Source organism: Paenibacillus sp. JT31N11, assembly GCF_056269285.1.
The window spans coordinates 1,095,756-1,326,441 of the sequence record NZ_JBWDNQ010000001.1 but is presented as its reverse complement, the minus strand read 5'-3'; the positions used below and the strand labels follow the sequence as shown (position 1 = coordinate 1,326,441).

Genomic DNA, 230,686 nt, shown 5'->3' with positions numbered 1-230,686 from the left:
TTGACCAAGCTATTAATCACGTCCTTGATGCTTACAACAGCGGGAAGAAGGTCGGCTTCCACTGCGGCGGAGGTAAAGGCCGGACGGGTGCAGTCGCGATCGGAACATTAATTAAGCTGGGATTAGCCGATTCTATTGATAATGCAGAGCAGCAGGCCAAGAGCATCCGGCCCGCTATAAGCATCCGTCCGCCTCAGCGGGAAGCATTGGAGAAGTTATTTGACAAGTAAGAAAGGAAATCCCTAGGATGCTTGCAATCAAAACTCGCCGGGCGGAACTGCAGAATCCCATCGAACCGGCGTTATTATAAACATCAAAGACCCCCTTCCGCTCATTTTTGACGGAAAGGGGTTTTTATTTCTTTTATAGGTGGGATCCTCCTGCAGCTTCAACCATCTGACCCGGGATCAAGCGGCCATCAAATGGACAGATCCACGAGATCATTGGTCTTGACATTCATTTACCCTAATGTTAGGATATTTTTATCCTAACATTAGGGTAAATGATCACCATATAACGAGCGCCCCCGAGAGCGAGCCGATTTGTTGAGGCAGACTGGACTCGGCGCATAATCTCTCAGCGAAAGGAATGATTCATGATGACGATTAAAATTTATCCGCCGGAACAGCAGGACAGCTCCTGGTTCGACGGGACCAATATACGCGTGCAGAAGCCGATCGGCTTTCCCCAGGAAAATTCTGTCGTGCAGCGCGTCGGTCCTCTATTCTACTGGTCCTGGGCCCATACCAAAGAGAAAGGCGGGATCGGCCTGCACCCGCATCGAGGATTCGAAATTATGTCCTATGTCATCAACGGTCAGTTGACGCATGGAGATACGCTTGGAACGAAGAGCACAATCGGTCCTGGCGGAGTGCAGGTTATGCAGACCGGTTCTGGTGTATCCCACCAAGAGGAGGTTCAGGGACCCGATGCGGAAAGTTTCCAGATCTGGTTGGAACCCTATCTGAGCGAAGCAATGAAACGGACACCCACCTATCGGGATTACCGGAATGAAGATTTCCCGGTGACGGCGCCGGCACAGGGCGTCAGCCGGAAGACGTTGATCGGTGAAGGAGCGCCGATTCAGCTGGTCACTGATGTTAAGATGTGGGACATTACAGTCGCACAGGGCCAGGCCTACCAGCATGTAATTCCCGCGGGATATTCCTGGGCGGCGCTGGCAGTCAGAGGCGACGGAACATGGGAGAATATCAACCCGGAGAATGAACCCGTTTTGTTCCATCATAAGGATTTCAGTGTGATTGAAGCAGCGGGTGATAACAAGAGCATCGGGCTCCGGGCCGATCGGGATAACAATGTGCGGATGTTCGCCATTGAACTGCCAACAACTGTCGACTATCCTTTGTATCAAAGGTAAGATTTATTCTTAACAGCATTTTTTTAATGCCATTAATCAATTTGTGAAGCTCGCTAATTGCCCGTCACGATTGGGTTTCAATACTCATTGCATATGGTTGTCATTTATTTAATTAAATTAATATTTAATTAGGTTAATCATTAGTTGAAGCTGCAGATAGGATAAGCTAAACTCCTGCAATACCAAAAGGTTAATAAAGCTCCTTATACCGAGAAAGCAGACTTTTCAGCCCTTTCGCCTCCCCACAGGCAGGAAGGGCATTGTTTGTGTTCAGGGACATTCCCCAAGCTCCACGGCGTGAGTTGGCATCACAAAACGGCCAGCTCCGGCCCTATTTACAACGTGTGTTGATTATTTGGCGCTTGTTGATTATTATATAGAGAAGTGAAGGGAATTCAATCGCTAATAAGAATGCGTTCGTTCCATATTCAACAACAAGGATGAATGCGTTTATTATCGGAGGGGGCTGGCGAAGCATGGAGAGCGCGACCAAACTAGACAGACGAATCGTAAGGACCAAGGAAGCCATCAACAAGGCATTTTTAGATCTTTTTTCTGAAAAAGAACTTGAACAAATCACCATCAACGAGATCGCGGAAATGGCCAATGTAAACCGGGGAACCGTCTATCTGCACTACGAAGACAAATACGATCTGCTGAATAAATGCATTGAAGACCATTTGAGCAAACTGATCGCTTTTTGCAGCCTTCACGATATAAAACGGGAGGAAACCGTGCTGCTCAGCGATCTGAAGCCGGTGTTCGTTTATTTCGAGGAGAACTTTCAGTTTTTCTCCGCCCTGTTCGCGAATCGAAGAACCTTCGTATTCCGGGATCGTCTGCTGCATTTTATATCAGCCAGCGTTCAAGCTAAACTTGAAACGCAAGACCATCCATCTGATATAGACAAAGAACTGAATGCCCAATTTATGGCTTCGGCTTTTGTTGGTATCGTGGAGTGGTGGATACAGCATAAAATGCCGCATCCCCCTCAATTTATGGCCGAACAGCTATACAGATTGTTTGAGAAAAATGACATCGCAAATATAAGAAATCAATTTTTATAAATACTGGCGTTCGCCGGATTCAGCTGCTTTTTCGACCGTATCCAGGAGCTGGTGGACTTTAACAGCATCCGCAAAGGTCGGCATACGGAAGGTTCCTTCCTGAATATCTTTGGCAAACTTTCTGAGCGCTTGTGCCACATTTATGACGGGTCCCCCCTGATTGTTGATTGCGTCAGGTACCCAGCGATAGGAATCAGGGACAGTCAATTCATTCAGCGAAGCTTTTGGTTCTTCTTCGGTCTGATGCGCACCGGACAGTTTGTAAGGTCCCATTTGAATACTGCCCTTGGCGTTTTGAAGAACAAGCATGCCTTTGCCGCCATAAACTTCCAAATAAAGTCCCGGTTGTTTCACCCCGCCTTGAATATGGACGCTGGCCATGGCCCCGCTGTTCAATTTGCCATGAATCAATATTTGATCATCCGATGTTTTTTCCACGATTTCACCGGTGCCGATTACTTCGGCTTGTTTGTACTGATTCTCCAGGGCGGCCGATAATTCTGTGAAATCACCCAGTATATAGGTGAGCGCATCAAGGGAGTGTCCGCCATATATGGCTAATAGATTCCCGCCTGCCGTTTTGTCAAAGACATACCTGCTGGAGTTGAAACCGAATCCCCCCATGACTTCTGTGTAAGCTCGCAAATTTACCGACAGTACCTTTCCGACATATCCCTCCGCAATAAGATCTTTGAGATAATTGATTTCGGGTGCTTGTCTTGCTTGCAGACCAATCGTGTTATGAATATGACTCGTCTCCGCTAACTTCTGCATCTTAATCGCTTCGGCGGTGCTGGCACCCAACGGCCATTCACTATACACATGTTTCCCGGCAGACGAAGCTGCTTTTACGGCATCGTAATGTTCCCCGACCTTCACACTGACCACCACCATATCGACATCGGAATGCTGCGACAAATCGTTTGCGTTGGCAAAAGCATAAGCGGCATTGAATTCACGGGCACTCTCCTCAGCACTTTCCATCCTGCTTGTGCTTACAGCAGCAAGTTCAAGCTCTGGAAGTTGTTGTATCGAAGGAATATGTGTCCCCTTAGCCCATCCATTATTTATGGATCCTCCAATAATACCAACACGAACTTTATTGTTACTCATAATAAATCAGCTCCTTATACATATTATTATTAGCTTGCCTCCATAAATTATTAGCAGGCTAACTATTGGAATAAAAAAAAGCTCAGGAAAGATTCTTTTCCATTCGCTTCATCATATTTTTTAGCATAATTCGTTCTTCCGGAGAAAATCCTTCCAGCAGCTTGTCTGTCTGCTGTCTCCAGATTTTCTCGACGGGCTCAAGTAACTCCCGCCCCTTTGGGGTAACGTACACTCTGCTCACTCTTCCGTCTGCATCATCGCGCTTCCTCAATAAAATCCCTTTCTTCTCAAGCTTATTGATCATATTGGTTACAGTAGGAGGTTCACAGTTAAGACTTTCACTTAACTGGACATGAGTCACTCCGTCCGCTTTCCAAAGCTGGCATAATAACTGATCCTGTCCAACATAAAGATCTACACTGTTCAGCAGCTCGGAAAAGTTACGGCGCATTTGAGCGGATATTTTAAAGAGACGCTCCCGGATTTCTTCATCAATCATTAGTATAGCTCCTCAAATTATTTTAATTAGCTGGCTAATAAAATAGTATCTATATTTTTATCATACTTATCCTTCTTTGTAAAGAACCCTTGCTCCGAAAGGTACATGAATCAATCCCGAGAGGCCATAAAATTAACCTGTCAGATCTGACTGGTTGTTTATGTCACCTTGCTAAACAAGGATCGCTTTCCAGGATACTTCCAGGGTTTGCCGAATCTCCCGCTCAGTCAACGGGTATTTATGGACATAATATCCTTTGGCGATTGAGGAAATAATACCGTGGATAACCCTTCGGGCCTTGACTGTGCGTAATCCCGAATTTGGTCGCGATCACAGCTTCCTCCCGCCGGCCCTTGAGCGCCCGTCCAACCAGCTTCTCATTGATTCCGAAGCGCTGCTGCAGGAATTCTCCATAAATATCTGCAGTATCGAACATCGTTACGCCGAGCTCCAGCGCTCCCTGGATCGTGCGCACAGACTCCTCATCGTTTGGCATCATCATGGTGCCAAGGCCCAGGGCCGACACTTCCAGCCCTTCGCGTCCCAGTTTCCTTGTTTGCATATAGGGTTTCCTCATTTCCCTGGATTGATGTTGATTGAATATAGATTCATTCTAATCGATCCGTATGGAGGCAGCCACAGTATGCTTATACTAGTAACAGGACTACCAGGCTGGGGACGTGTCAATTATTTCGGCAGCAGAAAAGAAGGTTGTGTTGGTTGTGTTCGCCAAATTAGAGGGTCAGCTTCGTCCTCCTGCCCGCAGGCTGCTGCAGTCAGGGCCAGTATCAAAACCGCAATGATCGTGAAAGAAAGCTTAATTGATTTCCTCATGGTAATCCTCCCAATTATGTATAGGTCTCATAATCCAACTCCATTTTCCCATTGTCGCCCGTACCTTTCCGACCCTCCTTATGTTCTGAATCCATCTTCATGCTAATCATCGCGTGCTGATTAATATGAAATGAATAATCGAATTCCGATTTGATTATTCTTAAACGTAATATTTACTTTTAATATAGTGACCATTATAGAGTGAGGATGATTCAAGTGTCAAGAAGACAATTATCTGAAGGCGATTTGCAAGAAATGTGAAAAGGCCGCTCAATTCCTGGAAGCAGGAATCTGAGCAGCCCTCGAAGTGTATGCATAGGAGCATTAATGCTTGAAAAAGATCAACCGCCCGGATCAGCGCGTCTCATCCGTTCAAATCGTGAACTTCACGCCGGTCAGTTCCTCGCTAAGCAGCCACAGCCGTTCCGCAAATTCGGGATCGATCGCCCATTGCACGACACCCGGACCAATCGGAGCGTCATCGGGAACAACCACGGAGATGTCGGCATCCTCGCAGTAAACGCCGCCCATTCCGTCCAGCTGTGTGCTTGCTGCGCACCAAACGCTTGTTGCCGCACCCTGCTCAGGGGACTTGTACCGAGAAGGATCGGAAGCGACGCGGCGGCCCTGTTCGTCGAGCGCGCCCATGGCGCGCATCTCGTCATCCGACAGATGACGTGATAGATCGGTTATAATCACGCCGGGATGGAGCGAGAAGGCGCGCACGCCGGACGAATATCCACGCTTGTCCAGCTCGACGGCAAACAGCGCGTTGGCTGATTTGGACTGGCCGTATGCTATCCATTTGTCGTACTCTTTGCGTTCGAAGTTCGGATCCCCGAAATCTATGCCCGAATAGCGTATCGCCCCCGAGCTGACCGAGACAACCCGTGCGTTTGCCGACTTTTTCAAGGCGGGCCAGAGCCGGGCAGTCAGCTGGAAGTGGCCCAGATGATTGGTGGCCAATTGGGATTCGTATCCACGCGCATCACGCGTAAGAGGAACAGCCATGATCCCGGCGCTGTTGACGAGAATATCCAGCGCCCTGCCGGAATCGAGAAACCGCCGGGCGAAGGCATCAATCGAAGCCGGATTTATAAGATCAAGCGATTCCAGCTCCACCCTTGGCATCCCGGCTACTGAAGCGCGGGCTTTTTCCGGCGTCCTTGCGGGTACAATAACTGTCGCTCCCGCTTCTGCCAGAGCGCGGGTTGTTTCAAGGCCAATGCCTGAATAGCCGCCGGTTACGATTGCAGTCTTGCCGCTCAGGTCGCGTCCGCCAAGCGCCTCACGCGCCGTTGTTTGATGCCCGAAGCCCGATGGAATCGGCGCTTGCGGGGTGATTTTATATAAGTTATCCGTATGCATAACCAGTCTCCTCTCGTGTCTTGAGATATGATGTTCCGAATATTATCCAGCTATTCAGCCTTCCCAGCCTCTACCGGACTTAAGGTAAAATCCGTCGTCTGCCAAATGCGAGTGCATGTTCGTTTTCCCATGCAATCGAAAATCCATACTCCACCGTCCTGCTCTCCTTCCAGTATGTTGGACGCTATGGTTAGGATTGATTCGCTGCAAGGGATATCTTATCGTTTGGAGTGCACTCCAAGTCAAGCGGTATTTCGTTTATTATTTCTTCCAATTCCATCCTTGATACGCTTGCATGATTATTTCGTTCAATGGAATACGCAAAATAAAAAGCCGCAGCTTTGCGCGGCTATGTTCTTTAAACTATGGCCGACCCGAATAGACTCAAGCGTTGATCCCTCCCAATGCTCCCCATATATCCCCGAGGCAGCACTAGACCATCGATTTCTGTTCCACACCGGCGTGCGATCCGGCACGATCCCGTCTTGCGCCGACGCGCACGATCCATACAAAAACCAGCAGGGCTGCGAGCACAATCGCCGCCATCGACAGATACCCTTCCCGGAAGCTGCGCACAAGCTGACCGGCACTGCCTCCTGCTCCAGCGCTCTGACTGCCAGGCGCGGCAATCATAATCATGCCGCCGATGGCCGCGCCTGTCATCATGCCAAGATTGCGGTTCAGCGCGATCATGCTGCTCATCATGCCCAGATTCTGTTTCGGCGTGCGGCTCATCACGATGCTGTTGTTCGGCGACGTGATCATACCCATCGCGCAGCCGAGCAGCACAACGAACGTGATGACGTAACCCAGGCTGGTGTCCACTGAAAGGAAGCTCAGCGCAGTCATGGCGGCGACCATACAGCCCAGCCCTATGAGCATGATCGGCGTAGAACCGTATTTATCGGAGCTGCCGCCGCTCAGCGGCGCGGATATGATCAGCGAAGCCGGATATGCCATAACCACCAGACCGGCAGCGGCCGGCTCCATCCCCATCACGCTGCGCAGAAATACAGGAAGTACGATTTGGGTGGCAAATGCTGCGGCATACGTGACGATTGTCAGCAGGATCCCGAAGACGATTGCGGGATGATTGAACATGGCGAGCCGGATGAAAGGCGCACGGCCAATTCGCGCCCATCTGGCGGATAAGCTCCACTTGGCGAACAGATAGGCGAATACGGAGAAGGACGCAAGCAGCAGCCAGACGACCCCCGAATTCCATCCCAGGGTCGTTCCGAGGTTCAGACCTGTAACAAGCCCAGTGAGGGAAACGGCGAATAACCCGGCCCCGGGCAAATCGGGCATGGCCTTGCCGACTGTCTTGTCCTTCGGTATTAGCCGCTGCGCGAGCAGCCAGGCGCCGAGTGCAACGGCAGCGAGCAGCCAGAAGTTGAACCGCCAGGAGGACAACTGAATAATGATGCCCCCCAGGCTCGGGCCGATCAGAGCGCCGGCGGCCACGAAGGTGCTGACTGTTCCAAGCGCTCTTCCCCTCTTCTCCGGAGGGAACAGCGAGACGACGAGTGCCATATTATTCGCCTGATACATGGACGCCCCGATGCCCTGAAGGATGCGGAAGCCGATCAGCGCAGGCAAGTTGGGCGACAATGCGCAGAATAAGCCTCCAATCATAAATATAAAATATCCCAGATTGTGAATATCCCGCTTGCCCCGCAGGTCTCCAATCGCGCCCATCAGCGGCAGACAAACGGATATGGTCAGCAGATAGATCGTCACCACCCATTGGGTCGATGGAATGGAGCGGTGAAAGTCTCCGGCGATATCGACCAGCGCAATATTGAACATCCCTGCCGACAGATTGGACAGGAACGCTCCAAGACATATGACATACTGGATGGCAGCGGTTGATTTGGTTTTCACAGCAGCATTCTCCCATTTCTGTAACGTATTAAACAGCGCAGCGTGCGGGTGCCGGGAAAAAGAAAGGAGGCCGCCCACAGGCGGCATAATTGCCGCTGGAGACGCCTCCTTCCGGTTATGATTGTGATCTTCAGCCTGCCGTCGTAACGGTCTTGGCAGCCATTGACTCCCATGTTTCGATCAATTGGCCGGAATTCACGACAGTACCAAAGAATCTGTCGATGTTCGAAAGCGTTGTGTCATGCTCCGCTTGCGAGAAAGCGGCGCAGCCATCGGCTACGAACGCAATATTGTAATCCAGCATGTAGCCATGGCGTGCGGTGGATTCCACGCATACATTCGTGCTGACGCCGGTCATGACCAGCGTCTCGATTTTCAGGGTGCGGAGCACGGAGTCCAGCCGGGTATTGATAAAGGCGCTGTACCGGTGCTTGTTGACGATAATCTCGCCCGGCAGCGGAGCCACTTCGTAGAACTCTGCGCCCCAGGTGCCGGTCCGGCACACTTCGCCCGAGCGGCCGTCCGAGCGGCCAGTCCAGGCAGCGGAGTCGGTCGCCTTCTCATGGAACGTCTGGATGAATATAATCGGCACACCGTATGTTCTTGCTCCGCTAAGCAGACCGTGCAGATGCGGCATCATTTCCTTCACGCCGCTGACATCGCTGCCGCGACGGGCACAGGCGCCGTCGGGATGACAGAAATCGTTTTGTACATCGACTACGATAATAGCCGTTTTTGAAGGCTCCAGGTTTTCTTTTACGAGTCTCATTGTCGTCACCTCATGGATTATTGTAGTTATTTCGCGTTATTCACGAATTGCATATCAATCAGGCTGTCATACGTATAGGGATCTGTAAATATCTTGGTTTTGGCCATGACATCCATGTCGTTTTTAAGCGCGTCTTCAGAAATCTGCCCGTCCGGACTCCAAAGCTCGTCCGCATAAGCGCGTTCCATCGATGTTTTAAGCGCCTCATCCGTCATGGTCGGAAATTCCAGCTTTGCTTGAGCAGCTGCATATTCCTTATCGTCTTTGACCTTCTGCAACACCTCCAGAATCGAATTCACGAATTTTTGGACCGTATCCGGGTCCTTCTCAATGGTCGATTTCTTGACACTAAGGACGGAATAGGCGTAGTCGCCAAGCGAATGGAACTTGTAGAACGGCTCGTCCCACACCCCCTTGGACATTCCATCGCTCACCTGCGGCTCGGCGCCGTTCGCGATTTCCCCAGCTCCGGACTGCATCATGGCAACAACCGCGGAGCTGTCCGCCGGCTCCAGAAGCTGCGCGTCCTTATCGGGATCAAGGCCGAGCTCAATGAGCAGGTACCGGCTCAGCAGATTGGGCGTGCCGCCATGACGGCCGACAATCAGCTTCTTGTCCTGGAGAAAAGCCTTCAAGTCCTCAGGCGAATCGCTCTTCGGCCCGGTTCCTTTTTTCGCCATCAGATATACATTTGCCCGGTTGACGACATTGACGACGGAGATGATCGGATCGTCGTTCTTCCTGTTGGCCATGGCGTTGGATTCCGGTCCGCCGATAACGCCCCAGGCGTCGCCGCTGACGACTGCCGTTACATGCGTGCCTCCGGCGGCCGTGATCACCTTTACGTCCAGACCGTTCTTCTTGAAATACCCGTCCCGCTGCGCAATATAGAGCGGCAGGTAGCCGATAGAATGGAGCGGCTCCGCGATAACGAGTTTCTTGAGCGGGCCTGCCGCGACGGTTTCGGTTCCGGATGTAGGCGCAGCAGCGCCGGTATCACCGGTGTTGTTCGAGGTCTTGCTGCCGCAGGCGGCGGCCAGGCTGAACAGACAGACGCAGATCAAGGCAGCCAACAATTTACGGGTACGCAGCATGATTTCATCTCTCCCTTTTTTGGCTCATAGGCCATCTCTATTGAGCAAACAACCGTTTCGGCTGGAGCTACTGCTTGATGAAGCCCTTGGACAGCCACTTCTCCAGGGCAACGACGCCCCAGTACATGACCATGGACAGGATGGAGAGCACAACGACGCCGACCCAGACGAGATCAATATCGAGAATGGTCCCGGCATACATGATCATCCGCCCAACCCCTTGACTGGAAGCAATGAACTCGCCGACGATAGCGCCGGCCAGAGCAAGCGCGATATTGATGCGCAGGCTGCTGATAATCCATGGCATCGACCACGGGACGACAACCTTTGTGAATACCTGCCTCCGCTTGGCACCCAGCGAATACATCAGCTTCTCCATATCGGGATCGACGCTCTTGACGCCGCTGTGGGCGGAAAGCGCCGAGACGATGACAGTCAGGGCGAAGGCCAGCGCTACCTTGGAGAAGAAGCCGATGCCGAGCAGAATAACGATGATGGGAGCGAGCGCCAGCTTCGGCATGGCGTTCAGAATAATCAGGAACGGCTCGCTGATCAGCGCATATTGTTTCGACCACCAGAACGATAAACCGATCGCAGCGCCGATGGCTGTACCGGCGACGAAGCCGATAATGGTGGAGCCCGAAGTATACAGCATGTCGGACAGCAAATGATTTTGCGTTGCCTGGATCCAGGCAGTCTGGGCGATTGTTACAGGACTGCTCCAATAGTAGGAATCCAGCCAGCCAATCCGCGTAAACCCTTCCCAAACCACCAGCACCAGCAGGGTGATTAATAACCGGCCCATCATGACAAAACGCTGGCTTCTTCTTTCCTGCAGCTCCTCATCCTGAATGACCGGCGCCTCGGCCCGATGCGCCTCTTTCTTATGAAGCAGGTTTTCAATCACAGCCGATTTCAGAAACGTTGCCTCGCTCTCGATTTTCATAAGTGCAGTCCCTTCCCTCTATCGTTTATTTAAGAGATCATTTCTGCCGCCTGCGCTGTCTGCTGCTCTTCTGCGAGCAAACCCATCAGATGATTTTTCAGCTCCATGAACGCGGGCGAGGTAAGATCCTCCTGCTTGCGCGGCCGCTCCATGTTGACCGTCACCTTTGTCTTGATCCTGCCCGGCCTTGCGGTGAACACGTAGATTTCATCCGAAAGATAGATCGCCTCGTCGATATCGTGAGTGACGAACAGCACCGTTTTGCCGAAATCGCCCCACAGCTGCAGCAGCCAGTTCTGCATCGTTATCCGGGTCTGAGCGTCCAGCGCCCCGAAAGGCTCGTCCAGCAAAATAATATCCCGGTCGTACAGCAGCGTCCGCAGCAGTGCGGCTCTCTGCTTCATGCCTCCGGAAAGCTCCTTCGGATAATGCCTGTCAAAGCCCTTCAGCCCATACCGCTCCATCAGGGGAAGCGCCCGCTCCACCGCCTGTTTCCGGGGGACGCCGCGAATTTCCATGCCGAGAATAATATTGTCCAGTATCGTGCGCCATGGCAGCAGCATATCCTTCTGGAGCATATAACCGACATGCCCGGTTTTCCCGATAATGTTGGTGCCGCCAGCCAGTACTTGACCTGTCGACGGGGGAACCAGCCCGGCAATAATGTTGAACAGCGTCGATTTCCCGCAGCCGCTGGGTCCGATGATGCTGACAAAGCGCCCTTCCTCAATCGACAGGCTCGTTTCCTGCATGGCCATGATGTCTTTCCCGTTTTTCCGGAAAATTTTACTCACACCGTTGATCTCGATCATTTGTCCCGCCGCATTCTCCATACCAAATTCCCTCCCGCGATAGAATAAAAAAACCGCCAGCTCCGGGAAGACACAGATGTGCCTATGCTTTCCCAGGAACTGACGATTTTGTCGGCTCTCCTTGCGGAGCTACAACGCATCATTCAGATAACTTTCCACGTCTCGATCCAGGATGACGATCGTACCGGAGTATTCGGTCTCAATATCGTAATCCTTCAGAATCGCAACGATATTAAATTGAAATGCCTGTTCAAATTCCCTCTTGATTTCAGCCTTGAAATGCTCGGATAACAGCATGTCCAACCTTCTGGTGGACGCGATGTCCTTCCCGTCCAGGAGCTTTAATACCGGTACGCGATGATTGATAGACAGAATCAATATTTTGTTGCCGACAAAATCAACCTTCTGACGGCTGACGCCGGCGTTGAACATCCCCATGTTAATCTCATTGTACAGCTTGAGAATGCTTTGTTTCATACTGCCTGCTGTCCAACCCAATTCATCACACCCTATGATTGTTATATTTTCTAACACAGTATTGGGTGTTTTGCTTTGTTGAGTTTTATTATATCGGAAAATATCTGACTGTCAACGATTTTATGTAATATTAAATAACATATAATAATAGATATATAGATTACGGTCTTAAATATGACGTATATCTAACAATAATATAGGAAGAACCGGCTATCGCCCTCTTCTTGCGGCACAGCGAATATCCTCACCTCTGAAATATAAGCTATGTAGGGGAAATTCTATATTTTCAAAAAAAAAGCATGGACGTTCCTGTCTCTCGACAAGGGACGTCCAACCTTTTTCAATCGACTAAATGACATATTCGTAAGGCTTGCAGGCTTTGCTTAAGTTTCCGTCATTACGCCGCCATTGACGTGAAGCACCTGTCCCGTAACAAAGGAAGAATCGTCGGATGCCAGATAAATGTAGGCGGGCGCAAGCTCGAATGGCTGCCCTGCGCGTTTCATCGGCGTTTCAAGTCCGAAGGTTTTAACATATTCAGCCGAATAGCTCGATACGATTAGCGGTGTCCAGATCGGTCCCGGAGCTACGGCATTGACCCGGATTCCCCTGCTGACCAGTTGGAGCGACAGCGAACGGGTAAAGGATACGATCGCACCCTTGGTAGAAGAATAATCGACAAGTAAAGGGGCGCCTGCATACGCGGTAACGGATGCCGTAGATACAATCGCGCTTCCCGGCTTCAGATAAGGCAGCGCAGCCTTCGTCATGTAGAAATGCGGAAAAATATTGGTCCGGTATGTGTCCTCAAGCTGTTCATTGGAAATATTAGCTATGCTCTCCTGCGGGAACTGGACGCCCTGGTTCAAGATAAGAATGTCAAGTTTGCCGTAGCATTCAATCGTCCGTTTCACCACATCCCCGGAAAAACCAGGCTGGCGCAAATCTCCTTCAATAAGGAGGCAACGGCCGCCATAATGCTCAACCATCCGCTTGGTCGCTTCGGCGTCCTCGCGCTCGTACAGATAGACGATCGCCGTATCCGCTCCTTCTTTGGCGAAGCCGATGGCAACTGCGCGGCCGATTCCGCTGTCGCCCCCGGTGATGATGGCTGCTTTCCCCTCCAGCTTGCAGCTTCCCTTGTAATGGGGATTGTCGGATATAGGAATCGGGTTCATTAAATACTCTAAGCCAGGCTGCACGTCCTGATGCTGGGGCGGAAATGTGATCGGCACCTGCTGGCATTTTGTCTGATAACCGTAATAGGGGTACATGGGAATCACAGCGAAACCTCCATTTGCTTTTCTAGTCAAAACCAGAGTATTCGCCCAGTTCCTGATTGGTACCTGTCACGGTGCAATTATGGGGTGGATTAACCTATCACTGCATGTTATGATTTACTTAATAATTTAATATTACTATATTATTGAAAGTGAGATGACAGAACTGTGAGCACGACTGAGGAGGACAACCAATGCATTGCTTCCATATCCGAGGTTTTACAGCTTCTAGCAGGCAAGTGGCCTTTTTTAGTTATCACCGAGCTTCTGAGAGAGCCTCAACGGTTTAATCAATTACGCAGAAATTTGGGGAAAATCAGCACGAAGGGATTGACTGACACCTTACGCAATCTTGAGCAACACCGAATGCTCACCCGCAGCGTTTTTCTGACTGTACCGCTGACTGTGGAATACTCCTTGACGGATAAAGGAAAGGCCTTTACCGGTGTTTTTATGGAAATCAACCGCTGGAAAAATGAATGGGATCCTGTCGTTTAGAGGAGAAGCCGGCTTTGTTTGGGCAAAACCGGCCAGATGGCTGAATTTTAGAGAATAACCGGGATAAAACCTTCTTTAATATATTGGGCAAATGGAAGATGGCCTCCGCTTGCCTCACTGCCTGCCAGCGGTACACCCGCCTGCTGCATTTCTTCTGCAACTTCAAAAAATCCTGAGCAGGCAGTGCAGCCGCCTTTAATAATACCGGTTTTGAGAGCCTGTTTGTACAGAGGGTTCAACTCGTGATCCGGTTTGGCAAATTCAGTTGGCCAATACGTTCCAGCTCCGTCAAAAAAGAGCCCCGCTTCAATGCCCGCTTCATGCAGTTCGATGCCGTACAACAAGCCATGCAGCGCTCTGGCCATATCCTGTTTACCTGCTTGAACAATGATTATATATTTATTTGTACTCATGTAAAATTCCTCCTAAATAGTAGTTGACACAAAATAAAACCTGCTTAAATCCGCGATTGCTTATACACACCACCACCTTAAATCTTTATAAAATTGGATTATACGGAGAAGCTTCGCCGTTAATCCACCCCAGTGTTGAGCCATTATTCAGTTGATGCACCTCATCGATACGAAAACGTACCAATCTGCTTGCTCCCGGGAATTCTGCTATTTCATTCTCATCCCATATCACTTCAGCTTGTCCGGCCAGATGCAGGGAATGGCCGTTGTCGTAATCGATAAATAATAACCCTGTAGCTGAATTCGTAACAATATTGCCGAGCGTATTGAACATAGAGTTCCCGAAGTAGTCAGGTATCACCAATTCCGACTCGCTCGCCACCTGAACGAATCCCGGATTTCCGCCCCTATGTGAAGCATCAGCCTCGTAAGCCGAGTTTAAGCTCCCAATGTAGAAGGTATCGGCGGATTCAATCCACTCTTGGTGTTCTTTGCTCAATATGCGGCTGCGATGCTCCGATACCAGGCTGCGATGCTTGTCTCCGTCTTCACGTAAATTTCTTTTGCGAATATATTTTGGGCAGTTCCCGTAGACCTGTTTGGTGTTTAATTTCAATCCATTTTCATCAAAGGAATCGACTACTCCGTTAATCCGAAGACGTATTCGTCTGTTTGCGTCCATGATCAACAATCCCAATGGCCGATTCAGGCTGATGGATTGAAAATTGATATCTTTCAAATAGGAAGGTGCATGGATTTGGACGGTTTTCTCGTCAGACGCTTCAATAAATCCCTCGTCTCCCGTCAAAAACGAAATCCATACTTTTCCGTTTGTATCTCCATAAGCAACCACAACAAACATTTGCTTATTTAAAAATGCAGCCGCACCTTTTGAAAGATGCGAACTGATCATTTTACTGTTTTGAGCAGCTAACACCGATTCCTCTGCCATTTCTTGAACCATTAACTCTCCCGCATGAAAATTTTCCGACATTCTGATCACCCTTTACGACGAATAACTGTATAACACGATTAGTTTCTCTTAACATACCCAATAAAGCTGATCATCTTATCTTAATTTGATATGGCGGGGCATGGTTGCTTTCGATTGGTTATTTAACCGTCATAAACTCAATTAAGAGAATTATATAATAATTTATTTAACCTGTAAACAATATTTTTGGCGGTTAATTATTTACTGTTTGCTCATGAAAAAAAAGAGCCTTAGAAGATATCTTCTAAGACCCTGTTCACAAGCTTCCTTTATTCCGTTGCCGTTCAAGATAAGCTGTCACCTTCATCCTGTTCCCACAGGTTTTCTGACTGCACCATCTGCGTGTACTGTTCTTGCTGTTGTCATAGAAGTAAAGGACACATTCCGGATTCTCACACTTTTTGACCAATGATAAATTGTAATGACATAAAAAATCTACAGCCGTTTCGGCGATAGGAGCAATAATATCAAGCAGCCTTTGCATAGTTATATGCTGTAAAGTGCCAAAACCTTTATCTGTCTTTATTATTTTCTTCGTAATTACCCGGTCTTTAAGAAAGCTGTTCACAATTTCAATACATTCACCATAAGCCTCTTCTTGATTCAACCCATTCTGGACAAGGGTGAGCAGACTGCTTCGCAATCTTCGGGCTTCATGAACAACATGAAGTCTTTCATCCATATTACTCCATCCCGGTACGTTATGATCAACCTCTTCTTGGCCCAGCATATCTGCTTGATTTAACCAATCGAGGATATCCGCAAACGATTCAAGCAGATCATATGGTTTTCCATTGTGGACTATCTTCGTATTTATAAAATCCAGAATCGGATGATTTCCAATAAAATTAAAGGATGGCGCGATTATTTTTGGCATCTTATGCATCGCTCCTTAATACGTTCTGCACGGAAGGAATTATGGTTTGTGATTGTCTTCCGTTATCCATATGGTACTCGTTATGTTATACCCAGGTCAATCAAATGATACCCCTTGCAGAAAAAGCAAACTATTAAAGCCTTCGCATAAGAAGAAACGGCTGAAGTTCTTTTGGCGGCAGAGTTAGTTTCTTCCTCAATAAATATCATAGACCAGTTTTATCCTTTCTGATATTTGAACAAACAACACCCGCCCGGCTCATGCCGAACGGGTGCCATTTCAAAAGTTTAATCGTGCTGTGCCTCTGACAACGAAGCTCGGCTTGGCATAACCTTACCAGGCGTAAGCTTTGGGGGCTTCGCCGCCGGGACCAGGGAAAATTTCGTCCAGCCGCTTCAATGTTTCTTCGCTCAGAACGATATCGACGACGCGAAGCGCTCCTTCAAGCTGCTCCATCGTGCGCGGTCCGATGATCGGCGCCGTCATGGCAGGATGAGCCAGCGTCCAGGCAAGTGAGATGTTGGCTTCGGACTCGCCAAGCTCTTTGGCAAGTCCAGCGAAGGCTTCAAGCTGCGCCCGGTGCTTGTTCACCCGGGTCTGATCGCTGGCGCGTCTTGAGCCTGCCACGGGATTTAAAGCATTGCCGCTCAGGATGCCGCCATCCAGCGGACTCCAGGCAATGACGCCGATGCCGTATTCCTGTGCCGCAGGCAGCAGCTCCAATTCGGGCTGACGCGTAAGCAGGCTGTATTTATGCTGTTCGGACACAAGTCCGAGCAGGCCTTTCGATTTGGCTTCGTACTGAGCCTTGACCAGATCGCGTCCAGCGAAATTGCTGGAGCCGACATAACCGATCTTGCCTTGGTACTGGGCGATGCGGAAGCCTTCCCACAGCTCGTCCCAGGAAACATCGCGATCGACGTGGTGCATCTGATAGAGCTCGATATGATCCGTTTGCAGCCGGAGAAGCGAGCCTTCCAGATGACGGCGCAGCTTATAAGCCGACAGGCCTGCCCCGCTGTTCGGACCGTCATTCTTGTCGCTCATGTCCCCGTAGAATTTGGTCGCAAGCACGACCTTCTCCCGCCTGCCCCCGCCCTGCGCGAACCAGCGGCCGATAATCTCTTCCGTACGGCCGGCATTTTCTCCCCAACCGTAAATATTAGCTGTATCGAAGAAGTTAATCCCCGCATCAAGCGCTGCATCCATAATGCGGAACGCGTCCTTCTCTTCGGTGTCGACGCCGAAATTCATCGTACCCAGACAAAGCTTGCTGACGTTTAGTCCGGATTTTCCCAGCTTGGTGTATTTCATTGACTTCTCCTCCTCTACGATTGCATTCTTGATTATTGTAAACGATTTAATGATAGATTTGCCAGCTTGATTGCCTATCCGTTTTTAAACCAGTTCACTCAACATGAATTTAATCGCCGGATAGGAGACGACATGACGGTCCCGGTAAGTCGAGCTGACAGCCTCGTTGTTTGCGCTTATAATTCCCCGCTGCAATATGCCGGCCTGAAACCCGCGTTCCAATGCGCCATTCGTCGTGAAGGTCACACAATATTCCGCAGAAAAACCGGCAACAACAATAAATCCAACTCCTTGATCACGAAGCACCTGCTCCAGATCCGTCTTCCAGAACCCGTTGGAGTACAGCTTTTCTACCCGTATATCCTTTGGGCCCACGACGATCTCCGGCACAATATCTCTTGCCTCCGGATCCGTGTCCTCATCCGCACCATCCATATCCTGAATATGGATGACCGTCTGCTCTTTATCCCGCATCATACTGGACACATAATTGATATACTCGCTCGCTCCTCTTATCTTTGCTTTCTCCACATAGCCGTTCAGATAAACATTTTGCATATCCACGATCAATAATCCCATCTTCATTCCTGCAGCTCCCTTCAGATTCTCCGGCAACTCATATTGTATTCGAGACAGGCATTTGTTTATCCTTTTTGGCGCATCCATAATAATTGGATATCTTTAACACACAGCAGGACTGCCGGGTGACCCGGCAGTCCTGAGCTTTCGTTCCGATTGCTTAGGGCTATTGATAGCTGCCATATTCTTCGAAACGTTTTATAATCGAATCCGTTACCGGTACTCCCAACTGATCCATGGCCAACAATACGGAGCCGAATACGGGCGCCATTTTCGGAATGATGAATTCAAAATGCTCGTTCTGCTGTGCGATCCTGTCCCTTAAAGCGGCCAGCAGATGCGGATTTCTTCCTTCCTGCACGACACTGCCGACCATGACGACCGGTATCGTTTCCCCGGGGAAGCCTCCCAACCGGCTGATCACGGAATTCGCGCCTCGGCCCAGCTCATCTCCCGCCCGGCGCAGCAGCCTGATGGCCAGCGCGTCTCCCTCATCCCCCGCTTCATGCAAAATCAGCGTCATGTCATGGGGGACTTCCGCAATGTCGTGATCAAGGAAGTGGTCGAATACCTGCCCCATGTCGGCAAAACCAAAATACTTCGCTACTTTATCGGGCAGAATCGACGGTTCCTCCCGCATTTCCCAGGAACGGACGGCGTGACTGAAGGTCTCTCTGGCCAAGTCCCCGCCTCCCGTCCGGTCGCCGAACAGATAACCGAAGCCGCCGGTCTGTACCATGCGGCCCTCGCGATTCCTCCCTGCCGCATTGGTGCCGCTTCCACAAACCAGAACGATGCCGATGTTGTCCTTGGTACCCGCGCGCAGCCCCTCGTATGTATCGCAAACCACATCCCATTTCAAGAAAGGCAGGCTGGCCAAGCCGGGACGAAGAATATCAAAATCCTTTTGCCGGTCGGCGCCTGCCAGCCCATACTGCACAAAAGCAATGTCCTCATAACGCAATCCGGCCTGTTCAAGCGCCATGTCGGCAGATTTTATGATATTGGCGAGCGCTGTGTCGATCCCCGGTACCTGATGATTCCCGCAGCCGGCCAGTCCGCGGGCGATCAGGCGGCCCTCAGCATCCGTTATAACCGTAAAAGTCTTGCTGTTTCCTCCGTCCACACCCATCATATATGCCATTGTTCGTCTCCCTTTCATCTAGGTATTGGAGCGGTCAGACAGCTGAAATTCAGCAGCCCCGGGTTGCTGCATGCCGATGAATAAAACGGATGCCGCAGCACTCAGGATGGACAAAACCAGATACAGCGCCGGCGCTCCCCAAATCTCCACGATAACGCCGCCAGCGGCAATCCCGATGACGCCGCCCATCCCCGAGCTGACAGCCGCAAAGATCGTCTGAAACGTTGCTTTCGTATTTTTGCTGGCATAGCTTTCCACGACCTCAACAAAGGTGCCCGCAGCGAACGCGAAGGAAATTCCATCAAGCAGCTGGACGCCAAGCGTAAGGTAAACATGGTGGAACAAGAACAGAATCAGGCACCGGAGCGCAAAGATAAACGCAGCAAGCGCGAGCAGCCGGAATCTCCCGATCCTCCGGCTCAGCTTGGCGGCAGCCCAGAACATGGGGACTTCAATCAAGGCCGCTGCTGCAAACGCGCTGCCAAGAAGCGCTTTGTCAAACCCCATTTCCTGAAAATACAGGGGCAGAAACGTGGAGCTGCTGGCCATGGACATGACCAGAATCAGACAGATGCCCAGATAGGCCATAAACGGCTTGTTCCCGATCACCTCTTTCGCCTGCTGGAGCAGCGTAATTTCAAGCTTAGAAGAGGTCCTGGACTTCGGGAATCCGAACAGCAGGGCGAAGACCAGGAGGCTGAACCCAAGATAATAGGCAAAAATGCTGCCGTAACCGTACTTGTCATACAGGAATCCCGTGCTGATTGTTCCAACCGAGTAGCTGAGCGCCCCCCACAGACGGATGCTGCCAAAGCTGAATCCGGCACGGCTGCCGATTTCTACTGCAATGGAGTCGCTGAGCGGTCCTGTCGAGGAATGGAACCATGTGAAAAGTACGGATAAAGCGATAACGGCGCCGAATTCATTCACGTAATGAAAACCAAGACCGATAACCGGCGCCGCGATGACCGAAATCATGATTATTTTTCTTGGACTTCCGATGCGGTCATTAATCAGTCCCATGACAGGCTGTGCAATGACGCTCACCAACGCCCATAAGGACAGAATAAATCCGACCTCCGAGGTGCTGAACCCTTTTTCACTGAAATAAAGACTCGTATACGGCATGAATACGGACATGGAAAGGTACAGAAAAAAATAATAAGCCGCTAAAATACCCACAGTTGAAATCTCCCAGGTTGTATATAGGCCTTGCCCTGCATAAAACGGTTACCAGGCCGCGACTTCGCCATCCGCCCGCGGTTCCGTTCCGCCTGCCAGCACGCCGCTATCCGGATCTCTCCAGATAATCTGACCGCGGCCGAACATGCCGGAATCCAGCGCCCGCTGCACAATATGCCCTTTGCGGGCCAGCGCCTGGGCCAGATAATCCGGAAATTGAGGCTCCACCTCGATAATCTTGTCCCGGAGCCATCTCCATCTCGGCGCGTCCAGGGCAGCCTGGGGATTCAGTCCAAAATCGATCGTATTAAGCAGAATTTGCACATGCGCCTGCGGCTGAATGGAGCCGCACATGACGCCGAAAGGTCCGACAGGAACGCCGCCTTTGGTAAGAAAACCGGGAATAATCGTGTGAAAGGTTTTCTTGCCCGGCTCCAGAACATTCAAATGTTCGGGGTTCAAGGAGAAGCCGGTGCCCCGGTTTTGCATGCAAATCCCGGTTCCGGGGATAACAACGCCCGCTCCAAAATCGCCTGCGTGGCTCTGAATGAATGAGACCATATTCCCCTCCCCGTCAGCGGCAGCAAGGTACACCGTACCGCCCTTCGGAGGCTCGCCCGGTTGAGGGGTGACAGCCTGATCTCCGATCAGTGCTCTTCTGCTATCTGCATAGGAATCCGAAAGCAGCTCCTCTACGGAGACATTCATTTTCCGGGGGTCGGTAATGTATTTGAGTCCGTCGACAAATGCCAGTTTGACCGCTTCGATCTGCTTGTGATAGGTATCGGCCAGGTCCTTGGCGGCAAAGTCGAAGCCCTTCAGAATATTGAGCGCAAGCAGCGCCACCAGCCCCTGTCCGTTGGGCGGAATTTCCCATACTTCATAGCCTTTGTAAGCGACATGAATGGGATCAACCCACTCGGGATAAAATGCCGCCAAATCCGCTTTCCGCAGGAATCCCCCTTGCTCGCGGAAGTGCAGGTCGATCTTGTCTGCGAGCTCTCCCCTGTAGAACGATTCCGCTTTTGTTTCCGCGATGGACTGGAGCGTCCTTGCATGATCCGGGGAACGCCATATTTCCCCGGCGGCAGGGGCTCTGCCCTCCGGCGCGAAAGTATCCAGCCATGGCTGATACAGCTCACTGTTCAGTCCGCTGATGTTTCGGAAACCGTCCGCCCAATATTTCGCGATGGTCGGCGATACGGGGAAGCCATGCTCCGCATAGTCGATGGCCGGCTGCAGCACTTCCGTCAGGGGAAGGCGGCCAAAGCGCTCGGACAATGCGGCCCAGGATCCGGGAGTGCCGGGCACCGTCACCGGGACCATCCCGTACGCGGGAATCCGCTCCAGCCCTTCCGCCTTCACTTTCTCCACACTTATCGAGGCAGGCGACGGCCCGCTTGAATTCAGTCCGTGCAGCTTCCCTTCCGTCCATACAATGGCAAATGTATCGCCCCCGATGCTGTTGGAATTCGGCTCCACTACCGTCAAGCAGGCAGCCGCTGCGATTGCCGCATCGATGGCATTCCCGCCTTTCTTGAGAATGTCAAGCCCCGCTTGGGCAGCGAGGGGCTGGGAAGTCGCAACCATGCCTTTGCTGCCATAGGTTGTCATGCGCTGGGATGGATAAGGATTAAACAAGGATTCGAATTTTATCATCTAGATCTCCTTCTCTGCAGTCAAATACGAGAGCTCTGCCACTTCATCTGTGGCGACTTCCCGGTCCAGACGGCTGGACAAATATATGCCCTCGCTGATGAGCATGGTCTTCAGCGCAATTTCGGCGGTTGGCAGCAGCCCGACTCTACCCTGCAGCGCCGCGACCCAATGCTTGGAGGAAGAATCGTATGCGTCCTCATCGGGATTCAACCGGTGCCGGCGCTCGCTCATAGCATTGAGGTCCAGCGTGCTGTCGAAATCCATATCGCAGATCGTCGTGTGATAGCTGAAGGCTGACTTCGGATGTATATCCGAATAAGCCGGCAGCCGGATGCCGCCCTGCGATCCGGATATGCTGCTGCCTTCGAACCCGTCCAGATGAAGAGACCAGGCTTCGATAATATCCATGGAGACCCCGCCTGCAAAACGGACGAATCCCATGCCTGACTCCTCTACGTCAAAGCCGCTTTCTGCCCTGCGCTTGGGGTCCATGTCCATCTCCTGATACAGCTTTCCGGAAATCCGTGCAACCTCCGGCATGCCCAGCAGATACAACAGCTGCGCGATATGGTATACGCCCATATCCAGGAGAGCGCCGCCGTTTGCAAACTCCTTGCGCGTAAACATCCTGGAGCCATAACCGTCAACAAAAGGACGCCCGCGCCGCCGGAAACCGGTAGACCGGGCATGGTAGAGCTTGCCGAGCTTGCCGGCCTCAATCAGCGTTTTGGCCGCCTTCGTCTCGTTCCGGTACAGCGTACCCAGCTGGATATGCAGCATTTTTCCGCATTCCTGCGCCATTTCCACCATCGCCAGGCCATCCCGGTAAGTTCCGGCGATGGGCTTCTCGCAGTACACATGCTTCCCTGCCTGCAGGGCGGCGATTGTCGCTTCCGCGTGGAGGTTATTGTGCAGGCACACATCCACAGCGGTCAGATCGTCGCGCGCCAGCATCTGCCTGTAATCAGAATATACGCTGGAAATCTGGTATTGTTCTGCGGTTTTGCGGGCTTCCTGCTCATTGATATCGCACACGGCGGCAATTTCAACGCCCTCAATGGCGGAATATTGCTGAATATGATGCTTTCCTATCAAACCGACGCCGATAATTCCAATTCTGACCGGTTCCATAGCCGCTTCCTCTCAGGCCTCAGCCATTTGATAAAATTTCCGTCTTATCGATGACAGCAGCCACTCGATTTCCGCATACTGGTTTTCCTTGGCATTGTACTCAACGGCCCAGTGCCCATCGTAGCCCGCCTGCTCCAAGGCCCGAATCGAGACTTCGATATCACCCGAAGCTACGGTTTTCGCATCGATATGCGTATGCACCACCCATGGTGCCACTATGGCATCGCCGTCGGCAAATTCGGGCTTCCAGCGTTTCAAATGCAGCAGGATGCCAAAGTTCGGACGGTCCACCGCCTCGGCAATCCGTTTGAGCAGATGCGGGTTCAAGGCCGCGCCCATGTGATTCTCCGGGCCGACCGTATATCCATGCTCCGCCGCACGATCGCAATATTCACGATAACGATTCACGATATAGTCAAATTCCTGCTCGGTTATTTCCTCTGTCCGATTATTGCAAATATCGATCCGGACGGTTTTGGCTCCCAGGATTTCGGAAGCGCGCAGGTGAAGCAGCGCGTTTTGATACAGCCGCTCGCGCAGGTCCGTATCCTGATCGATGAGATGCACACCATCAAGGGCGATATTCGCAACGGTTAACCCTTTCTCGTCGATCGCCTCCCGGATCTTGCGGATTTCCTCTTCTTCGGGCAGAATAACCAGACCGCTATCGTCCTGCGCCGCGAAAAATCCATTCCACAAATCGACGGCATCCAGACGGTACCGGTATTTAACAGACTCGAGGTAGCCGAAAATATCCATTTCCCCCGCCCGCATCGTATTAAAAAAAGAAAAAGCCCCAATGGAAAGCTTCAACAAAATGCCCACTCTCCTTACCTATGCTAATTTTATGACCGGGAGGACTGACAGTCGAGCCCTCCCGGCTTTTGTTCCACAATAGCCTTAATTTAAAAATCCGGTGATTAACCTGCGCAGCCAGCCTTTCTTATTCACCGTGCTTTTTACTTGCCGGCCTTCTGTTTGATTTCATCCAGCAGTTTTTGAAACTTAGGATTCATCTTCTCCAGCACACCTGCCGGATCCTCTTCCTTATTGAAAATCGGCTGCTGCTCGTTCAGCATGAAGGAGGTAATATCTCCGTATCCGGCAATGAGATGGTTCGGCGACTCTTTGCCCTTCTCAATTGCTGCCGTATTGACTTCCTCCAGGTATTGGATATCGGTCAAATCGCTGTACTGCTTGAACCACTCTTCATAAGCCACGCTGTCAGCCGGCGGATAGCCGGTTTCCTTGGTCATTTCCAGCTGCATTTCGGGACTGGTCATGAATTGAACCAGCTTCCATGCCGCATCCGGATTCTTCGATTTGGAGGAAATCATAAGCGGATCCGCATAGATGAATGGCGTCGATGTTCCGGCAGGTCCGGTCGGAAGCGGAAGCACGCCGAACTTCGTGTTTGTCTCTTTGAATCCGCCCATCGCCCAGCTGCCGACCAGTGACATCGCTACCTTGCCTGTGAGGATCGGATCGCCGATTTTGCTGATGGAGTCCAGAACGGCTCCCGTCGGCATGATTTTGTCTTTAAAAATAAGATCCTGGAAAAACTTCGTGGAATCTACGATTTTGGGATCGGTCAAGTCGGCTTTGTCTACAAATCCGGTCGCATAGCCGCTGTCAAAAACATCAAGTCCCCAGTCCCAGCTGTAGGTCAACAAATGCTCGCCCATTCCATAGGTGAAGCCGTATATGGCGCTTGGCTTGCCGTAATCCTTGCTCACCGACTTCGCCAATTCGGTTAATTTCTCCCAGGTCCATGCAGCATCTCCAGGCTTGTAGTTCTCTACCGTAACGCCGGCTTTCTCGAATATAGCCTTGTTGTAGAAGATCATGCTGGAGTAAACATTAAGCGGGATGCCCATTTGTTTGTCGCCGACTTTGTAGATATCGAGCGTGGCTTGCGAAATGTTGGGATTATTGAACTGCGACATATAAGGAGTAAGATCGAGCACCATGTCGCGGACATTATAATCGACGAAACCGCTTTGCCCCCAATGGCTCCACACATCCGGCGGCGTTCCGCCCGCAACCATGGTGTTCATTTTGGAATCGAACTGCTCATAAGGTACGCTGATAATTTCCAGAGTGATGTTTGGATTGGCTTCTTCAAACTTCTTCTTAATGACGTCCGGCAGAAACTTGTCGCGGATCCCGTTGTCCTGGGCATTAAGCAGGGTGATGGTGACCTTCTCGCCGCTGCCCGCATTATTGCCGCCGCTATTGCCTGCCGGTTCATTCGTTCCGGCGGCTTCGGGGCTGCTGCCCGCATTATTGTCCGTGCTCGAGCTGCAGCCGCTAAGAGCCAATACGACCAAAATACACGAAACGATTGTAACGCCTAACCACTTTCTCACCATGTGTAACCCTCCCATAATATTGTAGATGTGAACAGCTGTCATGAACCGCTAGACTCGGCCGGCATCAACTCCCTTCAGGACGGTCCCCTATTTCAATCCGGAGACGACAATCCCTTTCACGAAGTATTTCTGCGCCAGGAAGAAGATGATAATCGGAGGCAGAACAGCCATCAGCGCAGCGGCCATCAGCAAATGCCAGGGTACGATGTTGTACATGCTGGTAAAGGAAGATAATGCGATGGAAACGGTGTATTTGGAATCTGTATTGAGATAGATCAACGGGCCCAGGTAATCATTCCAGCGCCACATGAAGCCGAAGATTGCGGCGCTTGCCAACGCTGGACTGCACAGCGGCAGCGCGATATTCCAGAAGGTCCGCAGCTCGCTGCAGCCATCGAGTCTTGCCGCTTCGAACAAATCCACGGGAACCGAATTGAAGAATTGCCGCAGCAGGAAGATGATATAGGCCGAACCGAGAAAAGCAGGAACATTCAGGGGCAGATAGCTGTCGATCCAACCCAGGTTTTTAAACAGGACGAATTGCGGAATCATCGTTACGGGGTATGGGATCATCATGGTGGCCAATAGAATCAGGAACATGGCATTGCGGCCGTATCCGCGGTATCGCGAGAATCCGTAAGCCACAATAGCGGAAGAAAAGACTTCTCCGAATGTTCCGACAATAGCGTACATACCGGTATTGTAAAAATATTGGCCGAACGGTCTGGCATTGAACGCATCAATGAAGTTATGCCATACCATCGGACTTGGAATCCACTTGGGCGGAAACAAGAAAACATCCTGCTGCGTTTTGAGCGCGGTGCTGAGCATGATATAAAGCGGCATGATCATCAAAGCTGATAGAATAATCAGAATACTGAAGGCAAAAATTTTAACGGCCCGCTCCCCTGAGGCAATGGAGCTGCTTCGGGCGGCTGTTTGCTGTTTAACCTGGGTAGGCACGGACAATTTATTCCCCTCCTTCGTAATGAACCCAACGTTTGGATACCTTCATCATCAGCCAGGTCAGAATCCCCACGACGATGAACAGCACCCATGCCATCGCCGAAGCGTAGCCGAGGTTGAACGATCTGAAGGTTTGTTGGTATAAATAGTACACATAGAAGTACGAGGCATAGTTCGGTCCGCCCTTGGTCATGACATCCGCCTGGACAAACACCTGGAAGGATCCGATAATCCCTGTAATCAGAAGGAACAGCGTGACAGGGGAAATCATCGGAATTGTAATATGCAGCATTTGTTTGAAGCGGGATGCCCCATCGATCTGGGACGCTTCGTACAGATTTGCAGGAACGCTCTTGAGGCCGGCAAGATAGATCACCACATTATTGCCCAGTGTCCATAGCGACATCATGATCAGGGAAGGAATGACCCAATTCTCGTCCGCCAGCCATTGGGGACCGACCGAGCCGGTTATTTTGTAGTACAGCACGTTAACGACTCCAAAATCAGGGTCCAGCAGCCAGACCCATAACAAGGAAAGCACTACGCCGGAGACGACCGACGGGAGATAAATGATGGTGCTGAATATGCGCTGACCCGGTATACGGACATTCAAGAGCATGGCCAGCAGCAGAGAAACCGCAAGACCTACCGGAACGCCTACCAGGGTGTAATACAAGGTGACCCCTGAGGATTTCCAGAACAGTTCATTGTGAAACAGATTGGTGTAGTTTTGCAAACCGATGAAGACGGGATCGTGGGCGATATCGTAGCGTGTAAAACTATAGTAGCCGGATAACAGAATCGGTCCGCCTGTGAAGAGTATGAGTCCGATGATCCAAGGAGAAATGAAGAGGTAGAAGTATTTCGTTTCACGAAAGTCCGCTTTTTGCCGTAGACGCTTGCCCGTCATATGGGGTCTCCTTCCCTTAAATCGTTAGTAACCTTGCGAAAGGTATAACTCTGCCAGCTCAGAAGAAACGGCTTCGCCGTCTGATGTCGGCAAAGTTGGCTTCTTCCTCAAAAGAAAAGGCGGGGCCAAATTGTATACGTTCTGATATTTGTACGAAAGGGAATTGCCTCAAAACATTCGATGAAGCTGTAAAATTGACAGCGTTTACAATCCGCGTTTGCGATTTCCCCATACCCGGCTCGGCATTTCTTGCGGGCAGCTCCTCACCTCCTGTTTGATCCGGTTAGCAAGCATATACGAAAATGGCTGAAAACCTTTTTTTCATTATATATGTTACTACCTTTTATGTAAATATAAAAATCATAGTGATGATTCTATATGATTGAAAACTTGTTACTTCAAGAGTTTTATTTGAATTGGGGAAGGTACTCTCTGTTCGACTCGATGATCTCATCCAGCAATTGCTTGGCCAGCTTCGCGCTGCCAACCAGCGGATGCAGCGTCAACGCCTGCAGACCAGCCAAATAGTCCCCCTCCGCTGCCGCTTTCACGGTAAGCTCCTCATAAGCTTTCACCATTTGCAGCAGGCCCCTGATCTGCGGCGGGATCGGCGTGTCGATTTGAACCGGATGCGCTCCCTGGGAATCGATGACACAGTTGATCTCAACGGATACATCTTCCGGCAGAAAAGGCAGAATGCCGTTGTTGCGTACATTCACCGTCTGGATATCCTTCGTATCGTTGTAGATCGACTTGATCAGATTGACGGCAGCTTCTGAGTAGTAGGCGCCTCCACGCTGCTGCAGCTGAGGGGGCTTGATTGTGAGCGTTGGATCTTTATACAATTCGAACAGCTCGGCTTCAACCCGTTTCACATCGTCAGCGCGGGTTGTCCCTTTGTCCAGAAACGCCTTGTTCATATCTTCAAACACGAGGTCTTTCATATAATAATAACGATGATAGCTGCATGGCAGTGCTCCGACGGATTGCAGGAACTCCGCATCCCATCCGAAATCAGGGATATTCTTCATCGTAAGCCCGCTTGCTCCGGCGGCTTTATTCAACACATCGGCGGTGATGTCGACCCCATCCACCACGATGCGCGTCGTCCAGTTCAAATGATTGATGCCGACCATTTCAATGCTGACTTTGGACACATCCACATTGCATAGCCGGGCAATTTGCATCTTGGTGCCGATCGGGAGATTGCATAGACCCATCGTGCGGATCCTGGAATATTTCAGTACAGCCTCCGTGACAATACCGGCCGGATTCGTAAAATTGATCATATAGGCGTCCGGAGCCAGCTCCTCCATGTCCTTGGCGATATCCAGAATGACCGGAATCGTACGGAGCGCTTTGGCAAAGCCGCCTGCTCCCGTTGTTTCCTGGCCGATCAATCCGTACTTTAATGGAATCTTCTCATCCCTGGAGCGTGCGTCCAGCATGCCGATGCGCATCTGGGAGGTGACGAAGTCAGCGCCCTCAATCGCTTCCCGGCGGTCAAATGTGGTATGAATATTAATCGGCACTCCTGCTTTCTCAATCATTCTTCTGGCCAGATTGCCGACCGTCTCCAGCTTGTTCCGCCCTGCATCGATATCGACCAGATATAAATCCCGGACCGGGAGAACGTCCTGATTATTGATGAAGCCTTCGATCAGCTCCGGTGTATAAGACGACCCGCCACCCATAACCGCCACTTTTAACCGATCTTTTTCTTTTCTCACAATTGTGCAACCTCCATGTAGGGAATTGGTATAATGCCGACGGACATTTAAATAGAGTCAGTCATCGCTCACACTCCTTTACAGCAGCAAGTCATTGTCTTATTTGTTACTACATTTATAAACGAATTATAAATTCATAATAACAATTAGTCAACACAAAATATTCTGAACATTGAAAATCTAAGATGTCTGAATCGTAGGGAAAAGCAGGCGAAAACACAGATCCAGGGATCATATTTGTGCGAAATATCGTCTGCGAAGAAGCGAAGGCACAAATTGTTACCTTTCGAAGTTCGGGGAAATATGTTATTATGATTACGTTTTCAGCCTGATTTGTTTAAATTCATTGCCTAAAGGTCATTTGAGGAGCATCGATATGTCAACAAACAAGAACGTTGCGTTATATGTAGTCGTGAAACAAAAACTGCGGGAAGCCATTAAAGAAGGACAGTATCAACCGGGGGAACAGCTGCCGACAGAGGATGAATTGTGCAAAATGTACAATGTCAGCCGGACGACGATTCGCCAGGCGCTTCAGCAGCTGGAATTGGAAGGCCGCATCAATAAAATACAAGGCAAGGGGACTTTTATTTCCACTGCCAAATCGGGGATCGTTCATCATATGATCGCTCCGATCGTCAGCTTCTCCGATCACATGCAGGAGCTTGGCCGCCGTTCGGAAACAAGGGTTCTGGAAGCATCGGTTGTCCCGGCCGGACCACCGTTCCAGCAGCATCTCGAAATTCCGGAGCTGTCCCCCGTCACAAAGCTGGTGCGGCTGCGTTTGGCGGATGATCAGCCGGTTGCTTACGAAACCTCTTATCTGCCCTGGTCCCTGGCTCCAGGGCTCTCGAACGAGAAGCAGATCGGTTCGTTATTCAAGCTTCTGCAGGAAAAATACGGGCACCGGATAGACCGTTCCCTCGACACGCTGAAGCCGGTCATCGCGGACGATGATGTGGCGCGGCTGCTCGATATTGATCCCGGATCCCCCTCCATTCACATTCAAACGGTTTCCTATCTGCAGGATAATACGCCTATCGAATACAGCGAAAGCATTTTCCGCACCAATGTGTCCCACTTTATCATCGAACGAAGGTACGACCAAATGTGAGAAGGACCAAGCTAAGGCCGTCCTCTGTCAGAGAAGAAGGAGCCTCAAGGGCTCCCGATTGTCAAGATTATACAGGCCGGGACAGGGCAATGCCCTATCCCGGCGAACTATCGAATGCCAAGAAGCGGCGCCGCTTGATTATCCTGGACCAGCTCCGCTTTCCACCCCAGCTGTCTGCACATTTCACTCATCCTGCGGATATCTCTTCCCGCTTCGATTCGCGTACAGCCCAGCCGCATCGAGGCTTGCGCTGCCCAGCGAAGCAGATACACCAGCGTATCAGCCTGTGTTTCCTTGGCTGCGTAATCCATCAGGACAAGTGTGTCCCCGTCAACCCCTGCCCGAACGTAACCCCAGCAGCTATCCGAGAAATGCCTTACGGACAGCAGCTCGCGGTTCTCCATGACAGCCCCGCGGCTCAGAGGCGTCCTCAGATGCTCATACCAGTCCCGCTCGCTGGCATACGATGATGTAAATTGCGGAACTCGCCAGTCCGCTGATTCATAGGCCAGCCGTCGGAGATCTTCCTCCCTGGAAGCCGGCTCCCAATGATCTGCGGGAACATCTATTTCAGCCGGAACGTCAATGACAATTTTCCATGCCCGGAACGATTCCTTTATTCCCAGCGAACTCAGCAGCTCCGGGATACCGACGGGAGTGAGCCTCTTTTCGTACGCCTTGCGAATTAATGCTTTAAGTGCGGCCGGAGTGCCGAGAGCGATATCGTTGCTGTGCTGAACGACGATTGCCCCGTTTTGCAAACGCGGCTCGATCCGCTCCATGATTTGCTCGGCGGAGATGCCCGCCCAATCCCCCGAATCTTCCCCTTCCACATCCGTATAACCCCATTCGGCGAGCCATGCCAGATTCTCCGGCGTGAATGAACAATAGGGAAAACGCATGAATGCCGGACACGGCTGCCCGGTAACATCCTGATAGGCAAGCTCTGTCAGCTTCAGCTCCTCGAAGAATACGTCCCTTGGGAGCTGAGCCATGCGCCGATGATGGTAGGAATGAGGCGCAAGAACGTGGCCCCGGGCAATAATCGCCCGGGCTTCCCCGGGATGGCGGTCAATCCATTCTCCAGTGAAGAAAAATGTTCCTATTGCCCCTCCCTGCTCCAGAATGTCCAACCACAGTTCAACGGGATAGCGGTGCGGCCCATCGTCGAATGTAAATGCGCATAAGCTCTGGTCCAAATCTCCGTGCCAAATCACTTCGTTATTCATTTTTGACTCTCCTTGTCATGATGAATTTCATATCATACGTACAATTACTGAAAAATAACAGTAATGTTATAAACTATTTCTACAGTGTGAAGCTGTTCACCTGTATGCTTCAATTATTTTTATTTGAGCTGAATAGGAAGCTTGGTGGAATGGAGAATCCGAGGTAAATAAAGTATGGTTTTCATGAATTGGGGGATAGTATCTAGAAACACGCATCACGAAAGCGGGTAAAAACATGAGATGGTCGGGAGAGTCAGCTTATGAATAACAAACACAAAACCCATAACAACCGATCCTTCGAAGATTCCGGTTTAAATCTAAGTAACAATCTATTGGAAAATGAGCAGATTTTCAGAAATATATTTCTGAATTGTTCGGATATTTGTTTCCGCGAAATTACGATTCACGGCCAAACCAGACTTTTATTGATCTATGTAAACGGTATGGTCGATGAAAATATGATTAGCTCAAACTTTCTCAGACCGTTAATGTACAACGGGCTGCCTCAAGGTCTTGGGACAATCGATAGCATCGCCCAAATGTGTGAGCAGGAGCTCTCTTCTTTTGTCAATACCGAGAAGCTTTCCAGCTTTGGAAAAATCTCTGAACACATTTTAAAGGGATGCGTTGCTATATTAACCGATGCAGAGAATACTGCCCTTCTGGCCGATGTCTCACAGTTTGATACCCGGGGCATAAATGCGCCTTCTGACGAGGAAACCCTTCGAGGATCCAGAGAAAGTTTTACGGAGCTCCTGCGGACGAATCTTACGCTCGTGCGCAGAATATTAGCAACACCAAAGCTGAAAATGGAATCCTTAAAAATCGGAGAACTTACGCAGACCGATGTAGTTGTTGCTTATATTGAAGGAACGGTTTCGGTGTCCGTACTGAATGAAGTTCGTAACCGAATACATAAAATCGAAATCGATGGAATACTTGAATCGGGGTATATCGAAGAAGCGATTGAAGATACTTCTTTTTCCCCTTTCCCCCAAATACTGACCAGTGAACGCCCTGACGTTGTTGCTGCCGGATTAATGGAAGGAAAAGTCGCTATATTTACGAATGGAACCCCATTCACTCTAATCGTTCCAATGACGTTCTGGGATGGACTTCAGGCGCCTGACGATTATTATGAACGTTTTTTGTTTGTATCATTGAATCGTTGGATTCGCTATATATTTGCTCTTATTTCCGTCTTTTTGCCATCAATCTTTATTGCGTTAACCAACTTTCACCCCGAGATGGTCCCTCCAAAGCTGATGATGAGCATTGCAGCGCTGCGAGAACGGGCTCCGTTCCCGACAGTGATTGAAGTCTTTATAATGGAGTTTATGTTTGAAGGCTTAAGGGAAGCGGGAATTCGCCTGCCCAAACAGATAGGTCCGCTCGTAAGCATTGTTGGGGCATTGGTCATTGGGGAAGCGGCTGTCCGTGCCGGCATCATTTCCGCGCCTATTGTCATTGTCGTATCGGCTGCAGGAATTTCATCGTTTGTGATTCCACGGTATCGATTTGGTTTTCCCCTGCGGATGCTGCGATTCCCGTTATTAATCCTCTCCGGATTATTTGGATTGTTCGGTACAGCGATCGGGATCATTGCGATTTTAATTCACCTGATTCAACTAAGTCCTTTCGGAATTCCTTATCTGACCCCGACAGCTCCGCTTATCTTCAACCGTCTTAAGGACGTGTTTATGCGATGGCCCCGAAGGAGTAGTTCACAACCTAAAAGTGAGGCGGATCAGCCATGATGCGGATAGGTAAACTTTGTTTCGTATTGCTTCTTACTTTGTTAAGCGCAACCGGTTGCTGGAACCTCAAGGAACCGGATCAGATCTCATTCATAGTGGGTGCCGGGGTAGATTTTACAAAAAACGGTCAATTTGAATTAAGTTCCCAAATCGCAATACCAGCTGGTATTGGCGGTGGGCAAGATAGCGGCGGTGGCAATACGAAAAAAAGCTTCCGTGTGGTCAGCGCTACTGGAAAGAACATTATGGATGCGGGACAGAACATGCAGGCACAGCTGTCGCGAAGCCTGTTTTACGGTCATCGCCAGACCATCCTCGTCGGACAACGAATGGCTGAGCATGGAGTAAGCAACTTCATCGACATGTTCGTTCGTAATCCTGAGTCGGAAATGCGCTCCATGATCGTTGTTGTGAAAAACGGTCAAGCGAAAGACATTCTTTCTATTGAGCCGATTTTTGATCCGTTTAATGGTACAACGTTCGAGCGCAAACAAATCTCAATACATTTGAGACCCTATTATTACCGGCATTTTCTGGCGGATGTTCTGAGTCAAGGAACGCAACCCCTGTTGCCGGCTGTTAGCGTAACTAACTCAAATCAGTATATTTATAGTGGATCTGCCATCCTGAACAAAGATAACGGTTTGAAATTGGCGGGGTTTCTGAATGCTAAAGAAGCTGGATTGGCCAATTGGATCACGAACAGACAAACCGGTTTTATTCTCACTTCTTCCTTCGACCAGGGAGATGGAAACATCAGCTTAAGCATGCAATCATTAAAGCGGCGTATCCGCGTGAAAATAATCGGTAAACGAATACAAATTGACGTCCGCCTCACTGGAAATGGAACGATTGTCGAAAACAATTCAACATTGGATCCATCCAAAAAAAAGGATCTCCGTCTCATAGAAAATGAATTCACTCAATCGACGCAGAAATCGGTACAACTGCTGGTTGAGCAGGTCCAGAAGAAGTACAAAACAGATATTTTCGGGTTTGGTGAAAGTATGCACCGACAACACCCTCGTCAGTGGAAAACTATGAAGCAATCCTGGAAAGATACCTTTCCCCAACTTGATGTTTCCGTTCAGGTAAAGCTTAAAATCAAGGATCCGGGACAAACCAGTTCATCTATGAAGGGATTGCTCTAATCCTGGTTGGATATGTTTTAGTCAAGGGGGTGAAGCTTATGAAGCTGTCAGGATCGCAAATTATCTGGATTATTGCAACGACTGAAATCGTCGCGATGATCGGTTTAAGAATTTCGCCTGCGATCGAAATATCGAAACAAGATGCTTGGCTTTCGATGCTGGTTGGGGGAGTCATAAGCGTAGCCTTAACCTTTCTTGTTGTTCATCTGAGCCTTCTCCACCCCAATCAAACATTGTTCCAATTTAGCCAAGCTCTGTTGGGCAAATGGTTGGGGAAATTGATTGTCCTTCCGTATCTCATTGCCTGGTGGGTGGTGTCCGCTTTTTTACTGCGTTCATTTGCAGACTTTATACATCTTCTTTTTCTTGACGTAACACCTTTGTGGATAATCATGCTGCTCTTAATCGTTTTAATGACGTATTTAACCTATTCCTCTGGCATTAAGGGAATCGGCCGATTTTGTGAAATCATGGGACCCATTACGATTTTTACGCTGATTGTCAGTTTCCTTTTGAATGCAACCAACGTGGAATGGAATCATTTACTGCCTTTCTACTCTGATTCTGGGTGGGTGAACATATTAAAGGGATCGCTTGCCCCTGCTTATTGGTTCCCGGGTCCGTTCATCTTATTGGTTATCGTCTCTTTTATGAAGAACTCTCAAAAAGCGCTTTCAAGAACCTTGATAGGCGTTGGTATAACCGTTTTCATGGTTTTTACTGCCACGCTTATGGTATTGTTGGTTTTTGGACCAAATTTGTCGGCCAAAATGAGATTTTCTTACTTTTTGTTTGTTAGAGCCATTGATATCCTGGATTTCATACAAAGCCTCGATGTATTCGTCATTTTTATTTTCATTTTCGGAGTATCTGCCCAATTATCATTATATTTTTTTGTAGTCAATTATGAAATGTCACAATGGTTTAATGGGACAAATTGGCGGAAAATCATTTGGTTCTCCGCGCCAGCGTTTTTTATTCTGGCCATTTTGATTCCGGACGAGGCGGCAATTACATCATTCGACATCTATTGGTCATCTGTTGTCTTCCCCGCTTGCGGTATCGGAATCCCTATCTTATTATGGATTATTTCGGTCATCAAACAGAAATCGGTGAAGGGGTGTGGTGGAGACGTATGAAGCTTATGAAGCTGTCAGGATCGCAAATTTTTTGGATCGTAGCAACGGTTGAAGTCGTTATTGCGGTCATGCTGCGAATTTCGCCTTCGATCGAAGTATCGAATCAAGATGCATGGCTTTCGATATTGGTCGCTGGCGTTTTAGGCGTAGGCTTAACCTTTCTTTTCGTACATCTGAGCCTTCTCCATCCCAATCAAACTCTGACCGAATTCAGTCAAGCTCTGCTGGGCAAATGGTTCGGGCGACTTGTCGTTCTTCCGTATTTCATTACCTGGTACTTGCTGTCTGCTGATGTACTGCGTTTATTCACAGATTTTATTCATCTCACGCTTCTCGATACTACACCCGTGTGGCTGATTATGACATTCATGATCATTTTAATGACATATTTGACTTATTCCGGGGGCATTACGGGAATCGGCCGATTTTGTGAAATAGCTGGCCCCATCACGTTTTTAACGTTAATTCTCAGCTTTTTTTTAAACGTGGGCAATGTGGAATGGAATCATGTATTCCCTGTCTATTCCGATTCCGGATGGAAAAACATAATAAAAGGATCGTTTGCTCCTGCTTCTTTTTTCACAGAATCGCTCATGTTAATGGTTATCCTTGCTTTTACGCATAACCCCAAAAAAGCATTTTCTCATTCCATTCTGGGCGTAACCATTACCGCACTTATGGTTTTTATCTCTACAATCATGGTGCTGTTGGTTTTTGGACCGAATGTAGCAGCCAAACTAAGGTTTCCATATTTCATGCTTGTAAGATCCATCAATATTTTAGACTTCGTCCAAAATGTCGATTTATTCGTCATTTTTATCTGGATTTTCGGAGTATTTGTGAAGTTATCCTTATATTTGTTTATCACCAGCTATGAAATTGCCCACTGGTTCAATGTGAAGGATTGGCGCAAATTCATTTGGTTTGGCGCGCCGGCGATTTTTATTACTGCTGTTGTTTTATTCCCGAATGAAACGAAAGTGACATTCTTCCAAAAGTACTGGGAGTTCGGGGTAATCCCTGTTTGCGGTATTGCGATTCCCCTCTTGTTATGGATCATAACGGTCATCAAAAGAAAATCAGTGAAAATATAACTGCTGCTGCGCCGGCTGTGTTTCCCCGTTTCATCGCATAGAGTACCCGATTATCGGGTACCCTCCTCCTCAGCCGCTGCGAAGGCGAATGGAAACAATTCCAGATCGAACCATCCATTCTCGACTGCTGGGACAGGCAGGTCCTGAAGCTGCGGGAACCATTCACCGCCCCTGTCCGCCAACTGCATGCCGCGTTCATCAAGCACCCTGAAACAGGCTGGTTGAAACATCGGCGCCCGTACCCGAATGCGCTTTATCTCGTCTGTATAGTTGGCGAACAGCATGGTGATACCGCCATCGCCGCGGCGAATGGCCAACGCATCACAGCTTAACCGGTCCTCCACCCGGCAGACAAGCAATTCCGCACTCTCGAGCGGGGCTAAAGCCGCCAGGACATGATATAGCGGATAGGGCGCCGTTCCTCCGCCTTCAGGCATAACTCCCAGCGGGCCTGTCGTTTCAAAATAGCATGCTCGCTCGGCTCTGGCCTCCGCCAGGCTGCGCAAGCTGCCCAGCGTCCAGCACGCTCCGAACAAGGACTGCTGCCGCGGGTCCGAATGGCTCGAGCGATCCTGCGAGCGGCGCACCGCTTCCTCGCTTGCCGCATCCGGATTCAAGCGCGGCTTGAACGTGATTGGTCCGATGCTGAGCGGCAAAACGCCGATGATTGCACGGGCGCTTCGCACAGTATCAGCCTGTGCGGACACCGTCTCCGCCATCGACGATAAGTCGAAAGCATGGACCTGCGGATTGATTGTGTACATCGCCGCTTCCATCCGGTCGACCGGCAGCTCCGCCCGGTTAAACTCGGCGAAATATCCCCGTGTGCCGCCCCCTATGCGGAAGGTCAGCTTAGCCTCGTCCCTGAGCGTAATCAACGTGGATATGATGTCCCGATTGCTTACATATTCAGAAGAGGAAAAGGCGAATAAGGCCTCAAGGTGAATCTGATTTTCGGCAATCGACCGAATTAGCGCTTTCAATTGTCCGTTATCCTCGCATCCAACCGTTTCCAGCTCCAGTCCGATGCCTAATGTTCTGGCGGCTTCCGCAGCCAGGCCAAGCTCCCGCTCCCAGCCCGGGACGTTTAGCCGAATCGTCGCCCGCAGGAAGGATAGCCGCAGTGCCCGCAGCGCTTCCGCCTCATCCGGCTTGATCATATGCCCGGGCGTTACCGCCAGGCCAATTTGCGGGATGCGGCCGGCAGAGCGGTCTTCAAGCTCCATTTGAAGCGGTTTGTTCACTTCTGAAGAAACGGACTCCGGATGCCCGGCGGGTGTCCCCTCACCAATCAGCCGTAGCGTTACGGTCTGCCGGACCTGCTGTCCCTGCCGCATATTGACCGGATAAGGCAGCCGGAGCGGCGTACAGTATGTTTTGTAGGAAGCATCTGTCCAATTGCGCTGGTCTTCCATTTCGAACAGCTCGCCGCCAAATCGCAGCTCCGCCATCAAACCCGGTTGAATCTCGTGGCGGATGCCCGTCATTTCCTTGAACGGCTGATGAGGCGAAATACGGTCCGGGAACCTCCCAGCCATTGTACCGGCAGCCGTCTCAACTTCCGCCTGGGCGCCTGCCAGCTCAGCAGGATGCAGAACGCAGAACCCGATGCGGTTTTTCTGAAAGGACGAGCGGGCCGCACCGTCGAATGTGAATGAGATCGTACCGTCCCTTGACCCTTTAATCAAACCATCCCACACGAAATCAATGTCATCCTGCCGGTGTTCGGCGACAAACCGGACCTCGAACGAGTCTGATCCTTCCGACACCTCGAATCCTCGGAAGACCGGCTTGATCGTACCCCAGTTCCGGTCCCGCACGGCGGCATAAATGCCTCTCACGACTTCCTGACTGCCATAGCGGATGTATCTTAATCCTCCGTCTTCAAGAACAGCGGTCAGTGGTCCTGCCCGGAGCAGGCGCCGCTGCGGCAGCGGTTCGGTTGAACCGTAACGGATCGTCCGGACAATCTGTTCATTTTCCGCTATTCTGACGCCACTTTGGTCAAATGCCCGGATAAGGTCCGGGACTTCCGATAAGTCGCTGATTATCCCGTCAACATCCTGCGGTGTCTCCCATTGGGAATCCTTCTTCCATATTCCCTTCATCCCGGCATTTCGCGCGGCTTGCACATCATTAACCGGATGATCGCCGATGTAGACGCTTTCCCCTGCTTCTACGCCAAGCTTCTTTAGCGCCCTCAAGAAAATCTCCGGATCCGGCTTTCTAATCCCTTCCCACCCTGAAATAAGAATAACTTCAAAGTAAGGGTGAATTCCGATGGCTTGAATATTTCTGGATTGAAAATCTCCAACAGCATTGGTGATTAAGCCTAATTTATAATTTTCCCTTTTTAGACGGTCCAGCATTTCAATCAGATTGGGATAAGGAATACAGCTTTTATGAAACTCTGATATGTAATCTTCCAACAACTCTTCCCATGTCATACCTGCGATGCCGAATTCATCAATTAAACGTTGATAGACTTTGTCTTTCCAGACATATCCTCTTTCATCCAGTTCTATAAATCGAGATACATAAGTGTCCATGGGGATATGAGATAAACCATGAAGCCGCAAATGCTGCGCTGCTGCGAATTTCCTGACCGACGCGTCTCTGTCTAACAAAGTGAGATCCAAATCGAAAAGCACAGCTTTGATCAACATCCATCACCCTTTTATCGGATATTTCATTTCTCTGCAACATGCAGCATCTCCATACCGTCATCACTGGAATCCATTTCTTCAATTCTGGCTCCCAATGAGCGAAATTCCTGAACTATGTTTTCATATCCCCGTTCAAAATGGTGGATACCGGTGATGCTGGTTTTTCCCTCTGCGGCTAAACCGGCTAACAGAAGACAAATACCGGCTCTGATGTCGGTGGCATGCACCAAATTGCCCCGCAAAGGAGCGCCGCCTTTAATAAAGGCGGTTCCCGAACGCAGCTCGATATCCGCCCCCATTCTCCTTAATTGATAAACATGGTTGAACCGGTTCGGATATATCTTATCGCTGACGATGCTTCTTCCCGGCGCCTGGGTAAGCAGAGCGGTCAGCGGCTGCTGAAGGTCTGTGGCGAAACCGGGGTACATGGAGGTCCGGACCCGTGTTGCTTTTAAAGCTCCCGCAGATGAGGCCGTGATCGCATTGCCATGGATTTCGATATCCACTCCGATTTCCTTTAATTTCGCCAAGCATGAGCCCAGATGCTCCGGTATCACATCTTCGACTGTAATTATCCCGCCTGTCACACCTGCAGAGATCAGAAAGGCTCCCGCGATTAACCGGTCCGGAATAGCCGTATAGGTACAGCCCCGAAGAGACCGGACCCCTTCAATACGAATCGTATCGGTCCCGGCACCGCTGATTTTAGCGCCCATATGGTTCAATAAATTTGCGGTATCGACAACCTCCGGATCCTTGGCTGCATTTCGCAGCGCCGTTTGGCCCTTTGCGCGTACGGCTGCCAGCATAGCATTGATGGTTGCCCCCGAAGTAATCACATCAAAATAAATATTCGAGCCTGTTAATTCCCTGGCTTCCACTTCATAATATTCCTTGTGAAATGTAAATTTGGCGCCTAATGCTTTTAAGGCTTTAATATGCTGATCGATGGGACGTTTTACAAAATCATCCCCGCCAGGGTACCCCAGGATGACCTTTCCACATTTGGCAAGCAGGGCCCCGACAAAATAATAGGACGTTCGAAACCGGGATGCTTTGTCCGGATCAATTGAAGCAGACCGGACCCCGCTTGGATCGATATACACCTCGCCTGAAAACTCGCGTACGATTCGGATTCCGATATCTTCGGCAATTTCGCAAATTACTTTAAAATCTGCAATTTCCGGTATGCCTGCCAACCTCACAGGCTCGTCCGACATGCAGGAAGCAGCCAATAAGGCTAATGAGCTGTTTTTTGAGCCGGGAATTTTCACAGTTCCATTCAAGCCTGAAGTTCGTTCCACCTGAATCCATTTCATGATTGCAACCTTCTTTCTTTTGTCTGACTGATGGCGATAGCCCATTCGTATGCCAGTGCTGCAGCTAATTTGTTTTCTTCAAATAATTAAACAAAAAGATAGCTGTCGAGACTTTCTCGACAGCCTGAAAGACAACTCTAGCGCATGAATATTTTATTATTTACAAATAACTGGTAAACATCAATGACATCTGTTAAGATTTCGCGTCTTATATTTTTAATTGCAGATTGTATAAATTCGCATAGGTGCCATCCAATTTAATCAACTCTTCATGCGTCCCCTGCTCGTCAATCCCGCTATCCGTTAGTACAATAATCCGCTGTGCATTTCGGACCGTGGACAAACGATGGGCAATGACAAGCGTGGTCCGGTTGTCCGTTAACTTTTCCAATGATTCCTGAACGGCCTTTTCACTTTCATTATCCAGAGCGCTTGTCGCTTCGTCAAAAATGATAACAGGCGGATTCTTCAAGAAAACGCGTGCAATGCTCAGGCGCTGCTTCTGCCCTCCGGATAACTTTACGCCGCGCTGACCAATATCGGAATTATACCCGTCCGGCAGCTCCATGATAAAATCATGGGCGTTCGCCTTTTTGGCCGCTTCCATGATTTCTTCCTCGCTTGCATCCATTTTGCCATAGCGGATGTTGTCGGAGATGGTGCCGGCAAACAAATACACATCCTGCTGGACTATGCCTATGTTCCTTCTTAACGAGCGTAAGCTGATATCACTGATATTCTTGCCGTCAAGAAGGATCTCCCCTGTGGTTATTTCGTAGAAACGGGGAATCAACGAACATAAGGTTGTTTTGCCGACGCCAGAAGCCCCTACGAATGCAACATATTCACCGGCTTTTATATCCAGTGATATGTCCTTCAGAACATAGCCATAGTTCTCGTTATACTTGAAGCTGACCTGTTTAAATTCCACATTTCCCTGAGCATGCGCAAGCTCAATGGCGTCCGCCGAGTCCTGGATATCCGGCTCGATCTCCAGCATTTCCATAAACCGGTCAAATGCCGTAATTCCCTCCTGATAGAGCCTGGCGAAATTAACCAATCTCTGAATGGGCTCGATGAGGATCCCGATACATAATATAAATGTCAGCAAATCGGCCAAATCCAAAGAAGAATGAAGCATGCCGGCTCCGCCAAATACGATGACGGCAATGGTAATCAGCTGCGTGAACGCAATCAAACCCGCAGAAAAGTACGCCTCGCTTTTATAGCCTTCTTTTCTGCTTTGCACAAAACGGTTGTTCTCGTAGGCGAATTTCCGCTCTTCCACCGGCTCGTTCGTAAATGATTTGACGACTCTGATGCCTGAAAGAGTATCCTCGACCTGCGCGTTGATATCGCCGATTCTATCCTTGCTTTTTCTTAACGCAATGTTCATTCTCTTATTAAAATAAAAGGAATAAACGGCCATGACCGGCAAGAAGAGAAAGACAATTAAGGTCAGCTTGACGTCAATATTGATCAGGATGATGAAGGCACCGACAAATTTCAACATGGAAATGACGATATCTTCAGGACCATGATGATACAATTCAGAAAGCGAAAAGGAATCATTGGTGATCCGGGTCATCAGCTGTCCTGTTTTTTGTTCATCATAAAAGCGGTTCGATAGTTTCTGATAATGTTCAAATAATTCACTGCGCATATCGCGTTCCATCATAGCGCCCATCGTATGTCCCTGATAATCCACAAACATATTGCAGATGGTATGAATGGCAACCAATACGAGCATAACAGCACCCATTACATAAAGCTGCTGGTGCGCATTGGCCATATTTCCGTCCAATATATTTTTAGTGACATATCTTATGCATAATGGGAGCACCAGAGTAACGGCCGATATCATAAACGCACATGCCATATCTGCATAAAATAATCCTAAATAGGGTTTGTAATAAGATAAAAATTTCTTGATTCTGGAATTCAAATTATGTTCTCCTCCATTATTTTGGAGGGTTAAACATGAGTCACCCTCCGGATTATAGTCATGTTTATAGTTGCGTTGAATGTATTTTTCATTTTAAACACCCTTCCTGTCATCTTTTATTATATCGCAGTAAAACTGCGGCATAAGCGTAAGCCTATACTCCATATCCTACCACAGATTCTGAATATTAGCGTATGATTTGAATCATTCTTTTATGATGTCACCTGACGTTTAAGAATATATGTATTTTGGCTTTCTTTAACCGCAAGCTCCCATCCCTGATCTCCAAGAATATTTAAAACTCGTATAAAGGATATATCGTTGAATTTTGGAAGGTGATCCCTCTCGTCCAGAAAGTATTTGACACCATAAATATCAACCTTCTTCTTTAAGACCGTATATTCAAACTGCATGCTGATCACCTTTTTATTCCCGTATACTTGATGGATAAATGCTTTTGTTCACACTTATCATAGTGCAGCATGCAACCTTCGTTCAATAGAAAAAGAATCATAGCAGCATGATAATTATCAAAACGTTTTCAGCAGCAGCCTGCAAAACCAAAAATCCCGTACCTGAACCTCTCCGGAGGCAGATACGGGATGCCTATTTTCTTTTATAACTCCTGCGCAGCCTCCCGTATACCCTGCTTCTTGAACCTCCTCACCTGCTCCGTAATGGCAATTTCCGTTGGCAGCCGCTCTACGCTGGATGCTCCGAAGAAGCCTGCGATGCCATGCGTGCGCGCCAGCACATAGTCGACATCCTCCGGCTCGGAGATCGGCCCACCGTGACAAATGACGAGAAGCCCGGGATTCACGCTTTTGCCCGCATCATGAATGCGTTGGATAAGCTCCGCCGACTCATCGAGCGTGAGCGCGGTCTTGGCTCCGATGCTCCCTTTTGTTGTCAGACCGACATGCGCAACCAGGACATCCGCACCCGCTTGTGCCATGGCCACGGCATCCTCTTCGTTGAACACATAAGGAGTCGTCAATAAATCCAGCTCATGCGCTTGGCGGATCATCTCGACTTCCAAAGCATACCCCATCCCGGTTTCCTCCAGATTTTGTCTGAACACACCATCAATCAGTCCCACGGTGGGGAAATTCTGCACCCCCGAGAAGCCCTGCTCCTTTAACTGCTTCAGATAGACATCCATCAGCCGGAACGGGTCCGTACCGCACACTCCCGCCAGCACCGGCGTATCCTTGACAATGGGAAGCACCTCCCCGCCCATCTCAACCACAATCTGATTGGCGTCTCCGTATGGCATTAATCCGGCCAGAGAACCCCGGCCTGCCATCCTGTACCGGCCCGAATTATAGATGATGATCATATCGGCGCCGCCTGCTTCCGCACACTTGGCAGACAGGCCGGTTCCGGCTCCGGCGCCTACGATGAAGCGGCCCTGCTCCAGTTGGGAACGCAGCCGTCCTACTATTTCCTGTCTCGCTATAGCCATTATTGGATCTATCCTTTCCTGGTCAGTTCCAGCAGACTGAGCAGCTGGCCGGCGATGATGTCAGCGACCGCTGTGTGATTGATATCCTCTTCCATTTCAATCATGGCAATATCTGCCCGAAGATGCTGTTTCATTCCCTCAAATAAAGCCTGCCGCTCCTGCGTGCCCTCGAACGCACCATCCTTCATATCTAACAAGGAAACTCCGCCTCGGGGAAACACAACAACGGTTGGGGCAGCGCTGTTATTCAGCTTTTCCGCTAAAATCCGCCCCAGCTCGCGGTTCTCCGCGACTGTTGTGCGCATAAGCGTAGTTGTAGGATTATGCTGGTAGAACAGCCGTTCCTTGAACTTGCCCGGGACCGTCTCCGGCGGACCGAAATTGACCATATCCAGCGCCCCCACTGAGACTACCTGCGGGATGCCGGCTGCGCCTGCCGCTTCCAGCCTGCCAGCTCCCGCGCTGAAGATTCCCCCGACCAGCTCGTCGGCAAGCTCCGTTGTCGTGATATCGGCGACACCCTTGATATAGCCCGCCCGGATCAGCTCTTCCATCGCCTGGCCGCCTGCTCCGGTAGCATGGAATACGAGCAGATTATATCCCCGATCCTCCAATAATTCGCGGACCCGGGTCGCGCAGGGTGTCGTGACCCCGAACATGGTAATGCCAAGCGTTACTTTGTCATCAACTTCCGCTCCTTGCTGCTGCTCAAGCTGCTGACGGAGAATCATTCCCGCGAGCGCGTAGGCCGCATTGCTCAGAATTCGTCGGGACAGCCGGTTGATCCCGGCAATATCGACCACGGAATACATCATCATAATATCCTTCACGCCTACATAAGGCCTTGTATTACCCGATGCGACGGTAGATACCAGCAGCTTCGGAATCCCGATCGGCAGCGCCTGCAGTGCGGAAGCGGCAACAGTCGTACCCGCCGTACCACCCATCCCCAGCACGCCTCCAATCAACCCCTGCCGCTCGAGCTCCGCTGCAATATTGGCCGCTCCCCGCGTCATGACGGCAACGGCCCTGCCGCGGTCGTTCCCGCTCCGCAGCTCCTCCATGCTCGACCCGCCTGCCCTCGCCACTTCACCGGCAGACACATCCGGCGGGAACGCTGGCTCCCCGAGCACTCCCGTATCAATGACATAGGTCTCCAATCCGCAAGCTTCGAGGGTATCCCGTACAAACCGGTACTCCTGCCCCTTCGTATCCAGGGCACCGATCAATACTGCTTTTTTCCCATAAATACCAGCTCCTTTAAGAGGTTGTTACTTGTTGATCTTGCATTTGACGAATCAACCCTATGATTTCAGCCCGTTGCGCAGATACGAATAGCAGGTTTTCATTCCTTCCATTACTCCGCCCCCGCTCTCCTCATCGGCCGAGATCCAGCCGCTGTAGCCGATTTCCCGAATAGCGCCGAAGACCGGCCCGAAGTCGATAGCGCCCTGACCCAACACCCTCCATTCACCCTGCTCAAAATCCTTCATATGAAAGTTATCGATTACGTGGCCGAAGCTGCGGATAACTTCTGCGATGTCGGTGATGCCGGACTTGACGAGATGCGCCGTGTCCACCGTCAATCCTACGGAGCCTTCCCTGGCGCGGTCAAAAAAGATATCAAAATCCTCACGGTACATGACCGGATTATTATGATGATGATGGAGCGACAGCTTGACGCCATACTGCTGCTGCGCTTCATTGCCCAGCTCCGACAATACATCGGCATAGCGCCGGATATCCGCTTCCGTAACCTCCGCGCGTCCGATTCCATGGCAGTAGACGATAAGCTCCGTACCCGCATGAGCGGCAAAGCTGAAAACTTTGCGAAGCTGCTCTATATCCGCCTCTTCCAGTCGTCCTCCTGCGATCAGCGCCGAGGCGTTACCCGGCAGTTCTCCCCATTCGGCAGTGAACCTGGCCGGCTCTCCCAGATAAGCCGCGTACTGTCCGCTTTTCAATTGCAGACCGTCATAGCCTTCCTTATGAAACTCCCGGAAGAGCAGCTTCTGCTCCTCTGCGGCGGCTGTAGGTCTTGAAAACGCAAGCTTGATGCTCATAATAACTCTCCTTTGACATCTATTGATGAAGATACGCAATCAGGCTCTCCCCCAGAAGATTCAAGCCCCCGATGGCTCCCAGCCACAGGATAATTCGTTGAAAGTGGGCCTGCGGTATTAATGGAAGCAGCTTGATCCCCGCGTAAGCGCCAATAGCAATAAGCGGAATCATCCAGACATTAAAGAGCAGGGACTCGGAGGTAATCATTCCCAGATGGATACAAAAAGGCACCTTGACCAGATTGACCAGCAGGAAAAACCATGCCCCGGTGCCCACAAACTCCTGCTTGGGGACCCTCTTGGCAAACAGATAAATCGCCATAATCGAACCGGACACGTTGCCGACCATCGTCGCGAAGCCGGCCAGGAACCCCATCGTGCCAATAAACCACAGCGAGGAAGGAAACCTAGAATCCAGCTTCGTTCCCAGCCGCTCTCTAATGAATTGAAGGAGGATCAGACCGACGATGAGCGCTCCCAGGAGCAGCTTTAATTGGTTATCGTCAACCAGCAGCAGCACATAATAGCCGCCAAGAATGCCCAGCAGCACCCATGGAATCAGGCTGATCAAATGCTTCCAGATGACGTTTTTCCGGTAATAGGCAACGGCTATTATATCTCCCGCGATTAACATGGGCAGCATAATGCCTACGGATAATTTGGCCGGAAAAACAAGCGTCATGAGCATGGCGTTAAAAATACCCATGGTGGACACGCCCGTTTTGGCAAAGCCGATCAGGACGCTTACTCCGACGATTATGGTGATTTGCAAAGCATTCAGCTCAAGCATAGGTTATACCTCATGGAGCGGGATGTGATGATAAACCGGAATCCCCGCTTACTCTCCAATCGTCTGCCGGTCGCCCGAGGAGTATGCAATTATCATCCGGCATGGCTCCCAGCTGGTGGTTGTCGCATTATGCGGGACATTGCGGGGAATACGCAGCATCATGCCCGGCTCCAGATGAAACGTCTCCGCCCCCAGCGTATGGTCGCACTCTCCCGACAGAATGAAAATAATCTCCTCGCAGTTGGGATGCACATGCCTGGGATTGGCATCTCCCGCGTTGATATACACCATGCCGAAGGTCATTTCGCTTTCCTCGTCAATCTCCTTCCCGCATAGCCATTGAATTTTACCCCAGCTTTCGTTCAATATGCGGGTTGGATCCTGATTCCTTAAGTCAGTTATGGTAGCCATTCTCTCATTCTCCTTTGTTTATATTTACTTGGATGCCAGACGCTCTTTATAGGCGGAATTCATTTCCTGAATAATCTTCTGATAGTTGGCGTCCTGCTTCAGATCGGCCACAAGTTTGTCCCAGGCGTCAATGCCCGCTTTGCCCATGATGACCTGTACTTTCAAGTCGTCGATCTTCTTCGTATATTCGGCGCCAAGCTTCACGTTGGTTTCGGAAGCCAGGCCAATGGCAGGATTCGGTGTGCTGACCTTGGATTTGGCGTCGATGATCTTCTTGTTTCTCTCGAACACATCCTTGGGCATTCCGGGAGCAAATGCATACATGTAGGGATCATGCTTCATGAACAGCTTGCCGAACGATCCCGTACCCAGACTGTCCTTGACCGATTGCTCGTTCGTCACAAAATAACCATCCTCTTTGGTATAATGCACGCCCTCGATGCCGTATTGGGACAGCGTGCTTCCTTCCAGTGAAGCTCCATAATCGAGCAGGGATAAAATCTTCTTTACCTTCGCCTCGGGAACGCTTTTGGGAATGGCCGCCACGCCGATAAATCCCGAGTTTTGGGCGTTAAATTGACCCTGCGAAGCCGCTATCGAAACCAGTGGCTCCCAGACGACAGAAGGATCGCGTTTCCACTGGTCGTAGGTCCATCTCCACAAGGCTTCAATCGTTTCCCCTGTCACTCCGGCGCTTCCGCCCGTTGCCAGGTCCCAGAACTGGTCGTCTTTCATAATGGCGAAATCAGGCGGGATAAGCCCCTCGTCAAATAATTTCTTCTTGTACAGGATGGCGTCCCTCATCGTGGGCTCCAGGGTAACATCAATAAGCTTGCCATCCACTTCTTTCCACTTTCCGTTCGATCCGTTGAACGTATTATCAATAATTTCGTTGGTACGCATCGTATACCCGTAAGTATTTTGTTTGCCGTCAGGCGCGTTCTCTTTGAACGCTTTCATGACCGTGTACAATTCATCCATCGTTGTCGGCATCTGCAGATGCAGTTTGTCGAGCCAATCCCGGCGGATGGCGAGGGTGGCTCCCCCCTCCAGTGGCCGTACAATGGGAACGACGAAATTTTTCCCGTCCATTTTGGTATTTTCCCAGATTTGCGCAGGTGAATCCATCAAATTTTTGTAATCCTTGAGCAGTGGCGTCAAATCCCAGAAGGCACCTTGCTTGACCATTGTGCTGAACTGTGGAATCGTCGTCGTATCCGGCAGCTTAATCAGATCCGGCAGATCGCCCGAAGCCAGCAAGACATTCAATTTGTCATTATATACACCGTCGGACACCCAGGTAATGTTAAGCTTCGTATTCGTCCGTTTTTCAAATTCCTTGGTAACCGGATTGTCCGGTCCAGGTGGCTGGGCAATAGAAAAATTGCTTAAAATATTCAGAGTGACGGTATCCTCCGACTGGCCGTCAACCGGCTTGTTTGCTGCTGCTCCGCCCTGCGGTTCACTGGAGCAGGCTGCTAACGTCACCAGGCTCAAAGCCAGAAGCGCAGCCAGGGACAACCGAACAGACGCTTTTTTCACACCTTAACCTCCTTAGCGATTTGTATCCCTTGTTAACCTTTGACCGAACCAAGCATGACTCCTTTGGCAAAATGCTTTTGCAGGAACGGATAAACCAGCAAAATAGGAAAGGTCGCAATGACGACAGCCGCCATTTTTATCGTTTGGGTCGGGATTTGATTATCCGACATCATTTCGACCGCTGCCGCGCCCCCGGTGGTGGTGTCCGAATCGATCAGCATATTCCTCAGCACAATCTGAAGGGGGACTTTGGCGAAATCATTAATGTACAGGACGGCATTGAAGAATGTGTTCCAGTAAGCGACCGCGTAGAACAATCCGAATGCGGCGAGCGCCGGAGCCGATAGTGGCAGCACAATCCGGAAAAACGTCCCCAGATCGTTGCAGCCATCAATCATGGCCGCTTCTTCAAGCTCAACAGGGATGCTGTCAAAAAAGCTTTTCATCAATATGACGTTCCAGCCGCTGATAAGCACGGGAATGATGAGCGACCATACACTGTTGATCAGGCCAAAGTCACGGACGACGATATAATTGGGAATAATGCCCGGATTGAACAGGATCGTCAGCAGGATCATCAGCATCATGATTCTTCTTCCCCGCAATCTTTTGCGGGACATCCCGAAGGCCATGGCCGAGGTGAAAATCAGGCTCAAAGCAGTTCCCACCGTTGCCAGAAATGTGCTGACCAGGGTGGCGTCCATAAAAGCCGAGGTACCCAGCAAATACTTGTAAGACGCCAGCGTCCAATTTTGGGGGAACAGCACGAAGCCGTTTTTTTGCAAATATTCATGCGAATCGGTGAACGAAACGATAAACACATAATACAGCGGGAACAATGTGACGAGGCCGACTATAATCAGTACGAAGGCGTTCACTCCGTTAAACAGCCGGCCTCCAAAGCTCTCTTTCATATTCCGCCTCCTTGTCGTCTTGTGCTTAATAAACTCCATCCTCGCCAAACCGTTTGGCCAGCTTGTTGGCAAGGACGACCAGCACAAGGCCGACTACGGATTTGAATAATCCGACAGCCGTGCTGTAGCTGAACTGTCCCTGCTGAATCCCGTTGCGGTAGACATAGGTTTCAAACACATCCGCAAATTTGGCTACGGCTCCGTTGTCCATCAGGAACAGCTGCTCGAAGCCGACATCCATAATATGGCCCAGCCGGAGGATCAGCAGGACAAGAATGACGCTGCGGATCGAGGGCAGCGTGACATGCCAGGCCTGCAGCAGCCGGTTGGCTCCGTCTATTTTGGCCGCCTCGTACAGCTGCGGATCAACGGACGTAATGGCTGCCAGTATAATGATCGTCCCCCAGCCGGTTTCCTTCCAAATATTCTGCAGCACCAGGAGGCCCCAGAACGTATCCGTGTTGGTCAGGAAATCGTATTTGGGCAGCCCCAGAGCGGCCATTATCATATTGATGATGCCTGTCGACTCCGACAGCAATAGGAACGATATCCCGGCTATGATGACCCAGGAGAAAAAGTGCGGAAGATACACAACCGATTGAATAACTCTTTTGAAGCCCTGACTCTTGACCTCATTGAGCAGCAGAGACAATACAATCGGCAGAGGAAAGAAGAATACCAGATTCAAGAAACTGATCATCATCGTATTGCGGAACAGCAGCGTGAAATCGGGATTGGAGAAGAATCGGATAAAATGCTCTAAACCGACCCACTCGCTGTTCAGAATACCCAGATAGGGCGAATATTCCTGAAAGGCAATGATAACCCCCCACATGGGGACATATTTGAAAAGGATAAAAAAGAGAACACCAGGCAGCACGAGAAAATAAAGATATTTATCGCGTTTGAGATCAGATTTGAGAGAATGCCATTTGCTCTTTTCACCTACGGAAACGGACGACTGCAAAACAGCAGATTGTTCGCGCATGTTCGTTACCTTCCACTTCAATCGATTTTTTGATGCTCAAACGTAAGTGAACCTCTTTACACGAAAGCGCCTTGCTGCAATTGAACGATGCGGTTCTCCTTGGCGGAGACATAAGCCGCGTCCAGCATGGATACGATTTTCAAATTATCGCTTGAGCTGTTGGACGGTTCCTCTCCGGTTTCCAGACTGGTCAGAAGCTGATTCAGCCCCTCGTACGTCTGTACCTCCCTTGATATGTAGTTGTCCCATGATTCGGACGGCGTCTTGTCGCCTTTACGATACAGTTCCGCCTTGTTGTGGCTGGTCACGATCGTCCCCGTCTCGCCAATAACAATCATTTCCGTTTTGTTGAATGTGGAGGAGAAGCTCTGCACATAAGTAGCTACCGCATTGTTCTCGAAGACAATCTGCACCGTGGCATCGGTCTCGCCCGCGCAGTTAATGGCGGAGGAGGAACGCGTCTGACAGACAACCGATACGGCCTCGCTGCCCAGAATCTGCCGGAATCCGTCAAACCAGTGAATCCCCATCACCGAAAGCGCATGGCGCTCGCAATCCAGCCGCCAGCCTGCGTCCTGCCGGAAGAACAGATTGGAGAACAATATGGAGGTTACGCCGCCGATCAAACCCGCCGCAACCTTCTCCTTAACCAGCTTGAAAGGAAAATGGCCGCGGAAGTTCTGGTTAACCGATATCGGCACGTCAAATTGCTTCGCTTTGTTCGTGATTTCTGCCGCTTCGGCAAGCGTGTCGGAGAACGGCTTCTCCACAAATACCGGAATGCCGGCTTCAATGAGCGGAAATACGATTTGCTTGCGGATGGAGGTGGGCGTACAGACGACAGCCACATCGATGCCGCTGTTTTGGATAAAATCCTGCAAATCCGTAAAGCGCTGCGGCACGCCGTATTTGTCGGCCTTGGCATGAAGCGCTTCCGCGTCCTTGTCGCATAAGGCCACTACCTCGATACGTTCCGGATGATCCTTGTATCCCACAAAATGCAATTCGGTTACGCCGCCAGCACCAACAATACCTACTTTGTACTTTTTCATTCTTCAGTGTCACTCCTCTAAGTTTAGAATTGAAATTAATAGCTGCCATGAATCCTAATGATTTGAAAGCGGTTACTTAAATTCATCCAAGCTGCAGCCTTGTTAGCCGCTCCTGCTGATTTCATCTCCTTTCCATTGAGAGGAGTCTAATGATCTGTTCATATCCTTCAATGTTATGGAATTATAATTAACTAAGTTGTATTTTATTCAACCTAGTTGAATTGAGATCATTGTATAACACTCTTTCCTGGTTTGCAATCGCTTTCTCAGCAAAATTTCAAAAAATTATCGCCTGGATTGTAGAGACAACCCAAACAGGGTTCTCTCTTGAGAACCCTGCCCCGAATAGCGATTAACTTTAGTAAAGCAGAACTGTAAAGCGGTACTGTAAAGCGGGAAAGCAGAGGAAATAACATGAGGATAAAATCATCATGTTATTTGACTAACTATGGAGAAGACGGGGGTATTTGAGGACTAAAGTCGACTGTTCACTGCGGATTCTATCCTTCGTTCAGCTTTGATTGGGTGAATACAGCAATGTATTTTACTTCATTTGTGATCGAGGTTAATTTATGCTTTTCAATGGAATCGAAGTACAAACTGTCCCCCGGCTTCAGGGTGTATTCCACATTGCCTACTTTGTATCGCATTTCGCCTTCCAGAATATAGATAAACTCTTCCCCGTTATGGCTGTATATATTTCTGTTGTCGCTCTCTTCTTTTCTGGATACAAAAAGAAACGGCTGCATCAGCTTCTCGCTGCGCTCAACGGCAAAGGTGAAAAAGGAGTAGCCTTTATCTGTCTTGACTAATCTGGATTCACTCGTTTCTTTGGTTGTATAAATCGTCCCCGACTGCTGATGATCATCGAGCAGGATGGATACCTTCGTACCCAGCGCATCAGCAATCTTGATTAATGTGGAGATCGGGGGAACGGTCTTGCCGTTTTCTATTTTAGACAGCAGGCTTTTTGAGAATCCGCAAACGGCGGCTATATCGCTTAGACTCCGGTTTTGCTCGATCCGCAATTTCTTGATTTTATTCCCTAAATCCATCATATTATTTATCTCCTGTGTAACTGCATTCAACTCTGTTTATCATAACGATATGAAGCAGTACAAGTCAAGACTTAGTATCGGGAGTCTATGAACAGGAACCACGAAGAAACCTGTATCCATGATATAAGATGCAAAAAAAGTAGGGCTGCACCAGCCCTACTCTTCCTCATTTAAGTCACACAGCTCTGGTCGGGCTGAGCCTTCTTCAGCTTCCGCAGCTGATCATCCAATAGACGCCGTATTTATCCTCCAGCTGCCCGTACATGCCGCCCCAGAATACCGGCTCGAGCGGATCAATCACTTTGCCGCCTGCCGCCAGGTTATCGAACGCTTCCCGGCCTTCTGCCGCGGATTCGAACTCCAGGTTCAGGCTGATGCCGTTCCCGTGCGTAAGAGGACCGAGGGAATCGGCCATGAAGATCGTTACCCCTGCGGCCTCCAGGCATAAATGCATGACTTTGTCTTTAATCGCATCATTAGGCTCCGGGGCCTGTGCATGCGTCATGACAGAATTGATTGTCCCTCCAAGCGCTCCAACATAGAAATCCGCTTGAGCTCTGGAGTCCTCCGAGATCAGGAAAGGTTTGAGCGTTGCCATTCTCCATCATCCTTCCATCCATTTATTGTTATGTTCGTTGTCATTATAGCAAACCGTAACAGGCGCGATTTCTTATGGATTGCTGTGTTTGGAGGCGACTCTGCGCTGGACTATAGCCGGCCTTTCTTATAAAGAAAAAAGCCGCAGCTATGCGGCTTTGGAGAATACTTTTTTTCGAACCGCGCACTTGGGTGATGATTGCGGTCCAGCGTTGCGTGACGGCTGTTCGGGTATATACTTGTCCTTTGTTTCATGTCGGTCAGCGCTAAATCACAGTTGTTCTTGAGGCAGCCGGAGTCCCGCCTGTTCCAATAGTGGAATGACGCTCTCACCAAAATAGGCCAGCTCCGGTTCATAGTCATAGAACGTGATCTGAATACCGTCGACGCCGGTCGCGTGCAGCTGCTTCAGCTGTTCCACGACTTCTTCGGGCGAGCCCACAATATGGAGATGGCCGCCGACCGCGCGGCCCTTGTCCGAGTGCTCCAGCCATGATTGGCTGTCGCCTGCGGCATGGCGGGCAGAGAAATTGCGGATTGAGCCAAAATCGGCATGATCCATGATCGCATGATAGTATGCGAATGCCTCTTCGCTTGTCGGACGCACAATGATGGTCGGATTGATGATGACGCGCACCTGACGGTTTTCGGCGGCGGCGGCGTTCTTGACAGCCGAAACGTGAGCAGGAAGCTTCGGCAGCGCATCTGCGAGCTTTTCCCCTGCGGGACTCGAGATGAACGCGATATCGGAATATTTGGCTGCGTAGCCGAAGCCTGCCGGCGACCCCGATGCTGAAGCCAGAACGGGCCGGCCATAACGCGGCCGTGGCGAGACGTAAGCCTCTTCGAGAGAATAAAATTCCCCCTGGTAGGTCAAATTGTCGGTACCGGCCCAAAGGGCGTTGCAGATTCGGATGAACTCGGCCGACTGTACATAGCGTTTATCGTGATCGGCCTTGGTCGACCCAAACATGCGCGGCTCATTCTCTGCGTAGCCTGTCACGATGTTTGCGCCAAAACGACCCTGCGAGATATGATCCGCTGTTGCCAAAAAACGGGCCAGATGCATCGGATGCCATGGACCGTAGAGAATATGAATCGTACCCAGAAGAAGAATCCGCTTCGTTACGGCTGCAAGCGCGACCGTTGACACGAAAGGATCAAGAAAATTTTCCCGGTATCCGGTTTCACCGCCGAAGCCGCCCTTCGGAAGCCATTGAGAGAGCCCAAAAACCACATCGAACCCCAGCTCCTCTGCCTGCTGCGTCAGTCTGGCATTATAGTCAAATGACCAATCGGTTCCCCTTGGCAGCGTCGACTGCGACCACCCTCCGGTTTGAAGCGGCAGAAAAAGTCCCAGCATAAGCGGTTGGGCGAATGCCTTTGACAGCGGGCTCTCCGGATAATCCTGCGGCTCCCCGGTTGTCCAGAGAAGCGTTTCGTCTTGTTTTGATGTGCTCATAGTTTTCCCCTCCCTGGTTATTTCCTTCTATCAAATACCTTAAAATTATAAACCTTAATAAGAGCATTTATCCTGCAATCCAAGAAGTATTATTGTCAATTAAGTGACTTTCATGACAACATGACATCATCATTTCAAAGAAACTAATCGTCAGAGCACATACCAATCATGCTGGAAAAGTCGTAAACTGGAAGTAGCAAGGAGGTCGTTACGGTGTTGACGGAACAGGTATTCATTGGAAGTGTGTTTATTGCAGGTCTGCTTTCCTTTTTCTCCCCATGCATTTTGCCATTATTGCCTGTTTATATCGCCCAGCTCGGAGGCGCTGTCCCGGGAAGCGGGATGAATGCAATCAAATGGGGAAAGCTGCGGATTCATCCCCTCCTGATCGGAAACACGCTGTTTTTCATTCTCGGAATATCCTTCGTCTTTGTGCTGCTTGGTTTCGGCGCCGGGGCGCTTGGAAGTGTCATTAATACTTCCTGGTTTATCGTCATCTGCGGAATCATTGTCATTGTCTTCGGGATCTTTCAAACGGGTGTTATCAAGCTGCTTTTCATGCAGCGCGAGAAGAAACTGACGCTCGGGCGGAGTGGAAAAAAGGGCTTTGCCGCCTCCTTTCTGCTTGGGTTCACGTTCAGCTTCGGCTGGACGCCGTGCATCGGCCCGATACTCGCGGCTGTGCTCAGCCTTTCTGCCAGCGAAGGCTCGTCCGCCCAGGGCGGAGGCTATATGCTCATTTATGCGCTTGGTTTGGCGATTCCGTTCCTGGTCCTTTCAGTCTTCTCGGATCTGCTGATAGGAAGGCTGAGATCGCTCAATAAGCATATGCCGATGTTAAAAGTGGTCTCCGGCATCCTGCTTATTGTGATGGGGGTTCTGCTTATGACGAATAAATTGAACATGATTACAACGATGTTTTAATGGCTGTACGCACAAACAGAAGGAGGTTTTACCCATGAGTAAAAGAAGATGGCCGGCGGCCGTCATTGGCCTGCTCTCCATGCTGCTGATCCTTGCCGCTTGCGGGAATAAGGACAACGCGCCGAATGCGCAGACGGCACAAGCAGCGCAGACGGTATTGAACAAAGGACCTGCAGCCCCGTTGTTCGATCTCAAGGATCTGGACGGGAACGAGGTTACATTGGCCAGTCTTGCCGGGCAAAAGGTGTATGTGAAGTATTGGGCTTCCTGGTGTCCGATTTGTCTGGCCGGGATGGACGAATTGAACACCTTGGCCGGTCAGAGCAATGATTTCAAGGTGATCACGATCGTCAGCCCTAATTTTAAAGGCGAACAGTCCACGGAGGATTTTTCGCAGTGGTTTAAGGGGCTTCAAGCTGAGGAAACGGGCAAGAACATTACCGTGCTGCTGGATGAAGGCGGAAAATGGGCCCAGAAGTTCGGAATACGAGGATATCCCACTTCACTCTATATCGGCTCAGACGGCGTTCTCGTCAAAACAGCACCGGGTCAAAATTCCAATGACATCATCACCAGTACATTTAAAGCGATTTCCTAGCGTGTCGCTTAAAGACTTATCAAAATTCAAAGGGAGGGAATAACTTGAAACGACTTTTATGTGCAGTCTCACTGCTGATGTTTCTGTTTGTTACAGCCTGCGGCAGTCCGAAGGAATTAATTAGCCCATCTACCTCGCAAGCGGCGGGGGCTGCGGATTCTTCCATTACAACGGCGTCTGATACGGAGACAGGACCAACAACGACCAGATCCGCAAACCCGAATGACAAGATCGATTACTCCCAAAGCGACCTGCAAACCATCTATTTGGCGGGAGGCTGCTTCTGGGGTATCGAAGCTTACATTTCCCGCATTATTGGCGTACAGGACGCAACCTCGGGATATGCTAACGGAACAGGCGAGAACCCGACCTATGAAGATGTGGTTCGAGGTGATCGCGGGTTCGCCGAAACCGTTGAAGTGAAATATGATCCCAAGCGCATTCAGTTGTCCGACCTGTTGACCGATTTCTTCAAAGTCATCAACCCGACAAGCGTGAACAAACAGGGGAACGACGCAGGCATCAATTACCGCTCGGGAATCTACTATGTCAATGACGCCGATCCCTCCGTCATCAATGCAGTCGTAGCCAAGGAACAGAAAAAATACGATAAAAAGATCGTCACCGAAGTACTGCCGTTGACGAATTACTATTTGGCTGAGGACTACCATCAGGATTATCTGGAGAAAAACCCGGACGGTTACTGCCATGTCGACCTCAGCATTCTGGATGAACCGGTTAAAGTCGATCCTTCTTTGTATTCCCGTCCAAGCGACGAAGTACTGAAAACGAAGTTAACGGATATCCAGTACAAGGTGGCGGTTCTCGAGGATACGGAAACTGCCTACTCCAATGAATACTGGGATACGTTCGATCCCGGCATCTACGTCGATGTCGCAACGGGCGAGCCGCTGTTCTCCAGCCGCGACAAGTATGATGCGGGCTGCGGATGGCCCAGCTTCACGAAGCCAATCGATCCGGATGTGGTAACGTATGATGAAGATACTAGCTTCAATATGGTCCGCACGGAAGCCAGGAGCCGCGTAGGCGATATTCATCTGGGCCATGTGTTCGATGATGGGCCAAAGGAGACGGGCGGGAAAAGATTTTGCATTAACAGCGCCTCCATCCGGTTTGTGCCGCTCGACGATATGCAAAAAGAAGGCTACGGATATTTGCAATCGGAAGTCGAATAAAATTCAAGGAGTCTAAAACCGATGTATAAGCTGCTGATCGTGGAGGACGAGGAACTGGTCAGGAATGGAATCAAACGGCTCGTGCCGTTCGAGACGTTCAGCATAACGGAAATCATGGAAGCGGATAATGGCGAGAAAGGGCTTATGCTCTTTCTCGCCCACCGTCCCGACATCGTACTGCTGGATATTAACATTCCCAAGATGAACGGATTGGATTTTGCCAGAAAAGCCAAGGAACTGAAGCCCAATGTCAAAATCGCCGTCATTACGGGTTATGATTATTACGATTACGCGGTTGCCGCCTTGAAAATCGGCATTGATGACTATGTGTTGAAACCGGTATCCAAAAGCGACGTATACGAGGTGCTGCGCAAATTGGTGGCAAAGCTCCAGAACGAGCAGCAGCAATCCGAGCTGCAGCATCTGGTCACCGAGTATAAAACGACGCTGCAAATGACGGACGAATCCGACAGCAAAGCATCCATCGCCCAAATCGTCGAGGATAATGTAGCCAATCCGGATTTCTCGCTGGCCATGCTGGCCGGTCAGAAAGGATTTAGCTCCGGGTACATGAGCGTCCTGTTCAAAAGGCTGTTCAATGTGTCTTTTCAGGATTACCTGCTGGCTGCCCGTCTGGAGCGCTCTAAGCTGCAGCTTCTTATATCCGACTTGAAAGTGTATGAGATCTCATCGGCCGTAGGCTTCGACAACCCGAATTATTTCAGCGCCGCCTTCAAGAAGAAATTCGGGCTCTCTCCCCTGCAATACCGGGAAAGGACCAAACACTCGTGAAGCGATTTCCCCGCTCCCTCCAGTTTAGAATATCCTGGATTTATATGCTGATCAGTTTCGTGACAATCGGAATCATCGGGGCTGTTCTGTACTTCGGAATCTCCCGGGTGGTACTGAATGATTCCATTCAATCATCCAATATGGCGATTTCAAAAAGCGGCACTTTGGTTGAAATGTATATCGACCGGCTGAAGGTGCTGTCCACCCTGCTTGCCCGCAGTCCCCAAACGATCCAGACCCTCTCCTCGCAAACGAAAACCGGAGAGAAGGACGAGCTGCAGTTTATCAATAATGTGCTGCTGTCAGATTCCTATATCAAGTCCGTCGTGGTCATCGGCAAGGACGGGTATGTGCTGTCCAATGAGAAAAAGCTGAATATGCGGCGTTCTTCCGATATGATGAACGAGCCTTGGTACGTCGCGGCGATCAACAGCACGAACCCGGCGCTCACCTCTGCCCGGATGCAGAAATTTTCGATGGACAAGAATAATTGGGTCATCTCGATGAGCCAGGAAATTAAAGATGCGGACAACCGCAATCTCGGCGTTGTCCTTCTGGACATCGAATATAAAGGCATCGAGGATTATTTGAACGACTTGAAGCTTGGAAGCAAAGGCTTTGCTTTTATTATCAATAGTAAAGGCGAGATTGTTTATCACAAGGATCCCGCTTATTTCACCGATCAGGACAAGCAGGAGCAGCTAAGGAAGATCAGCATGTCGGAGCAGGGCTTTGACCAGACGCAAAATTTGCTCGTATACAAAACGAAGCTGCGAAACTCCGACTGGACGCTGGTCGGCGTCAGTTCCCTGGACGGGCTGCAGCAGGTCCGCAACCAGCTGCTGCGTTCGTTCGCCATTGTCGGGCTGGGACTGCTGCTGCTTATAATCGCGGTATCCCCCTTCATCGCGAAGAGCATTACCCGTCCGATCCACCGGCTGGAGCAGGCCATGCAGAAGGTGGAGACGGGCACGCTGGAGGTGAGCGTACCGGAGACCGGAGTGACGGAGGTACAGGGGCTTGCGCAGCATTTCAACACGATGGTGTCCGAGATACGGCGATTGATGCAGGAGATCGAAACGAAGGAAAAGGCGCTGCATGCCTATGAGCTCAGCGTGCTGCACAGCCAGATCAACCCGCATTTTTTGTATAACACCTTGGACACGATTGTCTGGATGGCGGAATTCAACGAGAGCGACCGCGTGATTTCGACGACCAAAGCGCTGGCCAAATTTTTTCAATTGTCGTTGAGCGGCGGAAGTGAAATGACGACGATTGAAAATGAAATGAACCATGTCGCCCAATATTTATTTATCCAGAAGGAACGGTATGGCGAAAAGCTTCATTACGATATTCATTTTGACCCGGCATTATCCGCAAAGGTAATTCCGAAAATCATTTTGCAGCCTCTCGTCGAAAATGCGATTTATCATGGCATCCGGGAAAAAGACGGCCCCGGCTTCCTGCAAATTACATGCGGCAGTACGGCTGACGGGAATGTAATATTCGTTGTGAAGGATGACGGAGTCGGCTTCGACCCGGACTCGCGCAAAGAGGCCGCGGGGATCGGAACGTCGTCTTCCCTGCCCAAATTGGGCGGCGTCGGCATCAACAATGTGGACGACCGCTTGAAGCTGTATTACGGCAGGGAATATGGCGTCACCCTGCAATCCCGCCTGGGGGAAGGAACGACTGTCACGATCCTGATTCCGTGATAGAGATCACATCTGCCGCGTCTTCAAGCAGATCGGGCCTGTCGCCGCGGCGGCCATTGCTTTCATCCGCCGCGCTCATTTTATCTGAACATCCCCATACTTTGTATCCGATCTGCCGAAAAAAGGCCGCTTGCACGATGAATACCATCGTACAAGCGGCCTGCTGTTTTATGATCTTCGATTATCCCTCGCGGATTAAACAGACAGCTACCCTTCCGACTTATGCAGCAGATTCAAGATAATCGTCACGGCTTCAGCACGTGTAGCGCTGCCGGAGGAATCAAACAGATTGTTGTTCTTGCCTTGAATCAAGCCGCTAGCCTTGGCTGCAGACACTTCCCGGTAAGCCCATGCAGGAATTTCACTGTCATCGGCAAAGCCCGCCGGTGTGTCTTCTGATAACTCGAGATGCGCGGTTCGAGCGATCATAACCGTCATTTCTGCCCGGGTAATGCTGCTGTTCCAACGGAACGTGCGATCCGAATAACCGATAAGGATGCCTGAAGCCGTTGCAGCCGCAATATGCGTTGCTGCCCATTCAGGAATTTGATCGGCATCGGCATAACTCAACATCGTCTCCCCTTCGGCAGACAATGGAACAGCACGCGCCAGCATGGCGGCAAATTCCGCTCTGTTGATCTTGGCGTCAGGACGGAAGCTATTGTCCGGATAGCCATTGATAAAGCCGAAACCGGATGCCTCCTCTACGGCTGATTTTGCCCAATGGCCGTCAAGGTCGCTGAAGGACCTGGTCTGTGCAGATGTGATATGCAGCGCGGCTCTGGCCTGCGGTGTCTCTACGACAGATTGGACCTGCGAATCGACGAGCTTGATTCTTGTCAGGGTGATAGCTGCGTCACCCGCGCCTTTGGCTTCGAATGAGAATGAGGCAATATCGGCGGCGCCTTTCTCACCTTGTGATTTGCCGAGCTTCGTGTGCGCGAAAATGACCTCGCCATCATCATCCGAATCCGGGACAGAAAAGCCTGGCCAAAGGGCAGAAGCGATCTTAAACTCGATGCGACCGGGATCGTAGGTCAGACGAATTTCATAACCGAACAAATCCTCGAGCTGCTCGCCTTTCACCGTAACCAGCACTTCCTCACCGGTTTCCAGCGTGGAATGGTTCAATGACAATGCAAAAGAAGGCTTGCCCGCGCCCGCGGCTATGAATGGAAACATTGAGAGACCCAGCAGAAGTATCAAACTGAAATGAATCCATCTTCGATTTATCATGCAGCAGTCCTTTCAGGAAGCGGCCGGGAGGAGAGAAGCGGCTTCCCTCTCCCGGCCAGGCCTATTCCCAAACTTATTTCCAGTTAAAGATAAGCACAGCGAGTGCGACCAGGTCGGCGATATCGATCACGCCGTCATGATTCATATCAAGGTGCTTCACTTGATTCCAATTGGCGTCAGCCGATGTCGCACCATAAGCCTTGGCCATAATAGCCAGGTCGCCGATGCTCACTTGAGCGTCATTGTTGTAATCGCCAGGGGCTGCTACGATAACGCTTGCCTTGAAGGCTTGCAGAGCTTCGCTAAGCTTACTCGCAGCCTGCTCAATCTGCGCTTGCGTCGATGCGGCGTCAGCAGCAACTTGCGCTGCCTTGTCAATTGCGGCCTGCAAGGTTGCTTTGGAGCCTGCAGGATATTGACCGGCCATGCTGCCTTCTACCGCATTGTCCTTCACATTTTGCGCTTCCGCAATGAGAGTGGTCAGCGCCGACTTGTCAATGACAGAAATTTGAATCTCATGCGAGGATCCGCTGAGTATCGATTCCTCGCCCGAGCTGTTCGAGTTAACCAGCTTGCTGACAGCAATGCTGGTCATTCCCGCACCCGCTGTTTGCCTGGCTTTGAAGCTCAGCTTGATCAAATCACCGTTCGGATTCGTTTGTTTATCGCCAAGATGAACGGCTAATATCCGGAGTGATCCAGGCTTATCATCATAACCGGCTATGACAACCTTCTGCTCGTCCAGCGAAACCGGCGGCGCAGTAACCTCCAGCTTATCTGAATCATAGGCAATGGTGATATCCTGCGCGATAACCTCATCCTGGACGTTATTTAAGCTGAACGTAATACCGAATGGTTGACCCGCCACGGCAGCGTCAACACCGCTCAGCACACCGCCGCTGGACACTTCATTCACCACCGGTGTCCAGAAATCGAGTACCTTGACTTTGGAGAAATCCGTATCGCCTGCAAAATAGTAGCTGGTGTAATCCGCCTGGTTATAGACGGTTTGCTGCCCGGCAACCTGCAGTCTGTATTGAGCGTCATGCATCAGCGTATGAAGCTTGTGATCGGTTACGTTTGTGCTCATATAGATCCTCAGAGCAGAGCTGTCTGCCGTTCTGACAAGCAGCTCCTCTCTCCAATCTCCGAAAATATCGGCAACGAGGTTTGGATTGCCTTTGGTCGAGTTGTTCGTTCTCGTGCCTGTTGCTGTCAATACGGTGGAGACGGATGGATAGCGCTGCTGGATGGTCGGTGTCGAGTTCCCTGAGCCGTCAATGAGCTGCGTTGTCATATCCGAATTCCATTTAATGCTCATGTTCGTTCCTGGCATCCCCCCGCTCACGGGTGCGCCAGTCGCGCTCAATAATGATACCGCCCACGTTTCCAAGCCTTTGACATCGGGATTAACGTCGCCGATCATGCCGCGGCCCGTGTCTCTGCCCGTATAAGCGCCATAAATAACATCACCGGTCCGGGCATCGCGCATGGTATAACCGTAAGGCACGCTCGTTGCCCCCTCATGCACCATGAAAATCTCGAGTCCCGCACGATCCGGATCGATATCCGCGACATGCAGCATATCGCCATGTCCAATTCTGCGAATCTCGCCCGGCGCCTCGCTTGCTGGAGGCATAGCGCCTGATGAATTGTACATGACCGTACCGTCGTCATCAATGGTCGAAGCGGCGTAGATGATTTCCTGCTTGCCATCGAAATCTACATCCGCAACGCTCATGGAGTGACCTCCCTGCGTCGTCAAGCCTTCATAGCCGGGATTCGTGCCCGGTCTGCCATGCGGAGAATCGAAGAATGGATTCGTCATCGGCACCCAGCCGCTGTCAACGTTCCAATACTCCTCCAGATGCTGGCCATTCCAGCTGTAAGCAACCATGGTCACTCTGGTGTATACGCCTCTGACCATAATGGAATAAGGTTTTTTGCCATCCAGGAACGCAATGCCGCTCATAAAACGGTCCACGCGATTGCCTGGTTCAACTCTGCCAAGTGCATAGTCTCCCCACATGAGACCGTCGTCCGTGCGTCCCGTCTTGAACCGGATGGTCTCCATTTCATCGCCGGTTGCGCCATTGAAGACGGACAAATATTCCGGTCCTGTCAGGATGAAGCCATCGAATGTCCGCAATTGATTGTTCGCACTCCGTTTAGGGGCAAGAACATCGATATAATAATCCGCCAGGGTCCGCGCATCTTCAACTGACAACGGATATGGATGAATTGGCATAGGAGGCAGCGCCTGGCTGCCGATGAAGAGCGCTTCCAACGGGCGGAATGCCTCTTCAATGGTTGCCGGCCAGTGGCCTGCGACAACCTCCGGATGGTTCTGGTAATTCTGGAACATCCGGACAAGATGGTCGTAATAGTCAGCTGCGCTGTAGCGGTAGTCGTCCGTATTGCTGTAGCCGGCAGCGATATCTTCCGGCAGCAGGGTAATGTATTTCTCCGAAGCGACATTACCCGCATCGTCATATTTGATGACTTTTGTGCCGGGAGCTGTCTTGAACATAATTTCCGCTTTGCCGTCGCCATCAAAGTCATAGACGTTGAATTGGGTGTAATGGGCACCTGCCCGAATATTGACGCCAAGGTCAATTCTGTAGAGCAGCTTGCCTTCCAGCGTATAACAATCGATGTATGTCTTTCCCGTATAGCCTTTTTGGGAGACGTCCTTCGAGTTCGAAGGATCCCATTTGACGAAAAGCTCGTATTGGCCGTCGCCGTCAACGTCGCCGACGCTTGTATCATTTGCCGAATACGTATAGTTTTCGCCTTTCGGCGTCGTGCCGGGTGCCGGAACTTTAAGCGGAACATCCAGATAATTGCTTGCCCACGGCTTTACGATACCGCTCGCATCCGTCTCTTCGCCATCAACGACGGCAACGACAGAATATTCGCTTGCCGCCGTTCCGGCAGCATCCAGATAGTTCGTGCTGTCTGTGACAGTGGCAATCTTCTCACCGCTCCGGTAGACGTTGAAGTTCGTCCCTGTCAGGCCCTTGTCCGAATATCCGGTTACCTCATGACCCAGCAGCCTCCAGCTCAAAAACACGCCATTGGATACTTTGGCAGCTGTGAGTCCGCGATCCAGATACTCCAGCTGATACCCGTTTTTGAATGATGATTGGCTGCTGACTTGTGTACTGGCTGCCGCAATGCCGGAGATGCTGGACAAAATCAATGATGTCCCCAAAGCTGCCGTCAGCGTTTTCTTGATGAAGGAGAATTTCCTTGAAACCATAGCGATCACCTGCCCATCTTTTTAATTGAATACCTGCAATAAAGCGGTTGCAAAATACTCCCTTCAATTTCGAAGCATAGATGAGAAGACGATTATAACAGGTTACAAACTTCAAGAAACCGCTTTCACCCCTTTTCAAAAAATTTAACCGCCACAATCGAGGAGATTTGTTTCCATTATAGATTTTCAACGGGAGCCTCAAAATAGAAAAAACAGTGATAAACTTAAAAAAAACAGTGATAGTTCGGCGATGGCGAATCCTTCATGCGCCTTAAGCTTTATTTTCAGTGGACATCAATGATGTTATGATGACGATAGACAAAATGAATGCGCAATTTCAATACCATTACATGGGATATTGAGGTGACAAATTGTTTCGTTCTCTGATGGATACTCTATCTCCCTTACGCAGCCGAAATTTCCGGATCTATTTGGGCGGTCAGGGCGTATCGATGCTCGGAAACTGGATGCAGGGCACTGCCCAGGCCTGGGTGGTGTGGCGGTTGACCGGCTCAACGGCCGCACTTGGAATCGTTGCCATGCTGAATACGCTTCCCGTCCTTCTGCTCGGCCCGTTCTCCGGTGTATGGGCAGACCGGCTCGACCGCCGAAAACTGCTGATTTACACCAATATACTGGCTATGACCCTCGCTGTTATCATGGGCGGGCTGGTATATACGGGCGAGGTGCGTATCTGGCATGTCTATATTCTCGCGGGTATTCTCGGGTGCGTGAACGCCCTGGATATCCCTTCCCAGCAAGCCTTCATCGGCGATCTGTCCGGTGTTGAGCATGTCCGCAAGGGATTTACCCTCAATGCGATTATGGAACAGGTCATGCGGATGATCGGGCCATCGGTGGCAGGCTTGATGATAGGCGGTTTCGGAGAAGCCCCGGCCTTCTGGCTGAATGGACTTAGCTATGTGGCGGTGATTGCGAGCTTGTTCTCGGTAAAAGCCACTCAAGAGCGGCAGATCAGTGCAAGCAATCCGCTGATGGATTTTCGGGAAGGTCTCAGCTTCGTCCGAAGGAAGCCGCGGATTCAGGATTTAATTCTGTTCACGGCGATGACAACCCTGTTTGGCTTCGTCAATACGCAGCTTTTTCCGGAAATCGCTGATCATCTGCTGCGCGGCGGACCGGAAACGCTGGGTACGATGATGGGGGCTTTCGGAGCAGGCTCATTCTTCAGCGCACTGCTGCTGACGCCAATCCTGCAGCGGGTGCGGCGGACCGGACTGGCGCTTGCAGCCATCATTGCCTGGTCCGGCTTTTGGTTCGGCGCGTTTTCGCTTTCCAACTGGCTGCCTTTCTCCTTGCTGGCCATCTTCTGCGCGGCTTTCGCCCAGCCTGTCGTGTTGACTACGGTCAAGGGGCTGATTCAGGTATTGGCCCCTTCGAACATGCGGGCCCGGGTATTGAGCCTTCAGGTCATGATCGCCGTAGGCACACAGCCCATATTCTCATTAACGGTTGGATTTGTCGCTCAACTCGTTGGCTCTTCGTATGTCATCAGGACCAACGGGATGCTTATGATCGTTGCAGCCGCTTTGCTGCTGGCGTTCCGCCCGGCGCTGCGGATCTGGGACCCGCTGGATGAAAGCGCAGAGCCCTCAAATGCGCCGATCGAGAACAAGCAGCCGTTAGATCCGTTAAAGCCCGGCGATCATGTGATGACGAAGCCGGGAACCAAGACGTTGTGAATGATTCTTGCCCGAACTGTAACAATTTCAGTTAGATGACGGGCTGCCAGCCAATAGCTAAAAGCCATGTTTTCTACCAATGAGTAGAGAAACATGGCTTTTTGATTCATTCGAACGACGCAAGTCTGCCGCGATGTAACCACCTGCGTGTTTGTTTGAGTGAAATCATGCGGCTTCTACAACAATACTGTCAAAATATGTGTCACCCATGTATACCTCAAGCCGCCACTTTCCTTTTTTGGTGCCATCCTGGTTAAGAATGAACTTGACGCCGCCCTGCGCGTCTGCTCCATTCTTGTTTTCTGTCCTTGTGACCTCCCAGTCGGGGTACAATGTCTCTATTGCCCCCGTCTTCTGGTGCACACCCATCAACTTGAACGTATCTGCTATTTCTTCCGGCTTTCCCCAAAAATAAATAGTGAAGTGTCCGCCTTTTGATATAACGCTATTGCCTTGAGGATCAAATCCCAACCGGTTTTCTTTTCCGTACATGGTCATTCCACCGGCTTCAAAGGTTCCGCTTGCTTCCCATTCCCGATCATGATTTGAAGCAGAACATGCGGTAATCAAAATCATTAAGCCGACGAGGATAGTCATTCGGATAAACATAGCGATCCTACTCCTTTCCCCTTCATACCCCCTGCTCTTGCCGCGAACTAATTTCGCTCAAGCTCACCGTTTTGTCCAAGCCTATAATAATGAATGGCGGGGTGGTCGTCGAACACCTCATTTTTTTCATATAAAGCTAATTGCGTATCACCTGTGTCTGTAGGGGTAATATCCCAATTCGCCAGGAGCAAGTCATATTCTTTGGCGAGATTGCTGTCGACAAACTTATCATCCCGATACTGCAGAATATGAGGCCATCTTTCGGTATGCTCCATCTGGGGATAGTCAATGGAATAAGCGATTTCAATCCTGCTGTCGCCATCCAGATCACCAGTCCGGACCTTTAAATTATCTTTGGTCAAATCGATGGGAGGAACATCCAAAGCGATCCGGTGAAACGGATCGAGATCATTCGTTCGATATTCGAAATAGACAGGAGCTGTGAAATAATCCGGATTGTTCTCATAATAATTCGTGACCATCCTTGCTTCATCCTTCACTCCATCCAGGTTCAGATCGGTTTCAAATTCGCGGAGCACGGTAAAATGCTCAAACTGAACCTCACCTGTTTCGGGCGGTACATCATATTTAATATCCGGGGTGATTGTCAGGGTCATGCTCCGATTATCCCATTTCATGCTGTACCCATAATATTGGGCCACCTCTTTGATAGGAATATAGATTTTCCCGTTCATTGAAATGATTGCGGAAGCAAGCATGACCTTTTCTCCATGATCCGTAAAATAATTCTTTCCCAACTGGAATTTCAGATGCTCCTCTCCATCCCTGATATCACTGTCATAAGATACTGTCTTCAAATCCGGGTTCCACGAAACTCCCTTGGAATTGACGAGAAAAGGCAAACAGTTCTGCAAACCCAATGAATCCGCATACATATGACCGGCTATGAGCTTGCCCCCAATCGACTTATCCCCTCTAATTAAAGTATGTATGATTCCATCTTCTGCTGCGGCTTGGCCGGCATGTACGGGAAAACTAAGCGTCAGACACCAAAATGACAAGAACACTATCGATAAAGTTAATCTTTTCATTGGAACAACCACGCTCCCGGGAATCAGAAATTTCGGCGGTCTCTCTGCCGATCGAATTGAATAGAGCAGCTGCCGAAGCACGATGCTCCCCTTCCATTTTTGTTATGCACTGAACCACAACAGAAGCCTGCTTATCATTCCGATCATGGTACATGCACTTCATCATACCGGGCCGGCACGATACCATTGAGCTGACAGAATGAGAGAACCCGCGGATCGGTGAATATTCGCCTTTCCCATTCCCGCTCACGCGCTACAGTCACTCCATCGTATCCAAAATGTCCGAGTGTCCGCATCTCCTCATTGTCATACGCCGGATGACCGACCAGCACATAGATCCCCGGCTCCGCCGCCGCGAGCTTGGCAATCAGCTGATCAACGGGATCGCCAGGCACGGAATCGACCTTGGGCAGCCTGCGGTGCAGCTCCAAATCGTTAATCAGCCCTTCCGCATCGCACCACATCGCGAAGGCTTCCCGGAAACCGTCATTCACCCAATCAAAACCCATATGCAGATCCGCATACCGGACGTTGAATCCTGCCCGCCTCACTTTATTGAGCTGAGCCTGAAGCTCGGCCATCATTTCCTCAAGCTGCGGCCCGTGATCGCAGAGCTCCCTTGTCGTCTGGAAGAAGGTGCCGTCTGCAGCAACAAGGGTCGGCACCTCTTCGGGTGACAGCACCGGACCCCACCGGACCCGGTCCCATTCCGCATTCAGCACGGCATGCAGGCCGAAGCATAATTCCCGTTCGCCAGCCAAAAGCTCCGCCGCATCCTCAAGCGCGGGGCAGACCGCCATCACTGATGTATTTTTCAGAATCCCTTCCTTATATGCTTCCAATATTCCGCGATTTGCAGATTTGCTGCTTCCGCAATCGTCGCCTCTTGTAATCAGCCGTATCCTTTCGTTCCCCATGAAATCACACCTGCCTCACTGGAATTTTTCAGAACCTTCTATACATTTTTAGACGCCAGCAGGAATGAAAAAGTTTCCCATATTATGTTTTTAACTCCTATTATATTTTTAACTTCGAGCCGCGCTGATCATTTGTTTATTTCCTGCTTTTGACGACTTTGGCCGGAACCCCTACCGCAATACTGTAGGGAGGAATATCTCTTGTGACGACCGATCCTCCGCCAATGACGGAGCCTCTGCCAATGGTTACTCCTGCGGTTATGCTGACCCGCCCCGCGATCCATACATCATTTTCAATCGTAATGGGCAGCAGCTCATGTCCTTGCTCACGGATCGGACGGTTGGGATCGTCGAAGCGATGGTTGCCGGCAATGATGATGGCATGTGAAGCAATGCGGACGTCATCGCCAATGACTACCCTCCCCTGCTGCTCATCAGGCAGACCGTATCCGACGATGTTGGAATATGCCTGAATGGAGCTGCGTTTGCCGACGGTTACATTTCCTTGAAGCAGCACGCCAAGGGCGATGGTGGACTCTTCACCGATTTCGAGCCTGCCTTCACGCGGGTTTATTTTGGCTTCGGGGCTAATCAGGCAGGTACGGTGGATGACCGCATTGCGATGCCGGTTTGCGAGCCAGTATCCCACCTTGCAGCTGATTCTGCGTCCCAGCGTTTGTTTATCGGGCATGCTGTACGCCCCGTCCAGGAATGTCCATAAGCTCATAGCCGCCACCCTCCTGTTTTGAAAGATGACTCCATTATAAGACCGGGAAACCCATTCCACCATTCATACCGCAATCATTATTTGTACGAAATGCCTGTCACAACTTCAATTTGGAAGGATTGCGATACATAATTGAATGAAAAAAATGGAAGCCTATCTATATCATCGCTTATTCAGAGAGGAGAAGATCAAATGCGTCCAATCTCCGCGGTTCAGGTAGCCGCAATTGTGACTAGTTCCACGATTGGAGTCGGCGTTCTCGCAGTTCCCCTTCTGGCTGTTCGCGCAGCAGATACGGGAGCTCCGCTTGTCACATTGCTCGGAACACTGGTCGCATTATTCGGGCTGCTCCTTGTTACGGTACTCGGCATACGTTTTCCTGACCAATCGATCATCCAGTACAGCGAAGATATTATTGGAAGAGGTATTGCATTTGTGGCCAGTTTGGGCATTGTCTCCTTCTTCAGCATATTAATGGCACTCATCTCCCGGGAATTCGGGGAAGTCGTCATCACCTCCATATTGAAAAGGACTCCATTGGAAGTGACCGTCCTTGCGATGCTGCTGCTTGCGGCCGTATTCGCCAGAACGGATATCGTGACGTTCGCCAGCATCCATCTTTTTTACCTGCCTTTCATTATGGTGCCAGGCTGGATCATTGTAATGTTGTCTCTGAAAAACTCCCGCGTCCTGAACCTTCTGCCTGTATGGGGAAATGAGCATCATGAGCTGTTCTTCGGAATATTAACGATTGCTGCCTTGTTTCAAGGCTCCTTCATCATCACGATGGTCATCCCGTTCATGAAAAAACCAAAGAAAGCCTATTTATCTATGATTTGGGGCTGGTTTATGCCGAGCTTTTTCTTTGTACTCACTGTCATTTCCGCTGTGGCCGTATTTGGACCTGAGGAAATCAAATTATTGATGTGGCCGACATTGGAATTGGCGAAAACAACCGCACTCCCAGCTAACATTTTGGAACGGCTGGATGCAGCGTTTCTGGCGGTATGGGTGACCAATGTGTTCACGACACTGCTGTCGATTTTTTACCTTACGATTAAATCGATAACTCAAATGTTTCATTTGCAGGATCATAAAATGTTCGCTTTTTTCTTGCTGCCTTTTATCTTTCTGATTGCCATGCTGCCGCAAAGCGTGCTTCAAATGTATGAGTTCGTCGAATTCTTCGGGAAGATAGGGTTGTTTATTACGATCTGCTACCCTATCTTGCTGCTGCTCATTGCGGTAATTCGCAAAAAACGCGGAAAACCGGTTGCCGTCAATGAAAACGGCAGCAGCTAGGACAGACGAAAGCTTCGGGTTTCTTGCTCTGGACCAAAAAGAGTCTAAACCTTGGGAAACACAGGTTTAGACTGATTATGATTTCTGAACTCTTGCGGAGCCTCAGCTTTTTTCTTATTGAATGCCCTTTTCGTCGAAATAAGCGGTTGCCTGCTCTTTCACATACTCCAGAATTTTATCCACGCCTGCCGCTTTCAGCTTGCTGCGGTAAGTCTCAAGCGCCTTCACCGGGTCGGCCACAAGACCCATCATGAGCGGCTGGCCATATTGCTTGATCACCTGGTTTACGGCTGCCTGCTGCGCCTTAACCGGTTCATAGTCCATCGTGATCGGCTCGAAGATGTTAGGCTTGCTTTCCGCCTCGAACTCCTCATTCAGCGCCTGCATGCCGTCCCAGCCGCCTTTTTGTGCCAGCATGTTGTCTTTGTTGCGCCAGCCCCAGCTTGTAATGTCATAATTCTTCCAGTCCTTGGTCACCGCTACTCCCGCAGGAGGCGAGACGAATGTTTTGCCATCGGCCTCGATTGAATAATGCGTGCCCTCGATGCCGTATGTCATCAGACGGAAATAAGTGGGATCATTGCGCAGCTTGTCGAGCACCATAAGCGAACGCTCTGCGTTCTGGGCGCTCTTCGGAATCGCCATGGCGTTGGCCATCGGAAGCGTCGGAATCGAATAATTGTGGAATCTGGTGAACGGGAAGTAGCCAAGCTTGTAGTCCGGATTTGTTTTGGATACGTCCGTAATAAATCCGCCGGCTCCCGGAGCGTTCCGCCAATAGACGGCTCCCGTGCCTGCCTTGATCAAGTCCCCTGCTTCCGTCTGGGAAGACAGGGTGTTGGAAGCCCAGAAGCCTTTATCAGCCCAGGTTTTCATGCGTTTGACATATTCCTCGAACTGTGTCGTGAATGGATAGGCAACGATATCCCGCGGTTTGTCATAGGAAGAGGAAGCAATGACGCTGCTCTCGCCGCCGTAAATCTTGAAGTCATAGTAGTCCTGGAACAGGGTATACACTTCATTCCAGGCTTTGCCGCCGATCGGCGTGACGCCTTTCTTGTTCGCCTTCACACCGTCCAGATAAGCTTCAATCGAATCCAGATCCGTAATCTCCGGCAGGTTCAGCTCTTCCCGCCAGTCTTCACGGTAGACGAGACCGTTCGGCGTATACTCCGGATTCGTGTTCGGCACGGCGTAGATTTTGCCCCCTACGGTTGCCGTGTCCCAATCCTCCTTGGGCACTTGCTCCCAGGTTTGCGGCATATAGGTTGGCAGCAGGTCGGTCAGATCCATAAATGCGCCTTGTTTGGAATATTTGTAGAAATCCGCCCAGCTTGAAGCAAACAGCATATCCACCTTCTCGCCAGAGGCGAGCAGCAGATTATATTTGCTCTGCCATTCGTTCCAGGAGGTAAAGTTCAATTTGACCGTCGTATTCAGATCCTTCTCCAGCATTTTGTTCCATTCATCCAGAACCTTCGGCGTATCCGCATGAGCGTCTCCAAGCAGATACCATATGAGTTCGACCTTCTTCGATGTATCCGGCTTGGCCGGGTCCTGGTTTTGGGCGTTGGTCGTGGAAGCATTGCCGCCAGGCGGCTCGCTTGCGGCGGCGTTCGAACCGCCATTGTTTGAGCCGCCGTTGCTGCACGCGGCGAGAAGAGCTGCTGTCAATGTCAGCGAAATGGCAGCCGTCGCCCATTTCATGCGTTTGAAGAACATGTAATATCCCCCTTTTGATTGGCTTGAATGTATGTTAGCCGGCAATCCGGTTCTAACCTTTGACCGCGCCGATCGTCAGACCTTTGACGAAGTAGCGCTGCAGGAACGGATAAAGCAGAATGATGGGTCCTGTGACGACAACCGCAGCTGCCATCTTGAGCGTCTCAGTCGGCGGCTTGAAATTCGGAGACAGATTCCCCGCGATGCTGGTCTTGAGAACCGAGGCACTTGCCAGTATCTTGTACAGCAGGAACTGCAGCGGGAATTTGCTCTCCGTGGTGATGAACAGATTAGCGGTGAACCAATCGTTCCAGTATGCCAGCGCCATGAACAGCCCGATCGTTGCCAGACCCGGTGTGGAGAGCGGCAGGATCAGCTTCAGGTAAATCTTGAAGTCGCCGGCGCCGTCGATCTTGGCTGATTCGACAATCGAATCTGGAATCGATTTCATGAAATTTTTCATTAAAATGATATTCCACGCACTGAGCAGGCTAGGGATGACGAGCGCCATATAGTTGTCCTTCAGGCTCAAATAATTGACGATCAGGATATACCACGGAATCAGCCCGCCGCTGAACAAGGTCGTGAAGTAGATAAAGAACGACAGGCCGTTGCGGTACTTGAACTCCTTGCGGGATAGAACATAGCCGGCCATGGAGGTCATGAACAGGCCCAGTGCCGTTCCGATCAGCGTGATCAGGATCGTTACTTCGTACGCCTTGTAGATCTGGATCGGGTTCGTGAACATGGCCCGATAGGCGTCCAGCGAGAATTGGTCCGGAATGAGCTTGAAGCCCTCCGAGATGATCTCTGTCTCCGAGCTGAGCGAGCCTGTAATTATGACCAGGAAGGGCAGCAGGCACATTACCGACAGGAGCGTCAGAAACGAATAGCCAGCCACGTTGAATACCAGTGTAGATCTTTCCATTTTCATCGGATGTAGGCTCCTCCTAGAATAAAGCGTAATCTTCGCGCGTCCTGCGAATGACGTAGTTCACGCCAAGGACGAGCAAGAGTCCGAACAAGGATTGGTACAACCCTGCCGCTGTCCCCATGCCGATATCGAAATTGACGGCGAGAGAGCGGTACACATACGTATCGATGATGTCCGTCGATTCGAAGAGCATGCCGTTCTGGCCGACGATCTGGTAGAACAGATCGAACTGGCCCTTCAGGATGCCGCCCAGACTGAGCAGAATCAGCAGAATGAATGTCGGTACCAGCATCGGGATCGTAATTCTCCGGATCCGCTGGAAAATGTTCGCACCATCGATCTTCGCTGCCTCGTAATATTCGTCGCTGATGCTCATAATCGCGGCCAGGTAGATGACCGTGCCGTATCCGAGGCCTTTCCACACATGAAAAAACACGATAATGTATTTCCACGGCGCGGTATGCATGTAGAAGTCGTATCTTGGAAAGCCCATCTGCGCAAGCAGCGTCGGGATAACTCCGGTCTGCGAGCTGAACAGGTTCAGAACGAAAGCGCCTATAAGAACGAAAGAAATAAAAAACGGAAGAAACATGACGGACTGCGCAGATTTCTTGAACCATTTGCCGGGCAGCTCCGCCAGGAAGATTGCGCAAAACAGCTGAAGCGTATTGCCAAGCAGAATGAAGACGATATTGTACAAAATTGTGTTTCTTGTAAGCGTGGCCAATTGTCCGGAGCTGAACAAGAACTGAAAGTTGTCGAAGCCGACGAACTGGCTTCCGAACAAGCCGCCGTCAAAACTGTAATTGGTAAAAGCGTAATAGACGCCTACCATGGGGACGTAGCTGAACAGGGCAAAGAACAACAGCGCGGGCGCGATCATGAGGAACATGACCCGATTCTTCCCCAGTTCTCTGAAAAATCCGACCATCGTGCACCTCCGTACCGGAATGAATGAGTAATGGACAAAGCGGACTGACTAACTGTAAAAATGCATCACTCCCACATCAATTTATGAAATCGATTTCCTAAATGAAATGACGTCGTTCGGTTTCAGGTTTCCTTAACCTATCTGAGCACAAAACGCTGATATGGGGCCGATCTCCCGCCTCGCATTCATAGAATACGCTTTCAACAAAAACTTTCGTTACAAGCGGATTGATTTGTCCGGTCTCAGTATTGAAATCGATTTCATTTTGAATTATAGTGTTGATATCGAGCTTCTGTCAAACAAATTTTTAGAGCAAAGTTGAGGATGGCTATGGATATCAAGATCATCGATGTTGCGAACAAGGCCGGCGTCTCCCCTGCAACGGTATCCCGTGTATTGAACGGCAATTCCTACGTCAAGGCGAAGACCAAAGACAAAGTAAATAAGGTGATCGCCGACCTCGGCTATCACCGGAACGCGGTGGCCAAGAATTTGCGGTCACAGAAAACGATGACAATCGGGGTCATCGTCCCGGATATTAACGCTTCTTATTTTGCTGAGATCATCAAGGGCATAGAGAATATGGCCTATTCCCGCAGCTATAAGGTCATTATCTGCGATGTGGAGAATCAGCCTGACAAGGAACTGGATTATCTGGGTCTGCTTATGAGCCGCACCGTGGATGGCATGATCCTGGCGACTCCCGCCACTGCGGATGAGGAGATCGTCCGCTTCTCGGACAAGGGGTATGCAATCGCCGTGATTGGCAGACATATCGAGCATCCGAAGGTGCCCTGCATCTACACGGACAACGTAAAGTTCTCGAAGGAGGTCGTCGATCATCTGGTTGGACTCGGTCACCGCAATATCGTGTTCCTGAGCGGCTACGCCGAAGCGGTGGACAGCTTCGAGAGGCTTGAAGGGTACTTGAAGGGGTTGAAGGAATATCAGATCCCGTTCCGTCCGGAGCTGGTCGAGAACGGCAACTTCAATGAGAACGGCGGATATGAAGCCATGATGAGGCTTTTTGCCAAAAATATCCCCTTCACTGCCGTATATGCGGCAAATGACGAGATGGCGCTCGGCGTATACAAGGCCTGCCGGGAAACCGGCATCCGCATCCCGGAGCAGCTGGCCGTTGTGGGTGTCGACAACAACCGGATCAGCAAGTATTTGACGCCGACTTTGACTACGGTCAACCAGCCCAAATACGCGATGGGTGCGATCATTGCCGAGAAGCTGATCGATCAGATGAACGCCGATGAGTTCGCGGCCAAATGCGTGTTCAAGGTCGATTCCGAATTGATCCTGCGGGGATCGACCGAGCATCGCTTGAAATAAAAAAAGGGGCGGTCCGCCGCCCTTTTTGCTTGATCGTCCCAAATTCGAAAAACGGACTAGTACTTGTTTAGGAACCTTTTATCCAAAAGTAATAGATAGCTGCGATTGCAAACGATATTAACGAAATCAGAAAAAACCATGTAGATAATTTCGCTTTTAATCTCCGTTCTTTGGGATCCGGATTCTGGGAATAATAGTTTCCTCTCTGCCTGTTTCCATCCGTCCATGCTCCAACTAAAATACCCGCCAGGAATAATGAAATAATACCTATGTATATGAATATCGACAAATACCCCATCTCCTTAGTCGTCGACAGCCGGTTTTTCGTTATTTATCGGATATTTTGAAATTTTTGGATCATATAGAAGAATTGCCTTGCAATCATGCTGGAAGCAAAAGACAACAATGTGTATATCATCAACCAAATGAGGAATGTCGTATTATATACGGTAAAAGTCAACACAACAGAAACCCCAAACGTCAGTGTTGGAGCAATGAATATATTTTTTAGAACGATGTACCCAACAAAGCCAAGCAGAATGAAAATAATGGGGAAAATGATCATGATCAAAGAAAACTCATTTATCATTTTTCACCTCCTGATTCCCCTCTGGTTACTCAATATATGTTCAGACATAACCATGTAACCGCCCCTGCCGCCATGATCGCGGCCGCAGTTACAAATCCAGCATAACCCAGTCTGGTACGCACCTCAGCGGTCTGTTTATCATAAAATTCCGGCTTTCTCATCGTCCCCAACCATAAGTCACCGATCAAATTCACGACCACAAGGACAAAGCTTTTCGTTATTTTCACTTCAATCCCTCCCTTTGTGAATACTTCTAATCGTAACATATTATACCTGTTTTGTTGATTTATTCATTTATAAGCAGTTAGAGTCACATGGTTATTCCAGATTGAAGTAAGTCGTAGGCCGAATTTCCGTCTCCACTTGGTACCTGATGGATGCTGTCCATCAATAAAAATCCGGTTCAGCTGCCTTTTAGCAGCCGCCTTAGGATAGCGAATTATCACCATTGATATCGTAAAATAAAGCCGAACTAAAAACTACGCAAAAAAATAGAAGGGGACATCTGCCCCCCTCTTCGTTTGTTTGTAGCTAAAACGCACAATAGAAATGAACAAGTGGCGAGGCAGGCAGAATACTTGTGCAAAAGGGTTTAGTGTTCGCCTTTGTTCCCGGATTTTGACCATAAACCTTATAATCAGGACATCCGGGAACAACAGCGATCGAAAGAACACTCCGCCTGCACAGCGGCTTCTGTTCACATGCTTAGCTCGTTATAATCGAATACACCGGACGAAATTGCGCCATCAGCATCTCCGCCCACTGCTCGTTCGCGTGTATCGTACGTCCTGCATTATGGGGAGTGTGAACGACGTTGTGCCTGCCGAGCAAAGGATCGTGCAGCGGCAGCGGTTCAATATCGAATACGTCGGCGGCAAGACTGATCTCATCGGCCAATACCCGTTCCCTGACCGCTGCCATGTCGCAAATTAATGCTCTAGTCGCCAGAACTACCAGACACCCCTTGGGAAGCGCATGAATATGATCGGCGTTGATAATTCCCTGTGTCTTGGCGGTCAAAGGCACCATCGGCACGAAGATATCCGCATCCTTGACGAGCTCATCCAGATGCCACACTTTGCGGGCGCCCGCGCGGTGGAACGACGGTTCGGACGCGAATGGATCCCATGCCGCTGCATCCGCTCCAAGCATGCTCACAAAACTGGCATAACGGCTGGCGATATTGCCTGCTCCTACAATCCGTACCTTCTTCCCGAACACGGTGCCGTTCGTGAAGTTCGGATCGTCGCCAAATTGGTGGCCCCTCGCTTCCGGCATCCCCATATTTCCCGGAGGATTATAATCCCACGGCGCCAGGCTGGAAATGATGGCATGATGGGACTGTGGAATACGCCGAAGGCCGCAAAGCGTCAGAGCAAGGCCGAATTCCGACACGGATTGGCCCCAGAAGCCCTCCGAGGGATGCTTGTAGATCTGAACCCCGACCTGCTCCCAAGCATCTCGAATTTCCGGCTCCAGCTCTTCATTGTATCCATCGATACAGATTGCCGCTTCCTTAAGCGATGTGAATGCTCCCAGACAATCTCTTGTAATGTCTACACCAAGCACTGCCAGTCGGGTGATCTCGGCTGGACTCGGGACAACCTCTCCGAGCTTTTCCTCACTTCCAGTCAGGAGCCGAATGAGCTGCGTGTCCCCTTGTCTGCTCCACATCCTGTGCAAATGATTTGCAGCAAACGGCCATACGGTATCAAAATTCGGATGCACGACAACAGCGCTTCTCATCGTCAATTGTTCCTCCCATTACGATATTCATTCCAATTCGCTTCTATTTGCGCCGCGTCGATTTCACCCGTATAGATGAAAACCCTATGTCTGAACAATTGCGAACTGCCCGCTTCGAGCTGCCAATCTCCGGCTATGCACAGGCTTGGGGCAGCCCCGAATTGGCCATCCACGCGCCATGGAACCGGATAGCCAGGATTAGCAGGATGGTCCATTATCGCTATGCCGGCTGCCGATTCACGGCCTTCTATCGGCATGGAGATAGCCATCCAGCGGGCCGGCTTGCCGTCAGCCTCTTCCCTTGCGAGCCCCTCGCTGCTTATGCTGCTCCCGCCGAATGCCTCGCGGTATGGCATTCTTATAAATAATCCGCCGTATTCGTAACGTCCGAACGTTAGGGCAGTATGAGCCTTGAGCGTCCATTCCAGGTCCAGCTCATAGGTGTTCCCGCGGTCACAGAAGTTCCACCGCTGTTCCTCGGCAAGGAGGGGAGTACCGTCAGGCGAACGCCAGTCGGTCTCCACTGCCCATTCCGCTTTACTCCCGTTTACTACAGGAGGCAGGAGAGGCTTCGGGTGAAAGGTTCCATCCATCGGATCATTCCGCAAGCCCTCCTCCCAGAAACCGACGCCATTAACCTTATTGAGCCCCGTATACAATCCATGCTGCCACGGATGATGGGCGGGAGCATTTTCGGTAAGCTCGCCAATCCCGTCGGGCGACAGGATCGGATGAATATAGGGGCGGCTGTTGGCTGCAGCGTTTTGCACCAGAACCGGCCGCGTTCCGCCCGCCCGGAAGATTTCAATAGAATGCGGGGTACTAACGGCATGAAGCGCAGCTTCGCAAGATTTCATGATGGGCATGCCTCCGTCCTTCAGTTTTTGGTTTAGCGGAAATCAGGCAATTTGAGGGGGATTCCGCCCCGCATGGCGGATTCATGCGCAACAAGTCCCGTACACGTCCAGTTCGCGGATGCGAACACATCCGGAAACGGCGGACGGTCCTCTACGAGGCTCATAATAAACTCATGCGCCAAATGCGGATGGGATCCGCCATGGCCATTCCCCTGCTTGAACGAAAGATGCTGATTCTCGTCCGCATTGTAGACTCCCTCGGCCGTATATTTACGGATGCCCTCCGGAAGCAGACGGGCATAATCCGGGATCTTCACGCGCTCGCCGTCCTCCCCGCGGAATACCAACGGTTCATCCCTTTCCAGCTGCTGCCACTCGAAGCTCATCTTGTCCGCATAAACATTAAAGCTCTCGATATACTCACGGGAAATTTCGAATAAGGACCGGGTCACTTCCATCGCCAGGCTGGAATCGCGGAGACGCACGAGAGCGGACTCGGCAGCAAAAGGCGAGCCGTACTTGGCCGCAAGGTTCCCGGCAATTTGCCCCGAACCGTAGCATACCACCGTGTCCGCTTCTTTCCCGGCCAAAGCAAGAAGCGGACTTACCGCATGGGTTGCGTAATGCATGGGCGGCAGCCCTTCCCAATAACCCGGCCATCCGGACATCTCCTGCTGATGAGCGCCCCGCAGAAACTGCAGCCTGCCCAGCTTCCCGCTGTCGCGCAGCTCCTTCACATACAGAAACTCGCGCGTATACACGGCTGTTTCCATCATCATGTAGTGCTTGCCGGAGGCTTTCTGCGCCTCGACAATCCGTCTGCAATCCTCCACTGAAGTGGCCATCGGCACCGTGCAGGCCACATGCTTGCCGGCAAGCAGTGCCGCGGCAGATTGCCGGGCATGAAAGGGAATCGGGGTATTGATATGGACGGCGTCCACATCCGGATCCTCAAGCAGTTCCTCAAAGCTGCTGTATCTTACATGGATCCCAAAATGATCGCCGATCCGATGCAGGCTATCCTCCGACCGCTGGCAGATCGCATACATCTCTGCGTGCGGGTGATTTTGATAAATGGGAATAAACTCGGCTCCAAATCCCAAACCGACAATGGCTACGCGAATTTTTGGGGTCATCAATTATCCTCCTGCTTTGAATTTATAGTCCGGATATCCACTATAACCAATGCTGACATGCCTCATCTCCAAATATATCCGCCCCAATCAGATTTAATGAACAATTATGCATTCTCATCCTCTGGCGCGGCTGCGCCCCTGGTTTCCCGTCAGCGGCTTGACACGCGATAGCGCTTATAATGGGTATGGCTGCCGGCCGTATTGGACAATCCCACCTGCCCCGTCCAATAAGGAAGGCCGTTATCTCCCGCATCCTCCACTTCAAGTACATGCTGTCCGTTCACGCTTACCGTAAACCGGTTCCCCTTCGCTTCGACGGCAATCGTATAGTCCCGGCCATGCTCCCATTCGAAGTCGGCAGAAGCAAGCTCCATGCATCCGTTAGCATTCTTGTAAAAGCTCACTTTATTGCCGGGGGCAAGACCCGCGGCGTAAGAACGGATACCGCCCTGCACCCTCACCAGCACCCTGTGGTGACTTCCGGATATGGGCCGAACGACCGCTTCAAACGCATAGTCCCGCCACTTCAGATCGCCAGTATAGCATTCTGCGGATTCGCCGCTGTAGCTGCCGGACAATTCGCCCTGCTCCAGTGTCCATAATCCGCGCAAATAAGTAAATTGGCTGACCTCCTGATGCAGTCCGTGCCAGCGCTCTATCCGTTCGAAGCCAAAATCTATGGCGTAATCAGGCACGCCCGAGAAATGGAAGTTATCCACATAGGCTACGAGATTCGCGGACCAGCCTTCGGCAGGGACGAACTCGATGCCCGCTTCGCCGATGCACACATTTTCCATCGAAGGCAGCTCATAGCGCAGAGTGGTCCAATCGCCTTTCACGAGCTCGATGCTGTCGGCATAGTGGCGCACATCGGCATTGACATCCTTGACGTATAGTCTTGCAATCACTCCGATGTTCACAAATTCAGGGACCATGATTTGCGCTTCGATGGTCTGGCCAGGGTAGAGCAGCGGCGAGAAGCTCGGGTCGTACCGGCTGTCGTTGAAATCATGGGGGCGGTAGTAGGTCTGGTGATAGACACGATAGCCATACCCGCCGCTCACCCGGTCGAACAACACCTTCAGGGAACGTCCCCCGCTTGCCGCCGCTTCCGGCGTATTCGAGACGACGCCGGTAACATGCGCTCCGCTTGCATCTGCATCCGTGCGGAATGCATGCGTCGATCCCGGATATTCGAAGTGAAAACGCGGCGATTCGCCGGTGAGGATCGGACGCCATTTGGCCGGAATGTCCGCGTTCGCGATTTTATAACCGAAGCTTGCGATATAGGAAGCGCACCAGGGAATATCCAGTATGTTCAGCGTTCCGATGACGCTGGAGCAGCACAGGAAATCGTTGATCGGCCTCCGCCATGAATCATCAATGCCGTCAAGGCCATTCCGCACGCCCATGATGGTACCGACATTTGCGACATTGCAATCCGTATCCCAGCCGCACATGTTGCAGATATTGATCGAGCGGGAGAAGTCTCCTCCGCCGTACAGCAGCGACAGCACAATGACCGCCGCGTTCGGGATGATATGGCATTCGCCCGGATACAGATGGTAGCCGAACTTCTCCCGCACGAACAGGAAGGCCTCCCTCCAATCCTCCGGTTGACCCCCATGATATTCGATAACCGTGCGGGTCATTCGTGCGAAATCGCAATCCTCCGGGATCACGGAGAGCCCCGCTTCCAGAATCTCTTGCATATCCTGGCGGTCGAATGCGGCTGCGATGCAGGCCGCGATAAACATGCCGCCATACTTCCCGTTGCCGTCATGCGACACGCTGGCGATTTTCTCCGCATACTCTGCCGCAAGTCTCGGGTTGCCCGGTGCGATCATTCCCCATACATCAATGAAGATCTGCCCGCCGATCTGCTCCGCCACCGCAGCCCCATTCTGCTCGATCGATCCCGAGCGCGGCGCCATGATCCCGTTTTTGAGGTTCTGATAGGCGGTATGCTCGGTCGATTTGCCATAGCCGCCCCACCAATAGAAGCCGTGGCCATCGGGCGCATAATTAAGCCATGTCAGCCCCATCTGCTCGGCTGTAATCTCGCTTGTATGCGTGTAATCCTCCAGCGCGCGGAGAAAGAACATGGGTCCGTTCGTATCGTCATCCGCCGCGAAATTTTTAAACGTATGAAGATAGCCCGTGATTTCGCCGAATGTTCTTGCGATCCGTTCGTACGTCCACTGCTCGATATTGCCTCCATGACGGACGCCAATCACTTTCCCCAGCCATCCCGCATAGACGCGTTCCGGATAATCTTCAGGCAGGATCTGTTTATTCATGATGATTCCATTCTCCTCTCGGTTATGTTGCTTGTGTTTTTATCCCTTGATCCCCATGCTGGCAATTCCGCCGATCAGATTGCGCTGCGCAAAATAGTAGATGAGCAGCAGCGGCACGACGACGACAGTCGAAGCCGCCATGAGCAGGTTCCACTCGGAGCCTCTGCTGGAAACGAAGTTGGCAAGGCCGACGGCCAAGGTGAATTTCTCCGGCGAATTCAAATAAATGAGCGGTCCCATGAAATCGTTGTACACATTCGTGAATGTAAATACGACAATGATGGTCATCGAGGGACGCAGGACCGGGACAAGCACCTTCCACAGAATTTGCAATTCATTCGCTCCGTCGATCTTGGCCGCCTCGTCGAGGTCCTTCGGGATCGTGAGCAGGTACTGCCGCATCAGGAAGACGAAGAACGGATTCGCGAAGTAAGCCGGGACCGTCAGCGGCAGGTACGTATCCACCCAATTCAGCTTGCTGAACATGAGGAAGGTCGGGATCATCGTCACCTGCTCCGGTATGAGCATAGTAGCGAGCATGATCATGAACAGCACCTCGCGTCCGCGGAAGCGGAACCGGGAGAAGCCGTATGCGACCAGCGTGCAGGACACGACCTGGCCAATAATGACGAAGAGCTCAATCGTAAGCGTATTCGTGATGTAGGTAGCGAACGGAGCGAACGAAAATGCGTTCACATAGTTCGCCCACTGCGGGTCTGCCGGAATCCACTGCGGCGGAAATTGAAACGTGGTCGCTTTGGTCTTCAGCGATGTCGATATCATCCAGAAGAAGGGAACCATGCAGGCGAACGACAGGATGATAAGGAAGCAGTAAGCGGCAATTTTGCCAAAAGGCTTTCTCGCCGACACATTCACATTCGTCATTTCACCACCGCCTTCCTTCCCTGCGTCTCATCCGCCTCATAATAGACCCACCTGTTTTGCGTGGCATATACAATCAGCGCAAGCACCAGCGACAGGAGGCCGCCAATCCATGCCATGGCCGAAGCATAGCCCATATCGAATGATTTGAAGGCCTTCTGGTACAGATAAAGCATATAGAACAAGCCTGCATTGTCAGGACCGCCTCCGCCCCGGCCGTTGATGATATACGCCTGCGTGAAGACCTGGAAGGAACCGATGATGCCCATGAGCAGGAGGAAAAAGAGCGTCGGCGTCAGCAGCGGGATCGTGATCCGCCAGAACCGCCGGTACATACCGGCGCCGTCAATTTTGGCGGCTTCGTACAGCTGCTCCGGAATGTTCTGGAGGCCGCCCAGAAACAGGATGGCGTTCCCTCCAACCCCCCACAGGCTCATGATGACGTAGCTCGTGAGTATCCAGCTTGGATCCTTGAGCCACTGGGGTCCTTCGATGCCGACCCAGGACAGCATATAATTCAGCAGCCCGTAATCGGCATTGAAGATCCACAGCCACAGCATGGAGACGGCCACGCCGGTAAGCACCGAAGGCAGGTAGAACAACGTCCGGAAGAAATTGATGCCCTTTACTTTAAGATTCAGCATCAGCGACAGCAGCAGGCCGATCACAAGACCGAGCGGAATGGCCATCGCGCTGTAGGTGAGCGTAACCTTCATCGATTTGTAAAACAGCGGATCGCGGAACAGGCGGTTGAAGTTGTCCAGCCCTATCCAGGAAGGGCTGGCGTAGATATCCCAGTGCATGAAGCTCAGCGCCAGGGACGCGAGGATCGGGAAGGCGGCGAACGCCAGAAACCCGAGGATCCAGGGAGATATAAACAAGTAGCCGAGCCTTTCTTCCCGCCGGGCGCTTTTGGATAGCTTCACCATGATATGTCCACCTCCGATTCGTTACTTGACTGTTTGGGCTTCATCCAGCTTTTTCTGCATCTCTTCGGCTGCTTGCGGAAGCACGTCGCCCGGCGATTTCATCCCGACGCCCTTCAGCGGATTCACGATATCCGTATAGGTCTGGGTCATGTCTGAAGTAATATCATCGTAGGCGTTATTGCGGACATAGACCGGTTTCTTCGTCGGCTTCGCTCCCTGATCATAGAACACCTTCAGCGCCTCGTTGTCGAGCAGCTTCTGATCCTCCCAGATCTTCGGAATCGGCGGCCCCCATGTCAGCTCCTCCGCCACATCCTGGCCGATCTCCGTGCTCGACATGAACTTCATGAATTCCCATGTCGCTTCCTTATGCTTCGATTTGGCATTCATAAACCAGCTGACGATGTCGGCCCAGGCGTAATCCTCTCCGCCCGGCACTTTCGGAAACGATACGGCTCCCCATTTGAACGTGACATCCTTCAGCGAGTTATAGCCCCACAGCGTCCCCATTGTCATGCCCACCGTACCCGAGCCGAACGCGCCGTTGTCGCCGGTCATCGTCTCCGAGATGGACGACGGAAGCACGCTCCCATCCTTCATCAGCTGCTGGCCGAGCTCGTAGGCCTTCATCGTTTCCGGCGAATCCAGCACGCCCTTCACCGTAAGCCCGTCTTCACTGATCATATCGCCGCCGTAATTCCACACGAGCGGCGTACCCGTAAGCAGCGAGTCGCCTGTTGCGATATCGGTGCCGAACACTTTCTTCTCCCCGTTCGTCACAGACTTCGCGATGCTGCGGAAATCATCAACCGTCCAATCCTCCGTCGGATAAGGCACCTGCGCCGCATCGAACAGATCCTTGTTGTACAGGACAACAGAGCTGGAATAGTCGCGGGGCAGTCCGTAATAATGGCCGTCCGCACCCTTCAGTCTAAGATCCGTTATCGGCTGAAAATATTGGTTCATATCCCACCCGCTCGCTTCGATGAATTCGTCGATAGGCTGAATGTAGCCCCGGTCGAATTCATTGCCGGGGTACCAGCCTACCCACATATCGGGACCCTTGCCTGCGGCGAACGCCGTGTTCAGCTTCTCAAAATAGCCTTCCTCCGGAATATTGGCCATCTTGATCCGGATATCCGGATGGCTCTCCTCAAATTTCTTGACCAGCTTCTCGTACAGCGGCTGCCAGTTCGCCAGGTCGGGCTGCCAGAATACGATTTCCGTCTTCCCTCCCGAGCCGCTTCCATTGGAGTCCTTCGTACAGCCTGCCAGCAGGCCCAGCACCAGTAAACATACGATCAATAGATGAATGTTTGTTTTCCTCACCATGAACCTCAACCCCTTTTTAAAGAGTGTGCTGCTTCCTTCTTTTACTCCGCTTGCCACCTGCATATCTTTAATTAAAGCGCTTTCATTTTGCATTTCCATCATACCACCGCTGCTAATCGGCCGTCTTGCTAATAAGCACACTTCCCTTGTCAAAAACGGCTGGATTTCATATCCGCTGTATGTTTGACCTGCCGTTTTGAATCCCTCAAAAAAATAACCCTCCCTGCAGGAACTTTAGAAGGGTTCATCATTTATCGGATTCAGCGGAAAGCGCCATTGCTCTCTCTCTGGTCAGGGCAAGCACAGACGCCTCAGCCCGGTACTCCTGCGGGGTCATGCCGACTATCTGTCTGAAAGCCCGGTAGAACGGAGTCAGGCTCTGAAACCCGCAATGCAGACAAATCGTCATCACCTGCATGTCCGAGGTGATCAACAGCCGCTTGGCTTCATTGATGCGCAGCTGGGTCAGGTATTCCTTGAAGCCCTCGCCCAGCATTTCCTTGAATAGGTGGCGCGTCCGCGACGGACTGAGCATAAGCACGCGCGCGACATCCTCCAGCTCTATGGGATCACGGAAGTTCTCCTTCATGAAGGATAATGCGGGATTCAGTTTATGATACAGGTTAACGACCCGGTTAATCTCGCTCTTGGGCGTGTCGCTGCCATAGTGCCTCAGCAGCAGCGTACAGATTTGGAGCAAGCCGCCGCGGAGCATATTTTTGTAGCCGGTTCTCCGCTCGCGGTACTCCCTTTCCATCGAGAGGAGTAAGCCGCCGATTTCTTTGGCTGCAGGTGTATGGGCCGGAATGTGGTTATGGAACTGAGTCGGATTGTATACGAAAGGAAGGAGCAGCTCCTTCTCGCCCTGTTCAATGAATTCGGGATCGAAATACATAAAGGAAAAATGGCTGGGGTCGTCCCCATCGGACTGGGCGATATGCCGCTCCATATTATTGACGACGAATACATCGCCGGGCATGACGCGGAATTTTTTCTCGCCGAAATAAAACCAGCCTTTACCCGTATGACAGTAACCGATCTCAAGCGGCGTGTGCCAATGAAAGGTCTCGACCATCGTGCTTGGAGTCCATTCCTGGAACATAATGGGAAGGTCTTTTTCAAACTCGTATCTGAATTCCATGCCGATCCCCAACTTTTCGTCGAAATTGACTTCCTTTGTCTGTATGATGCCATCATAGTATGGCTGCCAAGCTCAAAGCAATACTGCACCGGAGTACACTGAAAATATAAAAAAAACAGCCGCCCCACCGTTAATCGCTTCCGCTTGTTCGCAATTGCTCGTATTAAAAACGTCACCACGCCCGCGTAATCGATAATTCGCTCAACAATAATGCCGATTGACCGTACCCTGTGATCTTCATTAGTCATTCACTTTTCTGGAAGAAATTATTTGTGCAATAATTTGCACATTTTCAGTAAAAAAATTTATTCCACCAAATCCGCGATCGTATAGTTCCCAAGCACCTGCGTGACCTGAACATTGATATCGGTCATGATCCGCGTAAAGGATTCCCGGACTTTCGCGCCAAACAAGCCTTCTCCGGTCGTGTCGGCCATCCGTCCCCATTGCGGGTCTTCATTATGAAGGGACTGGTATACTTCGAACAGGGTGATCTCCTCCGGCCGTTTGACCAGGCGATAGCCTCCGGACCGGCCCTGCTTCACATCAATCAGGCCCGCTTCCGCCAGTTGCGATAAAATCTTGCGGAGCGCCGTCGGCTCGCAGCGGATAAGGCCGGCGATTTCGGCGCTGGACCATTGGTCCCGACGCGACGCGAGCGCGATAAGAGCCTGCACTCCGAATCCGAAGCGGGTCAACTGAGCCATCGGGTGCTGCTCCTTTCTTTGGCTTAATATGCAAATTGCAGCACACTTAATTTAGATGTTCAAGGACGGGCTGCTGCAAGCATCAAAGCCTCTTATCTTTCCAATATAGCAAGGGTTGTGTCGATAATCCCTATCAATTTCTCTTTATCATCCGTTGTCTTAACCAGAACGCGCATGCCTATCCACGCATTGTTCAAGTAATAAGCCAGTGATTCGGCATTGTGATGATCAGCAATTTCGCCTGTATTCTGGCCGAGTGTGACAAGCTCGAGCAGCAGCTTCTCGCCACTGGCAAAGCTCTCATTCACTTTGATTGCCACTTCAGAATCATGCTGGGCAAGTTCAACGGCAGAATTGACCGTCAAGCAGCCTCTGGGCCCTGATTCTGCCATCGCGCTAAATTCAAACAACTGCCGGATAGCCTGTTTGGCGGAAGCGGTATTTTTGATCAATGACCTTGTCTCTGCTCCTATAGCTTGATCATAGCGTTCCATTGCTTTCATGTACAAAGAATGCTTGTCGCCAAAGGTATTATAAATGCTCTTCCTGTGGACGCCCATGGTCTCCACCAGATTGCTCATCGATGTTTTTTCATATCCTTGAAACCAAAAAAGACCCATTGCCTTATTAAGCACATCGTTAACTTCAAACTCTCTGTTTCTGGACATACCAACAGCTCCTTTACTGCTATTATACCCAATATAGAACGATCGATAAAGAATAAGAAATATCCAATCCTTCCAAGCTGCGACCGTTCAGATCAATCCGAAAAAGCGGCTGCCCGCCGGCGTTCAGGGCAATTCCCCTGAACCGGCAGCAGCCGCTTGTTCAGCGGATGAGAGGAATGAATTCCCGCTAGCCGAGAACATTCACGGGCGATCCATTCAAATAAGCATCAATGTCTTCGACAATTCCGCGGAAGAAGCCGCGGTAAGCCGCTTCAGTAACATACCCGATATGCGGCGTCGCCAGCACATTGGGCAGTGTGCGGAGCGGATCATCCGCAGGCAGAGGCTCCTGCTCGAACACGTCCAGTCCGGCTCCGGCAATTGTGCCGCTGCGCAGCGCTTCAATCAGCGCATCCCGGTCAACGATCGGCGCACGCGAGGTGTTGATGAGGTAGGCTGACGGCCGCATGAGCCCGAGCTCCCGTGCTCCGAGCAGTCCTCTTGTGCGATCGCCAAGCACGAGATGAATCGAGACAAAGTCGCTGCTCTCGAGCAGCTCCTCCTTCGAGGAAGCCAGCTTCACACCCGCGGCGGCAGCTTTTTCCGCGGTCAGATTTTGGCTCCATGCCGCAACCTCCATGCCGAACGCTTGTCCGATCCGCGCGACATTGCTCCCGATATGACCGAGTCCCAGCAGGCCGAGACGCTTGCCGAGAAGGTCGATGCCGACCGTACTCTGCCAATGCCCAACGGAACGAAGCGCCTCATTCTCCTGCACAAGTTTCCTCGCCAGTCCCAGAATAAGCGTCCATGTCAGCTCCGTCGTGCCTTCGCCTCCCCCGCGCGTCCCGCATACGACTACGCCGCTGTCCGCCGCGGCGGCCAGATCGATGGAAGCATTGCGCATTCCCGTCGTCACCAGCAGCTTCAGACGGGGCAGACGCTTGAAGAGTCCGCTCCGAAAAGGAGTGCGCTCCCGCATTATGACTACAATCTCGCAATCTTCGATCGCAGCTGCCAGCTCGTCCTCATTCTCGAAATGGGTATGGAATACTTTAACATCCACCCGATCGGCGAGCCCCGTCCAATCCGTCATGGACATGGCAACCTGCTGATAATCGTCAAGCACAGCGCATTTCATCTCATATTACCCCTTCCCAACCGGATCTGCTCTCATAATCGCATACTGCCGGGCGTTTGCCAAGCGTCCTTCGACCTGCGGCATGGGCAGATAACAGCAAAGGGCACATCCTTTAAGGATGCACCCTTACCGCACAGCAGCCATAACTATTCTTCTGCAGGCTCAGGTTTATAGTCGGCTAATCTGGTAATCAGCCTTATCCAGCCACTGCTGATTGATCTCAACACCCCAGCCAGGACCCTTGGGAATCTCAACGGAGCCGTCAACGACCTTGAGCGGAGGGCTGAAAAGCCCGTCTGTCCAGGCATTGTTCCACTCTATCGTATATTCCATAAACCGGCCGGCGTTGGGAATGGCTCCCAACATATGCAAAGTAAATACCGTGACCATCGAGAGATTCGATGAATGCGGCGTACACGGGATTCCGGCTTCCTCCGCCATCTTCGCCACCTGCAGAGCGCGGCTCAATCCGCCCACATAACAAACATCGGGCTGTACAATATCGACGGCCCGCATGGCAATCATGCGCCGGAACTGGGCCAGATCCGTATCCTGCTCTCCTCCGGTGACTGCCAGGCTCAAAGCCTGATTCACCTGCTGTGTCCATTCCAGCTCGGGATAGGGACATGGCTCCTCATAGTGGCAAACGCCGTACTGCTCCAGCATATGACCTACCTCGATAGCCCGCTCAGGGGAGAAGCCGCTGTTCGCGTCCACATACAGCAGGGTATCCGGACCGATCGCTTCGCGCACAGCCGGAACAATGGCTTCCGTTCTGCCAGGCCAGGCGTCAACATCATGCCCGAAGGGATTGCCGATGCGGATTTTGAATGCTTTGAAGCCATGGGATTGCTTTAACCGCTTCAGCCTCTCGGCTTCCTGCTCGGGGGTGATGGACCGGCTCATGCTGGAGCCATACACCTCGACAGCTGTTTTTTGGCCGCCCAGCAGCTCCCGCACGCTTTTATTCTGGATTTTCCCATGGAGATCCCACAGGGCCGTATCGACCCCGCCTACCGCACGGCATATATAAGATCCCGGAAACTTATGCTCGCCTTCAATGCATTTCTCGGCCAGCGGAGCGATATCCTCCACCCGGCTCACATCCGCTCCCAATACATAGGGACTGACTTGCTGGTGAAGCACCAGGGCGGCGATATTGGCATGAATATAGGGGGCCGTCTGCCCGTAGCCTTCTCTTCCGTCGTCCGTCCGGACTCTGACAATGCTGATTTCCTTTGTTGTGAAGGTCTCAATACTGGCAATTTTCATTTTGGAAAACCTGCTTCCTGGCTAAATTTTTAATCCCTTACCTGAACAACGTCCGGTATTGTCCCGGGGTCATGCCAACGATTTTGCGGAAAGACCGGATAAAATTCTGAGGGTTCGTATAATGCAGCTTTAAAGCGATTTCAACAATCTTCAAGTCGGTTGATTGCAGCCACTCCTTGGCCTTGAGCAGCCGGTATTGGGACAAGTAATCGGCGAAGCTCGTGCCCATTTCCCGGGAGAACACCCTGCTCACATAATGGGGATGGTAATTCACCCTGGCCGCGCATGCATCCAAGGTCAGCATTTTATCATAGTCGGCGTGGATGATCTTGATAATCTCATCCGATATCCTGCGGTATTGCGTTTCCTCCCGCTGCGTCAAGAAACGGATAACCGGGAAAATGATGTTGTCGCAAAACCAGTTCTCCACCTCGAGTCCGGTCTTCAGATGCAGCAGCTCGCCGAATAATGAGCGGTTCTTGTCATCGATCAGATTCCACGGCAAGCCGGAATCCTTCGCTATCCGGACCATTTCGCCGAGCAGCAGAGACAAGGAAATTTCGTATTGGTTGCAGCCGATTTTGTTATCTGTTACCTCAGAGATAAAGCGGTGCAGGATCTCCTGCGCTCTGCCGGCATCCATGCTCTTGACCGCTTCAACGAGCTCCTTCTCCGTCTCCTGCGGATATTGGATGGAGCCGCTGGAGCGGAGCTGCACATCCTCGATGAACAGGATCACCTCCTGCCCGAGCTGAAGCCTGTATTTCAAAGCCTCCTGGCTTTCCTTGAAGGCTGCCGGAGCTGCCCCCGGCGAGCGGATCTCGCGGCTTACGCCTATACTGATTTTAATATGCAAATAGGAGCGGACCGCTTGTTGAATTTTCACCGCCAGCCCGAATATCCAGTCCTTGAAAGCCCCGTCGCCCGGCTTGGCGCTGTCTATGAGCACCCCAACCGTATCCTGAATGATGACGGAGCCGATTCGTTGCCGCTCCGCTACAATTTCCCGCAAAATATTATCGATCGCAAACAACAGCAGGCTGCGGTCCTGCTCCTTATAGCGGGTGCCTTCCAGCGTATCGATCTCAACCGCCAGTACGATCGAACGCTCAAGCTCCGCCGGGAGTCCATGAAACACCAGGCCCTCTTCCATTTCTTTACGCCTCAAGTCCCCCTGGAACAGCTTGAAAAAGAAATATTCCTTCAGCAGCTTGATTTGTCCTTCAATTTGATTCCCCATTCTGAATTTGGACTGCGTGAGCCGCTGGACGCTTAGTTCAATCGATTCAAACTCGTTTTTGTGAAGCAGCGAATCTTCGCCCGACTCCGCAAGGACAGAGGTATACAGCTTTCTCACCGGACGGTAGATCCGGCGCGAGCCCAGCCAGGCAATAATTAAAGTCAGGGCGCAGATCGTCAGACACGCGACCAGGGTAAACCACCCGATGGCCTTGGAATCCCGGGTTGACTGCGCAATGGAGACCGAGGATACATATACCCATCCGTTATAAGAGGACTGGCGGTACGAGAGCATCACGTTCCCTTGTCCCAGCTCTGTTTCGAAAGAGCCGATTTCCTCCGTATGGCTTTGCAGCAGCTCCGTAATTTGTCCGGGCTGCATATCCGCATCCTCCACATCCTCCCCGTCAAGCGCAATGACCCGTTTATCCGCATCCAGGATCATCATTGCCCCGGGCATTACATTCTTGGACAGAAGCTTGCGGATCTCGTGGATGGGGATTTTGCTGACCAGGAAGCCATCCGGATTCGATGAGATGATCGGCATCCGCTTTATCAAATTTACGGTCTTCACGCTGACCAGGTCATCACCGTCTCCGGAAACGGGCTCTCTGTTAATCGTCCACTGCGAAATCGCCGGCATTTGTGCATAATCCTGCAGCAGATCCAGGCTTTCTTTATCGATCTTGTTGAAGAAGCCGCTGTTATTGATCAACCAATTCTTCTCGATATTGTATAGAAAGACATCAAAGATTCCGAGCCCCTGTGCCTGCAGCTTGTATAATCCGTCTCTGATTTGCTGAAAATCCTGATACCGCTCCTTCTCCATTTCCAGTTCCATGACGGAAATCGTCAGCGGAGAATGGATAAACTGGTTGGTCACCGTATCGACGGTTTTCAACACCTGCTCCACCCGGAACTGCGTTTGCTCGAGTATCCGGCTATTCCCTTCGTTCACCTTCTTTTGAATTTCCACGGATGCCTTGGAATAAGAGAAGAAGCCGAGCATCAATACCGGAGTCATGCCTATAAACAGACTGAATAAAAAAATGTTCACGAGATATTTGGATCTTGTTTTCATAATTGTCTCCGATTATGAGAATTTCTCATTGGACATTGATCTTCCTGTTTATATTGCTCATGACAAGTTCCAAGCTGTTTCAGACATTATTATTCAGTAAAAGATCCGGCTGCGCATGCGGAAGCGTCTTCCGATACTCGCAAGTGTTACAAGCGTGTTATACCGCTTGTCACTTGTCGGACAAGCTGTTGTATCCGGAATTTTGATTTTGGATACCTTTGGTGCAATGCTGTCCACAATAAACACCGCGGGTAGCATTGTCACCTCGGTGCAAAACCATCCACGGTATGGATGTGGTTGGTTTTGCACCTTTAGCTGTTAAATTCGGGGTACAAAGGTCGTAAGTGCAGGCTTCCGAAGCAGCTTTCTTACGAAAGCTTTCAGCCTACGCTTCTCCAGACGATTTCCGCCTGCTCCGCAGGTTTATCACCGGACTTTAATCTAAATAGGCAGTTACTAGATATACACGACCACTTTCGCCTCTTCGACCTTCACCTCGTATGTCTCTACTGAAGGGGATTCCTCTTCCACATCCGCATCCGCGTCTGCTTCGACGGCAACCTGATAGGTCTTGACCAGACATTTATGCGGGTCAAAAATGGACTTGCCGTTCTGAATATCAAACTCCCAGCCATGCCAGGGGCAGCGCAGGATCTCGCCTTCCCGGCCGTACAGGTATTGTCCCGGCTCAGACGGCAATGTCATTCCCGTTACCTTGCCCGCGCACAGCGGAGCGCCTTGATGCGGGCAGCTGTTTTTGAGCGCGTAATACGTACCGCTCACATTAAACACGCCAACCGAGCGTCCCTCGACCGTCAGAATCCTGTTCGTGCCCGGCGGCAAATCCGCTGCTGCTCCAATCACATGTCTTCCCATCTCTGAACGTCCTCCCTGCAGTTTGATTATAAATTGTACAGCTCTCTGGCATTTTCGAAAAAGATCCGTCTGTGCATCGCTTCAGGCAGCTTCGGAAAAGCGTGCGTCGGCGAATCGAAATCCCAATGCGGATAATCGCTGGCAAACATCAGAATATGCTCGGCATCCATCATCTGCAGCATTTGTAGAAGCTCCTTGTCGTCGTCAGGACGTTCCAGCGGCTGGGAGGAGAGCCGTACATGATCCCGCAAATAATCGCTGGGGCGGCGCTTCATCCATGGCACTTCGAACCGCAGCGCCTTGTATTCGGCATTCAGACGCCAGATTAAGCCGGGCAGCCATGAGACGCCGCCCTCTGTCAGGACGATCTTGAAGTTCGGAAACCTCTCGAATACGCCCTCCGTCAGGAAGCTTACGAGATGGGCTTGAAAGCCCAGGGACAGGCAGGTATGCCATTCGATATAATGAGTCGGGTATCCGGGGGTAGGCTGAATATTAATGCCCATTCCGTCTGTACCCGGATGGATAGCGAACGGCAGGCCGTGGCGTGCGCACGCTTCATAAATCGGATAATACTGCCGCTGGCCGAACGGCGCCCGCGCACCGGAATCAGTCATGACCTGGACAAAATGCGGATGACCTGCCCAGCGCTCGATTTCCCGTGCCGCCGCCTGCGGATCCTGGTGATTGACTGTAATCGAGCCTTTGAATACGCCGTCATGATTGTATTTACTAAGCCAGGTATCGGCCAGCCAGTCATTATAAGCAGCCGCGATAGCGGTTCCAAAATCAGGGTCAGGCTGCAGGTTGCAAAAAGCCCGCGGCAGCAGAATGGCATGTGCGTGGCCATATTTATCGATTAACTGCTCCCGCAGGAAATCGGGATCCGATCCCGTTGGGCCCCCCTGCGGCGGGGTAGCGTCCAGGCGCGCGCCATGTACCGGATTTCCGAAGAATCCGCGCGTGCTTCCATGATAGCGGTCCCTCCATGGCTGGGCCATGTAAGAACGAATTTCTTCTGTATTTCTGGGAGAAGGATGTACGTCACAATCAATAACGCCATACTTCTTGTTCTCTGTTCTCTTCGTCACACCGGTCTCTACCTGCTGCTCCATTGAGTTCCCAACCTCCTGATCAAAATAGGGTTCATCCACATTCCTGCAAGCGTGTACACAATTGATTTACAACGAATACCATTGCCTTGCATTCTCGAACAGCATCTTCGATTCCCACTCGGCCGGCAAGCGCGGCAGCGAGGCTTCCGGCGATACGAAGTCGCTTTCCGGATAATCGGACGAAAACATCAGCAGATTATGCGCATCCATCATATCCAGCACCGCGAGCAAATCCTCGTCCTTTTCAGGCCGCTCAAGAGGCTGTGTAGTGAACCGGACATGATCGCGCACATATTCCGACGGTGCCTTCGTCACCCAGGGCACTTCCGAACGAAGCCCCTTCCACTCCTGATCCAGCCTCCACAGCAAAGCCGGCAGCCAGGTGACTCCGCCTTCGGCAATAACGATCTTTAGCTTCGGGAAGCGTTCGAAGGTACCTTCCGTCAGCAGGCTCACCAGGTGGGACTGTACCGCAAAGCTGAACCCCGTGTAATATTCCGTGTAATGCGCGGGATACCCGATCCATACGGGCTTGTTGACACCAATGGACTCTCCTCCGGGATGGATCGCCACCGGCAATCCATTCCGCTCTGCCGCTTCAAAGATCGGGTGATACTGCCTTTGTCCGAAAGGTGCCATCGCGCCGGTGTCCATCTGGATCTGAACGAAATGCGGATGATCCGCCCAACGGTCGATTTCCCTGGCCGCCGCCGCGGGGTCCCGGTGGTTGATCACAATAGAGCCTTTAAATACGCCGTCTGCATTGTACTCACCCAGCCAGGTATCGGCCAGCCAGCTGTTGTATGCGGTTGCAACCGCGCTTGAGTAGTCCGGATCATGATCCGCCGTCAGATGCGCCTGTGTCATGATAATAGCCCGGTAGATGCCCATCCGGTCAATCAGCTGGCTCCTCAGAAAATCGGGATCGCTGCCCGCAGCGCCTCCCCCTGGGGGCATCTTATCGACAGGCGGGTTTGGGTTTTTGTAGTAAGTGTTTTTACGGATGCTGAATCGGTGCTTCCATGGCTGCTCCAGATACGCTTTGATCTCGTCAGCGCTGCGCGGACAGACATGGACGTCGCAATCGATCAATCTCGACGGGCTGCTGCTCATAGCTGGTTCTCCCTCCTTCGCTTGCCTACAAGCGATAAAGCTCACGGGCATTTTCATGATAAATGCGGCTCCGCAAAGGTTCAGGCAGCTTCGGGAACGCAAGCCGCGGGCTGTCGAAATCCCAATGCGGGTAATCGCTGGAGAACATCAGTATATGCTCGGCGTCCATGATCTCCAGCATCTTCAGCAAATGGCGGTCCTGTTCCGGCCGTTCAATCGGCTGCGAGGTGAAGCGCACATGATCGCGTATATACTCGCTTGGTTTCCTGCTCAGCCAGGGAAGCTCCTTCTTGAAGCGCCCATACTGCGTATCGAGGCGCCAGAGCAAGGCCGGAAGCCAGGACACGCCGCCTTCCACCAATACGACCTTCAGTTCCGGGAAGCGTTCGAACACGCCCTCTACCAGCATACTGACAAGATGCGTCTGATAGGACAGAACATGCAAAGTGCTCCATTCGATATAATGCGTCGGATACCCCGATGAGGGGATGGAGGTGATGCCGGTTCCGTCTGCGCCCGCATGCATGGCAAACGGCAGACCCAGCCGCTGGCACGCTTCATAGATAGGATCGAACTGCCGCTGACCGTATGCGGCTGCCGATGCCGAATCGGTAACGACCTGCACGAAATGCGGGTGGCCCGCCCATCGTTCGATTTCCCTCGCGGCTCCGGCCGGATCTTGAGTCGAGACACAGATCGATCCCTTAAACACATGATCATGATTGTAGGCATCAAGCCAGGTTTCGGCAATCCAGCCGTTCCATGCCGCCGCAAGCGCAGTGGCGAATTCGGGATTCGGCTGCGGATTGGTGAATGGTCGCTGGATCAGAATCAAATGATCCATCCCATATTCGTCAACCAGCTGCTTCCGCAGAAAATCCGGGTCCGAGCCGACTGGCAGTCCGCTTGGCGGATTGGCATCCGTCCGGTTGACATAGGTGGGATGTCCGTACAGATCCCGTCCGCTCATGGCAAAGCGGTTCTGCCATCCGGGTGCAATATGCCTGCGGATTTGATCGGGATGCTGCGGTGAAACATGTACATCACAATCGATTATTCCCTGCTTCTTCGGAGAAACGGTCTCTGGCGCGGAAGGCTCATGAGCGGTCTGCTGATTCATACCGGTACATCCCTTCTTCCTTCGTTAATCAACCCTTATTTGTTCTCTTTGGCGTATTCAGCGGCATATTCGTCAAGAATTTTTTGCCCGCCGCTCTTTAACCATTTATCCACTTCCTGCTTAAATCCTGCTTCATCCAGCTCGCCGAGAATAAATTTAATCTTCGCATCATCGATAATTTTGGTTAACTGCGCTCCTTTTTCCGTCATGGTTTGCGAGATTAACGCAATTGCCGGGTCCTGCACGGATATGCTCGCCATATCGGCATAGGTCTCGTTCACCTTCGTATCCAGCGGGGAATTGCCCGTCAAATCGGCATTCTCGCTGTCGAGCCTGAGAAACTTGAGCGGTTCGACCTCTTTATTATACAGCACTTCATCAATGCTGACGTTCTTGCCGTTCTCAACCTTGTAATGGACGCCCTCGATGCCCCACTTCAGCAGCGTTACCACTTCCGGAGTTTGCATCTTTTCGAAGAAGGCAAGAATATCCCGCAGCTGCGCCTCCGTCTTCACGCTCGTTTTGGAAAACATATATCTGGCGTTGTAGCCGAGCGCGGCGAGCAGCCGTTCTCCCTTGGGGCCCTGGATGCGGTAAGCGATGTCGATCTCCGCCTCCGGCGTATGGGTTCTGATATCGAGCTGGCGCTCGGCGGAGTTGAAGTTGGCCTCAAAATACATCCCTGCTATGCCCTTCCTGATCAGGTCGACCTTCTGCGCCGTTTGAGTCAGCACAAAATCCGTGTTCATCACTTTATCATCATACATGCGTTTGAAGAATTTCAAGGCTTCCACATATTCCGGGGTCATAAAATCAGTCGTGAATTTGCCGCTCTCGTCCCTGTTGAACTTGTTGGGCGCTCCGTGCCAGGCAAGCACAATATTCAAACCGGCAAGCGAAGTATCGGTGGCAAACCCGATCGTGTCGTCCTTGCCGTTCCCATCAGGATCACCCGTTTGAAACGCTTTGGCCATCTGATAGACATCCTCGATCGTCTTCGGCTCCGAGAGCCCCAGTTTCTTCATCCAGTCCTTGCGGTAAATGACCGTATCAACCCCAATGGGCTGCGGGCGCGGAAGGCCGTAATCCTTTCCGTCGATCTTCAAATTATGATAAGCCAGCGGATCGATTTTGCTCAGCAGGGGATAATCCTTCAACAGGGGTCCGATCTCCCAAAACATCCCGCTTCGCGCGCTGCTGACGATGGTTGCATTCATCGGCTGGCTGACGAACATCGCCATCGGCATATCCCCTGATGTGACGGACACATTCAGCTTCTCGGAATAAGCGGAGCTTGGAATCCATGTAATATCCAGCTCAGTGTTGGTCAGCTCCTGCAGCTTCTTGAATACGGCTGCGTCGGGCTTGGGCGGTTCTGCCGCGTAATAGATGACCATCATGCTGATCTTCGTCGGACCCTTCTCCCCGGCGGGCTGATTCCCCTCCGCAGGCGCATTGACGTTCCCGCTTGAACAGCCCGCAATCATCATCGTGACAGCCAGCATAAACAAACAAATACTTCTCATGAATCGGTTTCGTGGCATACGAACAACCTCCCTAATTGGTATGCGTAAAGATGATGCCGTCCGCAAGCAACGTCATCCTTTTACCGAGCCTAACATGACGCCTTTGGCAAAATGCTTCTGCAAAAACGGATACACGCACAAAATAGGAACTGTGGCTACGACAATGACAGCCGTCTTGACGGTATCCGGAAGCGTATACATGACATTGGTCGTCGCGACCGAATCCCCGATCCCTCCCTGAGAGAGAAGGACGATCTGCCTGAGCAGCACCTGTATCGGCCATTTGGACGAATCGTTGACATACAAAATCGCCTGAAAAAAGGAATTCCAATGCGCTACGGCATAGAAGAGAGAAAAGGTGGTCAGCGCCGGCATCGACAGCGGAATGACAATCCGGAATAAAATGCCGTAATCATGGCAGCCGTCTATTTTGGCCGATTCCTCCAGGCTTTCGGGCAGCTGCTGAAAGAAGTTCTTGAGCACGATCAGATTAAAGGCGCTGATGGCGGTAGGAATGATCAGTGACCAGTATGAATTCAGCAGCCCCAGCCATTTGACGATCAGGAAGGTCGGAACTATCCCGCCCCCGAACAGCATGGTGAAGGTCACAAGAAACAGGATGGTGCTGCGCAAGGGAAGGTCCTTGCGGGCAAGCGGGTAAGCCATAAGCGATGTCAATAGAATATTGACAAACGTGCCGACCACGGTAATCAGAATGGTATTGATCAGGCTGGTGAACACCGTATCGGTGGAAAATATATACCGGAAGGCGTCCAGTGAGAAATCAACCGGGAATAAGACGAATTTGCGGTCAATGATGGCATTCTCGTCCGAGAACGAAACCGCCAATACATGAATAAACGGAATGATCGTAATCAGGGAAATGAGAATCAACAGCGTCTGGTTCGCGGCATTAAACAGCCGGCTGCTCCAGTTCTTGTTTTCGATCAACTGCGGCGACCTCCTTTCGACAGACAGCGGGAAAGATTAATAAATGCCTTCTTCGCCAAACTTCTTGGCGGCATAATTGGCGCCAATGACGAGAATCAAAGCAATCAACGATTTGAACAAGCCGACAGCCGTGCTGTAGCTGAACTGCCCTTGAACGATGCCGTACGTATACACATAAGTATCGAAGACTTCTGCCACCTCCCGATTCATCGCATTCATCATGAGGAAGATTTGCTCGAAGCCGGAGTCCATGAAATTCCCAAGCCTCAGAATAAGCAATATCACAATGGTGCTTCGTATGCAGGGCAAGGTGATATGCCATAGCTGGCGCATCCTGCCCGCCCCGTCGATCCTTGACGCCTCATAGAGCTGAGGGTCAACTCCGGCAAGAGCGGCCAGAAAGATAATCGTTCCCCACCCTGTTTCGCGCCAGATCACCTCCAATATAATTAGAGAACGAAACCAGTCGGAGCTGGCGAGAAAATTGATTTTGTTCCAGCCCATGGAGGCAATCAGCTCATTCACTATTCCCGCCTCGGGTGTCAATAAAATGTATACGATTCCAGAAATAACGACCCAGGACATGAAATGGGGAATGTAAATCAAACTTTGCACCCAGCGCTTGAGAATCTGATTCCTCAGCTCATTCAGCATCAAAGCAATCAGAATCGGCAGCGGGAAGAAGAAAAACAGATTATACAGGGCAAGCAAAATCGTGTTTCGGAACAGCAGCATGAAATCGGGATCATTGAAGAAGTTGACAAAATGCTTGAATCCGACCCACTTGCTGCCCGTCACGCCGAGGAATGCGATATAGTCCTGGAAGGCAATGACCATCCCCCACATCGGCAAATACTTGAAGATCAGAAAATAGATCAACCCCGGCAGAATCATGGTGTAAAGCCAAAAATATTTCTTAAAAGCAGCGAGCTTTCTTCCGGTAGTACGCTGCGGTCCCCCGCCGTAAACAGCTGCAGCTTGCGAGGATAAATTGGCGGCTTCGTTCTTCAATACGGGTCCCCCTTTCTAATGAACAGCTGGCTTTGCTTGAAGGAAGAATTTGGTCCATCATAGTCAAAATGCCAAATTATCGTCAATAATCATCTGGTAACCTGTTTGACAGGACTGGCTAAAAAAGCCGCTGGCGGCTCTTCGAAGGGGCAAAAATATGTTTTTTCCTTCACGTTGATCGAGTTGATGTAAAAATATACGTACGACAAAAATCCCTGTATCCGAAGATACAGGGACCATTTATTTTATTAAATTGGCATCTTGATCTCATGTCAAGTCGGCCCAGCAAGGAATGTAGTCATTCCAAGCCCAGCGGAAGCCTATGATCCCAGATACTTTATTTTTCATCCAGCTTTTTTATGAATGGTTTCCCGGTACAACCCCATCGGCAGCCAACGTGACGGTATCCTTCTGCTTCGCCGAAGCATAGGCTGCAAGCGCAACCTCAATGGCGCGCATCCCGTCAACGCCGGTCACGGATGCCTGCTTGCGCCCTTCTCCGATTCCGGTTATGAAATCTTCGACAAGGCCTGTATCCATGTCGTCACCCCAGAATGCATGCTTAAAGCCGTTATCATCGGAGAATACGTTGATTTTCTGGTTCATTGCATCGAGGGAAAGCGTGCCTGCCGTACCAACGATCTCCAGTGTGACATCCCCCCAGGTGGGGTAGCTGCGGTTCCGGTTCCAGCTGCAATCAAGCGTCGAAAATATGCCGTTATTGAAGGTCATAGTGATGATTCCGGTATCGTCAATCGGCGTATCGTATACGAGATTGTCAATTTCAGCATAGACCTCTGTGACCTCTGCACCGGTAAACCAGCGCATGATATCAACGACATGAACGGTATGATCGATAACGGCGCCGCCGCCGGACAAGGCAGGGTCGATAAACCAGCCGCCAGGATTCTGTCCCCGGTTGGTGCCCTTCATGGCAATAATGTCACCCAAGCTGCCGGAGTCGACAATCTCCTTGGCCCGCCGGACCGACGTGCTGAATCGGACCGGGAAGGCCGTCTGGAGCATGACGCCATTCTCCTCACAGACCGCAATCATCTCGCGGGCATCCGCCAGTGTGGTGGCAATCGGCTTCTCGCACATGACGTGAATACCGGCTGCAGCCGCCGACACCACATGCTCCTTGTGACGGATATTCTCCGAAGTTACGATAACGCCGTCCAGTCCCTGCTTCAGAAGCTGCTTGTAATCGGAATAATAGACAGTCCCGAACTCGGCGGCGTATTTCTCGCCGCGCTCCCTGTTGTCATCTGCAATCCCGGCCAGTTTGACACCCTCTATGCCTGTAAGGGCGTGTGCGTAGCTGTAGGCATGCATATGGGCGAAGCTGATAATCCCTATCTTCATCGTGAACCCTCCCCGCTCCGGATGTTGACTGCCGACTCGGCACCAAGCTTAACCGGTTTGCCTGATTTCATGGATTCGATAGCTGCAAGCGCGATTTCCATCGCCTTGAAGGCATCCTCGGCCGACACACGCGGCTCGTCGTTGTTCGCAATACAAGCCAGGAAATGCTTCAATTCTTTATAATAAGGACTTTCTTTGACAGGGCTTTCCGGCACGGCAACGCCACCGATGCCTTCCTTGGCCACGCGGCTTAAAGCGATAATTGGCTTATCCCTTGAGCTGTCATAGTCGATGACGCCTGTTTTGCCCGCCAGTTCGAACTTCATCGCGAAGCCGTCATGGGCCCAGGACCCCTCAACATGGGCGATTGTGCCGTTCTTAAACCGCAGCGTTACGAGTGAATAATCCAGCTTATCCGGCGCTGTAGGATAAAGGCCTCTCGCGTTTACCCGCTCAACCTCGCCAAAATACCATCGCAGAATATCAAAATCATGAATGATCAAATCAAGCGTCAATCCTCCGCTTAAAGAGAAATCGTTATACCAGTTGTTCCACCCCGCAGGGAAGCCGCCGCCCCTGCTCGTCCGGGCTACGGCCACAGGACCGACGGTGCCTGCATCGAGCAGTTCCTTGGCCCTTTCATATTCATGGAAAAAGCGCAGCACATGGCCGACGAACAGTCTGACGCCCTTATCCTTGCAGTAGTCGATCATCTCTCTCGCAGACTCGAGCGTACCCGACAGCGGCTTCTCACAGATGACATGCTTGCCTGCATCCGCCGCTTTCATCACAAATTCTTTATGGAGAAAAGTAGGCAGGCAAACGTCAATAACATCAACCTTGTCCAAGTGATTGAGCGCCTCTTCCAGTGAAGGGAATACCCTGGTACCGACACGTGCTGCAAGCTCCTCGCCTCTCTGCGGACTTATTTCCACGATACCGGCAAGCGTTACGCCCTGCATCTGCGAGTAACAAATCGCATGGTTGCCGCCCATGGAGCCCGCCCCGATCAATAATATATGCATCATTGCCCTTGTCTCCTTTATGGTCAGATGAGACTGCTTTTCCAGCAGTAGATAGGATTTTATCCTTTAATACCGCTCATGGCAATCCCTTCAATAAAATAACGCTGGAAGAATATAAATATCAGGATAATGGGGATGGTTGCCATTACGGCCGCGGCCATCAGCAGCGGATAATCCGTTGAATGCTGTCCTTGAAACGTTGAGATTCCTATCGAGAGCACCCGCATTTCATCCTGACTGGTCATAATCAGCGGCCACTGCAGATCATTCCAGGAGTTCAGAATCGTGAAGATCGCCAGTGATACGAGTGCCGACGTTGACAGTGGCAGATAGACTCTGCTGTAAATACCGAAATAGCTGCAGCCGTCAATCTTCGCAGCTTCTTCCAGCTCGCGGGGAAGACCCATGAAGAACTGGCGCAGCAGGAAGGTACCGAAGGCGCTGAAGATGCCTGGAATGATCAGCACGTAGAAGCTGTCCAGCCAGTTCAAATTGCGCATAATAACAAAGCTTGGAATCATGATAACCTGGGAAGGAATCATGAGAACCGACAGCATGATAACGAAAATGACGGATTTGCCCGGGAACCTCATGCAGGCGAACGCGTAGGCGGCCAGAGAGCACAATACGAGCTGGCCTGCGGTTCTCCCGGTCGTCATCAGAAAGGTATTGAGATAATATCGGCCGAAGTTCACCTTATCCATGACGTTCGCGTAATTTTCGATATGCAATTTGACAGGGAACCATACCGGAGGAACCTGCATGGATTCCGCAAACGACTTGACTGAAGTGGAGATCATCCATAGAAAAGGGAGTATCATGAACACCGCACCGATGATTAGCACAATATGAACGGCCAAATGTCCGGAACGCCGGGGTTTGGCCTGGGATTGAACAGCCGCTTGGGTCTGAGCCATTTCGAACCCCTCCTTTATTGGTAATGAACCCATTTCTTCTGAAGATACATCTGGACAATGGTGAAAATCAGAATGACAAAAAACAGGATGAATGCTTCAGCAGATGCGTAACCCATGTTGAAAAACTTGAAACCATTCTCCCATATGCTATAGACAATTGTCCGCGTGGAATCGAGCATGGAATCGTTCTTTCCTACAAGAATAAAGATCAGATCGAATACCTGAAACGAGTTGATAAACGAAATGACCGTGACGAAGAAGAGACTCGGTCCGAGCAGCGGGATGGTGATACGGAAGAATTGATACACCTTACTGGCTCCATCAAGAGAGGCCGCTTCGTAGTAAGAGGCGGAGATGCCCTGCAGGCCCGCAAGCAGAATAACGGCGCTGTATCCAATTCCGCTCCATACACTGATCATGATGATCGAGAATAATGCGATCTTATCATCGAACAGCCAGTTCGGCTGCGGAAGATGCAGGCTGCCGAGCACATAGTTAATCAGTCCGTACTCCGAGTTGTACAGCCATTTCCAGACCATGCCGACGGCAATCGGCATGGTGATGACAGGGATGAAATAAATCGTACGATAGGCGATCATGCCGCGGATCTGCGAATTCAGCAATGCGGCGAGAACAACCGCAAAGGCACAGGTAAGCGGTACAGTCCCGATCGTATACAGCAGCGTATTCAGCATTGCTCGCAGGAACACTTCATCATGCGCAAGCGCCGTGAAATTATCGATTCCGATAAACACCGGCGTCGACAATCCGTCCCACTGCGTGAAGGACAGATAGAGCGATACCAGAGAGGGCGCAATATAGAAGATGCCAAGTCCCAGCACAACCGGTGCAATGAATAAATACGCCCACATGGCTTCATGTAACGCTAGTCCAGAGAATCCGCGCTTCCTGCGCATGCCTTCCCGCACGTGGCCCTTTGCCTGCGCGTCCAATTCCATCATGCAATCGCCACCCTTTCCGTTTGTGGTGAAACAGGTGAAAAGAGAGGTCCTTTCACCTGTCCGACAGCAGTATCATTGTTTCTTTTCTTCGGAGAGAATCTTGTCCATACCCTGACCGATGGCCTTCAACGCGTCTGCCATGGATTTCTTGCCGAGGAAAGCATCCTGGATTTCCTTGGTTTCAATTGCCTGCCACTCGGCTGTTTTCTCCGATACGGGATAAGGTACACCGAAGGCCAGGGAGTCGACGAATACCTTAAGGTCCAGGGAAGGAATTGACTTCAACCAACCTTCTTCCGTTCCCTTGAGAGCGGGGATACTGAAGCCGGAATCGGCAAGATTCGTATTTCCTTCTTTACCGGTCAAGACTTTAATGAGATCCCATGCATCCGATTCATTCTTGGTGTTATTGTTGATGGTCCAGCTTAGACCGTGCACGATGGAAGCCTTTTGCTTGCCGGCGGGCAGTGCAGCAACCGCCAGCTTGTCGCCAAGCAGCTCGTAAAGCTCGGGACCATTAACGGACAGCCCCGGGTACATAGCCGCCTTGCCGGATCCGAAGAGCTGGATAGCCTCCGTCTCCAATTGCTGCTGTTGGTTCGGCGAGTAACCGTTCTTCATGAAGCTGTCCATCCATTCAAAAGCGGATAGGGCTTCGGGCGTATCAAAACCGGATTTGGTTTTGTCGGGATTCAGCACATAACCTCCTGCCTGGGAGATAAAGTTGTAGTAACCGTTCTGGCTGGAGGCAGGTGCGATAAAGCCGTAAATGCCGTTCGCTTTATCCGTCAGCTTCGGGGCGTTCTCGGTAATGGTGTCCCATGTCCAGGTTTCATCTGGATATTTGACTCCTGCTTTGTCGAAGATTTCTTTGTTGTAATAGAGGCCTACGGAATCCAGGAAGTAAGGAACGCCGTACAGATCGCCGCTGTACGTGTATAGATCTACCAGTGCAGGCGTGTAAACGGAAGTATCGAAACTATCTTTTTCGATCAAAGGCTTCAAGTCTTTAATAAGGCCCGCGGAGGCATAGGCATAGATGTTCGGACCATTCATCCAGAAGACATCGGGGCCGCCCTTGCCAGCCAGACTGGTTTTCAGCTTAGTCCAATAATCGGCAAATGGTGTATATGTCACTTTGACGTCGACATTAGGATGATCTTTCTTATAGAGGGCGATAGTCTTGTCGATGAAGCCTTTGGCATTCTCATCCCACAGTGCAACGTTAAGCGTCTTTTTGCCATCGGTTCCACTGGAACTGCCGTTGGAACCGTTACCGCTGCAGGCAGCAAGAATAGAACCCGCCATCACAAGCATGACCAATAAAGAAATTGCTTTCTTACTCATCTGAATACCTCCTATAAAATAGAATTAAGGCAGCTGAAAGCTAATGAGAAAAAAGTTGCCAGACCCGATGTATGCCGGATTTTCACCTCCTTAAAAAGGATGAAATCATATCTTTATCCTCCCATTGGATTAAGTGGGCGGTTGTAAACAAATAACAAGCAAATACTTCACTTCGATTTCGGAAGAATGTAATTGATCTTTATATACTTTCATTATTCGGAAAATTAAGAAAATAGAAACTTGCCGTCACATTATGCCAGCCGGGATTCTATCGTCGCATCATGAAGAGCTTAGCTGAATTATATGCCTTCCAGGAAATTCATGTCAATATATTTTACATAAATACCCTTATAAACTTTTGTTTTTCGGATATAGTTTACATATAATTGACATTGAAATCACTGTTTCTATCCTGAAGTCCTGACAGGTTTCGCAGGTGAATGTCATGTATATGGTCTGGACGAGAGCAAGCCATTGAATATCTTCCCTTTAATATGCTAATAGATAGGATACAAACGATAGAAAAAGGTAGAAGGATACGGGAGCTGTATGAAATAAGATAAGCGGATTATATTTTGAAGCGGTATAAAGTTAATCCATTCATTGGATTATGTATTCAAAAAAAATAAAGCGCTTGCAAGATATTTTATCGGCAAATCCCTCTATTGTCAATATTTAGATTTCCATCCAGTTTCAATTTGTTATTGCCGATATTCTGCACTATCGGCTACTATTGGCTGTAACACGAATGCAGCATTTTCACTATACACTCATATTCCGGAGGTACTGCCATTGAAGAAAATCCGAACGGGCGATTTAAAACTAATTCAGGAATTGAATCGCTTTATTATCCTGAATATGATTCGGGAGCATGGCCCGATCTCGAGAAGCGAGATTGCCAAACGTAATAAGATCAGCCCGACTACCGTTGCTTCGGCAGTTCAGGAGCTGATCAAGGAAGGCTTCGTGAACGAGATTGGCGTCGGCGTGTCCAACGGAGGGAGAAAACCAATTCTTCTCACCTTCTCGCCGGACAATCATTTTATGATATGCGTATCGATTGCGAACTCGCAAATTGAGGTTGCCAAGATGAATCTGGCCTTCAAAATCATCGAAAAACAAACGATGCCAAGCCGGGAGCTTCAAGGTGATAAGGTGATCTCGGCAATGCATGAAATGATTGACCGAGTAATCGCAAACATCCCCGATATGCAAAAATGCATTGGTCTTTCTGTCGTTACACCAGGCATTGTCGACAAGGGTGCTGGAGTTATTCATTATAATGCTAAATTGAATCTGATGAACGTTCATCTTAAAGCCTCTCTGGAGGAACGTTACGGACTCAAGGTGTGGGTGGAGAATGACACAAATGCCACCGTGCTCGCGGAGAAAAAAACAGGAAAATATGGCGGAGCCCGTGACCTGTTGTATATAACCATCGGTGATGGTGTCGGTGCTGGTATTATTCTTAATGATACTTTGCTTAGCGGAGCGCGCGGCGGCGCCGGGGAATTTGGTCATACCAGCGTGGACCGGAGCGGAATTCGATGCGAATGCGGCAATGTCGGCTGCCTTGAGAATTACGTGAGCTGGCCCGCTGTATACTGGAGGATCGTGACGTCGATATCAAGGGGGAGGGCAACGTCAATGATGGAGATGGCAGGCGGCGACCGCAATGCCATTACACCTGTCATCTTCAATCAGGCGCTTGATGCCGGGGATGCTCTGGCGTCCGATATCGCAGACGAAATCACGGGTTATTTGGGTGCAGGTATCGTTAATCTCGTTAACCTGCTCAACCCCGAGGTAATCATTACCGGCGGCGAGCTGATCGATAATTCCGGCGTCCTGTTCGAAAAGCTCAAGGCCTATGTATCCAAGCACGCGCTTTATGCACTTTCGGACAAGCTTCAAATCTGCACCTCTTCCCTCGGCCAGGAAGCCAAGCTGATTGCTGCTGCCTCCGTTCTTCTGCAGGATGTGTTTCATTTTTCACTCGCAGAGTAAACAAGGAAGATTGCCAAAGGTTGGTTCAGCAGTCTTCCTTGTTTGCAGACAATGATATTCTACCCCCAGGCTGCCACGGCAGCCTGTTTCCCGATTAAGAATCCTGAATCCTGATTGTTTATAACGCCAGGCCGCTATATGCAAAAATTTGGTCGTGAGCTCCCGCAGTCGATACAGATCCAGAGGGCTCTCACAGCAATCTTCCGTCCCGGCCGCCGCCTGTTCCTGAATAAGGGATTCCCGCTTCCCAATCGCGGGCGCCAGCCGGAACTTCAAAGTCATCGACGGGGAACGAGACCCGGCATCCGGTCCGGGCGGACAGATATGCCCCTTCGACGATTTCCAGCGCGGCCAGCGAGCTGTCCGCCAAGGTGTAATCGGACTTGCCTGCAGCGATCAAATCCGCCATATTCTCCAGGTGAAGCTGATGTCCCGTTACCGGAAACTCGTAGGGCTCAATCAGCTCCCCGGCAGGATGTTCATGGTTGAGCAGCCAATAGCCGTTTTCCCAGCCCCAGAATTCGATCAGTCCATGCGTACCGACAAGCCGGAACAACGTTTCTTTGCCTTCACGGGCCACGAGCACATCATCGCCTGTGTTCATCACAACACGGATGCCGCTGCGCGTCTGCGCATAAGTAATTGCAGCTGTCTCCACCTGCATGCCGTCCCGGTAAGTGCGGGTGGAGGTGTCGCATTGGCCCATCACCCAGTCCAGCGGCTCGTTGCCAGTCAGCTTGACGAAGAAATTGAGCCAATGGATTCCAGCGTTGATAATATCCCATTTGGCATTCTGGATTTCCACCAGCTTGAGGGTTCCGATCTCCCCTTTCTGCACCCGCTCGATAATCGCAACTGGCGTCGCCTTCGCCAGCAGTCCATGCGGCACCGCGACAGGAAGTCCCCGGGACTTGATCGCCTCGAGAATCCGGCGGCCCGAAGCCGCCGTGTGTCCGAGCGGCTTTTCTACCAGAATCCCTCTTAATGGCAGCATGGACAGCGCATCCATCGCAACCTCTTCATGGGAGGGCGGGAATGTGCTGACACAGACGATATCCGTTTTGCATGCTTCGAACATCTCCTTATGATTCTTGAACGTAAGAATTCCCGGATACTTCTCCTTCAACCGCTCGCAGACATCCGGCCTCAGATCGGCCGCCGCCTTGAGCTCGAAGCTGTCCGACGATTCCAGCGCCTTCATACTCAGCTGTCCGCCCTGCCCCCCTCCGACAACAGACGCAGTTAATTTATTCATGTTTGTCCTGCTCCCTTCCCAATTACCAGATTGGTATCATCCATTTCTAAAAAATCAGAACCTCCGCTATTGCTCCTTCTGTTTACGGTAATCACCCGGCGACACCGATGTCACTTTTTTGAAAGCCCGCGTAAAGGAAATGACGCTCTGATAGCCGGCTTTTCCCGCGATGGACTGGATCGGGTCGGGCGTAGTCCGAAGCAGCTGCTTGGCATATTCAATCCGCAGCCGGATCAAGAAATCCATGAAGCCTTCACCGAACTTTTCTTTAAACAATTGGCTGAGATATTTCGGATTCAAGCCGAACTCTTCTTTCAGACGCTCAAGAGAAAGATCGGGATTGGTGAAATTCATTTCTATATATACCCGCATCTCCAGCAGAAGATGATGATGATTGTTCGCGCTGTGGGCGCTGCCAATCTTCTCTCCGATTTCATATAATATACTGAAGAACGGAAGCTGGATATCCTGCAGCGTCTCTGCAGTATCGAGTACATCCGTGAGGAGCGGCATCCCCTTGTCTCTCCATGGCTTCTGATATTCCGGAGCAAGCTCGCTGATTGTTCTGTCCAGCTGGAAAATCAGATAGTTCAGCAGGCTGATCACATCATCCGCCGACAAGTGATCGGAATGGAAATCATCAAAAAGCTGCTTGAAGGTCTGACCCCATCCGGCCGCGCCAATTCGAAAGTCCTGGGCCAGCGAGCGGATCGGCTGCAAATAGGTGAACAGCTCGGCACCCTGCCTGACATTCGTTTCCGCAAGCAGAATGACCGTGCCCAGCCCTCTGAAAAATTTGGTTTTGAGCGCCTGAAGCGCTTCCTGGTACGATTCCGCGATTTGATCATGATGACTCACCATAGCGCCCATGCCTACCGTAACGGTTAAGGGCAGATGATGGGTCACCCACTCGAGGAATTCCCCGCAGGCCTGCCGGGTTCTCTCCGTGCCCGCATGCTCGGACTGGAGCACAATGCAGATCAGCCTTTTGCCGGATACCCATTCACTCCAGCAGGACAAGGAATAATTATGGAAGATCTCGGTGGCGCTGTTATGAATGGCGTATTTAAACAGAAATTGATCCCTTTTGGTAAAGCTGCGGTTGAATACGGCATAGTTGTCGATCTCAATGGCGAGCACCTGGGCTCCCTGTAGCGCCTCCGGCAGATTGTACTTGGCCATCTCGTCAGCCCATTCGTCTTCACGGATGTGGCGGATCCCTTCAATCACTTCATATAGAAAATGTTTTTTGCGGAGTGTAATCTCTTCTTCCTGCTGCTTCTCCATTATTGTGGAACGTTTCTTTAAATCTTCAATGGCGGATTCGATAAGCATAAACTCATTGGTTCCTGTTTTGATCGGCTTGCCGGTGCCAAGAGATTGGATTTGGGATACGACATTCTCCAGCGGCCGGTAATTGCGCCGGGTTACATAGACAATCGCAACGAGGCCCAGAATGACTGTAATCGCACCCAGGATAATCCAGAATTTCGATGCCTCGAAAGCAAATTTGCTGAAAGCGCCGTTCACCAATCCGCTGCGGAATGTCCAATTCAGATAGTCGGACCTGGTTTCCGACAACATCTGGTGATCATTCAGATTGCCGCCATTCCCAAGGATGTCCGTATCGTCGGCGCCTGTGACGGACACGAAGCTGACCTCTGGGTTATAGGTTTGCTCCACCAGCGAGCGGAGCGTATCCACCTTCACATTGGCGACGACGAGACAACGCTCTCCAAGAGGAGTAAAATAGCTTCTTGCCAGTGTAACCATATTTTTCGGCGTGGATTGGGCAAACTCCTGGTAGCTGTGGGGAGATGTCCATTTCATGGAGCCTGTGGACTGCTCCATCTCACGAATGTACTCGTTTTCCGGGAAGTCGTCCTCACTGAACATATATCGCTCCGTCAGAACGATTTCATCCTGGGAGCGGACCAGATAAATCGAATCAACAAGGGGATTCTGCCTTTTGAACGTCTCGATTTCTTTGAGCATTTCCTTATTCAGTACCACGTTCTGCTTGCTCTTCGCCTGAAAGAACTGATTCAATACCTTATTGTTGAGCGTAAAGTCAACAAGCGCATAATCGATTCCATTGAGCGAATTCTCGACTTTATTCATCGCCAGCAGATTCAACACATGGTTCGCCTTTACTGCATCCCTCTTCGATTGCGCGCCCAGTTCCTGAAAAAAGATAAAAAACAGGAAGGATGAGATGAAGAGAAGGATCGGCAAATACGATAAGAGCATGCGGTAATACCAGGGTCGTTTCATCGGCGCACCTCATAAGGGAATGAATGCGGATAACGAGTCTGCCGCGCGGCAGACCCGTTATCTCTATTTTTTGCTGTTATGATTTATACTGCTCATCGTAAGCTTTTTGATTGGCCTCGATATATTTCACCAGTCCGAGACCATCGAAGCCTTTCACGTAGTCATCCCAGCTTTTATCCAGATCCTTATTGCCCGTAATAAATTGAAGCGCATTCGTGCTGATATAGCTCATGATATCGGTCTTCATCTGTGCAATATTCTGCGCTTCCTCAGGATTGTACCAAATCGCTTGCGGGAAGGTCTCCTTCGGCTTGAACGGCACGAGCTTGTCGGTCTGAAGGGCGAGATATTTCTCGAAACCGTCCGGTTTGGTGATATCCTGCCCCTGAACGTTGGCATTAAAGAGCTCGGCCGGCGTATACTTCAAGTTGTTATCCCAGGTTACGCTGCGTTTATCCTTGCGCGTGTAAGCCTCGATTCCTTGATAAATGGCGGGGTTTCCGTCAATTCCCTTCTCATCCGGCTTGGCGTCGAACCAGCCGATATCCTTGGGACCATACATGGAATCAAGCGCGCCTTCCTGCGAGAAGAAGTAATCCACGATTTTGATGGCGGCAATCTGCTGCTCTTCACTGGCAATATTCGTGACCGCAAATTGCGCGTCGCCGACACTTCCGCCAAAATAACCGGTGAGCTGTACGCCGCCCGGCCCCTTGATCGGCGGAACGACTTCATACTGCGTCCATCTGGCGTCATCCGTAATGGTTGGAACGCAGCATCCGCCGGTGAAAGCGCCTACAATTATCGTGTCGGGGTTGTCAGTCACCTTCTGCAGGCCTTCCAAATTCTGCGTATATGCTTGCGGGTCAATCAAACCTTCCTGGTAAAGCTTCCTGACATAGGCCAAGCCTTCTTTCCATTCCGGCTTGTTGGCGGAGATATCCACAACTCCATTATTGAGGGTCAGGAAGGTCTCATCCGTCGCATAGATGAACGCATTCATCAGGTAATAGGTAGGCTCGCCATGCCACCACTTCGTGGCGCCGGTAAGCGGAATTTCATCCTTAAGCCCATTGCCGTTGGGGTCCTTCTCTTGAAACGCTTTCAATACCTTGTACAGCTCATCGGTCGTCGTCGGCATTTGCAGATTCAGTTTCTGAAGCCACTCTTTATTGATATACATTTTCTGCGAGTAATCGCAGTGGTAGCATTCCTCGAGTCCCGGCAAAGCATAGATATTTCCATCCGGAGCGGTCACGCCCTTAAGCAGATAAGGGGATTTCTCGAATGCGGCCTGGATGTTCGGTCCATACTGCTCAATCAGCTTGTTTAACGGAAGCAGGATTCCGCTTTGGCCATACTTGATTTGATCGTTCTGGTTAAATTGGCCTCCGAAGAAAATCGGCGGGTAGTTGCCGCTGGCCAGCAGCACATTTTGCTTCTCGAGCACCGCATCGGCCGGCGCAAGGGTCCATTTGATATCCACATTGAATTTTTCCGCAATCAGCTTCGTCAAGTCATTATCATCATAATCCTGAATGGCGGAAGACTGCAATGTAAATGCGGGAAGCGAAATCCTGCCCTCTGCAGAAGCCGGAGTATTGCCTCCTGTGTCCTCGCCGGTGCCGGCTCCTGAATTTGAGCATGCGCTTAAGACCAGTATGGCAGCCAGTAACAATCCGAATATTTTGGTCATGAACTGTAACCCTCCCTCTCGAATTAACCTTTCAAAGAGCCGATCATCATGCCTTTGACGAAATATTTCTGGATAAACGGATAGAAGATCAGGACAGGCAGGCTTGCCACTACAATCAGCGCATATTTAAGCAGTGCCGCGATCTCCTGCAGAGCCATCATGCGTTCGGGATCAGCCATTATCTTCCCGGGCTGCGTGTTCAGAATCAGAATATTCCGCAGAATCAGCTGGAGCGGAAACAAATGATCCGAATTCAGATAGATCATCGCATCGAAATAGGCGTTCCAGTTATTTACCCCGTAAATCAGGACGAGCACAGCAAGAATGGGCTTCGCAAGAGGCAGCACAATGCGCCAGAATATCCCGATTTCACTGCATCCATCCAGTTCAGCGGCTTCATATAGTTCATCCGGAACGCTCGTCTGGAAGAAAGTCCGGGCGACGATAACCTGGAATACCGCAAGCGCTCCTGGAAGAATAAGCGCCCATCTCGTATCGAGTATGCCAAGTGACTTGACAACCAAGTACGTCGGGATAAGGCCGCCGCCGAAAAACATGGTGAATACCAGCAAGCCCGTGATCAGCCCCCTTCCATAAAGCTGCTTGCGGGCGAGCGGATAAGCGACCATGACGGTCAGGGAAACCTGAAACAGCAAACCGGCTATGGTGTAAAAAATAGAATTCAGATAACCCGTCAGCAGCTGTGAGCTTGCAAAGATCGCTTTGTACGCGGCAAGTGTGGGCTCGACCGGGAAAATGGAGACCCTTCCGGCAACAACCGCATTGGAATCGCTGAACGATGAGCTGAGAACATTGAGCAGCGGATAAGCAACAATAATCAGAATCAGAATCAACACGGCATAGATCAATCCCAGAAAGATCCGGTCAGACGGGCTTTCCTTGATTTTAATGCCAGACATCGATGCGCCTCCCTTCACCATCTACCATAAACTGTGCTCCGAGAACCGCCGGGCGATCCAGTTAACCAGAATAAGAAGAATGAATGTAATGACCGAGTTGAATACGCCGATTGCCGTGGAATAGCTGTAATTGGCATTCATTAATCCTACTTTGTAGACGTAGGTTGCGATTACTTCCGAGCCTGGAAGATTAAGCGAATTTTGCAGCAGATATGTCTTCTCGAAACCGACATTCAGCACATCCCCCGTACTGAGAATCAGGAGGACGATGATCGCCGGCATGATCCCCGGAATATCCACATGAAGCATTTTTTTGAAACGCGACGCCCCATCCACTCTCGCCGCCTCATACAGATCGGGATTGATGCCCGATAGTGCCGCCAGGTAGATAATGGAGGCATAGCCCATATGCTGCCACATATCCGTGAGGGCATAGACATATTTGAAATCCTGGGCCAGCCCCAAATAATTGACGGCCTGCATGCCAAGCAGCTTGAACAGCTTGCCGATCTCTCCCGTTGGCGCAAGGAAGAGCAGAATCATGCCGGACATGACGACTGTTGAGATAAAATGGGGGGCATAGGTGACCATTTGAACGGTTTTCTTAAAAAAACCGGTCCGGATTTCATTCAGAAATAAGGCCAGGATAATCGGTGCCGGAAAATTGAACAGCAAGGTGACCAGGCTGATCTGCAGGGTGTTCCTGAGAATCGGCCAGAAATTGGGGGAACCAAAGAACTGTTGAAAGTGCTGCAGCCCTACCCAATCGCTCCCCCACATCCCCTTGGCGATATTGTAATTTTTGAAAGCGATCTGTACACCCAGCATGGGAATATATTTGAAGATGATAATGTAAGCCAGCGGCAAAAGCACAAGCAGATATAGCTGCCAGTACCTCGCAAGCCTTTTCTGGATCAGATTTGTCTTCCCGGTGCCAGGGTTAATGGCGGTGATGCCGGCATGGTCCGCATTTGCTGCCATCGCTGCTCCTCCTCTCGAAGAATTTCTTGTGCGGCCTGCCTAGCGAAGCGCCTCTTGCATATATCTTCCATTCTGGACAGCAGCCCTGTCCGGATCTGCTTCCGCCTGTTCGGATTCTTCTTCAACCATAATCCAGCCGTCATACCCGCTCTCTCTCAGGAAAGTCGTGATTCCGGGATGGTCAATAACGCCCTCTCCCATAGCCCGCCACTGCCTGCCCAGGGAAATATCCTTGAAATGCACATGGCGGATCAGAGAAGCATGTGCGCGGAATACGTCCAATACCTCCATTCCGCCATTGGCAATATGACCGGAATCCGGACAATATCCCACATAGCGGGTATCCAGGCCGGCAAACATGACCGCATAATCCGCTTCCGTGAGAAAGACCGAACCGGGCGGAGAATTGGGATGGAACGCGCAGATAATTCCTCTGCCGCTGGCCCGTTTGGCTACAGCGTTGACGCACTGGAGCGCATTATGGCGCCGTTCGTCGAGGTTGGAGCGGTCAGAGCCGGGAAGCTGAACGAGAATGAGCTTGGCCTGCGGAAAATGGTCCAAATAATTAAGCAGCCGCTCCGCCTCCGCTGTTTCCTCCTCCGTCTCTTCGGGGTGAAGCCAGGGAAGCGCCAGCGTGAGAGCCGCGAGTTTAAGCCCTCTATTCCCCAATGCCTCTTGAAGCAGCCCCGGATCCTCATAGAAGGAACCGAGCATACAGACCTCCGCTTCGACTCCGCTGAAGCCGGATTTCTGGATGGTATCCAAAATCTCGGCAAATGAATTCTTGTATCTGTCATACGACATTTGCCAGGTATAGGTCTGGCATCCGAACTGAACCGGCATCTTATCCCGCCTCCCTGATACGTTCCCGGATGAAGGCTATTGCCTGCCTTCCCCACTCTTCCACTTCCGCATTAAAGCAAAAGTCCACGCACCACCATTCCATAGTCTCAATGGCAGGCTTCAGCTCAGCGAGGATTTCGGGGAAGTCGATCAGGCCCGCGCCGAAGGCGGCATGCGTACTGGTCTCATCGTCATGCAGAGTGCCGTCCGAGTCGATCAGGTGAAAATGTCCGATATGGCCTTTCAATAACCGGGCATATTCGGCTATCCCGCCGGGAAGAAGCTCCTTCGCTCCAGCGTGCCTGGCTCCAACTGTGCCGCTCATATAAGCATGACTCGTGTCAAACAGGACCTTGAAGGCCGGGTGATCCACCGTCTCCACCAGCCGCCTGACTTCGCTTGGCTTGTTCAACCAGAAGCCGGGCTCGAATTCCCAGACGATCCGCATGCCCGCTTCCTCTGCCAGTGCCCCAGAATCACGCCATGTCACGGCAAGCCGGTGAAACCGTTCCTCATATTCCCGCTCGTCAAGATGACCGGGAGGGCTGACCGTATCGACCCGGATGGTCGAAATCCCCAAATCGCCGGAGAAATCAATATAGCTCTTCAAACGCTCAAGGTACGACTCTTTCGAGACAAGCGCCGGGGGGACCTTGGTGAAATCAGGCGCATAGCCGGAGATACCCAATCCGCGAGCTTCGATTTCATCGAGCAGTTCAAGCCGGCTCCCTCGGGTGGGGTGACTCGCAGGTGTCGGATGGGGAGCGAAGCCGTTGATTTCCACGCCGTCGAAGCCGGCTTCTCGGGCATACTGCAGAATTCTGCTGAACGGCCAGGGCGACGACGCGAACGGTCCGAACGCGAATGCCCACGAGCCGATTGATAGTTTAGGATGCAAGAGCTTAACCTCCTTTGCCGTTATTCTTTGTGCTTGAGAAGAAATGCCAGCGTGGTCCGGTTGAATTCGTCCAGCTTCTCCCAGTGGTGGGTGTGGCCGGCGCCTGCGAATACGGCGAGCTCGGCGCCGGGAATGCCCGATGCAATCGCTGCGGAATAATGAAGCGGTGTGAACAGGTCGATATCGCCCGAAGTGACCAGCACAGGAGCCTCAATCGCATGCAGGCGGTCCCGGGTGTCGTGGGCGATACAAGCGTCGCATTGGGCCTGAAACGAGTGAAGCGGCATGGGATTGGGATCGGACAAGCCCGCTTTCTCTCTTTGCAGCAGGTCGTCAAGCCTGTTAGTATGCCAATCAGGCGTAAAGATCCAAAGCTGCAGCAGACGATTGAAAGCGACCGGATCGCAAGCGGCCCGAAGCGAGCGGAATGCTTCGAAGATCCGTTTGGTGTAGACGTCGCAACGGTCCCAAGATGCAATAAGCGTAAGCGAGCGAATTCTGCCAGGCTCGAGCAGAGCCAGTTCCTGGGCAATTCCGCTGCCCATCGAGATGCCGGATACATGCGCTTTCCCGATCTGCAGCGCCTTCATCAGTCCGGCGGTATCCTCCGCCATCATCCGGGTACTGTATGGACCTTCCGGCTTGCCGGACCGGCCTGCCCCGCGGTTATCCACGAGGATGCAGCGGAAATGGCGTTCGTAAGCCTTCACATGATCCTCCCAGGCTGATCCGTCCGCACCCAGGCCCATCAGCAGAATCAGCGGCTCGCCGCTTCCCCGCTCCTCGTAATGCATATCGATGCCTTTCGTTCTCACGCTGGGCATAACCGCTCACCTCGCTTTCAATTGATTGCGGATAAAGTCAATTCCGAGTCTTGCCGCGTCATCGTTATGCTCGGAGAAGGAGCGCCACAGATGCAGTCTGGAGATCAATCCGGGCACGATCATCCCGAATGCTTCAATCGTCAGCCAGCCATCATATCCAATCTGTTCAAGCGCCTGGAAGACCTCCGGTCTGATGGCATGACCGCTCCCGGGTACACCGCGGTTGTTCTCCGATATATGGACATGTTTGATCGACGGCCCCGTGTTTCGCCAGGCTCCGGCTACGTCATTCTCTTCAATATTGCCGTGATGGGTATCCGCCAGCAAGCCTACATTCGGAAGACCCACCTCACGGACGAACCGGGCTCCCTCCGCCATTGTATTGACCAGATACATTTCAAAACGGTTAAGCGGCTCCAAGGCTAGCGTAATCCCAAGGGAATCGGCATACTCGCCGGCTTCCCGCAGCGTCTCCACTGCGAAGCCCCATTCGTCCTTCTCCGGAGCGCGACCGGTAAAGCGTCCGAGCCCCTGAAACAAAGGACCGCACATCAAATCCGCACCGGCGGCTTTCGTATGATCAATGCTTCGCTTCAAGGTATCCACAGCGGCCTGCCTGAGCGGCGCAGCCCGGCTTGCCGGATCGGCCTCAGCCGCATCCAGAGCGGAGATCGTGGTCCGCTTCAAGTCCAGCTCATCCAGCGCTGCACCTAATGCGATGGCGGTCTCATCAGTCAATCCGTCGACCGGAATTTCGACGCCGTCGAAGCCCCAATGCTTGATTTGGCGAAATAATGCGGCATGCCGGACCGCATCGGGTGAATCTGTCCACAGCAGCAAATTGACGCCGATTTTCATCGAATCACTCCCAGGGCTTCAGGATGATTTTGCCGTTAAGCTGGGAAGCCGACACTTCGAAGGCTTCCTGGATATTGCTCATCGGAATGACATGGGTAATGAACGTATCCAGCAGCGGCGAGTTTTGAATCACCTGCATGATTTTCGGGAAATGATTGATGTTGTAGTGCCAGGAGCCCGTTAGGGAAATGCCTTTGCGAATCAGGTCGGGGCTGATCCGGATCGGGGTCTCCGCCCCGCACTCCCCGACGAAGCAGACCTGGCCCATTCTCTTGACGGCGTCGATCTGGAGACGGTGCGCCGCGACAACGCCGGAGCATTCAATTCCACAGTCAGGCCCTCTGCCGCCGGTTAACGCTTTAATCTTCTGCACAGCTTCAGGATCGCGCGGATCGATAATGTGATCGACGCCAAGTTCTCTGGCCAGATTGATCCGGTATTCCTGCATTTCAATGGCAATGGCGGTCGCCCCGCGGTACTTGGCGTTCAGGACAGAACCCAGGCCTACCGGACCAAGCCCCGTTATCAATACCGTTGTGAAGGCATCGACCCCCATGCGCTCGAACGCGCCGTGAGACGGCCCCAGCCCGCAGCAGGCGAGACTTGCCTTTTCATAAGAAACGCCGTCCGGGATTTTGGGCAGCAGCGCGGAAGGCTTGGCGATAAACTGGCTCATGGTTGCCGCATGGACATCCAGATTATGCTCACAATGAATGTAATCCCCCTGCACGCAAAGCCCGCATTCTCCGCATGGATACTGCGGCATGACGACGACACGGTCGCCCGGCTTCACCGTACTCCCCGGAGCTGCCTGAACGACCTCGCCCGCTGCTTCGTGGCCAAGACAATCGCTCTCATGCCCGTGAACGAAGCCCTTATATTCGGCGCACATCGGCGCGGCGTGAATTTTGACCAGCGCCCACCCCTCACGGAGCTCAGGCATTTCCTTATCCACCAGTACCGCTTGCCTTTCACTTATGATTGCCGCTTGTTTCATCTTTTCTCACTCCCCCTAATGTAGGACAGGTTCATACCGTGTTATGCGTTTGGCCGAAGAGCTCCCGCTTCTCCCTATGCTTGAATGTGAGTCCGAGCTGCTCTGCTTTGCCGAAAATATAATCCAGTGCAGTAGGGAGCTCATCTTCGCTTAAATGCTCGATCATGAGCGGCGGCTCCTGCGGCAGCCTGCTCAGCTGCGTTAAATACTCATCATAATCCAATGTCCCATTTCCCAAATACGTTTCTGTGATCTGAGTTGTGGCATGATGGACCAGATTGGTATCTTTGGCATGGCAGCTCACGATGTAAGGGCCGAGCTTTTCGAAGCATTCGCGGATAAAATCTCCATTGTAATAAACTCTTCTCGGATCGGAGGTCATATTAACCGGATCCAGATGAACGGCAAATGCGTCGCGGTTAATTTCTTTCATCATCCGCAAATACAGATCCGGATTATCCGGCAGAACGTAGGACTCCGTCTCCAGAACCAGCTTGGTCCGGCGCGGCTGCACTTCATCGATGATGCGCTGGATCACCCGAATGTTATGCTCAATGTTCGCCTCCGCAAAATTGTCCTTGTGGCTCATTACGCATCCCATATTGTTGTAGCTGCCCCCGTGCATGACACAGCAGACCGTTTCCATTTCCTCCGCCTGACGGAGGCGGGTCATGATTTCGGCAATGTTCTTCTCCTGCCTGGCAATATCGGGATCGGAAATATTGATGCAATACGCACCTAACTCCGCCAGCACGATATCCGCCTCTCTGAACGCCTGTTTGTACTCTTCCCGTTCGTTACCGTCTGCAATATAGCTGCAGTATGCGGCGGAATAGCCCAGCCGCTGGTGAATCTTCACAAGCCTGGCCGGATCTCTTTCTTCATGCTTGAAGATTGGACCGCCTAATCGCATTCGCTCATCCCCAGTCGTATATATCGTTGTAATCGCTTGCAGATTGAGTATAGTGGGAAGCTCCGCATAAAAACAATTATCAATTTTCTGTTTCGAATCTATTAGTCAAAACCTTGCCGCGCATGGCTTTCCCGAGGCAAACAAACCGATTTCCGCCGCTTAACAATTTGGCAAAAATATCCGTGGAGTTCTATCCGGTTCCGGCAGCTGCAGATCATGTAACGGATATGGAGGGCCCGATTTCTCTATAACGGTCAACGTATTACGTCCGTCGAGGTCTGAAACCAAGTGCAAGTGGAAATGTTGTATGTATGGTAGAGGTATCTGCGTCTACATTTTCGGTATCCGCAGCCTCTAAGAAGATTGTCAAGGAGTGAGCGGGAATTGCCGGCAAGCATTGAAGTTATTTTAAGAACCATCCTCACCGTTGTTATCGTCATCGTGATAGCCCGGGTCGTGGGAAAACAGGCCATATCCCAGATGGGCTCTTATGATTTTGCCTTTGTCATCATATTGGGATCGATTGCGGGCAACCTGGCCTTCAACCTCAAAATAGGCACATGGTATTTCGTTGTTTCCTTGGTCACATTTGGCGCAGCGTCCTTTCTGCTGTCATTATGGATCATTAAATCCCGCTCTGTTAGAAAGTGGATTTCCGGACAGCCGACCGTTGTCATTGAGCAAGGTAAAATTCTCGAACAAAATCTGAAAAAAATCTATTATTCATTGGACACATTGAACCAGGAATTAAGACTGAAGGACATCTTCAATATTGAGGAGGTGGAGTATGCGGTGCTTGAGTTGAACGGGGAGCTGTCCGTCCTGAAGAAGCCGGAATTCCGCCAGGTTGTCCAAAAGGATTTATCCCTTGCTCCACAGCCGACTGCAAACTTCCCCATTGAATTGATAATGGACGGGGAACTGATCGGTCAGAACCTGAAGGAGAATGACTTAAAGGCATGGCTGGATCAGGAGCTGAAGAAGCGTAAGCTGAAAATCCCCGATATTTTCTATGCCGTGAAGAGCTCAAGCGGAAATTTCTATTGGGATGTCTATCGGGACGGTATTAAGAATCCTGTTGATACAGAGTAGCCTAAGCATCCGGCTGCGGTTCCTGTAAGACTCGGCCCGAACAAGCCCAATTTTGAAGATATTGTCACGAATCGCTTCCAGGATAATATCTTATATAGTCAAATGACTATTTTTTGGAGGTTATCTTAATGGATCGTGGATTTTTTCCTGGTGGTGGTTTTGGTGGAGGTTTTGGCCGTCGTCCTTTCTTTCGTCCCTTTGCTCACCCTTTTTTCCCTGGTCGTTCCTTGTTTCCGTTCTTCTTCCTGTCTCCGTTCGTTTTTCCTTTCTTCAGGGACGGAAACCCGGATGACATGTTGTTCGCGCAGCATCAGGCTCAGCCTGGAGACACATTAGCCGCTGTCGGCCACAAATACAACATGCCTCACTCCATTATGGAGGAAGCCAACCCGCATATTACCAATCCTAACCAATTGAGGGCCGGCGAAATGGTGAATATCCCCCGTATCTCCCATATGGTTTGTCAGAAGACCTACAATGAGATGCCGACTCCCATGAATCAAGGCTAATATTCGGACCCGCTGAAAATGTCAAACAAGACCTTGCCGCCAAGTCTTGTTTGACATGATTCAGGGATCAGATGCACCAAGGCTCCGTTTCTAGCAATGCTCGCGGGGAACGAAACCGGTATAGACGGATTTACCGTCCTTGGCTATAAGCGGACCATTATTAAATACATGGCCTGTTTTCGGATTCTTCGCGCCGTCAACCGAGTATTGGATGACATAGGCTTTGCGGGTTGCGCTGCTGAGATTGGGCCTGCTGCGGTGGAACAACAGGGAATGGAACACTACCATGCTGCCCTTTTTCAACTCGACCGGTTCGCCCTCAATATCGCCATAGTAGCAAATCCAGCCGAGATCTGTTTTGATATGGGGCACAAACCCTTTCTTATGCGTACCCGGCTGTATCCAGATGCAGCCGTTCTCAATCGTCGCGTCATCGAGCGCAAGCCAGCAGGTTACATAATGAACGGGATCGGTCGGGACGTACCCGTTGTCCTGATGCCAGGGGAAATCTTTGTCGGCTTCCGGCCTTTTATATACGGATTGATCCCAGTACAGCTTCGTGTCAGGCCCGAGAATCGTTGTTGTAATATCGACGAACCGTTGATCAGCTGTGAAGCGCTGCAGCTCAGGGCGGAGAAAATTGATATTCCCATTAAAGTTGATCTTGCCTGCCACATTGATAAAGTCCTGCCCCTTCTCGAGCAGCGCCTTCTCCGATTCCGCATCGAGCTCATCGATAATGCCGCGGATCTCATCCATTTCATAACCGGAGAATAATTGGTCGAAAATGATAAAGCCTTTCTCCTCGTACTGCTTCATCTGCTTATCCGTAATGCTGACGGTCCTGCCTGGATCGACTGATGCCATTGCGCGCTCGCTCCCTTGTCATGGATAGAATTTGTTTCATGTCCTCATTATCCCCCCCTGCCTCTTTGTTCTCAATGAAGCGGTTCCGCCTCTTATTGTATTTTTTCCTCCTTTTATATGCCTCGCCCGCCCGTATTCCCGTATGGATTCTCCGCCTGCAAACTGCGGACGGATTCACGGTACTCGCCGGGCTGAACCCCATATGCGCGCTTGAACTGCCTGGACAAATATGATGCGTCTGTCATACCGCATTGCGATGCGATGGATTCAAGCGTGGCTTCGGTCCGTTCCAGCAGCTGCCTGGACCGTTTCAACCTCATGTCGCGGAGCATCTGCATCGGCGTCAAGCCGTACCGCTGCCCGAACGCCTTATCCAGATAATTGGGACTGAGACGTACCGCCGCGGCCAGCTCCTCGCGCCCGAGCTTCTCATGCAGCCGGTGCGTCATCAGCCCGATGAGCCGGCCGAACCGGTCCTTCACGGAATCGTAAGCCTCGGGACGCTCCGGACAGCCGGCCCGCTCCCAGCCGGCCAGAATCATCTCTGTCAGCTGCAGCATGCAGGAAGACAGCTTCAGCTCCCAGAACGCCTCATCTTTCTTCTCCCAGATCTGCTGCAGCCGGTGGAACAGCGCTTCGAACCGCCCGGGATCGGACAGGGTGATGACTGGCGCAATCCGGCATAACTGCAGCAAATCCAAATGATGCGAGCAGAAAACAGCAGCCTGCATCCACAAATGAGTCCCTTTTGTCTCCGCTTTCTCCGTAAACGGCAGATCGGGCGGATGGAGCATCACATCTCCCGCGCGCGCCGGATACGATACGCCTCCTGTTCCCGTGATGACGCCGCCTTCCTTGATATAACTGATGATCCAATTGGGAAATTGGCGGTCAATCAAATCCAGATTCGAATAAGAGGCGGTATTGACGGAATAAAGCTTCACAGACCAGGGACCCTGCAGCCATTCCATCCGCTTCATGGACATTGCAAATCAGCTCCATTCTAAACCACCTGCTGAAAAAGGCGGGTAATCCCGTCCATAAATGGTTTTTATCCGTTCAATGAATGATAAATATGTTCAGTATACCTGGTAATGGCTTCATCATAATCCGGATACTTATATCCAAGACTTTCCCCCACGGCTTTTGAGTATTTTCTGAACAACCCGTAACAAGTGAATAAAGACTGCCACATGTTTTGGCAGCCGTTCCCGGAATAAGTGGACAGCAAAGCTTCCCAATCTTCTTTGGGAAGATAACGGTCAATAAATTTATAGTTTTTCCCCACGCTGAAGGAGTAACCTTGCTCCGAACCGATCTGCCAGGACATCATTCTTAACAGATTAGGCCGGGCAATCCCGTTTAAATGGTCAATGGCAAAAAGGATTTCTTTTCGCGCCAATCCTTTTACGACGTAAGTCGAAACCATCCAGAATTCATTACAGCAATCATCAAATTCTCTTGCGGTGGGCTTCTTGATCCAATACTGACGGTCGCTTACGGTCACCTCCATTTTGACAAGACCATCCTTATCAAGCAGGACTTCTGTTAAAGCGTCGCTATTGGTAAAATAATCTTCCGTTTCGTTTATTGGAATGAGGGTCAGATCTAATTTGTTGCCGTCTTCAAAGAGAATGATATACGAAAACCAATTGCCTAATTCTGCGGGAAAAAGCTCCATATCCTCGGGTTTTTGCATCATTGCGCGTTTTCCGAATATATTCAGCCATTGATCATCTTCTTTGAAAGCATCCATATCCGTCACAAAATATGAAATATCATAATCCTGGAAGGTATCGCGTGGAATGTTTTTGTTCGTACGCGATCCTTCCAGCGTCACCAGCCGGATTCTGTTATCATTCGCAGCATAATCAACAAGCATATACATCATTTCTTGTTCACTTCTCATTGAACCCACCCTCCATCGATGACCGGGACTTCAATAAAGGACGTCCTTGTGCTTCCCGGTAAATTCATCCTTCGTCAGTCCGAACAAAAGGACATCCAGGTATTGGCCGTTTGAATAGATGGCCTGCCGCCGGACGCCTTCCTGCGAGCAGCCCAGCTTCGTCATCATTTTGATTGAAGCTTCGTTTCCCTGGAGCACATAATCGTTGAATTTATTCAGCCTTCGTTCGAGAAAAGCATACCGGAGAAGAATGATCAACGCCCTCGTGCCGTAGCCTTTGCCGCGGTGATCCCGGTCAATCTGGATGCCGATACTGAATGTTCCGTTTCTCTCATCGATGCTGTTCAGGTTGATGCCCCCAACATTTTCATTGTTCAAGGTTTCGATCGTAAACATGATACGTTGATTGTCTGGGGAGAAATCGGAGTTGGAATCCGCGAATTTCCTCGCCTCGGCAATCGTCGGCGGCAGCTCGACGGCACACTCAAGCAGACGCCTGGCCGGAGTGTCAAACCGGTTGATGTAATGCCCCTCCCAGTCTTCAGGCTCTATGCCGCGCAATCTGATTTCTTCATCCTGCCAGAAGTAACTTTCATATTGTATTTCCCGCATGGCTTCCTCCGATCATGGATCGTAAATGTAATTTTGTGATTTATACAAAATTCAATATCGAAGCTGCAAACCCTCTTCCCTTTTATGGATAGGTGGATGGATTAAGGGCAATAAAAGAGTATAGGAAAGTAAAATATCGACAATAAAGGAGCTTGTTTACGCCATGTCTAAGGATCCTGCACCGTCAACCCGATCAAAGGATAAAACATATTCGGCGCGTTCTGCCCGTAACTTATGGTCAGGTGTTTTATTCGGTTTTGGCTTTGTCGCTTTTATGGATGAGACTGTATTCCATCAACTCCTCCATTGGCATCATTTTTACGATAAATCGACGACGGGGGTCGGTCTGGTTTCAGACGGTCTCTTTCATGCATTCAGCTGGTTCGCTACGATAGCCTCTTTGTTTATGTTGGCCGATCTCAGGCGGCATCAAGCCTTGCGGGCCAAACGCTGGTGGGGCGGCGTGTTTCTGGGTGCGGGGATTTTCCAACTCTATGATGGACTGATTCAGCACAAACTTATGAAACTGCATCAGATTCGGTATAACGTTGACATTATTCCTTACGATTTGACATGGAACATCATTGCCGCGCTGTTGATAGTAACCGGCATTCTGCTTATTGTCCGAACAAGAAACGCCTCCCTTGCTCCGGAGGGATGATGCTAATATGTACAATATGATCGAACATCATAAGCAAATCGGAGATTTTCCGTATAAACCGATGCTCTTCGCCTTGATTTTTTTCGCCATTACGATCCTGTATATCGGAGCTGTTGTTGTTTCCAATCGCCATTTCCGCAAATGGCCGAGGTACCGTATTTATTGCTGGTGTGCGGGTGTCTGGTGTGCAGCCTTGGCTATTATCGGACCTTTGGCTGATCGCGGGCATACGGATTTTACGGCACATATGACGGGTCATCTGCTCTTGGGCATGCTGGCTCCCTTGCTTATGGTACTGGCCGCTCCCGCTGCATTGGTACTGCGTTCATTAAAAATATCGTCAGCCCGGCGGTTCTCCCGTATATTGAAAAGCCGGTTTATGCATTTTTTTATGCATCCTTTTACTGCTTCCCTCCTCGACATTGGAGGACTATGGGTGCTTTATACAACCGGCTTGTACGAAGCCATGCATAAAAACATGCTTATTAATATAGCCGTACATATCCATGTTTTTCTGGCCGGTTATCTGTTTACCGCGTCGATTATTTATATGAATCCCGTTTCTCATCGTTTCAGCTTTAAATACCGGGCAGCCGTACTGATTATGGCGTTTGCCGGACATAGTATACTATCGAAAATCATATATGCTTCCCCTCAGGAGGGAGTGCCGATTGAGCAGGTCAAAAATGGTGCGCAATTCATGTATTTCGGCGGCGACGCCATCGAATTAATGATGATCACGATTTTTTGCTATCAGTGGTATAAAGGAGCCGTTCTCCGAAATCAATGAAATGGCTGCCCTGTCCCCCCGCAGCAATGGCTGCCGGCAAGAAATCTCCGCAGCCATCAGAAGGCTCTATTAAGCTTCTGTTCTCACTTGGGGCTTCCCTTTACTCGTCCATTTTCACAACCGATTTGATAAAGCCTTCCGGCTTCGTTCTTATCGCTTCGAAGGCTTGATCGACCTCGTCCAGCCCGTAAACATGGGTAACCAAATCCCTCATGTTCAGCTTGCCGCCAGCAATAAGCTTGAGTCCCGCTTCCATCTGCCTGATCAGGACCTGGCCCTGCGTTCATGCGCATTAATAACGGTAATTGCCTTCCAATTCCATAATTCCATATTCACATTGCGCATTCCGCCATGCCCCTGATGATAGCCAACAACGGAGAGCACGCCATGTTCGGCTGTCATGTCTCCCGCCAGCTGCTGAAGGATGCGGCCACAATATGAAGCAAAGGATACAGAACCACGATTCATTCCCCCCTTATTCCACGGAACGTTTCAAAACAGGATGGTGCATTGATGAAACATGGCGCGATTCAAAATGAGAGCCGGCAATCGTTGCGATCCATGTTGAAGACGCTTTCAATAACGGCAGGCCAGTCATTCTCTACGGGCATCCTCCCTTTCGAACTCTCATTTGATAAATGACGGATTGCTTTCATTCTATAATCTTTCTAATTAAAATTCTTCTATAACTTTGATGCAACTTATGGTATTTTGATATCTCTCTTCAGGTACGCAAGTCCAATAAATGAATAAAGAAAGTTAGGATCTGTTAGGTGGATGTACATCCCTTTATTCCGCAAATGACATAGTATAAAAATATGTGGGAGTTTTAGCCAGTTCTGGATTCGAATCAAGGACATGAATGGAATTTTAATTCGAGGAGTCATCAAGATCCTTTAGGGAGGTGCCCTGAAATTGAAGTCCAAAATCTTCACTCCGAAAAGAACAGGAAAAAATAAGGTTTTCATCATGACGCCAATCACAGGCAGGACAACTTCACAGCAAAAGGTTCTTCCCAATTCTCACAAATGGATGGATGATCATAGCTCCGTTACCGCTCATCTCATAAAGAAAAAAAAAGAACGCAAAAAAGCTGTTGCAAAAAGGAAGAGAAGAAATTCTGCAAGTACATCATGCCCAAGGCTGTCAGGAAAATCGCGATCACCCAAAGCCTCCAGAGCTACAAAAGTCAGCTGGACTTCCGGGTCAGTCAAGCATCAGGGGCTTCCTGGACTTCAAGGATCTCCCGGGCTTCAGGGCCTTCAAGGACCCCAGGGGCTTCAAGGACTTCAAGGACTTCAAGGACCTCAGGGACTTCAGGGACTTCAAGGACCTTCGGGGCTTCAGGGGTCGCCTGGGCTTCAAGGATCTCCTGGACTTCAGGGTTCGCCTGGACTTCAAGGGCCGCCAGGACTTCAAGGAACGCCAGGAATTCAGGGGCCGCCTGGACCTCAAGGGGCAACCGGGCCTCAGGGACTTCCCGGGTCGGGAACTATTCCAACTGTCACGATAACTCCGCTCGTTGAGCGATATCTTTATATTGTGCAGTCGGATACTGATCTTCCAGCCATTTTTCCAGCTGCTCTGTTCATAAACGACAATCAGGAGCCCGTGACGGCACTTGTTGAAGCGGGTCAAAATGGATACGCTAACCTCTACATCAACGGCCTCACCCAGGAAAGCAGTATGTATAATGCAAACAATATAGGTTTGCGTATAGAAGGGGATAATCAGACGATTTTTGCAGGTACGCCCATCCTTCTTGAAATCATTCGCTTCTTTGCCCAGGTAATCTCTTAAAATCAAGCAGATCCCCCTTATCATTAGCACTTCCTTTTATTCTACCTCCAGCATTTACTGATAGCGGTGATGATGGAGGTGATAGAGATGCCAATTACAAAACCATTTATGGCGGCAAGAAGATTCAGTGCCACAATAGGAGATGGAACCGGAGTAGGCGCGGCCTACAATATTCTGGCAACGGCCACTATTGATGACGCCGGTGTTGCTGCAACAGCTTTCCCAACCGCACCAGCCTATTACAATCTTTATATCAACGCGCAGATTCAAACAGCTGACACTTCAAGCGTTACCATTACTGCGATCACCATTCCGGACGGAGACACCCTTGATCCTGCGACACCTGTAGTAATCGAATTTGTTGTAAACTAATCTTTTGTGATGACGTGATGCCGACAATTCTTGCTTCCCGGGATTGTCGGCATTGTCATTTCAAACGCAGAAAGGAAGTGAATCTAATTGCCGATCATATCCCCTATCTTCTCAATCATTTCCGGATTTATCTTTAATGTAAGTGCGCAAACAGTTCCTATAGAAAGCGATGTTATTTTTGACACTAATGGAATTCTTAATCCTGTCATTGCCCATACCCCCGGAACCTCTCAGATTACAGTTACAAGTCCCGGCAGCTACGAGATTACTTTTTCCGTATCCGGCGTGGAACCCAACCAATTCGGACTCTTCCTGAATGGCGCTCCGGTTGCGGGAACCGTGTATGGTTCAGGTGCCGGTACTCAGCTGAACTTCGGGCAAGCTCTGATCGCACTCATTGCCGGCGATGTTCTTACTCTGCGGAATCATAGTTCATCTGCTGCGGTAACCCTTCAGACATTGGCCGGCGGCACGCAAACAAACGTGAACGCTTCTGTCGTGATCAAAAGATTAAGTTAACCGTCCAATATGAATAGTCATACAGGCATGACAGCCCAATTCGTTGCTGATATATACTTACGCATTCTTCGTCCAGGAGCGCAGTGTCTGCGTCACGTCGGATCAAGAGGAAATAACAAAAAAGTATGAAGCTCTGAAAAAGATTGTTGACTCTATCGCTGGGGGGGGAAAGAATATTATCTCGAAGGATGCATTCCTGGGGAACACAAAAATCACGGGTATGATATTGCCTCAACCCACCGCGAAAATCAACAAACAGGAAGGCATGATTGCTCCCTCCTGTTTGAACGTATCGTATGCGACTTTCTAGCGAACCTTATTCAGCTGCACTTGTCCGCGCAGCGCCGCCATACATTCCGGACCCGCGTCGATGCTGCCAAGCGGCCATCCCGAATCGCCGTAGCCGCCATGAAAATCCGCTCCGCCGGTGACAATCAAACCATGCTCGGCAGCAGCATGAAGCGCCCTGCCCCGGTCCTCCACGTTGTGCGAAGGATGATAGACCTCGATGCCCTGCAGGCCGCAGTCAACCCAGCCGGGGATCGCCTCGAAATTGCCCAGCTGGCCCGGATGAGCGAGCACCGGCACCCCGCCCGCCTCCAGCACGGCGCGGATCGCGTCCCGCGCATCGACGTAGCGCATCGGCATGTAGGCAATGCCGGGCTCACCCCGCTCGCCGCGGGAGAACAGCTTGCGGTACAGGTCGCCGAACAGCTCGTCCGCATAGCCCAGATCCACCAGCGCATTCATAATATGCTGCTTGTAGACGGACGATCCGTCCGCCGCATAACGGCGGACGCCCTCCCACGAGATGCGGTAGCCCGCAGCGGCCAGTCTTTGCGTCATCTCCTGGGACAACCGGCTGCGCAGCTCCACGGTCGGAGCGCACAGCTGAGCGAGCGAAGAATGCTCAGGCTGGACGAACAGGCCGAGAATATGAGCCCGCCGCTTGCGGTCGAAGTCGTAGGCGGATATTTCAATGCCCGGCACGATCTCCACGCCAAGCTCCGCGCCAAGACGAAGCGCGGCCGGAACGGCGGCCGTCGTATCATGGTCGGTGATCGCAAGTGTCGCGACCCCCGCTTCCGCAGCCTGCCGGACCACTTCCTCCACGGAAAATGTATTATCCGAGGCGTTGGTGTGGCAGTGCAGGTCGGTTATACCCGTCGTTGCCTTCATCATAAGCGATTCACAGTCTCCTTTCAGCCGATTGCCGTATTGCGGTCCGGCATTTGCTCCGTCTGGGGCAGCATCCGCTCCATCCGTCCGATCAGCTGCGGCCATTCCTGTTCATACACTTCGCGCACCTCATGCATCAGGAAGCCCTTGAAGTACGGAGCCAGATGCGACGCAATTTCACGGAAAGGGACCTCGCCGCTGCCGATCGGCATATGCATATCGCCGCGGCCATGCGGAATCAGATCGTACTGGTTCTTCTCCAGCGAGAAATTCGGCTCTCCGAAGTTGTCGTGGACATGCAGATGGAATACGTAAGGCGCCATCGCCTCAAGCTCCTTCTGCCGGTCAAGCCCATACATCCGTTCTGCCAGCAGCAGATGTCCCGTGTCCAACGTAAGACCGACGCTGGCATGATCGATAAGCTTCATCTGCTCGGCCAGCAGTGCAGGCCGCACCGCATAGCAATAATGCGGGCAATCCAGATACGGCCGCATATTTTCCATCCCGATTCTCACGCCGTTCGAGCGGGCCAGGTCGCCGGCAATCCGCAGCTCCTCCCGCTCCCGCTCCAGCAGCAGCTCCTGCTCCCCCGCTGTATACGCCGGCCATTCATGCCGGTATACCAGCTCTTCCTCGCCGACGAAGCGGGCGGGATGATAGGCCATCGCCGAAGCTCCCAGAGCGCCGCTGATCTCAATCGCGGCATGCAGCACCTGCCGCTCCTTGAGCAGCTCGCCCCTGCGGAACAAATTAATTTCAAACGGGGCATGGGTTGTAACCTGCAGGGAGAATTGCCTGAACAGCCGGACATAACGGTCCAATCTGTCTGTATTGAGCCGGCCGTTGACGATAATGTTCATTCCATGAATGGGCACCTCAACGGCCCCGAAGCCGAGCTCCTGAATTTTCGCCAGCTTTGCCTCCAAACGGTCCGGAGCGTTCACCGTATCATTGGACAGCAGGCTGACGCCCATCGCTTCTATATGCATCTTCATGCACTTCCTTCCCTACAGTGAAGAGACTGCCAGTCCCTGGCGATAAGACATCTGACACACAATATTGCCCTCGACAAACACCTTCTCAATCATCGGACGGTCGCGGTGCAGACCAACAAGCAGAATATCCGCCGACTTGCCCGGCTCAAGCGATCCGGTCGAGCTGTCGATGCCAAGCGCGACGGCCGGATTGCGCGAAACCAGATTGACGGCGTAAGGCAGCTCATAGCCCAGGCTGTGAAGCAGAAAGACCGACTGCAGCAGCGATGGCGGATAATAGTCCGAGCACAGCATATCGACCACGCCTTCACGGATCGCATCAAGCGCCGACAGATTGTTGCTGTGGGAACGGCCAAGCAGTACATTAGGCGCTCCCATGACAACATGCAGGCCGCGGCGCTTCGCTTCCACCGCTACTTCCAGCGTGATCGGGAACTCGCTGATCGTCGCTCCCCAGCCTGCAACGCGGTCCAGCTTCTCCAGCGTGTCGTCATCGTGGGAAGCGAGCGGAATACCCTGGCTGCGGGCCAAATCAGCCAGCCGCTGCAAATCCGCAGGATCGGCTTTGGGGAATTTTTTTCTCTCCTCCAGCTGGCGGAGCACTTCCTCCTCGGTCTTGTTCTGCTTGCCCATGATATATTTGACCTGAATGTCAGGCTGGCGGTATTGCCCCTGACCAGGCGTATGATCCATGAAGGACAGCTGCTCGATCTCCCCGTTGTTCAGAAACTCCTCTACGAAGGGAACACCGGCCAGATTCGTCATTTCGTAACGCACGTGGATGCAGTGCCGGAGCATATGCTTCTCCTCGCGCAGCTCGCGTATATTACGGATATATTGCTGGACGCTGGCATTCTTCCGCGCTTCGTTATTGCGCTCGTCGCCCCATAGGCTGAACGAATGGTAAATCGTCGTCACGCCTTGTCCGGCCAGCTTGCGTTCCAGCTCATAAAATGAGATGTCTACGGGCAGACAGCTCGTCGGACGGGGAAAGATTTCATGCTCGATGGCATCGCTGTGCGAGTCAATCATGCCGGGAAGCACCCACAGCCCCGTGGCGTCGACATCTCCCGGCAGCGGCAGAGCTCCCGAGCCGGCACGCACCTCGGTGATCGTATCATCCTCGATTGTGATGGTGCCTCCATGAATGACACCCTGCGGCGTCACGATGTTTCCGCCGTAAATCCGTTGCGTTCGCTTCATTGCCAGATCTCCTCTCCAGAGTCAGTCGGTTTCACGTACGGCTAGCCGTAACGGCAAGGGTATAAACTCCACCCTCCCCGCCAAGGCAGCGGGGCTTCTACTCCGCCCCGGCAGCCGCGGTTACCGCATCCGGCACGGCGTCATCGCCAGCGGATCGGCTAATATCCAGAATGTTATCGGCCACCTGCTCCATAACATCCCAATCGTGAAAAATACCGACCATCGTCGTGCCTTCCTGCTTCATTGCCTGCAGCATCTCTATAACCGCCGAAGTGGTCTCGCGGTCAAGTGAAGCGGTTGGCTCGTCGAGGATCATCAGCCGCGGCCGGACGATAAATGCCCGCGCCAGATTGACCCGCTGCTGCTCGCCGCCGCTGAAGGTGGCGGGAAAAGCCTGCCACAGCTTCTGCGGGATGCGAAGCCGCTCCAGCATCTGTTCCGCTTCCTTGCGGGCGTCGGTCTGCGACCAGCCAAGAGGGAGCAGCTTCTCCGCGACCACGTCAAGCGCGGGAACGCGGGGAATGACCTTGAGAAATTGCGAGACATAGCCAAGCTCGCGCTCGCGCAGCCGGATCATTGTCCGGTCGTCGGCCTGCGCCAGATCGATGCGGCCTTCCTGCAGCGAGTCGTACCAGATTTGGCCGGAGCTTGGAACATATGTGCGGTATATGCATTTGAGAATCGTTGATTTGCCGACGCCGCTCGGACCGGCAATGCCAAGAAAACGGCTCTGGCGGACATTGAACGACAATTCCCGGATCGGATAGACCTTGCCGACTTGCGAGACATGAAGCTCGAAGGACTTGGTCAGGTTGATAACCTCCAGCATCTGTGATGCCCTCCCTTACAGCAAGGAATGAACCAGCAGCTGCGTGTACGGATGCTGCGGGTCCTCCAAAATTTGATCAGTCAAGCCCATTTCGATCATTCTTCCCTGACGCAGCACCATCGTCCGGTCCGCCAGCATGCGGATAACGCCCAGATCATGCGAGACGACAATCATGGCGACCTTCAGCTCGCGGCGCAGGCTGCGGATCAGATCGAGCACGCGCGCCTGAACGGACAGGTCGAGTCCCGTTGTTACTTCATCAAGCAGCAGCAATGGCGGGTTATTCGCCAGCGCCTTGGAAATCTGCACGCGCTGCTGCATCCCGCCGCTGAAATGCTTCGGCGGCTCGTCCATCCGGCCAAGCGGAATTTCCACCCGTCCAAGCAGCTCGGCAGCCCGCTCGCGAATTTTGCCGACGTGGAAATAGTCGGCGGCAAACAGCTTCTCAGCGATATTGCCGGAGCTGGAGTAGTTCATACGCAGCCCGAGATATGGGTTCTGATAGACCATGCCCATAACATGGTTGCGGATATAACGCTTCTGCTGCGCCGATTCAGTCAGCAGATTGGCTTCCCCGCGCTTATAGGAATCCACGAACATCTCCCCGGATGTCGCATCCTCATCGAAGTAGAGGCTGCGCACCATCGTGCTCTTGCCCGAGCCGCTCTCTCCGACAACCCCGAGAATTTCTCCTGGATACAGGTCGAAATTAAGATCGATGCAGGCCATGACCGAGCCGCAATGCTCGCAGCGGTTGCTCTTGTCTTCAGGGCCTGCGTCCCTGCAGCGGTCACAGCCGCTTCCGAACCGTTTATTCATATTCCGCACCCGCAGCATCGGCCGCTCACTGGCGGCGGCGATTGCATCAGTGTCCTGATTCATTTCAAGCGTGGATGGAAGCGGCATGGGATCCCCTTCTTTCTATCGTTTTCCGGCAAAATGCCGTATCCGAGCATTGGTGCAGAATCTGCCCTGTCGCGCCGTCCGTCACCTCGTCGAGGAAGGAATGAACGCTGCCGCAGCGGCAGCATGCTTTGCCCGCGAAGCTCTCGACCTCGAATGGATAGTCCTCGAATTGCAGCGGTACGACATTCGTATAAGGCGGCACGGCATAAATCTTCTTCTCCCGGCCCGCTCCGAGCAAAGTCAGATGCTCGGCCTGGTGCAGCTTCGGATTGTCCCAGCGCGGAATCGGGCTGGGGGCCATAATATAGCGGTCATGCACGAGTACGGGATAATCGGCGCCGAGCGTAATGCTGCCCCACTTGACGACGCTCTCGTACAGCGTCAGCCAGATCGCGCTGTAATCCATCTCCGCATGCAGCCTGCGGGTGAGCTGTTCTTTCCGCTCCACCTTGCGCAGCGGCTCCGGCTGCGGCACCTGCAGCACCAGCACCTGACCGTTCTTCAGCTTTTCCTCGGGTACGCGGTGGCGCGATTGAATGAGCGTCGCCTCCTCCGTATCCTCGGTTGTTGCGATATCGCTCGTATCCTCGATTAATTTGCGTATGCTGACGGCATTGACGCTGTCGTCGTTGCCTTGATCAATAACCTTGACAGTATCGCCCCGGCCGATCAACGACAGCGTCAGCTGCAGCCCGCCGGTGCCCCAGCCCCGGCCGATCGGCAGCTCGCGGGATGCGAACGGCACCTGGTAGCCGGGAATGGCGACTGCCTTCAGCGTCTTGCGGCGGATTTCGCGCTTCGAGCCTTCGTCCAGAAAAGCAAAATTATACTTCGACGGCTGCTTTATGCTCTGTTTTTCCATCTTCGACCTCCGTACTCTTCGTTGACGTTGGATTCTCATTCTGAGCCTTGCGGATCCGGTCCAGCGACGACTGGAAGGTGATGTAATGCGGAAGCTTCAGATGCGATACGAAGCCAGTTGATTCCAGGCTGTCGATATGCGTAAGGACGAATTCCTCGTCCTGAGTCGGCGAGGTGCCTTCCGTCTCCAGACTGCGCTCCAGAATCGACATGGAGATCGCCTTCAGCTCGTTTTGTCCCAGAACCAGTCCGTAGCCCATCACAAAATGAATTTCACCGGTATCCGCGTTTTGCTTGAAGGAATTGATCGACTCGACCTCGGTTACCATCATTTCGCCCAGATACAGGCTGTCATCCGGATCGCCTGCCCCGTATGGATGGGCAATTGTCACCTCGGCGTAACCGACGCGCAGCTCGCCGATCGTCGGATGCACCGCGCCATAACCGCGCATCGAGCTGTAAGCGAGCGCCGTCATCGCCCCCGTCTCGCCGCGGGCCAGCATCTGCAGCCTCGCCGAGCGCGTAGCAGGAAGGATCACCTTCCGCCTCGTAATATCGAATGGCTCGCTGTCGCGACGCTCCTTCATCTCCGGCATCAGCCCCTGCTCGCGGAGCAGATCGGCGACCTTGCGGAAGGTCGGCACCTCGGTCAGACGTTCTCTGGTCTCCGATTGCACGAAATCCTCGAGAAACGCTTGAATATCCTCGGCACTCTCCTGCCGCAGCGTGAAATTAAGCAGCCGGTGCGTATAATCGTAGGTCGGTCCAAGCACCTGTCCGCCGGGCAAATCCCGGAACGACGAGGAAATACGGCGGATAACCCGCATCTCCGACGTGTCCGTCACACGCGACACATGATTGCGCGCAAGAGTGGACCGGTACGCCCTGAGCAGAAATACCGCCTCGGCGGGATCGCCTTCCGCCTGCTTGAGCGCAAGCGCCGCGTATTCCGGCGCATACAGACCGGCTTCGCCCATGATCCGGTCGATCAAGAGGCGCATCTGCTTCTCAATCATGCCGAGAGCCAGCGCGGTCTCCGATTCCTTCAGCCGGTAATAATGATTCAACTCATTTGCTTTCTCGATTGCTTCTCTTCCGCCCGTTACTGCAACATAAGCCATGTGGTCTCAACCTCCCATATCGGAACTTTCCTTATATGACTTTCGTCGTCCGCGGCAGCGCGGCAAGCTTGCCCGATTCCGTGTACAGCACCACGTCGGCTCCAAGCGGGTACTCGTCATTCCACAGCCGGCGCTGCTCCAGCCACTCTGCTGCAAGCCCGGCGGCAAGCATCTTCCGTTCTCCCGGCACGCCAGGTCCGGACAGCGTAAGCACCTGCATATCGGCGGCATGCCCGTTTCCTTCATCCTCCGCCAGTTCATCCACCTGCAGAAACAGTGTGGCTCCATGCTCCGGCTCCAGAAGCGTGCCGAGCATGACATGGGCTGTCCAGTCAGGCAGCGCACCGCGTCCGTCAGCGAATAGGTAATCGGCTTCGGCAGGCAGCACCGCCCTTGCAAAAGTATGCATGCGGATAAAAGCGCTCGATTGCTGCGCGTCGTCATTGTCCACCGCGAAGCGCACCTCGCTGTCCAGCAATGTCAGCGCGAGCGCAGCGAGCATGCGGCTGCCGGGCTTCAGCTCCGCCTCGCCGGCCGTCAGCCGCGCGGCCTTCTTCACCTTGCCGGGTTCGGCAAATGCGTCCAGCAGCTCGCGGTACAGCTGCTGCGTATCATGAACGGGATCGAACAGCGTCTCATTTTGCGCGATCATACGATTCCTCCATCGTCTCAAATTGCACCTTCGTGGCCATGGCCAGCTCCTGCTCGCGCAGCCGGCGGTCCAATAGCGCCCGCTCCTCTTCCAGCAGCAGCGCCTCCCAGCCTTCCGTTTCCGGCAGCTGCTTGTTGAACGCCGCATCCACGATCGCCAGATCATAAGCCAGCTCAGGGCGGTCGCCCATCAGAATACCGTAGCCGAACGTACCCTCGATCGACACCGTGCATTCCGTCACCAGCACCTCTGTCAGGTAAAACGGCTCCTGCGAGACCGAATCGCGCGCTTTGGCCAGCACCAGGCTGTTCTCCGGCGTCTTCACGACGGCAACCGCGTAGCGCTCCTCCACGGACTTAGCCAGCTTCTCCGGCAGCTGCGCCGAGCCCTCGATCAAAATGCGGGTGATTTGTGATTTTTTCATGCCTGCTCCCCACTCTCCTACTTGACGTTCAGTTTCATCCGATTGCTCAGCCATTCCACGCTGAATACCATCACGAAGATGACCAGCGCCGCAAAAAAGGTTTTGTCGAATTCGTACATCCGCATCGCATTGGCGATTTCAAAGCCGATCCCGCCGGCTCCCACCGCTCCAAGAATCGTCGACTCCCCGATATCGATTTCCAGCCGGAACACGCTCCACGCCACGAACGAAGTCGCAACACTCGGCAGAATGCCCTGGGCGATGATTTGCAGCTTCCCCGCTCCTGTCGCCTCAAGCGCCTCGATGACGCCGGGATTGACCTCTTCGATCGACTGCGCGAACATTTTCACCAGCATCCCGACCGCATGGGTCCCGATTGCCAGAATGCCCGGGAGCGGTCCCATGCCAACGGCGACGATGTACAGGAGCGCCCAGACCAGCGTCGGAATCGCCCGGATGAGCGAGGCCGCGCCCTTGACCGCCCACGCTGTGCGCGGCGACACATTGGCCGCTGCGGCAAAAGACAGGAAGAACGCCAGAACGACTGCGAGCGCCGTACCGACCAGCGCAATCTCCAGCGACTCCAACGCCGCTGCGAGTACATAATTCCAGTCTGCCGCGTTGGGCGGGAACATTTGGCCAAGAAGCGAGAACAGCTTGCCCGTCCCATGCATCAGCAGCGAGTAGTCGAAATTCATCTGCACCAGACAGAAGACGAAGAACACTGCGCCGAACACTGCCGCCGCTACCAGCACGGGATCGCGTTTCTTGCGCGTTGGCTTGCTTTCCTGCTGCGAAGCCAGCCGTCCTTCCCGTTCCAGCAGCTTCGGTCCTGTCACATATTCCGTATTCATATGATCCTCTCCCTGATTTTACTGGTCACAAATTCCGTACCGGCCACAAGAAGCAGCACCAGGATGATAGCCAGACTCACTTCCTTGAACTGAAACAGCTTCAGTCCCTTCTGAATGACAAAGCCCAGTCCGCCGCCCCCAACCATGCCGATGATCGTCGAGGACCGCACGTTAAGCTCCAGCTTGTACAGCGACCAGGCGATGAAACCGGGGAAAAACTGCGGAAATACCGCCTGCGACAGCACTTGAAAATACGAGGCGCCCGTCGCGCGCACCGCCTCCACCTGGCCCATATCGATCTCTTCCAGGATTTCGGCGTAGGCCCTCGTCAGCGTGCCGATAGCCGTAATAATAAGCGCCATTGTGCCTACGAGCGTACCCAGCCCGTAGGCGGCGACAAGCACGATGGCCCAGATCAAAGTCGGAATATTGCGCATGACCGAGGCGAAAGCCCGCGTCGCCACCTGAATGCCGCGATGCGGCGAAGTCGTCTGCGCAGCCAGAAAAGCGAGCACAAGCGAGATTACCGCACCGATAACCATGCCGATATAGCTCATATATATCGTATCGAGCGCAGGACCGAGCAGTTCATGCAGTGTCGAAAGATCAGGCGGCAAAAAGTCGTTGAAAACGAACTTGAACATTTCGCCGATCCCTTCGAACAGCGTAAACGCTGTAAATTGGGTGCGCACGGCCGAGCCGATCACAAGCACCAGACCAATAGCGAGGGCTATCAGCGTCTGCAGCTTCTTTTGGCGTCTAAGCTCGAGCAAGCGCTTCTCCATCCTGCTCCCTCCGATCCGGCGCAGCGCCGTAAATGCGGTGAATCACATCCTCCGTCAGTGCGGAAGGAGCACCGTCGAACACGACCTCGCCCTTGTGGATGCCGATAATTCTTGTCGCGTAATCGCGGGCGATCTCTACCTGATGGAGGTTTACGATACAGGTGATGCCGTCCTCCCGGCAAATCGCGCTCAGATGCTCCATGATCGTCTTGGACGTCACCGGATCAAGGCTTGCAATCGGCTCGTCGGCCAATATAAGCTGCGGCTTCTGCGACAGCGCCCGGGCGATGCCGACCCGCTGCTGCTGTCCGCCGCTAAGCTCGTCGGCCCGCTTGTAGATCTGTTGCGACAGGCCGAGCCGGTGCAGAATCGCTTTGGCATCCTCCACGTCCTTCCTGGAGAAGAGGCCAAGCGATCCGCTGACCGCGTTCATATAGCCGAGCCGTCCGTGCAGCACATTGCGCAGCACCGTAACCCGCTCGATCAGATTGTAGCCTTGAAAGATCATTCCCGTCTGGCGCCGCAAATTACGCACCTGCCGGCGGGTTGCCCCGGCGGCGTCGATATCCTGGAACCGGATCGCGCCCCCGCTTGGCTTGACCAGCCGGTTGATGCAGCGCAGCAGCGTGCTTTTGCCGGCGCCGCTTGGACCGATAATGGCCACGAACTCTCCACTGCTTACGGAGAAGCTGACGCTCTTCAGCGCGGCCGTTCCGTCCGCATATACCTTGCTCAGCTCTTTGATTTCCAGTAAAGAAGACATTCTTTCGCACACCGCCCTTTTTTAAAAGCCCAGATCGATCAAGCCAAGCCGTCAAATCTGAACCTTTTTAAAGTGAGACTAAATTCCGCCGCCAAGCCCAGACCTCATCTTATTTCAGCAGCTCTTCAGGGCTCATATTCAGCGCCTTTGCCGTATCCTTGACAACCTGGTAGTCCGAGTCATCCACCGGGAAATAGGCAGTGGTGTTGCTGTCCTTGAAGAAATCCGGATTCTGTTTGTCATAGCCGAACACAAAGTCTTTGATCTTCTGCACCAGATCAGCCGGCAGATCGCCGCGATACGCAAGCGGAGAGCCTGGAATCGGATCGGATGTCCCGATGACGCGGTAGTCCGTCGCCTTGACCAAGCCTGCGTCGACAACGCGTTGAATACAGGTATCGCATACGCCAGCGCCATCGGCTTGTCCTTTGGCAATGGCAATAATCGATTTGTCGTGACCACCGGAGAACGATACATTGGAGAAATAGGATTCAACCTGATCATTGGTAATGCCAAGCTCTTTAATCATCATCATCCGCGGGAACAGATGGCCCGAGGTCGATGCCGCGTCGGCAAACAGGAACGTCTTGCCTTTCAGATCCGCGATTGACTTTGCCGGGGAATTAGCGGGAACCACGATCTGGCTGTGATAGAACGCTGATTCCTTGCTGAGAGCCTTCACGGCGAATGGAATCGCGCCGCTGCGCTCGGCGGCAATGATGTACGAGAACGGGCCGAATCCGGCGATATCGATTTTTTTCGTGCGCATCGCTTCAATAACCGCCGTGTAATCCTCGCCCACATACAGCTCCGTCTTGATGCCTAGCGCTTTGCCCATATCCTCGGCAAACTGCTTGTTGCCCCGCGACAATTTGCCTTCTTCCTCGCCGGGGAGCACGCCCAGACGAAGTACCTCCGGCCAGTCCTTCTTGCTGTCTTCTGCAGCAGGCGCCGCGTTCTGACCGCCGCTGTTTGCAGCATCTGCCGTGGAATCGGCCTTGCCGCAGCCGGCAATCATCAATAAAATGGACGTAATTGTCAGAATAGTCAGAAAAATATTCGTATAACGCTTTTTCACTTTATAAGCACCTCCGAATTTTTGGACCAATTCTTACTCTTCAAACTGTATCGATACCTTGCATAAATCGCCGCGATATTTGGCGGAGGTCAATTCGACCCGGCGGCCGTGCTGATCTCTCATGACGCTTTCGATATGAAGGATGCTTGTGTTGGGCGAAATTTGCAGCATGCCGGCTTCAGCCAAGGTCGGGTTCCCCGAATGGAATGAGGAGCAAATGCGGAAAAGCTGCATGCCATACTGCTGCTCCAGCAAGTAATACAAAGAAGTCATATTGGCGAGCGTCTCCAGCAGCTCCGGGAAATAAGCGGCCGGCAGCCATGTTTCATTCCATGAGAGCGGCACATCGTCCGCAAGCCGCAATATTTGCAAGCGGTATACCGGATCTCCCTCCTGCAGATCAAGTCCCTCGGCAACAACCGCCGGTGCTGCCATCCATTCGCGGTTCAGCAGCTGCGCTTCCGGACGGCGGCCAAGCTGGCGGATAACGTCGGAGAAGCGCATCGCCGGAGTAATCGTATATTGAATATCCAGCGGTTTCTCGCACAGGAAGTAGCCTTTTCCCTGATGCGGACGCAGGACTCCGGTATGAACGAGCAGATCAAGCGACTGGCGGATCGTATAACGGTTGGCGCGGAATCTCTTGCAGAGCACCTGCTCGGAAGGCATCCTGCCCTCTTCGCGGTATTGGCCGGCCTGAATTTCCGCGAACAGCTTGTCGGCAATGATCTGGTATTCGGGAACCTGCTGCTTAACGAATCGTTGCATGATTGGCGTTTCACCTCCTTTTGATACGACTTGTTTCATTGAACCTAACTTGTAAACATCATGTGAATGTTAAATGTTTATATCGTTTTTATGAAGATGCATATTTTCCGAGAAATTGTTCGAGGTCATAAAAGTCGGCAAAGCGCTCCTCCAGCTGTTCTCTAGTCCAGTCCCACCAGGCGATTCGCTCCAATTTTTCAACAATTTCCTTCGGAAAACGCTCGCGGATAGGCTTGGCGGGAACGCCCGCAACAATTGTGAACGCCGGTACATCCTTCGTCACAACCGCCCCCGATCCGACCACTGCGCCATTGCCGATGGTGACGCCGGGCATGATCGTGGCGCCGTGGCCGATCCACACATCATGGCCAATATGGACAGGATGCGAGCGGCGCCAGTCGAAGAACTGCTCGTCGTCCGTCTCGGCGAAGCCGTAGGAAACGCGGCGGTAGGTCGCATGGTGCAGCGTAACGCGCCACATCGGATGGTTGCCCGGATTGATGCAGACATGGGAGGCGATATTACAGAATTTGCCGATTTCGGCGTAATGGATAATCGCCTCATCTACGCAGTAGCTGTAGTCATCCATCGTGCTCTCCATCATGCGGCTTCTTGCGCCGACAGCTGTCCACTCTCCCAGACGGCTGCGCTGGACGACCGCTGTCTCATCGATAACCGGCTCCGGGGACAATGGCTTGCGCTTGCGCGCTTCTTGATTAATGTAAGTAAGCGTCATAGCTGTTTCTCTCCTCTCATTCCGTCCTGTAATCAAGCTTATCTTGTCGATATGTAGCGCGTGTTAAGGTTTGCTTAAGTTCATGTAAGGGTCTATGAAAATGGAAAAGACTTCTTTTTTCCTTTTTCGGGAGAATGGCACTTCATTTCCCAGCTCTGAAAATCATTATTTTCGAAGCAAAAGACGCGGACCACAGGGGATCCGCGTCTTTTGCCAACTGTCATTTCCAATCTCTTTGTTCTTGTCAGTTTATCCGGATCAATGGCCGTCAAATTTGATCACCATCAAATCCTCATCCCAATATTGCCCCTTCCATTTTGAGGCATTCCTTTCCGTTCCGTATGTATCAAATCCTATTGATTCATACATCCTTTTTGCCTGCGTATTGGATGAATTCACGGTTAAATTAACTTGCTCCAGACCGTCGCAGTTTTTCGCCTTTCTAAGTAGTTCGTTCACCAAGGCCTTGCCGATTCCTTGCCCGCGATATTCAGGCGAGACATACATCGCGTAAACATTTCCCTTATGGGCTGTTTTTATATGGCTTTCCCGCACAAAGGTGACAACCCCGATCAGATTGTGATTCTTAAATGCGCCCAACGTAAATATGCCATCCGCAGCCTGAAGCCTTTGCCGGGTTTGTTCAATGGGCTTTTCTCCCTCGATTTCATATGTGGTTAAAAATGATTCCGGACTTTCCACTAAGGAATTGAGCCTCAGCTCACGGTAGATTTCTGCATCTGCTGGCTCCAGCACCCGAATTTCCATTATCCATAACTCCCTCACCATGTTGTTTGCAACCATTATACAGCATGATTTGGCGCCTCAAAATGAAATTCGGAGCCGTTTAATCTGAATGTAAGGATTCCGGGTAAAAATATACGGAAATGGAAATGCTAAATTTTAGGAAAGGTGGGAACAGCATGATTATTCTGAAAAATATTCACAAGGTATACGACGATGATTTTCAAGCCCTCAAAAATATTAATCTGGAGTTTCAAAAAGGAGAAATTTCGGTTCTGATCGGTCCGAGCGGCTGCGGCAAATCGACGACGATGAAGCTGATCAACCGCCTCATCGCCCCTTCCAGCGGCTCGGTGCTGATCAACGGGCAGGATGTAAAGGGAATTGATCCCGTGCAGCTGCGCCGCAGTATCGGATATGTCATCCAGAGCATCGGGCTGTTCCCGCATATGACGATAGGCAGGAATGTTGCCGTCGTCCCCCGGCTGAATAAATGGGACACCGCTAGAATCAACCGGCGTGTGGATGAGCTTCTTGAGCTTGTCGGGCTGCCGCCGGAAGTGTACCGGGAACGCTACCCGTCGGAGCTGAGCGGCGGGCAGCAGCAGCGGATCGGCGTTATCCGCGCGCTCGCTGCCGATCCCGACGTCATTCTGATGGATGAGCCGTTCAGCGCGCTCGACCCGATCAGCCGCGAGCAGCTGCAGGACGAGCTCGTCCGGCTCCAGCAGGAGCTGCACAAGACGATTATTTTTGTCACGCATGATATGGATGAAGCGATTAAAATAGCCGATACCATCGTTCTGATGAAGGATGGCGAAGTGGTTCAGACCGGCAAGCCGGAAGCCATTCTCCGCCATCCGGCAAACGACTTCGTCCGTTCCTTTATCGGCCAAAAGCGGCTCCAAGCCGAGAGTATGAATGAAATCCCGCTTGTCGACGAGGTGATGGTCACAAGACCGGTGACGGCGCTGCCCAAACGCGGGCTGGCCGAAGCCATCACCGTGATGGAACGGCGCAGGGTTGACTCCCTCTTTATCGTGGACAGGGATAACCGGCTGCAGGGCATTGTCTCCATTTACCGCGTGCTCGATCAATACGGCGAGGAGAACAAGACAGTGTCCGATGTCATGCAGCCTGTGCTGTACTCTGTCCGTACGGGAACTCCGCTGCCCGCTGCCGTCGAGCTGCTCAGCCGTCACCAGCTGTCCAACCTTGCGGTTGTGGACGAAAACAACCGTTTGGCGGGCCTGATCACAAGGGGCAGCGTCGTGCGCCATCTGGCTGACGGTTATCTTCAGGAAGCCGCCGAATCGCCGCTAGAGGAGGTATAACAGGTGAACGACTTGATCGCTTTTTTCGATGAGAGATGGGCTCAAATTGCCACTGCCTTACAGGAGCATCTAACTATTTCGGCGCTTGCCGTCGCCCTGGGAAGTGTAGTCGCCATACCGCTCGGCATCGTGCTTGTTTATAACAGGATTTCGTGGATCAACAGCATCGTTTTCTTCATCGCCAACATTCTGCAGACGGTGCCAAGCCTGGCCCTGCTGGCCATCCTGATCCCGCTGATGGGTATCGGTACGAAGCCTGCGGTCTTTGCCCTGCTGCTTTATGCGATCATGCCGATTCTCCGCAACACCTATGACGGTTTTCATTCCGTCGATCCAAACGTCCTCGAATCGGCCCGGGGGATGGGCTATGGCACGCTTCAACGCGTTTTGAGCATTCAACTGCCGTTGTCGCTGCCTTACATCATGTCGGGAATCCGGGTAACGACGGTATATATCATCAGCTGGGCGACGCTCGCTACCCTTATCGGCGCCGGAGGTCTCGGCCAGCTGATCGTATCGGGCCTCGGCGTCAACAAACCGGAGCTGATCGTGACCGGTGCGCTTGGGGCGATCCTGCTTGCGCTCGTCGCCGATGTGCTGCTGGGGCTATTGGAGAAATGGCTGACGAAGCGCTACCGGTCAACGGAGCGGATAACGGTGTGAAGGGAGTATGGCAAATGAGAATAGCAAGAGCGTCCGCAGCCTTGGCCTGCCTGCTTCTTCTGGGTACGCTGGCAAGCGCGTGCACAAACCGCAATACGGTCGTTATCGGCGCGCAGACCTACTCGGAAGCCAAGATCCTGGCGGAGATGTATAAGGCGCTAATTGAAGACCGCACTGATCTCAGTGCCGAGGTCATACCCGATTTGGCAGCGAGCCCTGTCGTCATACAGGCGATGAAACGAAACGAGCTGCAGATGGCTACTTTGTACACGGGGGAAATTTTCAATAATCATTTTCCGATCGAGCAGACGAAGGACCGTGCGAAGGTCCTGGAGCAGGCCAAGCAGGGCTTTGACAAATATTTTCATTTCAAGTGGCTCGATCCGCTCGGATTCGAAAACACTTATGCGTTCACGGTCTCCAAAAAGCTGGCCGATGAGAAAGGGTATGAGAAAATATCCGACGTCGGCCCGGATGCCTCCAAACTCCGCCTCGGCGTCGACACCACATGGCTGGAGCGTGACGAGGACGGCTACGGAAGCTTTACCAGAACCTACGGCTTCAAGTTCGGGAGTACTTTCCCAATGGAGCAAAGTCTCGTTTATCAGGCGGCAGCGAATAATCAGGTAGACATCGTTCTGGCGTATTCCACCGATCCGCATCTGAAATATTACAACCTGCAGACGCTTGCGGACGACAAGCAGTTTTTCCCGCCGTACGACGCATCAACCATTATGCGCAATGATTTGGCCGAAAAGCATCCTGATGTGGTAGAAGCCGTGTCTGTTCTCATCGGCACTCTCAGCGTGCAGAAGATGATCGATTTGAACTACCAGATGGACATCGAGAAAAAAAGCGAACGCGAAGTCGCGCTGGCATACCTGAAACAGACCGGTCTGCTGAAATAGGGGGAACTGACATGGAAGACAACCACTTGACCATCGTCGATCTGCTTGATTATATGGGACGCAATATCGGTTTGCTGTGGGAATATCTGCTTCAGCATATCAGCATGGTGCTGACAGGGGTAGGGCTCGCTTTCGTCGTCGGCGTTCCGCTCGGCGTGTTATGCGCCAGAAACGAGATTCTGGCGAGAATTGTACTTACGGTAACCAAAGTTCTTCAGGTTCTGCCCAGCCTGGCGATGCTTGTGCTCCTGATGCTTTGGCTTGGCCTGGGATCGGATACCGTCATTGTGGGCTTGTTCCTCTATTCGCTCAACCCGATCGTGCGCAATACTTATGTCGGCATGAAGCAGGTCAATCCGAGCTATGTGGAAGCCGGACAGGGCGTCGGCATGAGCGCCTTGCAAATCCTGCTCAAGGTACGGCTGCCGCTCTCGCTCGTTTATATCATGAGCGGACTCAGAATTGCCGCAGTCATCGCCATCGGGGTCGTGACCATCGCGCCGCTGATCGGCGGCGAAGGCTTGGGACGCGAAATATATGCCGGCCTTAACGGCCAAAATCCGCTGCGGATATTTGCCGGAGCGATACCTGCCGCTCTGCTTGCCATTGTGGCGGATATCATTCTCGGCATACTGCAGAGGAAGCTTCGTCTGGAGAACCGGCTGTCGGGAAAATAACGGAATTGGAATGGCGGGAATTCCCGGAACAAACAAAACGAGCCTGGGACAAACTCCGAAGGGCTCGTTTTGTTTGGCATGTTCAGCCGGTCCCCCGCACGATATTCATTATGGGCTGCGGCTTTGCATTTGCATTGCCTGCCATACATGGATACTTGATTTCTTACGGAACTGAGAACCAGCTCCCGTAATTTCCCGGACTTATTTCAGAAATTTGGAAAACAGCTGGCTGATTCGCTGCGCGAAATCGTCAAGGCTAAGGTTTGCCTGATCCAGTCTGGCGTATCCGTTCTTGATCGCATCAAGCAGCCAGGCCGGAATTTTCTTGCCTTCAAAGCCTGAATAACAGACGCGGTATGCCCACACCAGGTGCTCCCAGCGCTTGTCGTCGCCCTCCAGTACATATTCGGATACATCCAGCACTTTGCCGCGCCCGTTCTGCAGGATGACATTCTTCAAGTGAATGTCGCGCGGGTTCAATCCGCGGCGGCGCACCTCTGCGCGCGCCTCCTCCACATCCTGAATAACTTGCTCCGGCACCGGAATGCCCTGCAGCAGACAATCCTGCAGCGTGACGCCCGGTTCATGGCTGATCACCAGGTAGTTCCTGCCCTCCCCGTAATACTGGGGAAAATAGGGGATCCCCTCAAGCCGTTCGTATACATGCCTCTCGGCCGCTTTCTTCTCCAGCGCCAGATCCGAATACACTTTATATGCAAATCCCGGCGCAGGCTCATACGTGAATACTGCCGCATCCGTCCCTACCCCAATGCAGTGAAGGCCTTCCGAATAGCCGGAAATAACAACCATATCATTCCGCTCGCTTCCGGTCACCGTTATACATTGGAGCGGATCATCCGCCTTCATCCAATCCGGACTCATCTTAAGGATTACCCCCTTGAATACATGCAGCGGTTGAAGTTATCGTCCATTTTGGGCGTATACTTTCGAAACCACTCGTCTTTTATTTCGTAAAGTGTAAGAAGAAACGGCTTCGCCGTCCTCTGGCGGCATCGTTAGTTTCTTTCTCAAAAATATCAGATAAGGATATGACAACTTTTATACCTGCTGATATTTCAAGAAGAAACGGCTTTCGCCTTCCTCTGACGGCCGAAGCAAGTTTCCTCACTTCAAAAAAATATAGCCAAAGTAGACAGAAGCTTATACTTTGTTATATTTTACAAAAACCAAAGGAGGAATGAGAAATGCTCAGGCGTTTGCTTAGTAAAATCTTTGGTTCCGTTCACCATTCCAGACACAACCAACACTATAACAGCAGCAGTGGAACGAACCGCCATGGCGGCCGCTCCTACTCATCCGGCCACCAATCTGGTTACGGACACAAAAATCAGGGTCAAGGCTATTACAAAAACAGATACAAAAGATCCAGCTCCTGATGCAAAGCCGCGCTAAGCGGCTTTTTTTCTATCCTTATAGAATGTATAAGTTTCACGACGGCGCAGCCGTTTCATCTTGTATCATCAACGAATCATCCAATTCCCGCATAAACGCTGGGGCATCCGCATAGGGCTGATCGATTTGGAGCAGCTTACGGATCATCTGCTTGGTCTTTGCCGATATGCTCAGCTCCTCCTCCCATCCGGCTGCAGAATCCTTGTCCGGTTCGTCCGGTTCATAGGCGGAATACAGCATAAAAAGCAAAAAATGGCCTATGGCGTACAGATCGCTCGTCACATCAGCGGTTCTTCTCAGCCTTGTTTCCTCATCCGCTCCTGGCTCCACACGGGACGGCTCCGACAAGCGCGAGGCCAGACCAAAATCAATGAGGCGGATCTGTTCCCCCTGCAGCATGACATTGGGAATCCGGATGTCCAGATGGACAATTCCTTTCCTGTGAATAAAGCACACAATCTCCATCAATCTGCGAATGAAGCCAAGCGCCTCGCTTTCCTGGAAGACCGCTCCCTTCTCAAAAATCAAATCTTCCACAGTCCGCCCCTTCACATATTCGGTCACCATGTACAGCCGCCTTTTATGGACGAATGATGAGAGGCAGCCCGGAATGGCCGGATGCCCCAGTTGTCCCATAATCTCAATCTCGCGGCGCAGGAGCTCCCGGCCCAATTGCCCCTTGCTCGGTCTGGCTTGCTTGACTGCAATCTTCTCACCCGACTCCACATCATGACACAAGTAGGTCAGCCCGTAGCTTCCCATCCCGAGAAACCGGCAAATCCGATATTTGCCTCCGTGAAGCAGCTTCCCTTCCCGTTCGGGATGGTCAATCCAAGCTTCATATAAGCCCTTAAAGGTTCCCAACACGATTGCCGTGCCTCCTTCACACAAAGCAATACGTAGCGGCGGCACACAGGTTGCGGATGGAAGCACAACAAGCCGAATTTCCCTTGAAGCAGGAAAATTCGGCTTGCCAGTGTCATTCATCTCCATAAAACCTGATTCATTCCCCGGATCTTAAATTTGTTACCGGAACAGGGGAATATTCGAGGTAATCAAAGGATGTTCTGCAGCCATTGCCAGCAGGCGACTGCGCCGCTACTCCAACCTTGATTTCCGCGGGAGCATCCATATAGAAATATCTGACCAGAGTCCAGTAGTTTCCATCAGTTGAATAGGAGAAGGCAAAACAATTCCCGAACCGGGTTGCTCTGAGATATGGCTTCTTCACGCTTACTGTCTCCGAATTGCAGTCGTCCGAAGTACCTTTCGTCACTACACTTACCATGGTCGGAATTTTATTGGGATATTCAAAACACAGCTTTGCCCAGTTTTGGTCATCGACCATGAACATGATGCATGCGGAATCGAAATCTTCAATCATGTCCACCTCGACCCGGGTCGATACCGTAAAATCGCCCTTCAGAACGGTGTAAAGGTAAGGAGCTGATTCCCTCGCATTTCCTCCCTTCGGGTCGTGGAAGAAATCTGCCAGAGGCGGTGCGATTATTGTCAGCTTGCCGTCACCGTCAAATCCCCAGGATTCAGGTTTATTGATCCAGTGAAAGCTTGCTGCTGATTGCTCACCCTGTTGATTTTCAAAAAGATTCATTATTAAACCTCCTCATTTTTGCGAAGCTTCCGAAATAGCCTCAACCGAACGCTTGAACGTGAGCGCTTTGTCCGGATCATGAAACACCGGTGCTCCTGCAAACAGCTGAATACCCCATGATGGCACATCCGAAGCTGCAGCATCCGTCAGGCTCTCTGGATAATCCAAGGCATCCAGAATCAGCTGAACCTTGCGCTGCGCCGGGACGAATCCGGCCGACTGCTCGAGCCACCAGCGCCCCCAGCCCGGGCTGCGGCCGCTTTTTGAACAATAAATAAGCGGGGTATACACATCAATAGCTTCTGCCAGCCATTCATAATGCTGGGCGAATATTCTGGTCAAGGCGCCATTGAATTCATCAGGAGTCCATGGACACATATACGCACCCACTATGCAATCCGGATTAACGGCCTTGATCAGTTTTGAATAATGAAGCGCCATGCCGGCAATCTTACGGCATTTATAATTCTTCCATTCCTCCGGATAGCCGGTCAATATTTCTTTCGGTGTACGGACGTCAACATCTGCAAAATGACAGAAATCGGCAATACAGTCCCGGCAAAAGCAGCTTTCCTGCAGATCGGGATGGGATGTTTCGAACCAGCCTGCATAGGTCAGGTAATCGAGCCATATACCTCTTGGTTTAAATTGCTTCATGCCAGCCAGCAGCTGCTCTTCGATTTCGGCCAAATAGTCCTTTTGCGATAAACAGATTCCCTGTACCAACCGGCCGTATCGGATGGGTTTTCCGTCTGCCCCGATAGGTATGAGCTTGGGATGCTCTTCAAAATCGGCGCGAAACGTTTTGAATTCTACGCAGGCTTCCAATTTTTGCTCCGCACAGGCTGCGAAGGATTCTTCGTTAAACCCGTGAAACCATCTGGCGTTGACACCATAATCTTTAATGTTGGCAGGCAGCTGCCCGCTTCCATATGGACCAAACAATAAGGGTACCGACATCTCGCATTCTCCTCCGCCGCACATATTCTTCCATCCCTACTTGTTATACCATGATCAGGCAGGCTGATACCATAATTTCATAGATATCTATCATGGATTACCAGGATGCTTCGACCACTGCCCCCTTGCTCTCAACCTAACATCCACAGCACGAACCCTGGTTTCAATGCTATCCCATCGGTCCATACAATGATGCACAATCATTTCCAAATCATTCTCATTCTGGGCTTCTTCCGTATTTCGATAGAGGATATTCATTAACCAGTGGGCCAAATTCCGGAGATGATGGCGGTAGGAGTAGAAACGTAATAAGTCAAGGTCTACTGTCACCTGTTGACCGAGATGCTGTTCATAAGCGGCCAGGAAAACATCGAACCCCTCACCAATGTAACCAATCAGATCCAATTCCGGCGGGGCCAGGATGGCGGATTCCCAATCCAGAAAATAAAGCCCGTTATCATGACGGATCAAATTGCCTCCCCAAATGTCACCGTGGCATAACACCATTGCTTTGGTCTCCGATACTGCCATGCCCCGAAGTTCACGAACGAGCTTCAACAAGGCAAGAATTTGCTCTTTCCTGGGCAAGACCTGCGCTCTTGTTTCCCGCTTCATAGAGCTGTCTGCGATTTGGATGCTTTCAAGCGCTGCGAGACACTTCTCAAGTTCAGGCGCGAAGGAAATATCAAATGTTTCGGTCAACAGCATGGAAGGGTCGATGTAAGGCGTAATCCGGTGAATGGCTGCCAATGACTCCGCGATATCCTCAAGAATATCATTCGAGAATGGATAAGACTCAGCCAATGTCTCCCCCTCGATGAAATTAAACAATACCACCGTAACATTGGACAGCGTTGTTTTAAAATCACCGTTTAATGTTAGGATCGGATAAGTAAGATTGGTGAAAAGCTTCTCTTCATACATGCGCCAAGTCAGCGGCAGATAGTTATCCAGCCGATCTATACCTGCCTTTTGCCGGTCATGATGATGATCAAACAGTTTCATATAATACCGTTGTCCGTCCGCACAGCTGATCCCGTACGAGAATGCCGAATCCCCTGCGGGAATAAAATCGATCCTTTTAATTTCAATGCCGTACTCTTTATTCAGGTGAATCATAAGAACGCTGTCTTCGATCTGATATTTGACCTCCAAATTTTTCACTCCCTCAAGTGATATATTGGATTCCGGTACAACAAAGGCCGCCGGAAACAATCATCGGCAGCCATCTGGTTGTCTATTAATCTCTTGCAGCTTCGGCAGATGCTGTCACCTATGGGGCAATCACACCATCTCTTATGTATTCCTGCATGAAAGTGCCAAAATTATATTTCGGCGAGTAGCCCAGTTCCTGTTTTTCCTTGGACAAATCGGGAATCCGGATCTCGGATGGCAGCTGTAAATGGTAAGCTTCAATGATCTTTTTGGCGCCGGGGTAAAGCCTGTCCCACACATTCAACGGAGATTCCGGATAGGCTTCCACATCATCCTTGGTAAAACGATCCTCACGGACAATGCGGTATGCGCCGAAAGCTGCCGTACCCTCCACGGCCAAGGCAACAGCCCCGATCACATCCCGGCGATCAACGCCGCCATGCAGCAATCGTTCGCCATAATGCCGGATATCCGGATAAGGCGTGAAGTCTGCAGGACGCAGCATGATAACTTCAATGCCATGGGATTCATGAAAGAACCGGCATAGCTGTTCGCCGATTTTTTTGGTGTAGGCATAGAAATCGTCCCCGTAGAAGGACATGCTCGAAAGCCATACGACTCGCCGGACTTTATTGCGGACAGCCGATTGGAACATTTGGAACGTGCCCGTAATATTCAGATCATAGAACTCCTGCTCGGAGTGCTTGCCCATATGGATGCCATGAAAGGCAGGGGTATGAATGATGACGTCCATTCCTTCAGAGGCTTGATCCAATGCGCCGATCTGACGGACATCAGCCCGGTGGAAAGGGAGCGGCGTGTCAACGGCAACAACATCGGACAAGGTGATTTCATGCTTCCGGTCCAATTGCCCGGTTACGCCGGAGGCTACACTGCCGGAAGCTCCGGTAATCAAGATTTTCATGCTTTCATCCTCCTGTTTCCTAATCGCTCAACTGACAAGACACGTAATTTCAGTTTACCACAATGCTGATAATACGGCTCGCCAGCCTCCGTATAGCTTCGAAATCTAATTTATAAAGCCGTTCCAGGCTACAATTCGCACATGAAGCATCGCGATCGGGAATAAACTTATTCTGAATCAAAAAAGAGCTTTAAATTCTATTCGTTAAAGGAGAGTGCATGCTCAAATGGGAAGATTACCAGGTCCCCCGGGTCCTCCTGGCCCTCAAGGTCCACAGGGCCCTCCGGGTCCACAAGGCATATGTCCCCCTTGTCCGACCGGGCCGCCGGGCCCTCAAGGCGCTGCCGGACCGGCAGGCGCAACGGGAGCTACCGGAGCTGCCGGAGGCGTATTGGGGTTTGCAGATTTTTTCGCGTTAATGCCTCCCGATAATGCAGCAACGGTTGCTCCAGGCACAGATGTAAGTTTTCCGCAAAATGGGCCTACAAGCGGGGCTGCAATTGTCCGTACGGGTCCAAGTACATTTAGCCTATCTGCGATTGGTACTTATCAGGTGCTGTTTCAAGTGAGTGTCAGCGAAGCAGGCCAACTTATTCTGACACTCAATGGCGCGGATCTGGCCTACACGGTGGTCGGGCGGGCAACAGGCACTTCTCAAATCGTGGGGCTGGCTCTCGTGCAAACAACTTCCATCAACTCGATCCTTACTGTACGAAATCCTGCCGGCAATGCAGCGGCATTGACCATCACGCCTCTGGCTGGAGGAACAAGGCCAGTCTCTGCACATCTTGTTATCACGCGGCTTGCATAGAGGAAGGAAAATGATGTCATAACTCAGATCGTCATCATCCTGAGACTGCTTCAATTCCCCCAACCGCACATCACTTATTACGAAAAGCACCCTCAACTCCACCATAATAGTGGTTTTGAAGGTGCTTTTCTCTTGCGGAGCATGGTCCCTGGGGCCAATTAAGGCCTAGAAATTACTGCTTCGCCTCTTCCCCGGCTTCCCATCTTGCTATCTCTTCGCGAACCAGAGGCGCGACCTTGGTTCCCAACAGCTCTATGGCTCTCATGACTTGCTCATGCGGCATGGTGCCAACCGGCACATGCAGCAGGAAGCGGGTTACGCCCACCTGCTTGCGAAGATGAATGATTTTACGGGCTACCGTCTCCGGATCGCCTACGTACAGCGCCCCTTCGAAGCTGCGTGCGGAATCGAAGCTTGAGCGGTCGTATGGTCCCCATCCGCGCTCCTTCCCCAGTGCGTTCATCGTCTGCCGGGTGGAAGGAAAAAATTGGTCTGCCGCAAGCTCGGTACTCTCCGCAATGAATCCATGCGAGTGTGACGCGACCGGCAGCAGCGATGCGTCGTGGCCTGCGTGCGCAGCCGCCTTCTTATAAAGCTCCACAAGCGGCGCAAATTGTACGGGGCTGCCTCCAATGATAGCCAGAACGAGGGGAAGCCCAAGCAGCCCTGCGCGTATCACCGATTCCGAATTACCCCCGCTGCCAATCCATACTGGCAATGGATTCTGAACGGGCCGCGGATAGACGCCCAGATTCTGAATGGCCGGCCGATGCCCGCCTTTCCAGGTAACTTTCTCAGATTCCCGTATCTTTAATAGTAACTCCAGCTTCTCATCAAACAGTTCATCGTAATGATCCAAATCATATCCGAACAGCGGGAAGGATTCGATAAAAGAACCTCTGCCAGCCATAATCTCTGCCCGTCCATTCGAGATTCCGTCAAGTGTGGCAAAATCCTGAAACACGCGCACCGGATCTGCCGAAGAAAGCACGGTGACCGCACTGGTCAGCCGTATCCGTCTGGTTTGCGGCGCAGCCGCAGCCAGTACGATGGCAGGAGAAGACGCGGCATAATCCTTGCGGTGATGCTCGCCCACGCCAAATACATCCAGCCCGACCTGATCGGCGAGTACAATTTCCTCCACGACTTCACGCAATCGCTGCGCGTGGCTGATCACCTCTCCGGTCTCCACGTCCGGCGTTGTTTCTACAAAAGTGCTGATCCCAATCTCCACTTACAATACCTCCTAATCAATGTTCCATTCATACCGGCAGCTTTGTAAGCAGACTAATGTCCAACAACCGCTATCTATATTTTGATCGGTCACGATGTTTTTTTCAAGTTCCCAGCGTTGACCGCCGCAGCGGGTGAACCGCGATAATGAGTGTATTTATTTTCATACACTCATCCGGTAAAGTATGGTTTAAACTATTTCTGTCCATGAACTTACTTAATTGTAGTATTGTATAATTAGTAAGTCAATTACTTAATATAACTAAGTAATGATAAGTACATTTGAATTCAGTTGAGGTCGAAGCCAGCGTTTGGCGCACTCGTAGCGGGAGCGGAAGTGACGTCATGCGAACGCTAAAAACCAGTCATTCGCTCCGATAATGGTCCCCCGCTCTGCTTCTTTTTTTGTCTTTTTTGCGTTTGCCCCTCATAATGCGATACCTGATCAACAACAGCGCAACCGCAAGGGCAGCCAATCCGATAAAAATGACCTTTAAATAGTGTTCAACGATACGAAATATATATCCCCACTGATCCCCAAAGAAGTAGCCGATTGAAAAAAACACAATGACCCAAAGAGCGTCTCCGGTATATCCATATATCCATACTTTGCGATATGGCACCCGTATAATGCCGATAAAATATCCAACAAACTGCCGGACTCCGGGAATGAAGAAACTGACCAGCAGCAATCGGTCCCCATATTTGTCATAGTAGCGTCGCGTCCTCTCGACAAGCTCCGGCTTGAGAAAAAGCCATCTTCCGTAACGCTCGATTAGAGGCATACCTGCCTTGTACCCGATCATGTACGTGATGGTGACCCCTATAATCGATCCAGCCAAAGCCATCGCAATAGCCGGCCCCCCCTGCAGCACTCCTTTATAAGATAAGAAACCGGTATAGGTTAAGGTGCTGTTTCCCGGCGGGATGGGAAGCGCGATAAAATCCAACGGCAGGCCAAGGAGCAGGACCAGATATCCATACTGCCCAAACAACTGTTCAACTACCCCGATCAGGCTCATGAGAGTTCTCCTTCTTATGCTGCGAAGTCCCGCAAGCCGAGACAAGCTTGTTTTGCGGTAAAATCAAATAAAAGAGTGCAAGAATAGCGAGCAAAGCAGCGCTAATGCTGATGGCGGCGGCATTCGTATACTGACTGGCCACCCATCCCCCGATGACCGGGCCGATCATAATGCCGAGCCCTTCAATCCCGGAAAGAACTCCCCACCCTGTACCTTTCTGATCATCCGGGACAAGGTACGACAGCACCGCATTCCAGGCCGGAAGCACAGCTGAATAAGACAAGCCCAACATAAATGCAAGCAGCATCGTTAACGCAGGCGGCGGCATGGATACGGCAAGTAAAACCAATATGGCCGTAAGCGATACGAAGCCGGAGACCAGCATTTGCTTATGTCCCCATCGATCGGCCAGTTTCCCCATGGGAACGAGAAACAGCATCGCGCCGGCTCCGCCAAGCATCAGCATGAGAGAATATTGCGGCTGGCTTAAACCGAGATGGTTAGCGGCAAAGCCGGGTATTATCGGAAGCAGCAGTCCCGCAGCGGTCATCTGAAGGATCATGCCAGGCAGCAGCCATTTCAACAGAACGAGCTTCTTACGCAGTCCTGCTGCCTGATCGGCAAAGCTGACGTTCAGGAGGTGTAACGGGGTTGCTCGGTTAATCGCAAACGATGCGATACAGCCGACGGCGAGAAGCGCAAGCATCAGCCGGAACGCCGGTTCGAAGCCATAATCGAATGTGAGATTGATCGTGACCGGACCCAGTCCCATACAGGCAAGCCAAATCGTGTAGATCGCCCCCATCTGGGCCGCGCGCTCCGTCATTCGGATTTTTTCCATGCAAATAAGCCAGATGGGCGACGCCCCCATTCCAAGCATAACGGACCCGGCAACGAGCCACCAGACATGCGGACTGAAGAACACGGCAGCTAGCCCCGTCAGCATCAGGACAAAAGTAGCGGGCAGCAGCCAACGCAGCGAAAACCTGTCTAGCAAATATCCTGCAATCGCCTTAATCAACGTATCTGCTGCATAATGAAGCGAGACGGCGAGACCGACCAAAGCAACGGTATGCCCCGACTGATTGACTGCAAAATTGGGCAGGAACGAGAACAAGAAAGCGCTTCGAACAAATTCTGTGCAGAAAAGAACCGTGAACAGCGTCAGAGTAGAAAGCTTGAACGCGCTCCTCCCGCTCATCATATTCCACTCCTTCTTAATGAGCTTGCCTCGGGAAACAAATGCCTGACAATGTGGTCCGCAGCCGCATCCTGTTTTGCCGAGAGCAGCCCATTCCTCATGGACTGTTTCATGGACTCAGAGGAAATCATCGTTTGGATCTGCAAGATCAAATCGTGAATCGTAAAGGATACGACTGCCGCTCCTCTGCGCTGCAAATAAAGGGCATTTTCCTTCTCCTGCCCCAGAAAAGGCTTTAATATAAAGATCGGGACCCCAGACTGAATCGTCTCGGATAGTGTAACGCCACCAGCTTTCGTGACGATGCAGCATGCGCTCTTCATCAGCACATGCAATTGATCGGTAAAACCGAATACACATACTCTTGCATCATCCGCCCAAACTTCCGCAAGCTTCCGTCGCCAACCCTCCTGTCGGCCGCAAATAACTTGAATGCGGACGTTTGACAAGAATAGCAGCTTCCCGATCAGCTTCATGAGCGAACGCAATGTGCCGCAAACATTAGCCATGAGCAGAATGACATTCTCGTCTGTTGCTTTGCCGGAACCGATATCTCCCGCATCGTGGAACGATTCCCGGACCGGAATTCCAGTAACGGCAATATAGCTCTCAGGGACGCCCTGCCTGACCAGCCTCTCTTTCACGTCGCTGGCAGCGACAAAATAATGGTCCGGCCTGGAGAACAGCCATCTGAGGTGAACGTCAAAGTCCGTGATGACAACAGCTGTCCGGGGACGGATTGCGGATACATCGTCCCTGATTGGCAAACTGCCGAATGGGAATGTATAGATGATCACATCCGGTTTGTACTGGAGAATGATCTTCATGAGCCTAACGCCGCCAAGACTGTTCATCCAGGTAGCGATCCTTCCTTTGAGGGGAAGGCGGTTGGTCAAATAGTAGGACCATCCGTAATATGGAATTCCAAGGCTGGCTGCATACTGGCTTTGCCGGTACAGACAACGGATGAGCTTGTTCAGCACAGGATAAGCTTCCCGGAACAAGTCGATAATCTCCACCTGGTTATAACCATGGTGCACAAAGCTTTGCTTCAGTACCTTGGACACTTGATGGTGGCCTTCGCCGTAATCGGCCGTTAAAATTAAAATATGGTGTTCCTGTCTCATTGCGGTCACCTCTTTCATTCGTCAAGCCCTATCATCCAGACGAACGAAGTTGTATAAGCTTTAGCACATTGCTGCAAGAAGGAAAGCGTCTTTCTTCCAGAATATTGCGCTGCATATTCAAAATTGATGTAGTGAGTTTGCCCGGCTTGGTGATCAATACATCTGCGCCGCCATCGCGGTATTCGTCAAAAATCTACTGCTTCATGAAATTTCAACTATTCATGAACCAGGCAACCAGCAGCGCGGTTATAAACCCGACCAGCCCTCCTGCCACACAATCAATCGGGTAATGATAGCCCCAATAAACCCGGGATATTGCAACTAACAAAGCCAGACCAATTAAGACAAGCATAACCGCAGGCGATGAAGCCAGTATAAAAGGTGTAACAAGAGCGAAAATGGCGGTTGTATGGCCGGATGGAAAGGAATAGTCCTTGAGCGGGAATTTGCCTACCTTCACATGTTCCAGCTTGCGAAAAGGCCGGGCTCTGCGCACCTTTTTCTTAATAAGGACGGCAACTATATGGCTAACGGCCAAGGCAATCAAACTTTGCAGCCCGGCTCCGTTGAACTCACCCGCAGCGAACCATGCCAGGGAAACTGCGCAAATAATTGTAAACAAAGCTCCGCCCAAATGGGTAATCCATCCGAACAACCGATCCAGGGCCCGACTGCTTAGCCGCTGGTTGCACCAGAAGAACATCGTTTGATCAAACCGCCTTATCCACTGCATGCTGTTTCCCGCCTCCGTCCCCTGCTTTATCGATCAGTTGGTTCTCGTCATTCATCTTCCTCCGCTCACGCAGCTTCCGTATCAAGAACCATCCTGCCGCTATGAGTATTCCAACTGCCACCAGCGTGATCGTGAGAACGCGATCAACCATGTGCTCTGCCGCGCGGCCATACATATAGAAAAGAAACCCGACTGCATAAAACTTCACTGACCGTCCAATCGCTGCATAACTGAGCAGCTTCCATAACGGATAATTCATGCATCCCGATAAAATCGTAAATATTTTAAACGGGATCGGAGTAAAAGATCCGATCAAGATTGCAGCCTCGCCACGGCGGGAAAATAATTCGGTTGCCGAGTCCAGCCATTTTTTCTTCATCACCCTGCCCAGAACATGCTTTCCCGACACTTTGCCGATCCCATAACCGATTGGCGTTCCAAGCAGGCTTCCGGCAAAACCAAGGGTAGCGAGCCATAAAGCCGATTCCGGCTGCATGGCGCTTAGAGAAAGTTGAAGGAAGAACGCCGGTATTGGAAAAATAATCGCATCCAGCATGGCATGAATGAAAAGTCCCGTCGCTCCGAAATTCTGTAAAAAGTCCATGATTTTATCCATGATGCTTATCCCCGCCCTCGTATCAGAAGCGTGATGAAAATAGGTTGCCTACGGCAATATATTCACCATACTTTTAGTGTCTATCGTTGTAATCAAATTAACAGGAGCTCGCTTCGGGTAAACCTGTCTCATCTTGAATGGGCAACCTCTTCACCGCCGCAAATCGGTTCTTGAGCGATGCGCGGGAATGAATCAGCATCATCGGTATCAGTTGTTCGGTCTTTCGGCCAATCCGCTTCTTGCCCTCAGGGTGCATAACGGATAACAATAATCGAAGATAGACGGTTGTGATTCTTTGGAACAAATCGGATTTCATGGGTTGTTGTTCAAAACCAAGACCATGTGTCAAACCACGGTGAAGAAGCGTAATTCCGATTAACGCTTTAACTTCATTAAACTCCGGCTGACTTGCAAACGCATCACTAATTTGCTGCATGGATTTCCGTGCAAGCCGGGCCGTCATGAGCGCCGCGCGGTCCGAGCCTTCGGATTTGATCAGAGTCAGGATCGCTTTATTATTGAGATGGAGTTCCCCAACCCAATTTCCTTTATGGATGATGGTGGAGTCCGCACATACGATACTCTCTCCGTGATGCTTCTTAATCATTACTTTGCAAATTCCAAAGTGCGATGTATGTGAGCTGCGGAAATTTGAAATCCATTCGAACCCTCTTTCCCACATCATCCAGGCAGTCTGCAGTGAGGATTTGCGTAAACGTAGTAACATGAATACCAACCTTCCCTCATTCTTATTTTAAAATATTAAGAAAGTATAAATTCCGGCCTATACTTTGCTTATATTTCACCGGAATGAAACGCGCCCCGCCGCCAAAAGACGGCGACAGCCGTTTCACCTTGATTGACTTATTTATTTGAAATCGTCTAGAAGAGCATACTCTTTCTATTCGAAATCCTTTTTTTTGTTAATTTCATGATAGATGATATATAAGGAAGCGCAAACAGACTGAGGTACTGAATGGTGCCCCGTCTAAAGACGGAGTCTGGTACGCCGAATGACCGGATTCCGCAGTTAGAACCGTCGCTATATCTGGCGCAATGGAAAATTTGTAGTCTTGGTCGATGATGCACTGGAATAAGATGATCCCCTGAAGCGACTCCGACAAGTGGAGAATGCCGCCTATCTTGAGGAACGTACGCATTGGGAGACTCGAATTACGGAGGGAACAAACGACTTCGCTTCCGCCGGAATCCCAACATGTACCTGCAGTGTCTCGAACAATGTATTTGTTCGTTAATTGGGCAAACGCAGAAAAAAAAGCAGCTGCCCCGCGGCACGCTGCTCCCTATCGCTTATTAAATTATGTACGTCTGTCCGTCCTTCGGCCACTCCACTTCTCCAGAAAAAATTTGCTTTGCAGCCTGAACGCAGGGCTCCGCGATTTGAGCGGATCCATGAAGCAGCAGCAGCTTGCCGACCTTGGCCTCTTCCGCGATCGCAGCCGCATCGATAGCACCGGAATGCATGTAGTCATTTTTATCCGGGTTTGCGGCAATGGGTCCAAGCGCCGATTCGTGAATAAGCAGGGCGCTTCCTCTTACATGTTCGATAATCGGCCGATGGAACGCCGTATCTCCGGTAAAAGAGAACATCCGTCCACTCTTCTTATCCAGGAAGCGATAGCATAAACCCTGAACAGGGTGAGCCGTCGAGCATGTATCGAGCCGGAAGTTCTCCTCTTCATAGGCTTCTCCAGGCGTGAGCGGGATCAAGACCGGAGAGAGATTGGCCCAGCCATAGCGTTCGGCATGCAGAAAATCGATCGCCCGTCTTACGATAAGATGCAAATCTTCCGCCGGTCCGATGATTTTGAGCTCTTCCAGCGGTCTGCCGCGCATCAGATAATAAAACAGCAGGGACGGCAACGACATGTAGTGATCATGATGAAAATGAGTGAAAATCAGATATTCCAGCTGCAGCGGGTCATGGCCTCTGCTTCGCAGGTTGTCGATAACCGACCAGCCGGTATCGACCAGATACTTGTCGTTGATCAGAAAGGTCGGCGAGTCCCCGCCAACCTCGGGAACAGCACCGGAAGTGCCAAAAAAAGTAATCTTGGTCTGCTCATCGTGCGTCATCATTAATTCCCCTCCGTCACAGGATGATTCTCATAAGATCATGAGCCACTTGAACTTCGCCTGGGTGCCCCGCCCCGACGATTTGCTGCAGCTCTTCCGTCTTCAAATCCCACTCATGATGGATATGGGTGATGAGCAGGTTGGAAATTTGCTGTTCTTTCAGGAAATGATTCAGCTTCTCCGGATGAATATGCCCAAACTCATGAATGACCAGATCGGCATCATACAGGACATGAACCAGGTCCTGGGAGGACAATACATCCCCGCTGACGACTATTTTTTTGTTGTTCATATGAATTACCAGGCCGTATGCGACTGGAGCAATTTCATTGCCATGCTTATCATCTATTTTTCTCCAGGCTTCCTGAGCGAGATGCTTCGTTTTGAAAAAATTGATTTTCAGCCCGTCGCGCTCGAATAACGTATCCTCATTATATTCAACCGCCTCAAGCTGATAAGGATAAATATCCTGAGGGATGATGAATATGTTCTGCAGCAATTTCACTTTGCGGATCGTGCCTTCAGGGCCGTAAACCTGCAGATGCTCCGACCGGTGCGTCAGCTGCAGATCCTGAAGCAGCATCGGCAGGCCGCTTGCATGATCGGGGTGCCAGTGCGTCAGAAACACTGCTTCGATATTTTTCGGATCTTCTCCCATTTTCTTCAGCAGCATGCTCACCGGGCAGCCGCAATCGATCACATACAGCCGGCCGTCCTTCTTGATCGCCATGCTGAAATGATGGCGGTTGGCCGTCGACACCCCCGCGCTTGTACCCAATATCAATAATTCCGGCATGGCCTCCACCACTTTCGTCGGTATTTTTCTGGACGTTACGAGTCTGAGCTAAAGATTTTCACCCCGCATGATCCTTAGATTAGTTAACATCCAATCAAAAGTCAATGCATTTTATGATATATAAGAGTCAAATATTTTTATTTATTGATCACAAATAATCATTTTTTCAAAAATTTCATTTTCCCCTCGATGATTCGGCATAAATCAGTTGAATTTCATCATGGCAATGGTATATTTAATTAATCTGTTGTAAATTCGGTAACAATCAATCGTTTTGAAATCCATTTATTGAATTAGGAGCAGCCACGAAATGAAAACAAGAACCAGACATACAGAAATCATCGGGATTTTGAAGCATGAACCGTTCAAAACCATTGAAGAACTGTGCAGCGAGCTGAGCGTTTCACCTGCAACCGTGCGCCGCGACTTGACGATACTGGAACAATCCGGTGATATCGTTCGAATCAATGGAGGGGCGATCTATAAGAAAAAGGCGGAAGACGGCCGTCTGGACGAAAAAAAATCTCCCCTGCCCTTCCTGAACGAAAAAATCCGGATCGCCAAGGCTGCAGCAGAGCTGGTTAAGGATGGCGATACCATCTTTATGGACGCAGGCTCGACCAATCGGCAAATCGCCGAGCATCTTGTAGGCAAGACCAATATAACCGTTATAACGAACAGCCTGGAGATCGCCTACAAGCTGCATTCCGTTAAAGATAAGAAAGACGTTTCCGTCGTGATTTGCGGAGGGACGCTTGGCGAGACGAATATGGACAGCATTGTGGGTCCGGTCGCCGAAAAAATGATCTCGATGTTTCGCGCCAATATTTGTTTCATTGGCACTTCCGGTATCGACATCAAACAGGGCGTTACCGATGCCTATCTTTCGACGGCACGGATCAAGGAAAACATGATTGAACACTCCAACAAAGTGCATCTCGTTGCCGATCACAGCAAATTCGGGGTTATTACTGCCGCATTTGTCTGCAGCATCGATAAAATCGGCCATATTATTACCGACAATTCGGCGCCCGAGGAAGACGTCCGAACTCTCAGGAGCAGGGGCATTCTGGTGACGCTTGTCTGATTGCATGATACGGTTTTCCTGCGCTTTGCGAGCCCGGTCGGGCTCTTTTTTTTGCGGTTTTTCTCGCGCAGCCAACCTCATATACAGCTTTGACCCGAGCCTGCTTTCGAAAATCGCAGCCCGGGTCAAAGCCTTAATTACGCAATCATTTGGATATCAAAATGAGATGATGATCAAGGCGTATTCGGCCAGGACGCTGTATCCTTAATGTTGCTGAATACATCCGACAGCGATTTACCGGCTTCCGCGGCTGAGACGAACACACCCGCATTCAGATCCGTACCGGCTTCATGCCATGCCCAAAAGTTAGCCGTGGTAACCTGTGTTTCGCCGGACTTGGTCGTGACGTTCAACGTCCAGTTGATTCCGTCTGAAGAAGTATACGTCCTTATCAGATTTAATGCCGATTGACATTCCCGGGACATTAACCACAGCAGGATTTACCGTTACATTGTAGGAGTGGCCTTCCTTTAAATTCGTTCCGCTTGGCATCTGCAAATAGATCCGATAGATCATGTTCAGACGCGGCGTGTCTGTAGTAGACAGATACGGGGCATCCTCGGGATAGTAACGATTCTGGACGGCAGCCGAATGTATCGCGGATGAAAAATCAGGGTCGGTGCTGCTGCTGATCGAATAATAAGCGGTATTGGATACATTGGAGCTGTTATACTCTTTCTCACGCAGGTAAACTTCAATCCACTGCGAATTCATGATAGTTGCCTGGGAGCTTACCAAATCCGGCTGCGTCATTGCCTGCTCTTGCAAAGCCATGGCATTAAGAGGCACGATTGTTGCCCCTACTGCAAGCACAACCGGGAAAATAACAGGTCTTCTTAATGAGTTCAGTAACCGGTTAATCAACATTCACGATTCCTCCCGCTATAAATGAATTTTCTCACCAATCGAGTTCTTCCCCATACCTTCTTTCTTTTCCTCAAGGGTGTCGCATTCAAATAAATTGATCGATATCAATCACAACCTTCCATTTTTTATAATAAATGCTGAATTCCGAGTAGAATATATCAAAAAAAAACAATTAGTTTCAATAATAATGATTGAATTTACAATATCTAATAATCTTTTATAATATTTTTTGATCCATTTTGATCATTAAGTGCAAAAAAAGCCCGCATTTATGCGGACTTTCATTAATCTCTGTATATAATCAGCTGTTATTGGGGGTCCGAGTGCCCTCCAAAAATAGGATCAATATAAATCTGGAACAGCTTGCTCCTGATTTCCTCCGCCGAATAGTTGCGATGCTGCCGGTGAAACAGATAAACATCCGGACGAAGCGTCGCCATGATGGAGTCCGCCATATAAACAGGATCAAGCTGTTTTTCACCGCCCGTCTCGATATACTCCTGAAACAAGCCATGGATGACCGAATGCACCAATTCATAATGCAGGGTATGAAAGGTCACGTTCTGCCGTTCCTCGGAAGTCGGCGCTTGTATGGCGGCCAGCACATGGGAATTTTCCTGAAGGGATATAAGGTGATATTCCAGAATAACCTCCAGACGCACCCGAAGAGATTCATTGATGTTCTCCTTGAGATAACCTACCATCTTCTCATGATTGCGAATGCATTGCTCCTCGATCAAATCCAGGCACAACTCGCCTTTATGGGCATAGCTCCGGTACAAGGTGCCTTGTCCTACTCCTGCCTCCCTTGCGATTTGCCGCATGCTGACATTTTCGACTCCATGTTCGGCAAACAGCTCAGACGCCTTCTGCAAGATCAGCTGCCTGCGTTCCCGGGCATCCCTTCGTTCTACACGCTCCTTACGTTCCAGCAATCGCGAGCACCTCATCTTTGCACAATAGTTATTGTTTGATATCCCTGAACCACGGCCCGGTTATGTTAATTGGAAAACGTACCATGGTACGATTATAGTGAAACTGCAGTGATTTTCCCTAGTAACATCGTACTCCCGAACCCGGCACCGGGTCAAATTCAATGAATACCAATAGCCGATTTCCCCCAGCTTTTATATAACTGCGATCTTTATTAGGCATCAGCCGGACGCACGGAATACAGGGAGTAATACAATGGTGGAGAGCCTTATTTATCCTCAAAAGGAGTGGTCCCCTTGAAAATCGACATTGGCTGCGGGCCCAATAAAGAGACAGGTTATTTGGGAATCGACCGAATTGAAGGCCCTGATGTGGATATGGTTTGCAATATTAATGAAGGCATTCCACTGCCGGACAATTCCGCCGAGTTTGTGATGGCCAGCCGTGTTCTACCATATGTGGATGATTTAATGTCGGTCATGTCGGAAATCTACAGGATTAGTGTGCATAAAGCGGTTCTCTGTATTCTTACTCCTTATGCCCACAGCTTTCCCCATATATCCAACCCCTGGTTCAAACAGAGGTTTGACGAGTATACGCCGCGTTACTTAACAGGCTATTTTTTTCAGCCACTGCAGGGCCCGGTCTGTCCTGAACTTCCGGACTACCCTCCCCCTGTACCTCCATTTGATTTCAGGCTGCTGCGAATGGAATTGTTCTATCAGCTTCCTTTCGATCAGACCTTCTATGAGACTGAGGAGCTGGAAGTACTTAAGACCTTGCAGGCAAATGTGGTACATGAAATCATGTACCATTTTGCTGTAATCAAAGAGGATATCAGCCTTCAGGAACTGGAGGATATGAGCAGAACTCCATACCCGGAACCACATGTTCTTATCGAACGAAGGCTGAAATCTCTGAATGTACAAGAATTCCTCTAAATTACTGTGGACATACAAATATCCCTGTCATCCAGCATAGGCTAATCTAATGCAGGAGGAATCAGGCTCAATCCTCACCTTTTGGTGGTTTTTATGTTTGAACCTCAATGGTACTGTCAAGGAGGTGAAAATCATTCCACTAGTCGTCAGGGCTACGATTAATGCGACCGGTGCTGTAACTTTTACAGGAAATACACTCGGTCTTAGCCGATCCGAAGTCCTCGGAGTACCCGGTACTTTGGATAGCATCGGTGCCTTTACCACTGTGAATACAGGTTCAGTGTTCAATCTTTATCCGAATGGAACGACAAATCTATATCAGAACAACAGCTCGGCAGCCATACTTGTTCTTCCGTCGGGAAGCACGGTACTATATGCGGAACTGATTTGGGGCGGCTCCTATATCAATGGAACCGTCGATCTCAGTTCAGCCATTAACAACCCTATAACCCTTATAACGCCTGCAGGAAGCACGTTTAGCGTCACGTCAGATGTGGCTACGAGAAACGAAGTTAATCTGGGCGGCGGCGCGTTTGCGTATGTCCGTTCCGCCAATGTCACCAGCCTTGTTCAACAGGGCGGAGCCGGGACTTACACCACAGCCGGCGTGGTGGGTACGATTGTAATCAACAATGATACGACAGCCAACCATGCCGGCTGGACGCTTGGCGTTATTTATCAGAACCCTGCCCTGCCTTTTCGCAATATGTCCCTGAGAGCCGGGGCTATACTTGTACAAGCGAGCTCGCTGCCAGTCTCCACCACAATCACAGGTTTTGCGACCCCAATCTCCGGATCGCTCGGAGGCAGGGCGCTGTTCAGCGCGCAGGAAGGAGATGCCAACCGTTCCGGCGATCAAGCGTTATTCGGACCTACTTCAGCTACTCAAGCGGCTTTGTCAGGACCCAATAACTTTGCCAATAATTTTTTTGCCTCACAAATAAATAATGACGCAGGGCTGCTGAATACGACAGGAACGTTTGGGAACCGCAACCAGACGAATGGAAACCCGGGCACCAATATAACCGGAGGCCGTCAGGGCTGGGATATTACGAATATCGATATCTCGGCAAGATTCATTAACAACCAATCTTCAGCTGTTTTGACATTGACTACTTCTGGCGATGCCTATATCGTCAACGGCAATGCCATTCAGGTTGACATTAATGCGCCAAAAATAGGGGTAACCAAAAGCGCCAATGTTGCAGGTCCCATTGTTGGCGATACAGTAACCTACACTGTGGTTGTGAGCAACACGGGAACGGCCGGAGCGGCCAGTATTGTGTTGTCGGACGTTCTGCCTGCCGGATCAACCTTCGTAACAGGAAGCGTTGTAATAGCCGGCGTTTCAAGACCTACGTATAATATCAATGCAGGTGTCCCTCTCGGCTCCTTGGCTTTAGGTACTTCCATAACCGTTACATATCAAGCCCGGATAACCTCATTGCCCAATCCACAAGTTGTCGCCAACTTGGCCAATGCTGCGTTTACGTTTCAAAGCGTAGCCGGAGGACCCATCATAACAGGAGTTATCCCTTCCAATACAGTTACCCTTCCGGTATATTCCCCTGTTCTGGCGATTGTCAAAAGCGCCAGCTCAACCAACGCAACCGTCGGGGATCAAATCACCTATACCCTTCAGGTTTCCAACATGGGCAACATCGGCGCGGCAGCCGTACTCACTGACAACATACCAGCCGGAAGCTCCTACATTCCCGGCAGCTTTACGGTAGGGGGAGTTCCGGTATCCGGCAACCCCGCAGCAGGTATCTCCATCGGCAATATTGCTGCCGGTGGAAGCTTGACTGTTCAATTCCGGGTACAAGTCAACACTCTGCCTTCACCACCACAATTGGTTGATCAAGCAACAACAGCCTTTACCTATCAGGTTCCGGACGGACGCATCTTAGCCGGTTCGGCTGCATCCAATATACTGACGATACCGGTTACGCTGCCTAACGTCGCAGTTGTCAAAAGCGCAGGGTTTGCCGATGTTGCAGTTGGCGAGACTCTCCTGTACACCTCCGTGATCAGCAACAACGGAATCGCTGCTGTAACGAATGTTATATTATCCGATACCATTCCCGCCGGGAGCTCTCTGGTTGCGGGAAGCGTAACGGTAGCAGGTTCATCGAGGCCGACGGCTGATCCCGGAACAGGTATCTCTGTGGGGACAATTGCCGCCGGAACCAATGTAGCCGTCACATTCCAGGTTGCTATCACCTCCGTGCCAGGCACTGCCCAGATGCTCAACAAGTCGTCGGCATCCTACAGCTCAGGTGCATTTACTGCTCTCTCCCAGTCGAATACCACTACCACGCCCGTATTTCAACCGGTTATCAGCATTGTTAAAAGCGCGAATACAGCAAGTGCTACGGTAGGCGGCAATGTACTCTATACGCTGAATGTACAAAATTCCGGAAACATTCCCGCAATCGTACTGCTGACTGATAATATTCCGCAAGGCTCCGCCTTTGTTCCCGGAAGTGTGACGGTAAATGGCGCAGTACGCCCTTTGGATTCACCGCTCAGCGGAATATCGCTTGGAGCGCTGGCTCCCGGTGCCGCAGCTGCCGTAACCTTCCTGACATCCGTCCAATCGCTGCCTGCGCCGCCTGTATTGGTAAATCAGGGCAGCAGCAGCTTCACGTACCAGCTGCCCAGCGGACGCATATTGTCCGGAACGAGCCTGTCTAATACAATCAGCATTCCGGTCTCTGCTCCCAACATTACAATAAACAAAAGCGCAAATGTTGCAGCTGCCGCCGTAGGAGAGAGTCTGACCTATATGGTGGTGATATCCAATCCCAGCAGCGTGGCTGTGAATAATGTCGTCGTCTCTGATCCCCTTCCCTCTGGAGGAGCGTTCATTGCCGGCAGCGTGACTGTAAATGGCTCGGCGGTACCCGCAGCCAACCCTGCTGCAGGAATTGCCCTGGGTGCAATATCTGCGGGGTCATCGGTCACCGTAATGTTTCAGGTCCAGGCAGCTTCGCTGCCTGATCCCGCCGAATTCAATAATCGGGCCAACGCTTCTTTTACTTCCGGCTCCTTCAACGGAACAGCTTTATCAAATACGATCACAACGCCGATTTATACACCGATAATCGGTATGGTCAAGAGCGCAAATGCTGCTCAGGCCTCGTTGGGCAGCTCGCTTGCGTATTCCATACTTATAAGCAATAGCGGTAATATTGCAGCCAGCCTGGTAGTCAGCGATAGCCTGCCCCCTCAAGCGGTGTTTGAGACCAATAGCGTGATTGTCGGTGGAGCGCCCCAGCCCGGGTTCAGTCCGGTAACTGGAATTCCTGTAGGCCCGCTGGCTCCGGGCGACAGTATAACCGTTAATTTTCTTGTTACGGTTGTTGCCCTTCCTCCATCACAGCAGCTGCTCAATTCCGCCGCAGCATCGTACAGCTTTAATCTTCCGGATGGGAGGCAGGCTGGAGGAAACGCGGCTTCCAATCAACTGTCGGTTCCCGTCTCTGCGCCCAATGTCAGTGTAGTAAAGAGCGTGAACGTCCCTACAGCCGTTACGGGTGACATTCTTATGTTCACATCCGTGCTGTCGAACAACAGCCTGACTGCCGTGAACAATATCGTTCTCAGCGATCCTCTGCCTGAGAATGCGCCCTTCATTCCCGGAACCGTAATTGTGGCAGGTATTTCCCAACCGCTATCAGTTCCGTCCGCCGGCATTCCAATCGGTACTCTGGCCCCCGGGGCTTCAGCTACCGTAACATTCGAGGTGATGATAACGATGCCGATTCCTTCAGAAATTAATAACCAGTCATCCGTCAGCTTCACATCCGGTGTATTTTCCGGATCTTCCACATCCAATATTACGTCAACGCCAGTCATTCAGCCGCAGATTTCCTTAGTGAAAAGCGGTTCAGACGGCGACGGAGACAGCTCACCAACTGTTGGCGATACCGTCGTCTACACGATCGTTGTCAGCAATACAGGCAACCTGGCAGCAAATGTAACGTTGACCGATACCATCCCTGCAAGCACAGTTTTCAGTCCCAACAGCGTGATCGTCGGAGGTACGCCTCAGCCCGGATCAGCGCCGAATACTGGCATAGCTGTCGGTATAGTTCCTCCAGGTGCCAGCCTTTCCGTCAGCTTTGCCGTTGATATCGTCACGCTGCCTTCTCCGCAGCAAATCACCAACCAGGCATCCGCAACCTTTACGTATACACCGCCTGATGGAAGATTGCTCACAGGTACAGCTGTATCAAACATTGTCACGCTGCCCGTTTCTGCTCCCAATTTAGCTGTGGTTAAGAGTACCCCATCTACAGCGGTTGCTGTCGGCGACACGGTTACTTATTCTGTAAATTTGACTAACAACGGTACAGATCCTGTAGATAACATTGTGGTTAATGACCCTTTACCGGCCGGTACTGCTTTTGTATCAGGCAGCGTAACTGTAAATGGAGTTCCCGTTCCGGGAGCTAATCCTGTTTCCGGAATTGCGATCGGAACCCTGACCTCCGGCGCATCTGCTCTTGTTACTTTCAGCTATATCGTTACCTCTGTTCCCGTCAGCGAATCGCTTACCAATCAGGCGTCCGTCACCTTCACCTCGGGCGTTTTTTCAGGCTCCACCTTTTCCAATTCCGTTACGGTGTCCGTGTTTGAGCCAACTATTGGCATCACCAAAAGCGCCAGTACAGCAAATGCCACCGTTGGCGATACGGTAAGCTATACATTAACTGTCAACAATACCGGCAACTATGGAGCAGATGTGACGGTAACGGACAATATTCCGGCAGGGACCACCTTCGTGCCCAACAGCGTTCTCATCAATGGCCTCCCGCTGGCGCAAGCCAATCCGTCAACCGGTATTGCAGCCGGACTCGTTGCTCCCGGAGGAACGACGGTTGTTGTATTCTCGGTAGTGATCACCTCGCAGCCTTCTCCACAGCTGCTGGTTAATCAAGGAACAGCTGCATACAGCTTCACGCTTCCTGACGGACGAACGCTTAACCGCTCCGTGCTGTCGAACACGATCAGCATTCCAGTCTCTGCCCCTAATGTCGCTGTCGTTAAATCTACTTCAACAACGGCAACCACAGTCGGTGATACCATCGTTTATTCCACGACTGTAACGAATAATGGGATTGCAAGCATCAATAATTCAGTCTTCACTGACGCGCTTCCAGCAGGGACGGTTTTTGTTTCAGGCAGTGTATTGGTGGATGGTGCAGCACGTCCGGCCGTTAATCCGTCAACCGGGGTTACGTTAGGCAGCCTGGCACCGGGTGCGTCAATCGTGGTTGCATTCACGGTTACAGTAACCTCACTTCCACTCTCCGGTCAACTCGATAATCAATCGTCGGTCAGCTTCACCTCCGGTGTGCTTTCCAGCGTTGCCTTCTCCAATGTTGTATCCACCCCTGCCTATCAGCCGGTTCTGACTGCGGTCAAAAGCTCAAGTTCAATTAATGCCACTGTAGGAGATACGATTGTCTATACAGTGGTTGTTACGAATACCGGCAATTACGGAGCGACGGCCACCTTAAGCGATACCATTCCTGCGGGTACGACTTTTGTCGCCAACAGTGTGCTTATACAAGGCAGTCCGGCACCGGGAGCGGATCCTGCGGCAGGGATACCGCTCGGAGCAATTGCCAGCGGCGCGACCCTGACCGTTATGTTCTCGGTTATTATTGCCACACTGCCTGCCAGCCAGCAGTTGACCAATCAGGCATCCGTCTCATATGCCTACGAGCTTCCGGATGGACGGACCTTTAACCAGTCAATCAGCTCCAATACTACCGAGATCTCAGTATCATCACCAAATGTAACCATTATCAAGAGTTCCGCCGCTGCTGATGCGGTTGTCGGAGATACCATCACTTACAACGTAACGGTTACCAACAGCGGGATAGCCAATATAAGCAATATTGTTCTGAGTGATCCCATTCCGGCCGGTTCCTCTTTTGTTCCGGACAGTGTAACTGTTGACGGTACACCGCGTCCGGGAGCCAACCCGGCAAGCGGTATCTCTCTTGGCACTCTTGCAGCAGGGGCTTCGTTCCTTGTAACGTTCCAGACCATTGTGAATGTGCTTCCGGTTCCCGCCACACTCAGCAATGAAATTGCCGTCAGCTTTACATCAGGCGCGTTCTCCGGCAGCTCCTACTCCAATTTACTTGTTATTCCGGTTTACCAGCCTATCATCGTTGTTGTCAAAAGTGCGGATACGGTCAATGCAACCGTTGGGGATACCGTAACTTACTCATTGAATGTCACAAACACCGGGAATTTGCAGGCAAATGTAACGATTACAGATACGATCCCGGCAGGAGCCATATTCATTCCAAACAGCGTCCTCGTAAACGGTGTGCCTCAGCCTGGAGCAAATCCCGCGAGCGGGTTAAATATCGGAGCGATTGCCCCAGGCAGCACGGTTAATGTAACCATTACCCTTCAAGTTACGGTCGCATCACTTCCATCACCTCAGCAGCTTGTGAATCAGGCAACAGCCGCCTTCACGTTCACACCGCCTGACGGGCGGCTGCTCACCGGCTCTTCTCTTTCGAACATTCTTATCATTCCGGTCTCCTCACCTGACGTGTCCGTTGTCAAAAGCACTCCGTCGATCGATGCGGTAGTCGGTGATACCATCACCTACACGATTGTTGTAACTAATAACGGAATTACATCTGTAAACAATGTCATACTTGTTGATCCCATTCCGCTCGGCAGCCAATTTATACCGGGCAGCATTGTTGTTAACGGAATCCCGCGCGCTGGAGGCAATCCGGCTTCCGGCATCGTAATCGGTACAATTGCAGCAGGAGCCTCCTCCACTGTGACGTTCCAGGTTCAGGTAATCGTTCTATGATCCCCGGCTCACGTCCTGGACCTGTCGTCAAGAACCAATCCATGGTACGCTTCGACTCGGCATCGGGTATTGGCGGAATTGCTTATTCCAATACCGTGAATACCCCGGTCGTGGGCCCTGTACTATCATTACTGAAAAGCACGGACAAAGTCCTGGCTTCCCTGGGGGAAACGCTTGTATATACCCTGACTGCCAGAAACGCCGGAAATACTGCAGCTCTTGTTTCTGTATTTGACACTCTCCCTCCGGGTGTATCCTTTATCGCCAACAGTGTTCAAAGAGACGGCGTCCCCCTTCCCGGGGCCACGCCGTACACCGGCATCCCAATGGGAACCTTAACCCCTGAGGCTCAAGTGACCGTCATATTTCAGGTTGTCGTAATCTCACTACCACCCTCCCTCCAGCTGGAGAATGTGGCACAGGGAAGATTTACATTTTCAACCCCGGAGGGCAGGCAGGTTAATGGTGAAATTCACTCCAACATGACGAGCGTTTCCTTGCTTTCTTACCAGCTTTCCATTGCTTTGGGTGCGAGCACTCCGACTACTTTCATCGGGGATGTCGTAACCTATACTTTACTGCTCCGGAATGAGGGCAACCGTCTTTTATACAATATTAATGCCGTCATAGGGGTTCCGGAAGGAGCTGTCTTCATTCCCGGGAGCGTTGTCGCGGCTGGTGTGTACGAACCCGAATCGGAGCCTGCCACAGGCATACAGCTCGCGACATTGAGTGCGGACGCAGCAGCAGAAATTTCATTTCGGGTCAGAATTACAAGTGTTCCTCCCTCCTTGACGATGACAAACCGAGCGATCGTGACCTATGAAATGGATGAGAATCAGGAAACAACTGCGAGTAATACGGCCATAGTAGCTATTGTTCAACCTGACATTACCATCAGCAAAAAGGTCGATTTATCCAAAGCAGCTCCAGGGGATCAATTAAGCTATGAAATAACATTGAATAACAATGGAAATCTTGCAGTGGATGCGGTGTTGATCGATGTCATTCCTTCCGGGACTCTATTCGTATGGGACAGCGTGCGGGTAAATGGAGTTATTCTCAAAGGCGTCCGGCCTATGGAGGGTATCCCGTTAGGTACATTTATGGCGGACTCAGCAGCTGTAATACAATTCCAGGTGACAATACCAGAAGCGACTAACGTTCAGCAGCTGCCTTCCCTGCAAAACCAAGCCAATCTGCAGTATACGTTTTTGCTGCCCGATGGACGGACAGTCAGACAAAATTCCAGCTCCAATGTGGTATCCACATTGCTGTTTTCACCGATCATTACACTTGAAATAGTCGCGAAGCCCACGCTTGTTGAATCAGGGGATCTTGTGGAGTTAAGGACTTCATTAGCCAATAATGGCAACTGGCCTGCAGAAGTGACATTAATCCGGCTTGCACCGGATGGAACCACCCTTGATCCGGACAGCATCAGAATAGATGGCCTATCAATTTCTCATCCTCTATCCAACGGGAAACTGCTGCTGGGTATAGTGAGTGCTGATACCAGGCTGGATATTGTCTACTTCATTACGGTTAATGAGAATGTAACGGAGCGTTTACTCAAAGGCTTCATCGCAGCTCCATACCTCTTCGATATAGAAGGAAAACAGTATTCAGGTGAAGCAAGATCGAATGGTTATGTGCTGGCAATGGAAGAAATTAGTGAGTAATCATTCAAGCATTCCAGACAGCAAAAAAGAGGGTTATGTACCCTCTCTTTTTTTGCTGTTTCAATTGGCATGTAGAAGCATTTTCCCGCGATTCATGAGAAAGAGTTCGAGATGCGCGCAGGCTGTTTTCTCTTATTTCTGCATTAAACTCATTAATTTCTTTTGGGTATCCGACTTAAGATCAGGTGTAAAAACAGTCAGCATCAGATCAGGATCCTCTGCTACAAGGAAGCTGTTATACTCCAGTGTCAGCGTGCCCGCTGCAGGATGCTGCAGCTCCTTCTTTCCCAGAGGTATGCCGAATACCTCATGATTCTGCCACCATTCCCTGAACTCGGGACTTATTTGTTGAAGCTTCTCCACCAATTCGGTGTACCGCATATTCTCGATATTCTTGCCGTAATAGTTCCGGAATTGGGCCAGGAGCCGCCTGGCCGCAGATTCCCAATCCTTGAACAAGAGGCGGTGGTCAGGATCGGCAAACATCCGCCAGACCAGGTTGCGCCCGTTCCTGTCCATTAAGGAATAATCCCCGAACACTTCACAAGCCATTCGGTTCCAGGCCAGAATCTCCCAGCCATTCCCCACGATGTATGCCGGACAAGCATGCAGGATATCAAGCATATATTGCAAGGATGGCGATACGTTTTTTTCCTGTAAGGGAGCCGGTTCCTTGATCAGCAGCTGGCTGGCCAGGGCAAACAAATAACTGCGTTCATCGTTATCCATCTGCAGCGCCCGTACCAGGCTTTCAAGGACCTGCTCGGAGACATGGATTGGCCGTCCCTGTTCCAGATAGGTATACCAGGCCAGCGAAACCCCGGACAGGGCAGCGACCTCCTCCCTTCTGAGACCCTGAATACGCCTTTTTGCTGATGAAGCCGGCAATCCCGCGGCATGAGGGGTCAAGCGCAAGCGCCGCGATTTCAAAAAATCCGCGAGCTCCTTATGTCTATTGGAGGGCATCAAGCCTGTCACCCCTTTCCGGCTAACATGGTACTTCTACTACCACGATTCTTACTAGTTGTATAAACGCTCTCCTTCTTATTATACAAAATATCTCCTAGTATAAAACATGACCCCAAACATGAAGGAGGATATTCCATTTGAAAGCAGCCATTTTATATCAGACAGGCACTCCCTTAGAGGTGAAAGAAATCGCGTCCCCTGCGCTGCATGCTTCCAGTGTTCGTGTACGTGTTCTGGCTACACCGATTCTTTCGTTTACCCATCTTGTCGTTGGAGGACAATTCCCGTTCGACCTCCCTACTCCGTATACACCGGGCTTATGCGCAATCGGAACAGTGGAAGAGGTTGCGGATGACGTAACCGGTCTGCAGGCGGGACAGAAAGTTTTTTGCAGTCCGCTAATCGCGGCCCGTAACAATTCGGAAGCGCCAGAGCGTATTTTGAAGGGCTGGGTCGGATTAACGCCGGATTGCGGAAGTCTTCTTGCACAATGGAAAGAAGGGACGTTCGCTGAACAGGCCGTCTATCCGCTCGAGAGCATCACCCCGCTTGATGGGCATGACGATTACGACGATGCAAAGCTGGCATGCATGTATTACTTGTGCATCGCTTACGGTGCGTTTCTGCGGGGTGAATTTCAGCCTGGACAAGCTGTTCTTATCACTGGCGCAACAGGCAATTTGGGGACTGCGTCTGTTCTGGTCGCTTTGGCTATGGGAGCATCCAGGATCTATGCAGTGGGACGGAATTCAACTGTTCTTCACTCACTCGCCGCTTTGGATCCAAAGCGAATTCTGGGCATCACTCTCCCGGAGAAAGCGGAGGAATATGAATCCGCGTTCCCTGAGGCCTCCTGCCAAGTGGATATGATGCTTGACGCGGTGGGGATTACCGACGATACTTCGATGCTGGAGAACGGGATGTCGCTGGTTAAACCGCGGGGAACAATCGTTTTCGCGGGAGGCGTAACAGCACCGGTTCCATTGCCGTACCTGACGACTCTCGTTAAAGAGCTCAATATCAAAGGATCTTCCATGTACCCGAGCTATGCGCCCGCTCATATCGCCCGCATGATTCAATCCGGATTATTAAATCTCAACGCTTTCCGGCCCATCACTTATCCACTTCAATTCATCAATGAGGCGATCGCCCAGGCAGCCGGCTGCCGCGGACTTGAATACTGTATTTTGCAGCCTCATGAAGGACAAGGCGGCTGATAAGGCCGATCCAAAAACGGAACGAACATAGTGAGTTGGACTCTTCTTGTAAGCTTGCCAGCAAAAAAGCAGCCGATTTGGCTGCTTTTATCGTATCTGTTTTATTTCAAGTCTTCAAATCAAATAAAACGATGCTCCCGGAAAGCAGCAGCCTGCCCATGGATTATACCCTTGTCGTCAATAAGATTCCACACAGTCGCCTGCATGATGTAGAATCTCCGGCCATTGCTGGAAATCCGGATTCCCGTGTAATTGTCGACATAGCCATTTTCGCTGACGGCTTTAAGAAAGCTTGCCCGCTCCTCGCGCTCCATCGGCTCTGCAGTCAGTCTCGACGGAGTGCTTGTAAACATGTCCCAGTCCATCTCCCACAGCTCCTGTGCCGCCCGGTTGCCGAAATTCAAGATTGGATCGGATTCCAGTCCATGGGACAATATCACGAACGGCCGATTATACAGCTGATCGAATTCCTTGCCGGATTCGGGTGCTTCGTCCAGGAGAGATGTGCCCGTCAATCTCTCATAGCTGTCCATGATTAATCGAGCATGCTCATTCGTTGCTCCAACACCGGTATATTGCGTCATTATTATGTCCTCCCTATCCTTGCCGGTATTTGCTCAAAAAATATTTAATATGCGATTTTGCGTTCGAACCGGAATGGGTCAAATATTTCCCCAATTTCACTGAGGTCGTTTCCACCGTATAATACATCGCAGCCGCCGCTCCGAAGGATATGATGAATGACAACCCTATTAATATAATAACGGGCATTGTCCCATTGAACAAATAAAACATCGTTACTATGACGATCATGTGATAAAGATACAAGCTAAAAGAGATCTTCCCTATAAAATGAACAGGTTTAATGAGCAAAATCCGTTTGAGTGCAATCGAATTCATACTGGCGACAATAAAAATGCAGCTCCCCGCAGCAATCGCCCAATCGTTGATAATAAAAAGATGAATCGTGGAATTGTTTGGCATGATTAACCAGACGTACATATAAAGGACCAACCCAATAACCATTACCGCAGCTTTTACCCTGTTATTCAATTCACCGTATGTACGACTGATTAATTTCCGATGCTTTGCCAATAAGGCGCCCAATACAAAAAATGCCGCGTAATGCGGCGTCAGCAAATAGGAGGAATATCCATTAAATTGTGTCATGTCATAAGCAAACCCTTTCAGCAGAACATAATAAACAATGAAGTACATAACAGGCATTGCCATCAAAATGCCAATATTCGTTTTTAAATTGGTTTTCATCAGCACAAATACAATAGCAGGGAATAACAATGAAATTCTGAACTCATGAACCAATGACCAGATGACAGGATTTAACGTCATCGACTCTATTTCATCCAGCAGAATCAAATGTTTGATCAGTTCCGGGGTGGATAGCCCTTTCGTCCATATTTCATTAAACCAATCACTCATCCCTGCTATTCCACCAGGTGAAATGAATTTCATCATCAGCACAGCTATACAAACTGAAACCCCGCTTGGCAGCAAAATTCTGCACATTCTTCTTATCGTGTAAGCTTTATAACTACTTTGTTTCCCATCCCAATATGGCAGTGAAAGGACAAATCCGCTTAAAATAAAGAATAATATGACCGATTCATGACCAAGCCAAAAAAGATGCAGCGGTGTGTTCTTTAACGTGTCAATCCAATTGACATTAGGAATAATGATGGACAAATGCGCCAGAATCACCGATACCGCAGCCAGACCTCTTATGGAATCAAGCTCATCAAAACGTCTGCTTATACTCAGATAAATACCCCCAATATTCTCTTTAAAGAAAAATGATGTTCTTTATAAAGAATATACGATAATATTCTTTATTCCAAGTGATTCTTTTGGGGGTATTGAGATCTATCCAATCAATGGAGCCGCTTGTCCTAAACTTCCTTCTACTTCATTGCCTTCCCTCCGCCAATATTCGATCCCGCCGAGCATCTCTTTGACTTTGAAACCAAGTCCGGAGAGGCGGGCAGCGGCTTTTGTCCCGCCATTGCAAGCAGGACTCCAGCAATAGACAACAATCACCAGATCTCTGGAAAAAGATGCGGTTGTCTCTTCATTGATTTGGCTGGATGGAAGATTGATGGCACCCGGAATATGGCATTCTTCATAAGCCTTGGTGCTGCGGACATCGATCAGCCGGAAGCAGTTAATGCCAAGCTGTAAATCATGGCGGACATCTGCTGCGTCCGTTTCGAGCGATAGCTTGTTCATAAAATGCCGATGGGCATCCTCCGGCAAAGCAGCGGGCGTTTCAAGTACAAGAGATACATGGGGGGTATTATTCATATTCGTTGCCTCCGTCAGGGATTTGCATTCAAGCCGGCGAATGACTTGAATTAACTATAGCACAGCCCCTGCAAATGGAGTTATCGATAGAAATCGAAACCATAGTTCAATGATTTTGATAATTGGTTCCGAAAATAATTTCCAGAAACCCGAGAAAAGCTTTGGATTTCCACTTTTTTTTGGAGTAAACAAGCTGTGAATAGAATTTAAAATCCGGATGGACAAATGGGATGGCCGCAACCTGACCCTTCTGAATCTCTTCAACAACCACGACGCGAGGCAGCAAAGCAATCCCAAGTCCATAAATGACGCACTGCTTGATCGCCTCCAGATTACCAAACTCGTAGGATAATGTATAATTTACCTGGTTGCTTTTTAACGTTTTGAGCAGCAATGCCCGATACGTACAGCCATCTTCGGTCAAAATTAAAGATTCGCTCTCGAAATCTTGAACCTGAATTTCGCTATGGCCGGCAAGCCTGTGGGTTGGGGCAACAATTACGACCAGTTCCTCTTCTCTCAGGATGCTGCTGTGAAGTTCGGGGTCGGCAAAAGGCGGATCCATAATAATTCCGATGTCCAGAGCGCCTTCTTTTACGGCTTCAATAATAAAGGGCTCGTTTGCCGGTTGAATCGTCACACTGATTCCGGGATATTGCTGGCGGTACGATTGAAGATGGGGAGGAAGAACATAGGCTGCCAACGTTTCGATCGTTCCAATGGAGAGTGTCCCTCTGGATTGTTGTGAAACAACTTCCTTTGATTCCTCGTGAAGTCTTAATATATCGTTCACATATAGCAGAAGAGCCTCGCCGGCAATCGTCAGCTTCATATTTCGACCGAATCGCTCTACCAGAACCGTCCCATAGGTTTCCTCAAGCTTCTGGATCTGCATCGTAATACTCGATTGGGCGTATCCCAATACTTCGGCGGCGCGTGTATAACTTCCCCATTTTGCTACCTCGCGAAAGGTTTTCAGATACGTAAATTCCAACAGCAATCACCCTTCCATGCAGCTTTTAACGTAATTAGATAATACCATTGATATATATCCATGGTGCAATACCTGTTTTTGTAAGAGTCTCTCCCGCATCGCAATTGCCGCTTTGAGAGAAGCAAAAAGCTGCCTCGCGGCAGCCCTCAATTGACTCACACTATATCCGTTGAAGCAACAACAAGGGCAGCTGCTGAGCGTTACGTTAAATCATACTACAATCCCGCCATTTGAAAATGATGCTGCAGAATCAAGTTTAAGAGATTATTTTATTTTTGCCCGGCACTTCTTTTTATTTGTTGGAACTCCACTGGTGCAGCAGCAGTCATCCTGCTCATTACTTGTATCCGTATCTGTATGTGTATCCGAATTCTCTTCCTCGGAGCCGGAATTCGAAGATGTGGAAAGGTTTTTGACATTTCCAAAAACGACCGTTCCTTCGTTCTTACCGATTATCACCAACCCAATATGACAACACATGGCAGCATCAGCGTCCTTTTCATAATATCATCAGATAATATATATATGAAAAGCATGTTTCATGCGCCATGGCTGTTTCAGGAGTTACAAGAGCCCTTTTTTAATAGATAGATATATGGAAGACAAAGTTTACCCTATACATTGCTCAGATTTCTTAAGAAAAGAAGCGCGGCCTAGGCGTCAAGCCTTAGCCGTTTCTTCTTGTTTCATACAGCACTTCCCAGCAGTCTTCTTCCCATTTGCCAAATGACCACACTGGTTCCCCAGAGGATCAAGGCAGAGCCCAGTCCAACCACAGACATAAATGCACTGATCTGATGATCTCCCAGCATCACGTTCACCGGCACAAATAGCCAAGTTCCAATAGCGAGCAAGCATAGAAGTGCGCCTGTAATATGATAGAGTCTGACCTTGAAAAGAGAAGCCAACGGGAAGAAATGAACACCGACAATAATGGCTGTTACAAGAGGTATAAGATCCGTGTGATGGGTATGACTACAGATGGCCACCGAGATCCCGATTGCTGCACCTTCGGCTGCGAAAATGATATTAAACCAGACACCTACGCGCTTGCCTCCCCTGGAATCACCTTTCATAACTTGATTGGTTAATTTCCGCGAGGCGCGTATCAGCGAACCGCCGCCAATGCAGAGCACGATACCTACGGTTACGGCAGCAGCTAACAGCATCAAAGGCATTCCCCATCCTTGCAGCCCCATGATTCCCGTATACGCCCAAAGTGTGCCAAAAACCGCCATAAATAGAACGCCCGATGCAGTTCCGCGCACTGCGGCTCCGGGGATGGTACTTGATGCTTGTTGTGACATAATTGAAAATCTCCCTTCGGTTTAAGTGTTTCCCGCGATTTTTCATAATGCTTGCGGTGCCTCACTACTGACTTCATCTTACCGAAACAAGCATCAAGCCGGTATTCATGAATGTAATGTCTTGCGGATGACAAATGTCATATAACGAAAGCCTTCGGTGAAGAGTCGAATTGAAGCTGACGGAACCGCTGGGCGTTTGTTGCATATGATGGAATATCAAACGGTTGAAGAAGGAGTGAAGAATAATGCCCGTTGTAATTGGAATTTCCAATATTAATAGCGTAAGCTCCAGTTCTGTTGTTCAATACGGCGATGCTGTTCAATTGTCCCCCTCCAGTACATCAAAGTCATATGCTGGTTCCGGCGCATTTTTAACCGGCTGTGTGGCCATTTCCAATAACGCCCTAAGCGCCACGAACACCAATGACCCTGATGTTATAGACAACTCACAGAGCGAAATAGCAAGCGGTGTAAATTAGTTTGAACTGCATCTAGATCCCTAAGAAGAAATGGCTGAAAGCCGTCCTTTGGCGGCAAAGTTAGTTTCTTCCCATAAACTATCAGAAAAGATGTGGACAAATTTATCCTTTCTGATATTTCAAGAAAGTCTGATATTATTCGGGCTTTTTTTTGTTGCCAATCAAATACCTCCATCAGCGGGATGGTCAAAAACCCATTCAGCGGACAATGAAAAACCGCCTGGACAGCAAAATGACGCCGGTACGGAACCGGCGTCATCACTTCAATTGGTGGATTCTATATCTCGCAGGGAGCAGGCGCTCCTTCATACGTTGTAACGCCATCTTTGACGACCTTGCAATATCCCGGTCTCATATGAACATCAATGAGCTGTCCCCGGTAACGGTAGCCTGTAATCGAAATGCTTCCTTCTTGAGAAGGCTGCGGGAACACGGTGAGCGTTCCGTCAGGCTTGGGCGTCAAGCCGGCCATACCGAATAAAATGGCTTCAGCTCCGCCCAGCCCTGCGATGACGTTTGCCCGCTTGTGACCCGGCACGGCAGGACGGTCGCAATAATGCTCCTGAGGGTAATAGGGCAGATGCCGCCCCATCCAGAACAATCTTTTCAGCACATCCCAAGCCAGCTCAGGCTTGCCGATTTCCCACAAAGTAAGGGCAAGAACGGTGCTTTCCCCGGTATAGCTGCCTCCGCCGGACCAGTCCGGGTCATTCAGCTCGTAATGAACCGTATCCTCCGCCGATATGCTGCTTACGCCGTACGGAGCCAGAAACGCTCCGTCGCGCAAATGAGTCAGCAGAGCGTCTGCCATATTTTCGGTGCATGCTCCCATTCTTAGCGTATCGTAAGCCTGGATCGAATATACTTCTTCCATATGTCCATCCGGATACCGGCAGAGGAACCAGCCGATTTTCTCATCCCACAGATGTTCCTTGATCGAGCTGCGGATCCGTTCCGCTTTTTCACGCCACTGGGCGGCCTCCCCATCGCCCAGCCGTTCCGCCAGATCCGCCAGCCGGTCATAGCACCACGCCCGTTCGGCATTGGGACTTGAGACCACATGCTCATGTGCGGCGCTTCTCATTTCCAGCAAATTATGCTGCTTCCCATAATCCAGCAGTTCATTCCAGACAGGGAGCCTTTCTTCATCGTCCAACAGCAGCTTCCGCAGCACATCATACAGCTCTTGTCCCTCTCCATGCTGCTGCAGATTGCTCCATACCAAATTGAAGAACGACCAGAGGCTGTATGCATACGGGACATCCCTGCCCTGACCGTCCGGCGAGAATCTGGAATGCCGGGCAATCCCGCTATTGGCCATAAGCCGGGCAAACTCCAGCATTTTATCGCTCCCGAGCATCATCGCCAGCGTCCTGCCGGCATATCCTCCGGCATCCCATGGATAGCAGCAGATTCCGGCTCCCTCTATACCCGATACGACAGGAAACGGCTGCATGGCAAAATCTGGATGCTCCCACATGCAGACCAGACCGCTCACCAGCGAACGGCGGTAATAATCCTCAAGCCCGGGAATATCGCTTGTAAGCCGTGGGATGGATTTGCACATTCGATCGACGCGTTCCTGCCATACCGATTCCGTTCTCCGCTCCCACCGGGAGAGATCGTCGGGAGCGGCGCATGCTTCACCGCTGGCCGACAATACGACCGCCAGTCGGAAGACGGCCTCTTGTCCGGGGAGCAGGGATGACGGTTGAATTTCTTCATTAAATAATGTCATTCGTACCCGGTCATTTTCCCATATCCCCGTATCGACTGCCTGGACAGGCTCACCTGGAGAAGGATGACCATAATCCCAATCGCCAAGCGGCTGATAGCCGAGACGGCCGGGCACAAGCTTCGGCTTGACGCTCATATCAATCGTTCGGGCGGTACGATTGCCGATTCGCACCGTCATCATGAACCCGGCCCGATCCGCCAGCGGAACCAGAGAACTGTGAGCTGACAGCGATATTAACCGGCCGTCGATAAAGTAGTGGTAGGTTCCGGTTCGTTCAATACGATCCGGCCGCCACTGGGCTCCCGAATAAAGAAAGCCGCAGTCCCCTTTTCCCCGATTCCCCGTATCGCTGACGAGATGGCCGTCAGCTTCAAAGTCCAGCAGCAGCTCGACATCGCCTGCCGCAAACGGTGGAGAATATAGTCCCTTAATTCCTGTGACGGTATTCGCCAACGGTGCAGCGGTGCTGTAACCGCTGCAAACCCATATATGATTTTCCGGAGCCAGGCTGGCCCGCAAGTCAAAAGCAAAATCGTTTAATTGATAATTCATCGTGTCACCTTTCCATTTCGTATGAATGTTCGCAATCGTTGTGTACCTATTCACCGTACTAGCCTTTCACCGCTCCTACCGTCAATCCTTTTACAAAATATTTTTGCAAGAACGGATAAACGAATATGATCGGACCGATACCGATGATGGCCATCGCCATCCGCACCGTTTCTGTAGGCACCTTCGCCAGCTCTCCCCCGGCTACCGAGGCATCCACCATGCCGGAATTCAAATATTGAATCTGTGTGATTACTTTGTACATCAGGTACTGCAGGCTGACTAGTTTGTCGTCGTTAATGAACACCATACTCGTATACCAATCGTTCCAATAGGCCAAGGTCTGGAATAGACCAATCGTCGCCATAACCGGCAGGGACAAGGGAAGAATAATTCTGGCATAGATTCTGAATTCCCCCGCGCCGTCGATTTTGGCCGATTCGATGAGCGAATCCGGTATCGTATTCATGAAGAAAATACGCATAATGATGATATTAAAAGGCGCGACGAGCAGCGGGATAATCAGTGCCGCCAACGTGTCTTTCAATCCGGCCGCAGAGTACGTCAGGTACCAGGGTACAAGTCCGCCGTGGAAGAGCATCGTGAAAAAAACGAAGAATGCCAAAAAGTTCCGGTAAGGCATATCTTTTCGGGAAATCGGATAAGCGAATAAGGAAGTAACAATCAGGCTGATCACCGTGCCGATGATGGTCACGAGGATCGAAATTCCGTATCCGCGAACGATCTTCTCCGCATCCTTGAACAAGTACTCATATGCATACAGGGTGAAATCTTTTGGAATGATATTATAGCCGAATTCCACAATGGACCGTTCGTCCGTGAAGGATACGGACACCACCAGCAGCAGTGGAAACAAACATGCGAGGCTGATTAACCAGAACATAACGTTCAGCGCCACATTCGAGCCTGTCGAGATTTTGTTGCTGTAATTGTATGATTGCGATTCATTGACGCGCCCTGCAGCTTCATGACTGTTGGTAGACATTCTCTTGTTCCTCCTAAAAGCTTGTGATCTTTTCCACCTCTAAAGAATTTATACATTCAGGGAAATCTGGGGACAACAGCGATCGAAAGGCGGTTCCGCTTGCGCAGCCTGTCTATTTCAGCGGAATTTAAAACATTGCGTTTTCTTTACTGATTCGGCGTACGATCATGTTGGTCGCAAAGACGATGATCAAGCCCACAATCGACTGGTAGAATCCGGCTGCGGCCGACATCCCTACATTTCCGGTCAGCAGGAAGGACCGGTAGACGAAGGTATCGATGACGTTGGTCGTCGGATACAGCGGTCCGGAATTGAGTGGAACCTGGAAGAACAATCCGAAATCCGCATTAAAGATCCGGCCGACCTGCAGAATGACCATGACGATAATAACCGGAAGCATGAGCGGAATTGTAATTTTCTTGATCTGCTGCCATTTTGACGCACCATCGATAACGGCAGCCTCATAATATTCATGATCGATCGCAACAATTGCGGCAAGATAGACGACCATCGTGTAGCCGACGTTTTTCCACAGATTCACAAGCGGTAAAATGTAGACCCAATATTTGGGCTCGCTGTACCAGGAGATGGAATCAAACCCGAGCGGTTCGAGGATCGCGTTGTTGAGAAAGCCAAAGCCTCCCCCAATAAAGGCATATACCAGATAACTGACGACGACAAACGAAAGGAAGTAAGGAAACAGCAGGCTGCTTTGAAAAAATTTGGCCATTTTGCGGTTCCTTAATTCATTCAGCGCGATCGCCAGGAATATGGCGACTGCCGTGTTCAGGAAGATGAATACCGCGTTGTACAGCACCGTGTTGCGGGTCGCGTTCCAGGCGTCTTCGGTCTGAAATAGGTATCTGAAGTTCTCCAATCCGACCCATGGACTCCCCAATATACCGCCATCGAAATTATAGTTCTTGAAGGCGACAATGACCCCAAACATCGGTATATAGTTGTTGAAAATCAATATTGCCGCTGCAGGAAGCAGCATCAGAAATAAAGCGCGGTAGCGGAAGATTCTAAACAGAAAATTGCGTCTCATGCAGTCAAGCCCTCTCCTCTTTTTGTATGTTGTACTTTCATTTTATAATTCAAGGTAAGGTTCTTGAATAAAACAATCTATGAAAGCTTTAAAATATCTATTGGCTTTCCAGGCATGCAAAAACAAGCATCCCAAACCGGCTATGGCTGCCGGCCTGAGATGCTTGCATGTTCAATGGAGCATTATTTTATTTGGCAGCCATAAATGCGTCAATCTGCTTTTGCTTCTCGGCCAGCACTTTATCCGAACCGGCTTTCTTCATTTTATCGAGGAAATCAGGCAGATCTTTGGCCGGATCCATAACACCTGTCGTCAAGCCGTCAATATAAGCTTCGAAAATATTAACGATAGCTGATTCTTCATTTTTCACAGGCTCCGCATCGTAGCTGAAGCCAAGCAGCGCGGATTGCGTCGCAGAGTCATTGAATGCCTGGAATTTCTCCCACTTCTGCGGATCTTCATTATCCCACAGATAATTAAGGAATTGATTACCAAACATATAGTTGATGCCCGGTGTATAACCGCTTCCGCCTGCTTGTACGCCATCAGGCAGTTTGATGATATTGTCGCTGGACTTCACATAATGCTTGCCTTCAACGCCGTTAACCAGCGTATTTACCAACTGCGCATCCGTATGGAGCAGATTGATGAGCATCATGGCGCGTTCAGGATTCTTGGATGTACGGGAAATCGCGGTCATCGATCCGTTCAGATCGCCGTTCGTCGTATATGGTGGGGTGAGCTCCACCTGTACAAGCTTTTGTCCGAAGCTTGTGCTAAGTTCCGCGTCCTTACCCGGCTTCAGCTGCTGCCACTGCGCGAACACTTTGCCTGCTTTATTAGCTGCTGCGGCGTCCTTCTTCGTAGCAGGATCGTCCTGGAAATACCCTTTTTGGTTCCAGCTGCGTATGAGGTTCAGTAAATCCTTCATTTCCGGCGTTTCAAACTGGTTAATGATCTTTGCATTCGTGTCGCCAATCATGATTGCGCCAGGGACCTGGTTATTGCCTACAGCTTCGATCGGAAGATCGCCGACAACGTTGCGGTTGGCCCAGAACGGCGTCACATCCGGCTCATTTTCTTTGATCGTTTGGAGCATCGGCTCAAGGTCCGCAAACGTTTTGATTGTAGTCAAATCAAATTTGTATTTGTCGACCATCGATTGATTCAGAACGATACCGAATTGGCTGGCAAGCTCCTTTTCGACCGGAACTGCGTAATTTTTTCCTTTTACCGCTGTGCCTGTCAGATAGAACGGATTGATTTGTTTTTTCATTTCCGGTGCGTATTGATCGATCAGGTCGTTCAGTTCAAGGAATGCGCCTTTGGCCACATTACCGCTGAAGTTATCCCAGCCTGCTGTGAACATCAGATCGAATGGTTCGCCGGAGGATACCATCAGATTGATTTTCTGAGCCCAGCTGCCCCAGTCGATCGCATGAATTTTGATCGTTGCATTGATTTTGTCCTTCAGCTGCTTGTTTAATTCCTCTTCGACTGCTGCTGTGTCTTTTTGCTCGGTACCCGGATAGTAAATCGACAGCTCAACCGGATCCAGAACCGGCTTCTCCGGTTCAGCCGCTGGCGCATTAGCATTATTCTGCGTGTTGTCGCTTGGCGTATTGCTTGTTCCGCTCTCTTTTGCATTGTTGCCTGAATTGCCATTCTGCGAGCATCCTGCAAGCACCATCGTCAACACGATTACGAGAGCAAGCATACTGGTAAAAAGCCTTCTTCTTTGTTTCATTGGAACCCCTCCAGCTATGATGTAAATGATTACGGTTTCAGTATAGGTTGTTTTCCGCTGAAACTGAATTAAATAATCTATGACTACTTTTAATAATCTATTGTGTTTCGCCTAATGGCTGCCGTGGATCGAACTTGGGGTTCACATATTCGTTAAAGCTGATCAGATTTTTAGAGACGGCGTCGTCCAGCGAATGATTATATTGCCGCGACAGCTCCTCCAGAATTTCCCCCGGCGGACCTATCCCCTGCAAAATATCCCTGTACGCCTTCATGCGCAGCCCGTCGCCCAAATTTTTCGGTGAGAACGGGGTCGTTTCATTCTGCAAAATAAACTTCGGCTCTTTCGGATAAGGCGATTCTTCGCCGCCAGGCAAAAATTGATCGAAGTTGTCCAGCGTCGGCTGGTACCCGGGATCATCGATAATTTCTTTCAAAACCGGTATGGTATAGCCTTGTTTATACTGTTCACCCATGAACGTGCTTGAATGGAGAAGCTTCCACAGATCAGCCGCCTCCTTCTCATGCTCCGTGTACGCATTGATGACGAACGGCGACTCCGGCGAGACCATCAGGGCTCCCTTTCCTTTATCCGACGCTGACAATAACGGCGGCATCGCGATGCCGAGCGGAAAATCCATCGTTCTCATGCCGCTTAGAAGCGCGAAGTCGCGGTCGGTCACGAACATCATCCCGATGTTCCCTTCCGAGAATTGGGTTAATGCGGTGTCGCTCTGCAGCGATGTTTCTCCGGGAAACAAACCGCCTTCTTCTTTCATCGCCAGCATGGTTTGAAACCAGGACTCATAAACGGTGAAGTCGTAGCTTCCCTTGCTGAAATCATAATGATAGACGCCGCTGTACGTGCCCGCCATTTCCAGCGCCTTGCGGAATGCCCCGTCATCGCCTGCCGGAAGGGCGAAGCCGTACCTGCGGTACCCCGTTCCCGCCTTGGAAATTTGATTGGCATCGCTTCTCAATTGTTGTAAAGTAGTCGGGGGACTGTCCGGATTCAACCCGGCGCTCTTCAGCAGCTCCTTATTGTAAATAAGCCGAAGCGTCATGATTTCCGAAGGAAACGCATAGAAGTGGCTGTTCTCCCTTGTGTAATCCACTACCCATTTGGGGAATGCGTTCAGAAATTGGCTGTCCACGACAGTCGACAAATCGACGAGCCAGTTTTTGAAAATGTACGTTGCAAGCCACCCGGTCTCGAGCTGAAACACATCCGGTCCTTCACCTGAGGTCATCCGCATGTTCAGGATTTCGTCATACCGGTCGAGCGGAAGCTTCAATAGCTGGACAGTATAGCCGGGGTGAGCCGCATTGAATTGATTGATCAGGCTCTCCATCGGCTTCGTCTCCACATTCGATTGAACGGCTAGCGTAATCGTTTTGCTTTGCTCATCCGCTCCTGACGGATCTGCCTGCTGAACGGCGTTCTCCTTCTGCGAGCATCCGCTCAGACAGATAGCAGCCGTAATGACGACAAGGAACCATTTTGATAATCGCGTACGAAAGCTTTTGTTCATTTATTCGGTCCCTTCTTTTATAATATGGAGACAAGCTTCGGGTAAAACGCTTTCAATATGCATAAAATTGCTTATTCACTGACAAAGGAGGCATTATATATGTTCCGGAAATTGGCCGCCTATTATCCATTCTACCCGATCAGCTTGAAATACCGGCTGCTGCTGTACTTCCTGCTTCTGGTCATTCTCCCGACGTCCATTATTTCCGTGACGATCTACAACGAATCCTACCAGACGATAACGGAAAACATCAAGGTATCCGTGCAAAAAAACTTGAACATGGTCGAAACGATGCTGCTCAAAAAGTTCGAAGAGATGAACGGCATCGCCGATTCCATTTATCTGAACCCGGATATGACCGACATCCTTTCCGCCGAACGCCCCATCGATCAAGTCGGTATCCTGAATGAGCTGACCAATTTGAACAAAATCATCAACAGCTACGATTTGCCCAGAGATGACCAGCATCAATATATATCGAAGCTGTATATGATGGACAGGCCGGAATATTTGCAATACAATTTCTCCCGGAATGTGTCCATCATCAGTCAAATCGAGACGGAGCAATGGTACGTCAAGCTGCCTCAAAAATCGCGTTATACCATTATCGGACTTCATGCCAATTCACCCGCGCAGCCCAATGTGTACACGATCATGCTGGCCAAGCGGCTGTTCGGCCTGAACAATGCGATCATTCCCTACGTCGGCCTGCTTACCATTGAAGACGACGTGGACGATTTCAACCATATACTTGACCAGCTGAAGCCATCCGTCAATAGCTCGGTGCTTATCATCGACAGCAAGGGCAGCGTCGTCGTAAGTCCCGATATGTCGTTGTTGAACCGCAACCTGTCCTCCGAGCCGTATATCCGCAAGCTGATGAACGATAAGCTTGGCCAGCAGTCCGAATCCTTCGAAGAGCAGATGGACGGCAAGACAATGCTCGTCTCCTACCGGCATATCGGAGAGTTCGACTGGACGGTCGTATCCATATCCCCCATCAACGACTTGAACGGCAAGCTTGTCTCCTTCCGCAAGGTGATGTATGTCGTATTGGCGCTGTGCATGATTCTGGCCTTTCTGATCGCCCTGCTGCTGTCCAATAACATTACAAGTCCGATCCGCAAATTTATCAAATCGATGTCCTATGCGCAGGAAGGCAATTTCGATCTGCAAATCCAATATTCGCGAAAGGATGAATTCACCTACTTATTCAGTCAATATAACAAGATGATAAAGCAAATCAAGGAACTGATCAATAAATTGTACGTAAGCGAGGTCAAGAAGAAGGAAGCGGAGCTGCAGGCGCTGCAGGCGCAGATCAATCCGCATTTCCTGTACAATACGCTGGACTCGATCAATTGGATCGCGCTGCGTCACAAGGTGCCGGAAATCAGCCAGATGGTCACCTCCCTCTCCGATTTCTTCCGTTACAGCTTGAGCAAAGGGCGCAATGTAATCCGTGTCGAGGATGAATTCCGCCAGGTGGAGAGCTACTTGTCGATCCAGCAGGTACGCTTCAAGGAACGCCTGGAATATTCGATCGAGGTGGAGCCGGAGGTGTACGGCCATTATGCCGTCAAGCTGATTTTGCAGCCTCTTGTTGAGAACTCTCTCCTTCACGGCATTGAGAGAAGGCGCGGGAAAGGCATGATCGCCATTAAAGCCCGCAAGTCGGAGAATTGGATTATCATCGAAATCAGCGACAACGGCATAGGAGCTGACGTCGATGCGCTGAATGCCATGCTTGAAGACGACGGCAAAAGAAGCGGCAGCTCATTCGGCATGATTAATGTGAACCGCCGGATTAAACAGCTGTTCGGCGCGGAATCGGGGATTCATTACAGCCGTCATGAGGGTCCGGGAGTGACCGTCACGGTCAGGTTTCCGTGTCTGACGACATTGGAGGGAATAGTGGAAGATGCTGAAGATGATTATAGCGGATGACGAATACAATGTAAGAGAAGGCTTGAAGGAAGTCGTTCCGTGGGATGAGATGGGCATCGAAATCGCGGCAGTCGCCGCCGACGGCCAGGAAGCGTTCGATCTGTGCCTGGAGCTGAAGCCGGACATTCTGCTCACCGATATCCGTATGCCGATGATCGACGGTCTCGAGGCTGCGCTGAAGCTGAAGGACCTGGGCGATCCGGTCCGGATTATTATTATCAGCGGTGCGCAGGATTTTAATTATGCGCAGACCGCGCTCAACCTGAAGGCGGACGGATATATCCTGAAGCCGATCAAAATTCCCGAGCTTCAGGAGACGGTCAGCAAGGTCGTCGCCTCCATTGCGGCCGAGCGCAGCCGGGAGGAGCTTGCCATTCGCCTCAAGCGTCAGCTGCAGGAGAATATGCCTGCGCTGCGGGAGAAATTCTTCGCTAATCTGGTGCTTGGCATGTACAAGAGCGAGCAGGAGGTGCTTGACAAGCTGAATTTTTTCGAGCTTCCTCTTGATCTTTCCAGCATGCGCTGCGTGGCGGCGTTCCAAATCGACGAATACGAGAAGGCGATCGAGCGGTACAACGAGGAAAACAGGCAGCTGCTGAGCTTCTCCATCAACAACATCATGGAGGAAATCGTCAACCGGCATGATGCGGGGATTGCTTTTTGCATGAACGAGAATGAGTTTGTCGTCCTGTTCGATCCGGTCGCCCCCGGCACCAGCCGGCATCTCGATATCTGCCAGGAGATGATCGGTTCCATCAACGAATATTTGAAAATTCCCATATCCGCAGGGATTGGCGAGCCTGTGCACAGCATGCTTCAACTGCACTATTCGTACCGCGAAGCCCGCTCGGCCATCGAATACAAATTTTTTACCGGCAAAAATTCAATTCTGCAAATCAGCGATTTCAAGTCGAACCGCTTTGTCGTAGAATATCCCAAGCTGTACGACGACCAGAACAAGCTAATCAATGCCATGAAGCTGGGCAATCGGGAAGAGGCGACGCTTAAGGTGAACGATATTTTCGATTCCGTATGCGCAGACCGCAATTGTCCTGTCGGATATGTGCAAAGCGTTTGTATCGAGCTGATTAATATGGCTTCCAAATCGTTCTACGAAATGGGCGAAATCATCGAGCAGGCCGGGGCCGATTTCTCCGCCAGATTCGGCGAGGTTTATGCGAAACGCGATGTTTCGGAGCTGCGTGCGATGCTGCTGTCGCTGTTCGGGGAATTGACCGGTTATTTTGCCGCCAAGCATAACCAGAAGAACAGCCACATGATCAATAAAATTAAAGCGATCATATCGCAAAATTATATGGAAAACATAACGATTGCGCGGTTATCGGAAGAGGTCTTCCTGTCTCCGAACTATATCAGCCTGATCTTCAAGCAGGAGACCGGTGAAAACATTACGGAATATGTGATGAAGGTGCGGATGGAAGCGGCCAAGGAGCTGATGAAGTCGCCCGATCTGAAAATCCTGGAAATCGCCGAAATGGTCGGCTATGAGAATGCGACTTATTTCAGCACCGTGTTCAAGAAATATACCGGTATGCATCCGCAGAAATACAGGACGCTTATTCAGTCGCCTTAGAAGAGAAAATTCAAGGGCGGGCTAAGCGTTCGGAAGCTGCTTCCAATGGCTGTTGTCACCAGATTTTCTGACTCAAAGCGAAAAAGGCCAGGTGTCGAATTGATCGAAACCCGGCCTTTTTTTTGTTAATTGTTTACAATACGGATATCATCGACGTATGGATCATAATAGCCGCCTGTAACAGTTGAAGCATAGAATCCTATGCCCTTGACCCGATTCCACAGGAAAGGCATCATTGTCGGCAGGCCTGTCGCGCTGTCATAGTAAACGCCCGTATCCGGGAATGCGGAGAACGGAATCGTCACTTCCACCCACTTGTTGCCGTAATCGGCTGCTGTCAAATAATTGGAAAGCGGCACCCTGCTCTCCACCGTCTTCCCGTTATTGTCGCTTGTAAGCTCAACCGATAAGCTGTCGACTTTTCGCTTCGAGTACACCCAGAAATGAATGCCCGCTGTATTTTCAAGCGATGTATAATCCATGAGAACCGATTTGGAAGCCGAATTTGTAAAATTAATACCGACAAGCGAAGGATCGAAGCCTGCCGTAAATTTCAATCTCAGCGACTTGGTTCCTTCCGCCGGGGTAAATACGGTACTGCTGTCGATCGCGTATCCCGAATTCATCGAATATCCGCCTTGGGCGGTCCCCAGAACGCCGGAGATGAGAAAGCTGTCATCAAACACCGGACGGATCAGATCGCCGGGTTGAGCGGTGGATTGACGGGTTGGCAGGCTTCCGATCGGCGCGTATTCCAGCTCGATTTCATGCCAGGCGTCGGCCGGAAGGTTCAGCTCTCCCGGTGTCGTCATGGCCAGCTGCTCATAGCCCGCCTCGCCCCGCGGACGCGTCCGTTTGATATACCAGGCCTTGGTCCCGGTAGACGCTTTAAGCTGCTTCAGCTTGATTTGCGGGCCGGTAATTTCATTATTCCCCGCATCCAGCGCTGTTCTGCTGACGATCAGCTTCTGGGCATCCGGGAAATCGTTCCCGTCGTTCGAAACCATGATCACCGTGGCGGACCCGCTGCTGCCTGTAATTTGCAGCCGGTTTAACAGCGCAGGGGGCTGGCTGTCCAGCAATCCGCTGAACGCTTCCGCCTGCGGCGCAGCGATAGTCAGCTGTTTGCGCTGCGTATTCTTGACGATTTGCCCCGTATCGGAAACAAGCGGGTTCGCAGGAGCAGTTGTCATATAAGGAGCCGTGGGCTGAGAAGCCGGAACAGGGCCAAAGGTCCGCCGGAAGCTGTTTATATTTTGCCATCCCGGCTTGATGGAATATTTGGGCGTCATCAGCGAATTATAGTCTGTCGCCCCCGTCGGATCATCCACATATATCGTCTTCGGATTTGTGCTTTTTGCAGTCAAGCCCTGCTTGAACAGGATGCCCGATGTGCGCAGATGATCCAGATTCATGCCGTCCGATTGCATTTCGCCGACCATATCGCCAAGGACATTGGGCTGGCGCTCCTCCCACATCGACCAACCGTCCTTGCCGAGCATGCGGTCACCGTGCTCCCATGCGAACCAATCGACGCCGCTCCAATCGTTAAACGATCCGTATGCACTGGCAGCCAGTAAAAGCATGCTCCGGTACGGCGCATTGACAGGCAGGCTGGCTGCCGCTTCCTGCTGGTTGATTTCACCGATAAAAAACGGCTTGCCTGCTATTGTGGTTTTGGTAAATGAATTGAATACATCGTCGAAATCCTTTACAATCAGCGGGTTGACATAATTGTGGTCCTCAATCAAATCCGATACGCCGGCCTGCATCTTCTGAAAGCTTTCTCCCCGCCACAGATTGGAGAAGCTCATTGGCTTCTGGACATTCAAGCCTGTCACATAACTTTTGATCCGGTTAAAATAATTCTGATCGAGCTCCCGCAGGAAATCGCCGCGTGCAAGCTTCTGCGCTGTCGTCGTCGGGGCATAAAAGTCGCATGGCGCAACTCCGTGAGCCGCGGTATAAGCCGCCCACTTCGTATTCAGAATCGTTTTCCAGTATGAAACGGCCGGAAACGCTGTACTCTCGAACTTGTTGCCGGCAGTGACGCCGTATTCCGATGAGGTCTCATTCATCGTCTCCAGATAAAGCACCTGCGGATCGCTGCCATAGGCAATGCCCGTGTAAGGATTGACATGCGTCAGCAAATTCCCCGCAAACTCCTCCATGAGCCGCGCCGCACGCTCGTCGATCATCGGAAGAAGGCGCACCAGATCGACGTTGCTCGGCATCTTGTTCAGTGCATCCATGGCCGCCATCCAATCCGTACGGTCCTGGGAGGTAGTTTGCATAATGTCCACATCGCCTGGCAAATATTTTCTGGATGAATCCAGGCTCAGCTGAATATAGATGCCGCGGGCGCGCAGCTGCGCATTAAGATAATCGAACCGGTCCCAGGCTTCCAGGTTCGGGTCACGCGTATTCGTGGTATACGTCGTCAGGGCGCCGATTTTGGAAATCGGGTTCCAGTCCAGACTGTTTCTCATCAGGTGATGAAGCCGGACGACGTTAATTCCGAGGGAATCCAGATTGGCCGCCAGATGGTCCGCCTGCTCGTGGGTCGGGTAGGTCGATACCAGATTCATCCCCCAGAAGCGTACCGGATCTCCGGTATCTGTCACCATATGCTCCCCTTGAACAGTGACCGGCTTGATAGTCGAGTTAATAAAACGGATATTATCGACACTGGGATCATAGTACCCGCTCGCAGTCGTATCCGCGAAGAAATTCAATCCCCGTACTCGGCTCCAGTCAAACGCCGCGGGGGTGGACAGATGGGTAACGGGATCATAATAAAAGCCGGTATCGGAAAAGTCATGGAACGGGATGACGATCCGCGTCCATTTGTCCGCATAGTCGCCGCTCTTCAAATATTTTGAAACCGGAAGCCGCGTTTCGATCAGATTCTCGCCGCTGTCACTGACGAGTCCGACCGAGAAGCTCGGCACCCTGGGGGACGCTTTCGGGTTCACCCAGAACTCCAGCCCCCCGGTGATTTTCATTTGCGGCGTTACAGCAAATGTATCCGCCGTCGAATCAGGCTTGATAAACCGTAAACCGACAATATCGCGGTCAAAGCCCGCAGTAAATTTCAAGCGCAGGGCATACGGCGCACTGTGAAACGTCGTTGTGCTGTTCGACACCGACTGGGCATTCTCGAAGCCGGCAGCAGACGTCAGATAAAATAAATCGTTGCCCGCCTGCGTGCTGTAAATGTCCCGCAGCGTGTCAGCCGGACCATCGGCATGCGACGTCTGTACATCCAGTAAACCGAGTGCGCTTGAGAACAAAATGACTACCGCGCCTATCCACGCTAACCTGATATGTTTTCGCTTTTTCATTAAACTTCCTCCCGTTTCTTTTAAAAATCGAATACCTCTCTGCCCTACCGCTTGCCAATCCGTTAATCCGCTTCATCGCCTCCTTGCAGAAAAAAACGGGCAAGATGCTACCTGTCTTAACCCCGGTTTTTACGGGCAAGAGATCACTCTCAACTTTGTTTATCAAGTGACCTAACCTTCCCATTACAAGCTTTATTGTATCCGCTTACATCAAAGGGTAAATAAAATAATCTACGGCGACATTTCATTTTCTATCGGCTATCGGGCAAAAGCAGCCAAGATGGGTGCATTTAAACCACATGCTCCTGGAATATCCGGATTTCTCCTGCACAATCCGACGAAAAATTAAACAATCCCGCTTTTTCTACCATGCAGGCGGTATTATTTATTATGATAGAAGCAAGAGAACATCCAAGGAGAGAATACATGCCCCTACTGAACTTGAAATGGCTCAAGAAGCTGCAGATTACGCCCAAGGTGTTTCTTATCACATTCGTTTGCTTCGAGTCTCTCATTTTGCTGCTGGGCTATTCCTATCACAAATATTCCTCAGCCATCCTTGTCGATTCACAAATGAACTATGCCGTGCAGATGGTGCAAAAGGCGGACAGCTACCTGGAAATGAATATGCAGCATATCCGCACCAACCTGCTTACAATCGCCCACGATACCAGGTTTGCCGAAGCGCAGTACGAGCAAATCAATCAATGGCTGAACGGCAATCTGATCCATTTCATTCCGAACGTAAGCAATATTCACGTCGTGTCCGGCCGGGAGGTTCGGGCCAGCACATCGCTAAACAGCTGGGAGCTGCCTAAAAATGCGTATTTAATGAAACAGCTTGAACAGATGACGGAATTCAACCGCATCTACTGGATCGGGCCGTACTTCTCGAACGTCTCCCGGCATACGCTTACTGCTGCGCTGGCCATTCCTTCCGCCGCAGGAAATCACGATATCCTCATGTTCGACGTCGATCTGGACAGCCTGTACCAGGCGCTGCTTCCAACCGACACCCCTTCCGCAAGCGGCGAGCTGGTCCTGCTGGACAGTCAGCGCAGCCCGGTCTTCGGCAGGGAGCCGTACATGCAGTATGACTACCGGGCGCACAGCTTCGCGCTGAGCGGCATCGATCCGGCTTTATTCCAGCAGGATTGGATTCAGACCGAGACGGAGGATGCGGAAGAACGGGAGATTATTATAACGCGCGGACTGAACGACATTACCGGCTGGCAAATCGTCTGGATCATGAACAAAAGCGATCTGCTGAAGCCCCTCGATTATTCCGTCCGGCTGTCCTGGTGGCTGGCGCTTGCTTCCCTGCTGCTCTCGACTGCTCTATCGTTTTTCATCTCCAGCTACATCAGCCGTCCAATCCGCAGGATCGCAGCCTCGATCAACGAGGTAAGCTCAGGCAACCTGAACGCCGAGGTCCGCTTGAACCGCCAGGACGAGATCGGGTTTCTGGCCATGCATTTCAACAAAATGACCCATAAAATCGGCGATCTTATCGATGAATTGAAGGAAACGGAGGAACAGAAGAAACAATCCGACTTCAAAGCGCTGCATATGCAAATTAAACCGCATTTCCTGTACAATACGCTGAACACGATCAGCATGATGGGCAGGCAGGGGAAGTCCGAGCAGATGGACCGGATGATTTCTGCTTTGACGAATCAATTGCATTATACGCTTGATGCGTCCCCGGCTCCCGTCTCCTTGCAGGAAGAATTGAATGCGGCCCGGAACTACGTTCAGCTTATGAAGAGCCGGTATCCCGGCAAATTCGAATTCGACATGGACATCGATCCGCTGTCGCTTGACCGGCAGTTGCCCAAATTCATTCTGCAGCCCCTGGTTGAAAATGCCATCTTCCACGGTCTTGTTCCAAGCAAAAATGAAGGCCTGCTGTTTATCAGCACTGCCCTTGAGGACCATTACTGGGAGCTGCTCATCGAGGATGACGGCGTTGGCATGAACGAACAATCGCTGAATGAGCTGACGGCCCGCATACATTACCGTGGACGTGAGGATCAGACGGGCGAACATATCGGTCTGACCAATGTACATGAGCGGCTTCGGCTAATGTTCGGGGTCGAATACCGCATCGAAATAAGCAGCGAAGCACACCGGGGGACCCGTATTACAATCAGATTGCCGATCGGCCCTTCGCAGCATACCTATTTGACATGAAAAAGGAGAGGCTCTTGCATGAAACGAATCATACTGGTCGACGACGAGCCAATCGCAAGACAGCACGTGAAGGAAAGCTTTCCGTGGACGGATTGGGGTTACGAAATCGTTGGAGAAGCCGGGAACGGGGCCGAGGCGCTTGAATTATGCGGCGGCCTGAAGCCCGATATGGCACTGATCGATATTACGATGCCTGTCATGGACGGCCTCACGCTGCTTGACCATATGGCTGCTTCGTTCCCGGATACAAAATGCATCATCCTCACTGCGCACCGGGATTTCTCCTATGCGCAGAGAGCCGTACAGAAGGGCGCCTTCGGGTATATATTGAAATCGCCGATCGATCTGGCTGAGACGAAGGCTGCTTTGGAGCGCGCCTCCATGGAGCTGGAGAAGGAGCGCAGATGGGTTGTGGCATTGGACCGCGAAAGGCGGCTGGTCGAATCAAGCCGGTACCCGCTGCGCAGACACTTTTTCCAGCAGCTGCTTACCTCCGTGCTGAACCAGGACCAGGAAATCATCCAGCGCAGCAGCGGAATCGGAATTACGCTTACGGCCGATCATTTCCTGATGCTTGTGTGCCAGGCCGATCCGCTGCCCCTGTTCGTCGCCAAATATCCCGAAAACGACCAGTCGCTTGTGGAATACAGCATGCTGGAGATTGTGCGCGAATCGCTGCTGCCGCTGCTGCCCGGCCAGTTCGAGATCCTTCCCGCCTTTTTCGGCCGATTCGTTATTCTGATCACCTTTAACGGTCCTGTAACTACCCGGGACCATTACAGGCAGGTGTGCCGGCAGATCGAGAACCGGCTGGAGGAACCGCTGTCGAATTATTTGAAGCTGCAGCTTGCAAGTGCGGCCAGTCCTCCTTTCAGTGAGCTGCACAAGCTGAAAGCCGTCTATCAGAAGACCGTCAGGCAAATGATCTACCGGTTCTATTACGAACGTCCGCGCATCATTCATGCGGAGGACTGTTTCCCGCTTCAGCCTTTATCAAGCGAAGACGCCGCATGGCTGAACGGGCTGGCCGCACAAGCGGCGTCCGATCCGAATCCGAAAACGTTCCAGCGGTTTTTGAACAAGGCGAAAACCTTTTTTCTGCAGATGAAGCAGCAGCCAGGCGATGTTACCGATTGGCTTACAGAGCTGAAGACGATTTTTGTGAATGACAGTCATCTTCCGCCATGGCCGGACTTCCGGGAAGCCGGCAGCTTATTCGACGCCATCCTGAGACTTGACGGCTGGTTCCAGCGGATGCTGCGCATCCAGAGCAGCAAGCTCTCCATTCGTCCCGAGATTGCCCGCGCCATGCAGTACATTCATCTGCATCTGCAGGATGAATTGTCGCTGGACACAATTGCGCGGGAGGTGGAGCTCAGCCCATCCCACCTCGGGCATCTGTTCAAGAAGGAGGTCGGCACTTCCGTCATCGATTATGTGCTGGAGCAGCGGATCGAATTAGCCAAGAGATATCTGGAAGAAGCGCGGTTCCGCAATTACGAATTGGCAGAGAAGGTCGGCTTCCGCCATTATTCCTATTTTTCCACCATGTTCAAGAAAATGACAGGAATGGGACCGAATGAATACCGGCGCTCGGTGAAAACCTCCATCCTTCCCCCTATATACGACAAAGAGAAAGGGTGACTCCCGTCACCCTTTTTCTTTCGCCTGTTTCGCGCGATTTTATTGGCCGCTGTCCGTGCTTTTGATGAATTCATTCATCTCTTTCACATATTCTTCGCCGCCGTTATCATACCATCCGGCAAGCAGCTTATCGAATTCATCGACCGGCGTTTGGCCGAGGACAATCTTCATGATCGTCTGATCCCAAACTTTTTTGTAATCCATATAATCCGGTTTCTTCGCTGCCTCCGGCGTGAAATCCAGATTTTTGGACAATACGACAGATTCGACCGATTTGTTCAACCAAGGTGTGCTCATGTCGATAATGTCCTGAGGTGTCGTGAGCGAGAAGTAAATTTCCGTATCGCCTGCGCGACGCATCGTATTGAGCCGGACCGGCGCTAACTCCTTATCCTCGACAGCGGTCATCTTGCCGCCTTGTTTCGTGTAGTCGAGTCCTTCGTAACCGATCAGCATCGTCGGATAGATGTCATCTTTTAAATAGTAATTCAGCACATCGATTACCTTTTGCGGATTCTTAGCGTTTTTGGTCAATCCCCAGAATCCCCACAGGCCGACTCCGTAACCAACGCCTTCCACTTTGTCGTCCTTTTCGTTTTTCACGAACAGGTAGGTGATGTCCGCATCCGGATTAATTTTCTTCAGCTCGTCCGCATGCCACCCATAATGACCAGCGAAGCCGGACATCACACCTGTAATGCCGCGGATAAACCGCTCGCGCGAGGTTGTTGAATTGTTGACGGCGGAATCGGGATCGAGCAGGCCGTCCTTGCTCAGCTGCGCTGTATAAGCCAGCGATTTCTTGTAGGCGCCGCTGCTGCGGTCAAACATTGCGTCCATATATTCGAAGTCGCCTCCCTCCGACTTCTGCCAGCCAAGCTCGCCGAACTGGCTCGTCAGAATAGGCTGCAGCACCTTGTTCGGATCGGCGAATGCCGCATATCCGTACGTATCGTCCTTGCCGTTGCCATCGGGATCATTTTTCGTGAATTTCGTCAAAATTTCCGTAAACTGATCAATTGTAATTTCCGAATTGTCCGGAATAGCAAAGCCGATATTTTTCAGCCAATCCTTGCGCACCCAGAATGCGTCATTACGGATCACCGTCGTTCTCGGAATCCCGTAAATCTTCTCGTCCTGCTGCACTTTGAGCGCATTCCAGGACACATCATACGTATATTTCATCAGGCTTTCCTCATTTTTAATGTAATCGTTCACAGGCACGATCAGGCCGTCCCGGACAGCATTGAGGAAGCTTTGATCATTGGTGGCCGGGAAATAGACCAGATCCGGGTAGTCTCCGGACGCCAGCATGAGCTGCACCCTCTCCTGGTATCCGGTAACAGGCGGGATATCAAATTCCAGCTCGACGTTCAGATCCTTCTGAACCTGCTCCACCCATTTCTTGTCTGTAGCCGACAGGTTTGCCTGCTCGTGATTCGCCATGATTTTGATCTTGACCGGCTCCTCCTTGCCGCTTCCCGCTTCCGTCTGGCCGCTGCTTCCCGCACTGCCGCCCTCATTCGTTCCGGTACCGCCATTTCCGTTGCCGCTTCCGCTGCAGGCCGCTGTAAACAGAAGCACCGCCGCGATGAGCGCAAGCAGCGTTCCTCTCATGGTCTTGTTCATTTGTACTACCCCTCTCCTGATTGAAAAAAATATATAAGAACACTCCTGTCGGAGTCATTCTAACCTTTTACAGATCCAAGCATAATGCCTTTGACGAAATATTTTTGCACAAAGGGATAAACGCACAGAATCGGGATCATGACCACCATCAGCGTCGCGTATTTGAGCGTTTCCGGCACGACCGCGTTTCGCCCCGCCTCCGCCATATTGCCGCCCCCGGAAATCTCCTGCATCCGCGTTCCTTCGATAATTTCACGCAGGAAAAGCATCAGGGGCCAATTCTCCACGCTCCGTATATAGATAATGCCGTTAAAAAAGTTGTTCCAGTAGCCGACCGCGGCAAACAGGCATAATGTGGCAATAATCGGCTTGGACAGCGGTACGACAATCCGGAACAGAATGTACGGATCGGACGCTCCATCGATTCTGGCCGCCTCTTCCAGCTCCTCGGGCAGGCTTTCCATGAAGTTTTTCATCAGAATAAGACTGAAGCCCGACAGCAGCAGCGGCAGAATGAGCGCCAGCAGCGTATCGATCAAGCCAAGCTCCCGGAACAGGTAGAAGTTAGGGATAAGCCCGCCGTTGAACAGCATGGTGAAGATAACGATCAGCAGAAAAGCATTGCGGCCCTTCAGATGCTTTTTCGATAAGGGATAAGCCGTAATGATATACAGAAACATGCCGAGCACGACCCCGCTGACCGTAACAATGATAGTGTTCGTATAGCTGCTCAGCAGGATCGGATGCGACAATATTTGTTCATATGCGGAGAAATTAAGCTGACGCGGCCAGACCATCATCGGATTCTCGACAAAGGCGCTGTAAGAGCTGAGCGAAACAGCTGCCACATTAACAAACGGGTACAGCATGATAATGCAAACAATGACCAGCAGCGTATAATTTGCGCCATCGAACCATTCAAGACGTCTGCGTCTCTGCATTGAATTCCCACCTACCATATCTGATTTCCGAATATACGCGCGATCCGGTTCGCAATGATGATCAGCACAAATCCGACCAGCGATTTGAACAAGCCGACCGCAGCCGCAAACGACAATCTGCCGTCGATCAGGCCGATCCGGTACGTATAGGTTTCGAAGACGTCGGCCACATCGTACGTCAGCGGATTATACAGTAGAAATACCTGCTCGAACCCATTGTCAAGAATATTGCCGATCCGCAAAATAAGCAGCACGATAATCGTGGTCACAATGCCCGGCAGCGTTATGAACCGGATCTGCTGCAGCCGGCCTGCGCCATCCATCTTGGCCGATTCGTACAGCGTCGGATCGATTCCCGTCATGGCCGCCAAGTATATGATTGTGCCCCAGCCGATCCCTTTCCACACCTCCGCCGATATGATGATTGAACGAAAATAAGCAGGGTCCAGCAGAAAATTGACCGGTTCCATATCCAAAGACTTGATCACATAATTGACCATGCCGGTCGAAGGGGACAGGAAGTTGACGATCATGCCCGCGAGTACGACCCAGGAGATGAAATGCGGCAAGTACATGATCGTCTGTGATACGCGCTTGAACACCATACCCCTGACTTCATTCAGCATAACTGCCAGAATGATCGGTGCCGGAAATTCCCAGAGCAGCTGGTACAGGCTGAGCAGCAGCGAGTTCCGCAGCACTTTATAGAAGTCCTTGGCCTGGAATAAATATTCAAAATGCTCGAATCCGACCCAGGGACTGTCCCAAATCCCTCTGACGAGGCTTAATTCCTTGAAAGCAATGACAATGCCCAGCATGGGCACATATTTGAATATCAGCAAATATAAAAAACCGGGGATCAGAAAAATGTACAGCCATTTATTGCGGATCATATACTTCTTCAGTGAATCCCGCCTGAGCGAGCGCGGCTTCTCCTTCATAATGCTTTCGACGCTTGCCTGCATGGGCCGCACCAGCCTTTCCATCTTTCTTAATCGTCTTCGAAGACAAGATCCGACGTCGTGTTGTCATCAAGCCTGTACCTTGTACGGACGTCTTCATAACGATTGCGCCGCAGCGTTACCCGTTTGGCGTCGCTGATATCGGTGCCGGTATCGAGATGGCGGAACAGACAATCTTCAATGACAATTCCATCCATATACGGCCCATCGAAACCGTCCGCATTGATGCCGATCGCGCCAACGGCTCCCATTCGCGGCGTATAACCGCAGTTGTCAAAGCTGCAGCCTCGGATATGTACATTCTTCGGATGTCCCGCTTCATGAAATCCCGGGTATTCGCAGCCGATGAAGATCGCCTGATTCATCAGGTTCGCATAAGTTACGCTGCTTATCCTCACATTGTCGTACCGGACCACATGTCCGCAGCCTGCCACATTCCTGAATTGGCCTCCATCGAGAGAATAAGAGCTTAAGCTCCAGCACTGCGGCACCGCATTCGTGCCCACGGATACGTTGTCCGGCAAATCGTCCGTGAACGAAACTGTATAGACATTCACGCCATTCCGGTATCCGTCATGCCGCCACGTGTCGACCGTCCGCCTGGCTGTATCCGTGCCGATCCAGAACTCGAATCCGGTATGCCGCTTGAGCGGAGCATAATTCCACTTGGCGTGAAAAACCGCGGTCCTCCGGTCGATAACCCGCTCCAGCACAAGAAATGTGCTGTGCATATTTTGACCGTCCATGCGTACGCCTTCCACATGCATATCGGTTATGGTAAAATCGCCACTGCATTTATAAATCTTCCAGGCATCCCTGGGGGCGGTGAACAGCAGTCTGCCCTCCGGCTTGAACACGACGCGCGCTGCCTTCACATCGGAGCAGCATTCCGTCTGCATGGCGAACCCGTTTGCGCTGGACGTATGAATATTGTAGATCGTCAGCCGGCTGCAGTGTTCGAATTGCAGCTGAAAATCGGTCAGGGAGCCGAAGTGCCATGACAGCCCTTCCCAGACGGCGACCTGACGTGCGACTTCACTGCTGTCAAGCCGCATGGCTCTGCCTGAGCTGCTGCCGGTCCGGTACCAGTTCGTGCCGGCACCGGTTCCGTAAGTAACGCTTTCGCCGACAAGCGCTCCCGAGGTCAGATCGAAGCGGTTGGCGCAATAGCAGGCCATGCCGTTTACAACCGGATTGCCTTCAAACACTTCGACAACGACATAATGCTCGCCCTTGTCCGTGATGATGCCGGCGCTGGAATACGGCAGGCTTCTGGTCAGCTTCACATTTCTTAAAGCAAAGTCATCGCAATGACTGACCCATAGAATCGAAGGCAGATATACCTGATTCTCTCCGCCGTTATATCCCTCCAGTATGGTAGCGGGATTGCCCTCCGCATCACATTGTCCTTCCAGCGTCAATCCGCTGCAGCCGCCAATGAAGAGATGATTGCTTCTCCAATCGCGGTTCTCTATTCTCTCATTGGTAACTGCGCTGGTGAGTGTGTATGTTCCTGCATCGAAAACAACTCTGGAGCGCCTGTGCGTTATCGCATAGTCTATAGCTGCCCGAATCGCCTCCGCCTGGTCGCCGGGGTCATCGACGCAAGCGCCGAAATCACGTACATGCACGCTGTCCTCTGCTTGGCTTGCCTCCTCAACCATCCAAATTCTCCTTTGCCGATGCTGTTTCTTGTGGCTACGTGCTCAGTATAAACGGTGCGGCAGACATGGAGCCATCCATAATACGACGAAAAGTTTCGTTATACGGCGATGCGGCTGGTTCATGTATCTATCCACCCTTCATGACAATCATCATGATCGTGGATCGACTGCCGTCATAAAAGCAGCAGCAAGAGCTATGGCGCTCTCACCGCACGCTGCGGCAAATCCGATTTTGGGATGATTGATCCGCATAGTGCTGAGGCAGCCCACTTGATTTTCTACTTTACGGCACGGGTATGAACATGACCGCATCCGCTCTGTGCGCCATAGCCTCCGTTACGGCCAGTCGTACGTTCCCGGCTGTCCCTTCTTCGAAATTATAGATTCCCAGCTGGATCCACTGCTGGCCTCCATATGCCTGATTAATCTCTATCTCGGCAGAGCCTGCGGCCGACGTCACGGTATACCGCGCCTGATTCGTATTATTGTAAAATGCCGGGTTCCAGACATAAACTTCATATTCCCCGGCTTCCGCTAGATCCGGCGTCCACTGCGCCCAGTCGCCAGGTGCTACAGAACGCCGCGTATCCTTGTCGCTGCTGCCGAACGCTTCCGTTACGGTCGTCCACGCCCCGGAATCCGTATAGCCCGTATCCCCATTGTTAACAATGATCGATTCCGCGGGCGCCTCGGTCTGATAATCCTTCTTGTAATACCGGAAATAATCGAAGGTCGATTCGCCCGGCAAATTCGTCTCTGTCACGGGAAGCGTATAGGCAATCGACGTCAACCATACATTTTGCCCATCGGCGTGCGGCCCCGGGTAAGTCATAATGCGGGTCAGCTCCCCGTCCACATAAAACTTCACATGCGTTGGTGTCCATTCATATCCGTACACATGATACCCGTCAGCCGAATTGATGCCGCGATACTCGTCATAGGTTCCGAACACGACATGGGCATCGCCCGGATACCATTGATGACCGGCCGTACGGACCACGCCGGGATCATGGGAATCAATCTCGAAGCCGTCGATTTCATTCACCTGATTGTCCACCGTCCCATATACGACCGTATTGCCGTCCAGCACTGCCACACGTTCATTTAATCCCGCCTGCCAGAAGGATGTGTGAAATCCCGGTTCCCCCCACAGCTTTGCCCGCGTTTCATAATAACCATAGCCAAGCTCTCTCTTGCTGATGACTCCGCCAGCTGTATACTCGGCGCCACCGGACGGCTGTTTCTTCAAGTTGATATGCAGCTTGCCTTCGCTGACTGTCAAGTTCTCCTTGCGGTTGTCGCTGTGACCGGACACGCCGTAACGGTAGTACCATTCCTGCTCATTGACGGCGCTGCCCTCAAATTCGTCCGCGAACGCCAGCGTAAAACCCGAGCCTGCTGCCATAGGCGGCAGCTCCAAGGAAATCTCATATTCAATCGTCCTTGTTCCGTCCTGTGACGTTACGCCGATCGCAGCGGTTTCCGGCATGGACGTTCTGTTCACCGTGAGCGTATTTGCGGCTGTGCCGTTCATCGTTACCGTTTGGCCGGGATCGGCTTTCACTGCCGTAATGGTTACGTCAGTGTCGGCTACGACGACATAACGCCGTTCATAAGGATCGAATGTCAGCGTACCTGACGAGACGTTCAGATCAGCAAGCCGTTCATAATTGCCGGCAAAGGAACCGGAGGGCTGGTCAGCGCCATAGATTTCCATCGAATATAATCCCGTATAGGCCGATGCTCTCGCTTTTTCTGCATAATATCTGACGTATCTGGCTGTCACAGGAGCAAAATCGACGATTTCAAGCGTTTCCGGCGTGCTGCTTTTTACATAAATGTCATTCCACTGCTGCCCGTCATCGGATGTCTGCAGCTTAAACCGGCTCGCATCCGCCGAATTGTATACATTCAACACGGCCTGATTGAATGTCTGCCGATCACCGAGATCGGCCTCCAGCCACACATAAGGGTGCGCGTCGAAGGAGAGATTCCGCCATGCCGTACTTCCGCTGCCGTCTACTGCCTGAACAGCCGGAGCAAACAGATAGGACTGGGAGGCGGTCACCGGCTTGCCCGCAGCATAATCGCCCGCGCCTGCATATACGGTATACGCCGCCGTATAGGAGCGATCCTCCGCCTTCACCAGGATCGGAATTGCCTGGACGCCGCTTGACAATGGAATGGGAGAAGAAGCGGAACCGCTGCCGACAAGCTCGCCATTCACATAAATTTCCGCATTGGGGTCGCTTGCTGTCGGCTGGAACGTAACGCTTGAGGCTCCGGCGGGCGCCTCGTAGGAATATACATGAACGGCAGGATCGAATACCGGAGGAGCAGACGGATCGGCCGTTGGCGTGACCAGACTAACCGTTCCCGCATGCAAACCCGCGAGCGTCGCGTCTGTCCACTCTCTGTAGAGGTTTACCTTATAGACTCTAACCGTCGCGGCATCGGGAGCGATAATTTTCACTTCAATGGTATTGCTTCCCTCATTCACATGAATGGGCTCCGATGCGGTCCCGTTCGGTACATAAGTGCCGCCTATCGTAACGAATGCTTCAGGCTCCTCCGGAGCTATAGTCAACTGCACCGAATCAGTATCTCCGTCTACCCGGTGCCCGATCTGTCCCGACGGCGTCAGGAGAACTGGCGCTCCATTGATCTCTAGCTCCTCCAGCGCTGTATTACTGCTGGAGGAAGCAGGGCGGATGATTGTAAGCGTATACGTTTTTTCGAAAGAGGCATTCTGTGCCGTTACGACGATCTCTACGGTGTTGCTCCCTTGCGCCAATGCAATAGAGACCGGGCTGGAGCCAGCGCTTAATAGGCCGTTGACCGATACGGCTGCCTCCGGATCGAGAGCGGTCGGCGTCACCGTTACCGATTGCGTCGCACCGGGGACGATATTCGCATAGGCTGTCCGGTCGGCTTCCCATATCGGGGTGCTGCCAAGCAGCAGCGACGACAGGTCGGTAATTCGTGAGGACAAACGTTCAAATTTGACGGCATCCGCATGAACGAACGTACTGGCGGGCGAGGAAGCATCCCTTGTCAACCGCACATATTCCACATTAGCGCCGCCCATAAAATCATAGACGCCAAGCTCTACCCATTCACCCGACGGGTTCGCGATACCTGCCAGGTTGATTTGCCGCACGTCGGACGAACCGTCGCGGTAAATTTCCACCGAGGCGATTCCGTAGGCTGCCGGGCGTTTCGGGATGAATATGGATACCCGGTAAGTACCGATTCCGAATGGCTGTCCGCTATACGCTGGCGTCCATTTGGCCTCCGGGGTACCAGCCGATGTAAAATGCGATTTGCCCGCATAACCGTTAACCGTGCTTGTCGCGGCGTAGCTGAACCCGGTTTGTCCGAAGCCTGCCGTAGATACCGGAAAGCCGTCCTTCGTTCCATTCGTGTCATTATCAATTATAAACGTTTGCAGCGCCGCTTCCTCCGCAGCCGCCTTCCCCGCCGTACCGCCCAAGACAGATACCAGACAGATGCATCCGGCCAGACCAAAGGTTAATGATTTCCTGAACCATTGTTTAAATTTCATCGCCATTCCCCTTTCCATATTTGCTTGCCGTTTGCATGCTTATACGGGTACCGGACCGAAAACCGGGAGCGGAATTCCCGTTTCATCTGCCGTATTTACATGAGGATGATAACCTGAACCATGGAATAATAGAGCGCCCGCCGGGACGGAACGGTCAAATTCGAGAACGATTCCGGTCTTTTCCGCAGACAGCGATGCTTGCGGAACCAGCACCATTTCTTCAGTTTCCACATGAAATCCGTAGATTCGCTGCACTGACCGCAACTGACCGTTCAAAGCCGCCTTGTCCAGATGCAAATAAAGGATCGTTCGGCCATCGTTCCATTCATAGCCCGACAACCGCGGCCCCCGGCCGGATGGATTGCCGTGAACCATAGCTAATGCCCGCGCTGCAAACCTGCGTCCGATTCTTCTTAAGGAAAGAGCGTCCAGATGAATCGGGTCGGATAATGCGGCGTCGATCGCAGGCACCATCCCGATGTACGGATCTTTGCCCTCGAACCGAAGCTGCTCATCCTGAATCCGGTTCCACCAGACCGCATCCTTCTCCCACGTATGGAATCGCGATAACTGCGCATAGAGAAATGGCAGCCTGGCATCATTCAGATCGCAACGCAGCTGGCGCAGCAGTTCGTCAAGCCGCTCCCCATAACCCGGAGCCGACCGCTCGTTGGCATCGCTCTCTCCCTGATACCATAAGCAGCCCGCGACTTTTCCGCCAACCGCCCGCACCCTTCGCAGCAGAGCGCCATAGAAGGAATTACCACCCTCTGCCTTTCGCGCCGGGTCCCATTGTTCCATGCTCGTTCCGCCATGGGCGCACATGACTAGTCCGACTGGCACCCCCGTTTGCCGCAGCAGCTCCTTTCCGAAGGCTACCCCAAGCCCGGCCCCCTTCACGCGTACCCTTCTCTCCTCAAGAGCTGCCGCCACTCTTGCTTCGGGCTTCACACTACCCCAATTCACGGGATCAACGGATTCCTTCAGCCATGTAAGCGGATCTGCCGCAATGTCCCAGCGGTCTCCCAAATAGAAGCAGCTGACTCCATTGACCGGCTCTTCCATATCCGCAAGATACCCGCATCCTTCCATATTCGACTGCCCGGCAAGCACCCATAAATCGCCAACAAAAATAGGTCCGACCGTCGTCTCTGAAGCAAAGTCAGTATCGGCTTCGCTAACGATCCGAAAGCGGATTGTCCATTCTCCCGTCGGCACATCACCGATGATGCCCTGCAGTACATTTGAACCTGTTATCGTGCCTGCGGACAACCATGGAGTTTGCTCTGTCGAACGCTCCAGCCGCTGCATGATCTCCCCACTTGCCGATCCCTGCAGCAGCAGTGTATATGAAATATCTGCAGTACCCTCTCCATTACGCTGGTACACGCGGTGGGACGCCGGCCCTTCCACCTGCAAGCATTGCTCCATAAGCTCTCTCCTTGTTCATGGAATAAGAATCATGTTTAAGACTTGACTATGAGTATAGCGACAGCAGTTAAATTTCACGATCAACAATGCCACGAAATGTTTAACTATTGAGCGGCAGTGGTTGTTTTGACGCATTAGCATGAAGAAAACAGCATTTCAGTATGAGATGCAGCCGCTGCTCCAGGAAGTGGTCACATCTTGCTTTATTCTCACAGCAAATAAACCTTGGCGCGCATGGCGTCAAGGTTTACAATTGGCAATGCCCTCCATCGGCCTGCCAGGGCTCTTCAGCATTCCATTTATACACGAATACTCCTGCGGATGACTTCCGAAGGTTCATTAACTTGAGCCACATAACGCAGCTGTTTCTATATCGAACATCTCATCACCACAAAAGGAATCTGATGCTCCTCAGCGCCGCTTTCAAATAATTCTTCCTGCCGGAACCCGGCCTTCTCATAGGCTTTAATGGCTCGTTCGTTAAAAGCCACGACAACCAGCTGAAATTTCGAGATTTCAAATTGTCTGCTCATAAATTGAACGCTTTGCGCAAGAAAATCGCTTCCGAGTCCCTTTCCGGTTCGATCGGGGCGTAAACCCAGTCCGATATCAAGCCTGTCCGGATCATTATAAATCCCTGCCGCATACCCGCCCGGCACACGTGCGGAATGGCCGCAGCATGCAAAACCAACCAATGGATTGAACGTATCCTTATCCTTTGCGTAAAAATAATCACCGTTCATTAATTCCCCTATGCATTCCTCACTCCCATCCATACTATAGATGGAATACGGATGCGGATAGGTCCAGCCCGATATGATTTCAGCCATCTGCCGGGTCATGGGAACAAAATTATACATGGATAATCACCGTGATAACAGAGATTTATAAAGTTTGATGACGCTCAGATGCATCCCCTCATGATACAGATTGAAGTTGAGGAATTGCTGCGGCGTTTCCAGAGTCATGCCGGAAGACGTCGTGTATGGCGGAACGATCTTCTCGGACAGGCGGTCTCCCAGCACCTCGCTAATCCGTTCCTGCTGCTCTTTCAGCAAAGCTTCCAGCTCGGGAAGTGTCGGGACGTTTGCGTCAGCCGGAGTGTTTAACGGTGAAGTGCCGTATTCGAACTGCTCTTTGAACCCTTCGGGCAAATGCTGCGGAAGCCCCATGTGTTGAAAGGCGAACCGCTCCAGGACCACATAGATATGGCCCAAATTCCAGCGGATCGTATTCCGGAATCCTTCAGGAACCCGGTCTGCGGTCTCCTCCGTGACTCCCTCCATTAATTTCAAGGTTTGACCCCGTACGAATGCCAACTGATTGAATACGAAATTTCCCATTTTCATCACTCCTGATTTTGTTTTTACATTTTTTTACCATATTATTTCAAATACTTCAGCTGCTCTGACTTATGCCAATTACATTTCAGCAAAATAGCTCTGAATCATTCCTGCGGCATGAAGCTCTGCCCGACTGACGTAAACGCACATAGTTAATGAAATCACCCACGAAATTAGCCTCCTCCTGACATATGATGCATAAACGAATGCCTTTAAAGCTGTTATGAATGGTTGAAGGAGGAGAAGCGTGTCCCTGAGGAAAAAAAGGAAACCTTCAAGAAAACCAAAATCCGGCCGAGCCAGGAACAAGAAGATAACTCGAAACGGAACAAGTAAGAAGAAAGCGGCTGTACGCAAGCGGATTCACAAGAGGAGAAAATCCCCTCGGGAGAGAAGGAATCGGACGAATAAGCCTGCCAGGAGAAAATTGCTGAACATCCTGTACATCGTCCATTCCTTTTACCCCGAATCCTATACCGGAACCGAGAAATTTGTCTTCAATATGGCCAGATCGATGCAAAGCAAGGGACATCGTGTTAAAGTTGTCACCTACAGTAAAGGTCCTCTGGAGAGTTACCCGCATGCTGTCGGCGAAGTGGTTTATCGGGAGTATGACCATGAAGGGATACCTGTTCTTGCTTATCGTCATAAACATATGGACCCTGCTGATACTTTCGAGACCGGCAATCCGGATTTAACTTTATTCGCGAGAAAAATGATTGAAACGGAAAAACCCGACCTTATTCATTTCGGACATCCGATGCGGGCAATGGAATTCATGCAAACCAGCGCGCTTCTCGGGATCAAATATGTTATCACCTTAACCGACTTTTGGTTCATATGTCCCAAGAGCACTTTGCTGCAAACGAGCAACGCTCTTTGCCCGGGACCTGAAATGGGTGAAAACTGCCGCATCCACTGCCTGCTTCCTGATGCTCAGCAGCGGCTTGGCACCCACATCCCGCTGCTGCGATCAGCCAGCAAAATCATCTCCCCCTCCGCATCCTTGGCCAGCCTGTTTCAAAACAGCTTGCCGGATCTTGACGTGGAGGTGCTGAATCATGGGATGAAATATGAAACCATTCGTGCTAATGAACGGGTATACCAGGCCGGCGACCCGCTTACTTTATTTTACGGCGGATCTCTCAGTCCCCATAAAGGCGTTCACCTGATTCTCGAAGCTATGTCTATGATTCCGACTGATCGGCTCAAATTGAAGATCTATGGATCCGGACCTTCAGATTATACGGAGCTGCTTGAGCAGGCCGCTGCTGCGGACAACCGCGCCGCCTTATGCGGACTTTATTCAGAAGAGGATATCCAGCAGCTCTATCAGGAAGTGGATATCGCCGTTGTTCCATCGATCTGGTATGAGAATTATCCGCTGGCCCTCCATGAAGCCCTTGCAAGCCGGGTACCGGCTCTGGTATCCGATATAGGAGGCATGGCTGAGAAGGTGAAGGACGGTTTCAACGGCTTCACATTCCGTGTCGGGGACGCCGGCCACCTTGCTGAACGCATACTCGAGATACTGGATAACCCTATGTTATTGAATGAATTTAAAGCCAATATGAAACAGGTTCAAATTCCTGCGGTTGAACAGGAAGCTGAAGCTTATGAACGCATCTATCATTCGCTTGTCCGCAGCAAGGTTAAATCCAAACGGCGTAAAAGATAACAGCAATCAAAGCCTGCCGCTTCCGGCAGGCTTTAATTGATGGCTTGACCTGCTAGATGGCCCAGTTCCCGTTCCGGAAGATTGGCTCTCGAGCGCCACCCTGCGTCACACCGTCAATATTCATTGCCGGTGATCCGATCATGAAATCTTCATGAGTCAGGCTTCTGTTTGCTCCATGAGCGAGAAGCTCCTCTGACGACATGGCGGTGCCCCCATTGATGTTAACGGGATATGCCTGACCCAGCGCCAGATGGCAGGAGGCGTTCTCGTCAAACAACGTATTAAAGAAGATCACATTGGAATTGGAGATAGGTGAGTCATGAGGGACCAGAGCGATTTCACCCAAATGCCTTGCCCCTTCATCCGTGTTCAACAGATTGGACAGCGCCTCGTAACCCTGCTCAGCGGAATAATCGATGACTTTGCCGTCTTTGAAGGTTAAGGAAAAACCGCTTATAACCTGACCGTTGTAATTTAACGGCTTTGTGCTGCGAACAGTCCCGTTCACTCCATCCCTATGGGGCATCGTGAATACCTCTTCGGTCGGCATATTCGGGTTGAAGAAGACACCCTTCGCGTTCGCTTTGGAACCCCCGAGCCAGATATGGCCTTCCGGCAGATCAACGGTCAGGCTCGTTCCCGGCGCTTCGTACTGCAGCTGTCTGTAGCGCTTGCCGTTCAGCAAATCAACCATTTGGAGCAGCTTCGCGTTATGCTCCTTCCACGCTTGAATCGGATCCTCCAGATCGATACGGGTAGCATCGATAATCTGTTTCCACAGCTTCTGGACAGCTTCATCCGGCGTATTATCCGGGAATACCTTGGCCGCCCATTCCGGTGTCGCATAGGAAATGAGCGACCAGGCATTGGTATGATTCATCAGAAAACCGCGGTAGCCGTTGAGCGCAGCAGATGCTGCCTTGGACGCAGCCGCGACCCTGGCCGGATCTACATCGTTCAGCAGGTTCGGATTCGGAGAGTAGATCTGGATAAACGCTGCGCCGTTCTCCGCGAATTCTTCCCAAGCCTTGGCGCGCCACATCGGATATTCCTTGAGAGCTTCCTCCGGCGCTTGCTTGTACTTAATGAGGGATAGCTCCTCATCGTTATATTCCACATGCACGTTTTTTGCTCCCGCATCATAAGCCTTAGATGCGATAAGACGCACAAGCGGAGCGGCGGTAATCGGCGCCATGACGACAACCGTCTGCCCCTGCTGAACATTGACGCCGACGCTGACTGCAAGCGCCGCGTAATTCTCTAATTGCTGTTGTGTAGGATACATATAAACCGATCCGCCTCCATTTTGATATATGTAGTTTTTTTTGATTTACCAGGATGAGCTGCAAGGGAGTCCTAACGTTTTACGTGGGCGTAAGGAGCTTTATCCGATACAAGATTTAAAGCGATGCCATGCTCCAGAAACGCCTTCAGACCGCACAGAACGATCGTAAACCCTTCCGTTGAATCCAAGGCTTGCTTTACGATGTCATCGCCATCTCCCTCAAACCCTGTGTTTGTAATCGTGACGAAAGTTTCGTTCTCCGACTGAGGAGTAAAAATCCACTCGGCCGCGGTGCCTCCGAAGTCGATGAGAATCCGCTTGTTTTCCTCGATTTCTTTGACATCCACCTCTGTCGAAGCACCATACATCTCCCAGACCCACTGCACGCGCTTTCCCGTTTCCAATCTCCCGCTGCCTTTGGTGAACCAAAACCTAGAAGTAATTGCCGGGTCGATAAATGCTTCAAACACCTCTTCAACCGGTTTTCTAATTAGCATTTCGGCTTTTACAGCCGGTATGTGATTCAAGGTTGTCATTATCTTTTCCCCTTTCAAATTACAGGTTTTTTCTATCATAGCATACCAACTCCAAAAAGACCTCCGCTTGAATCCTCATTCAGCGAAGGCCTCTCTCCGTTCAACTGTTACACAAGCTCTCTTCTGATCACCTGTGCGATATCGTTCGCGTATGCCTCCACCTGATTCTTGTCCGGTCCTTCGACCATTACCCGAACCAGAGATTCCGTCCCCGAAGGACGAACCAGCACACGGCCATTGTCGCCCAGCTCCGTCTCTACCTTGCGGATCGCTTCCCTCACCGCCAGGCTGCCATTCAGCCTGCTTTTGTCCGCTGCTTGAACATTCACAAGTACTTGCGGATATTTGCGCATGATTCCTTTCAAATCGCTGAGCTTGCGCCCGGTTTGAACGATCGTCTCCATCAAATGCAGGGCGGTTAGCATCCCATCACCGGTTGTACTATGGTCCAGGAAAATGACATGTCCGGATTGCTCTCCGCCCAGATTGTAGCCGCCCCTTCGCATCTCTTCCATGACGTAGCGGTCGCCCACGGCTGTCTGCTTGCCTTTCAGTCCAGCTTTATCCAGGCCTTTGAGGAATCCCAAATTACTCATTACGGTCGTTACAATGGTGCTGTGATTCAGCTTGCCGGCTTCGTTCAAAGCACTCCCAAGAATACTGAGAATAAAATCCCCATCCAGCACTTCGCCCTTATCATCTATAGTGACCAGGCGGTCGGCGTCTCCGTCAAAGGACAGTCCAAGATCAGCATTGCAGCTCAACACAACCGCCTGCAGCACCTCCGGATGAGTGGAGCCGCAATTCTCATTGATGTTATATCCATCCGGGCTTGCACCGATTGTGACAATCTCCGCCCCCAGTTCTCTGAACAGCCGCGGAGCGATTTCAAATGCAGCTCCGTTCGCACAATCCAGGACCACCCGCAAACCCTCGAACCGGCTTCCGATCGTTGTTCTTAAGTAGTCGCCATACTGCCACTTCGCCTCCGGAAGCTCTGTTGCTCTGCCGATTGCCCTGCCTGTCGGACGCGGCAGCTCATCTGCCGCTGCGTCCATCAGATGCTCGATCTCAAGCTCCGTCTCGTCGGACAGCTTATAGCCATCGCCCGTAAAGTACTTGATCCCGTTATCCTGAAAAGGATTATGTGAAGCGGAAACCATAATGCCTGCATCGGCTTTCAGCTGCCGCGTTAAATACGCCACACCCGGTGATGTAATGACGCCTAATTTGACCACATCCACCCCAATGGACAGCAGTCCCGCAGTTAATGCAGCCTCCAGCATATGCCCGGAAATCCGGGTATCAAGACCAATGACGACCTTCGGCGCGCTGGATTGCTTCGTCAGCACATAACCGCCGCAGCGGCCTATTTTAAAAGCCAACTCCGGGGTTAACACCCCGTTCGCCACAAATCGCACTCCGTCTGTTCCAAAATATTTTCCCATATTTGAATTCTCCTCTTTCATATCCTGAAGGATTGGAATAATGTTGTTCACTGTTTGCCCGCCAGGTCCTAAGGCTAAAAGGTATTCCCGGAAAGAAGCCCCGGGCATTTTGTTCAACCCATCATAGTGCAGCCAGTCTCTTCGTTCAATGGAAAAAGAATCATAACATAATGATAATATGAGGATATTATTGGGATTAGACGGAAGCCCGACGCCGGAATTAGTAAAAATACAAAAGAGATGACTCCTGAAACGCCCAGAAAGTCATCTCTATAAGTCTTCTCTTTGTCCTGATTGATCCGTTTTGTTTATGATCCGGTCATTGTCAGCAGCTTATAGATGACATTGGCTGCTTCAGCCCGGGTGGTGAACATGCCGGGAGCGAATTTTCCACCACCGATTCCGTTCATGAGACCGGAGCTGACTGCTGTACGGACATCCTTGACCGCCCAGAGAGAGACGGAACCGGAATCGTCAAAAGATGACATCGTGTCACTTGTGACTTTACCTGATCCGTATTCAAAAGCGCGAACGATCATGACGGCCATTTCTTCGCGGGTGATGCGCTCATTCGGGGCGAAGACCTCAGCAGATCTGCCTTGAATCAGCTTTGCATCGTAGGCGGCCGCAATTTCTTGCGCATACCACGCCTTATCGTCAACATCAACAAATGATACGGGGTTTGCAGGCTTCAATCCAAGCGCGCGCGACAAAAACGCCGCAAATTCCGCCCGGGACACCTCTGTGCCAGGACCAAACTGCGTTGCTGAAACACCATTCACCACATGCCTGGCAGACAGCGTCCGGACCGCATTGAAGGCCCAATGAGCTGCAGGCAGGTCTTGGAATGCTTTATCGTATTCAAGCACGGCATAAGTGCTGAAATGGCTCAGCTTCACCTTGATCACTTTGCCGTCCCCGTCGACAGTTCCTCCTGCATATTCCCAGACCTTGTCGTTCTCGTTCAAGAAATAAACGCCCAGCGTGCTTTCGTCCGCTTCGTTATCATAAGGCAAGGCCAGTTCAACCGGTTGTTCAAACACGGCAAGCTTTCTCGCTGCCCCGTCCTTCGTGACAATCGATAAGCCAAAATGATAGATTGTCCCGGCTGCTTTCAACGTCCCCATACCTTCTTCCATTCCGGCAAGCAAAGAAACGGCTTCCTCCTGCGAAGCCTGCTCAATCGTTATCGATATAGCGGCATCGCTTAACTCGCCGCCGCCGACCAGCTTCGTCAGCTCTTTCAGCACAACCGGGTCAATCGCGAGGGAGAACGTCCCGCTTCTCAGCTCAAGCTTCTTAATTCCCGCGATGTCTGCAGTATTGGCCGGAAGCAATATTTCCTTGATGCCGTCTGCAATCTTGACAACGGTGCTGCCCTCTTCATCCGGCTTCATGCTTTCCTCTGTTACAGCTTGCTGATGTGCTTCATCTGATTGACCGCTTTTACCGCCAGCGGTAATTTCACTGCTATCCGGCGTCCTTGGAGGCGGGTTTTGTTCGCCATTGCTGCCGTCGCTGTTGCCATTGCCAATGTTATTTCCGCTGCCATTCGGGCTGCCTTGGCTATTGTCATTGACTGCGCCATCGTCATTGCCGTTACTGCCGCTGGTCTCATCGTTCCCGTTGCTGCTTCCGTTATTGCCGCCGGTTCCTTCGTTTCCGTTGCTGCTGCCGTTATTGCCGCCGGTTCCTTCGTTTCCGTTGCTGCTGCCGTTATCACCGCTGCTGCCATCGTTCCCGTTCCCGTTGCCAATCGCATCAACCGCTGCCGCCAGTACCGTGTCAGGCGTATAATTCGAGGCTGCAAAACGGGAATCCACCAGGCGGACGCCTGCCAATTGAATCCGGTCGTTTCCGGGCGCCTTCGCTTTCAAAGTCACGTGGCCCAGATGGACGCTGCCGTTCTCTCCAGCCGACTTTCCAATTTTCGCAAAAGCAAATGTAACGATGCCATCTGCCTGCAATTCCTTGAGCGGCGTTGCCTTGTAGCCGGCAAGATCCGTGGTGGCCGCGACAAATTCCCAAAGCATGGGGTCATATTCAAGCGTAAACTCGTACGCGATCAAGTCGCTTGCCCCGTCTACGTCGATATCGATTCTCTTATTTCCGCCCACTGGTGTCAAATTCGTATCATCGCTTGTCAATGAAAACATAGGTGTAACTGCCGCTTGTGCGGATTGCGGATGCCCTAGCGGAATCAGAAGCAGCAGTATTAGGACCCCTATCATTTTACCTGTCATCTTTCACAACCTCCATAAAATGAAAGGGAGGGCCGGCCCATGTCGCATCGAACCGCCCTCCCTGCCGCCAATATGACTAATCCAATATTTTACTTGCCACCGCGGCCAAATCAATGACGTCAATCACGCCATCCTGATTGATATCCGCACCTTTATATGCATCCCAATCAGGATCTGTCGATTGTTTGCCGTAATAGCCGATAAGTCTGCCCAGATCACCGACGCTGAAGCTTCCGTCTCCATTCAGATCTCCCAGCTGAATCACCGATTGGGCGAAAACGTCAACAGCTGCTTGAAGCGTCTCTACAGCCTGATCTACCTGCTGCTGATCGACAGCAGCGCTTTCCTTGACAGACTGCGCTGCTTGAATTGCCGTCTGCAGCGCAGCCTTGGCGCTTGCCGGATAATTGCCCGGCTGCGTTCCTTCAACAGCAGCTGCGAATGCGCTTTGTGCCGCCGTAATCAGCTCCGTCAGTGCGGATTTGTCGGTTGTAGCAACATGAACAGAAAGCGCTGCCGCCTGAACCTGTGCTTCGGTTCCTTCGATATCGGAGATCACATTGTCCGTAATCGACAGGGTTGAATCGGCCGGCTCGGCAAGCGATTTGGCTTTTAGGCTGAACGACAGCAGATCGCCATCGCCGCTTACCGCATCGGCAGCTTCGGGTCCGGCCAATATGAGATGGACGACCCCCGGAGCTTGAGTTTGGCCGATAACGCTGAATCCATCCTTCAATTCATTCACCGAAACGAACTCAAATACGTCAGGATTGTAGAGAAGCTTCAAATCTTCTGCAACAATCCGGCCCGCAACATCAGCAAGTCCGAACGTCAGCTCATAGGGCTGCCCTGCGGCAGCGGTCGGCTGTCCGGTCAATGTGGCTGATGCCGACAACGGCCCTTCCTCCGGATCTGTATCCGTAACGCCATAGGTGAACGTTACCTTATTGATCGTGCTGGTCCAATTGTCGCAGGCCGGGTCCCCGTAAGGGAATTCAATCTTCAAATATTTGATGCCGCCAGCCAGGCTGTCCGCCTTGATGCTGAGCGTATCATAACCCGACGAGGTGCTCAGGAAGGCCGGACTTACCGGAATATTGGTGAAATTCGTCCCATCGGCTGAACCGTATACGGCAAAATCCACGGTTGCAGGCAATCCGGTCCAGGCGGTTACGTTAACATCGAACGAGCGGATGTCGCCATCCGGAGACTTGTAAACGATGTATTCCGGCTCCAGACTGTCGTCATTGGTGTGAATAATACGGGTGCCGTCGCCGGCGTATTTGTCCAGCTGCCCGCCAAGCGAATTCCCGATATGTCCCGATTTGGCGTGAAGCTTGGACAAGTCTCCCGCTTCATCCGTAAATACCGCTGTCTCACCTTCTTCAGGCGGTACTGTCGTATCCCCGAAATACTTAAAGGAAGTATGGAGCAGTTGTTCCTTCCAGTTTTCCAGACCAGGGAATTCGATTTTCAGGTATCTGGTTCCCGCTGTCAGACCGCTGGCCGTATTGCTGAAGACGGAATATCCGTTTGCCCCGCCCGTGAGCGTGGTTTTCGTTGTTATTTTCGCAAAATTCACGCCATCAGCCGAGCCGTAAATGGTGAATTGCGGCGTGCCCGAGAATAATCCCGTTGTAATATCGAAGGAATAGATGTCTCCGACCGGCGATTGATAGACAACATATTCCGGACTTGTTACGACGTCGTTGCTATGCGTCATTCTTCCGGAATCGTCGGCGAAATTCTCCGGGTGCCCGCTGGAATTAACGATATGCTCTGATTTTGCGAACAGCTTGGACAAGTCTTGCGCCGTATCCGTAAACGCCGTCAACCCATCCGGTTCCGGATCCGTCTCATCCGGCAGAGAAAGACTCAGGTTGTGGTTCAACAAATTTCCGAAGCCGGACGTATCTCTCCAGTTATCTCCTGTTCCATTCCACATCATCTGGCTTTCGCGGTTTCCGGCGTTATGACCGTCATCGTCGTTGACGCCCACATCCAGCCCCAGCGTAATATCGCGTGCCGGCGTAACCGCCAGACTGGACCAGGAAATAGCCATCTCCACCGTATAGCCTCCGGCGATATCTTTTTGTGCAAATTGAATATTCGCCAGATCGCCGATTATGGAAAGCTGGGTATCATGCCAGCCCAACGTGATCTGGTGATCCTTCGCATCATAAGCCGTGCCTTGATTATGGTCGGCATCCAGGTAGACTTCCACCGAATCATCCTGGTAGCTGAGCGCCGAATCATTATGGAGGTCTGCATCCAGCACCTCAACTCCGACATACAGATTCTGTGTATCGCTGAGCGTGCCGAATCTGACGCTGTTGTTGGACGGGCCGGTAATCGCTTTGGTTACCTGGCTTCTAAGCGCCCAATACGGTTCGTCAAGCGCGCCGTCAACCGTCAATGCGCCGGAAGGCTCGAGAGCAACAGCCGTATTCTTGCCGTCGTTCAAATAAAGGCTTCCGAATGCGGCGGTGCTGCGCCAGTTGTCCCCGTTGCCGCGCCACATTAATTGACTTTCACGGGAACCGTTATTGTGGCCGTCATCGTCGTTATATGCAGCGTCGAAACCAATTACTGTATTGGCTGCAGGCGGTTCAATGCCCATGCCGCTCCAGGGGATGGCCATCTCCACCGTAAATCCGCCTTCTATATCATGCTGGGCGTACTGGATTCCGGCGATACCGCCGCCCACAGAGAGCTGCTGGTCATGCCAGCCCAAGGTGATTTGATGATCATCCGTACCGTACACTGCACTCCTGCTGTTATCACCATCGACATATATTTCCACGGAATCGTCCTGATGGGTTTGTGCCGGGTCCGAATCGTTGAGCAGATTGGCGTCCAGCACCTTCACTGCCACGTACAGCTTATCGGCATCCCACATTGTTCCGAACGTAATATTGTTGTCGGAGGTGCCGGTAATCCTTCTTTCCACCCGGTTATCGATGCTCCAGCCCGATTCCGTCAACTCCCCGTCAATCGCGGGGGCAGCTGCCGTTTGGTCGGCAGTCGTCACACCCGGAGACAGCGAGCCGTCCTCGACAGGATTGGAAGTCACGTTTACGACGGATTGCGATACGTTTCCGGCAGGATCTTTTGCCACAACGGTAATCGCGTTCAATCCTTTAACGACCGGTACAACGGCAGTAAATGTACGGTCGGGCTTCAGCGTAGCAGCGACTCCGTTAACGGTGACCGCGGCATCTTCATTTACACTGCCGTTCAATACATAGCTGGTGCCTGTTGTCGTTCCATCGGAAGGTACGGTCAGCACCGGCGGGTCGGGATCATACATCACCACGATCGTCGCAGGTGCGGCCTGTTGGCCATAATCGTTGTAAGCCGACGCCGTAACGGTATTCTCGCCGACGCTCAAATTCAATGGTCTGCTGAACAGAGGCTGCGCCGAAGGATCGCCGGACTCCTCTGAAGTATTGGTATATACAATTTGCATGCTGTCTACATGGGGATCATAGTAAGCGGCTGCCGAGCTGGAAAGCCCGAATCCCTTGATCCGGCTCCACGCGACCGGCAGATCGGCGGCCTCGTTCGTTGCGGCATTGATATGCGGGGCCGCATCAAAATCGGAGAGCGGAACCGTCACTTTCACCCACTTCGCCCCGTAATCGGCCGCCGCGATATAATTCGTCAGCGGAACTCTGGATTCCACAACCGTCCCGTTATTGTCAGATTGCACAACCGCGGACAAGCTGTCCTCCCGGTTTTTGGTGTAAATCCAGAATTGAAGTCCGGCATCGGACGAACTGGCGGAGAAGTTCTCCAATGCGGCGCGGTTCGCAGCATCGACAAAATTGAATCCGACGCGGGCAAATCCCGGCGATAGCTTCAATCGCAATGATCTGGCTCCTTCGGCAGGCGCAAAGGTGGCGCTGTTGTCCCAAACGACCTGCGCGTTTGTGGTGAAGCCGCCTTGAGCGCTTGTGAGTCCGGTTGTCGTGGAGACATAATTGTCATCAATGATGGACCGGATAATATCTCCTGCCTGATGGCCGCTCTCATGCCCTCCTGTGACAGGGTAGGTTGCTTCCGTCACCGTCTCGCCGTTATGCTGCTGCTTGATCGTTACCGCGGCGGAGCCGTTCGTCCTGCCCGAAACGGTAAAGGGAGTCTCCCTGACGTAAGTCAGATTATCCTGATCCAGCGTCAGGCCCAAATAAGCCGGGTCATGCCGGATGATCAGCTGCACTGGGTCGCCTTCATTTCCGAGTGCATCCGTGGCGACAGCCGTAATCGTATTGCTGCCAGGCTGCAGGGCAACCGTCGCGCTGAAGCTCAGATCGGCCGCAATAGCTGCCGGCTGCCCGTTGATCAGCAGTGTACCTGCTTCATCCAGGCGACCGGAAACCGTAAACTGCGAACTGCGCACGGCGTAATCGGCGTCAGGCGTGGATGTACTGCCCGATTGATCGAACGTAATATGCGGTGGTGAAGTATCCGAATTGGTGGTCACGATAACAGATACGCTTTTCGCCGGCAGATTGATTGCCGAAGCCGTTCCGTTCTGGATATTTCTCAGACCGGCAAGCTTCATATCCTGTCCGAGCGGGATATCCGAGGTGAGCTGATGAACGCTTGCGGTTGTTCCGGTCAGACCCTTCACATTCACCGTCTTGGATTCACCAGTCGGGTTAACGAGCATGGCAACAGTGGAATCGCCGTCCACAAAAGCGGCCGCATCCATCCATACCGCATCCGACGTAGTGAGTCCGGAAGCAGGATCTGTGCTGACCCGTCTTACTTTGGAGCCGACAGGAACATTATTGAAAACATTGCTCAGCGCATAGAATGCTTTCGATTTCGTTACGGTATATCCGTCTCCGTCAAGCAGCACCTCGCCGACATCGGTCGGATGCCGTCCGTTGGCCCAGCCCAGCCACCAGAACCAGTAATTGTTCCCGATCAGCGCCATATCGCCGGCAAGACGCTGGGCAGCGTTGATCGCCATATCCATTTCCGATATTCCGCTTATCAGCGTGCTGTACTCCGTTTGCCATTTATCCTTCTCCGGGAAAAGATCAACAACCTGCTTATAGGCCTGGTACACGCCGTCGTTATCGTAGCCTTTGGCAAAATAACTGTGCGATGCCAGCCCGTCAATGGCCTCATTCAATTCCGGATCCTGATTGAGCGCAGAAAAATTCTGACCGATCAGCAGCTCATTCTCGTGATAGGCTGCGCCCTCCGGACCGAGAATTTGAACGTCGGTGAGTCCGGCTGCATCCAGCTTGGAGCGCAGCAGCTTGGCTACGCGCTGGTACTGGGTTCCGTTGTCGCCTCCCCAGTAGCACCACTCGCTGATGATTTGCGACAAGGGCTCATTCTGAAAGCTTATCGCTTTGGGCACACTTGCTCCCTTATCCGTCAGCCAATGAATCGCATCGACAAGATAAGTAGTGTATGCGCTTTCTTTATCAGTACGAAGCCTCACATGCTCGCTGCCTGTCCACCCGTTTACAGTCGGAAGCGTTTTCATTCCAATCGGAGGAGACCAGACCGAGATGATATAATCATGCATTCCTTTTGTTTCGCCGACATGGACGAGATCATAAATTTCCTGCATTTTCGCATCGATCAAATTCCCGTTTCCGTCGCCGGTAACGGCGGGGATCATTACCCTGAACATCGTGGCTCCCAAATCATTGAACAGCGCCTGCTGCGCTCCGGTCTTATCAATAAAACTCCGGTTCCAGTCCGCTCGGTTCCAGGACGGGAATATCCCCCACCCCTTAACTGTCTGCTGATCGACATCCGAAATGTTGACGTCGTATACTGGCTGTGCCGCGTCTGCGCTGGCATGCCGGAAAGGTACGAGCGACAACAATATCGCGATTGAGATCGCCATACTGACCGTCTTCATTAACGTCTTCTTCATGAACATTCTTCCCCCGTTTCCTGCAAATGGTCTGACAACTATCATTGTAGATGCTTCGTTGTCTGCAAAACATAAAATAATCTATGCCGACGTTCAAATTTCTCTCTATTTTCATAGAAAGCTATTCTTGGTGAAGGCAATCGAATATAAAAAAAGGCCATTCCAGTATAAGATTGAAAAAATTGGAGGTCATCCGTCTTCCCTGCATATGGCCAGACTTAAATCTATGTTTTTTTAAGAGGACATGAAAAAGGCCTTAGAGCAGCGATCTGCTCTAAGGCCGACTCAAAAGTCGACTCACTTTTACGCCTTTAATATAGCCTCTATCGAACCGAGAACATCGGCCGACAAGACAACATCGGAAGCGGCGCAGTTCTCAATGACCTGCTCGGGGCGACTTGCACCCACAAGCGCGCTGGCCACATTGTCCTGCTGCAAGATCCAGGCAAGCGCCAATTGGGAAATCTTGATGCCAAGCTCGCCTGCGATTTTTTCCAGCTCCTCGACCTGGATCAGCTGGCTTTCCTTGAGGCGTTCCTCGCCCCAGCTTTTGCTGGCCGCGCGGCTATCGGATGGAATGGATTGCCCTCTCCGGTATTTGCCCGTAAGTACGCCTTGAGCCAGTGGTGAGAAAACGACCTGGCTGATCCCTTTTTCAATACCGGTCGGGATGACTTCCTTTTCAATGTAACGGTTGAACATATTGTATATCGGCTGGTTGACGACGATCCGGTCCAGCAGGTATTTGTCAGCAATAGCGAGAGCTTCAACCATCTGCGCTGCCGTCCATTCGCTTACGCCAACATACAATACTTTACCTTGTGTAACCAGATCGTCCAGTGCGCGAAGCGTTTCTTCCAGTGGAGTTTCGGTATCAAATCTATGGCAATAATAGAGATCCACATAATCGGTTTGAAGGCGTTTCAAGCTGGCATGGCATTGTTCAAAGATATGCTTGCGGGATAAACCGCGGTCATTCGGACCGTCGCCCATCTGCCCAAAAACTTTGGTAGCCAGCACATAGGATTCGCGCGGATAGGCTTGAAGCACTTCGCCCATGACCTTTTCCGCTTCGCCGCGTTCATACACATTGGCGGTATCGAAGAAATTTACGCCAAGATCATAGGCTTGCTCGATCGATCGAATTGATTTTTCATTTTCCACATATCCGCCGTAAGTCATCCAACTGCCGAGGCTTATCTCGCTTACCTTTAACCCGCTTTTCCCCAATTTCCGGTATTTCAAGAAAAACACCTCCAGATAATTTTCGAATCTTTTGCATAGTATCCATCCCTCGATAGTATAGAATAGAATCCTGCTTCTGGTAAGTACTGAAATGCTTTAGCGTAAGTTACCTAAAGGTTAGTGTGAACGCATTCAGACTAGTTTTCAGGCGCAAGGGCTTTCCAGTAATCCCATGCTATCAGGTACTCCTTCAGGTCATGCGGATGGTGTTTCAAACAGACTCCGATGCGGCAATAAAGCTGGATAATCACCTCTTCAATAAGGCCCGATCTTTCTATTTGTCTATGATTTAGCAGCTCGAATGCAGGCAGCAGAGTCTCCAGGTTCAAATCGTCCGGCGAGGAGCAAAAAGCATAAATAAAATCATAGATTACAGGTCCGGCAATCGGGGATGGATCGATAACCCCAGCCAATGCATTCCTATGAAACACGAAATTATGCACGCCACAATCACCGTGAAGCAGGAACCGTTGTCCATCTTCACCTTCCGCAATATTACCAACAAAAGCCTTCACTAGATCATAATCCTCAATCGGCAACAGGCTTCCAACAGCAGTCCGGGCATATTCCACGCCTTTATCTATAAAATCCCGCCAGGTCTGACAAGGATCCTCCAGCCAGAAGCCCCATTTGTTCGTTTGCAGGTTGTTCTCATAATGATTAAGGAGACCCTTGATTAATGTCGTCAGCCAGTTTAATTTTGCGCCTCTTTCATAATGTGTCGTACCCTCGATGTAGGTATAGACAATATAATCTTTATCAGGATCGGTGTAGAGAAGTTTAGGAAGCAGCGGGCTGCTCCGATATGTTTGGAATAATTGTTCAACCGGGATGATTTGCTGTGGAAGGTCAAGCTTCAGTACATATTTAGTAACCTTATTTGCCGTGAGCATATAGACAAGCCCATCCGTTGTTCCAGCCACAATGTTGGCAGCATAGAGAGTATTATCTATCACATCTTTTTTAATGAGATCACTGATGATGCCAGAGGTATCTTTCATTGGGTCTCCTTATTCCGCATTTATTGGAGCCTGCAGCTGAATCATCTGTTTATTCCAGAATGCGATAATTATTTTTGATATAGTTATAGCCCGAATACAGGGTAAGGATTAACGCGGCATACATAAGGATCTGGTCTATGGGAATGTCTGTGAAAAAGCTGAATGGGCGGTTATTCAACAATACAGCTGCAATGGCTGCGACTTGAAATACCATCTTTATTTTCCCGTATTGATCCGCCTGCAGAGCGATCTTCCGGGAGGAGGCCACAATCCGGATTCCATTAATTATAATCTCCCTCGCTATAATCGCAAACGCAATCCAGGAATAAACCAGATGCTGGCTTACCATCAGTATCAAAGCTGCCGAGATGAGCAGCTTGTCCGCCAAAGGATCCAATAGCTTACCGAGGTTGGTGATCTGATTATATTTTCTGGCAATATGCCCATCCAGCTTATCTGTTGCCGAGGCGAGTATAAATACGGCTGAAGCATAATATAACCCATAGGAATCAATATGCTGTATGAAATCCGCTTTTTGGGCAAGCCAATCCGGATACAGGGGAAAAAACAAGATAAAAACAGGAATTAATAATATTCTGGCAATCGTAATTTTATTAGCTGTATTCATAGGATTCCTCCTTGGAGCGCTAATTTGCAAATGAGGTGTCAAATCAGTGTTCAATCATGCGTTCTTCCGTTGAAATCATGAATGGCGGATCTAATTTCCTGTATTTTACCACATGCAGATTTTAAAATGTATTCAATACCTGTCATCGAATTCCTGCGGCCATCCCATCAAAATAAAACAATTGACTTCTGCCTTTTACACTAATATTATTATAAATAAATATATTTAAAATAACATTATCGAAATGAAGGAGAGTTATTAATTATGGATATTTTCTCAATCGTACTGCAGATCGTTCTGGCATTGGGTTTTCTCATGTTTGGTTTTATGAAATTTGGTTCGAAGCAAATGGTGGATGAATTCGCACGCTATCAGCTGTCGTCCGGATTCCGCGTATTTACGGGGCTGGTTGAGGTTGCAGGCGCGGCACTGATGATTATCGGCATCTGGTACGATCAGATCGCTGCGATAGGCGGATTGGTACTGGCCGTCACGATGATCGGAGCAATTATTACCCATCTGCGCGTTAAAGACCCTGTGTCCAAAACAGGAATGCCCTTTATTTTGCTCATTCTCGCACTTGTGGTATTATTTTTAAATTGGGGTGCTTTATTCGGCTAATCGAAGCTTAATTTACCCCTTTAGCTCCTGGCAGAGGCGGTGTACGAAATGAATCAAAGCGGTAAGCAAACTGAGCTTGACCTGCGGTTGCTTCGGGTATTAATGAATTCATCAAAATCCTTGTTCGAATTAATAAAGTCTGACGTCAACAACTATGGTCTTGATCTCGATACGTTTCAAATACTGGAATTTCTTTATAATAAAGGCCCTCATCCCATTCAAAAAATAGGCGAGAAGTTCGCAATTCCAAGCGGCAGTGTAACTTATGTAGTCGATAAGCTTGAGAAAAAAGGCCTCCTCCGCAGAGAGCCAAGTCCGTGCGACCGAAGAGTCATCATAGCCAAGCTGACGGATGCCGGGCAGTCGCTATTCGATGATATTTTTCCCAGACATACAGATTCAATTGCCAACGTGTTCTCGGTCTTGACGGATGAGGAAAAACATCAGCTGACCGAATTGCTGAAAAAAATGGGCCTTAACGCCGCGGATAAGCTATCCGGCTAGCAGGAAGCTGCTATCAGGATTCCTGTCATGACCGATGAACCCGATATTGGCCTTTTTACCGGTGCAATTGCCGAAAAATGCCGGGCAGGACGGAAGCTCGCGGATGCGCGCTCTTCGTCCTGCCCGGCATTTTATATCTCATCGTACTATTCCGATATGCTGCTTGCCTTCGCTTATTTCACTCCAATCCGCGCCAGCCGGCGCCAACCGCTGTCTCCTCCCACTTGCTGCGAATAGACTGGAACTGATTCTCCGGCAAATCCCCCCGACTGGCAAGAGCTGCATTCACTGCCCACCGTGCAGGATTGACGGTACCGACAATCGCGGTATGAACGCCGGGTACAGACAGCGTGAACCGAAGCGCGGCACCAATGGATTCCTGCTCATCCGCTTCGAGAAAGTCATAGTTCAACTGCCGCATCCGCTCCCAGTAGGCGTGAAGATACGGATTATCCGGCGGCTGATTGGCGAATTTCCATACGGCGTTGGCAATCGGCCTTTTGGCGGTAACGCCGAGACCTCGTTTCAACGCTTCCGGAATGGTCCGCTGAACCGCTTCCTGATCTGCGACATTGACCGAGGTCATGAGCGAGTCAAATGCGCCGCACTTTACGGCGTACAGAGCGGCATCCTGGTCTCCGCTGTAGCCCATATACCTGATTTTCCCTTTCGCCTTTGCCCGCTGCAGCACTTCGATCACTTCACCGCTGCGCAGCAGCTCCTCCGAACAGGTATGCAGATGGATCAAATCGATGTAGTCTGTCCGCAGACGCCGCAGGCTCCGGTCAATGCTCAGCTCCAGCAGCTTCGGGTCCCAATGCGGGAGGTCGAAGCCGCTGCTGTGGCCGCATTTTGTAAACAAGTAATATTCCTCGCGCCTGTGTGACACCGCGCTGCCTATAAGCTCTTCGCTGTTATTGTAGCATTCG

At 51.1% G+C, this 230,686-nt stretch carries 202 protein-coding genes and 3 pseudogenes (2 of these 205 only partly in view); 43 read left to right on the top strand and 162 right to left on the bottom strand.

Annotated elements, in window-relative coordinates:
• Positions 1-230, top strand: partial view of a protein-tyrosine phosphatase family protein gene (locus AC0YNV_RS05810; protein WP_475766591.1) — the 3' portion only. It extends 205 nt beyond the left edge of the window; the window shows 230 of its 435 coding nt (coding positions 206-435); the start codon falls outside the window, past its left edge; it ends in the stop codon at positions 228-230.
• Between the two features lie 365 nt (positions 231-595).
• Positions 596-1,378, top strand: coding sequence for a pirin family protein (locus AC0YNV_RS05805; RefSeq protein ID WP_475766589.1), 783 nt, complete (start codon positions 596-598; stop codon positions 1,376-1,378).
• Between the two features lie 190 nt (positions 1,379-1,568).
• On the opposite strand, the pseudogene AC0YNV_RS05800 reads toward AC0YNV_RS05805, so the two are convergent.
• A pseudogene (locus AC0YNV_RS05800) lies at positions 1,569-1,685 on the bottom strand (group II intron maturase-specific domain-containing protein); the annotation flags it as partial.
• Positions 1,686-1,854: 169 nt separating this feature from the next.
• Between AC0YNV_RS05800 and AC0YNV_RS05795 the strand changes: the two are divergent.
• Positions 1,855-2,445, top strand: coding sequence for a TetR/AcrR family transcriptional regulator (locus tag AC0YNV_RS05795; RefSeq protein ID WP_475766587.1), 591 nt, complete (start codon positions 1,855-1,857; stop codon positions 2,443-2,445).
• Here AC0YNV_RS05795 and AC0YNV_RS05790 read toward each other — a convergent pair.
• The 12 genes from AC0YNV_RS05790 to AC0YNV_RS05735 form a co-directional block, all read right to left on the bottom strand.
• Entirely contained in the window at positions 2,440-3,558 is a 1,119-nt protein-coding gene (locus AC0YNV_RS05790) for a Gfo/Idh/MocA family protein (RefSeq protein ID WP_475766585.1), read from the bottom strand. The genes AC0YNV_RS05795 and AC0YNV_RS05790 overlap by 6 nt on opposite strands.
• 82 nt (positions 3,559-3,640) lie before the next feature.
• Positions 3,641-4,057, bottom strand: coding sequence for a MarR family winged helix-turn-helix transcriptional regulator (locus AC0YNV_RS05785; protein ID WP_475766583.1), 417 nt, complete (start codon positions 4,055-4,057; stop codon positions 3,641-3,643).
• A 238-nt stretch (positions 4,058-4,295) separates the two neighbouring features.
• The gene (locus AC0YNV_RS05780; protein ID WP_475766581.1) at positions 4,296-4,619 is read right to left on the bottom strand and encodes an aldo/keto reductase; all 324 of its coding nucleotides are present in this window, start codon (positions 4,617-4,619) and stop codon (positions 4,296-4,298) included.
• 125 nt (positions 4,620-4,744) lie between these two features.
• Complete coding sequence (locus AC0YNV_RS05775; protein ID WP_475766579.1) at positions 4,745-4,891, bottom strand: hypothetical protein; 147 nt, start codon at positions 4,889-4,891, stop codon at positions 4,745-4,747.
• 372 nt (positions 4,892-5,263) lie between these two features.
• Positions 5,264-6,259, bottom strand: a complete 996-nt coding sequence (locus AC0YNV_RS05770; RefSeq protein ID WP_475766577.1) for an oxidoreductase — start codon at positions 6,257-6,259, stop codon at positions 5,264-5,266.
• Positions 6,260-6,691: 432 nt separating this feature from the next.
• A complete protein-coding gene (locus tag AC0YNV_RS05765) occupies positions 6,692-8,143 on the bottom strand; it encodes an MFS transporter (protein ID WP_475766575.1) in 1,452 nt (483 codons plus the stop codon).
• A gap of 130 nt (positions 8,144-8,273) precedes the next feature.
• Positions 8,274-8,912: a cysteine hydrolase family protein gene (locus AC0YNV_RS05760; protein ID WP_210045351.1), complete on the bottom strand. Its 639-nt coding sequence runs from the start codon at positions 8,910-8,912 to the stop codon at positions 8,274-8,276.
• 26 nt (positions 8,913-8,938) lie between these two features.
• A complete protein-coding gene (locus tag AC0YNV_RS05755) occupies positions 8,939-10,006 on the bottom strand; it encodes an ABC transporter substrate-binding protein (RefSeq protein ID WP_475766573.1) in 1,068 nt (355 codons plus the stop codon).
• Positions 10,007-10,073: 67 nt separating this feature from the next.
• Positions 10,074-10,952, bottom strand: a complete 879-nt coding sequence (locus AC0YNV_RS05750) for an ABC transporter permease (protein WP_210045353.1) — start codon at positions 10,950-10,952, stop codon at positions 10,074-10,076.
• Between the two features lie 29 nt (positions 10,953-10,981).
• Positions 10,982-11,785: an ABC transporter ATP-binding protein gene (locus AC0YNV_RS05745; protein WP_475766570.1), complete on the bottom strand. Its 804-nt coding sequence runs from the start codon at positions 11,783-11,785 to the stop codon at positions 10,982-10,984.
• Positions 11,786-11,893: 108 nt separating this feature from the next.
• Positions 11,894-12,241, bottom strand: coding sequence for a Na-translocating system protein MpsC family protein (locus AC0YNV_RS05740; RefSeq protein WP_210045354.1), 348 nt, complete (start codon positions 12,239-12,241; stop codon positions 11,894-11,896).
• Between the two features lie 383 nt (positions 12,242-12,624).
• Positions 12,625-13,524, bottom strand: coding sequence for an SDR family oxidoreductase (locus AC0YNV_RS05735; protein WP_475766568.1), 900 nt, complete (start codon positions 13,522-13,524; stop codon positions 12,625-12,627).
• A gap of 165 nt (positions 13,525-13,689) precedes the next feature.
• Here AC0YNV_RS05735 and AC0YNV_RS05730 point away from each other — a divergent pair, with 165 nt between their 5' ends.
• Complete coding sequence (locus tag AC0YNV_RS05730) at positions 13,690-14,019, top strand: winged helix-turn-helix transcriptional regulator (RefSeq protein WP_210045356.1); 330 nt, start codon at positions 13,690-13,692, stop codon at positions 14,017-14,019.
• Between the two features lie 47 nt (positions 14,020-14,066).
• Here the strand turns inward: AC0YNV_RS05730 and AC0YNV_RS05725 are convergent, their stop codons facing one another.
• From AC0YNV_RS05725 to AC0YNV_RS05660, 14 genes are all read right to left on the bottom strand, one after another.
• Positions 14,067-14,432: a hypothetical protein gene (locus AC0YNV_RS05725; protein WP_475766566.1), complete on the bottom strand. Its 366-nt coding sequence runs from the start codon at positions 14,430-14,432 to the stop codon at positions 14,067-14,069.
• Positions 14,433-14,517: 85 nt separating this feature from the next.
• Positions 14,518-15,426, bottom strand: a complete 909-nt coding sequence (locus tag AC0YNV_RS05720; protein WP_475766564.1) for a pyridoxamine 5'-phosphate oxidase family protein — start codon at positions 15,424-15,426, stop codon at positions 14,518-14,520.
• A 256-nt stretch (positions 15,427-15,682) separates the two neighbouring features.
• Complete coding sequence (locus AC0YNV_RS05715; protein ID WP_475766562.1) at positions 15,683-16,303, bottom strand: CGNR zinc finger domain-containing protein; 621 nt, start codon at positions 16,301-16,303, stop codon at positions 15,683-15,685.
• 333 nt (positions 16,304-16,636) lie between these two features.
• The gene (locus tag AC0YNV_RS05710; protein WP_475766560.1) at positions 16,637-17,617 is read right to left on the bottom strand and encodes an aldo/keto reductase; all 981 of its coding nucleotides are present in this window, start codon (positions 17,615-17,617) and stop codon (positions 16,637-16,639) included.
• 84 nt (positions 17,618-17,701) lie between these two features.
• On the bottom strand, positions 17,702-18,202 hold the full coding sequence (locus AC0YNV_RS05705; protein WP_475766558.1) for an isochorismatase family protein: 501 nt from the start codon (positions 18,200-18,202) through the stop codon (positions 17,702-17,704).
• 160 nt (positions 18,203-18,362) lie between these two features.
• Positions 18,363-19,340 (bottom strand): N-acetylglucosamine kinase, encoded by a 978-nt coding sequence (locus AC0YNV_RS05700; RefSeq protein ID WP_475766556.1) that lies wholly within the window; start codon positions 19,338-19,340, stop codon positions 18,363-18,365.
• Between the two features lie 18 nt (positions 19,341-19,358).
• On the bottom strand, positions 19,359-20,522 hold the full coding sequence (locus tag AC0YNV_RS05695; protein ID WP_475766554.1) for an MFS transporter: 1,164 nt from the start codon (positions 20,520-20,522) through the stop codon (positions 19,359-19,361).
• A 48-nt stretch (positions 20,523-20,570) separates the two neighbouring features.
• The gene (locus AC0YNV_RS05690) at positions 20,571-22,181 is read right to left on the bottom strand and encodes a gamma-glutamyltransferase family protein (protein WP_475766552.1); all 1,611 of its coding nucleotides are present in this window, start codon (positions 22,179-22,181) and stop codon (positions 20,571-20,573) included.
• Positions 22,182-23,312: a Gfo/Idh/MocA family oxidoreductase gene (locus AC0YNV_RS05685; RefSeq protein ID WP_475766550.1), complete on the bottom strand. Its 1,131-nt coding sequence runs from the start codon at positions 23,310-23,312 to the stop codon at positions 22,182-22,184.
• 12 nt (positions 23,313-23,324) lie between these two features.
• Positions 23,325-24,128 (bottom strand): sugar phosphate isomerase/epimerase family protein, encoded by an 804-nt coding sequence (locus AC0YNV_RS05680; RefSeq protein ID WP_475766548.1) that lies wholly within the window; start codon positions 24,126-24,128, stop codon positions 23,325-23,327.
• 143 nt (positions 24,129-24,271) lie between these two features.
• Positions 24,272-25,684, bottom strand: a complete 1,413-nt coding sequence (locus tag AC0YNV_RS05675) for an ABC transporter substrate-binding protein (protein WP_475766546.1) — start codon at positions 25,682-25,684, stop codon at positions 24,272-24,274.
• Positions 25,685-25,771: 87 nt separating this feature from the next.
• Entirely contained in the window at positions 25,772-26,647 is an 876-nt protein-coding gene (locus tag AC0YNV_RS05670) for a carbohydrate ABC transporter permease (RefSeq protein WP_379113461.1), read from the bottom strand.
• A gap of 7 nt (positions 26,648-26,654) precedes the next feature.
• Positions 26,655-27,560 (bottom strand): carbohydrate ABC transporter permease, encoded by a 906-nt coding sequence (locus AC0YNV_RS05665; RefSeq protein WP_210045367.1) that lies wholly within the window; start codon positions 27,558-27,560, stop codon positions 26,655-26,657.
• Positions 27,561-27,967: 407 nt separating this feature from the next.
• On the bottom strand, positions 27,968-29,254 hold the full coding sequence (locus tag AC0YNV_RS05660) for a 6-phospho-beta-glucosidase (protein WP_475767309.1): 1,287 nt from the start codon (positions 29,252-29,254) through the stop codon (positions 27,968-27,970).
• Positions 29,255-29,666: 412 nt separating this feature from the next.
• Here AC0YNV_RS05660 and AC0YNV_RS05655 point away from each other — a divergent pair, with 412 nt between their 5' ends.
• The gene (locus AC0YNV_RS05655) at positions 29,667-30,404 is read left to right on the top strand and encodes a GntR family transcriptional regulator (protein WP_475766544.1); all 738 of its coding nucleotides are present in this window, start codon (positions 29,667-29,669) and stop codon (positions 30,402-30,404) included.
• 107 nt (positions 30,405-30,511) lie between these two features.
• Here AC0YNV_RS05655 and AC0YNV_RS05650 read toward each other — a convergent pair whose 3' ends face one another.
• Positions 30,512-31,633, bottom strand: coding sequence for a polysaccharide deacetylase family protein (locus tag AC0YNV_RS05650; RefSeq protein WP_475766542.1), 1,122 nt, complete (start codon positions 31,631-31,633; stop codon positions 30,512-30,514).
• Positions 31,634-31,893: 260 nt separating this feature from the next.
• On the opposite strand from AC0YNV_RS05650, the gene AC0YNV_RS05645 reads away from it, so the two are divergent.
• From AC0YNV_RS05645 to AC0YNV_RS05630, 4 genes are read left to right on the top strand one after another with little or no spacing between them, the layout of a single operon-like run.
• Entirely contained in the window at positions 31,894-33,390 is a 1,497-nt protein-coding gene (locus AC0YNV_RS05645) for a spore germination protein (protein ID WP_475766540.1), read from the top strand.
• Positions 33,387-34,541 carry a Ger(x)C family spore germination protein gene (locus AC0YNV_RS05640; protein ID WP_475766538.1) on the top strand — a complete coding sequence of 385 codons (1,155 nt, stop codon included), beginning with the start codon at positions 33,387-33,389 and terminating at the stop codon, positions 34,539-34,541. Before AC0YNV_RS05645 ends, AC0YNV_RS05640 begins: the two co-directional genes overlap by 4 nt.
• A gap of 38 nt (positions 34,542-34,579) precedes the next feature.
• Positions 34,580-35,680 (top strand): GerAB/ArcD/ProY family transporter, encoded by a 1,101-nt coding sequence (locus tag AC0YNV_RS05635; protein WP_475766536.1) that lies wholly within the window; start codon positions 34,580-34,582, stop codon positions 35,678-35,680.
• Positions 35,677-36,774, top strand: coding sequence for a GerAB/ArcD/ProY family transporter (locus tag AC0YNV_RS05630; protein WP_475766534.1), 1,098 nt, complete (start codon positions 35,677-35,679; stop codon positions 36,772-36,774). Before AC0YNV_RS05635 ends, AC0YNV_RS05630 begins: the two co-directional genes overlap by 4 nt.
• A gap of 50 nt (positions 36,775-36,824) precedes the next feature.
• Here AC0YNV_RS05630 and AC0YNV_RS05625 read toward each other — a convergent pair whose 3' ends face one another.
• The 15 genes from AC0YNV_RS05625 to AC0YNV_RS05555 form a co-directional block, all read right to left on the bottom strand.
• Positions 36,825-39,440, bottom strand: a complete 2,616-nt coding sequence (locus AC0YNV_RS05625; RefSeq protein ID WP_475766532.1) for an HAD family hydrolase — start codon at positions 39,438-39,440, stop codon at positions 36,825-36,827.
• 23 nt (positions 39,441-39,463) lie between these two features.
• Positions 39,464-40,759, bottom strand: a complete 1,296-nt coding sequence (gene murA / locus AC0YNV_RS05620; protein ID WP_475766530.1) for a UDP-N-acetylglucosamine 1-carboxyvinyltransferase — start codon at positions 40,757-40,759, stop codon at positions 39,464-39,466.
• 208 nt (positions 40,760-40,967) lie between these two features.
• Positions 40,968-42,704 carry an ABC transporter ATP-binding protein gene (locus tag AC0YNV_RS05615; RefSeq protein WP_475766528.1) on the bottom strand — a complete coding sequence of 579 codons (1,737 nt, stop codon included), beginning with the start codon at positions 42,702-42,704 and terminating at the stop codon, positions 40,968-40,970.
• Positions 42,705-43,320: 616 nt separating this feature from the next.
• Positions 43,321-44,169, bottom strand: a complete 849-nt coding sequence (locus AC0YNV_RS05610) for a phosphoenolpyruvate hydrolase family protein (protein ID WP_475766527.1) — start codon at positions 44,167-44,169, stop codon at positions 43,321-43,323.
• Between the two features lie 8 nt (positions 44,170-44,177).
• Positions 44,178-45,398, bottom strand: coding sequence for a Tm-1-like ATP-binding domain-containing protein (locus AC0YNV_RS05605; protein ID WP_475766525.1), 1,221 nt, complete (start codon positions 45,396-45,398; stop codon positions 44,178-44,180).
• 75 nt (positions 45,399-45,473) lie between these two features.
• The gene (locus AC0YNV_RS05600; RefSeq protein WP_475766523.1) at positions 45,474-46,232 is read right to left on the bottom strand and encodes a sugar phosphate isomerase/epimerase family protein; all 759 of its coding nucleotides are present in this window, start codon (positions 46,230-46,232) and stop codon (positions 45,474-45,476) included.
• A 19-nt stretch (positions 46,233-46,251) separates the two neighbouring features.
• A complete protein-coding gene (locus AC0YNV_RS05595) occupies positions 46,252-47,022 on the bottom strand; it encodes a sulfite exporter TauE/SafE family protein (protein WP_475766521.1) in 771 nt (256 codons plus the stop codon).
• 48 nt (positions 47,023-47,070) lie between these two features.
• Positions 47,071-47,433, bottom strand: coding sequence for a cupin domain-containing protein (locus AC0YNV_RS05590; protein ID WP_475766519.1), 363 nt, complete (start codon positions 47,431-47,433; stop codon positions 47,071-47,073).
• Positions 47,434-47,457: 24 nt separating this feature from the next.
• Complete coding sequence (locus tag AC0YNV_RS05585) at positions 47,458-48,975, bottom strand: extracellular solute-binding protein (RefSeq protein ID WP_475766517.1); 1,518 nt, start codon at positions 48,973-48,975, stop codon at positions 47,458-47,460.
• A gap of 32 nt (positions 48,976-49,007) precedes the next feature.
• Positions 49,008-49,889, bottom strand: a complete 882-nt coding sequence (locus AC0YNV_RS05580) for a carbohydrate ABC transporter permease (protein ID WP_210045380.1) — start codon at positions 49,887-49,889, stop codon at positions 49,008-49,010.
• Positions 49,890-49,914: 25 nt separating this feature from the next.
• The gene (locus tag AC0YNV_RS05575; RefSeq protein WP_475766515.1) at positions 49,915-50,877 is read right to left on the bottom strand and encodes an ABC transporter permease; all 963 of its coding nucleotides are present in this window, start codon (positions 50,875-50,877) and stop codon (positions 49,915-49,917) included.
• Positions 50,878-50,933: 56 nt separating this feature from the next.
• Positions 50,934-51,929, bottom strand: coding sequence for a Gfo/Idh/MocA family protein (locus AC0YNV_RS05570; RefSeq protein ID WP_475766512.1), 996 nt, complete (start codon positions 51,927-51,929; stop codon positions 50,934-50,936).
• Positions 51,930-52,429: 500 nt separating this feature from the next.
• Positions 52,430-52,987 carry a helix-turn-helix domain-containing protein gene (locus AC0YNV_RS05565; protein ID WP_379113432.1) on the bottom strand — a complete coding sequence of 186 codons (558 nt, stop codon included), beginning with the start codon at positions 52,985-52,987 and terminating at the stop codon, positions 52,430-52,432.
• Positions 52,988-53,192: 205 nt separating this feature from the next.
• On the bottom strand, positions 53,193-53,585 hold the full coding sequence (locus AC0YNV_RS05560; RefSeq protein WP_210045383.1) for a VOC family protein: 393 nt from the start codon (positions 53,583-53,585) through the stop codon (positions 53,193-53,195).
• Between the two features lie 270 nt (positions 53,586-53,855).
• Positions 53,856-55,046, bottom strand: coding sequence for an LLM class flavin-dependent oxidoreductase (locus AC0YNV_RS05555; RefSeq protein ID WP_475766510.1), 1,191 nt, complete (start codon positions 55,044-55,046; stop codon positions 53,856-53,858).
• Positions 55,047-55,259: 213 nt separating this feature from the next.
• On the opposite strand from AC0YNV_RS05555, the gene AC0YNV_RS05550 reads away from it, so the two are divergent.
• Genes AC0YNV_RS05550 through AC0YNV_RS05530 form a run of 5 tightly spaced genes read left to right on the top strand, consistent with a single transcriptional unit; the run spans position 55,260 to position 60,271 of the window.
• Positions 55,260-55,970: a cytochrome c biogenesis CcdA family protein gene (locus tag AC0YNV_RS05550; RefSeq protein WP_475766508.1), complete on the top strand. Its 711-nt coding sequence runs from the start codon at positions 55,260-55,262 to the stop codon at positions 55,968-55,970.
• A gap of 34 nt (positions 55,971-56,004) precedes the next feature.
• On the top strand, positions 56,005-56,568 hold the full coding sequence (locus tag AC0YNV_RS05545; protein WP_475766507.1) for a TlpA family protein disulfide reductase: 564 nt from the start codon (positions 56,005-56,007) through the stop codon (positions 56,566-56,568).
• A gap of 44 nt (positions 56,569-56,612) precedes the next feature.
• The gene (msrB, locus tag AC0YNV_RS05540; RefSeq protein WP_475766505.1) at positions 56,613-57,764 is read left to right on the top strand and encodes a peptide-methionine (R)-S-oxide reductase MsrB; all 1,152 of its coding nucleotides are present in this window, start codon (positions 56,613-56,615) and stop codon (positions 57,762-57,764) included.
• Positions 57,765-57,785: 21 nt separating this feature from the next.
• Positions 57,786-58,556, top strand: coding sequence for a response regulator transcription factor (locus AC0YNV_RS05535; protein WP_210045386.1), 771 nt, complete (start codon positions 57,786-57,788; stop codon positions 58,554-58,556).
• A 59-nt stretch (positions 58,557-58,615) separates the two neighbouring features.
• Complete coding sequence (locus tag AC0YNV_RS05530) at positions 58,616-60,271, top strand: sensor histidine kinase (protein WP_475766503.1); 1,656 nt, start codon at positions 58,616-58,618, stop codon at positions 60,269-60,271.
• On the opposite strand, the gene AC0YNV_RS05525 is transcribed toward AC0YNV_RS05530, so the two are convergent.
• The 5 genes and pseudogenes from AC0YNV_RS05525 to AC0YNV_RS05505 all read right to left on the bottom strand — a co-directional run.
• A complete protein-coding gene (locus tag AC0YNV_RS05525; RefSeq protein ID WP_475766501.1) occupies positions 60,252-60,419 on the bottom strand; it encodes a hypothetical protein in 168 nt (55 codons plus the stop codon). The two genes, AC0YNV_RS05530 and AC0YNV_RS05525, sit on opposite strands and share 20 nt — an antisense overlap.
• Before the next feature lie 59 nt (positions 60,420-60,478).
• On the bottom strand, positions 60,479-61,453 hold the full coding sequence (locus AC0YNV_RS05520; RefSeq protein WP_475766499.1) for an S-layer homology domain-containing protein: 975 nt from the start codon (positions 61,451-61,453) through the stop codon (positions 60,479-60,481).
• A 127-nt stretch (positions 61,454-61,580) separates the two neighbouring features.
• Positions 61,581-61,778, bottom strand: a complete 198-nt coding sequence (locus AC0YNV_RS05515) for a dockerin type I domain-containing protein (RefSeq protein WP_475767307.1) — start codon at positions 61,776-61,778, stop codon at positions 61,581-61,583.
• Positions 61,779-61,802: 24 nt separating this feature from the next.
• Positions 61,803-62,378, bottom strand: a pseudogene (locus tag AC0YNV_RS05510) (cohesin domain-containing protein); the annotation flags it as partial.
• A 27-nt stretch (positions 62,379-62,405) separates the two neighbouring features.
• Positions 62,406-64,769, bottom strand: a pseudogene (locus tag AC0YNV_RS05505) (rhamnogalacturonan lyase); the annotation flags it as partial.
• Positions 64,770-65,140: 371 nt separating this feature from the next.
• On the opposite strand from AC0YNV_RS05505, the gene AC0YNV_RS05500 reads away from it, so the two are divergent.
• Complete coding sequence (locus tag AC0YNV_RS05500) at positions 65,141-66,472, top strand: MFS transporter (protein ID WP_475766497.1); 1,332 nt, start codon at positions 65,141-65,143, stop codon at positions 66,470-66,472.
• A 165-nt stretch (positions 66,473-66,637) separates the two neighbouring features.
• On the opposite strand, the gene AC0YNV_RS05495 is transcribed toward AC0YNV_RS05500, so the two are convergent.
• From AC0YNV_RS05495 to AC0YNV_RS05480, 4 genes are all read right to left on the bottom strand, one after another.
• Entirely contained in the window at positions 66,638-67,081 is a 444-nt protein-coding gene (locus tag AC0YNV_RS05495) for a hypothetical protein (RefSeq protein ID WP_475766496.1), read from the bottom strand.
• Positions 67,082-67,128: 47 nt separating this feature from the next.
• Positions 67,129-68,133 carry a stalk domain-containing protein gene (locus AC0YNV_RS05490; RefSeq protein ID WP_475766494.1) on the bottom strand — a complete coding sequence of 335 codons (1,005 nt, stop codon included), beginning with the start codon at positions 68,131-68,133 and terminating at the stop codon, positions 67,129-67,131.
• Positions 68,134-68,276: 143 nt separating this feature from the next.
• Positions 68,277-69,050 carry a ChbG/HpnK family deacetylase gene (locus AC0YNV_RS05485; RefSeq protein ID WP_475766492.1) on the bottom strand — a complete coding sequence of 258 codons (774 nt, stop codon included), beginning with the start codon at positions 69,048-69,050 and terminating at the stop codon, positions 68,277-68,279.
• A 136-nt stretch (positions 69,051-69,186) separates the two neighbouring features.
• The gene (locus tag AC0YNV_RS05480; protein ID WP_475766490.1) at positions 69,187-69,777 is read right to left on the bottom strand and encodes an acyltransferase; all 591 of its coding nucleotides are present in this window, start codon (positions 69,775-69,777) and stop codon (positions 69,187-69,189) included.
• A 192-nt stretch (positions 69,778-69,969) separates the two neighbouring features.
• On the opposite strand from AC0YNV_RS05480, the gene AC0YNV_RS05475 reads away from it, so the two are divergent.
• Positions 69,970-71,079: a GerAB/ArcD/ProY family transporter gene (locus AC0YNV_RS05475; RefSeq protein WP_475766488.1), complete on the top strand. Its 1,110-nt coding sequence runs from the start codon at positions 69,970-69,972 to the stop codon at positions 71,077-71,079.
• Positions 71,080-71,193: 114 nt separating this feature from the next.
• On the opposite strand, the gene AC0YNV_RS05470 is transcribed toward AC0YNV_RS05475, so the two are convergent.
• The 3 genes from AC0YNV_RS05470 to AC0YNV_RS05460 are packed head-to-tail and all read right to left on the bottom strand — an operon-like array spanning position 71,194 to position 74,666.
• Positions 71,194-72,801: an extracellular solute-binding protein gene (locus AC0YNV_RS05470; RefSeq protein WP_475766486.1), complete on the bottom strand. Its 1,608-nt coding sequence runs from the start codon at positions 72,799-72,801 to the stop codon at positions 71,194-71,196.
• A 52-nt stretch (positions 72,802-72,853) separates the two neighbouring features.
• On the bottom strand, positions 72,854-73,735 hold the full coding sequence (locus AC0YNV_RS05465) for a carbohydrate ABC transporter permease (RefSeq protein ID WP_210045397.1): 882 nt from the start codon (positions 73,733-73,735) through the stop codon (positions 72,854-72,856).
• A 16-nt stretch (positions 73,736-73,751) separates the two neighbouring features.
• Positions 73,752-74,666, bottom strand: coding sequence for an ABC transporter permease subunit (locus AC0YNV_RS05460; protein WP_210045398.1), 915 nt, complete (start codon positions 74,664-74,666; stop codon positions 73,752-73,754).
• Positions 74,667-74,996: 330 nt separating this feature from the next.
• Here AC0YNV_RS05460 and AC0YNV_RS05455 point away from each other — a divergent pair, with 330 nt between their 5' ends.
• Positions 74,997-76,007 carry a LacI family DNA-binding transcriptional regulator gene (locus AC0YNV_RS05455; RefSeq protein WP_210045399.1) on the top strand — a complete coding sequence of 337 codons (1,011 nt, stop codon included), beginning with the start codon at positions 74,997-74,999 and terminating at the stop codon, positions 76,005-76,007.
• Positions 76,008-76,074: 67 nt separating this feature from the next.
• Here the strand turns inward: AC0YNV_RS05455 and AC0YNV_RS05450 are convergent, their stop codons facing one another.
• The 29 genes from AC0YNV_RS05450 to AC0YNV_RS05310 all read right to left on the bottom strand — a co-directional run bounded on the left by AC0YNV_RS05450 (position 76,075) and on the right by AC0YNV_RS05310 (position 106,355).
• A complete protein-coding gene (locus AC0YNV_RS05450) occupies positions 76,075-76,305 on the bottom strand; it encodes a DUF5316 family protein (RefSeq protein WP_475766483.1) in 231 nt (76 codons plus the stop codon).
• Between the two features lie 33 nt (positions 76,306-76,338).
• A complete protein-coding gene (locus tag AC0YNV_RS05445; protein WP_475767305.1) occupies positions 76,339-76,572 on the bottom strand; it encodes a DUF2651 family protein in 234 nt (77 codons plus the stop codon).
• Positions 76,573-76,625: 53 nt separating this feature from the next.
• Positions 76,626-76,823, bottom strand: coding sequence for a hypothetical protein (locus AC0YNV_RS05440; protein ID WP_475766481.1), 198 nt, complete (start codon positions 76,821-76,823; stop codon positions 76,626-76,628).
• A 478-nt stretch (positions 76,824-77,301) separates the two neighbouring features.
• Positions 77,302-78,342: an NAD(P)-dependent oxidoreductase gene (locus AC0YNV_RS05435; RefSeq protein ID WP_475766480.1), complete on the bottom strand. Its 1,041-nt coding sequence runs from the start codon at positions 78,340-78,342 to the stop codon at positions 77,302-77,304.
• A gap of 2 nt (positions 78,343-78,344) precedes the next feature.
• On the bottom strand, positions 78,345-79,199 hold the full coding sequence (locus tag AC0YNV_RS05430) for a DUF6807 domain-containing protein (protein ID WP_475766478.1): 855 nt from the start codon (positions 79,197-79,199) through the stop codon (positions 78,345-78,347).
• Positions 79,200-79,231: 32 nt separating this feature from the next.
• Complete coding sequence (locus AC0YNV_RS05425; protein WP_475766476.1) at positions 79,232-80,335, bottom strand: Gfo/Idh/MocA family protein; 1,104 nt, start codon at positions 80,333-80,335, stop codon at positions 79,232-79,234.
• 149 nt (positions 80,336-80,484) lie between these two features.
• Positions 80,485-82,635, bottom strand: coding sequence for an ADP-ribosylglycohydrolase family protein (locus AC0YNV_RS05420; RefSeq protein ID WP_475766474.1), 2,151 nt, complete (start codon positions 82,633-82,635; stop codon positions 80,485-80,487).
• A gap of 39 nt (positions 82,636-82,674) precedes the next feature.
• Positions 82,675-83,520 carry a carbohydrate ABC transporter permease gene (locus AC0YNV_RS05415; protein WP_210045407.1) on the bottom strand — a complete coding sequence of 282 codons (846 nt, stop codon included), beginning with the start codon at positions 83,518-83,520 and terminating at the stop codon, positions 82,675-82,677.
• Positions 83,517-84,446: a carbohydrate ABC transporter permease gene (locus AC0YNV_RS05410; RefSeq protein ID WP_210045408.1), complete on the bottom strand. Its 930-nt coding sequence runs from the start codon at positions 84,444-84,446 to the stop codon at positions 83,517-83,519. The genes AC0YNV_RS05415 and AC0YNV_RS05410 overlap by 4 nt, the downstream gene beginning before the upstream one ends.
• A gap of 21 nt (positions 84,447-84,467) precedes the next feature.
• A complete protein-coding gene (locus AC0YNV_RS05405) occupies positions 84,468-85,778 on the bottom strand; it encodes an ABC transporter substrate-binding protein (RefSeq protein ID WP_475766472.1) in 1,311 nt (436 codons plus the stop codon).
• A gap of 247 nt (positions 85,779-86,025) precedes the next feature.
• Entirely contained in the window at positions 86,026-86,919 is an 894-nt protein-coding gene (locus AC0YNV_RS05400) for an AraC family transcriptional regulator (RefSeq protein ID WP_475766470.1), read from the bottom strand.
• A gap of 305 nt (positions 86,920-87,224) precedes the next feature.
• Positions 87,225-87,626, bottom strand: a complete 402-nt coding sequence (locus tag AC0YNV_RS05395) for an Rrf2 family transcriptional regulator (protein ID WP_475766468.1) — start codon at positions 87,624-87,626, stop codon at positions 87,225-87,227.
• A gap of 92 nt (positions 87,627-87,718) precedes the next feature.
• Entirely contained in the window at positions 87,719-88,294 is a 576-nt protein-coding gene (locus AC0YNV_RS05390; protein WP_475766466.1) for a TetR/AcrR family transcriptional regulator, read from the bottom strand.
• 187 nt (positions 88,295-88,481) lie between these two features.
• The gene (locus AC0YNV_RS05385) at positions 88,482-89,435 is read right to left on the bottom strand and encodes a D-2-hydroxyacid dehydrogenase family protein (protein ID WP_475766465.1); all 954 of its coding nucleotides are present in this window, start codon (positions 89,433-89,435) and stop codon (positions 88,482-88,484) included.
• Between the two features lie 168 nt (positions 89,436-89,603).
• Complete coding sequence (locus tag AC0YNV_RS05380; RefSeq protein WP_475766463.1) at positions 89,604-90,707, bottom strand: mandelate racemase/muconate lactonizing enzyme family protein; 1,104 nt, start codon at positions 90,705-90,707, stop codon at positions 89,604-89,606.
• A gap of 37 nt (positions 90,708-90,744) precedes the next feature.
• Positions 90,745-93,027, bottom strand: a complete 2,283-nt coding sequence (locus tag AC0YNV_RS05375) for an AraC family transcriptional regulator (protein ID WP_475766461.1) — start codon at positions 93,025-93,027, stop codon at positions 90,745-90,747.
• A gap of 93 nt (positions 93,028-93,120) precedes the next feature.
• Entirely contained in the window at positions 93,121-93,291 is a 171-nt protein-coding gene (locus AC0YNV_RS05370; protein WP_475766459.1) for a hypothetical protein, read from the bottom strand.
• A 192-nt stretch (positions 93,292-93,483) separates the two neighbouring features.
• Complete coding sequence (locus tag AC0YNV_RS05365; RefSeq protein WP_475766457.1) at positions 93,484-93,903, bottom strand: Rieske (2Fe-2S) protein; 420 nt, start codon at positions 93,901-93,903, stop codon at positions 93,484-93,486.
• A 26-nt stretch (positions 93,904-93,929) separates the two neighbouring features.
• Positions 93,930-95,018 (bottom strand): amidohydrolase family protein, encoded by a 1,089-nt coding sequence (locus AC0YNV_RS05360; RefSeq protein ID WP_475766455.1) that lies wholly within the window; start codon positions 95,016-95,018, stop codon positions 93,930-93,932.
• 66 nt (positions 95,019-95,084) lie between these two features.
• Positions 95,085-96,131: an amidohydrolase family protein gene (locus tag AC0YNV_RS05355; protein WP_475766453.1), complete on the bottom strand. Its 1,047-nt coding sequence runs from the start codon at positions 96,129-96,131 to the stop codon at positions 95,085-95,087.
• Positions 96,132-96,156: 25 nt separating this feature from the next.
• A complete protein-coding gene (locus AC0YNV_RS05350) occupies positions 96,157-97,251 on the bottom strand; it encodes an amidohydrolase family protein (protein WP_475766451.1) in 1,095 nt (364 codons plus the stop codon).
• Positions 97,252-97,286: 35 nt separating this feature from the next.
• On the bottom strand, positions 97,287-98,795 hold the full coding sequence (locus tag AC0YNV_RS05345; RefSeq protein WP_475766449.1) for an extracellular solute-binding protein: 1,509 nt from the start codon (positions 98,793-98,795) through the stop codon (positions 97,287-97,289).
• 54 nt (positions 98,796-98,849) lie between these two features.
• Complete coding sequence (locus AC0YNV_RS05340; protein ID WP_210045420.1) at positions 98,850-99,728, bottom strand: carbohydrate ABC transporter permease; 879 nt, start codon at positions 99,726-99,728, stop codon at positions 98,850-98,852.
• A 36-nt stretch (positions 99,729-99,764) separates the two neighbouring features.
• Positions 99,765-100,622, bottom strand: a complete 858-nt coding sequence (locus tag AC0YNV_RS05335) for an ABC transporter permease (RefSeq protein WP_210045458.1) — start codon at positions 100,620-100,622, stop codon at positions 99,765-99,767.
• Positions 100,623-101,096: 474 nt separating this feature from the next.
• Positions 101,097-102,104 (bottom strand): Gfo/Idh/MocA family protein, encoded by a 1,008-nt coding sequence (locus AC0YNV_RS05330; protein ID WP_475766446.1) that lies wholly within the window; start codon positions 102,102-102,104, stop codon positions 101,097-101,099.
• On the bottom strand, positions 102,101-103,132 hold the full coding sequence (locus AC0YNV_RS05325; protein ID WP_475766444.1) for a Gfo/Idh/MocA family protein: 1,032 nt from the start codon (positions 103,130-103,132) through the stop codon (positions 102,101-102,103). Before AC0YNV_RS05325 ends, AC0YNV_RS05330 begins: the two co-directional genes overlap by 4 nt.
• 56 nt (positions 103,133-103,188) lie before the next feature.
• Complete coding sequence (locus tag AC0YNV_RS05320) at positions 103,189-104,046, bottom strand: carbohydrate ABC transporter permease (RefSeq protein ID WP_475766442.1); 858 nt, start codon at positions 104,044-104,046, stop codon at positions 103,189-103,191.
• 14 nt (positions 104,047-104,060) lie between these two features.
• A complete protein-coding gene (locus AC0YNV_RS05315) occupies positions 104,061-105,008 on the bottom strand; it encodes a carbohydrate ABC transporter permease (protein ID WP_475766440.1) in 948 nt (315 codons plus the stop codon).
• Between the two features lie 72 nt (positions 105,009-105,080).
• Positions 105,081-106,355, bottom strand: a complete 1,275-nt coding sequence (locus AC0YNV_RS05310; RefSeq protein ID WP_475766439.1) for an ABC transporter substrate-binding protein — start codon at positions 106,353-106,355, stop codon at positions 105,081-105,083.
• 792 nt (positions 106,356-107,147) lie between these two features.
• On the opposite strand from AC0YNV_RS05310, the gene AC0YNV_RS05305 reads away from it, so the two are divergent.
• Entirely contained in the window at positions 107,148-108,362 is a 1,215-nt protein-coding gene (locus AC0YNV_RS05305; protein ID WP_475766438.1) for an ROK family transcriptional regulator, read from the top strand.
• Between the two features lie 190 nt (positions 108,363-108,552).
• On the opposite strand, the gene AC0YNV_RS05300 is transcribed toward AC0YNV_RS05305, so the two are convergent.
• From AC0YNV_RS05300 to AC0YNV_RS05250, 11 genes are all read right to left on the bottom strand, one after another.
• On the bottom strand, positions 108,553-109,617 hold the full coding sequence (locus AC0YNV_RS05300) for a Gfo/Idh/MocA family protein (protein ID WP_475766436.1): 1,065 nt from the start codon (positions 109,615-109,617) through the stop codon (positions 108,553-108,555).
• Between the two features lie 66 nt (positions 109,618-109,683).
• On the bottom strand, positions 109,684-111,891 hold the full coding sequence (locus AC0YNV_RS05295; RefSeq protein WP_475766434.1) for a helix-turn-helix domain-containing protein: 2,208 nt from the start codon (positions 111,889-111,891) through the stop codon (positions 109,684-109,686).
• A gap of 76 nt (positions 111,892-111,967) precedes the next feature.
• Positions 111,968-113,587, bottom strand: coding sequence for a type 2 periplasmic-binding domain-containing protein (locus tag AC0YNV_RS05290; RefSeq protein WP_475766432.1), 1,620 nt, complete (start codon positions 113,585-113,587; stop codon positions 111,968-111,970).
• 23 nt (positions 113,588-113,610) lie between these two features.
• On the bottom strand, positions 113,611-114,507 hold the full coding sequence (locus AC0YNV_RS05285) for a carbohydrate ABC transporter permease (RefSeq protein WP_475766430.1): 897 nt from the start codon (positions 114,505-114,507) through the stop codon (positions 113,611-113,613).
• A gap of 21 nt (positions 114,508-114,528) precedes the next feature.
• Positions 114,529-115,488: an ABC transporter permease gene (locus AC0YNV_RS05280; protein ID WP_475766428.1), complete on the bottom strand. Its 960-nt coding sequence runs from the start codon at positions 115,486-115,488 to the stop codon at positions 114,529-114,531.
• Between the two features lie 39 nt (positions 115,489-115,527).
• The gene (locus tag AC0YNV_RS05275) at positions 115,528-116,331 is read right to left on the bottom strand and encodes a sugar phosphate isomerase/epimerase family protein (RefSeq protein ID WP_475766427.1); all 804 of its coding nucleotides are present in this window, start codon (positions 116,329-116,331) and stop codon (positions 115,528-115,530) included.
• Between the two features lies 1 nt (position 116,332).
• Positions 116,333-117,229: a sugar phosphate isomerase/epimerase family protein gene (locus AC0YNV_RS05270; protein WP_475766425.1), complete on the bottom strand. Its 897-nt coding sequence runs from the start codon at positions 117,227-117,229 to the stop codon at positions 116,333-116,335.
• A 20-nt stretch (positions 117,230-117,249) separates the two neighbouring features.
• The gene (locus AC0YNV_RS05265; RefSeq protein WP_475766423.1) at positions 117,250-118,053 is read right to left on the bottom strand and encodes an alpha/beta fold hydrolase; all 804 of its coding nucleotides are present in this window, start codon (positions 118,051-118,053) and stop codon (positions 117,250-117,252) included.
• Between the two features lie 6 nt (positions 118,054-118,059).
• Positions 118,060-118,911: a sugar phosphate isomerase/epimerase family protein gene (locus tag AC0YNV_RS05260; protein WP_475766421.1), complete on the bottom strand. Its 852-nt coding sequence runs from the start codon at positions 118,909-118,911 to the stop codon at positions 118,060-118,062.
• A gap of 4 nt (positions 118,912-118,915) precedes the next feature.
• Complete coding sequence (locus AC0YNV_RS05255; protein ID WP_475766420.1) at positions 118,916-119,908, bottom strand: zinc-dependent alcohol dehydrogenase; 993 nt, start codon at positions 119,906-119,908, stop codon at positions 118,916-118,918.
• Positions 119,909-119,939: 31 nt separating this feature from the next.
• A complete protein-coding gene (locus AC0YNV_RS05250; protein ID WP_475766418.1) occupies positions 119,940-120,821 on the bottom strand; it encodes a sugar phosphate isomerase/epimerase family protein in 882 nt (293 codons plus the stop codon).
• Positions 120,822-121,205: 384 nt separating this feature from the next.
• On the opposite strand from AC0YNV_RS05250, the gene AC0YNV_RS05245 reads away from it, so the two are divergent.
• Entirely contained in the window at positions 121,206-121,913 is a 708-nt protein-coding gene (locus AC0YNV_RS05245; RefSeq protein ID WP_475766417.1) for a DUF421 domain-containing protein, read from the top strand.
• 128 nt (positions 121,914-122,041) lie between these two features.
• Complete coding sequence (locus AC0YNV_RS05240; RefSeq protein WP_475766415.1) at positions 122,042-122,422, top strand: LysM peptidoglycan-binding domain-containing protein; 381 nt, start codon at positions 122,042-122,044, stop codon at positions 122,420-122,422.
• A gap of 90 nt (positions 122,423-122,512) precedes the next feature.
• Here AC0YNV_RS05240 and AC0YNV_RS05235 read toward each other — a convergent pair whose 3' ends face one another.
• From AC0YNV_RS05235 to AC0YNV_RS05220, 4 genes are all read right to left on the bottom strand, one after another.
• The gene (locus AC0YNV_RS05235; protein ID WP_475766414.1) at positions 122,513-123,289 is read right to left on the bottom strand and encodes a phytanoyl-CoA dioxygenase family protein; all 777 of its coding nucleotides are present in this window, start codon (positions 123,287-123,289) and stop codon (positions 122,513-122,515) included.
• Between the two features lie 113 nt (positions 123,290-123,402).
• On the bottom strand, positions 123,403-124,275 hold the full coding sequence (locus AC0YNV_RS05230) for a helix-turn-helix domain-containing protein (RefSeq protein ID WP_475766413.1): 873 nt from the start codon (positions 124,273-124,275) through the stop codon (positions 123,403-123,405).
• A gap of 65 nt (positions 124,276-124,340) precedes the next feature.
• Positions 124,341-125,198, bottom strand: coding sequence for an aminoglycoside 6-adenylyltransferase (ant(6), locus tag AC0YNV_RS05225; RefSeq protein ID WP_475766411.1), 858 nt, complete (start codon positions 125,196-125,198; stop codon positions 124,341-124,343).
• 30 nt (positions 125,199-125,228) lie between these two features.
• Complete coding sequence (locus AC0YNV_RS05220) at positions 125,229-125,810, bottom strand: GNAT family N-acetyltransferase (RefSeq protein WP_475766409.1); 582 nt, start codon at positions 125,808-125,810, stop codon at positions 125,229-125,231.
• A 163-nt stretch (positions 125,811-125,973) separates the two neighbouring features.
• Between AC0YNV_RS05220 and AC0YNV_RS05215 the strand changes: the two genes are divergently transcribed.
• Together AC0YNV_RS05215 and AC0YNV_RS05210 are read left to right on the top strand one after the other, a co-directional pair.
• Entirely contained in the window at positions 125,974-126,471 is a 498-nt protein-coding gene (locus AC0YNV_RS05215; protein ID WP_475766408.1) for a DUF2243 domain-containing protein, read from the top strand.
• A 16-nt stretch (positions 126,472-126,487) separates the two neighbouring features.
• Positions 126,488-127,261: a cytochrome c oxidase assembly protein gene (locus tag AC0YNV_RS05210; protein ID WP_475767303.1), complete on the top strand. Its 774-nt coding sequence runs from the start codon at positions 126,488-126,490 to the stop codon at positions 127,259-127,261.
• A gap of 264 nt (positions 127,262-127,525) precedes the next feature.
• On the opposite strand, the gene AC0YNV_RS05205 is transcribed toward AC0YNV_RS05210, so the two are convergent.
• Positions 127,526-127,729 (bottom strand): hypothetical protein, encoded by a 204-nt coding sequence (locus tag AC0YNV_RS05205; RefSeq protein ID WP_475766406.1) that lies wholly within the window; start codon positions 127,727-127,729, stop codon positions 127,526-127,528.
• A gap of 447 nt (positions 127,730-128,176) precedes the next feature.
• Between AC0YNV_RS05205 and AC0YNV_RS05200 the strand changes: the two genes are divergently transcribed.
• From AC0YNV_RS05200 to AC0YNV_RS05190, 3 genes are all read left to right on the top strand, one after another.
• Positions 128,177-129,061 (top strand): DUF4183 domain-containing protein, encoded by an 885-nt coding sequence (locus AC0YNV_RS05200; RefSeq protein ID WP_475766404.1) that lies wholly within the window; start codon positions 128,177-128,179, stop codon positions 129,059-129,061.
• Positions 129,062-129,148: 87 nt separating this feature from the next.
• On the top strand, positions 129,149-129,433 hold the full coding sequence (locus AC0YNV_RS05195) for a DUF4183 domain-containing protein (RefSeq protein ID WP_475766402.1): 285 nt from the start codon (positions 129,149-129,151) through the stop codon (positions 129,431-129,433).
• Between the two features lie 87 nt (positions 129,434-129,520).
• Positions 129,521-129,952, top strand: coding sequence for a hypothetical protein (locus AC0YNV_RS05190; protein WP_475766401.1), 432 nt, complete (start codon positions 129,521-129,523; stop codon positions 129,950-129,952).
• A 306-nt stretch (positions 129,953-130,258) separates the two neighbouring features.
• On the opposite strand, the gene AC0YNV_RS05185 is transcribed toward AC0YNV_RS05190, so the two are convergent.
• The 16 genes from AC0YNV_RS05185 to AC0YNV_RS05110 all read right to left on the bottom strand — a co-directional run bounded on the left by AC0YNV_RS05185 (position 130,259) and on the right by AC0YNV_RS05110 (position 143,874).
• Positions 130,259-131,134: a PHP domain-containing protein gene (locus AC0YNV_RS05185; protein WP_475766399.1), complete on the bottom strand. Its 876-nt coding sequence runs from the start codon at positions 131,132-131,134 to the stop codon at positions 130,259-130,261.
• Between the two features lie 20 nt (positions 131,135-131,154).
• Positions 131,155-132,126 carry a sugar phosphate isomerase/epimerase family protein gene (locus AC0YNV_RS05180; RefSeq protein WP_475766398.1) on the bottom strand — a complete coding sequence of 324 codons (972 nt, stop codon included), beginning with the start codon at positions 132,124-132,126 and terminating at the stop codon, positions 131,155-131,157.
• 12 nt (positions 132,127-132,138) lie between these two features.
• On the bottom strand, positions 132,139-133,329 hold the full coding sequence (locus tag AC0YNV_RS05175) for an alpha-D-ribose 1-methylphosphonate 5-triphosphate diphosphatase (RefSeq protein ID WP_475766396.1): 1,191 nt from the start codon (positions 133,327-133,329) through the stop codon (positions 132,139-132,141).
• Positions 133,330-133,426: 97 nt separating this feature from the next.
• Positions 133,427-134,158 carry a phosphonate C-P lyase system protein PhnL gene (gene phnL / locus AC0YNV_RS05170; RefSeq protein WP_475766394.1) on the bottom strand — a complete coding sequence of 244 codons (732 nt, stop codon included), beginning with the start codon at positions 134,156-134,158 and terminating at the stop codon, positions 133,427-133,429.
• A gap of 15 nt (positions 134,159-134,173) precedes the next feature.
• Positions 134,174-135,064 (bottom strand): ATP-binding cassette domain-containing protein, encoded by an 891-nt coding sequence (locus tag AC0YNV_RS05165; RefSeq protein WP_446686459.1) that lies wholly within the window; start codon positions 135,062-135,064, stop codon positions 134,174-134,176.
• Complete coding sequence (locus AC0YNV_RS05160; protein WP_475766393.1) at positions 135,042-135,926, bottom strand: alpha-D-ribose 1-methylphosphonate 5-phosphate C-P-lyase PhnJ; 885 nt, start codon at positions 135,924-135,926, stop codon at positions 135,042-135,044. Before AC0YNV_RS05160 ends, AC0YNV_RS05165 begins: the two co-directional genes overlap by 23 nt.
• Positions 135,889-137,046: a carbon-phosphorus lyase complex subunit PhnI gene (locus AC0YNV_RS05155; RefSeq protein ID WP_475766391.1), complete on the bottom strand. Its 1,158-nt coding sequence runs from the start codon at positions 137,044-137,046 to the stop codon at positions 135,889-135,891. The genes AC0YNV_RS05160 and AC0YNV_RS05155 overlap by 38 nt, the downstream gene beginning before the upstream one ends.
• 31 nt (positions 137,047-137,077) lie before the next feature.
• Positions 137,078-137,698, bottom strand: a complete 621-nt coding sequence (gene phnH / locus AC0YNV_RS05150; RefSeq protein ID WP_475766390.1) for a phosphonate C-P lyase system protein PhnH — start codon at positions 137,696-137,698, stop codon at positions 137,078-137,080.
• On the bottom strand, positions 137,682-138,122 hold the full coding sequence (gene phnG, locus AC0YNV_RS05145; RefSeq protein WP_475766388.1) for a phosphonate C-P lyase system protein PhnG: 441 nt from the start codon (positions 138,120-138,122) through the stop codon (positions 137,682-137,684). Before phnG ends, phnH begins: the two co-directional genes overlap by 17 nt.
• Positions 138,123-138,139: 17 nt before the next feature.
• The gene (phnE, locus tag AC0YNV_RS05140) at positions 138,140-138,976 is read right to left on the bottom strand and encodes a phosphonate ABC transporter, permease protein PhnE (RefSeq protein ID WP_475766386.1); all 837 of its coding nucleotides are present in this window, start codon (positions 138,974-138,976) and stop codon (positions 138,140-138,142) included.
• Positions 138,973-139,761 (bottom strand): phosphonate ABC transporter, permease protein PhnE, encoded by a 789-nt coding sequence (gene phnE, locus AC0YNV_RS05135; protein WP_475766385.1) that lies wholly within the window; start codon positions 139,759-139,761, stop codon positions 138,973-138,975. The genes phnE (AC0YNV_RS05140) and phnE (AC0YNV_RS05135) overlap by 4 nt, the downstream gene beginning before the upstream one ends.
• A complete protein-coding gene (gene phnC, locus AC0YNV_RS05130) occupies positions 139,736-140,524 on the bottom strand; it encodes a phosphonate ABC transporter ATP-binding protein (RefSeq protein WP_475766383.1) in 789 nt (262 codons plus the stop codon). The genes phnE (AC0YNV_RS05135) and phnC overlap by 26 nt, the downstream gene beginning before the upstream one ends.
• Before the next feature lie 109 nt (positions 140,525-140,633).
• A complete protein-coding gene (gene phnD, locus AC0YNV_RS05125) occupies positions 140,634-141,602 on the bottom strand; it encodes a phosphate/phosphite/phosphonate ABC transporter substrate-binding protein (protein WP_379113640.1) in 969 nt (322 codons plus the stop codon).
• 33 nt (positions 141,603-141,635) lie between these two features.
• Entirely contained in the window at positions 141,636-142,370 is a 735-nt protein-coding gene (phnF, locus tag AC0YNV_RS05120) for a phosphonate metabolism transcriptional regulator PhnF (protein WP_475766382.1), read from the bottom strand.
• Positions 142,371-142,458: 88 nt separating this feature from the next.
• Positions 142,459-143,106 carry a DapH/DapD/GlmU-related protein gene (locus tag AC0YNV_RS05115; RefSeq protein ID WP_475766381.1) on the bottom strand — a complete coding sequence of 216 codons (648 nt, stop codon included), beginning with the start codon at positions 143,104-143,106 and terminating at the stop codon, positions 142,459-142,461.
• A 258-nt stretch (positions 143,107-143,364) separates the two neighbouring features.
• Positions 143,365-143,874, bottom strand: a complete 510-nt coding sequence (locus AC0YNV_RS05110) for an N-acetyltransferase family protein (RefSeq protein ID WP_475766379.1) — start codon at positions 143,872-143,874, stop codon at positions 143,365-143,367.
• A 155-nt stretch (positions 143,875-144,029) separates the two neighbouring features.
• On the opposite strand from AC0YNV_RS05110, the gene AC0YNV_RS05105 reads away from it, so the two are divergent.
• The 4 genes from AC0YNV_RS05105 to AC0YNV_RS05090 are packed head-to-tail and all read left to right on the top strand — an operon-like array spanning position 144,030 to position 147,432.
• Positions 144,030-145,184: an ABC transporter ATP-binding protein gene (locus AC0YNV_RS05105; RefSeq protein ID WP_475766378.1), complete on the top strand. Its 1,155-nt coding sequence runs from the start codon at positions 144,030-144,032 to the stop codon at positions 145,182-145,184.
• Between the two features lie 3 nt (positions 145,185-145,187).
• Positions 145,188-145,847, top strand: a complete 660-nt coding sequence (locus AC0YNV_RS05100; protein ID WP_475766377.1) for an ABC transporter permease — start codon at positions 145,188-145,190, stop codon at positions 145,845-145,847.
• 14 nt (positions 145,848-145,861) lie between these two features.
• Positions 145,862-146,755, top strand: coding sequence for a glycine betaine ABC transporter substrate-binding protein (locus AC0YNV_RS05095; protein ID WP_475766375.1), 894 nt, complete (start codon positions 145,862-145,864; stop codon positions 146,753-146,755).
• An 11-nt stretch (positions 146,756-146,766) separates the two neighbouring features.
• The gene (locus tag AC0YNV_RS05090) at positions 146,767-147,432 is read left to right on the top strand and encodes an ABC transporter permease (protein WP_475766373.1); all 666 of its coding nucleotides are present in this window, start codon (positions 146,767-146,769) and stop codon (positions 147,430-147,432) included.
• Positions 147,433-147,633: 201 nt separating this feature from the next.
• Here the strand turns inward: AC0YNV_RS05090 and AC0YNV_RS05085 are convergent, their stop codons facing one another.
• The 6 genes from AC0YNV_RS05085 to AC0YNV_RS05060 form a co-directional block, all read right to left on the bottom strand.
• Positions 147,634-148,314 carry a serine/threonine protein kinase gene (locus AC0YNV_RS05085; protein WP_475766372.1) on the bottom strand — a complete coding sequence of 227 codons (681 nt, stop codon included), beginning with the start codon at positions 148,312-148,314 and terminating at the stop codon, positions 147,634-147,636.
• 567 nt (positions 148,315-148,881) lie between these two features.
• Complete coding sequence (locus tag AC0YNV_RS05080; RefSeq protein WP_475766370.1) at positions 148,882-149,712, bottom strand: serine/threonine protein kinase; 831 nt, start codon at positions 149,710-149,712, stop codon at positions 148,882-148,884.
• 136 nt (positions 149,713-149,848) lie between these two features.
• On the bottom strand, positions 149,849-150,457 hold the full coding sequence (locus tag AC0YNV_RS05075) for a DUF1349 domain-containing protein (protein ID WP_475766369.1): 609 nt from the start codon (positions 150,455-150,457) through the stop codon (positions 149,849-149,851).
• Positions 150,458-150,469: 12 nt separating this feature from the next.
• Entirely contained in the window at positions 150,470-151,417 is a 948-nt protein-coding gene (locus tag AC0YNV_RS05070; protein ID WP_475766367.1) for a hypothetical protein, read from the bottom strand.
• Positions 151,418-151,507: 90 nt separating this feature from the next.
• The gene (locus AC0YNV_RS05065) at positions 151,508-152,572 is read right to left on the bottom strand and encodes a phosphotransferase family protein (protein WP_475766366.1); all 1,065 of its coding nucleotides are present in this window, start codon (positions 152,570-152,572) and stop codon (positions 151,508-151,510) included.
• 118 nt (positions 152,573-152,690) lie between these two features.
• Positions 152,691-153,497: an NAD-dependent epimerase/dehydratase family protein gene (locus AC0YNV_RS05060; protein ID WP_475766364.1), complete on the bottom strand. Its 807-nt coding sequence runs from the start codon at positions 153,495-153,497 to the stop codon at positions 152,691-152,693.
• A gap of 226 nt (positions 153,498-153,723) precedes the next feature.
• On the opposite strand from AC0YNV_RS05060, the gene AC0YNV_RS05055 reads away from it, so the two are divergent.
• Entirely contained in the window at positions 153,724-154,308 is a 585-nt protein-coding gene (locus AC0YNV_RS05055; RefSeq protein WP_475766362.1) for a collagen-like protein, read from the top strand.
• Positions 154,309-154,480: 172 nt separating this feature from the next.
• Here the strand turns inward: AC0YNV_RS05055 and AC0YNV_RS05050 are convergent, their stop codons facing one another.
• From AC0YNV_RS05050 to AC0YNV_RS05010, 9 genes are all read right to left on the bottom strand, one after another.
• Positions 154,481-155,542: an LLM class flavin-dependent oxidoreductase gene (locus AC0YNV_RS05050; RefSeq protein ID WP_475766360.1), complete on the bottom strand. Its 1,062-nt coding sequence runs from the start codon at positions 155,540-155,542 to the stop codon at positions 154,481-154,483.
• A 364-nt stretch (positions 155,543-155,906) separates the two neighbouring features.
• On the bottom strand, positions 155,907-156,563 hold the full coding sequence (locus tag AC0YNV_RS05045) for a DedA family protein (RefSeq protein WP_475766358.1): 657 nt from the start codon (positions 156,561-156,563) through the stop codon (positions 155,907-155,909).
• On the bottom strand, positions 156,541-157,767 hold the full coding sequence (locus tag AC0YNV_RS05040; RefSeq protein WP_475766356.1) for an MFS transporter: 1,227 nt from the start codon (positions 157,765-157,767) through the stop codon (positions 156,541-156,543). Before AC0YNV_RS05040 ends, AC0YNV_RS05045 begins: the two co-directional genes overlap by 23 nt.
• Positions 157,764-158,891 carry an MGDG synthase family glycosyltransferase gene (locus tag AC0YNV_RS05035; protein ID WP_475766355.1) on the bottom strand — a complete coding sequence of 376 codons (1,128 nt, stop codon included), beginning with the start codon at positions 158,889-158,891 and terminating at the stop codon, positions 157,764-157,766. Before AC0YNV_RS05035 ends, AC0YNV_RS05040 begins: the two co-directional genes overlap by 4 nt.
• A gap of 211 nt (positions 158,892-159,102) precedes the next feature.
• Complete coding sequence (locus AC0YNV_RS05030) at positions 159,103-159,624, bottom strand: phosphatase PAP2 family protein (protein WP_210046447.1); 522 nt, start codon at positions 159,622-159,624, stop codon at positions 159,103-159,105.
• The gene (locus AC0YNV_RS05025) at positions 159,602-160,228 is read right to left on the bottom strand and encodes a YqaA family protein (protein WP_210046473.1); all 627 of its coding nucleotides are present in this window, start codon (positions 160,226-160,228) and stop codon (positions 159,602-159,604) included. Before AC0YNV_RS05025 ends, AC0YNV_RS05030 begins: the two co-directional genes overlap by 23 nt.
• 109 nt (positions 160,229-160,337) lie before the next feature.
• Positions 160,338-160,967 carry a YkoP family protein gene (locus AC0YNV_RS05020; protein ID WP_210046448.1) on the bottom strand — a complete coding sequence of 210 codons (630 nt, stop codon included), beginning with the start codon at positions 160,965-160,967 and terminating at the stop codon, positions 160,338-160,340.
• Between the two features lie 587 nt (positions 160,968-161,554).
• Positions 161,555-162,340: an MBL fold metallo-hydrolase gene (locus AC0YNV_RS05015; protein ID WP_475766353.1), complete on the bottom strand. Its 786-nt coding sequence runs from the start codon at positions 162,338-162,340 to the stop codon at positions 161,555-161,557.
• Between the two features lie 13 nt (positions 162,341-162,353).
• Positions 162,354-163,133, bottom strand: a complete 780-nt coding sequence (locus AC0YNV_RS05010) for an MBL fold metallo-hydrolase (RefSeq protein WP_475766351.1) — start codon at positions 163,131-163,133, stop codon at positions 162,354-162,356.
• Positions 163,134-163,443: 310 nt separating this feature from the next.
• Between AC0YNV_RS05010 and AC0YNV_RS05005 the strand changes: the two genes are divergently transcribed.
• Positions 163,444-164,220, top strand: a complete 777-nt coding sequence (locus AC0YNV_RS05005) for a DeoR/GlpR family DNA-binding transcription regulator (protein WP_475766350.1) — start codon at positions 163,444-163,446, stop codon at positions 164,218-164,220.
• Between the two features lie 306 nt (positions 164,221-164,526).
• Here the strand turns inward: AC0YNV_RS05005 and AC0YNV_RS05000 are convergent, their stop codons facing one another.
• Together AC0YNV_RS05000 and AC0YNV_RS04995 are read right to left on the bottom strand one after the other, a co-directional pair.
• Complete coding sequence (locus AC0YNV_RS05000) at positions 164,527-165,087, bottom strand: hypothetical protein (protein ID WP_475766348.1); 561 nt, start codon at positions 165,085-165,087, stop codon at positions 164,527-164,529.
• 308 nt (positions 165,088-165,395) lie between these two features.
• A complete protein-coding gene (locus tag AC0YNV_RS04995; protein WP_475766347.1) occupies positions 165,396-166,022 on the bottom strand; it encodes a TetR/AcrR family transcriptional regulator in 627 nt (208 codons plus the stop codon).
• Positions 166,023-166,316: 294 nt separating this feature from the next.
• Between AC0YNV_RS04995 and AC0YNV_RS04990 the strand changes: the two genes are divergently transcribed.
• The 3 genes from AC0YNV_RS04990 (at position 166,317) to AC0YNV_RS04980 (ending at position 175,499) form a co-directional block, all read left to right on the top strand.
• Entirely contained in the window at positions 166,317-166,961 is a 645-nt protein-coding gene (locus AC0YNV_RS04990; protein WP_475766345.1) for a methyltransferase domain-containing protein, read from the top strand.
• A 97-nt stretch (positions 166,962-167,058) separates the two neighbouring features.
• A complete protein-coding gene (locus AC0YNV_RS04985) occupies positions 167,059-173,817 on the top strand; it encodes a DUF7507 domain-containing protein (RefSeq protein WP_475766344.1) in 6,759 nt (2,252 codons plus the stop codon).
• Entirely contained in the window at positions 173,814-175,499 is a 1,686-nt protein-coding gene (locus AC0YNV_RS04980) for a hypothetical protein (RefSeq protein ID WP_475766342.1), read from the top strand. The genes AC0YNV_RS04985 and AC0YNV_RS04980 overlap by 4 nt, the downstream gene beginning before the upstream one ends.
• A 132-nt stretch (positions 175,500-175,631) precedes the next feature.
• On the opposite strand, the gene AC0YNV_RS04975 is transcribed toward AC0YNV_RS04980, so the two are convergent.
• A complete protein-coding gene (locus AC0YNV_RS04975) occupies positions 175,632-176,465 on the bottom strand; it encodes a helix-turn-helix transcriptional regulator (RefSeq protein WP_475766340.1) in 834 nt (277 codons plus the stop codon).
• A 140-nt stretch (positions 176,466-176,605) separates the two neighbouring features.
• Here AC0YNV_RS04975 and AC0YNV_RS04970 point away from each other — a divergent pair, with 140 nt between their 5' ends.
• Entirely contained in the window at positions 176,606-177,685 is a 1,080-nt protein-coding gene (locus tag AC0YNV_RS04970; protein WP_475766338.1) for a zinc-binding dehydrogenase, read from the top strand.
• 119 nt (positions 177,686-177,804) lie between these two features.
• On the opposite strand, the gene AC0YNV_RS04965 is transcribed toward AC0YNV_RS04970, so the two are convergent.
• The 5 genes from AC0YNV_RS04965 to AC0YNV_RS04945 form a co-directional block, all read right to left on the bottom strand.
• Positions 177,805-178,269 carry an MEKHLA domain-containing protein gene (locus AC0YNV_RS04965; protein ID WP_475766337.1) on the bottom strand — a complete coding sequence of 155 codons (465 nt, stop codon included), beginning with the start codon at positions 178,267-178,269 and terminating at the stop codon, positions 177,805-177,807.
• A 13-nt stretch (positions 178,270-178,282) separates the two neighbouring features.
• Positions 178,283-179,458, bottom strand: coding sequence for an acyltransferase family protein (locus AC0YNV_RS04960; protein WP_475767301.1), 1,176 nt, complete (start codon positions 179,456-179,458; stop codon positions 178,283-178,285).
• A gap of 108 nt (positions 179,459-179,566) precedes the next feature.
• Positions 179,567-180,004, bottom strand: coding sequence for a rhodanese-like domain-containing protein (locus tag AC0YNV_RS04955; RefSeq protein WP_475766335.1), 438 nt, complete (start codon positions 180,002-180,004; stop codon positions 179,567-179,569).
• 106 nt (positions 180,005-180,110) lie between these two features.
• Positions 180,111-180,998, bottom strand: a complete 888-nt coding sequence (locus AC0YNV_RS04950; RefSeq protein WP_475766334.1) for a LysR family transcriptional regulator — start codon at positions 180,996-180,998, stop codon at positions 180,111-180,113.
• Between the two features lie 686 nt (positions 180,999-181,684).
• Positions 181,685-182,305 (bottom strand): DUF7010 family protein, encoded by a 621-nt coding sequence (locus AC0YNV_RS04945; protein ID WP_475766332.1) that lies wholly within the window; start codon positions 182,303-182,305, stop codon positions 181,685-181,687.
• Between the two features lie 245 nt (positions 182,306-182,550).
• Between AC0YNV_RS04945 and AC0YNV_RS04940 the strand changes: the two genes are divergently transcribed.
• The gene (locus AC0YNV_RS04940) at positions 182,551-182,784 is read left to right on the top strand and encodes a spore germination protein (protein WP_210046460.1); all 234 of its coding nucleotides are present in this window, start codon (positions 182,551-182,553) and stop codon (positions 182,782-182,784) included.
• A 277-nt stretch (positions 182,785-183,061) separates the two neighbouring features.
• Here AC0YNV_RS04940 and AC0YNV_RS04935 read toward each other — a convergent pair whose 3' ends face one another.
• The 5 genes from AC0YNV_RS04935 to AC0YNV_RS04915 form a co-directional block, all read right to left on the bottom strand.
• Positions 183,062-185,128 carry an MGH1-like glycoside hydrolase domain-containing protein gene (locus AC0YNV_RS04935; protein WP_475766330.1) on the bottom strand — a complete coding sequence of 689 codons (2,067 nt, stop codon included), beginning with the start codon at positions 185,126-185,128 and terminating at the stop codon, positions 183,062-183,064.
• Between the two features lie 4 nt (positions 185,129-185,132).
• The gene (locus tag AC0YNV_RS04930) at positions 185,133-186,077 is read right to left on the bottom strand and encodes a carbohydrate ABC transporter permease (RefSeq protein ID WP_475766328.1); all 945 of its coding nucleotides are present in this window, start codon (positions 186,075-186,077) and stop codon (positions 185,133-185,135) included.
• 127 nt (positions 186,078-186,204) lie between these two features.
• The gene (locus tag AC0YNV_RS04925) at positions 186,205-187,125 is read right to left on the bottom strand and encodes an ABC transporter permease (RefSeq protein WP_475766327.1); all 921 of its coding nucleotides are present in this window, start codon (positions 187,123-187,125) and stop codon (positions 186,205-186,207) included.
• A gap of 187 nt (positions 187,126-187,312) precedes the next feature.
• Positions 187,313-188,872: an ABC transporter substrate-binding protein gene (locus AC0YNV_RS04920; protein WP_475766325.1), complete on the bottom strand. Its 1,560-nt coding sequence runs from the start codon at positions 188,870-188,872 to the stop codon at positions 187,313-187,315.
• Between the two features lie 97 nt (positions 188,873-188,969).
• Positions 188,970-190,403 carry an ABC transporter substrate-binding protein gene (locus tag AC0YNV_RS04915; RefSeq protein ID WP_475766323.1) on the bottom strand — a complete coding sequence of 478 codons (1,434 nt, stop codon included), beginning with the start codon at positions 190,401-190,403 and terminating at the stop codon, positions 188,970-188,972.
• Between the two features lie 99 nt (positions 190,404-190,502).
• Between AC0YNV_RS04915 and AC0YNV_RS04910 the strand changes: the two genes are divergently transcribed.
• Together AC0YNV_RS04910 and AC0YNV_RS04905 are read left to right on the top strand one after the other, a co-directional pair.
• Positions 190,503-192,350, top strand: coding sequence for a cache domain-containing sensor histidine kinase (locus AC0YNV_RS04910; protein WP_475766322.1), 1,848 nt, complete (start codon positions 190,503-190,505; stop codon positions 192,348-192,350).
• Complete coding sequence (locus AC0YNV_RS04905) at positions 192,325-193,944, top strand: response regulator transcription factor (RefSeq protein WP_475766320.1); 1,620 nt, start codon at positions 192,325-192,327, stop codon at positions 193,942-193,944. The genes AC0YNV_RS04910 and AC0YNV_RS04905 overlap by 26 nt, the downstream gene beginning before the upstream one ends.
• A 125-nt stretch (positions 193,945-194,069) precedes the next feature.
• Here the strand turns inward: AC0YNV_RS04905 and AC0YNV_RS04900 are convergent, their stop codons facing one another.
• Positions 194,070-197,288: a hypothetical protein gene (locus tag AC0YNV_RS04900; protein WP_475766318.1), complete on the bottom strand. Its 3,219-nt coding sequence runs from the start codon at positions 197,286-197,288 to the stop codon at positions 194,070-194,072.
• Positions 197,289-197,714: 426 nt separating this feature from the next.
• Between AC0YNV_RS04900 and AC0YNV_RS04895 the strand changes: the two genes are divergently transcribed.
• Complete coding sequence (locus AC0YNV_RS04895) at positions 197,715-199,481, top strand: sensor histidine kinase (protein WP_475766317.1); 1,767 nt, start codon at positions 197,715-197,717, stop codon at positions 199,479-199,481.
• Between the two features lie 18 nt (positions 199,482-199,499).
• A complete protein-coding gene (locus AC0YNV_RS04890; RefSeq protein WP_475766316.1) occupies positions 199,500-201,125 on the top strand; it encodes a response regulator transcription factor in 1,626 nt (541 codons plus the stop codon).
• A gap of 39 nt (positions 201,126-201,164) precedes the next feature.
• Here AC0YNV_RS04890 and AC0YNV_RS04885 read toward each other — a convergent pair whose 3' ends face one another.
• The 8 genes from AC0YNV_RS04885 to AC0YNV_RS04850 form a co-directional block, all read right to left on the bottom strand.
• Positions 201,165-202,754 carry an extracellular solute-binding protein gene (locus AC0YNV_RS04885; RefSeq protein WP_475766315.1) on the bottom strand — a complete coding sequence of 530 codons (1,590 nt, stop codon included), beginning with the start codon at positions 202,752-202,754 and terminating at the stop codon, positions 201,165-201,167.
• A 59-nt stretch (positions 202,755-202,813) separates the two neighbouring features.
• A complete protein-coding gene (locus tag AC0YNV_RS04880) occupies positions 202,814-203,695 on the bottom strand; it encodes a carbohydrate ABC transporter permease (protein WP_475766313.1) in 882 nt (293 codons plus the stop codon).
• Positions 203,696-203,706: 11 nt separating this feature from the next.
• Complete coding sequence (locus AC0YNV_RS04875) at positions 203,707-204,681, bottom strand: ABC transporter permease (RefSeq protein WP_475766312.1); 975 nt, start codon at positions 204,679-204,681, stop codon at positions 203,707-203,709.
• Between the two features lie 5 nt (positions 204,682-204,686).
• Complete coding sequence (locus AC0YNV_RS04870; RefSeq protein ID WP_475766310.1) at positions 204,687-206,321, bottom strand: hypothetical protein; 1,635 nt, start codon at positions 206,319-206,321, stop codon at positions 204,687-204,689.
• A 283-nt stretch (positions 206,322-206,604) separates the two neighbouring features.
• The gene (locus AC0YNV_RS04865; protein WP_475766308.1) at positions 206,605-209,886 is read right to left on the bottom strand and encodes a cadherin-like beta sandwich domain-containing protein; all 3,282 of its coding nucleotides are present in this window, start codon (positions 209,884-209,886) and stop codon (positions 206,605-206,607) included.
• A gap of 39 nt (positions 209,887-209,925) precedes the next feature.
• Positions 209,926-211,317 (bottom strand): sialate O-acetylesterase, encoded by a 1,392-nt coding sequence (locus tag AC0YNV_RS04860; protein ID WP_475766306.1) that lies wholly within the window; start codon positions 211,315-211,317, stop codon positions 209,926-209,928.
• Positions 211,318-211,685: 368 nt separating this feature from the next.
• Positions 211,686-212,177: a GNAT family N-acetyltransferase gene (locus tag AC0YNV_RS04855; protein WP_475766305.1), complete on the bottom strand. Its 492-nt coding sequence runs from the start codon at positions 212,175-212,177 to the stop codon at positions 211,686-211,688.
• 6 nt (positions 212,178-212,183) lie between these two features.
• Positions 212,184-212,660 (bottom strand): DinB family protein, encoded by a 477-nt coding sequence (locus AC0YNV_RS04850; RefSeq protein WP_475766303.1) that lies wholly within the window; start codon positions 212,658-212,660, stop codon positions 212,184-212,186.
• A 427-nt stretch (positions 212,661-213,087) separates the two neighbouring features.
• Between AC0YNV_RS04850 and AC0YNV_RS04845 the strand changes: the two genes are divergently transcribed.
• Positions 213,088-214,338, top strand: coding sequence for a glycosyltransferase (locus AC0YNV_RS04845; protein ID WP_475766301.1), 1,251 nt, complete (start codon positions 213,088-213,090; stop codon positions 214,336-214,338).
• 52 nt (positions 214,339-214,390) lie between these two features.
• On the opposite strand, the gene AC0YNV_RS04840 is transcribed toward AC0YNV_RS04845, so the two are convergent.
• The 8 genes from AC0YNV_RS04840 to pgsA all read right to left on the bottom strand — a co-directional run bounded on the left by AC0YNV_RS04840 (position 214,391) and on the right by pgsA (position 228,632).
• Complete coding sequence (locus AC0YNV_RS04840; protein WP_475766299.1) at positions 214,391-215,623, bottom strand: aminopeptidase; 1,233 nt, start codon at positions 215,621-215,623, stop codon at positions 214,391-214,393.
• 71 nt (positions 215,624-215,694) lie between these two features.
• The gene (locus AC0YNV_RS04835) at positions 215,695-216,159 is read right to left on the bottom strand and encodes an SRPBCC family protein (RefSeq protein WP_475766298.1); all 465 of its coding nucleotides are present in this window, start codon (positions 216,157-216,159) and stop codon (positions 215,695-215,697) included.
• Between the two features lie 107 nt (positions 216,160-216,266).
• The gene (gene glmM, locus AC0YNV_RS04830; RefSeq protein ID WP_475766296.1) at positions 216,267-217,607 is read right to left on the bottom strand and encodes a phosphoglucosamine mutase; all 1,341 of its coding nucleotides are present in this window, start codon (positions 217,605-217,607) and stop codon (positions 216,267-216,269) included.
• Between the two features lie 308 nt (positions 217,608-217,915).
• Positions 217,916-219,850: an S-layer homology domain-containing protein gene (locus tag AC0YNV_RS04825; RefSeq protein ID WP_475766294.1), complete on the bottom strand. Its 1,935-nt coding sequence runs from the start codon at positions 219,848-219,850 to the stop codon at positions 217,916-217,918.
• 76 nt (positions 219,851-219,926) lie between these two features.
• Positions 219,927-225,758 carry a sugar-binding protein gene (locus AC0YNV_RS04820; RefSeq protein WP_475766292.1) on the bottom strand — a complete coding sequence of 1,944 codons (5,832 nt, stop codon included), beginning with the start codon at positions 225,756-225,758 and terminating at the stop codon, positions 219,927-219,929.
• Between the two features lie 303 nt (positions 225,759-226,061).
• Positions 226,062-227,003: an aldo/keto reductase family protein gene (locus AC0YNV_RS04815; protein ID WP_210043832.1), complete on the bottom strand. Its 942-nt coding sequence runs from the start codon at positions 227,001-227,003 to the stop codon at positions 226,062-226,064.
• Between the two features lie 137 nt (positions 227,004-227,140).
• A complete protein-coding gene (locus AC0YNV_RS04810) occupies positions 227,141-228,004 on the bottom strand; it encodes a phosphotransferase (protein ID WP_475766290.1) in 864 nt (287 codons plus the stop codon).
• 49 nt (positions 228,005-228,053) lie between these two features.
• Entirely contained in the window at positions 228,054-228,632 is a 579-nt protein-coding gene (gene pgsA, locus AC0YNV_RS04805) for a CDP-diacylglycerol--glycerol-3-phosphate 3-phosphatidyltransferase (protein WP_210043834.1), read from the bottom strand.
• A 264-nt stretch (positions 228,633-228,896) separates the two neighbouring features.
• Between pgsA and AC0YNV_RS04800 the strand changes: the two genes are divergently transcribed.
• Complete coding sequence (locus AC0YNV_RS04800; RefSeq protein ID WP_475766288.1) at positions 228,897-229,253, top strand: DoxX family protein; 357 nt, start codon at positions 228,897-228,899, stop codon at positions 229,251-229,253.
• A 48-nt stretch (positions 229,254-229,301) separates the two neighbouring features.
• Positions 229,302-229,757, top strand: coding sequence for a MarR family winged helix-turn-helix transcriptional regulator (locus AC0YNV_RS04795; protein WP_475766286.1), 456 nt, complete (start codon positions 229,302-229,304; stop codon positions 229,755-229,757).
• 178 nt (positions 229,758-229,935) lie between these two features.
• On the opposite strand, the gene AC0YNV_RS04790 is transcribed toward AC0YNV_RS04795, so the two are convergent.
• Positions 229,936-230,686: the 3' portion of an aldo/keto reductase gene (locus tag AC0YNV_RS04790; protein WP_475766285.1), read on the bottom strand. It continues 176 nt past the right edge of the window; only the last 751 of its 927 coding nucleotides appear in the window; its start codon lies beyond the right edge, outside the window; the stop codon is at positions 229,936-229,938.

Bases quoted from the DNA above. Each gene is read 5' to 3' on its own strand.
- AC0YNV_RS05760 (WP_210045351.1), bottom strand. From the start codon at position 8,912: ATGAGACTCGTAAAAGAAAACCTGGAGCCTTCAAAAACGGCTATTATC.
- AC0YNV_RS05475 (WP_475766488.1), top strand. From the start codon at position 69,970: ATGCGTCCAATCTCCGCGGTTCAGGTAGCCGCAATTGTGACTAGTTCC.
- AC0YNV_RS05635 (WP_475766536.1), top strand. From the start codon at position 34,580: ATGAAGCTGTCAGGATCGCAAATTATCTGGATTATTGCAACGACTGAA.
- AC0YNV_RS05070 (WP_475766367.1), bottom strand. From the start codon at position 151,417: ATGTCGGTACCCTTATTGTTTGGTCCATATGGAAGCGGGCAGCTGCCT.
- AC0YNV_RS04820 (WP_475766292.1), bottom strand. From the start codon at position 225,758: ATGAAGAAGACGTTAATGAAGACGGTCAGTATGGCGATCTCAATCGCG.
- AC0YNV_RS05285 (WP_475766430.1), bottom strand. From the start codon at position 114,507: ATGTCTGGCATTAAAATCAAGGAAAGCCCGTCTGACCGGATCTTTCTG.
- AC0YNV_RS05420 (WP_475766474.1), bottom strand. From the start codon at position 82,635: ATGAATAAACAGATCCTGCCTGAAGATTATCCGGAACGCGTCTATGCG.
- AC0YNV_RS05390 (WP_475766466.1), bottom strand. From the start codon at position 88,294: ATGTCCAGAAACAGAGAGTTTGAAGTTAACGATGTGCTTAATAAGGCA.
- AC0YNV_RS05315 (WP_475766440.1), bottom strand. From the start codon at position 105,008: ATGATGGAATTGGACGCGCAGGCAAAGGGCCACGTGCGGGAAGGCATG.
- glmM (WP_475766296.1), bottom strand. From the start codon at position 217,607: ATGGGAAAATATTTTGGAACAGACGGAGTGCGATTTGTGGCGAACGGG.
- AC0YNV_RS04860 (WP_475766306.1), bottom strand. From the start codon at position 211,317: ATGGAGCAATGCTTGCAGGTGGAAGGGCCGGCGTCCCACCGCGTGTAC.
- AC0YNV_RS05110 (WP_475766379.1), bottom strand. From the start codon at position 143,874: ATGGAAATTCGGGTGCTGGAGCCAGCAGATGCAGAAATCTACCGTGAG.
- AC0YNV_RS05555 (WP_475766510.1), bottom strand. From the start codon at position 55,046: ATGAGCACATCAAAACAAGACGAAACGCTTCTCTGGACAACCGGGGAG.
- AC0YNV_RS05180 (WP_475766398.1), bottom strand. From the start codon at position 132,126: ATGAAGATGCATATAGAAGCGATGGGCGTCAGCCTGCTGTCCAATGAT.
- AC0YNV_RS05610 (WP_475766527.1), bottom strand. From the start codon at position 44,169: ATGGCTATAGCGAGACAGGAAATAGTAGGACGGCTGCGTTCCCAACTG.
- AC0YNV_RS05250 (WP_475766418.1), bottom strand. From the start codon at position 120,821: ATGCGATTAGGCGGTCCAATCTTCAAGCATGAAGAAAGAGATCCGGCC.
- AC0YNV_RS05465 (WP_210045397.1), bottom strand. From the start codon at position 73,735: ATGAAAATGGAAAGATCTACACTGGTATTCAACGTGGCTGGCTATTCG.
- AC0YNV_RS05265 (WP_475766423.1), bottom strand. From the start codon at position 118,053: ATGCCCAGCGTGAGAACGAAAGGCATCGATATGCATTACGAGGAGCGG.
- AC0YNV_RS05575 (WP_475766515.1), bottom strand. From the start codon at position 50,877: ATGCGCGAACAATCTGCTGTTTTGCAGTCGTCCGTTTCCGTAGGTGAA.
- AC0YNV_RS05380 (WP_475766463.1), bottom strand. From the start codon at position 90,707: ATGAAAATTGCCAGTATTGAGACCTTCACAACAAAGGAAATCAGCATT.
- AC0YNV_RS04965 (WP_475766337.1), bottom strand. From the start codon at position 178,269: ATGACGCAATATACCGGTGTTGGAGCAACGAATGAGCATGCTCGATTA.
- phnG (WP_475766388.1), bottom strand. From the start codon at position 138,122: ATGAAAAAATCACAAATCACCCGCATTTTGATCGAGGGCTCGGCGCAG.
- AC0YNV_RS05630 (WP_475766534.1), top strand. From the start codon at position 35,677: ATGAAGCTTATGAAGCTGTCAGGATCGCAAATTTTTTGGATCGTAGCA.
- AC0YNV_RS05345 (WP_475766449.1), bottom strand. From the start codon at position 98,795: ATGCCACGAAACCGATTCATGAGAAGTATTTGTTTGTTTATGCTGGCT.
- AC0YNV_RS04870 (WP_475766310.1), bottom strand. From the start codon at position 206,321: ATGGTTGAGGAGGCAAGCCAAGCAGAGGACAGCGTGCATGTACGTGAT.
- AC0YNV_RS05485 (WP_475766492.1), bottom strand. From the start codon at position 69,050: ATGGGGAACGAAAGGATACGGCTGATTACAAGAGGCGACGATTGCGGA.
- AC0YNV_RS05185 (WP_475766399.1), bottom strand. From the start codon at position 131,134: ATGATGAAGGCAACGACGGGTATAACCGACCTGCACTGCCACACCAAC.
- AC0YNV_RS04835 (WP_475766298.1), bottom strand. From the start codon at position 216,159: ATGACAACCTTGAATCACATACCGGCTGTAAAAGCCGAAATGCTAATT.
- AC0YNV_RS05600 (WP_475766523.1), bottom strand. From the start codon at position 46,232: ATGAGCATCAAGCTTGCGTTTTCAAGACCTACAGCCGCCGCAGAGGAG.
- AC0YNV_RS04900 (WP_475766318.1), bottom strand. From the start codon at position 197,288: ATGAAAAAGCGAAAACATATCAGGTTAGCGTGGATAGGCGCGGTAGTC.
- AC0YNV_RS04855 (WP_475766305.1), bottom strand. From the start codon at position 212,177: ATGTATAATTTTGTTCCCATGACCCGGCAGATGGCTGAAATCATATCG.
- AC0YNV_RS05755 (WP_475766573.1), bottom strand. From the start codon at position 10,006: ATGCTGCGTACCCGTAAATTGTTGGCTGCCTTGATCTGCGTCTGTCTG.
- AC0YNV_RS05785 (WP_475766583.1), bottom strand. From the start codon at position 4,057: ATGATTGATGAAGAAATCCGGGAGCGTCTCTTTAAAATATCCGCTCAA.
- AC0YNV_RS05320 (WP_475766442.1), bottom strand. From the start codon at position 104,046: ATGGCTCAGACCCAAGCGGCTGTTCAATCCCAGGCCAAACCCCGGCGT.
- AC0YNV_RS04905 (WP_475766320.1), top strand. From the start codon at position 192,325: ATGCTGAAGATGATTATAGCGGATGACGAATACAATGTAAGAGAAGGC.
- AC0YNV_RS05195 (WP_475766402.1), top strand. From the start codon at position 129,149: ATGCCAATTACAAAACCATTTATGGCGGCAAGAAGATTCAGTGCCACA.
- AC0YNV_RS04890 (WP_475766316.1), top strand. From the start codon at position 199,500: ATGAAACGAATCATACTGGTCGACGACGAGCCAATCGCAAGACAGCAC.
- AC0YNV_RS05035 (WP_475766355.1), bottom strand. From the start codon at position 158,891: ATGAGACAGGAACACCATATTTTAATTTTAACGGCCGATTACGGCGAA.
- AC0YNV_RS05000 (WP_475766348.1), bottom strand. From the start codon at position 165,087: ATGTTGATTAACCGGTTACTGAACTCATTAAGAAGACCTGTTATTTTC.
- AC0YNV_RS05435 (WP_475766480.1), bottom strand. From the start codon at position 78,342: ATGAGAAGCGCTGTTGTCGTGCATCCGAATTTTGATACCGTATGGCCG.
- AC0YNV_RS04925 (WP_475766327.1), bottom strand. From the start codon at position 187,125: ATGAGACGCAATTTTCTGTTTAGAATCTTCCGCTACCGCGCTTTATTT.
- pgsA (WP_210043834.1), bottom strand. From the start codon at position 228,632: ATGAATACAGCTAATAAAATTACGATTGCCAGAATATTATTAATTCCT.
- AC0YNV_RS05535 (WP_210045386.1), top strand. From the start codon at position 57,786: ATGTATAAGCTGCTGATCGTGGAGGACGAGGAACTGGTCAGGAATGGA.
- AC0YNV_RS04975 (WP_475766340.1), bottom strand. From the start codon at position 176,465: ATGCCCTCCAATAGACATAAGGAGCTCGCGGATTTTTTGAAATCGCGG.
- AC0YNV_RS05640 (WP_475766538.1), top strand. From the start codon at position 33,387: ATGATGCGGATAGGTAAACTTTGTTTCGTATTGCTTCTTACTTTGTTA.
- AC0YNV_RS05040 (WP_475766356.1), bottom strand. From the start codon at position 157,767: ATGATGAGCGGGAGGAGCGCGTTCAAGCTTTCTACTCTGACGCTGTTC.
- AC0YNV_RS05255 (WP_475766420.1), bottom strand. From the start codon at position 119,908: ATGAAACAAGCGGCAATCATAAGTGAAAGGCAAGCGGTACTGGTGGAT.
- AC0YNV_RS05020 (WP_210046448.1), bottom strand. From the start codon at position 160,967: ATGTTACTACGTTTACGCAAATCCTCACTGCAGACTGCCTGGATGATG.
- AC0YNV_RS05220 (WP_475766409.1), bottom strand. From the start codon at position 125,810: ATGCGGGAAATACAATATGAAAGTTACTTCTGGCAGGATGAAGAAATC.
- AC0YNV_RS05790 (WP_475766585.1), bottom strand. From the start codon at position 3,558: ATGAGTAACAATAAAGTTCGTGTTGGTATTATTGGAGGATCCATAAAT.
- murA (WP_475766530.1), bottom strand. From the start codon at position 40,759: ATGAAATGGATTCAGGTGGAACGAACTTCAGGCTTGAATGGAACTGTG.
- AC0YNV_RS04980 (WP_475766342.1), top strand. From the start codon at position 173,814: ATGATCCCCGGCTCACGTCCTGGACCTGTCGTCAAGAACCAATCCATG.
- AC0YNV_RS05355 (WP_475766453.1), bottom strand. From the start codon at position 96,131: ATGAGCAGCAGCCCGTCGAGATTGATCGATTGCGACGTCCATGTCTGT.
- phnE (WP_475766385.1), bottom strand. From the start codon at position 139,761: ATGGAGAAGCGCTTGCTCGAGCTTAGACGCCAAAAGAAGCTGCAGACG.
- AC0YNV_RS05085 (WP_475766372.1), bottom strand. From the start codon at position 148,314: ATGAGTCCGGATTGGATGAAGGCGGATGATCCGCTCCAATGTATAACG.
- phnE (WP_475766386.1), bottom strand. From the start codon at position 138,976: ATGAATACGGAATATGTGACAGGACCGAAGCTGCTGGAACGGGAAGGA.
- AC0YNV_RS04840 (WP_475766299.1), bottom strand. From the start codon at position 215,623: ATGTATCCTACACAACAGCAATTAGAGAATTACGCGGCGCTTGCAGTC.
- AC0YNV_RS05470 (WP_475766486.1), bottom strand. From the start codon at position 72,801: ATGTTCTTCAAACGCATGAAATGGGCGACGGCTGCCATTTCGCTGACA.
- AC0YNV_RS04920 (WP_475766325.1), bottom strand. From the start codon at position 188,872: ATGAAACAAAGAAGAAGGCTTTTTACCAGTATGCTTGCTCTCGTAATC.
- AC0YNV_RS05240 (WP_475766415.1), top strand. From the start codon at position 122,042: ATGGATCGTGGATTTTTTCCTGGTGGTGGTTTTGGTGGAGGTTTTGGC.
- phnF (WP_475766382.1), bottom strand. From the start codon at position 142,370: ATGCAACGATTCGTTAAGCAGCAGGTTCCCGAATACCAGATCATTGCC.
- AC0YNV_RS05095 (WP_475766375.1), top strand. From the start codon at position 145,862: ATGAGAATAGCAAGAGCGTCCGCAGCCTTGGCCTGCCTGCTTCTTCTG.
- AC0YNV_RS05160 (WP_475766393.1), bottom strand. From the start codon at position 135,926: ATGGAAAAACAGAGCATAAAGCAGCCGTCGAAGTATAATTTTGCTTTT.
- AC0YNV_RS04850 (WP_475766303.1), bottom strand. From the start codon at position 212,660: ATGGGAAATTTCGTATTCAATCAGTTGGCATTCGTACGGGGTCAAACC.
- AC0YNV_RS05115 (WP_475766381.1), bottom strand. From the start codon at position 143,106: ATGACGCTTACTTACATTAATCAAGAAGCGCGCAAGCGCAAGCCATTG.
- AC0YNV_RS05405 (WP_475766472.1), bottom strand. From the start codon at position 85,778: ATGGTGAGGAAAACAAACATTCATCTATTGATCGTATGTTTACTGGTG.
- AC0YNV_RS05495 (WP_475766496.1), bottom strand. From the start codon at position 67,081: ATGTTTATCCGAATGACTATCCTCGTCGGCTTAATGATTTTGATTACC.
- AC0YNV_RS05215 (WP_475766408.1), top strand. From the start codon at position 125,974: ATGTCTAAGGATCCTGCACCGTCAACCCGATCAAAGGATAAAACATAT.
- AC0YNV_RS05740 (WP_210045354.1), bottom strand. From the start codon at position 12,241: ATGAAACAAAGCATTCTCAAGCTGTACAATGAGATTAACATGGGGATG.
- AC0YNV_RS05625 (WP_475766532.1), bottom strand. From the start codon at position 39,440: ATGTTGATCAAAGCTGTGCTTTTCGATTTGGATCTCACTTTGTTAGAC.
- phnC (WP_475766383.1), bottom strand. From the start codon at position 140,524: ATGTCTTCTTTACTGGAAATCAAAGAGCTGAGCAAGGTATATGCGGAC.
- AC0YNV_RS05015 (WP_475766353.1), bottom strand. From the start codon at position 162,340: ATGATGACGCACGATGAGCAGACCAAGATTACTTTTTTTGGCACTTCC.
- AC0YNV_RS05210 (WP_475767303.1), top strand. From the start codon at position 126,488: ATGATCGAACATCATAAGCAAATCGGAGATTTTCCGTATAAACCGATG.
- AC0YNV_RS05445 (WP_475767305.1), bottom strand. From the start codon at position 76,572: ATGATCATTTTCCCCATTATTTTCATTCTGCTTGGCTTTGTTGGGTAC.
- AC0YNV_RS05375 (WP_475766461.1), bottom strand. From the start codon at position 93,027: ATGAAAACAAGATCCAAATATCTCGTGAACATTTTTTTATTCAGTCTG.
- AC0YNV_RS05325 (WP_475766444.1), bottom strand. From the start codon at position 103,132: ATGATGCATATATTATTGATCGGGGCGGGCTCCATGGGCGGCAACCAT.
- AC0YNV_RS05645 (WP_475766540.1), top strand. From the start codon at position 31,894: ATGAATAACAAACACAAAACCCATAACAACCGATCCTTCGAAGATTCC.
- AC0YNV_RS05175 (WP_475766396.1), bottom strand. From the start codon at position 133,329: ATGAAGCGAACGCAACGGATTTACGGCGGAAACATCGTGACGCCGCAG.
- AC0YNV_RS05335 (WP_210045458.1), bottom strand. From the start codon at position 100,622: ATGATTCTGCCGGGGTTGATCTATTTTCTGATCTTCAAGTATTTGCCG.
- AC0YNV_RS05560 (WP_210045383.1), bottom strand. From the start codon at position 53,585: ATGGCAACGCTCAAACCTTTCCTGATCTCGGAGGACTCCAGAGCTCAA.
- AC0YNV_RS04825 (WP_475766294.1), bottom strand. From the start codon at position 219,850: ATGACAGGTAAAATGATAGGGGTCCTAATACTGCTGCTTCTGATTCCG.
- AC0YNV_RS04915 (WP_475766323.1), bottom strand. From the start codon at position 190,403: ATGAACAAAAGCTTTCGTACGCGATTATCAAAATGGTTCCTTGTCGTC.
- AC0YNV_RS05310 (WP_475766439.1), bottom strand. From the start codon at position 106,355: ATGAGTAAGAAAGCAATTTCTTTATTGGTCATGCTTGTGATGGCGGGT.
- AC0YNV_RS05385 (WP_475766465.1), bottom strand. From the start codon at position 89,435: ATGAAATGCGCTGTGCTTGACGATTATCAGCAGGTTGCCATGTCCATG.
- AC0YNV_RS05480 (WP_475766490.1), bottom strand. From the start codon at position 69,777: ATGAGCTTATGGACATTCCTGGACGGGGCGTACAGCATGCCCGATAAA.
- AC0YNV_RS05750 (WP_210045353.1), bottom strand. From the start codon at position 10,952: ATGAAAATCGAGAGCGAGGCAACGTTTCTGAAATCGGCTGTGATTGAA.
- AC0YNV_RS05350 (WP_475766451.1), bottom strand. From the start codon at position 97,251: ATGAATCAGCAGACCGCTCATGAGCCTTCCGCGCCAGAGACCGTTTCT.
- AC0YNV_RS05280 (WP_475766428.1), bottom strand. From the start codon at position 115,488: ATGGCAGCAAATGCGGACCATGCCGGCATCACCGCCATTAACCCTGGC.
- AC0YNV_RS05705 (WP_475766558.1), bottom strand. From the start codon at position 18,202: ATGAAGATGGGATTATTGATCGTGGATATGCAAAATGTTTATCTGAAC.
- AC0YNV_RS05520 (WP_475766499.1), bottom strand. From the start codon at position 61,453: ATGTTTCCATTCATAGCCGCGGGCGCGGGCAAGCCTTCTTTTGCATTG.
- AC0YNV_RS05460 (WP_210045398.1), bottom strand. From the start codon at position 74,666: ATGGTCGGATTTTTCAGAGAACTGGGGAAGAATCGGGTCATGTTCCTC.
- AC0YNV_RS05690 (WP_475766552.1), bottom strand. From the start codon at position 22,181: ATGATAAAATTCGAATCCTTGTTTAATCCTTATCCATCCCAGCGCATG.
- AC0YNV_RS05430 (WP_475766478.1), bottom strand. From the start codon at position 79,199: ATGAAATCTTGCGAAGCTGCGCTTCATGCCGTTAGTACCCCGCATTCT.
- AC0YNV_RS05780 (WP_475766581.1), bottom strand. From the start codon at position 4,619: ATGCAAACAAGGAAACTGGGACGCGAAGGGCTGGAAGTGTCGGCCCTG.
- AC0YNV_RS05235 (WP_475766414.1), bottom strand. From the start codon at position 123,289: ATGGCATCAGTCGATCCAGGCAGGACCGTCAGCATTACGGATAAGCAG.
- AC0YNV_RS05490 (WP_475766494.1), bottom strand. From the start codon at position 68,133: ATGAAAAGATTAACTTTATCGATAGTGTTCTTGTCATTTTGGTGTCTG.
- AC0YNV_RS05295 (WP_475766434.1), bottom strand. From the start codon at position 111,891: ATGAAACGACCCTGGTATTACCGCATGCTCTTATCGTATTTGCCGATC.
- AC0YNV_RS05005 (WP_475766350.1), top strand. From the start codon at position 163,444: ATGAAAACAAGAACCAGACATACAGAAATCATCGGGATTTTGAAGCAT.
- AC0YNV_RS05715 (WP_475766562.1), bottom strand. From the start codon at position 16,303: ATGCCAAAAATAATCGCGCCATCCTTTAATTTTATTGGAAATCATCCG.
- AC0YNV_RS04795 (WP_475766286.1), top strand. From the start codon at position 229,302: ATGAATCAAAGCGGTAAGCAAACTGAGCTTGACCTGCGGTTGCTTCGG.
- AC0YNV_RS04885 (WP_475766315.1), bottom strand. From the start codon at position 202,754: ATGAACAAGACCATGAGAGGAACGCTGCTTGCGCTCATCGCGGCGGTG.
- AC0YNV_RS05090 (WP_475766373.1), top strand. From the start codon at position 146,767: ATGGAAGACAACCACTTGACCATCGTCGATCTGCTTGATTATATGGGA.
- AC0YNV_RS05590 (WP_475766519.1), bottom strand. From the start codon at position 47,433: ATGGCTACCATAACTGACTTAAGGAATCAGGATCCAACCCGCATATTG.
- AC0YNV_RS05055 (WP_475766362.1), top strand. From the start codon at position 153,724: ATGGGAAGATTACCAGGTCCCCCGGGTCCTCCTGGCCCTCAAGGTCCA.
- AC0YNV_RS05300 (WP_475766436.1), bottom strand. From the start codon at position 109,617: ATGAATAAATTAACTGCGTCTGTTGTCGGAGGGGGGCAGGGCGGACAG.
- AC0YNV_RS05775 (WP_475766579.1), bottom strand. From the start codon at position 4,891: ATGAGGAAATCAATTAAGCTTTCTTTCACGATCATTGCGGTTTTGATA.
- AC0YNV_RS05745 (WP_475766570.1), bottom strand. From the start codon at position 11,785: ATGGAGAATGCGGCGGGACAAATGATCGAGATCAACGGTGTGAGTAAA.
- AC0YNV_RS05570 (WP_475766512.1), bottom strand. From the start codon at position 51,929: ATGAAAAAGTACAAAGTAGGTATTGTTGGTGCTGGCGGCGTAACCGAA.
- AC0YNV_RS05805 (WP_475766589.1), top strand. From the start codon at position 596: ATGATGACGATTAAAATTTATCCGCCGGAACAGCAGGACAGCTCCTGG.
- AC0YNV_RS05455 (WP_210045399.1), top strand. From the start codon at position 74,997: ATGGATATCAAGATCATCGATGTTGCGAACAAGGCCGGCGTCTCCCCT.
- AC0YNV_RS05045 (WP_475766358.1), bottom strand. From the start codon at position 156,563: ATGAGCCTGATCGGGGTAGTTGAACAGTTGTTTGGGCAGTATGGATAT.
- AC0YNV_RS05710 (WP_475766560.1), bottom strand. From the start codon at position 17,617: ATGAAATACACCAAGCTGGGAAAATCCGGACTAAACGTCAGCAAGCTT.
- AC0YNV_RS05275 (WP_475766427.1), bottom strand. From the start codon at position 116,331: ATGCCGGTTCAGTTCGGATGCCAGACCTATACCTGGCAAATGTCGTAT.
- AC0YNV_RS05595 (WP_475766521.1), bottom strand. From the start codon at position 47,022: ATGCTTGAGCTGAATGCTTTGCAAATCACCATAATCGTCGGAGTAAGC.
- AC0YNV_RS05700 (WP_475766556.1), bottom strand. From the start codon at position 19,340: ATGGCATATATGATGGGTGTGGACGGAGGAAACAGCAAGACTTTTACG.
- AC0YNV_RS05545 (WP_475766507.1), top strand. From the start codon at position 56,005: ATGAGTAAAAGAAGATGGCCGGCGGCCGTCATTGGCCTGCTCTCCATG.
- AC0YNV_RS05525 (WP_475766501.1), bottom strand. From the start codon at position 60,419: ATGGTATTCATCGTGCAAGCGGCCTTTTTTCGGCAGATCGGATACAAA.
- AC0YNV_RS05230 (WP_475766413.1), bottom strand. From the start codon at position 124,275: ATGTCCATGAAGCGGATGGAATGGCTGCAGGGTCCCTGGTCTGTGAAG.
- AC0YNV_RS04880 (WP_475766313.1), bottom strand. From the start codon at position 203,695: ATGCAGAGACGCAGACGTCTTGAATGGTTCGATGGCGCAAATTATACG.
- AC0YNV_RS05290 (WP_475766432.1), bottom strand. From the start codon at position 113,587: ATGACCAAAATATTCGGATTGTTACTGGCTGCCATACTGGTCTTAAGC.
- AC0YNV_RS04955 (WP_475766335.1), bottom strand. From the start codon at position 180,004: ATGAATAATACCCCCCATGTATCTCTTGTACTTGAAACGCCCGCTGCT.
- AC0YNV_RS05675 (WP_475766546.1), bottom strand. From the start codon at position 25,684: ATGGTGAGAAAGTGGTTAGGCGTTACAATCGTTTCGTGTATTTTGGTC.
- AC0YNV_RS04810 (WP_475766290.1), bottom strand. From the start codon at position 228,004: ATGAAAGATACCTCTGGCATCATCAGTGATCTCATTAAAAAAGATGTG.
- AC0YNV_RS05655 (WP_475766544.1), top strand. From the start codon at position 29,667: ATGTCAACAAACAAGAACGTTGCGTTATATGTAGTCGTGAAACAAAAA.
- AC0YNV_RS05580 (WP_210045380.1), bottom strand. From the start codon at position 49,889: ATGAAAGAGAGCTTTGGAGGCCGGCTGTTTAACGGAGTGAACGCCTTC.
- AC0YNV_RS04800 (WP_475766288.1), top strand. From the start codon at position 228,897: ATGGATATTTTCTCAATCGTACTGCAGATCGTTCTGGCATTGGGTTTT.
- AC0YNV_RS05685 (WP_475766550.1), bottom strand. From the start codon at position 23,312: ATGGAACCGGTCAGAATTGGAATTATCGGCGTCGGTTTGATAGGAAAG.
- AC0YNV_RS05410 (WP_210045408.1), bottom strand. From the start codon at position 84,446: ATGGTGAAGCTATCCAAAAGCGCCCGGCGGGAAGAAAGGCTCGGCTAC.
- AC0YNV_RS05205 (WP_475766406.1), bottom strand. From the start codon at position 127,729: ATGAATCGTGGTTCTGTATCCTTTGCTTCATATTGTGGCCGCATCCTT.
- AC0YNV_RS05450 (WP_475766483.1), bottom strand. From the start codon at position 76,305: ATGGGGTATTTGTCGATATTCATATACATAGGTATTATTTCATTATTC.
- AC0YNV_RS05330 (WP_475766446.1), bottom strand. From the start codon at position 102,104: ATGAAGATAGGGATTATCAGCTTCGCCCATATGCATGCCTACAGCTAC.
- AC0YNV_RS05795 (WP_475766587.1), top strand. From the start codon at position 1,855: ATGGAGAGCGCGACCAAACTAGACAGACGAATCGTAAGGACCAAGGAA.
- AC0YNV_RS05395 (WP_475766468.1), bottom strand. From the start codon at position 87,626: ATGGCTCAGTTGACCCGCTTCGGATTCGGAGTGCAGGCTCTTATCGCG.
- AC0YNV_RS04945 (WP_475766332.1), bottom strand. From the start codon at position 182,305: ATGTCACAACAAGCATCAAGTACCATCCCCGGAGCCGCAGTGCGCGGA.
- AC0YNV_RS05165 (WP_446686459.1), bottom strand. From the start codon at position 135,064: ATGCCGCTTCCATCCACGCTTGAAATGAATCAGGACACTGATGCAATC.
- AC0YNV_RS05030 (WP_210046447.1), bottom strand. From the start codon at position 159,624: ATGCAGTGGATAAGGCGGTTTGATCAAACGATGTTCTTCTGGTGCAAC.
- AC0YNV_RS05720 (WP_475766564.1), bottom strand. From the start codon at position 15,426: ATGTCGGAAAATTTTCATGCGGGAGAGTTAATGGTTCAAGAAATGGCA.
- AC0YNV_RS05360 (WP_475766455.1), bottom strand. From the start codon at position 95,018: ATGGAGCAGCAGGTAGAGACCGGTGTGACGAAGAGAACAGAGAACAAG.
- AC0YNV_RS04910 (WP_475766322.1), top strand. From the start codon at position 190,503: ATGTTCCGGAAATTGGCCGCCTATTATCCATTCTACCCGATCAGCTTG.
- AC0YNV_RS05425 (WP_475766476.1), bottom strand. From the start codon at position 80,335: ATGACCCCAAAAATTCGCGTAGCCATTGTCGGTTTGGGATTTGGAGCC.
- AC0YNV_RS05650 (WP_475766542.1), bottom strand. From the start codon at position 31,633: ATGAATAACGAAGTGATTTGGCACGGAGATTTGGACCAGAGCTTATGC.
- AC0YNV_RS05400 (WP_475766470.1), bottom strand. From the start codon at position 86,919: ATGGAATTCAGATACGAGTTTGAAAAAGACCTTCCCATTATGTTCCAG.
- AC0YNV_RS05565 (WP_379113432.1), bottom strand. From the start codon at position 52,987: ATGATGGATTTAGGGAATAAAATCAAGAAATTGCGGATCGAGCAAAAC.
- AC0YNV_RS04895 (WP_475766317.1), top strand. From the start codon at position 197,715: ATGCCCCTACTGAACTTGAAATGGCTCAAGAAGCTGCAGATTACGCCC.
- AC0YNV_RS05725 (WP_475766566.1), bottom strand. From the start codon at position 14,432: ATGAGTACAAATAAATATATAATCATTGTTCAAGCAGGTAAACAGGAT.
- AC0YNV_RS05365 (WP_475766457.1), bottom strand. From the start codon at position 93,903: ATGGGAAGACATGTGATTGGAGCAGCAGCGGATTTGCCGCCGGGCACG.
- AC0YNV_RS05665 (WP_210045367.1), bottom strand. From the start codon at position 27,560: ATGACGGGCAAGCGTCTACGGCAAAAAGCGGACTTTCGTGAAACGAAA.
- AC0YNV_RS05010 (WP_475766351.1), bottom strand. From the start codon at position 163,133: ATGCCGGAATTATTGATATTGGGTACAAGCGCGGGGGTGTCGACGGCC.
- AC0YNV_RS05415 (WP_210045407.1), bottom strand. From the start codon at position 83,520: ATGACGAATGTGAATGTGTCGGCGAGAAAGCCTTTTGGCAAAATTGCC.
- AC0YNV_RS04940 (WP_210046460.1), top strand. From the start codon at position 182,551: ATGCCCGTTGTAATTGGAATTTCCAATATTAATAGCGTAAGCTCCAGT.
- phnH (WP_475766390.1), bottom strand. From the start codon at position 137,698: ATGATCGCGCAAAATGAGACGCTGTTCGATCCCGTTCATGATACGCAG.
- AC0YNV_RS04865 (WP_475766308.1), bottom strand. From the start codon at position 209,886: ATGAAATTTAAACAATGGTTCAGGAAATCATTAACCTTTGGTCTGGCC.
- AC0YNV_RS04875 (WP_475766312.1), bottom strand. From the start codon at position 204,681: ATGGAAAGGCTGGTGCGGCCCATGCAGGCAAGCGTCGAAAGCATTATG.
- AC0YNV_RS05105 (WP_475766378.1), top strand. From the start codon at position 144,030: ATGATTATTCTGAAAAATATTCACAAGGTATACGACGATGATTTTCAA.
- AC0YNV_RS05770 (WP_475766577.1), bottom strand. From the start codon at position 6,259: ATGCATACGGATAACTTATATAAAATCACCCCGCAAGCGCCGATTCCA.
- AC0YNV_RS05025 (WP_210046473.1), bottom strand. From the start codon at position 160,228: ATGGACTTTTTACAGAATTTCGGAGCGACGGGACTTTTCATTCATGCC.
- AC0YNV_RS05075 (WP_475766369.1), bottom strand. From the start codon at position 150,457: ATGAATCTTTTTGAAAATCAACAGGGTGAGCAATCAGCAGCAAGCTTT.
- AC0YNV_RS05155 (WP_475766391.1), bottom strand. From the start codon at position 137,046: ATGGCTTATGTTGCAGTAACGGGCGGAAGAGAAGCAATCGAGAAAGCA.
- AC0YNV_RS05660 (WP_475767309.1), bottom strand. From the start codon at position 29,254: ATGGGTGGCGGGTCGTCTTATACACCGGAGCTGATCGAAGGCTTCATC.
- AC0YNV_RS04930 (WP_475766328.1), bottom strand. From the start codon at position 186,077: ATGTCTACCAACAGTCATGAAGCTGCAGGGCGCGTCAATGAATCGCAA.
- phnL (WP_475766394.1), bottom strand. From the start codon at position 134,158: ATGCTGGAGGTTATCAACCTGACCAAGTCCTTCGAGCTTCATGTCTCG.
- AC0YNV_RS05260 (WP_475766421.1), bottom strand. From the start codon at position 118,911: ATGAAAATCGGCGTCAATTTGCTGCTGTGGACAGATTCACCCGATGCG.
- AC0YNV_RS05060 (WP_475766364.1), bottom strand. From the start codon at position 153,497: ATGAAAATCTTGATTACCGGAGCTTCCGGCAGTGTAGCCTCCGGCGTA.